Origin of the sequence: Streptomyces sp. NRRL S-337 (assembly GCF_000720175.1) — a bacterium.
In the GTDB taxonomy this organism is placed as follows: Bacteria; Actinomycetota; Actinomycetes; order Streptomycetales; family Streptomycetaceae; genus Streptomyces; species Streptomyces siderophoricus.
Genome location: NZ_JOIX01000001.1, coordinates 114,031 through 341,279 on the forward strand (window position 1 = coordinate 114,031; position 227,249 = coordinate 341,279).

The following is a 227,249-nucleotide window of genomic DNA, read 5'->3' on the forward strand; positions in this document are numbered from 1 at the left end:
GACCACGGCGGCCGGACTGTCCGTCAGCACGAGGCCGAGCGTCCCGGCGGCGGACAGCAGCAGACCGGGCAGCACCAGACGGGAGGGGCCGTGCCGGTCGCCGTACCTGCCGGCGACCCAGCGCGCGACGACCGAGGCGAGCGGCTGGACGAACAGCGCCACCGCGACCACCCCGGCCGAGCCGGACGCCACCGCGAGCGGCAGGAACGTCACGATGATCCCGGCCGCCAGCGCGGTCGTCCCGAAGACCGCCGCGGGCCGCAGCAGCGCCCCGTCCCGCAGCCCGGCGACCACGCCCACCGACGGCCCCGGCGCCACCTCCCGGTCCGGCAGCCCGGGCACCGCGACGACCGACACCAGCGCGACCAGTCCGGCGGCCACCGCGACCGGGCCGTACCCCACCTGCGCCACGAGCCACACGCCCAGCGGCAGACCGCACAGCGACGGCACCGCCGAGACGATGCCGACCAGCGCCAGCCCCTCCCCGCGGCGCGCGGCCGGTATGAGCGAGGCGGTCAGCGCGCCACCCGCGACGACGGCCGCCGCGAACCCCAGTCCGCGCAGGAAGCAGACGGCGACGATCCCCGTCATCGCGCCCGAGAGGGGAAGTACCAGCGCGGGCGCCCCCAGGAGGAGCAGGCCGCCGCCCAGCACCACCCGGTATCCGAAGCGGCCCACCAGGCGGGGAGTGGCCAACTCCCCCAGCACCGTGGCCAGCATCAGCGTCCCGGTGGCCACGCCCGGCGCCCCGCCGCCCCCACCGGACGCCTCGGCGTACCGCGGCACGACCGGCAACAGCAGGAAGAGACTCGCGGAGGCACCGACCATGCTCACGAAGCGCAGCAGCAGCGCACGGCTCACCAGCCGCGGCCGCGCACCGGCCGTGGCACCCGGACGACGAGGGTCCATCGATGTGGTCATGGGGGCGACGCTAGGGTCCGGGTGGACCCTCGGTAAGCTCCAATTCCGTGTCGCCACAGTGGTCCGGTCTGTCGCCCGATCTCCTGGTAGCCGTCGACCGGAACAGCGGCGAACCGCTGCGCTCCCAGGTCGAACGCGCACTGCGGGACGCCATCCGCACCGGACGGCTCCAGGTCGGCGAGCGGCTGCCCTCCTCCCGCCAACTTGCCCGCGAGGCCGGACTGTCCCGCGGCCTGGTGCAGGACTGCTACGCCCAGCTCCAGGCCGAGGGCTACCTCGTGACCCGCGTCGGCTCCGCCACCAGGGTCGCCGCCGGCGCCTGCGCACCACCCTCGCCGGCCCCGCCGTCCCGCCCCGAACCGCCCCGCCTGCTGGCCGACTTCCGCTGGGGCGTCCCCGACCTCCGGTCCTTCCCGCTCGGCGACTGGCTGTGGGCGATGCGCGAGGCGGGCCGCACCCTGCCCACCGCGGCACTCGACTACGGCGACCCGCGCGGGAGCGCCGTGCTCCGCGATGTGCTCGCGGGCTACCTGCGCCGGGTACGGGCCGCCGCGGCCGCCCCCGAACGGCTCGTGATCTGCTCCGGCTACGCCCAGGGCCTCGACCTGGCCCTCCGTGCCCTGGCGCGAACAGGCATCCGTTCCGTCGCCCATGAGGACCCCGGCTCCCCGGCCACCCTCACCGCGGCCGCGGCGTCGGCCGGCCTGTCGGCGGTGCCCGTACCGGTGGACGAGCAGGGCATCGACGTCGCGGCGCTGGCCGCCACCGACGCCCGGGCCGTCGTCGTCACGCCCGCTCACCAGTGGCCGACCGGAGTGGTCCTCGCCCCCGAGCGGCGGCTGGCCCTCCTCGACTGGGCGGAGCGCCGGGACGGCTTCGTCATCGAGGACGACTACGACGCGGAATTCCGCTACGACCGGGAGCCGGTCGGGTCGTTGCAGGGACTCGCGGCCGACCGCGTACTGGCCATCGGCACCGTCAGCAAGTCCCTCGCCCCCGCGCTGCGCCTCGGCTGGCTGCTCTGCCCGCCCGCCCTCGCCGAACCCGTCACCGCACTCAAGCAACGGGCCGACCGCGGTTCGCCCACGCTCGACCAGCTCGCCCTGGCGAAGCTGATCGAATCCGGCAGGTACGACCGGCAGCTGCGCCGGATGCGGACGGTCTACGCGGCCCGCCGGGACGCCCTGGTGACGGCACTGGCCGCCCATGCCCCCGGCGTCGCGGTCACCGGCCTGGCAGCCGGCTTCCACGCCGTCGCCCACCTCACACCCGGGACCGACGAGCAGACCCTGATCGCCGCCGCCCGCACCCGGTCCGTCGGCCTCCACGGCATGAGCGCCTGCCGCTCGACCGGCGCCTCCGCACCCGCCCAACTGGTCCTGGGCTTCGGCGACCTCGGTGAGCGCACCATCACCGACGCCATCGCCGCGGTCGGGGACCTGCTGGGCGGCCCGGGCTGAAGTCGACCGGCCCGGACGAATTCCTGCCCTTCCACCGGGCGGCCCGCACTCTTCCTGATCGGACCGCCCCGAACTGGGCATCCTCATACGTGACCGCCTCGGTAGCATTGCCGCGGCGAGGAAGATCGCGAGCGGCCGGCGGCGGCTCGCGCGGACCGGACCGGGGCGGCACCGCCCCGGTAAGTCGTCAGAAGGGACTGGGGATTGCGTACCACCGAGGCGGCAGCACGGGAGCGCATCGCGGCGGCGCTGCGTACGGAGGCCGACGACATCGCCGACCGCTGGGTGCAGTTGCAGCTGGCCCGGGCGGCCTCGGGGGACGGGGTCGGGGAGAGCGCACTGCGCGAGGAGGCCGACGCACTGCTCGGCGCCCTGCTCGCCGGACTGGAGGGCGACCTCCCGGTGGAGCGGGTCTTCACCGGCCACCAGGCGCTGCGGCAGGCGGTGTCCGACCTCTCGCTGCGCCGGGCGCGCAACGGCGTGAGCCCCACCGTCACCGCGCTGGCGGTGATGGCGCTGAAGGACGCGCTGCTGGAGGCCGTACAGCGGCACAGCGTGGACGGCGACGAACTCTTCGCCGCGTCCCTCCTGGCCAACCGTCTGCTGGACACCGCCGGGGCGCTGTCCTTCGAGACCTACGTCGACGGCCGGGAAGAGATCATCCGCAGGCAGAGCCGGCAACTGCTCGAAGTCTCCACACCCGTGGTGCGGTTGTGGCGCCAGGTGCTCGCCGTCCCCCTGATCGGCACTCTGGACACCGCCCGCACCCAGGTCGTCATGGAGAACCTCCTGGAGGCCATCCAGGAGCACGAGGCGCTGGTCGCGATCATCGACATCACCGGCGTGCCCACGGTGGACACGGCCGTGGCCCAGCACCTGATGCAGACCGTCAACGCGGTACGGCTGATGGGCTCGGACTGCGTGATCAGCGGGATCCGGCCGCCGATCGCCCAGACCATCGCCCAGCTCGGCATCGACCTGTCCACCATCCTCACCCGCGCCACCCTCGCCGACGCGCTGGCCGCCGCGATCCAGCTCACCGACGCCGCGCCGGCCATGAGCGCACCGGGGGCCGAGCGATGAGCAGCCCGCCCGCCACCGGAGTGCCGATCCTGCGCCTGGGGGACGTCCTGGTCACCGGCCTGCTCAACGAGCTCGACGACGAGGCCGCCGTGCTCTTCACCAGCGAGCTCACCGAGCGGATCGCCGCTGAAGGGGCCCGCGGGGTGCTGATCGACATCTCCCGTCTGGAGATCATCGACTCCTTCGTCGCCCGCATGCTGATGGAACTGACCACCACCGCACGCTTGTTGGGCGCCCGGGTGATCGTGGCCGGCATGCGGCCGCCGGTGGCCATCACGCTCGCCGAACTGGGACTGCAGCTGACCGGGGTGGAGACCGCCCTCAACGCGGAACAGGGCATGGCGGCCCTGGGCTGGTTCCAGAGCCCGGAGCCGCCCGGAGAGGTTCGCCATGACCGGCGCCGGTGACGGGGGCACGACCGTGCTCGGGGACGCGGACCGTCGCGCGGCCAACGGCGAGGCCGTCGCCCGGCCGGCCACGTACGGCGTGCGCAGCGAACAGGACCTGCTGACGGTCCGGCATGCCGTGCGGGCCGCCACCCGCCGGGCCGGCTTCAGCATCGTCGACCAGACCAGGGTCGTCACCGCCGCCAGCGAACTCGCCCGCAACGCCTACGTCCATGGCGGCGGAGGAACCCTCACCATCGACTACCCGACCCGGCGGGACGCGGTCGGCCTGCGGCTGACCGTCACCGACGACGGCCCCGGCATCGACGACGTCCCCACCGCGCTCGCCGACGGCTACACCACCGGCTCCGGACTCGGACACGGCCTGGGCGGCGCCCGGCGGTTGATGGACGAATTCGACATCCGCACCGAGGTGGGCGGCGGGACGACCGTGACGGCCACACGGTGGGCCGTACGGTGACCGCTCCGCCGCCCACGGCGTGCGTCCCCATCGACCACTACAGCGCCGTCCACGTCGCCGCGGAGACCGCCCGCGCACTGGCCCGGGACTGTGCGCTGCCCGCACCGCTGCCCGACCAGGCCGCCGTCCTCGCCTCCGAACTCGGCAGCAACCTCGCCAAACACGCGGTCAACGGCGCCCTGTACGTGCAGCGGACCCCGCTCGGCGACGGTGTGGAGATCCTCGCCGCCGACCGCGGACCGGGCATGCCCGAGCTCGGGCGGTGCCTGTCCGACGGCTACACCACCACCGACACCCTCGGCGCGGGCCTGGGCGCGGTCGGCCGGATCGCCACCGCCTTCACGATCCGCAGCGCGCCCTCCGACGGGACGTTCGCCTGCGCCCGGCTCACCCCGTCCGCACCTCTGGCCGCCGACCTGCACGGACTCGGGGCGGTCTGCCTCCCGGCCGCCGGTGAACGGCTCAGCGGTGATGCCTGCGCCGTCGCCGACGGGCCGGACACCCGCACCGCCCTCGTCGTCGACGGACTGGGCCACGGCCCGCCGGCCGCCGAGGCCGCACAGCTCGCGGTGCGCTCCTTCCGCCGCGAGCCGCACGGCCCGCTGCCCGACATCCTGCACGCCGTCCACCGCGCCCTGCGCCACACCCGCGGCGCCGCCGTCGCACTGCTGCGGCTGCACCCGGACCGCGCCGAGTACTGCGGGGTCGGCAACGTCCGCGCCCTGGTGGTCACCCCTGACCGCGTCCACCACCAGCTCACCGGGCAACCCGGCGTGGCCGGCCTGAACCTGCCCCGTGCCCATCCCCGCCAGCTGCCCATGGAGGACGGGGCCACCGCCGTGCTCCACACCGACGGCCTGGACCACCGCTGGACCCGCACCCCGCCGCCGTTCCTGCTGCGCCTGCCGCCGCCCCTGCTCGTCACCGCCCTGGCCCACGGCCACCGCCGTACCAGGGACGACGCGACCGTCCTTGCCGCCAATCGCTTCCAGAGACCCTTGTGACCCCACGCGTACTCCACACCCTCCCGGCGCTCCAGCAGGCCGTCCGCGGGCTGGCCGAATCCAGTGCGCTGCCCGTCGAGACCCGGGCCCGGCTGGTGCTCGCCGTGAGCGAATCGGCCGGTGCCGCGCTCGACGCCGGCCAAGCGGTGACCCTGGAGGTCACCCGGGAGACCGGCCGGGGCCGGGCCGCCGCGCCCGCCCTCGTTCTCACCCTCCGCACCCCGGGCGCCACCCGCCCGCCGCGCGCCGGGCACTCCCCGCTGCCCGCCCGCACCGGATCCGACGGGTCACTGACCTGGCGCGTCCCGCTCACCGACCCCGGCGGCGGCCCGGAACCGCACCGCCCGCCCGGCGCCGCGGACACCGCGACGACCGAGACCGCCGCGCTGGAGGAGGAACTGCGGGCGGCCCTCGGCCGCGTGGACGCCCTCGTGGCCGAAAAGCGCCGGCTGACCGAGGAACTGGAGGAGACCAACACCGGGGTGCTGGCCCTCTACGTCCAGCTCGAAGAGCGCGACGAGCGGCTCCGCAACGCGCACGGCCAGACGCTGCGCGAACTCGAGGACGCCCTGCGGCCGCCGCCGCTGACCCTCGACGGCCTGGAACTCGCCGTCCACTACGCACCGGCCGGCACCGACGCCCCCACCGGCGGCGACCTCTACGACTGGTTCCTGCTGCCGGACGGCACCGTGCACATCACCATCGTCGACGCCCTCGGCCACGGCGTGCGCAGCACCCGCAGCGCGCTCAACGTCACCCACGCGGTCCGCACCCTGGCCCTCGAAGGCCACCCGCTGGAATCGATCGTGGCGCGCACCCACGAGATCCTCACCCCCTTCGACCCCGAGCTGATGGCCACGGTCCTGCTCGTCCGGCTCCACCCCACCACCGGCGAACTGCAGCTGGCGAACGGCAGCCACCCGCCGGCGCTGGTGGTCCGTCGCGACGGGACCGCGGAATTCCTGGAGGTACGCGGCCGCGGCGTGGGCTTCCCGCTGCCCGGCAGCGAACGGCTGCTGCGCACCCGGCTGCACGAGCAGGACCTGCTCGTGCTCTACACCGACGGCCTCACCGAAAGCCGCCGGGACCCGCTGGAGGGCGAACAGCGGCTGATCGAGAGCGTCTTACGGCACCGGCACCGCCCGATAAGGGAGATCCCCGGTGCGCTGGCGGAGGACATGCACGCGGTCATCCTGCACTCCGACGACACCCTCGCACTGACCCTCCGGCGGGTCCCGCAGCCGGGGTAGGCAGCAGCACCTCCGGTGCTCACGGGCGGGCGCTCACCGCGCCCGCCGGCGGCACGGGATCAGCGCGTGCACCGTCTTGCCCTGGTCGGTCAGGCACACCGACGTGGCGATCGCGAGCCGCTGGACCATCGGCCAGCCGAAACCCCCGGTGTCGCCGTCGACATCGGGCACCCGTCCCACGGGCGGATCGCTGGACGCGTCGGTCACGCCCACCGCGAGCGCATCGCCGCAGACGGCCAGCCGCAGCGAGAACGAGGAACCGGCCGCGTGCCGTACGGAGTTGGTGACGAGCTCGCAGACCACGAGCACCACCGCGTCGGCAGCGCCGGCGTCCACCGGGGGCCGCAGGCCCGCCAGGAACTTCCGGGTGACCTCGCGCGCGGCGGCGGCCGCACTGGGCCGCCTGGCCATCGTCGTCACCTGCGCCGACGGCGAGGGGGCCGACGGCGTCATGCCGTGGTGCCGGGCCGTGGTGCTGCTCAACAGGATCACCTCGTTCGTGTCGTCCTTGAGACGGGCCACCGGGCCGCCACATTGTCCTCCGCGTACGCTCCCGGTCCGCCGGACGGTGACCGCCGGCAATCCCGTGTGTCATACACGGAGAGTCACTCCTCTCGTGCGTCCGTCGCAACGCAGGTCAAGAGCATGCCTCTGACCTGCTGTTCCGTCGGCCTCTTCGAGTGCAGATCCTTACTACCCTGGTCACCCTGCGTTAATCCGCCGGGGGGCAAGGGATCACCAGAGCTTGTCGATCGTCCCCGGATACAGCGCGAGACGGGCATGCCGGAACGCGGCGTGGTGCCGCCGGGCCTCGGCGGAGAAGAAGTCGGCCATGGTGACCTTGTCGAAGGGGGGCCGGTCGCTCGGGAGGGGACACCGCGGCGTGCCGCCGATGAGGTGGGTGCCGGGCAGCAGCCGCCAGCCCGCGCTCCGGTAGAAGGGTTCGAGGGGCCGGTCACAGGTGAACACGCCCAGATCCAGGCCCGCAGCGGCCATGGCCGTACGGGCGGCGGCCACCAGCCGTCGGCCGTATCCCCTGCCGCGTACGGCGGGTTGGGTCACGACGGTGCTCAGCCCGCCCGCCCGGTAGCGCCGGCCCGCATGCACCAGCGGCTTGGACAGCACGTCCAGCGCCGCCACCACGGTGCCCTCGTCGACGAGCAGCATCGAGCGGGGATGCAGCGCCGGATCGTGGGTGAGGGCGGCGCCGGGGCCGGGGGAGGGCTCGGCCGGGGGCCATGCCTGGTGCTGGAGGTCCAGGACCTGCGCGCGCAGGGTGGCCGGGGTGTCCGCTTCCGGGAAGCACAGTATCTGCATGCGGTGATCGTGCCTCGCCCCACTCCGCACCGAAAGCGCGTTTTCGCCCGCGGGACGGCTCAGGTCCCCAGACAGTCGACGAACGACACCCGCCCGCCCGCGCCCTCGATGAAGTCCTGCGCGGGGTGGTTGCGCAGCAGGCACATGTCGTAGCGGGCCTTGGGGCCGCCGTCGCCGTCCTCCTCGTAGAAGTGCTTCCCGGACAGCTGGCACGAGTCGTAGCGCACCAACGGCCCCCGGGGGCCGATGCGGTAGCGGTGCGGGCGGCTGGCCCCGGCGAACGGCTTGAAGGCGTGCGCGGTGTCGTCGCAGTCGTTGAAGTGCACCGTGCCGCTGTCCCAGGCGCAGTCGATCACGACGGTGTCCGGGCCGCGTACCTCGAAGCGGATGTCCTCGGCGTGGAAGCGCTGGACGGAGTCGTGGTGCGGGCCGCGCGGGAAGCGGAAGAAGGTGCTGGTCCGCCCGTAGTCGGGGGAGTCGCCGGGGCGGCGGCCGGTGATGATGTACGAACCGCCGCGGCAGGTGACCGAGCCCCCGTAGGGGAATTCCAGGAAATTCCCCCAGGAGTACTCGACCTTCATGTCGGTGAACCAGTAGTTGAGGAACTGGTCCTGCTGCGGACGGTCCGGCGACTTCTGCGACAGCCCGGAGTAGAGGAACGCCTTGCGGTAGGAGCCGCCCACCCGGCACGCGTCCCAGCGCATCTCCGAGTTGGTGTTGCTGCCGTCGAGGGCCAGCCCGTAGGTCCACTCCCCGGTCCACTCGCACTCGGAGAAGCGGTAGTCCTGGGCCTGGCCGGTCGAGAACGAGTAGAAGAACGACGCGCCGGGCGTGCCGGAACGGAAGGCGATCTGCTCGAACATCACATTCGCCCAGCCGTCCTCGTTGCGGCACAGGTAGGCGTCCTCGGCCCGGGACGGCGCGAAGATCAGCTGTGTCATCCGCTTCCCCGCCCCGCGGAACCGCAGTCCGTTGGCCTTGAGCTTGCCGGCCGGCGCGTCGAGCAGCGCGTGCGGCGACCGGATGAGGTACGTCCCGGCCGGAATGTCGATCACGGTCCGGCCGATGTGGTCCCAGACCCGCCCGGCCGCGTAGGCGTAGGCCCGGGCGAACGCACGGCTGTCGTCGGTGCGGCCGTCCCCCTTGGCGCCGCAGTCCGCCACCACGTCGATGACGTCCTTGCCCTTGGGCTTGCGGCCCGTGACCAGCGGCCCCTGCGGGGCCTCGTCGGACGGCTGCCGGGAGGGCGCGGAGTCGCAGCCGGCCAGGGCGGCCGCGAGCGCGGCGGCCGTACCCGCCAGAACCGTCCGGCGGCCGACGCCACCGTTTGACGGAGAGGTCCTGCCTGCCATGATGTGCTCCTCCGGGGGGTCCATTTCATCGAGTGGGGGGACATGAGTCAGTTCGGATATGCGCTCAGGGAACTGTCGGCGGCCCAGAAATCCGCGAAGGGGGTGTCCCTGTATTCGCGCTATGTGAACCGGCCGGCCGGGCGAATACTCGCCGCGGCGGGCTACCAGCTGAAACTCACGCCCAATCAGGTCACGCTCATCAGCGCGGCCGTGACCTTCGCCGGGGTGGTGATGATCGCGACGCTGAAGCCCTCGCCCGCCGCGGCGCTCGGAATCGTCGCGGCACTGGGCCTGGGTTTCGCTTTGGATTCGGCCGACGGCCAGCTCGCCCGGTTGACCGGGGCCGGCAGCGCCGCGGGGGAGTGGCTGGACCATGTCGTCGACTGCGCGAAGATGCTCGCCGTCCACATGGCCGTACTCCTCGCCTTCTACCGCCACTTCGGATTCTCCGACCCGGTGTTCCTGCTGCTGCCGGTGGCCTTCCAATTCGCCGCGGTGATGGTCTTCTTCGGCGGAATCCTCACCGACCAGCTCAAGCGCGCCGAGCGGCTGCGGAACGGTGCGGGGCGGCCGGTCGCGGCACCGGTGTCCACCCTGCGTGCGGTGGCCCTGCTCCCCGTCGACTACGGCGTGTTCTGCGCGGCGTTCCTGCTCTTCGGCAGCCGTGACCTGTTCGTCGCGGCGTACTGCGCGCTGCTCGCCGCCCATCTCCTCTTCATGGTGGCGTTCCTCGTCAAGTGGTACCGGGAACTGTCCGTCCCCGTGCGCTGACGGCCGGGAACGAGGCAGCGAGGCATTCCCCGGAAGAACTCCGGGGAATGCCTCCGCACACCTCTGCCGGCCTCCCGTACTACGCCGAATTCGCCAGCCCGTCGAGCGCCTTGCGCAGCAGGGTGCTCGACGTGTGCACGGTGTAGGGGAAATAGATCACCTCGACGCCGACCGCCGCGAAATCCCGTTCGAGCTTGTCGCCCTTGCTCGTTCCCCGCCAGTCGTCGCCCTTGAAGAGGACGTCGAACCGGACCTGCTGCCAGGTCACCAATTTGTCCGGCACGGTTTCCACGAACGCCGCGTCCACGAACCGGACGCTGCGCACGATCTCCAGCCGCTCGGTGAGCGGAATGACCGGTGCCGTGCCCTTTGCCTGCTCGGCCATTTCGTCCGAGACGACCCCGGCCACGAGATAGTCGCACTGGCTCTTGGCATGCCGGAGAATGTTCAGATGACCTATGTGGAACAAGTCGTAGACCCCGGGTGCGTACCCCACGCGGTGCGTCATGTGCTCCCCAGTCGACGAACGGTCAGTTCTTGGCGGTGACGTTGACCGGGCCGTTGCGGCCCGAGACGTTGGTGCCGTCGGTGACCTCCAGCGAGTAACGGTGCGCCGAACCGGGCTGCACGGTGTCCGTGAAGCTCATGTCCGGCCGGTTCCAGTAGCGCGAGTCCTTGGTGAGCGAGGTCAGATACACCCCGTCCCGGTAGAGCTTGTACGTCAGCACGCCGTTGTCCCGGTCCCACGAGGCCTTCCAGGTCAGCGTGATCTTCCCGCGCGACGGGCTCGACCCGCTCATCAGCGGCACCTGCGGCGCACCGGTGTCCGGAGCCGCCGCAAACCGCGTCAGGCCCTGCTGCGGCGCGTCGTTGACGGTGGTGAACTCGCCGCCCGCCCACAGGACCCCGTCCGCCATGGTCAGCGCACGCGGGCCGATCTGCTCGCCGATCCCGTCGTTGGTGTCCGGGAACCACGGCAGGATCGTCTTGTCCGCGATCGACTGGGCGAGGAAGTGCTGCCGGTTGCCGATGTCGGGGAAGCCACCCGGGGTGTCGGAGCAGTTGTGCGCATGCGACCCGCTGTAGAGGACGCCCTTGTACGGCAGCACGGCCTGGGTGGCGCCCAGGCAGGTGTCCTTCCAGATCTGCCCGCCGTCCGACAGCCGGCCGGCGATCCGCCCGTCGAAGACGCCGCCGCCGGTGCCCTCGGCGCCCAGATAGAAGTTGGTGCCGTCGTTGACGAGCGCCTTGACCGCCGACCTGTTGGGGATCCAGCCGGTGAAGGTGTTGACGACCTTGCCGGTGGTCGCGTCGAGCCCGGCCAGCGCGTGCACGCTCAGCAGACTGCCGTTCACCGAGGTGAACCGGCCGCCGATGATGACCTTGTTGAGCTTCGGGGCGACCGTGATCGCGTTCACCCCGGGCGTCGGGTCGTTCGGGATCGACGAGCCCCGGATCGTCGCCTTGAACGGCAGCAGCGCACCCGTCGGACGCAGCGCGGCGACCCGCTCGCGGGTCTGCCCCTGGACCTTGTCGAACTGGCCGCCGATGTACACCGCGTCGTCGGTGACGTCGAGGGCGCGCACGGTCGAGCTGACCGTCGGCTTCCACTCGTCGCCGATCGTGCAGTCCGCGGTGGTGAGCGAGGCGGTGTTGGAACGCCCGACCGGACCGGCCTTGCCGAACGAGCCGCCGATGTAGATCAGCGAACCGTCGGGGGAGGCATTCATCGCCCGGATGGTGTTCTCACCGCCGCTGAACGCCGGGGCGCAGGCGAGCGGTTTGCCGGTTTCGGCGTCGAAGGCCGCGAAGTTCCTACGGGTGAGCTCACCGCTGCCGGGGGCCGCACCGGGCGGCCGGATGTGATCGAACCGGCCCCCCACGTAGACGATGCCCTTGGCGTAGGCCAGGGACCACACGATGCCGTCGGTCTGCCAGGTGCTCAGCGGATCGGCGGTCAGCGTGGCCTCTCCGTTGGCCTGGGCGGGACCGGCGGCGAGCGCCGCCGAGGCGGTGCCGAGCACCGCGGCCGCGAGGAAAAGATGGACGGGTCTGCTTCGTTGGCGCACAGGTCCCCCCTGGAAGCATGGCGCGAGCAAGAAATGTTGTTGGACAGGAAGCGCGAACGAGTTGATTTCCGTGTGGAATTGCGACCAGCGTTCACCGTGAGTTTTCCGAACTGCGCTTGCGCAGCGCACCGAAGAACTCCCCTACCCCCAGCGGCAAACGATAGCGCCAGACGAGGGTGCTGAACGCCCCTATGGAAAAAACCATTGCGAAAAGCGCACCGGCCACGCTGTCCCCGCATAGCGCCCGCATACCGAACGCCCCGCACGACACCGCTCCGAGCCCGGTCAGCGCGGCCAGCAGATAGCCCCGGTCCACGGTGCGGAACCCCAGCCGCCGGCGGACCAGCAGCGCCGAGACCCCGTTGTCCACGACGATCGCCAGCCCCCAGGACACCGCGGCGCCCAGCACCCCGTACCGCGGCACCAGCCACACCCCGCTGCCCACCTGGACCACGAACGCGGACCCCGCCACGGCAAGGTTTCCCACGCTCCGCCCCGCCATCAGCAGCGCGGTCTGGGCGTTGCCCACCCCGACGTTGACCACCGCGGCCACCGCCAGCACCACCAGCGCCGGCGCGCCGTCGGCGAAGCCGGTACCGAACACCGACAGCACGGTGCGCGGAAAGGCCGCGAGCAGCACGAACACCGGCCAGGAGAACAGGGCGATCCACCGGGTCGAGTGCCGGTGCAGCCGCTGTGCCGCGCCCGTGTCACCGCCCGCCAGCAGCCGGCTGATCTGCGGCGCCACCGCCAGCCGGACCGCCAGTTGCAGCAGCGTCCCAGCGGTGATCAGCCGCCCGATCGCCGTGTAGACGCCGGCCTCCGCGCTCGTGCCCAGCACCGACAGCAGGATCACGCCGATCCACACCGCGGCGATGTCGAACAGCGACGACACCGCGCGCGGTCCGGCGAACGCCCAGAATTCCCGGGCCCGCGGCGGCGGCCGGCCCGTTCCGGGATGGGCCCGCCGGGACCGCCGCAGCGAGATCCCGGCCGCCACCGCGCCCAGCACCCCGGGCAGCAGCCAGGCCGCCCAGACCCCGGAAACACTCGGCGCCCACAGCACCAGCGGCACCGCCAGGAGCACCCGCAGCACCGGCTTGCCGATCTGCTCCACGCCCACGAACGGCACCACCGACCCGTACCCCCGGGTCGCACCGAGCAGCACCAGCGTCACCGTCGTCACCGGCAGGAACACCGCACACAGCCGGAGCACGGCACCGGCCTGCCCCGGGTCCAGTTCGGGCAGCAGCCGGCCGGCGAGCCCGGGGGAGCACAGCAGCACCGCCGCCCCGGCCCCGCTCGCCACCAATGCCGGCAGCACCGCGGTCCGCAGCAGCCCCGGCACCCCGGACCCACCGGTCAGCTCCAGGTCCTGGGAGACGAAACGGACCAGCGCGGTGTCGGCCCCGAGCTTCAGGGCGTTGCTCAGGATGGTGAAGGCCGCGACCGCGGTGAAGACCGCACCGGCCCCGCGGGCCCCGAGCCCCTGGGTGACGACGGCCACCAGCAGGAACCCGAACACCGCGTTCGCCGCGGAACCGGCCAGCGCGAACAGACTCCCACGGGCCGTCGTCCGCACCCCGAGCGCACCAACGTCCTTGTGTGGGGAGCCCGTTGCCGTCGTCGTGCTGCCCAGTCCCGCCGGGCGGAGGCCGGTCACCCGCGCAGCGGTCGGGCATCGGCGGACGCGCCGTCCGCCGCCACCGGGCCGGTGCGCGGAGCCGGCGGACCGGGTCGTACGGGCGGTGCCACCACGGTCGTCCGGGGCTGGTTCCGGCCGCGCTTGCGGCGGGTCGGCCCGCCGTCCGTCAGCCGGCGCAGCGACGGACCGCGGCGCCCCTTGTCCAGCACGGCACCCAGGATGTGCCCGCCGGCGCCGGTGATCAGCTCCCACACCCGGTCCAGATCGTCCCGGCGCACCTCGTTGAGGTCGCAGACCACCACCACACCGGCGCCCTGCTTGGCGACGGCCAGCCCGTCCGCGTGCGAGAGCAGCGGACCGGTGACCACCACGACCCGCTCGTCCGGGCCCGACGGCGCGTTGAGCAACCGTGCGAACTGCGGCGAGGACAACACCCGGGCCGGATTGGGGACTTCACGCCCGGGCAGCAGCTCGAACCGGCCGTCCACCCCCGCCTCCACCGTGAGCCGTTCGCCCTCCGCCCAGCTGCCCGGGACCGGCCGGCCGTGGCCGGGCCGCAGCGGCAGCCGCTGGGCGAGTTGCGGCGTCCGGAGATCCGCCTCCACCAGCAGGATGTCGTTGCCGATCTCGGCGAACGCGCCGGCCAGATTGACCGCGACCGGCACCGCCTCCGCGTTCTCCCGCGGGGAAACGATCAGCAGGCTGTCCGTACCGGAGAACCGCAGGTCGTGCATGAGCCGGAACGCGATCGTGCGATAGGCCTCCGCCCGGTTGCCGTGCCCGGACCGGCCCACCTCCAGCACCTGCTCGCCACCACGCCGCCGCGGCAGGATGCCCAGCACCGGAGCCCGCAGATTGTCCTGCACATCCGCCACCGACCGCACCCGCGGCTCCAGCACCGACCGGACCCACGCCGCCAGGATCCCCAGCACCAGTCCCGCCACCGCACCGGCGAGCAGCAGCACCGCGAGGCCGGGGCTGGACGGGAAGGCCGGCGGATCGCCCTTGCGCACGATGTCGCCCGGCGTGGTGTCCAGGGACTTCAGACTGGAGATGCGGCCCTGCAGGTCGGTGATCTGCGACACCAGGTCTCTGCGCTCGGACTCGTCGGCGGCCCGCCCCGCACCGCCGCCCGCGTCCGCGATCCGGCGGTCCAGCACCTTCCGCTGCGCCATGAGCGGCTTCAGCTCGTCCCCGAGCTTGCTGACCGTGGTCTCAATCCGCTGCGCCGCGGCCTGCTGACGATACGTCAGGTAAGCGTGGACGAAGGCGTTGACCAGCGCGGACGCCCGGTCCGCGGAATCCGCGCTGTACTCGAACAGCAGGGTCTGGGTCTCGGGCGGATTGCTCACCCGCAGATCGCGCTGCAGAACGGCCGGGTCCGTGCGTTCCCCCAGGGCCTTGGCCGCACCGGCCGCCACCGAAGCGCTCTGCGCGATCTGCCGCTCGGTGCCCATGCTGATCTGCTTGTCCGCCGAGACCCCGCCGGCCTCGAACGGCGCGGTGCTGATCGCATGCACCACGACCTCGCCCGTCGCCGTATAGGTCGGGCCGCCGAACACGAACACCGCACCGCCACCGAGCAGGCCCAGAACCAGGCCGAGCAGGATGAACGCCCGGTACCGGAAGAGCCGGCGCAACTGGTCGCGGATCTGGTCCGGTTCCTCCGCGGGCTCGTCGAAGACGTTCACGTACGTGTTCCTCCTGTGCATAGCGACGGTGCGGTGCGGTCCGCCGGGGCCACCGGCTCCGGCGCGGCCGCGGGCGGGGACGGACGCCCCGGCTTGCGGGTGATCAGCAGCGGGATGCACACCAGCAGCGCGAGCGGCCCGACGATCGCCATCAGGCTGCCGCGCAGCAACACCAGCTGGTAGAAGCCGAACGCCGGGACCAGCAGCGCCGCGAGGGTGCCCCGGTGCCGCCGCAGCCGGTGCCGCAGCTCGTCGATCCGCCGCCCCACCGCGCCGATCAGACCGAAGACCGCGACGACCGACGGGAACCCGGCCCACATGTACGACTCGATCCACAGCGGTGCGGAGAGGTTCTCGAAGGAGTACCCCGCGTGCCGGGCGAGCAGGATGCCCGCGTCGTCCGGCTTGCCGGGCCACGCGGCGCGCGGCACGAAGAACAGCGGCGGCCCGAGCGCGGCCGTCGGCGTGAAGCCATGGGTGCGGACGTAATCCACACCCGTCTCGATCTGCTGGAACGCGTCGTAGTCCCCGTTGGACGTGAACTGCTCGGCGAGGGAGACGATGCGGACCGGCTCCCGCTTGTCGTAACGGAAGTAGTCGCTGTACGGGAACACCACCAGCACCACGGCCGCCACCGCCGCCGCTCCGACCCGGAACGCCCGCGGCCCGCGCAGCCAGGACGCGCCGAAGACCAGCGCCAGCAGCACCGTCCCGGCCCAGAACCGCGGCTGGCTGACGGGGTTGTTGACGATCACGTTGACCGCGGCCAGCAGTGGCAGCAACAGCCAGCGCAGACCGCGCAGAATCCGGTCGCCGGCCGGGAACCGCGGCACGTGCACCAGCGCCACCAGCGCCCAGAACGCCGGCACCGACAGCAGCCAGGCCGACATCGCCCGGTCCGCCGACCCCGCCGGCTCGGCGAGCGCCGCCGCCTCGTTGGCCGCCTGCCGGCTGAGGAAGAACGCCGCCAGCCCGCCCTGCTGCGGGATCAGCACCACCGCCAGCAACAGCGCCGCCCCGCACAACAGCAGCACCCGCCCCGGCGCCAGGCGCCGCGCGAGCACCGGTTCGAGGACAGCGGACCCACGGCCGGCCCGCCAGGCGGCCACCGCCGACCCCGCGCTGTACGCCAGAAGTCCCGCCTCCACCAGTGCCGTTGAGACGAAAGCGGTGTGCGCATCAACCACGAACCCGCGCGGATAGGCGTCCGTGGCGAGCATCGCCAGCGGCGCCAGCCCCAGCCACACGTACGAGAACAGCCAGAAGCCGAACGCGATCAGCCGGGCCCGGACGTCCGTCAGCACCCGCGCCAGCGCCGCACCGGTGTGCACCACCACCACGAGTTGGACGGCGAGCGCGGCACCGAAGCGGGCGTCCAGCGACCGCAGCACCAGCAGCGGCAGCAACACCACCAGCAGCAGCGCCCAGCAGCCCAGCGCGGCCACCGCACGCCCGGGCCCGACGGCCGTCCGACGCCCCGCCCTCACCGGCCCACCTCCCCCAACTCCTCTTCAGCGGCCCACAATCTAAGCGACATCGGATGACAAGAGTGGCTTCGGGACACAATCGCAACCCAATTCACAGTCCGGGATGCCCTGACCGCTTCTACGATGACCGGCACAGCCAGAGGGGGGCATTCGTGGAAGACTCGTTCGACGGGCGGCGTGTCCTGGTCGTCTCGACCAACTACGCACCCGAGCACACCGGCATAGGGCCGTACTCGACGCAAATAGCCGAGCACCTCGCCGCGTCCGGGGCCGACACCCACGTCCTCGCGGGCCTGCCGCACTACCCGTCCTGGCGGGTGGCGGAGGGCTACCGCGGCCGCTGGCGGATGCGGGAGCAGCGCGCCGGGGTGACCGTGCACCGCCGGCGGCACACCGTACCGGCCCGGCAGACCGCCGCCCGCCGGGCGCTGTTCGAGGCGAGCATCCTGGCGCACGGCCTCCTGGCGCCGCCGCCCGTCCGGCCCGATGTGGTGCTCACCCAGATGCCCACCCTGGCCGGGGGAGTGCTGGGCGGACGGCTGGCGCGACGGGCCGGGGTACCGCACGTCGTGGTCGTCCAGGACCTGATGGGCGCGGCCGCCGAGCAGAGCGGCATCCAGGGCGGGGGCTGGGCCGCGGTCCTGGCCGGAGCCGTCGAGGCCCGGGTCCTGCGCGGCGCCACCGTCGTCGGGGTGGTGCACGAGTCGTTCGTCGCCCGGGTCACGGCGATGGGGGTGCCCCGCGAACGGATCCACGTGGTGCCCAACTGGACGCACGTGACGGGCCCGCGCGGCGACCGCGAGCGGACCCGGGCCCGGCTGGGCTGGGCGGCCGACGAGACCGTGCTGCTGCACGCCGGCAACATGGGCCTCAAACAAGGACTGGAGGTGCTGGTCGAGGCGGCCCGGCTCGCCGACCGCGAAGCCGCCCCGGTACGGATCGTGCTCATGGGGGACGGCAACCAGCGCGCCGACCTGCAACGGCTGGGCGCCGGCAGCCGCGCGTTGTCCTTCCTCCCGCCGGCCGACGCCGAGGATTTCCCCGAGGTGCTCGCGGCCGCCGATGTGCTCGCCGTGACGCAGAAGGCGTCCGTGCTCGACATGAGCCTGCCGTCCAAGCTGACCTCGTACTTCATGGCCGGCCGGCCGGTGATCGCCTCGGTGGCGGCCGAAGGCGGGACCGCCCAGGAGGTCCTCCGCTCGGGCGCCGGAACCGTCATCGCTCCGGAGGACCCCAAGGCGCTGCTGGCCGAGGTCCGCGCGCTCGCCGAGGACCCCGTACGGGCCGCCGGGCTGGGCGCCCGCGGTCCCCGCTACGCCGAGGAACGGCTCAGCAGCCGGGCCGGACTGGCGCGGATCACCGCCCTGCTGCGGCTGGCCATGGACGGCCGGGCCGGCGGCCGCTAGGCACCGGCCCGTGAGGTACCGGCGGCGGGGCCGCAGCCCCGCCGCCACCCGGCTCATCCGCCTCCCGCGAGGGACCGGTAGTGCTCCTCCAGCCGGTCGGCCACCGCGGCGAGCGAGAACTCCTCGTCCAGCGCCGCCCAGCCGGCCCGCACCACCCGCTCCCGCAACGCCTCGTCCTCCAGCAGCCGCAGCACCGCATCGGCCAGCTGCTCCGGCGAACCGTCGGTCACCAGGGCCGCCCCGCGGCGCCGGAGCGCACCGGCGATCCCGCAGCGGTCCGTGCAGACCACCGGCGTGCCGACGGCCAGGGCCTCCAGCACGCTCATCGGGAAGGGCTCCTCGACGCTCGGCAGCACGTACACCGCGGCCCGCGCGATGCGCTCCACCGCGGTCCCGTGGTCCAGCGCCCCGCCGTACGTCACCACCTCACCGAGCCCCTCGTCGGCGATCAGCCGCCGGACGGCACCGAGCCGTCCCTCGTCCGCGCCGTACACGGGGAACGTCACCTCGGGGCGCTTGCGGTGCACCAGCGCCGCCATCCGCACGAACGCCTCGGGCCGTTTGCGGGCCTGCAGCCGGGCCAGGAACAGCACCTCGGCCGGCAACCGCACCGTCGCCTCGGTCGCCCCCCGCCGCACCCCGTTGTGCAGCCGGACCAGCCGCGGCCCGCGCGGTCCCAGCACCCGTCGCAGGCCGGCCTCCTCCTCGTCCGTGAGCACCAGCGCCGCGGCCGCCCGGCGCAGCAGCGGCACATAGACCCGGTCGAAGACCCGCGCGACGGCTGACGACCGCGGCTGGACCATGCCGTGCGTCTGCACCACGAACGGCCGGCGGCGCAGTACGGCGACGACGAGCGCGGCCAGCGACACCAGATCGCGGCCGGCGTGCAGATGCAGGGCGCCGGCCCGGCCCGCGGCGCGCCACAGCAGCGGCAGCAGCCCCGGGTGGAACAGGCCGAGGAAGCCCTGCCCCGGGACGAGCGTGCGCGCGGGGCGGGCCCGCAGCGGCACCCTGTCCACGGTGCGCGGCGGGCCGCCCCGGCCGCGCCACAGCGCGATCAGCTCGACCTCGTGCCCGCGCGCGGCCAGTTCGGCCAGCTGCCCGGTGGCCACGCTCACCGGCCCGCCGTACGCCCCGTCGTCGCTGACCAGGGTCACCACATGGCTGATCCTCACCGGGCGGCTCCGGTGGTGTGCACGGCCCCCGCGGGCACGTCCCGGTGGGCGACCGCGCCCGCACCGACCACCGCGCCCGCACCGACGGTCACCCCGCGCAGCACCATGGCGCGGGCGGCCACCCAGGCGCCGGGCTCCAGACGGATCGGCCCGTTGTCGAACTCGAAGGTGGGGGAGCGGCGTTGATGGCTCCCGGTGCACAGCACGGCGCCCTGGGACACACAGACGTCATGGCCGATCGTGATCGGCTCCAGCGTGATCAGCCAGGCGTCCTCGCCCACCCAGACGTCGTCGCCGATGGTGAGCTTCCACGGCCACTGCACCCGCACCCGGTGCCGGATCAGCACCCGGTCACCGACCCGCGCGCCGAACGCCCGCAGCACCGTGGGGCGCAGCCGCGGCGGGAACCACCACTTCACGAAGAACAGGTTGAGCACGGCGAACCAGAGGGCCTGGGTCAGCAGGCCGCGGCCCTTGTCGTACCCGGCGCCGGTGAATCCGCGCAGCCGGCGGGCGGTGGCGGACGTGGTCATCGGTCCACCCGCACCCGGTGGCCGGAGAGTTCGTCCTCCAGCTGCCGTATGTCGGACTCGACCATGATCCGCGCCAGCTCGTCGTACTGCACCTTCGGCGACCAGTCCAGCAGCCGCTTCGCCTTGGACGGATCGCCGATCAGCGCGTCCACCTCACTGGGCCGCTCGTACTTCGGGTCGAACCGGACGCTGCGCTCCCAGTCCAGCCCCACGCAGTCGAACGCGGCGTGCAGGAAGTCGCGTACGGTCGCGGCCACTCCGGTCGCCACCACGTAGTCGTCGGGCTCGTCACGCTGGAGCATCAGCCACATCGCCTCCACGTACTCGGGTGCGTAACCCCAGTCGCGGACGGCGTCGAGATTGCCGAGATAGAGGTGCTGCTGCAGACCCGCCTGGATACGGGCCACCGCACGGGTGATCTTCCGGGTGACGAAGGTCTCGCCGCGCCGCGGGCTCTCGTGGTTGAAGAGGATCCCGTTGACCCCGAACAACCCGTACGCCTCGCGGTAGTTGACGGTGGACCAGTAGGCCATGACCTTGGCGCAGCCGTAGGGGCTGCGGGGGTGGAAGGGCGTCGTCTCGTTCTGCGGCGGCGGGGTGGCGCCGAACATCTCGGAGGACGACGCCTGGTACAGCCGGGTCTGCACACCGCTGGCGCGGATGGCCTCCAGCAGCCGCAGCGCACCCAGCCCGGTGACGTCGCCGGTGTACAGCGGGGCGTCGAAGGAGACCCGGACATGGGACTGCGCGCCGAGGTTGTAGACCTCGTCCGGCTGCAGGTCGCGCAGCAGGTTCACCAGCGCCACCCCGTCGGACAGGTCGACGTGGTGCAGCAGCAGCCGGCGCCCCGGGGTGTGCGGGTCCTGGTAGATGTGGTCTATGCGCTCGGTGTTGAAGCTCGACGAGCGTCTCATCAGCCCGTGCACTTCATAGCCCTTGCTCAACAGCAATTCCGCGAGATACGAACCGTCCTGGCCGGTGATGCCGGTGATCACTGCGGTTTTGGTCATGGCTTCCCCCCACGAGAAACGTTGTATTTCCTGAAATGGCAGGTGGATGTAACGGTTCCACTGCCACAATCCGGACCATGGATGACTTGCTGCCCCCGCCCGCCCGGGTCTTCGTCGCCGGCCACCGGGGCCTGGTCGGCTCCGCCGTGGCCCGGCGGCTGTCCGCCCAGGGTTACGACGTACTGACCCGCCCCCGCACCGCACTCGACCTGCGCGACGCCGCCGCCACCGCGGACTGGCTGCGCGCCGCCCGCCCCGACGCCGTCGTCCTGGCGGCCGCCAAGGTCGGCGGAATCATGGCCAACAGCACCCAGCCGGTGCAGTTCCTGGAGGACAACCTGAGCATCCAGCTCAGCGTCATCGCCGGCGCCCACCAGGCAGGCGTCCGCCGGCTGCTGTTCCTCGGGTCGAGCTGCATCTACCCCAAGCACGCCCCCCAGCCGATCACCGAGGACGCCCTGCTCAGCGGGCCGCTGGAGCCCACCAACGAGGCGTATGCGATAGCCAAGATCGCCGGCCTGGTCCAGATCCGCTCCTACCGCCGGCAGTACGGCGCCTCCTTCATCTCCGCCATGCCGACCAACCTCTACGGCCCCGGCGACAACTTCGACCTGGAGACCTCGCACGTCCTGCCCGCACTGATCCGCCGCTTCCACGAGGCGAAGGAGCAGGGCCGGCCCGAGGTCACCCTCTGGGGCACCGGGACCCCCCGGCGCGAATTCCTGCACGTCGACGACCTGGCCGCGGCCTGCGAGGTGCTGCTGCGCCGCCACGACGGCGAGGACCCGGTCAACGTCGGCTGCGGCGAGGACCTCACCATCGCCGAACTCGCCTCCTGCGTCGCCTCCGTCGTGGGCTATGAGGGTCGGATCGCCTTCGACCCGACCCACCCCGACGGCACCCCGCGCAAGCTCCTCGACATCAGCACGATGCGCGCCCTGGGCTGGTCGCCGACCGTGCCGCTCGCGGACGGCATCGCCGCGACCTACGCAGCCTGGCGGTCGCAGCCGGCCCCGGCGTGAGAGGGCCGGGCCCCGGGTGTGCGTACGGCGGTCGCTCCCACGAGCGCCCGCACCGGCCGCACACCCGGGCCGGCCGACCTGCTCAGTACGCACCGCGGCCGTCCAGCACCGCGCGGACCGTACGGGCCAGCACGCCGATGTCCCGGCCGTAGGACCAGTTGTCCACGTAACTCAGGTCCAGCCGCACGGTCTCGTCCCAGGAGAGATCGGACCGCCCGCTGACCTGCCACAGGCCGGTCAGCCCCGGTTTGACCGACAGCCGGCGCAGCTCCGTCCCGTCGTACCGCTCGACCTCCTCGGGCAGCGGTGGCCGCGGCCCCACCAGGGACATATGGCCCGCAAGGACGTTGAAGAGCTGGGGCAGTTCGTCCAGTGAGAGCCGGCGCAGCACCCGGCCCACCCGGGTCACCCGGGGATCCCGCCGGATCTTGAACATCGCCCCGTCGTGCTCGTTCGCCGACTCCAGCGCGGCCCGCATCCGGTCGGCGGTGGCCACCATGGTGCGGAACTTCCACATCCGGAAGGGCCGCAGATCGCGGCCCACCCGTATCTGCCAGTAGAACACCGGACCGGCGGAGGTAAGCCGGATCGCCGCCGCCACCAGGGCGAACAGCGGGGCGAGCAGCACCAGCAACAGCAGTGCGCCCAGCCGGTCCGTGGTCTGCTTCAGCAGCACCGGCAGCCCCCGTCGTGCCGCCGGGTCTATGTGCATCACCGTCAGTCCGGCGGCCTTCGCCAGCCGGACCCGGTGCCGGGACACGTCGATCAGCCCCGGAAGTATGGCCAGATCCCGTCCCTCGTCGTGCAGCGCCCAGGCCAGCCGGCGCACCCGCGCGGCGGACATCCGGCGGCCGGGCGCCACGAAGACCAGGTCGGCGTCGAGTTCGGCCGCACACCGCAGCACGGTCTCGCCGTCCTGCGCGCCGTCCGGCCCGTCCCCGTCGGAGGTCAGCCGGGCCGGCACCGGCAGCGCCGAGTCCGTGTCCTCCTCGCCGACCAGGCAGCCACCGACGACCACGTACTCGTGATCGGTACGGTGCGCCATCTCCTCCAACACCAGGTCCACGGCGTCCGGTTCCCCGATGAGCAGCACCCGGCGCAGCGCCTCTGCGCGGCGGCGTACGCCCTGCAGATAGCGGTGTACGAGCTTGCGCCGCAGCACGGCCAGCGCCAGCCCGGGCATCAGCGCGAGCACACAGATTTCGGTGGAGACGTCGATCCGCGCCACGACGCAGGTGACGGCCAGCACGCCCAATACGGTCAGCCAGTCCCGCAGGATCGGCAGCACCGCACCGCTGCCGCCCAGCTCATCTTTGGAGTAACGATTCTTTGCGGCTCCCACGGCCAGCCAGGCGGCGCCGGCGAGCGCCGCGACGAGCAGCGGCTGCGGTTGCCGGGTCGCGGTGCAGACCGCCCCCATCGGCACCAGCGCGCCGAGAAGGTCGGCGGCCAACGCCCCCTGTAAGAGCCGCTGTTCGGTGGATCGGTGCCTGCTTTCCTCGCGCTGTTGCGATGTGCGCTCCAGCTTGGCTGTCCCGGCGGATGACGCGATCACCCGTGATCCGGCAGCTTCGAACAACCCCATGGCCCCCCACTTGGTCGTCCCCTCACGTCCCGTGCGGTCGGACCCCCCCCGGTACTCGACCGCCTCCGTGTCGGAGGTGAACGCTAGAGCACGGTGCGTCCGACTGCTGAGGTTTACCTATTTTGAGTGTTCTTGTGCCTCATTGTTTACAAGCGCGTGCAGGCATGCTCCACTTCAGGACCTTCCAGACGCAAGAGACGCAGAGGCCCCGGGGGTGTGATCCAGCCCCGGGGCCCACGTGTCTCTCGCGTCAGGTGCTCAGTGCCGGTGGCACACCAGGTGTGTCCGGTGCCAGGTCCGGGTCCAGTAGCCGGGGTGGCGGTGGCCGCGCCGGTCCTGCCAGGCCGGGTGCCAGACCCGGATCCAGCGGCCGTGGACCACGCGACAGTGGGCCCGGTCGATGTGCCTGGACGCCGTGTGGTCGCCGTGCGGCGGCGCCGCGGCCGAGGCGGAACCCACCGAGGAGAGGGCCATGCCCCCGGTGAGGGCAACGGTGGCGGCGCCCAGTGCGAAGGCGCGCTTGAATCCGTCAATCATTGAGGATCATGCCTTTCTGCATTGCCGTGCTGCGAGATGCCCCGGCTCTGGCCGGGCAGCAAGGAGAATGCACCCGCGGGACGGCACGGGCCCGGTCAACACCGAGGCCTTTACCGAATACAGACATAAGGCAAATGAGGCGGACAATCCGACTTATCTGATGCGGGGTGTGATGTGCTACTGAAGCCCCGTCTGTGACTTGCTGAAGAGCACGCCCTCGGAATAGAAGAACACCGCGTTGCTGCTGCCGTCGGCGCCGTAACACGTCCAGGTGACGGGGTAGTTGTCGGCGGGCTCGGTCTTGTTCTCCTGCTGGCAGGTACTCGCGTAACGGAGCAGGGTCCGCACGCTGCTCCCCGCCTTGATCTCGTTGAATTCGGCGAGGGTCAGCGGGTCGCTGGCGATGGCGATGCCTTCGTAGGCGCCGGCGGCCACGAGGAGGCCGAGGGTGCAGAGGCCGGCTATCGCGCTCTTCTTCACGGGTGGGATCGTCCTTGTGCGGCGGTGGCGACGGGAGGTGTGCGCAAGGAGCGTAGCCGTCCGGCCCGATTCCCGGCACCGAGGCGGCGAGCTGCATCACAACCGGTGCCCTCCGGGGCCCGGGCGCCGTAGCGTGGGCGGGTCCCGCGAGAAAGCTGGCGATAATTCGTACAACGCGGGTAGACGCAGGGGTGTCACGAAGATCGGCCCGGTTCGGAGGAGGGGGGAAACGGTGACCCAGGCAGCGTCCCACGTACCGGCCACGGCCGCGCAGGCACGCGATCGCGTCAACGACCTCTTGAAGGCCCACCCTGGCGCCGTGGAGGCGATGAAGCTCACGGATGCCTTGCTGATCACGTCCGAGCTGGTCACCAACGCCCATCGCCACACGGACGGCTTGATCGCCTTCACCGCGCGCATCACCGGCAACCGCCTCACCCTCCTCGTCGAGGACGCCAGCCCGCACCACCCCGTGACGGCCTCCCGCCACGGGGTGGGGGACATCGGCGGCTACGGCTGGCCCATGGTGCGCCAACTCGCCACCTCCGTCACCATCGTTCCCACGGCCCGCGGCGGAAAGGTCATCAGCGTCACGCTTGACCTGAGGTGAATCGATATGCCCTGACCTGATCTGCTCCGGGGTGACTTGGCCTGATATGGACAGGGCCCGGAGGCCTCGCTCAGGCTCAGGCCCGTCCGGACCGCGGAATGCGTTCCAGCAGCCCACGCAGATCGTCCGCGTGCTCCTCCTCCTGCGCCAGCAGGTCCTCGAACACGCGCCGGGTGGTCGGATCGCCGTCGCCCAGCCACTGCGCGATCTCGGTGTACGAGGCGATGGCCACCCGTTCGGCCACCAGGTCCTCCTTGATCATCTCCAGCAGATCGGCGCTCGCGTCATAGCCGGCGTGCGCCCGCTGCGTCAGTGTGTCCGGGTGAAAATCGGGCTGACCGCCGAGCTGCACGATGCGCCGGGCAATCTTGTCGGCGTGCTCCTGTTCCTGCGTGGCATGTTCCAGGAACTCCGCCGCGACCGGCTCCGAATAGAGACCGGAAGCCGTGTAGTAATGCCTCTTGTACCGCAGCGTGCACACGATTTCGGTGGCCAGTGCCTCGTTCAGCACCTGCAGTACGCGTTCCAGATCGGCGCCGTAGGCATCGGTCACCGGACCCTTTTCGATTTCCTGGCGGGCGCGGGCGCGGGCGCGGATGGTTTCGATGTCGGTAAGGAAATCAGCCATGACTTTTCTCCCTTTCCATTGATCGACCTTCGTTGATCGTATTCCGCTGGTCTCCCACTTCGGGTGAGGGGACGCGCCCGGCTCCGCGCGTGCCGAGGTCCGGTCTAGACGTGCCAGCTCACCGTCCCGGTGGCCGTCGACACGACGACCAGCAGCACGAGGTCGGCCACGCCGAAGGCCAGTCCCAGCCAGGCCCGCAGCCGGCGGATCGTCCCGCGGCGGAGCGCCAGGAAGCCGAAGACCAGCGCGCACGGGCCGAAGAAGACATTGAAGATCAGCGTCCCCAGCAGCCCGCAGACGAACGAGGCCACGGCCATGCGGTCGGCCTGCGGATGCGGGCCGGTCTTCAACGGAAGCCAGGTGGACGTCATCGGTGCGCCCCCTTCGACGGGGTCGTCGCCTTACGGCGCTCGCGGACGAAGAACACCGCCAGCCACGCCGCGATCGCGATCCCGGCGACGATCGTGACGGCCGCGGGGACATGGCCTGCGGTCCCCAGCAGCACGCCGAAGAGGAAGAGTGCTACGACCAGAAAGAGCATGGTGTGCCTGTGCCTTTCCCTAGGGGGCCGGCGGACGCGCAGCGCGCTGCCGGCACGGACGGGCACCGGCCGCTCCATTGCGGCGGCTTGCACGAACGCTGGTACCCGGGGATCGCCGGAAAAATCAGTTCGGCGCGGCGCAGATCGCCCTCTTCCCGGCCCGCCCGGGGGTCCCGGAAGCCATTTCACCCCTACCCCTTACCGACGTCCTTCCCGCCCTCGTCCGAGACGCCCGGACGGTCCGTCACGGCGTCCGCCCACATCGCCGGAACGGGGTCCCGGCCGGCACCGGATCTACGATCGCCGGACGGAATGAGCACCGAAAAGCGGGCGGGAAAGGGTGGGCGAATGAGGAAGGCAAAGAAAGAAAGGCAGGAATGGAAGGATGGGGAGGATGGGGAGGAAGTGGCGGCGACCGGTGGCGGGGGCCCTGAAGATCATCGCGGCCTGATCGACCGTCACCTCCGCACCATCGAGGACGTACTCCAGCTCCTGGACGGGTGGTTCGCGCCGGAGGCCGACCGCTGGACGGCCGGTTCGGCGTCCTGGTGGGACGGCTTCTACGCCGACCGTTCCAGGCCGGTGCCGTTCTTCGTGGCGAAGCCCGACGAGAACCTGGTCTCGTACCTCGACCGCGGCCTGGTCGCTCCCGGGCGCGCGCTCGACCTGGGGTGCGGGCCGGGCCGCAACGCCCTCCACCTCGCCGCCCGGGGCTTCCGGGTGGACGCCGTGGACCTCTCCCCGGCGGCGATCGACTGGGCCGAGGACCGGGCCCGGGAAGCCGGGGCCGGCATCACCTTCCGCTGCGGCGACGCCTTCACCCTCGTCGGCTCCGCTGACGGTGCCCCGCTCCGCGGCCCGTACGACCTGATCTACGACTCCGGCTGCTTCCACCATCTGCCGCCGCACCGCCGCGTCAGCTACCTCGCCCTGCTCGACCGTGCACTGGCCCCCGGCGGCCATCTCGCCCTCACCTGCTTCGCGCCCGGCGATGAGCGGGGCGGTTCCGAGATCGGTGACGCCGACCTCTACCGCCGGGCCACCGGTCTGCACGGCGGCCTCGCCTACACCCCCGAGTCCCTGCGCCGGATCTTCGCCGACCTGACGGTGGTGGAACTCCGCCGCATGCACGACGAGCCGTCCCACTCCCCGCACTTCGGCGAGCCCTTCCTCTGGACGGCACTGCTACGGCGCCGCACCCGGCCGTTACGGCCGCCCGGGGGAGAGACCTCTAGCAGAGGCTGAGAATGGCCTCGGCGGTGAATTCCGGTGCCTCACGGGGTGGGAAGTGGCCTACGCCGCCCAGGACTTGACGGGTGTAGCCGTCGGCGAACAGCTGCTGCTTGCCGGCGGTGGTGCCCAGGAGGTTGTCGGCGTCCTCCGCGCCGTGCAGCACGATCGTCGGCACCTGGATCGGGGCCGGGGCGGCGAGGCGTTCCTCGACGGTGTCGTACGCGGGGTCCCCGGGGGCCTCACCCCAGCGGTGGAGGTAGGCGTGCACGGTCACGTCCGCCCAGTCGTCGTTGTCCCACGCCGCGGCCGTCTCGTCGAACTCCTCCTGCGAGAAGTCCCAGCCCGGGGACCAGGCCGTCCACAGGTAGTGGCAGAAGGCGCGCCGGTCCTGCACCATGGCCCTCCGGCCGCGGCCGGTGGCGACGAACCACTCGTACCAGTACGCCTGCGCGAGCGCGTAGGGGAGCGGTGCGTCCGGGCGGTGGGTCGCGTACCCGGCCGACAGTGCCGTGATGGCGCGTACCCGCTCCGGCCAGAGCGCGCCGACCACGTACGCGGCGCGGGCGCCCCAGTCGTGCCCGGCCAGGATGACGTCACCGAGGTCCAGTGCGTCGAGGAATTCGCCGAGGTCGCTGCCGAGCGCCGCGATCTGCCCGCTGCGCGGCCGGGCCGGGTCGCGGAACCGGGTCGGGCCGAACCCCCTCAGATACGGGCGGTAGACGCGGCATCCGGCAGCGTGCAGGGCGGGCAGTACGCCGTCCCAGCAGTGGATGTCGTCCGGCCAGCCGTGTACCGCCACGACCGGGCGCCCGGTCTCGGGGCCGCTGACGGCGTAGGCCGTGTCCAGCGTGGGCGTGCGTACGGTCCTGACCTCGAGCTCGGCCTCGGCTCCGCTCGCCGCCGCCGTCCCGGTCTCGCGTTCCGTCACCGATGGGCCTTCCGCAGAGTCGAGTCGCCGGTCATGGGGGCGCGCCCCCTGCGACTGTGCCAAGCGGCCCGGCTCCCGCCCGTCATCGACACGCGCGGGCACGGCGATGGCCCGGCGGAGGGGGAATCCGCCGGGCCACCGCCTCACACTCTGCGGGCTCTGCCCACCTCGCCGCCGGTGTCGCCGCCGAAGCGGCCGTGCGGCGCGGTCATCGCTCCATGGCGTCCCGGGCCTTGTGCCCGGCCTGACGCAGATCGCCCTTGGCCCGTTCGGCGCGGCCCTCCGCCGTCATCCGCTCGTTGCCCACGGCGCGGCCGACGGTTTCCTTCACGGCGCCCTTGATCTGCTCGGTCTTCGCAGAGGTCTTCTTGTCGGCAGTCATGGTCGTGCTCCCTTGCTGTTGAGCCGTTCCTTGACGAAGAGCCGCTTGCCCGGGGCGCCCCGGCGCAAACGCAAGAATCGTTCCGCCCGTACGGGGCACATGTCCGTGGTCGTTCCACTACGGAAGACGCCCTACGGAGGGAGACGACACCAGCGATGAGCGACCACCGCGAGTTCGCACACGACGACGAGCGCCACCACGACCAGGAGCGCCGCCAGGAGTACGAGCAGTGGCAGGCCCGCACGGTCCGGTGCCCCGAGGACGTACCGGTGACCACACCGCTGTCCTGGATGGCGGAGAAGCACTTCGCCCACGGGGAGCGGTTGGCCGACCGCCGGCTGCCCGCGGCGTACCGGGGGTCCGCTGAGCGGGGCGATGCGGGGGACGCGCTGGCGCAGCTCGCGCTCGGTGTCCGGATCGCCCGCGCCGTCGAGCAATATCGTGCGGAGACCGTGCACGAGGCGCTGCAACTGGGCGCCACCTGGAGCCAGATCGCCACCGCCCTCGACCTCGGCACCGACGAGGCGCGCGGCATCCTGCGCAGCCATGCGGACGGTCAGCTGCGGCTGTACGAGAGCGAGGACAGCGGGGGAGCCGGGCTGCTCGGCATGAGCCCCGAGCAGCACCGGGCCGCCATGGCACTCACCGCACTGGGCGACGACGAAACCGCCGGCGTCCCCGCGGAGGCGGTCATCCGGTGACCGTCGCCGTCAGCTGCCCGCCACCGTCTCCTCCCAGTCGATGCGGTGGAAGTGGAGCGGACGGAGCATCTGCTCGGGCGTGGGGAAGGCGGCCGCGGCGTCGAGGTCGGACTTGCCGGCCTTGACCTTGTTGGCGGCGGCCGCGTTCCGCCCGATGGCCTCCACCCGCTCCCGGCGCAACCCGACGTAGGCGCTGAACGCCTCGGCGGGCGTGGGCAGATCGCGCAAGCAGCGGGCCAGTTCCACCGCGCTCTCGATGGCCAGCGAGGCGCCCTGGCCCGAGCTGGAGGACGGGGCGTGTGCCGCGTCGCCCACCAGGACCATGCGGCCGCGGTGCCAGTGCGGCACCGGCGGCATGCGTTCCATCCGGCCGACCACCACCAGGTGGTCGGGGCCGGTGTGGTGCAGCAGCAGCTCGCCCGGGAGATGGCCCGCGTAGGTCTCGCGCAGCACGGCCAGCCACTCGGCGGCCGGGACCCGCGCCATGCCGGCCGGGTCCGGCGGGGTGTCGGTCGGCAGTCCGGCGAACCAGATCAACCGGCCGTCCGGGCCGCGCCAGTGGCCGGTGAAGGTGCGGCCGAAGGCGAAGTACATCGTGCCGGGCTCGGCCTCGATGCCGCTGTCCGTGGCGTATCCGCCGAAGCTCAGCACGCCGCCGTACTCCGGCTCGGGCGCCTGAGGGTCGATCAGGGTGCGGACGGTGGAGCGGATGCCGTCGGCGCCGATGAGGATGTCGGCGGTCGCCGACGTGCCGTCGGCGAACCGTGCGGTGACGCCCTCGGGGGTTTCCTCGGCGCCCACCAGCCGTTTGCCGTACGCGAACGGGATGCCCTGGTCGGCCGCGTGATCGGTGAGCGCGCGGTAGAGCGTGGCGCGGGGCATCGCCAGGCTGGGGGGCAACTCGGCGAAGCCGTCGAAAGCGGCGAAGCGGTGCCCGGCGCCGTCCGCCATGACCATCCCGGGCACCGGCTGGCCCAGGGCCTCCACCGCCTTGCCGGCGCCGATCGTCCGCAGCGCCGCAAGTCCGTTGGGGGCCAGGGCCAGCCAGGCGCCCACCCCGTCCGCGGCCGCGGGGTAGGCCTCGTGGACCGTCGCCGTGATGCCCGCCTCGCGCAGCGCGAGTGCGGTGACCGGGCCCGCCACCCCGCCCCCGATGACCAGTGCCGTCCGCACGGCCGCGCCGCCGCGCCCGCCCTGAGTGCCGTTGACGCTCATGACCCCTCCCAAGGATGCGCCCGCCGGTCAGCGGGCTCCTGCCGTCCATAGTTGCACTGCATCTAGTCGCAATGCAACTAGTCTCGCCTCGCTACGCTACCGGCATGACCGCTCCCGTGAAGAGTTCGCCGCTCGCCCTGACCGTCCTGGCGCTGCTGCACTACAAGCCGCTGCACCCGTACGGCATCCAGCAACTGATCAAGCAGTGGGGCAAGGAACAGGTGGTCAACGTCGGCCAGCGGGCCGGTCTGTACCGGACCATCGAGCGGCTGCACGCGGGCGGGCTGATCGCCGTACGGCAGACCGAGCGCGACCAGCAGTACCCCGAGCGCACCGTCTACGAGGTCACGGACGAGGGCCGGGCGGTCGCCCGCGAGTGGCTGGACCAGATGCTGGCGGTCCCGAAAGGCGAGTTCCCCGTCTTCCCGGCCGCCCTGTCCAACGTGCCCATGCTCACCCCGGCCGAGGCGCTGGACGTGCTGGAGCGGCGCGCCGAGCGCCTCGCGGCCCGGCGCGCCGACCTGGCGTCCCAACTGGCCGTCCACACCGAGGAGGGCGTCCCGCGCGTCACCCTCATCGAGCACGAATACCTGCTGGCCATGGTCGATGCCGAGGAACGCTGGGTCCGCGCGGTGACCGCCGACCTGCACGACGGCCGACTGGCCTGGTCCCCGGAGATGCTCGCGGCCTTCGACGAGCAGCACAACTCGGGGGCGCCCTCGGGCGGTTGACCGAGCTCCGCTCCCGTTCACCTACCTTGTCCACGGGCCGAATCCTGTCCTCGGCCGCGACGACTGTGCGCCTATGCGCCTACGAAGGGAAGACCCGCCGTGTGGAATCCGACGGAGCTGTGGCTGGAGGGCGCGGTCATGGCGGTCCTGCACGCCGCCGGGCCGGAGCAGGGCTATTGGGTCGAGGAGACCGGACTGCTCCATGACGACGGCAGCAGCAACTGGTGGCAGCTGATGCCCTTCGAGGGCGGCCGGGCGATCGTCATGGGCAAGGACCACGACCTGCCCGGAGACCTCTACGACGCACTGCCCCGGGCGCTCTCCGACGCGCCCGGCTGGCTCCGCGACGCTTGGCAGGACGACGCCGGGCCGCTGCGGAGCGCCGTCCGGGCCAGGGCACCGATCGGCTTCTTCTGCTGGGTGGACGAGCACGGAATCTGGGACGAGGTGCCCACGGACCCGGCGCAGGACGACGGCAGCGCCCTGGTGAGGGCTCCCTACAGCGAGTCCGGCGAGCGGCTCTTCGAGGACTGCACCGACACGGACAACCTGCGGGAGGCCTACCGCCTCGCCGATGCGGCGTTCGACGCGGCCCGCGCCGGCACGCTGGACGCCGAGGTCCTGCTGCCCGTCCTGCGCCGCGCCGATCCGGAGCGCGACCGCCCCTTCGACATCGAGGCGGCCCTCGCCGTCGCCGCCCGGGCGGGCCTCACCCCCGGCACCACCAGGCCCGCCCTGCCCGGTGCGACCCTGCCGCAGGAGGTGGGGTGACCCCCCATTCCCTGGCGTTCTACCTGGACGTCGTGATGTCGGGAACGGTGCTCGGAGCGAAGCCGACCGATGAACCCGACCGGGTGACCGGCAGGTTGGGAACGGAATTCGCGGAGAACCGGTCCGGACGTCACCACATGTGGCGGGACTACGGACTCGCGGAGTTCTTCTGGCAGCGGGAGTCCGGCGACGGCCCGTGGGCCGGGCACCACTTCACCCTGCAGGTGCACCGGCTCACGTACGGCGGAAAGGTCGTCAACGGGAAGATCCGGACCAGGTACGGACGGTTCGCCCGCCGACTGCGGTTCGCGAAACTGCAGCGGCTGCTGGAGAACCGCGGAACGGTGCTGCGGGAGATCCCGTCCGGTCAGGACCCCTGCTACCGCCTGTTCTGGAACCCCGCGTCATGGACGTGCGTCAGCGTGATCGGCGCGAAGGAGGAGTACCGGACGCCGGACGACCTGCGGGTCGGCGATGTGTACGGCATCACCGCGCCGATGACTCCCGACGAGGTGGCGTGGCGGACCGCGCGGTAGGGCCCGCGGTCCCGCGGTCGTAGGCCGCGACCGCGGCGCGGTCGACCTTGCCGTTGGTGTTGAGGGGGAGTTCGGCGAGGTGGGTGAAGGAGCCCGGGATCATGTAGACGGGCACCAGGCGGCGCAGGAAGCCGGTCAGTTCCGCGGCCGCGGTGGGCTCGCCGGAGTAGTAGGCGACCAGGACGGAGTCCTCGCCGGTCTCGCGGACCAGCGCGACCGCGTCCCGTACGGCGGGGTGGCGGGCCAACGCGGCGTCCACATCACCGAGTTCGACGCGCTGGCCGCGGACCTTGACCTGATGGTCGAGGCGGCTCAGGAACACCAGGGCGCCGTCCTCGACCCGGACCCGGTCACCGGTCCGGTACCAGTGGTCCCGGGTCAGCGGCGCGGTCCCGTCGTGGATCACGGCGCGGGTGCCCGGGCGCCACTCCAGGAACCGGCCGACGTTGTCGGCGGGGTCCAGGTAGCCGTCGAAGCGCTGGCTGCCGCGCAGGCAGAGTTCACCGGTCTCCGCGGGCACGCCCGCATCGTCGAGGACGACGTGCTCCAGGTGGTCCGGCACCCGGCCGATCGGCAGCGTCCCGTTGGAACCGGCCGGTCGCAGCGAGCTGCCGCTGCCCAGTTCGTGCGCCGTGGAGACGATCGCCACCTCGGTCGGGCCGTACAGGTTCCACAGCCGCGCGCCGGGCGCGGCCGCCGCCCACTGCTCGGCCTGCTCGCGAAGCAGCCGTTCGCCGCCGAACATCACCCCGGCCATGGTCGGCATCGAGTCCGGGACCAGCGCGTTCGTCCGGGCCGCGATGCTGCCGACGGACGGTACGCAGAACCAGCGGGTGATCCGCTTGGCGCTGACGAAGGCCGACGGGCGCACCACGTCGTTCGGCCGCGGGATCACCAGCGCCGCACCGACCGACCAGGTCGTGAACAGTTCGAGCACCGCCACGTCGAAGGAGAGCTCGACGTTCTGCGAGAGGCGGTCCTCGGGCCCAAAGCCGTGCTCCTCGACCAGCCACCGGAGGGTCGGCAGGACGTTGGCGTGCCGGATGGGGACGCCGCGCGGCCGGCCGGTCGAGCCGGAGGTGTAGAGGACGTAGGCGATGTCCTGGGCTGAGGTGGGTGCGGCGGGGGAGGAGGGCCCGTCCTCCGGACCGGGCGTGCGCAGCCGGGTCAGTTCGGCGGGGGTGAGGGTGAGCACGGGCGGCAGCGGCGTGCCGTCCTCCGCCGCCTGAGCGGTGAGGAGTCGGGCCGCCCGGGCGGAGTCCTCGTCGGTGACGATGACGTCCAGGTCCGTGGTGGCCGCGATGGCCAGGATGCGGGAGGCCGGGAAGGACGGGTTCAGCGGGACGACGGCCGCGCCGGCGCGCAGGGCCGCCAGATATCCGGCGTAGGCCGTCAGACTGCGGGCGGCCAGCAGGCCGACCTTGGCGGGGCGCCCGGTGCCGCGCTCCGCGGCCGCGGCGGTCAGCCGCTGCGCCAGACCGGCCGCCAGACGGTCCAGTTCGGCGTAGGTGAGGACCTCGTCCCGGACCTCCAGCGCGATCCGCTCCGGATACCGCTCGGCGCTCGCGGCGAACAGTCCGAAGAGGGTGGTGGCGAACGGGTGCGGCGTCGTGGCGGAGGGGGCGGCGCAGGTCATCGGAGGGTCCTGTTCGTCGGCCGGTGTGCCAAGGGGCAGGGCGGGGGCGGAAGGGGCGCGGCGGTGGTCACAGCAGCTCCTCGAGCGTCCGCCACACCTCGTCCCAGTGGTCCGTCAGATACATGTGGCCGCCGGGGAACTCCGCCGTCCGGAAGGCGGCCGAGGTGAACGCCGACCAGTCCAGCCACTCTTCGGCGGGCGCCAGATGGTCGGCGTCACCGCGGAGGGCGGTGAGCGGCAACGGCAGCGGGGTGAGCGTCGCGGGGGTGTAGTCGGCCAGCAGGTCCACGTCGGCCCGCATCGCCGGGAGCAGCAGCGAACGGGCCAGGGGGTCGGCGAAGATCTCGATCTCCCGGCCCGCGATGGCGGCGGCCTGGGCGGCCGCCACCTCGTCGTCGGGGTCGAGCCGCTCGGCCTGGCGGTGGCGCGGGCTGGTCGAACCGCTCACGACGAGGTGGTCCGGGAGCGGGCCCCCGGTCGCGACCAGGTGCTGGACGGCCTCGTACGCCAGGATCGCGCCGAAGCTGTGCCCGAAGACGACGAACGGCTCCTTGCCGGCCGCCGCCCGGAAACGCTCGGCGGTACCGGCCGCGGCCTCCGCCATCGTCCGGTAGAACGGCCGGTTGAACTCCTCCTCCCGGCCCGGCACCTGCACGGGCACCGCGCGCAGCACCTCGGACTCCCGGCGCCGCCAGGGACGGTAGACCCCGGCCCCCGCTCCGGCGTAGGGCAGGCACATCAGCGTGGTCGTCATGCGGGACCTTCCGGTACGAGGGGGTGCGGTGGGGCGGATGCGGGGGCCAGCAGGCCGAGTTGGGTACGGAACGCGTCCGTGAGGTCGGTCAGGCGGTGCGCCCAGGCACCGGTCGTCGGCGCCTGGACCACGCATTTCAGCGTTCCGTCGGGCAGCTCGCACACCTGGAGCTGGACCTCGGCGACCGCGCCCACCGGCGGGACGGGAACGGTGTGCATCCGCACCGGACCCGCCGGGTGCTCGACCCGGCGCCAGCTCTCGAAGGCGAACACCGCCTGGAACACCGGCATCCGGCGGCCCGCGACGGTGCGGGCGGCCCGCACGATCTCGTCGCAGGGCAGCGCGGAGCCCAGGATGGTCTCCCGGACCGACGCCCAGACCCGTCCGACCGCTCCGGGCGCGGACAGCTCCGGCATCCGGACCGGCACGGTGTTGATCAGACAGCCCAGTTCGTCCGCCTGCCCGGCGGAGCGGGCGACCACCGGAGTGCCCACGCAGAAGTCCGCACCCCCGGTGAGCCCGGCCAGCGCCCTGCCGTACGCGGCCAGCAGCACCACGAACGGCGAGCAGGCGCTGCGCCGGGCCTCGGCGCACACCGCCTGCCAGACCGTGGGCGGACAGGTGGTCCGCCGCTCGGCGAGGCCGGCCCGGGCCAGGGCTCGCTGGCCCGGCGCCGGCCCGTCGTCCGGCACCGGCAGGTCGGCCGCGCCGGCGAGCACGGTCCGCCAGTGCGCGGCGAGTTCGGTGCGCTGCGCGGCAGCGGGCTCCACGGGCACCGGCCGCTCCCGCACCGGCAGTTCGGGCGCCCGCCCCTCGGCGGCCAGGCCGTACGCGCGGGCCAGATCGGTGGCGAACACCTCCTGGGAGAGACCGTCGAAGGCGATGTGATGGACGGCGAGGAAGACCGTGGCGCCCTCGTCGTCGGGGGCGACCGCGGCGCGGTGGACCCGGCCCGCCGCGATGTCGAAGGTGTCCGCCCCGAGCAGCGCGGCCGCCGCGTCCGCGAACCTGGTGCCCGCGGGGAGACGCAGCGGGGGCTCGGCGACCGGCTCCGCGAGGACGGTCCGCACCACCTGCCCCCGCTCGATGACGAAGGCGGTGCGCAGTGACTCGTGGCGGCGGGCCACGGCGGACAGCGCCGCGTCGAGCGCGGACGGCTCCACCGGGCCGTCGGCACGGACCTCGGCGAGCACCCAGTTGGCGGGGCTCGCCGGGGCGATCTGCTCACCCAGCCAGAACTGCCGCTCCAGCGCGGAGGCCGGCTGCACCCGCAGCGCGGTGCGCTCAGTCACGGGCCAGCTCCTTGTCCGCGCCCGCCGCACCGTCATCGTCCCCGGTGCCGTCCGGCGGGGTCAGGTTGTCCATCTCCCGCAGCGCACGGTTCCGCAGCGAGACCAGCACCAGCACCACGTAGGTCGCGCCGAAGGCCAGCAGGGTCCAGCGCAGCCCGATGCCGTGGATCGCCCAGCCGGCCACCAGGATGCCGACCGGCGCGGCACTCATCGCGACGGCCGAGGTCAGCGCGAAGACCCGGCCGAACAGGGCCTGCGGCACCTTGTTGAGCATCACCGTCGACAGCACCGGGTTGAGCGGTCCGGCGGCCAGCCCCAGCAGGAACGAGATCGCGATGGACAGCACCGCGCCCGGCTGCCCGCCGAGGGCCAACCGCAGTCCGCCGATGACCAGGAAACAGCCCAGCAGCGTCCAACGGCGGCTGGTCAGCAGCCGCTTGCTGGCCGGGCCGTAGAGGAACGTGCCGGCCACCGCGCCGCAGCCGGAGGCGGCCACCAGCCAGCCGAGGTACTGACCGCCGCCCAGCACCTGGTCCGAGTAGACCGGCAGGATGACCGGCGTGAAGGCGTCGTCGAGGAAGTTGGTGACGAACACGAACGAGGTCATCGCGCCGATCACCGGCAGCTGCTTGACCAGCCGCAGGCCCTCGGTGAGCTGCCGCACGAAGCCCTGCCGCTCGGCGGCCGGAGCCACCGGCCCGCCCGGCACGGCGACGCCGATCAGCAGCGCGGAGAGCAGGAAGGTCGCGGAGTCCACGTACATGCCGATCACCGGGCCGGACACGGCCGCGAGCAGACCGCCGAGCGGCGCCCCGACCAGCAGACCGAGCCGCGGGGCGCCCTGCATCCAGGAGTTGGCGCTCTCCAGCCGCACCCCGCCGCGGTCGGCGAGCCCCTTGAGCAGGCTCTGCCGGGCCGCACCGGTCGGTGTCGAGCCCAGACTGCGCACGAACAGCAGACCCATCAGCACCGGCAGGGCGAGCCCCACCGTGTCGTTGAGCAGCGGGATCAGCCCGATGACGGTGCCCGCGAGCAGATCGCAGAGCACGCTCATCCGCTTGCCGCCGATGCGGTCGATCCAGACCCCGCCGACCGCGCCCGCGAAGATCAGCGGCAGCGTGTTGGCGAAACCAGCCAGGCCGGTCGAGACGGAACTGCCGGTGACGCCGAGCACGTACAGCGGGATGGTCACCACCGTCACCGCATTGCCGAACGACGACAGGTAGTGGGCCAGCAGCAGGACCACCAGCGGCCGGCGTTCGCGCACCGTGGTCGTGGGCCCGGGGGGCGAGGTCATCGAATCTCCTGTTCCGCACGGCGGGTGCTGGCGAAGAGCTGCTCCAGGTACTCCTCCGAGACCCCGGCCCGCCCGGGGACCTCGGAGTCCGGGATGCCGGCCGGTGCCAGCGGGTTGCCGCGTTGCCGCAGCAGCTCGGTGAGGGCGGAGAGGGTGGTGTGCTCGGTGATGTCCCGGGGCCCGGCGGTGAAGCCCCGCGCCGTCAGCAGCCGGGCGAGGCGCACGGCCAGCAGCGGCGTGCCACCACGGTCGGCGAACGCGTCCTGCGGGTCCGCGGTGGGCACGTCCAGCGCCTCGCACCACGCCGCGGCCACCAGTTCGGCGGCGCGCCCGGCCGGGCTGGCGAGCGGAGTGTCGGGCGAGGTGGCGAAGACCTCGACCAACTGCAGCAGCCGCCGCGCGAGCCGGTCGATGGTCTCCGGCTCGAAGAGCGCGGTCCGGTACTCGAACCGCCCGTAGACCAGGTCGCCCAGATGCCACCAGGCGACCGTCGCGTCCATCGAGGAGATCCCCTCGGGCACCGCGTTGGCGTAGACGGTGGCGCCGGGCACCGAGTAGGACACCGTCTCGGCGAGGTCGAGATGGACGAGCATGGTGCGCAGCAGCGGATAGCTGTGCACGGACCGCTCGGGGGCCACCGCCCGTACGATCTCGCCGAACGGCGTCTCGTGGTGCTCCGCGACGGCGGCACCGGCGGCCTGGGTGGCGGCCATGAAATCGTGCGGGGTCGGATTCTCGGGCAGCCGGATCCGCAGCGGCACGTTGGTCAGCAGGAAGCCCACCAGGTCCTGGACGGCCGGCTCGCCGCGGGTCACGCTGGGCACCCCGAGGAGGACGTCCCGCTCCCCGCTCTCCTCGTACAGCAGCGCCGCGTAGACGGCGGCCATCGCGTTGGCGACCGTGCTGCGGGCCTGCTTGGCGCGGGCGATGAAGGCCGCCGCGATCCCCTTGTCCAGGACGAAGTTGTACTGCCGCCCGGCGCGGTCCTCGGTCTCGGGGGAGTGGTCGTACGGCAGCAGCGGCCGGTCCGGGAGGTCCGCCAGGTAGCTGCGCCAGAAGGCCCGGTGGCGTTCGCCGTGCTCGCTGTCGAAGTACTCCCGCTGCCACTGCGCATAGTCCCCGAACTGCACGGGGAGATCGGGGAGTTGGGGCTCGCGGCCCTCTCGGACCGCCCGGTAGACCTCCAGCAGCTCGCTGTTGAGCCGTACGTAGGACCACTGGTCGGTGAAGGAGTGCGGCATGGTCTGCACGATCTGGTGGTCGCCGCCGCCGAGGTCGGCCACCCCGATCCGCAGCACCGGGTCGCGGGCGAGGTCGAACGGGCGCCGGACCTGCTCCCGGATGAACTCCGCCCGGCGCCGCTCCCGTTCACCGTCCGGCCCGGCCGACCGGTCGGCGAAGGTCAGGTCGGCGCCGCGGTCCGGGTGCAGCCGCAGCACCGGCCGGGTGCCGTCCGTCTCGATGGCCGAGCGCAGCAGCTCGTGCCGGCCCACCACGACGGCCACCGCCTCGGTGAAGGCCCGCCGGTCGAACTCCCCGAGGAAGCGCAGCCCGAACCCCAGGGTGTAGGTGGTGGTGCCGGGGTAGAGCTGGTCGAGGATCCACAGCCGTTCCTGGTCCATGCCGACCGGGAAGGTGTCGCGCGGCCCGGGCCGGGGCCGGAGCGGGCGCTTGCCGGAGCGCTGCTGCGACAGCTTGGCCAGGAGGGCGGCGCGCTTCTCGGGAGCCAGTCCGGCGAGCCGGGCCGCGAGCGCCGACTCCGCCCCGCTCATCGGGCACGCTCCGCGGGGAGGCAGCCGAACAGGGCGGGCAGCGCGGCCAGTACGTCCTCGGTGGGCAGCCCGAAGTCCACCAGGAAGCCGACCTCGTCGGCGCCCGCGGTACGCAGCAGACCGAGCACCTCCGCGGCCTTGCCCGGCGGGCCGAGCAGCGAGGGGCCCTGCAGGAAGTTGAGGTAGGCGCTCTCCAGCAGCACCTTCTCGTCCTCGCCCGGTGCGGTCGTCTGACTCCGGTAGGCGCGCAGATAGCCGTGCATCGCGGGGCGCAGATGGTCCTCCAGATCGGGCCGGTCGCTGACGTAGGCATGCACCATGACCACCACATCACCCTCTCCCGCATGCCCGGCCTGCCGCCAGGCCGCGCGGTAGCGCGCGATGTTCTCCCGCAGCACCGGCAGCGTCTGGCCGAGCAGCGCGGTCATCACGCCGCAGCCGGCCCGCGCGGCGGCCTCGAAGGTCTCGGCGTTGCCGGCCGACGTCAGCCAGACCGGGAGCTCCGGCTGCACCGGGCGGGGGCCGGTACGGACCTCGGCCGTGCCGCCCGCCGTGGTGGGATGGGAGAGCGCCTCGCCCCGCCAGTGCGCCCGCACCTGCTCGATGATCCGCAGCGTGTCCGCGCGCCGCCCGGCGTAGTCCGTACGGGCCAGCACGAAGTCGTCGGGGTGCCAGCCGCTGGCGAACGAGATACCGGCCCGGCCGTCCGACAGGTTGTCGACCACCGCCCAGTCCTCGGCGATCCGGGCCGGGTGGTGCAGCGGCGCGGCCACGCTGCCGGCCCGGATCCGCAGCCGCTCGGTGCGCACGGCGACCGCGGCGGCCAGCACCGCCGGGTTCGGCGAGTGCCCGCCGAAGTCCACGAAGTGCCGTTCCGGCAGCCAGACGGCGTGCAGCCCGGCCGCGTCCGCCTGCTCCGCCGCGTCGAGGACGAAGCGGTAGTACTCGCGCGCCGGGACCGCGTCCGCGCTGGCGAAGAAGTACAGGCTCTGCCGGGCGGGCGCGCCGCCCGCCGCCCCGTCCGCGGACGGGGTGCCGGTACGGGCGGCCCGCTGCCGCATCTGCCGGCCGAGGACGCGGCGCTGTTCCGGCGTCAGGGCCGCCAGCCGCTCGGAGAGGTCGCTCACTGCGCACCCTCGATCTCGTCGAGCAGCCGCAGGAGTTCGGCGTCGTCCCGGCCGGCGGCGAGCTCCTCGGCACGGCGGATGAAGGAGCCGAGGTCGGAGTGCTCGTAGAGGTCGCCGAGCGCGACGCCGAGCAGCAGCGTGTCGTTGACCACCGTGAGCAGCTGCGCGGCCTGCAGCGACGTTCCGCCGAGGGTGAAGAAGTTGTCCGACGGGCCGAGCGGTTCGCCGCCGAACGCCTCCTGCCAGATGGCGGTGATCGTCGTGGCGAGATCGCTGCTGTCCGCCGCGGTGTCCTCCGCCGCCGGCGGAGCCGACGGTTCCTGCGGCGGTCCGGGCTCGCGGAGGGCCGCGGCGGTCGCGGCGGGCCGTTCGTGGGGCAGCGCCCCCGGGGTCGCCTCGATCCAGTGCCGGGTGTTCGCGAACGGGTAACGCGGCAGCGGAAGGGGGGAGGTGACGAGGGGCACGTCGAAGTCGACCGGGCAGCCGGCCGCCCAGAGACGCGCCAGCGCGTCCTCGTGCGCCGCTGCCTCGTCCGCCCCGGAGTGCCCGAGCAGCTCGATGATGCTCGGCGGGTGCACGAGGCCCAGCAGGCGGGCGGTCTGCCGCACGGGGTTGGTCAGCGCCCGGCCGCCGTGGATGCCGACGACCGCGGCGGGGCGGCCGGCCAGCAGCGTCCGGACACCGTCGGCCAGCCGCACGGTCCCGCGCAACTGCCCTGCCCAGTAAGCGGGGTCGGTGGCCTCCTCGGCGCTGAGCTCCGCGCCGGTGCGGTTGGAGATGACGGTCAGCCGCGGCGCCGACAGCGGCACGGTGGCGAGGAACTCCCCGAACCGGGCGGCGGCCTCCTCCATCGCGCGGGAGTGGAAGGCGTGCGCGGTCTCCAGCCGGCGCGCAGTGAGCCCGCGCGCGGCGCAGCGCCGCTCCAGCTCGGCGACCGTGTCCAGGTCGCCGCCGAGCACCGTCGTCTCGGGGCCGTTGACACCGCAGACATCGGCGGGCAGCCCGGCGGCGAGGTCGCGGGCGGCCTCCTCGTCCAGCGGGACCGCGAGCATCGCCCCGGCCGGGGCCCGGCTCATCAGCTCCCCGCGCCGTACGACGGCCGCCGCCGCGTCCTCGACGCCGAACACCCCGGCGTACGCGGCCGCGGTCAGCTCGCCGACGCTGTGGCCGAGCAGCGTCGCCGGCCGTACGCCCCGGCGTTCCAGCCGCCGCAGGTGCGCCAGACCGACCACGAAGAGCAGCGGCTGCACCACCGCGGTGTCCAGCAGCCGCGGGTCGTCGCCCGCCCATGTCTCGAAGCCGCGCAGATCGGGACCGCCGGCCCGCAGCACGGCGGCGGACAACCGGTCGAGGTCCGCGCCGAAACGGGGGTCGTCGGCGGCCGACGCACCGGTACCGGTCAGGCGGATGCCCTGTCCGGGCAGCATCACGGCGACCGGGGCGTCCGCCACGGCCGGTGGCGTGTCGGCCCGCTTCGCGGTCTCCAGCAGCCACTGCCGCAGCCGTTCGCGGGCGGCGGCCGGGTCGGTGGGCAGGGCGACGGCGGCCCGGTGGGCGAGTTGCCGCCGGCCGTGCCACAGCGTGCCGAGCACGCCGGGGAGGGCGGCCCGCGCGCCGGGGCCGTCGAGCCAGCCGGCCAGGTCCGCGGCCTTGTCGCGCAGGGCCTGCGGGGTCGCGGCGGAGAGCACGGCGACCGGGGGCCGGACGTCCGGGACGGGAGTGGGTTCCGGGACCGGGTCGGCCGGGGCGACGATCACATGCGCGTTGGTGCCGCCGAAGCCGAAGGAGCTGACCGCGGCCCGGCGCGGGACCTCGGCGCTCCAGGTCGCGGCCGTCCGCGGCAGGAAGAACCGGTCCGCGCCGAGGTCCGCGTCCGGGCCGTCGCCCGGCTGGGAGGCGACCGGCAGCAGCATGTCGTGCTGGAGCGCCAGCACCGTCTTGATCAGGCCGAGCACCCCGGCCGCGCTGTCGGTGTGCCCGATGTTCGGTTTCACCGTGCCGATGGCGCAGCGGGGGGTGGCGGTGCCGGTGCCGTAGACCTCGGCCAGCGCCGCCAGTTCGACCTGGTCGCCGAGGACGGTCCCGGTGCCGTGCGCCTCGATGTAGCCGATGTCCGCGGGGGAGAGCCCGGAGACCTCCAGGGCCTCGCGGAGCACCTCGGCCTGGCCCCGCGGGCTGGGCGCGGTCATGCCCATCCGGTCGGCGCCGTCGTTGTTGACCGCACTGCCGACGATGTGCGCACGGGCCCGGCCGGGCCCGCCGGCGAGCTCGGCCGACCGGCGCAGCACCACGATCCCCGCGCCGCTCGACGGGACCGTGCCCCGGCTGCCCACGGTGAAGCTGCGGCAGCGGCCGTCGGGCGCGTAGATGCCGCCCTCGGGCCCGTCGTGCTCGGGCCGTTCGACCGGGAAGACGGTGATCCCGCCCGCGATCGCCACATCGCATTCGTAGGTGAGCAGGCTGCGCACCGCCTGATGGACGGCGACCAGGGAGGTGGAGCAGGCGGTCTGCACGGTCATGCTCGGGCCGGTGAAGCCGAGCCGGTAGGAGAGCGCGGTGGCGAGGAAGTCACGGGAGTTGCCGAGCATGATCTGCTCGGTGCCGTGGGCCCGCACGGTCCGCTCGTCCGGCAGGACGTTGCGGTGCAGGTAGATGTCGGGGCCGCCACCGATGAAGACGCCGACCCGGTTGCCGGCGCGCGTGGTGTCGAGGCAGGCGTCCTCCATGGCCTCCCAGACCAGTTCGGCGATCACCCGGTGCTGGGGGTCGGTGAGCGCCGCGTGGGCGGGCGCCATGCCGAACAGCTCGGCGTCGAACTCGGCGAACCGGTCGATCTGCCCGCTGAGCAGTCGGCCGTTCCCGGTCCGTTCCCCCCTGGCCGCGGGCAGCGCGACCTCACCCCCGGCGAGTCGGGAGAGGAAGGTCTCCGGGTCCGATGCGCCGGGGGCCCGCAGGGACAGCCCCACCACGGCCACGGCATTGTCCAGCTCCGTCATGCCGGTTCTCCTTCCATCACGTACGAGCTGCTCGGTTGCGGTCCGGCCGGCGGGGCCGGCAGCGGCGGCCTCATGCGTCCGTGCGCGGGGTGAGCGCGGCCGCCAGCCGGCGGGGGGTGGAGTTGCGGAAGATGTCCCGCAGGCGGATCGCGGGGTAGTTCTCCTCGCGCAGGGCGGTGGCCAGCAGCACCGCTTGCACGGACGTGCCACCGAGGTCGAAGAAGTTGTCGTCGGGGGCGACGGGCACCTCCAGGACCCGCTGCCAGAGGGCGGCCATGGCGGCCTCGGGACCCGAGGGCCGGTCGGGCTCGGGCGCCGTGGCCCGTTCCGCGGGCCGCGGGTCGGGGAGCCGTGCGGTGTCGAGCTTCCCGTTGGCGGTCAGGGGCAGTTCGGGCACCGCGGTCACGGTGGCGGGCAGCAGGTGGCCGGGCAGCCGCTCGGCGAGCCGGTGCCGGATGTCGGCCAGTGTCCCGGGCGCGTCGGTGTCGGTGACGGTGACCACATAGGCGTCGACCCGTGCGGACGCCGGCCCGTCGGGGGCCCGGACCAGGGAGGCGGCCGCCCGGACCCGGTCGTCCTCCAGGAGGGCGTGCCGGATCTCGCCGAGCTCGATGCGGTGCCCGCGGATCTTGACCTGGTCGTCGCGCCGGCCGAGGTACTCGATCTGCCCGTCGGGCAGGAACCGGCCGAGGTCGCCGCTGCGGTAGAGGCGGGCGCCGGGCGTGCCCGTCAGATGGTCGTCGGTGAAGCGTTCGGCGTTCAGTTCCGGACGGTCGAGGTAGCCCTGGGTGACCCCGGCGCCGCCGACCCAGATCTCACCGGGCACACCGGGAGCTGCCGGGCGCCCCCGGTCGTCGAGGACGTACAGGTCCCAGCCGGGTATCGGCCGTCCGATCGAGCGGCTGCCGCGCAGCGCCTCGGACCGGTCGACGGGGTGCCAGGTGCAGAAGACCGTGGTCTCGGTGATCCCGTACATGTTGACGGGCCGGCAGACGTCCTCGGGATAGCGGGCGAACCACGGCACCAGGACACCCCGGTCGAGCGCCTCGCCGCCGAAGATGACCAGACGCACCGCGAGGCCGCCGTCGCGGAACGCCTCGGTGTTCACCAACTGGGCGAACGCGGAAGGGGTTTGGTTCAGGACCGTCACCCCCTCGCGGAGCAGCAGTCCGTGGAACGCCTCCGCGTCGCGGGAGACGTCGTAGGGGACGACGACCAGCCGGCCGCCGGTGAGCAGGCACCCCCAGATCTCCCAGACGGAGAAGTCGAAGGCGAGCGAGTGGAAGTACGACCAGACGTCGTCGGGGCCGGGTGCGTACTCCTCGCGGGTCGCGGCGAGCAGGGCGGCCACATTGCGGTGGCTGACCCGGACCCCCTTGGGGCGGCCGGTCGAGCCGGAGGTGTGGATGACGTACGCGGTGGCTTCCGGGTCCACGGTCGGCAGGGCCAGGGCCGGGTCCTCGGGAGTGGCGTCCGGCGCGACCCGGCGCAGGCCGGGGACGTCCGCGAGCAGTTCGCCTTCGGTGATGACGGTCCGCAGTTCGGTGTCCTCGATGACGAAGGCGAGCCGCTGCGGCGGGTAGTCGGGGTCGAGGGGGACGTAGGCAGCGCCCGCCCGGAGCACCGCGAGCACGGCGGCGACCTGCCCGATGCCCCGGTCCAGGCAGACCCCGACCCGGTCACCGGGGCGGACCCCAAACTCCACCAGCACGGTCGCCAACCGCCGTGAGATGTCGTCGAGTTCGCGGTAACTGACCTGTTGTTCCCGGCAGACCACGGCGGTGCGCCCGGCGGCCTCGCGCGCCTGGCGCGCGAACAGTTCGGTCAGTGCCACCGGTGGTGCGGTGAGCCGCGCGCCCCGTCCGGTGGCGAGCAGCGCCGTGAGCTCGTCGGCCGGGAGGGTGTCCACCTCGTCCAGGCGTCCACCGGGCCGTGCGGTGAAGTGGGTGAGTACGGGCGTCAGTTGGCGGAAGAAGAGTGCGGCGGCGGCGTCGGTGACCAGTGCGCGCTGGTGGCGCAGCAGCATCCGGATCCCGTCCGTGCGCCCGTGCTCCTGGTACAGGCCGAGGGTCAGCGGGAAGTGGGCGGTGCCCAGGCCCTGGTCCTCGTGCGGGACCGCGTGCCGGTCGCCTTCGCGCAGTTCGGGCAGTGTGTCGATGGCCGACACCACCAGCTGGGGCGCCGTGAGGCCGGTCCCCGGCAGTACGGAGGACAGCGGCAGGTCGGCGTCGCGGTAGGCCTGCACGCCGCGCTGGTGCACCTCCCGCAGGAAGTCCGTCACGGTGGCCTGCCCGTCGAGGAGGACCGGAACGGGAGCGGTGTTGTTGAAGTACCCGACGGTGTCGGCGTGTGCCGGTGAACGCCGCGAGACGGTGGTGCCGATGACCGGGCGCGCGGCTCCGGAGTTGCGGCCGAGGACGAGGGCGGCCGCGGCGAGGACGGCCGAGTAGGGGGTGATCCCCAGTTCGGTGCCGAGGTCGCGGAGGCTTCGGTGCAGTCCGGCGGGGAGGAGCGCTTCGGCGACGCCGCCGCCGGTGCGGTGTGCGTCGCCGGAGCCGGGCGCGTCGCCGGCGGCGCCCGCCCACTCCAGGGACGGGACGACATCGGCGGCGGCCAGCTCGGCCCGGATCTCGGCCGCGCGGCCGGCCCGCCGGGGCAGCCGGCCGTGGGCCGCGGCCGCCCAGTCGGCGTAGGCGGTGGCGGGCTCGGTGGCCCGGTCCGTCAGGAGGCCGCGGGCGAGCAGTTCCATGGACCGGCCGTCGACCACGAGGTGGTGGGCGACGAGGACGAGGTCGGCGGTGTCCGGCGCGTACTGGAGCAGGACGGCGCGGCACAGCGGGCCCTTGGCGAGGTCCAGGGGCCGGGTCAGCTCCTCGCGCACCCGCAGGCGGGCCGCGGTGCTGTCCGGCTCGTCCGCGACGCGTACGCAGTGCAGCTGCGGCGGGTTGGGCGCGGTCTCCAGGAACCACGTCCCGTCGTCCTCCACCACGCGGGAGGCGAGCACCGGGTAGGTCTCGGCCAGGCGCGCGAAGCGCTCGGCGAGCAGTGGCCCGTCGGCCGGCCCGGTGATCCGGTACACGCAGTTGACCAGATAGGTCGAGGGATCGTCGGCGGCCTGGTCGGCGGTGTAGAGGTCGACCTGATTCGGGGCCAGTTCGCAGCGCATGTCAGCTCCCCGCGCCGTCGGCCGCGAGCAGGCGGACGAGGGCACCGGCGCCGTCGGCCTCCAGGACGTCGAGGTACTCGACCTCGCGGCCGGTCAGCTCGTAGAGCCGGCTGCTCAGCAGGACCGCACGGAAAGAGTCCCCGCCGTTCTCCAGGAATCCTTTAGCGGGATCAGCGCCAGCTCCGAGGATTTCTCTCCAGAGATTCTCCGCCACTTCAGCCGAATTCTCGGAGGAGGGCAGGGAGGGGTCAGCATTGAATTCCATGGAACAGCCCCCGAATTCTATGAGTCCGAATTCCCCGCATCTGCGCCACGTTGCGTCACGGGGCGTGTCACTGGGGGTGGTCGACTCCATCCAGTTTTCACGGCCGCAGGGCCCAATTACCCGCCTCAACGGTTTGGTTGACGCTACAGCGCCATCGGGAAGTTGATCAATGTGAGGTAGGTCACAATGCCGTCTCCGGCATTCTTGTTGAATTCCCGCGCGGTGTGTGCGGTGGCCCCGAGAATTCTTCTTGACACGGCCAAACCGCCTCCATAACCTGGCCCGACTAATTCCGGTGCGGATTTCAGTCGGGGGGCTGTTCGTTGACCAGCGATGACGATGCCGGGAATGCGGTCAGGCCCGCCGACTCGGCGCAGACCCGGTTCTTCCTGCTCGACCAGCAGGGCGGCAGAGCCACCACTCTCCTCCAGCACATCCGGGTCGACGGCCCGGTCGACCAGGAGCGGATGACCGCGGCCGCGCGAGCGGTGTGCCAGGCGCAGCCGGCGCTGCGGACCTCCCTGCACCCGACGGCGGAGGGGCTCCTCCAGCGCACCCACCCCGTCTCCGAGGTCGACATCCGGACCGGACGGGCGGACGACGGGAGCGCCCTCGACGGATGGATCACCGAGGCCCGCGCCCTGTTCCCGCACGGCGCCGGACCGTTGTGCCGGATCCGGATCGTCGGCACGCCCGGGCACACACACTGCCTCGTCGGCGTCCACCACGCGGTGTTCGACGAGGACTCCGCGGCCGTCCTGTTGCGGCAGCTCGCCCGCGCGTACGCCGAGGGCCCCGAGACGCTCACCGCCGCCGACCTCCACCGGCCCCCGCCGCAGCCCGCACGCCTCGCGGCCCTCCACGCCTTCTGGACCGACCACCTCGCCGGCGCGCCCACGGACACCGCCCTGCCGCACCTCCCGGCCACCGCAGGGAGCGGGACCGGGCACGGCGTGGTGTCCCTGCCGCTGCACGCCCAACTCGCCGCCGCACTGCGCGAGCGGGCCCGGCAGAGCGGGGCCACGCCCTTCGCGCAGGTGCTGGCCGCCGTCGCGGTGGTCGTCGGCTGGTACGGCGACACCGAGGACGTCGTGCTCGCCACCGTCGCCACCACCCGCACCGCGGCGGACGCCGAGGTCATCGGCTGTCTGCAGAACACCCTGCCGGTACGCCTGCCGCTGCACGGCGCCGACACCGCCTCCGTGCTCGACCGCACCGCCGACGCGCTGTTCGACGCCCTCGACCACTGCGATCTGCCGATCGAGGACATCCTCACCGTGTCCGGGGCCACCCGCCGCCCCGGACGGCCACCGCTGACCCAGATCATCTGCACCCAGGCCACCGCAGCGGCCCCGCTGACCATCGGCGACCTGCGATGGCAGCTCGTACCGGCCGAGGACGCGCGAAGCGAGTACCAACTGGCCGTCACGCTCCATCAGGACCCTGCGGGCGGCCTCTCCCTGACGGTCGACCACGACCGCGCCGCACTGCCCGCCGCGTCGGCGCGCCTTTTCGCCGAGCACCTGACCGGCGCGCTCGCCGCGTTCGGCACCGCGCCGGCAGCCCCGCTCACCGCGCTGCGCCTGTTCACCCCCGACCCACCGCCACCCGCCACCCCCGCCGCCGCGGCCGGCCCGGCGGTGCCCGAGCTGATCGCCGGGCACGCCCGGCGCACCCCCGAGGCCATCGCCCTGATCGCGGGCTCACAGCGCATGACCTACGCCGAACTGGACCGCCGGGTACGGGAACTCGCCGCCGCGCTGATCGACGCCGGCGTGCGTCCCGGCGACCGGGTCGGCGTGTGCCTGCCGAGGACGGCCGACCTGCTCGTCGCCCTGGTCGCCGCCTGGCGGGCGGGGGCCGCCTATCTGCCGCTCGACCCCGGGTACCCGGCGGGCCGCCTCCGGATGGTGGTCGAGGACGCCCGGCCGGCCGTGATCGTCGGCGACGCCGCGGCCGCAGAGGCCCTGGCCTCGACCGGTGCCGTACTGATCGGCCCCGACGCGGTGGCCGACCGCGCGCCCGAGCAGTGGCCGGTCCCCGCGCCGCAGGACCCCGCCTACGTCATCCACACCTCCGGCTCGACCGGCCGGCCCAAGGGCGTGGTCGTCCGCCACGACAACCTGGCCGCGCTGTTCGCGGCCTTCGCGCAGATCCTTCCCGCGCCGCCCCAGGTGTCGGTCGCCGGCGCGAGCGTCTCCTTCGACATCAGCGTGCTGGAGCTGTTCTGGCCGCTCGCCACCGGCCGCACGGTGCTGCTGACCAGTCACCAGCAGGTGGCCGACGCCGACGTGCCGCGCGGCGCGCTCTACCAGTGCACCCCCACCATGGCCCGGATCCTCGCCGACGACCCGGCCGGCCGGCGGCTGCTCGGCAGCCTCGCGGTCCTCCTCGTCGGCGGCGAACCGCTGGCCCGCGACCTCGCCGAACGGCTGACCGACCTCGTGCCGGGCCCGGTGTTCAACTGCTACGGCCCGACCGAGACCACCGTCTGGTCGACCGTGTGGCGGGTCGAGCCACAGGTACCCGTGCACATCGGCCGTCCGCTCGCGGGGGAAGAGTGCCGGGTGGTCGACGCCCACGGTCGTCCGCTGCCACCCGGAGTCCCGGGCCGCCTGCTGATCCTCGGAGCCGGCGTGGGAGCGGGCTACTGGCAGCGGCCGGACCTGACCGCCGAGCGCTTCGCCACGTACGACGGGCGCAGCGGCTACGACACCGGGGACCTGGCCGTCCTCGACCCCGAGCACGGACTGCGCTTCCTCGGCCGGGCCGACACCCAGGTCAAGGTCCTCGGACAGCGGATCGAACTCGCCGAGATCGAGGCCGTGTTACGCGCCCACCCCGCCGTCCAGGAGGCCGTGGCCACCGTCAGCGGCGACGGCACCGCGGTCACCGCCTGCCTGATCCCCACCGGCCCGGCGGGCCCGTCCGGCGACGGGCACCCGCGTCCGGCGCCCGCCGAACTCGCCGATGAGCTCCGCCGGCACGCGGCCGTCTCGCTCGTGCCCGCGATGGTCCCGGCCGCCTGGCTGCTCGTCGAGGCGCTGCCCCAGCTGCCCAACGGCAAACTGGACCGCGCCGCGGTGGCCGATCTGGCGGCCGCGGCGCCCACGACGGCCCCCGCACCGGACGAGGCCGAGCCGTCGGCGGGCGCCCTCTCCGGGCAGACCACCGAGGTGGTGCGGCGCGCGTGGGAGCACGTACTCGGCGCCCCCGTCCGCGGCCTGGACACCCACTTCTTCGACCTCGGGGGCACCTCCGGACAGATCGTGCGCGTGCTCGCCCTCCTCCAGCGCCCGTACCCGAAGCTGACCACGGCCGACCTCTTCCGCTACACCACCGTCCGGGCCATCGCCCGACATGTCGACGCGGCCGGCGACGACGGGGGAGCACCGGAACGGTCCCGGCCCGCGGTGCGCGCCGCCGCCCGGACGCAGGCCCTGAACGGCTGGCGCCGGCGCACCGAACGATCCCGATAGCACACCGGTGACAGAAGGACCGATGATTCAGTGAGCACTCATCAGGCGGACCGGGCGGCTGCACCGGAAGAAGCACGTCCGGCCCGCACGGTCGCGGCGACGCCCCAGCAGCAACGGCTCTACCTCGCCCACGCCCTGACCGAGGACCACGCCCGCCACCACCTGGTGATCGACCTCGGCTTCGACGGCGTACCCGACACCGCGGCACTGCGCTCCGCACTGGAGGACGTGGTCCGCCACCACGAAGCGCTGCGCACCCGCTTCGTCTTCGAGGGCACGGCCCTGGTGCAGTCGGTCGCCGACCACCTGCCGCCGCTGTGGGAGACCGTGGGCGACGATGCCGAAGCCCCCGCGCCGGAGCGCCCGTTCGACCTGGAAGCGGGACCGCTGCTGCGGGCCCGGGCCCAGCGCACCGGCGACACCGGACTCCGGCTGCGCCTCACCCTCCACCGCATCATCGCCGACGACAGGTCCGCCACCCTCCTTGTGGACGACCTCCTCACCGCCTACCGTGCCCGGCTCGCCCCGGATTCCCCTCAACTCCTCGATCCTGTCCGGCAGTTCGCCGACTGTCCGGTACTTCCGGACCCGGCCACCGAGCCGTCGCCCACACCGGCCGGTGAGCCATCCCCCGGAGAGCTGCCCTTGACCACCGGCCGCACGCCCGGCCGGACCCACCTCATCCCACTGCCCGACGGCACCCTCTCCGCACTGGCGTCCCTCTGCACCGCCGCCGGCGCCCCGCTCGCCGACGGACTGCTGGCGGCGCTCGCCGTGCTGGTGAACCGCTACACCGACGCCGACGACGTCCTGATCGCCGCCGACGGCCCCGACCCGCGCGGCGCCGACCTCACCCGCACCATCGGCCCGTTCACCGCCCGGGCGACCGTGCACGCCGACCTGTCCACGAACCCCGGATTCCGCACACTGGCCGCGCAGTTGCGGCGGCCGGCCGAGCCGGACCCGCTGACCGACTGGACCGCACAGGAGCAGCCCCCGCTCCCCGTCGGCTTCACCCTGCGCGCCCCGCACCCCACCCACTGGGACCTCCCCGGCGGCATCACCGTCACCCGCCACCCGGCCCCCGAGGCGCACGGCCACGCCCTGCGCCTGGTGGTGACCACCGACGGCACCGCCCGCTTCGAGGGCGCCTGGCCGGACTGGCTGACCGAGCAATTCGCCGCCCACTTCGGCCAGTTGCTGACCGAGATCGTCCACCACCCGGACCGCCCGGTGCACGAGCTGGCGCCGGCCCTCGCCGAGGACCCGGCCGGCCGCACCCCGCCCCTCGACGCCGCCGCCCCGCCCGAGGCCACCACCGTCCTGGAGCGCTTCGCCCGCCACGCCGCGCAGCGCCCCGACGCCGTCGCCGTCAGCCACGGCAGCGAGCACCTCACCTACGGCGAACTCGACCGCCGCGCCAACCAGCTCGCCCGGCACCTCCAGGCCCACGGCGTCGGCCCGGAAACCCTGGTCGGTCTCGCCGCCGAACGCTCGCCGGACCTCGTCGTCGCCCTCCTCGGCATCCAGAAGGCCGGCGGCGCGTACGTACCGCTGGACCCGGCGTACCCCGACGCCCGGCTCGCCTACATCCTGCGGGACACCGCGCTGGCCCACGTCGTCGTCCAGGGCCGGCCCGGCGGCTGGCTGGACGGCTTCACCGGCGCCCTGGTCTCCCTCGACGACGACGCCGAGACGATCGCCGCCCACCCGGACGGCCCGCTCGCCTCCCGCGTCGCCCCCGACGACCTCGCCTACGTCATCCACACCTCGGGCTCCACCGGAGAACCCAAGGGCACGCTCGTCCCGCACCGCAACGTCGCCCGGCTCTTCACCGCCACCGAGCCCTGGTTCGGCTTCGGCGCGGACGACGTGTGGACGCTGTTCCACTCGTACGCCTTCGACTTCTCCGTCTGGGAGCTGTGGGGCGCACTGGCCCACGGCGGCCGCCTCGTCATCGTGCCGCACGAGGTCAGCCGGGCCCCCGAGGACTTCCTGGCGCTGCTGCGCAGCGAGGGCGTCACCGTCCTCAATCAGACCCCCTCGGCCTTCGCGCTGCTCCAGCGCGAGGACGCGCGGACCGCGGACGCGCCGCCCGGCGCCGGTGCGCGGCTCGCGCTGCGCTATGTGATCTTCGGCGGCGAGGCGCTGGACCCGCGCGCGCTCCGCCCCTGGTTCGAGCGGCACCCCGACGGGCCGCAGCTGGTGAACATGTACGGCATCACCGAAACCACCGTGCACGTCACCTACCGGCCGATCCGCAAGGAGGACACCGACGGCGACGGCAGCGTGATCGGCGCGCCGATCCCGGACCTGAGCCTGGACCTGCTCGACCGCCGGGGCCGGCCGGTCCCGCAGGGCGTCACCGGCGAACTGTACGTACGCGGCGCCGGACTCGCCCGCGGCTACCTGGGACGGCCCGAACTCGACGCGGCCCGCTTCGTCACCCTCCCCGGCGGACGCGCCTACCGCACCGGCGACCTGGCCCGACGGCTGCCCGGCGGCGAGTTGGAGTACCGCGGCCGGATCGACGACCAGGTCAAGATCCGCGGCTTCCGGATCGAGCCCGGCGAGATCGAGGCCGCCCTGGCCGGCCACCCGGACGTCACCGAGGCCCTGGTGACCGCCGAACCCGACCGGACGGGCGAGCGGCGCCTCGTGGGCTACGCGGTCTCCGGCCGCATCGATCTGGCCGCCGCCGAACTCCGCGCCCACCTGGTCGGCCTGCTGCCCGCCCACATGATCCCCGCCGCCTTCGTCGTGCTGGACCGCTTCCCCCTGACCGTCAACGGCAAGGTCGACCGGCGGCGGCTGCCCGCCCCCGAACGCCCCGCCGACGGTCCGGCCACCGCCTCCGCCAACCACGCCGAGGAGATCCTCGTCCAGGTCTGGAGCGAGGTGCTCGGCCAGGACCGGGTGGGCACCGACGAGAACTACTTCCTGCTCGGCGGCGATTCGATCCGTACCATCGCCATCCTCGGCCGCGCCCGCGAACTCGGCCTGGAATTCGAGCTCCAGGACCTGCTGCGCCACCAGACCATCCAGGAACTGGCCCCGCACACCAAGGCCGTCACCCCGGGCGCCGCCCGACCGCACTACCGGCCGCTGTCCCTGCTCGGCGACGCGGACCGGGCCCTGCTGCCGGCCGACGTCGAGGACGCCTATCCGCTCTCCCGGCTCCAGGCCGGCATGCTGTACCACAGCGGCCTCAACGCGGCCGAACGGATCTACCACAACGTGGCCGGCTACCACCTCAGGGCCGGCTGGTCCGAGGCCGCCTGGCGGTCGGCCCTCACGTCGCTGATCGCCGACCACCCGGTCCTGCGCACCTCCTTCGACCTCGAAACCTACGCCGAACCGCTCCAGCTGGTGCACCGCCGGGTCGACGCCCCGATCACCTTCGAAGATCTGCGGCAGCTCTCCGCCGCCGACCGGCAGACCGCCATGGACCGGCGGTTCGAGGACGAGAAGCGCCGGGAGTTCGCCTGGGACCGCGCCCCGCTGATCCGCTTCCACCTCCAGCGGCTCACCGACGACACCTTCGAGCTGTGGCTCACCGAACACCATGTGATCCTCGACGGCTGGAGCGAACGCTCCCTGATCACCGAGCTGTTCGAGCGCTACCTCGCCCTGCTCGGCGACTCCGCCACCCCCTTCCGGGAACCGCCCCGCGCCCACTTCGGCGCCTTCATCGCCGCGGAACGGGCGGCCATCGCCGCCGAGGAACACCGCGACTTCTGGACCGGCGAACTCACCGGCAGCGATCTCGGCACCCTGCCCCGCCTGATCACGCCCGCCGAGCGGCCCGACATGCGCCTCACCCCCGTGTCACTGCCGGCCGAGGTCTCCGAAGGCGTGGACCGCTGCGCCCGCCGGGTCGGCGTCCCCGTACGCACCGTGCTGCTCGCCGCTCATGCGCACGTCGTCGGCATGCTGACCGGCACCGCCGACGTCGTCACCGGCGCCGTGTACAACGGCCGTACCGAGGACCGGGACGGCGACCGGGTCCTCGGTATGTTCCTCAACACCCTGCCGTTCCGCGCCCGGCTGACCGGCGGGAGCTGGGACGACCTGGTCGCCGCGGTGGGCCGCACCGACATCGCCCTCCAGCGCCACCGCCGCTACCCGATGCCCGAGATCCGCCGCATCCTCGGCGGGCGGGAGCTGTTCGAGACCTTCTTCAACTTCACCCGCTTCCGCGTCTACCGGTCCGTACTGGAACGCTCCGACGAGCTGGAAGTGCTCGACGAGCGGCGCATCACCAACACCAGCATCCCGTTCGGCGCCGAGTTCGCCCAGGACCTCACCTCCTCCGAGATCAACCTCCATCTCCGTTACGACGCCGCGCAGTTCACCGAGGAGCAGGTGCGGCTGATCGGCGGCTACTACCGCCGGGCACTGACCGCCCTGGCCATCGCACCGCACCAGCGCCACGACCGGACCGTCCTGCTCTCCGCCGAGGAACTGCGCCAGCTCGACCGCTGGCACGGCGAGCCCCGGCCCCGCAGCGCCGACCGCCCCTTCCCGCTCCAGCTGGAGGAACGCGCCGCGGCACAGCCGCACGCCCCCGCCGTCATCAGCGGCCGCACCGTCCTCGACTACGCCGAGCTCAACGCCCGGGCCAACCGCCTGGCCCGCGAACTCCTCGCACACGGCGTGGAAACCGGCCGGATCGTGGCCCTCTCCGCGCCCCGCTCCGCCGAACTGCTGGTGGCCATGGTCGCCGTCCTCAAGGCCGGTGCCGCCTACCTTCCCATCGACCCGAACTACCCCGAGGAGCGGATCGCGCTGCTGCTCGGCGACGCCGCGCCCGCCCTGCTGGTGACCACCCGCGACACGGCCGGCGCCCTGCCCGCCGACGACACCCCGCGGCTGGTCCTCGACGACCCGGCCACGCTGCGACGGCTCGCCGACCGGTCCGGCGCCGACCTCACCGACGACGAACGCACCCGGCCGCTGGACCCCGCCGACCCGGCCTACCTCATCTACACCTCCGGCTCCACCGGCCGCCCCAAGGGCGTGATCGTCTCGCACGCCAACATGGCCGACCTGATGGCCTGGATCGCCGGCTTCCTCGGCCCGGACGGACTGGCCCAGGTGCAGGCCACCACCTCGATCAGCTTCGACGTCTCGGTCTTTGAACTCTTCGGACCGCTCGCCGCCGGCGGCACCGTACGCCTCCACCGCGATCTGCTGGCACTGGGCGAACCGGCAGCCCTGGAGGCCGGCCCGATCACCGCACCCGCCCTCATCAGCGGCGTCCCGTCGGTCTTCGCCGGCCTCCTGCCGCGGCTCGACCCGCAGCTGACCGCCGGCACCGTCGTCCTCGCGGGCGAAGCGCTCAGCGCCCCGGTGGCCAACGAGATCGCGGCCGCCTTCCCCGGCGCCCGGATCGCCAACATCTACGGACCCAGTGAGGCACCGGTGTACGCCACCGCCTGGCTCGGCACCGGCCCCTTCGACACCGCCCCGCCGATCGGCCGGCCCTCCTGGAACACCCGCGCCTACGTCCTCGACCACGCCCTGCGCCCCGTGCCGCCCGGCGTCCCCGGCGAGCTCTACCTCGGCGGCCCCGGCCTGGCCACCGGCTATCTCGGCCGCCCGGCACTCACCGCCGAACGCTTCGTCGCCGACCCCTACGGCACACCCGGCGCGCGGATGTACCGCACCGGAGACCTGGTGCGCCGACGCCCCGACGGCAACCTGGAGTTCCTCGGCCGCCTCGACGACCAGGTCAAACTCCGCGGCTTCCGGATCGAGCTGGGAGAGGTGGAGGCCGCGCTCCGCGACCACCCCCAGGTCCACCGGGCCGCCGTCGTCGTACGGGAGGACCGCCCCGGCGACCAGCGGCTGGTCGCCTACGCCGTCCGCACCCCCGGCGCCACCGCCGACGCCCTCGCCCTGCGCCGCCACGTCGAGCGCCGGCTGCCCCGCCACATGGTGCCGGTCGTGGTCGTACTGGACGCCCTCCCGCTCACCCCCAACGGCAAACTCGACCGGCGGGCCCTGCCCGCACCGGAACCCGAAACCACCACCCCCGACCGCACCGGCCGCGCCCCGCGCACGCCCCTGGAAGCCCAGCTGCTCGCCCTGTTCGCCGAGGTCCTCGGCCTCGACCAGCGCGGCCCCGACACCGGCGGCCTGGGCATCGACGACAGCTTCTTCGAACGCGGCGGGCACTCCCTGCTCGCCTTCCGCCTGGCCGGCCGGGTGCGCGCCACCCTCGGCGCCGACCTCGACATCGCCACGCTCTTCCGCACGCCCACCGTCGCCGGCATCGCCGCACTGCTCGCCGACCCGGAGCGGCCCGGCGACCCGAACGACGCGCTGGACGTGCTCGTACCGCTGCGCCCGCAGGGCACCCGCGAGCCGCTGTTCTGCGTTCACCCCGGCGTCGGCATCGGCTGGGTCTACTCCGGGCTGCTGCGGCACCTGGACGCCGACCGCCCGGTGTACGCCCTGCAGTCCCGCGGGATCGACGGCACCCGGCCACCCGCCGAAGACCTGTCCGAGATGGCCCGCGACTACGTGGCCCGGCTGCGCACCGTCCAGCCGCACGGCCCCTACCACCTCCTCGGCTGGTCCATGGGCGGGATCGTCGCCCACGAGATGGCCCGGCTGCTGCGGGCGGACGGCGAACGGGTCGCGCTGCTGGCCCTGCTCGACGCGTACCCCAGGCTCCCCGACGCCCGGCCGGTGGACTACGGCGAACCGCAGGCGCTGGCCGAGGTCCTGCACTCGCTCGGCCTCCCGCAGCCCGACGGGGTGACCCTCGGCCCCGAGTCGGCGCTGCGTCTCCTGAAGGAACACGGCAGCCCACTGGCCACCCTCGCCCCCCGCCAACTCTCCGCGATCGCCACCGTCTTCACCCACAACGTCAACGCCCAGCGCCGGCACCGCTCCCGGCCGCTCGACGCGGACCTGCTGTTCTTCGAGGCGACCGAGGACAAGGGCCCGGACCCCGAACGGCCGGCCAACTGGGCGCCGTACGTCAGCGGCCGGATCGAGAACCACCAGGTCGCCTGCCGGCACGGCGACATGCTCGCCCCCGAGCCGCTGGCCGAGATCGGCACCGTCCTCGCCGCACGCCTCCGGACGCTGCCCCGCCCCGAGTGACGGGCCGTGCCGCCGACCACCCCACAGGAGCCCATGTGACCAGCAACCCGGACGGGGAACCCGCATGACCGCACCGCGCCACACCATCCCGTTCGCCCTCATCGACCCCGCGGTCCACCCGGACCCCGACGCCTGCGACGCCTGGCGCGACCTGCGGGCCGCCCACCCGGTCGCCTGGTGCGAGGCCGACGGCGACCGCCCCGGCTTCTGGGTGATCACCCGCTACCAGGACATCGCCGCCGTCTACCGCGACACCGCGCGGCTCAGCTCCGAACAGGGCAACATGCTCGGCACCCTGCTCACCGGGGGCGACCCGGCCGGCGGCCGGATGCTGGTGGTCACCGACCCGCCCCGGCACGCCGCGGTGCGCAAGGTGCTGCAGGGAGCCTTCTCCGCCCGGGCCATGGCACAGATCGCCGACGGCGTCCGGGCGGCCACGAAGGGCCTGGTGGCGGCCGTCGTGGACGCGGGCGGCGGTGACTTCGTCGCCGATGTCGCGGCCCAGATCCCGCTGATGGCCATCTGCGAACTGCTCGACGTACCGCCCGCCGACCGGACCCTGATGCTCGATCTGACGATGGCGGCGATGGGCGAGGACGGCACCCCCGAGGCCGCCGAGGCCGCGGCCGACGCCCAGGAGGACATCCTGCTGTACTACGCCGGACTGCTGCCCGGCCGGCGGGAGTTCCCGGGCGAGGACGTGGTCAGCCTGCTGGCGAACGGCGAGGCCGGCGGCACCCCGCTGAGCGACGCCGAAGTGCTGCTGAACTGCTACAACATCATCATCGGCGGCGACGAGACCACCCGGCTGTCCTCCGCCGGCGCCGTACTGGCCCTGATCGAACACCCCGAGGAGTGGCGGCGCCTGCGCCGGGACGAGGGCCTGCTCGACTCCGCCGTCGAAGAGGTACTGCGCTGGACCACACCGGTCACCCACCTCGGACGGACCGCCACGACGGATATCACGCTGCGCGGCTGCGACATCAAGGCGGGCGACATCGTCACCCTCTGGAACACCTCCGCCAACCGCGACGAGGACGTCTTCCCCGACCCCTACCGCTTCGACCTCGCCCGCACCCCGAACCGGCACCTCGCCCTCGGCCACGGCCCGCACTTCTGCCTCGGCGGCCCGCTGGCCAGGGTCGAACTCCGGGTCATGCTGGAGGAGTTGCGCCACCAGGTGGGCGAACTGGAGCTGTCCGGACCGGTCGAACGGGTCCGGTCCAGCTTCCTGACCGGGGTCAGCCGGCTGCCGGTGCGCTGCACGGCCGCCGGCTGACCTGCAAGAGAATCCTTCCGCTACCCCGCGTCCGGCCCGGGTGACCGCTCCGCGGCCCCGGGCGCACCGGCGGTGGCCTCAAGGTGCGCCGCCAGCAGCCGCAGCGTCGAATGCCGGTAGAGGTCCACCAAGGTGATCTCGGGGACCTGCGTCATGCTGCGCAGGGCCTTCATCGAGTCGCCGCCCAGCCGGAAGAAGTCGTCGTCCCGCCCGATCACCTCGACTCCCAGCACCTCGCGCCAGGCCGCGGCGATCCGCTCCTCCCACGGGCCGCTCGGGGCGGCGTCCGCGGGTACGGTGCCGCCCCGGCCCCCGTCGTGCGGTGACGGGGCGGCAGGCAGCGCCTTGCGGTCCAGCTTGCCGTTCGGGCTCAGCGGCATGGCGGACAGCACCAGCACCGTGCCGGGGACCATATGGGCCGGCAGCCGGGCGGCCAGCCGGTCGCGGACCTCGCCCGGGTCGAGGGCCTCGCCCTCGCGCGGGACGACGTAGCCGACCAGGACGGGTGCGCCGGTGGCATCGGGCTGCGCCGCCACCGCCGCCTCCTTGACCCGGGGGTGGTCCCGCAGCACGGACTCGATCTCGGTCAGCTCCACCCGCAGCCCGTGGATCTTGACCTGGAGGTCGGTCCGGCCGAGCAGCTCGATCAGCCCGTCGGCGTCGCACCGTGCCAGGTCGCCGGTGCGGTACAGCCGCTCGCCGGACACCGGACCGTACGACCAGTGAAGGAACCGTTCGGCGGTGAGGTCGGGCAGGTCCAGATAGCCCACGGCCAGGCCGTCGCCCGCGAGGTACAACTCGCCGGTCACCCCCGGCGGAACGGGCTGCAGCGCCTCGTCCAGGACGTAGGTCCGCTGATTGGCCATCGGCCGCCCGTACGGAATGCTGGTCCAGTCGGGGTCGGTCGCCTCGACCTCGTAGAGCGTGGAATAGATCGAGGCCTCGGTGGCGCCGCCGAGCGAGATGAACCGCGCGTCCGGCGCGAACTCCCGTGCCCGGTCGGGCATCTTCACCGGGATCCAGTCCCCGGCGAGCATGATCAGCCGAAGCGAGCCCAGCGCCGAGGGGCCGTCCGCGGCGGTCGCGTCGAGGTGGTCCAGCACCAGCTCCAGCAGGGCCGGGGCGGTGTTCCAGACGGTCACGCCGTGCTCCGCGGCCAGTTCGGCCCAGTGCGCGGGTTCCTTGCCGCGGCCCGGCGCCGGGAGCACGAGGGTGCCGCCGGCCACGGTCATGCCGAGGAACTCGTAGACCGACATGTCGAAGCTCGGCGAGGACAGCCCCAGCACACTGTCGCCGGGGCCCACGGCGAAGCGGGTGTTGAGGTCCGCGATGTTGTTGAGCACGCCCCGGTGGCGCAGCGCGATCGGCTTGGGCCGTCCCGTGGACCCCGAAGTGTGGATCACATAGCAGAGGTTGTCCGGGCCGGCCACGGGCTCGAGGTCGTCCGCCGGCCGCTCGGCCAGGGTCGCCTCGTCCCGGTCCAGCAGGATCAGCTGCCCCCGCACCACGGCGTCCGCACCGCTGCCCAGAGCGTCGGCGAGCCCGGTCCGGCTGATCAGGGCCACGCACGACGCACCGGAGATCATCGTGGTCAGCCGGGCCCGGGGATACGCGGGATCCAGCGGCACGTAGGCGCCGCCGGCCTTGAGCACCCCGAGCATGGCGACGAGCAGCTCGGGGGAGTGGTCGAGGAAGAGGCCGACGCGGTCGTCCGGTCCGACGCCCAGGTCCCGCAGATGGCGGGCCAGCCGGTTGGCCGCGGCATTGATCTCCCGGAACGTCCGCCGGGCCGCCCCCTGGGCCACGGCGACGGCCTCGGGCGCCTGCCGGGCCCGCTCCTCGAACACCTCGTGCAGACAGGCGCCTTCATGGGGCAGTGACACGGCGGTGTCGTTCCACTCCAGCAGGACGCGGCGCTGCTCGGCCTCGGTGAGCAGGGTGAGCCGCTCCAGCGGCCGGTCCGGGTGGTGCACGCCGTCGTGGAGCAGATGCCCGTAGTGGCCGAGCATCCGCTGCGCCGTCGCCGGGGTGAAGAGCCGGTCGTCGAAGTGGAGGGCGGCCCACCGGGAGCCTGAATCCGGTGCGGGCAGGGCGAGTTCGGCCTCGTACGGCCGGGGGTCGCCGTCCGCCGGGGCCGCGCCGATGCGTACGCCGATCCGGGCCGGCTCCGCCCCGGGACGCGCCACCGCGCCGGCCTCACCCGCCAGTCCGCGCAGGGTGCTCCCGCCGGTGACGGAGAAGCGGAGCAACGCCTCCTTGCCGCCTTCCCGGACGAGCCGGAACTCGACCTGGTTCTGCCCGGAACAGCGGTACACCAGCGCGGCGAATCCGGCGAGGAGCACGTTCTCCGGGGTGGTCGCACAGGAGGCGGCCAGTGCGCGGACCGCGTCGTCGTACAGCCCCAAAATCTCCTGGCGCACCACTGCCGTACACGCCGGTGCATCGACGCCTCGCGGCCGGTCCGCGGGGAGTTGGGCGGCATGGGAAGACAATTACCGTCTCCTGTCTCGGAGTTTCTCGACTTCGCAGGTGAATTTCGGCGGCGGGCAATCGGTGGGGCGCAGCTGCGCACCGATGCCGGGTCGGGAACCTCCGAGCCCGGGAACTGTCCCGCTCGGTGGCCAATCCGGGCTGCGTGCCCGGCTGTTGGCGACATTAACCGGCCACGCTGACCGCCACAATGTGGCGGGCGTCACATTCCCCGGCCCGTGCCTGCTGCATAATCATGTACTCCCCAAGGGGGCCTCGACGATGACGTACTCGGGGAAATCCGTCGCCGTCTCCCTGTCGCGCGGCAACGCACCGGCCGCACGGCGCCGTGTCATCCGACCGCAGGGGGAAAAGCCGTATGAGCACCGACCTTTCGCCGGCCGCGCTCGACGCCGTCGATCTGCGCCACCTCGCACAACGGGACGGCGAGAAATGGGCGACCGCCGGCGAGGGCATGCTGTCCTCCTGGGTCGCCGACATGGACTTCCCGACCGCACCCGCCATCCGTGAGGCGCTCATACGCCGCGCGGACGGCGATCTCGGCTACCCCACGTGGTTCGACGAGAGCCAGGGCGGCCCGCTCGGGGAGGTGTTCGCCGCCCGGACGCACCGCAAGTACGGCCACCGGCCCGAACCCACCCACGCCCGGCTGTTCACCGACATCAACCAGGCGATGCTGGCGACGCTCCAGGTCGCCACCGACCCGGGCGACGCCGTCCTGCTGCACACCCCGGCCTGTCCGCCGTTCGTCGACGTCATCGAGAAGATCGGCCGCAGACCGCTGACCGTGCCCGTCGAAGAGGGCCCGGACGGCTGGGGGTTCGACCAGGCCCGCATGGAACACGCCGCCGCGGACGGCGACCTGGGGCGCTGCCGGGTGCTCTTCCTGGTGAACCCGCACAACCCCACCGGCCGGGTCTTCCGCCGGGACGAACTGGAGGCGCTGGCCGAGCTCGTCCTCCGGCGCGATCTGCTGGTGATCTCCGACGAGGTGCACGCGGACCTGACCCACGCCCCGCACCGGCACCTCCCCTTCGCCTCGCTCGGCCCGGAGATCGCCGCCCGTACCGTCACCCTGACCTCGGGCAGCAAGGCGTTCAACCTCGCCGGGATCCGCTGCGCGCTGGCCCACATCGGTCCGCGGGCCGTGCGCGAGGCCGTCGACGCCCGGCGCGGGCTGCTCTTCGGCCAGGTGGGGGTGCTCGCCGTCGAGGCGCTGAAGGCCGCCTGGACGGCGGGCGACGACTGGCTGGACGACGTCATGGCGGTCCTGGACCGCAATCGTCGGCGGCTGGCCGAGCGGGTGCCCCGCGGGATCCGCTGCCGTACCCCGGAGGCCACCTTCCTGGCCTGGCTCGACTGCCGGAGCCTCGGGCTCGGCGCCGACCCGATGCCGTTCTTCCGCGACCGGGCCAAGGTGCTGCTCTTCTCCGGCCCGGCCTTCGGCGCCGACGGCGAGGGATTCGTCCGGCTCAATTTCGGTACGTCACCGCAGATGCTCGAAGAGACCCTGGAGCGCATGGACACCGCGCTGCGCCGGCATCGCGGGGAATGAAACCCGGGCCCGGGCGCCCGGGCCGAAAACGACAATGTGGACAGTTTCCTTTTGTCGTTGACGCGCGCCGGGCCGGGGCTAGTAAAGTTCGGAAAGATCACGGGGGACAAAGTCGGGGGACTTTCCCGGGAGTTCAGGCGCTCTGCGCGGAACGCCCCGGCCACCATCACAAGAATGCCACCCGCTCTTTTTGTGGCGTCCCACCGGATCCCTTGCGTCACCGATGTCCGCGTTCCGGGCCGAGGCCCCGGAAGAAATCGGAAATCCGGAGGTCTGATGGCCACGCACGCCATGGAAAAGGTGTATTCGGGGAACGGCACCGTACGGCTGCACCGGGCCGGGGACGTGACCGACCCCGACACCTTCCGGGAACGACGGCGCACCCGCAGACGACGCCTGGCCGAGTATCTGGCCGACGGCCGGGCGAAAACCCGCTATTTCCCGGTGCTGTCCGTACTGGCACCCGTCATGACCCAGTCCGAAGGGGAAATCACCTACCCGGGCGACCCGATGTGCCTCTACACGGCGCTGAGCCTCGCCGTGCACCGGGCGGTGGCCGACGCCGGCCCCCTGGCGGACGCCGCGCACTACACCGATCTCGCACCCGAGTGGACCCGCTTCCCGTCCAAGAAGTACCGGCTCTCCGCCGGCGACGACGGATACCGGGCCTACGGGACGGCCCCGAACACCGACCGCACCGTCTTCGACCCCAGGGTGTGGGACGACACGGCCCGCGCCCTGTGGGTACGGATGCTGCGCGAGGTCCGGCCCCGGGTCGTCCTCATCAGTGCCGTATCGCCCGCCCACCGCTATGCGCTGCAGATCGCGGAACTGGCCAAGCGTGAGGTCCCGGACACCTTCGTCATCCTCGGCGGCCGGCACGTCGACGAGACCACCACGGCCACCCCCGACGGCCAGGGGCTGCTGCTCAAGCCCAGCAGCCCGCTGGCCGTCATGCAGCAGGGCAAGGTGCCCCGGGTGGTGGACGCGGTGATCAGCGGCGAGGCCTATCACGCCGTGGACCTGCTGATGCGGGCCCTCGCGCTGGCCACCGACCTCGACCGGCGCCGGGTCGACCGGGACCAGGTGCTGCCGTGTCTGCAAGGGCTGCTCGCCGAGGAGGGGCCCGGCGCCGGCAACTCCCTCGTCGTCCTGGCCGAGGGGGACACCCTCGACGCGGTACCCCTGCGCGGCGGCGCACTCGACCTCGCCACTCTGCCCTCGCCCTACGAGGCCTTCGCCATCCGCTCGCGTTTCCCGATCTTCACCGACCCGGAATCCGGGGAGGTACTGCGCACCGCCCATTTCATGGTGTCCAACGCCTGCCCTTACCGCTGCAATTTCTGCTCCGAGTCCGCGCAGTTGAGCAACGGCCTCAAGCGGTTCAAGGACGATGCGATCGGCACGGCGGTCCAGCGGGTCTGCGAATACGTCGGCTACGGCGCCGCATCGCTCTTCTTCGACGATTCGGTCTTCTGGAGCGGCCGCTACCGCGACATCGAAAATTTCTGCGAAGAACTCAGCCGTATACGCCGTACCACGCCCACCGAAATCGACGCCCGTTACCGGCACTTCCTCCCTCACGACGACGACATCGAGCGGCTGCACGGCCTCCAATGGGGCGCACAGCTGACCGTCGACACCCTCGTCGCACTCCATTCCGCGGAGGAATCCCACAGCATCCTGCGGCAGATGAAGGAAGCCGGCTGCACCTATGTCTACATCGGCATCGAAAGCATGTCGACGCAGGTCATGACCCATATCCACAAGAACCTCCGCCGGGACGAGCGCAAACCCTGGCGGGAAAAGGTCCGGGAAGCCGCCGCGCTGGTCAAGGCGCACGGCCTGCAATTGGGCACCTCCGTCCTCTTCGGCCTGGACGGGGAAACCCGGTCGAGCATCGACGAGACCATCCACGAGGTCGGCCGGCTCATCGATGACAAGCTCATCGATCTGGCCAGCCCGAACATCCTCACCTACCACCCCGCGACACCCGTCACCCGGGCCCACGGCATGCAGGACCGGCTCGACTACCACTCCCCGCGCATCGACAACCGAAAGCCCTACATCTATTTCGAGGAAGCCTTTCCCGACGTCGTCTCCGTCCTGCTGACCGAGGACGACATCTGGCACATCCACCACGAGACCCGGCACCGCTGGGGCGGTGCCCGCAATGACGCGGCCCCGGTCCCCGTCGAGGCCGGCGCGGAATGAGGAGAACCTGATGCCCGCTTCCCTCCCTGTCTCCGGTCAGCCTCTGCAACAGCCCTCGGGCATGCCCACCCAGAGATACACCGCTTATCCCCGGGTCGACCTGCCGGACCGTTCCTGGCCGGCCGCCTCCCTCACCCGAGCCCCGCAATGGTGCGCGGTGGACCTGCGGGACGGGAACCAGGCGCTCGCCGTCCCCATGGACCTCGCCCGCAAGCGGAAACTCTTCGAACTCCAGGTCCGGATGGGATTCAAGGAGATCGAGGTCGGCTTCCCGGCGGCCAGCAAGACCGACTTCGATTTCATCCGGCTGCTCATCGAAGAGGACCTGATACCGGACGACGTCGCGATCCAGGTGATCATGCCGGCCCGCGAGGAACTCATCCACCGCACCTTCGAGTCCCTGGCCGGCGCCCGCCGCGCGATAGCCCACCTGTACAACTCCACGTCCTGTCTGCAGCGGGAGGTGGTGTTCGGGATGGACCGCGCACAGATCAAGGACCTGGCGGTGCGCAGCACCCGGCTGTGCAAAAAGCTCACCGAGGACCTGGGCAGCCCCGGCATCCGCTACGAATACACCCCGGAGTCCTTCACCGGCACCGAGCTGGACTTCGCACTGGAGATCAGCAACGCGGTCGCCGACGTATGGGACCCCGGCCCGGATCACAAAATGATCCTCAACCTCCCCGCCACCGTGGAGATGTCGACCCCGAACATCTACGCCGACCAGATCGAATGGATGCACCGCCACCTCGACCGGCGGGACTCCCTCATCCTCTCCATCCACCCCCACAACGACCGCGGCACCGCCGTCGCCGCCGCCGAACTCGCCTGCATGGCCGGCGCGGAACGCATCGAGGGCTGTCTCTTCGGCAACGGCGAACGCACCGGCAACGTCGATCTCGTCACCCTCGGACTCAACCTCTTCACCCAAGGCGTCGACCCGATGATCGACTACTCGGATCTCGCGGAGGTCGCCGCCACGGTCGAATACTGCAACCGGCTGCCGGTGCACCCCCGCCACCCGTACGGCGGAGAACTCGTCCACAGCGCCTTCTCCGGCTCCCACCAGGACGCCATCAAAAAGGGTTTCGAGGCCCTGGAACACCGGGCCGCCACCACCGGCACACCCCTCGCCCGGCTGCCCTGGGCCGTGCCGTACCTCCCGATCGACCCCAAGGACATCGGCCGCGACTACGAAGCGGTGATCCGGGTCAACTCCCAGTCCGGAAAGGCCGGTTCGGCGTACCTGCTGAAAACCGCATGCCACCTGGACCTGCCGCGCCCGCTGCAGGCGGAATTCGCCCGGATCATCCAGGAGCACACCGACGGCACCGAGGGAGAGCTGTCCGCCGACGAAGTCTGGTCGGCATTCCGCCGCACCTACCTGGAAGCCACCGGGCCGCTCGCCCTCCTCGACCACACCGCGCGGAGCTCCGACGACGGCGCCACCCGGTTCCTCACCTGCACCCTGCTGACCGGCACCGGCGACACCCTGACACTGCACGGCTCCGGCTCCGGCTCCGGCTCCGGCCCCGCGCTCGCCGACGCACTCCTCAACGGCCTCGCCACGACGGCCCACCCCGAGCCCCTCGACCCCACCGCCCTCGCACTCGGGGACCTCACCCAGCACCCCCTCCCCCCGGACGACGACCGGGCCCCGCGGTTCGCCGCCTACGCCCGCATCGACCACCACCAGCGCGCCGCCTGGGGCGCCGGGATCGCCCCCGATTCCGCCACCGCCACCCTGCAGGCCGTCCTCAGCGCGGTGAACCGCCTTTCCGCAGAAAGCGCCGGAGTCTCGTCAGCGGCCAGGTGTTGATGACGTCGTCCTTCGTGAGCCAACCGCGCTGCGCCGTGCCCACGCCGTACCGCAGATAGGGCAGATGCGTGGTGGAGTGCGCATCCGAATTCACCGCGAACTTCACGCCGTGGCGCTTGGCGCGCAGGATGTCCTCGTCGCACAGGTCGAGCCGTTCGGGATGGGCATTGATCTCCAGCGCGGTGCCCGTCCTGGCGCAGGCCGCGAAGACCGCGTCGAAATCGGCGTCGATTCCGGGGCGTTTACCGATCCGGCGCGTCGTGGGGTGACCGATCACGGCCACGTACGGATTCTCACAGGCGCGGATCAGGCGCCGGGTGAGGGCCTGCCGGCTCTGGTTGAAGTGCGAGTGGACGGAGGCGACACAGAGGTCGAAGCCCGCCAGGAATGCGTCCGGCCAGTCGACCTCACCGTCCGGGCCGATGTTGAGTTCGGTGCCGTGCAGCAGTCGCATCCCGTGGTACCGGCGGTCCAGCGCACGTACCTCCTCCCGCTGCGCGAGCATCTTCTCGTCCGTCATGCGCTGCATATAGAGGTTCGGAGCGTGGTCGGTGACGGCGTAATAGGCATAACCGCGTTCGGCGGCCGCGGCGACCATGTCGTCCAGGGACGAGAGACCGTCGGTGAGGTCGGTATGGGTGTGCAGATCGCCCCGGATGTCGCGCTCGGTGACGAGGTCGGGCAGTTCGCCCCGGAGCCCGGCCGCGACCTCACCGCGGTCCTCCCGCAGGGTCGGCGGGATCCACGGCAGCCCGAGCCGGTCGTAGATCCCCTCCTCCGTCTCCGAGGTGATCATCTCGCCGCTCTTGGCGTGGAACAGCCCGTACTCGGACAGCTTGAGCTTGTGGCGCACCGCGATCGCCCGGGTGCGGATGTTGTGCGCCTTCGACCCGGTGAAGTACTGCAGTCCCGCACCCCAGGACACCGGCGGCAGCACCCGCAGGTCCACCTGCAGCCCCTTGGTGGTGCGGATCGACGTCTTCTTCTCCCCGTGCGCGATGACCTCGGCGGTGTACGGAAGCTCGGCGAGCGCCGCCATGAACGGCGCGGACCGCTCCGCCGCGACCAGGATGTCGATGTCCCCGATCGTCTCCCTCATCCGGCGCAGCGACCCCGCGTACGTGCACCGCCTGCACCCACGGATCCCCGACAGTTCGGCGACGATCTGTTCCGCCAGCTCCATGGCGGCACCCAGCAGGATCCGGCCTTCCCCGGCCTTCTGCATCAGAGAGATGCCGTGCAGGATGTTCTCCTCGGTCTTCTCACCGAACCCCTTGAGCTCCCGCAGCCGCTCCTCATGGACGGCGTCGAGCAGTTGGTCCACAGAGGTGATGCCCAGCACCTCATAGAGGACCATCGCCTTCCGCGGCCCCAGGGTGGGGATGCTGATCAATTCCCGGACCCCGGCGGGGACCGATGCCCGAGTCTCCTCGATGGTGGCGACCCGCCCGGACCGCAGATATTCGACGATCTTCTCCGCGATCGAGGCGCCGACGTGCGGAATCTCCCGCAGCCCCGGCACATCGAGCTGGGTGACGTCGACGGGGTAGCCGCCGACGGCGCGGGCGGCCTTCTCGTAGGCACGGGCCTTGAAGGCGTCGCCACCACTGATCGCGATGAGGTCGGCGTACTCCTGCAGCAGCGCCTCGACCTCCTCGTTGGCGCGGACCATACCTCCAGGGTGCGCCCGTATCCGCCCCGCAGCACGGCCGGCCGTCACCGTCCGCGCACGACCGTCACCGACGGGCCCGCTCCGAGCGGGACGCGCCCGCACGCCCCTGAGCCGGCCGGACGCCCCTTCCCCGCCCGAGCCGTGCCGCGTAGAGGGGGCCCGACGACGCGGCGCGCCCTCCGCGCTGCCCGAGCGGGCGTTACGGTCGAACTCCTCGGCCGGTGCCGTGCCGGCCGTACGCGGTGATCGGAGGTCGAACCGGATGCTGGTGGTGGGGCGCTCGGAGGTGGCGGCGCTGCTCGACATGGACGCGCTGATCGATGCGCTGGCGTCGGCGATGACCGACCTCAGCGCCGGCCGGGCCGCCGCGCCGGACCGGGTGGCGGCGATGGTGCCGGAGCGGGCGGGCTTCGTCGCCGCAATGCCGGGCTATGTGCCCTCCGCGGGGGCGCTGACGAGCAAACTCGTCTCCGTTTTCCCGCGGAACGCCGGTACGCCGTTGCCGACCCACCAGGCGCTCATCGTCGCCTTCGACCCGGACACCGGCGAGCCCGTGGCCCTGCTGGACGGTACCGCGATCACCGCCGCGCGGACCGCCGCCTGCTCGGCGCTCTCGGCGCGGCTGCTCGCCCGTGCGGACGCGTCGGTGCTGGCCCTGCTGGGCACCGGCGCTCAAGCCCGGTCCCACGCCCGCGCGATGTGCCGGGTCCGCCCCCTCCGCCGCATCCGGGTGGCCGGCCGCAAGCCGGCCCACGCCACCGCCCTCGCCGCCGAACTCTCGGCCGAACTCGGTATCCCCGCCGAGGCGGTGGCCACCTACGCCCAGGCGCTCGACGGTGCGGACATCGCCGCGGCCACCACCCACGCCGTCGACCCCGTCGTCCGCCGCCCCTGGCTGACCCCGGGCGTCCACATCACCTCGGTCGGCTTCAACCCCGCCGGCCGCGAGATCGATGACGCCACCATCGCCGACGCCCTGGTCTGCGTCGAATCGCGGCAGGCGGCCCTGGCCCCCTTCCCCGCCGGGAGCAACGACCTGCTCCACCCGATCCGCGACGGCGTCATCACCGCGGACCATGTGCACGCCGAACTCGGCGAACTCCTCACCGGGAGCCGGCCCGGCCGCACCGCACCCGACCAGATCACGCTCTACAAGTCCGTCGGCGTAGCCGTCCAGGACGCCGCGGCGGCAGCCCTCGTCGTCGAAGCCGCCCGGGAACGCTCCGCAGGAACGCACATCGACCTGGGCTAGCACCAGGGCCACCACGGCGTCGGCCTCCACCGGGCCCTATACGCCGGTCGCCTCGTAGTCGGGGGCTGCCACCGGGGTCGTTCCGGCGGGCGGGCGCATGGCCAGGGTCAGTACGGCCAAGCCGGTGAAGATGACCGAGGCAGCCAGGCCGGTGACGTGCAGGCTGGTGGTGAAGGCCGCCCGCGCGGTGTGCAGCAGTTCGGCGGCCTGGCCGGTGGGAAGGTGCCGGCCGGCGGCGACCGCGCCGGCCAGCGAGTCGGACGTGCCGTCCATCCGGTTGCGGTAGACCACCGCGGCCACCAGGCCGAGCAGTGCGAAGCCGAGCGAACCGCCGAAGTAGTTGCCGGTCTCCGACATCGACGCCGCCGAGCCGGCACGTTCCGGCGGCACGGACCCGACGACCAGCCCGGTGCCCAGTGCGAACAGCGGGCCGGTGCCCAGTGCCAGCACGGCGATGCCGGTCATCACCAGCGGCAGGGCGCTCGCGCCGCCGGGACCGACGACGACCAGCAGCAGGCTGCCCAGCGCCGACCCCGCCAGCCCGCCGGCGATCGCGGTGGTCTGCTTCATCCGCCGGGCCAGCGCCGGCGCGGCCATGGTGCCGACCGCCACGCCCAGGCCCATCGGTGCGAACAGCAGCGCCGACGCGACCGGCGAGAAGCCCAGCACACTCTGCAGGTACTGGGTCACCAGCAGGCCCGTACCCGCCATGGCGAGCCCGGCGAAGACCAGCGCGACGAGCACGGCGGTGAACGGGCGGTTGCGCAGCAGCCGCAGGTCCAGCAGCGGCGTCTCCCGCCGCAGTTGCCGGCGTACGAACAGCCATCCGGTGGCCGCGCCGACGACGAGGGCCAGCGCCGGCACGACCGGGACACTTTCGACGGCCAGCTGCTTGATGCCGTAGATCATCAAAAGCACCGCCACGAGCGACAGCCCGACGTCGGCCAGGTCCAGCCGGCCGGCCCGGTCGCTGCGGAACTCCGGCAGCAGGACCGGCCCGGCGAGCAGCAGCACCGCCATCGCCGGCACGGCGACCAGGAACACCGATCCCCACCAGAAGTACTGGAGCAGGAACCCGGCGAGCACAGGGCCGAGCGCGCCACCGGTGAACTGGCAGGTCGCCCAGACCGCGATGGCCTGCCCGCGCCGTCGTTCGTCCCGGAACATGTTGGTGATCAGGGCAAGGGTGGACGGCGCCAGGGTCGCGCCGGCGACGCCGAGCAGCGCACGCGCGACGATGAGCATCAGCGGGCTGACCGCGAAGGCGGCCACGACCGACAGCACCGCGAACGCCGCTCCGCCGATCATCAGCAGCCGTCGGCGGCCGATCCGGTCGCCGAGCGTGCCCATCGTGATGACCAGCCCGGCCACCATGAGGCCGTAGCTGTCACTGATCCACAGCTGCTGGACGCCGGTGGCACCCAGGTCGGCGCTGAGCCGGGGGAGCGCCAGGAGCAGCGCCGTCATGTCCATCGCGACGAGCAATGTCGGCAGCATGAGGACGACCAGCCCCAGCCAGGCCCGGCGGGTTCGCGGATCCGAAAGCACGAAAGCTCCCTGTTCTCTCGACGTGTTCTCTCGACGTGTCGCCGGTTGGTCGGAGCGGCCGGGAGCTTCTTGACATCGCGGTGACGGAGGCGACGGGGAAAAAGTCATGGGAAATTTCTGGCCGGGCGAGGTGCCGGGGATGTCAAGACGACGGCGGCGACTCCGACCACCGGTCGAAGGGCCCGGCCAGGGCCCGCCGAACCACGAGAAGCACCAGGAGTACGAGATGAAGTTCCTGATCAGCCTGCACATCAACCCGGCCGTGCTGGACGCGCTGACCGACGAGGAGAAGGCGGCGATCGGTGACGGCCACGCCACGTTCATCGAGTCGCTGAAGAAGTCCGGCGAGCTGATCACCACGCAGGCGCTGGTCGACCCGTCACAGGCCGCCGTGGTGCGGGTGCGCAACGGTCAGCCGGTGGTGACCGACGGACCTTTCCTGGAGGCCAAGGAGCACCTGGGCGGCTTCTACCTGGTCGACTGCGAGAACAAGGAGCGGGCGATCGAGCTGGCCACGCAGATCCCGGACTGCGCGATCGACGGCCTGGGGGTCGAGGTGCGGCAGGTGATGTTCGCTGACGGACAATTGGAGGCATGACCGCACCACCCATGGAGGACCTGCTGCGTGAACTCACGCCGCAGGTCCTCGGCGCATTGGTACGCAGGCACGGCCAGTTCGAAGGGTGCGAGGACGCCGTACAGGAGGCCGTCCTCGCCGCCACCGTGCAGTGGCCGGCCGAGGGAATGCCGGACAACCCGCGCGGCTGGCTGATGACCGTCGCGTCCCGGCGGCTCATCGACCAGATGCGCAGCGACCACGCGCGCCGCGAGCGGGAGTCCGCGGTGGCCGCCGAGGTGGTGCCCGAGGACGTCCCGGACACCGACGACACGCTCGTCCTGCTGTTCCTGTGCTGCCATCCGTCGCTGACCGCCGCTTCCCAGACGGCCCTGACGCTGCGGGCGGTCGGCGGCCTGACCACGGCCGAGATCGCCCGGGCGTTCCTGGTGCCGGAGGCCACGATGGCGGCCAGGATCAGCCGGGCCAAGCAGCGCATCAAGGCCGCCGGCAGCTCGTTCGGCCTGCCGGACGGCGCGGAGCGCGAGGAGCGGCTACGGGTCGTCCTGCACGTCCTCTACCTGATCTTCAACGAGGGCTACACCGCTTCCTCGGGCAGCGAACTGCACCGTGCCGACCTCGCGCACGAGGCGATCCGGCTGACCAGGATGGTGCACACGCAGCTGCCGGCGGACGGCGAGGTGACCGGGCTGCTCGCGCTGATGCTGCTGACCCACGCCCGCCGGGAGGCCCGTACGACGGCGGGCGGCGACCTGGTGCCGCTGGACGAACAGGACCGTACGAAATGGGACCGTGCGCTGATCGACGAGGGCCTTGAGCTGGTCAAGTCATCGCTGGCCGGCCCGGCCCTCGGGCCCTACCAGATCCAGGCCGCCATCGCCGCCACGCACGCCGACGCGGCCACGGCCCAGGAGACCAACTGGCCGCAGGTACACGCCCTTTACCTGATCCTCGAACGCATCGCGCCCAACCCGATGGTCACCCTCAACCGGGCGATCGCGCTCGCCGAGACCGAGGGCCCGCCGGCCGGGCTGGCCCTGCTGCGCACCTTGGACGGTGACGAGCGGATGGCCGGGCACCACCGTCTGCTGTCCGTACGGGCGCACCTGCTGGAGAAGACCGGCGACCTGGCCGGGGCGTACGAGCACTACCGGCGCGCCGCGAAATCCACCGCCAGTATCGCCGAGCAACGCTACCTGCAAGCCCGGGCCGGCCGGCTGCGGCAGTAGGTGGTGCGACGCAGGACAACTCCTGAGAGTGCGCGCGGTGAGAGCACGCCGGCGGTCGGCCGTGGCATTCACAGGAAACCCACAAGTTTGCCTCCTACCTTCCCGATGCGGCTACCGTGCACGGATGCCGCCGGCGGGTGTGTCGGGAACCGGGACGGCATGGACAGTGAACTGCACACGATGCGGTGGCGCGGTGGTCCAGGGGCCGGACGGCCGATGGTGCTGCGGCAACTGCGGGGCGAGCGGATGAGCCGAGGCGCCCGACGAGATGAGAGTGGAGCCTTGCATGTGCGCGGCCAAGCGCCTCGACCGAGTCCTGGTCGTCGACGACGACGCGATGATCCTGCGGTCCCTGGGGCGCGGCCTGCGGCTGAACGGCTTCGCCGTCGCGCTCGCCGAGGACGGCCCGACCGCTCTCGTGCAACTGGCAAAGACACCGCCGGACGTGATCGTCCTCGATGTGTCCCTGCCGGGAATGAGCGGCATCGAGGTGTGCCGCACCCTGCGGGCCGACGGTGACGAGGTGCCGGTGCTGATGCTGTCCGCACTGGACGAGCTGGCGGACCGGGTGGCGGGCCTCCAGGCCGGGGCCGATGACTACCTGGTCAAACCCTTCGCCCTCAAGGAACTGGTTCTGCGGCTGCAGGCCCTGCTTCGCCGCCGCCCGCCCGCCGGCAGAGACATCGTGCAGGTCGGCGACCTGGTCCTCGACACGGCCGCACGCGAGGTGACGTACCGGGGCGTGGCGGTCGGGCTCACCCGGCGGGAGTTCGAGCTGCTGGAGGTCCTCGCCCGCAACGCGGGCGTCGTCCTCACCCGCGACCAGCTCCTGGACCGGGTGTGGGGCTACGACTTCGAGGTACGCACCGACGCCGTCGACACGTTCGTGAGCTATCTCCGGCGCAAGACGGAGGCCGGCGGCCGACCGCGCCTCGTCCACACGGTCCGCGGGGTCGGCTTCGTCCTGCGGCCCTCCGCAACGGACCCCGTGCGATGAGGCTCACCACCCGGATCGCCCTCGTCATGGGCCTCGCCATGCCCCTGCTGGTGCTGGGCTCGGGCGCGCTGCTGCTGCGCCTGGTCACCCGCGATGTGCACGCCGAGCAGGACGCCCACCTGCGGGAACGGGCCGCGGTGCTGCTGCCGATGGCCAGGGGCCTGCTGCGGACCGAGGAGAGCGGACAGCCGCGGAAGGCGGCGAACCGGGAGCGGCAGCTGCTCGACGCGGGCCTCGACGTCGGGGTGCGTCTCCTGGCGGCCGGCGGCGGGTCGGCGACGGACGGGAGCGGCGGCGGCAATCCGGCCGCCCCCGGTCGGAACCTGACCACGGACGGTGGCCCGCAGGGGTACCGGGTGGTGGCCGCGGCGGGTCCACAACCGGCCGCCAGCGTGTCGTTGCCGGTCGCCGCGACCGACCCGGTGACCGTACGGTTCCGCGGCCACGCCTGGCGGGCGCTGTCGGTGGAGGTGGGCGGCCCGAACGCCCGAAAGGGCCCGCGCGGCACGCTGTGGGTGTTCTCTCGCGGATCGGCCGGGAAGGCCGAGGTCACCGCCGTACAGAACCGCATTCTGGTGGTGGCGCTGATCGCCGCCCCCCTGGCCGGGCTGCTCTCCTGGGCCATTGCCGAACGTGCCACCCGCCCGCTGCGCCGCCTGCAGCGCCGGGCCGGCGGCCTCGACCCCGGCACCAGCGCGGCACGCCTGGACCACGCCCCGTCGCGGATCACCGAGGTGGACGACCTGGCCCGCACCCTGCAGACCGTGCTGTCCCGGTACGACGAGCAGGCGGCGCGGACCCAGGAGGCACTGGCGACCGCACGGGCCTTCTCCGCGACCGCGTCCCATGAACTGCGCACCCCGCTGATGGGCATGCAGACCAATCTGGACGTCCTCACCGACCACCCCGACCTCGATCCGGCCGACCGCGCCGATGTCCTGGACGACCTGCGCTCCGGACAGCAGCGGCTGATGGCCACGCTGATCGCGCTGAGAGCGCTGGCCCAGGGCGACTTGGTGGAGGCCGACGCCTTCGGTGTCGTGGACCTCTCCGAGCTGGTTGCGGCGGCGGTGGCCGATGTGAAACGGCACCACCCCGGCGTCCGGCTGACCCTCCGGATCACGCCCGGCCTGATGCTGAACGCCTGGGAGCCGGGGCTGCGGATGGCGGTCGACAACCTGCTCCGCAACGCGGTGGTGCACGGGAGCCGGGCGGGACTGCCGGCGCGGATCGAGGTGGCGCTCCGGCCGGGCGGCCGGCCGACGGACCCGGTGGCCGTGCTCACCGTGGACGACGACGGTCCGGGCATCGCACCCGAGGAGCGTCAGCAGGTCTTCCAACGGTTCCACCGACGCGCCGGCAGCCCCGGGTCGGGGCTGGGACTGACCCTGGTGGCCCAGCAGGTCGCCCTGCACCGCGGCACCGTGCGGATCCTGGACCGGCCGACGGGGACCGGCGTCCGCTTCGAGGTCCACCTGCCCCGGCCCGCCGACCCGGCGGCCGACACCCACACCTTGGAACTGCCGCTGCGCCGCGCCTGGTTGAGCGAGGTCCCGGGGGAGGGCCCGCACGAGCTGCCGACCAGCTCCTGACCGACCCCGTCACCTCGTACGGGGCGGGGACTCCTTGACCACCCGCGCGGTGGCCCGGCCCGCCCCCGCGGAGCACCTCACCGAGCGGAACCGGCCGCCGACCTCCGCGACCCAGAAGGCGTCCGCCACCGTGAGCGCCTGGACGCTCCGGCTGCGCCGCCACCCCCGGAAGCACGTCTCGACGACGTCGGCACCGGGTGGCAGCTGCCCCCACGCCAGCGTCCAGTCCCTCCCCGCCCGGCCGCCGTACCGGCCACCCCGGAGCGGGGAGACACAGAGCGTGCTCACGACGGACACATCGATCAGCCCGGCCCCGCTGTGCACCTCCAGCGCCGGACGGCCCTCAGATCCCCGCCCGACGCGCAGCAGCCAGCCGCTCAGGGGCAGCCGCACGTCACGCGGCCCGAGGGTGGTGAGGACCGTGGAGCCTGAAGGGAAGGGCTCGTCCGACACGAGGAATCCACTGCCGTCCACTGTCTCTCCCAGGTTCGAGGCTCGGTGCACATGACCGTCGCCGACACCTACGTACACCGTCGCTGATGCTCAACTGCCCCCGACCATAAGGACGATCCTTGTGGATTCCCTGTGCCCGCAACGCCCCCGTACGGACGCGGCACGCACCCCGTAACGGCTCACAAGGTCCCCACAAAGAACGCCCCTACGTTCTGCACCACGGACCGCCCGCCCGCTCCTGCGAGGCCCCTGCGGCCGCCTTCATCCATCCCCAGACATCCCAGGCACCCCCAGACATTCCCAGAACCCATTCCTTCCTGAAGGGAGCACCACCATGCAGCGTCCCAAGATCGTCCTGGCAGGAGCCCTGTCCACGCTCGCGCTCACCGGTTGCCTGCTGAGCGGGGCAGCGTCGGCGGACGCGGCGGACTCCGGCAGCCCGTCGTCCGCCGAGCACTCCGCAACCGCCCCGCACAAGGGCAAGGGCAAGGGCCACGGCAAGGGCATCTGCCACCGAGTGCCCAAGTTGGAGAAGCGCATCGACAAGGCTCTCGACCGGCTCAACGGCGATGCCCACACCCGTGGTTCGATCGCGCGCCTGGAACAGCGGGTGAAGAACGCCCGCGCCAAGCACCGCGACGCGGTCGCCACCTTCCTCCAGGACCGGCTCACCCACCGCAAGGAGCTCAAGCCCACGCTCACTCGCGAGCGCACCGACCTCAAGGCCGTCGCGGCCTGGTGTGCGACGAAGGACGGTGACAAGAAGGGCACCGCCTCGTGAGGCAACGCTCCCGGCGTGCCGCGCTGCCGCTGACCGCGGCGCTCGCGGTACCGGCCGATGCCGACGCGGCCGAGGACCCGCGGTGAGGGTCCGGTAGGGGGAAGCAGCGGTCGGGTCCTTCCCGGGACGGCGGGTCAACCAGGCGTCCCACCCCCGACCACGTGCGCACGCGACGGATCCACGCAGCCGTAGGCCGCGTGGATCCGTCAGCCGATCGGTCGCGTCAGTCCAGATCGTCCGAGTAGTCGGTGGTGACGCAGCCGTCCACCTCACCGTCGTCGGTGGTCTTGCCCTCGGGCGCGTGGAAGCCGGGGGCGCAGTTGAGGAATACCAGCCCGGCATCGAGCAGCTTCCGCCGTTGGTCGTCGCTGCCCGGGTCGACGGCGAAGTCGTCCCCGATCATCAGGTCGTCCTGCTCGGACTTGTCTTTTTTGACGGCGGTCTGGAACGCCTCCATGTCCTCGATGGTCAGGAAGTCGGCGTCACCACCGCCGACCGCCGGGTCGTCACACTCGCCACCGCCGTTGATGCCCTTCATGCCCATGGCCTCGACCTGTGCCACCTCCGGGGGCGTGGCGATGTCGACCTTCTCGCAGTGGAGCGTCGTGTTGAGCAGTTCCCCGGCCCCCTGCGGCGACCCGCCGGAGGGCAGGCTGCTGCAAGCGGAAACCGATGCCAGGGCGACGACGGCGCCGGCCGTGGCAAGTATTCGATGGAAACGCATGAATCCCTTTGCAGTGGTGGCTTCGAGACGAGCACCGAACGGCTGTGACGGTGCATCGGCTGCCGAAAAGGCGAAGCGAGCCATCTGCACTCCCCCGTTCCCCCGCTCTGATCATTTGACCGGAACATGGTAAACCCGGCCTGCGCCAACTGCGTCGCGTCAGCCGCACGAGCGGAACTCAGCCCGTCGGATCGGGTGGGCAAGGGCCGCCGCTGCCCTTTTGGTCCGCCGCTTACGGCCGTTGGACGCTCAGGATGACCGCCGTTCCGGCGACGGTCCGGTCTTCGTGCATGGTGATCACTTGGCCGGGCTGCAGGTGGTGCCACTGTGCCGGGTCGAGTGGGGCCAGACGCACCGTGGCCCGTCCGCCGGGCTCCAGGTGAGGCGCGAACTCCACCCAGAGACCGGCGATGTTGAGTGCCGGTTCGCCGGTCGGGGCTCGATTCCCGATGTTCCACATCGGCCGGAGGACGCCGGCTCCCGAGAAGGGTTTCTGACGGCGTGCCACGTCGGCCGGTACGAGGGTGAGGTCGGCCCGGACGATGCCGTGCCGCGTTTCGTAGCAGCGCCAGTGACACCAGGCCGCGCTTCGCTCCAGGCGCATCTGCTCGGCGGCGGTGGCGAGCGTCTGCCAGAACGCGAGCGGAAGCGGATGCACATGGCCGAGTTCTTCCAGCAGATCGAGCGCCACTTCCCACTCATCGTGGGTGAGGTAGTCCCAGACATCGTTCACCGTGATGTCGTTCTCGGTGGCGATCCGCTCGGGGACCAGCAGGGAGGCGGCTTCCAGCAGCTCGGGGACATCCATGCCCCGATTCTGGGCGATGGTCCCGCCCCGCAGGCTCGCAGGCCCCTCCCGGCCGGGATCAGGGCATGATCCCGGCCTATTTCCTGTCCGAGCCGTGCTACTTCGCGGCCGATCCGGCGGGGACCGGGAGGGGGCCGGCCGCGCAGGTCGTGTCGTGCTTCGGTGCCTTGCCGGTCAGCAGGTAGGTGTTGACGATGCCGTCCACGCACGCGTTGCCGTTGCGGTACTGACCGTGGTCCCCGCCGCCGGTGACGGTGACCAGGCGGGAGCCGCGCAGGGCCCGGTGGTCCCGGAGGGCGGCCTCGTAGTAGGTCGCGGGGTCGTGCACCGAGTTGAGCATCAGGGTCGCCGGCAGTCCGGCCCCGGTGACCTTCACCTTCGGCGCGGTCGCCGTGGGCCAGTACGCGCACACCGTCGAGAAGGCCAACTCCCGGGCGCCCGCGAGCGGTTGAGCCTTCGTATCCTTCGCGCTCCGCCGGACCCAGTGGCCGACATCGCGGTTCCAGGCGGTGTCGTTGCAGGTGACGGAGAAGTACTCGGCCAGGAATTCCGGGCTGAGATACGAGCCGAAGACCTTTTCCATGAGCTGCCGCTCAGGAGCCCCCGCGCCGTCCCCGTGGTCGAGCGCGACGAGCGCCGACGCCAGTGCAGGGAACCCTTCCTTGGCGTTGTAGACGGCTTGGATCGTGCCGTTGTCCAGCTGGTTCGGGCCGATGACAACCTGGCCGACGGTTACCGGGTGCTCCGCCAGCGCCTGCCGGCGCGCCTCCCACCTGGCCTTGGCCTGCTCGGCCGTCCGCCCGTAGTGGTAGACGGCGTCGTACTTCGCCAGCCAGGGCAGGAAGTCCTGCTCGAACCGGCGCTGGAAGCTCTTCGGCTGTCCCGTCTCGAACTCCTCCCAGGAGCCCGACCAGCCGACGTTGCTGTCCAGCACGGTCCGCTCGATGCGCCGCGGGTACAGCGTCGCGTAGTAGGCGCCGAGCATCGTGGCGTAGGAGGGCCCGTAGTAGGAGATCTTCCGTGCGCCGAGCAGTGAGCGGAACAGGTCCATGTCACGGGCCGTCTGCTCGGTGGTCAGGTACGGCAGTAGCCCGCCGCTGCGTGTCCGGCAGTCCTGCGCCAGCTTGCGCGACCGCGCCAGCACGCCCTGGACGGCGGCGGGTGAGCGGTCCCGGAAGTCGTGCGCGAAGAACTCCCGGAACTCCGCGTCCGTCTGGCACACCGGGCGGGTGCTGCGACCGACGCCGCGCTGGTCGAAACTGACCACGTCGTACGCGGCGCCCACCGCGGGCTCGTCCTTGGCGAGGCCCTCCGGTCGGTTCAGCCCCGAGGCACCCGGCCCGCCCGCCGCCATCATCAGCACCCCGCGCCGCCCGGCGGGATTGCTCGCCCGGTGCCGGGAAACCGCCACGGTGAGGTCCACACCGGCATCCGGACGGTGCCAGTCACGCGGCACCGTCATCCGCGCGCACTCCAGCGACGAAGCGCCTTCACAGGGCTGCCAGTCCAGCCGCTGCTGCGCGTACCGGGCGGGCACCCGCGTTCCCGCCCCGGTGGCCTGCGCCCCGCCCGCCGGCAGCACCGTCGCGGCCACGACCGCCGCGGCCACGCCCGCCAGCGCGGACGCGCCCCACCACCGCGTACGCGGCACCCTCCCCGAAACCCACGACCCTGCCATCGAACCCTCCCGGACGTGTCCTTCATCTACCGGGACCGATCCTTCCGCCGGGCGCACGACCGCTCGATCCCCTCAGCATCCGTCTTGGGGGTGGCACTGGTGCCACCCCCAAGCAGAGAAGACCCAGGAAGGCGGGGTGGCCTAGTCCGCGGTGAGCGCTCGCGCGGCTTCCACCAGCGTCTTTCCTCCGTCCCGGCCGGTCATCACGAGACGTGGCAGCCAGGGCCCCGTGCGGTTGTAGGCATGGGTGACGATCGGTTCGCCGGTCTCCTGCTGGGTGCCGTCGCCGAAGTACCAGTGGTAGCGGTAGCCGGCGGCGGGCGGGTTTGCGTGCACGGTTGCCGACAGGCGCACCTCGGTCCCGACCTGGGCGTGTGCGGGGAGGTCCAGCTGCGCTCGGGGGCCCTGCCGGGGGAGGCGGAACCACTCGCGAACACGGGGGTTGAGGAGGAAGGCATCGGCGTACTGCCGGGCGCCCTCGATGTCGGGGTGGCCGACGGCCGCGCTCAGGCACTGCAGAGGAGTCGCGCTCAGCTCGGGGCAGGCTCGGGTGCGCAGCGGGAACGCCGGGTCGGTCACCGGAGTGTTCCAGACCTTGGAGTCCCGGGTGAGGAGGGCGTTGTCCACGGTGAACAGCCCGTCGGCCGCAACCGCGTACGGACCGTCGCTGGACGCCTTGTTGGCGGCGGCCGCTGCCTGGTGGTAGGCGGCATTGGCCAGTTGGGTGTACTGCTCATAGCGCTCGGCCACCCTGCCGAGGGAGGCCTTGCAGGAGGCCAGCCGGGCCCCGCCCACTCCCGGGACCGAACAGGTCTTCACCGGGATCGGAGAACTGCTGCGACTCAGCGCGTAGTAGAAGTCGGCCACGATCACCTTCGGCCGGCCCGGCAGGGAATGGGCCTTCTCGATCGCCGCCCGCATCCCGCGTCCGCCGTATCCGACCTTCGCGCCGCTGAAGTAGGGCACGTCCTTGGCCGGGTTCTCCGCTGCCGCACCGATGCCGGAGCACTCGCGCTTCACTGCCTCGGGCACGCTTTCCGAGCCGGGAGTGATGCCGACGCCGATGCCGAAGAAGGGATCGAGGTCATTGATGCACCCGTTGATCACGACCACATCGAGACCGTAGCCGCCCGACCGCGCCTGCGCTCCCGCCCTTTCCAACTGGCAGAAGACATCCGGCATTTGCTGGGTGACCTCGCCGAACTCCATTTCCCCGTCACCGTCCGGGTCCTGCTTCTCCGTCGTGCGCAGACAGGCCGCGTCATTGTTGCCTGCGGGCAGATCGGGCGCGTCAAGCACCGCGCCGGAGATCGAATAGTCGTTGAGCCGGAAGCCCCGGCCGGTCTCACGGCCGAGCAACTGCCCGGTCAGATAAGGGAACTTCTGGTCGTGGTCCAGACCCTGACCCCAGACCACCGAGTCACCGACGGACGCCACCCGCACCGGGTGGCACCCGCGGCGGAGCGTGTCCCGCCAGACCTTTCCGTAGCGGCCGGGCGCCCGGCCGTCGGGCGTACCGGCGATGCGGGCGTCGACCTGGAGGGCGGTCTCGGTCGGGGGGACCCGGTCGAAGGGGATGCTGAACTCCGCCGTGCCGACACGGGCGGTCATGTCGAGGCGTCCGCCCGCCAGTTGCTCCGCACCGGCGCGTACCCGCCACTCCACGGTGGCTCCGGCCTTCGCCGCGGCGGGGTCGTAGACCTCCACCCGGCCGCGCACGGGTCCACTGCACACCGGATTCGGCGTCAGGTCCACATCGAGGACGAGGGGGAACGCCGATCCCGGCAAGGCCCTGGTCTGCGCCGCGGCGGGGAGTCCGCCGAGCAGCTGGCCCATCAGCAGGGCGGCCGCGCCGACCGCCCCGAAACGCCTCGCCGCCGCCGGGCGACGGGTCGCGCCCGACCCGCTCGGCACGGAGCTTGCGCCTGTGCCGGCCCCCCACCGCCTCCGTGCAACCCGCCGCCGCGACCACACCAGTCTCACGCCAACACCCCTGTCCTTACGGTCATTTCGGTCCGTGCGGAACCCATTGCATTCCGCATCGGTAGGGATCATGACAGTTGGGAGATCGGTGTGGACCGCACGCAGCGTCCCATACAGAGTGAAACTGATCACTTACTTGCAGTTACGCACGGAGGGTGAGGGGTGAGAGCACCCTCCCTAACCGATGTCGGGATCGGACCGCACGTCGATCCGGTCGCCCCGCCGTTCCATTTCCAGCACGACGAGCTCGTTGCGGCCCTTCCGCCACAGGTGGCCGGGCGCGTACAGGGTGACCTGCGGCCCGAGGGACCAATAGCGGCCGAGCGCGAAGCCATTGAGCCAGACCATGCCCTTGTCCCAGCCCGGGAAGGCGAGGAAGCCGTCCGCGGGGGCGCTGACGTGGACCCGGGCCCGGTGGAAGGCGGGGCCGGTCGGGGTGTCTTCGGTGCGGAATCTCAGAGCCGAAAGGTTGTCGAGGGGGAGTCGGCGGATCTCCCAGTCGTGCAGTTCTTCGTCGTCGAGGAAGACCTTGCCGCTGATTCCCTTGGGGTCGTTGAGGCCTTGGCCGAAGTTGACCCGCCCGGTGGGGTCCACCAGGAGGTCGAGGGTGCCGGACGGGCCGGCCACGGTGAAGTCGACGGTGTGGAGCGGCTGGTTGCGGTCGAAGGTGCCGATCCGCTTGCCGTCGCCGAACACCAGCGCACGGTCGCCCAGTCCCGTGATCCGCAGGCGCTTGGTCCCCTGCGGACCGCGCACCCGCGTGCGGTAGTGGATCAGTCCGTACGGCTGTCCGAGGGCCTCCATATGGACGGGGGCGGTGCGCCGCACCGGAGTGCTGCTCAGCGCGTCGACGACGTCCATCAGCGGCACCGACTCGCGTACGGCGACCCGCTGGGCCGGCATCCGGCGCGGCGTGGCCGGCAGGGGCGTGTTCGGCAGGGTGGTGTATTTGGCGAGTACGTCGCGCACCGCGTGGAACTTCTCCGTGAGTTCGCCGGATTCGCTGATCGGGGCGTCGTAGTCGTAGCTGGTGACGGTGGGCTGATAGGCGCTGCCGCTCAGATTGGCACCCGCGTACCAGCCGAAGTTCGTGCCGCCCACCGCCATATAGAAGTTGATCGACGCTCCTGCTTTGAGGATCTTTTCCACGTCGGCGGCGGTCCGCGCGGGGTCGGAGGTGTGGTGCCGCTCTCCCCAGTGGTCGAACCAGCCGTCCCAGAACTCCGTGCAGAAGAGGGGCTTGTCCGGCTGGAATCTGCGCAGTTCCGCGAAGGGACCGGTGGGGTCACCGGCGAAGTTGACGGTGGACAGGAGGTCGGGGAGGCTGCCCGCCTCCAGCGCTTTCTGCGTGGCGCCGTTGGAGCAGAACAACAGGCTGTCGATGCCCTGCGCCCGCATGGTGTCCCGCAGGTGTTCCAGGTGGGCGTGGTCGTCGCCGTAGCTGCCGTACTCGTTCTCGACCTGCATGGCGATGATCGGCCCGCCGCGCGTGGCCTGCAGATCGACGAACCGGGGAAGCAGTTCGGCGAACCACGTGGCGACCGCTTGCTCGTATGCGGGGTCGGAACGGCGCAGCGGCGCGTCCTTGTCCTTGAGGAGCCAGGCGGGCAGCCCGCCGAAGTCCCATTCCGCGCAGATGTACGGTCCCGGTCGCACGATCACCTTCAGCCCCACCTCGTCGGCGGTGCGGACGAACGCGGCGACATCGCGCCACCCGGTGAAGTCGGCTTTCTTCTCGTACGGTTGGTGGAAATTCCACGCGACGTAGGTCTCCACGGTGTTCAGGCCCATGGCCCGCAGGCGGATCAACCGGTCGCGCCAGTCCTTGGGATGCGTCCTGAAGTAGTGGAAGGCGCCCGAAAGGATGCGGAACGGTTTGCCGTCCAGCAGGAATTCGTTGCCGCGGATGGTCAGTCCCCGGGGGCTTTCGGCCTGTGCGAGGGTCGTGCGGCTGCTGCCCAGGGCGACCCCCAGGGACGCCGCCCCCACCATGGCTGAGCTCAGAAACCTACGTCGGCTGAACTGCGTCATGTCTGCTCTCCTCGACTCGACCGGTCGTCGCCCAAGACTCGAACATGTTCAGGAGTGCGCGTTTCTGTGTGTTGAGAGTGTTGTATAGAACAGAAACAAGCACAAGGGTTCGTGGCTGCGCCCGGTGAAGCGGGATCTGAGGCGGTCAGTCGAAGTCCGTTGCGGGCTCGGTGGCATAACGGCTCATCGCCTGGACGTTTGCCTGGGGGGTCAGTGCCCGGCCGCCGGCAAGCATGTCCTGCAGGTCCCGGAAGTACTGCACGTAGAGGTCCGGCGTGAAAGTGCTGAGCATGACGGCCGGTTGGTCGGTCACGTTGGCGAACGTGTGCGGGGCTCCGGGAGGGACCATCACAAGCGTGCCCCCGGTCGCGTCATGGTCCTCGTCCCCGACCGTGAACCGCACCGTGCCGGAGATGATGTAGAAGCCCTCGTCGTGCTGGGCGTGACGGTGCTGCGGTGGTCCGGGCGTGTGCGGCGCGAGGACGGACTCGGCCATCCCGAGACGGTGACCGGTGTTGCTGCCGTCCTCGAGGACGCGCATGCGCGTGGTGCCCAGGAAGATCGTCTCCCCGTCGCCCGGGCCGACCACCGATACCGCGGGTTCGGCGATCGGCTCGCCGGCCTTCGTTTCCTCAGTCATGCTTCGATCTCACCGCCAGGGCAAGGCGACTGTCCAAGACCCCTTCGGTGAGCTCGATACCGTACGGGTATCGTCGCGCCATGGAGCTACGCACGCTGCGCTATTTCGTGGCTGTCGCCGAGGAACTCCACTTCGGCCGGGCCGCCGCCCGGCTGCACATGAGCCAGCCGCCCCTGAGCCGGGCGATCAAGCAGCTGGAAACCGAAGCCGGCGCCCCGCTGTTCGACCGATCGTCCGCCGGTGTCACGCTCACCCCGGTGGGAGCGGTGCTGCTCGATGAGGCGCGTGCCCTGCTCGGCCGGGCCGACCGCTTGCGCGTGCGCGTGGCCGCGGCGGCCGGCACCGCCACCCTCACCGTCGGCATCCTGGGTGGCAGCAGCGACCCGGAAGCGATGGGGGCGGTAATCGCCGTCGGGTCACGGCGATCGGTCATGGGCGCGCCTCTGCCGCGCCACCGGCGTGCGGACGGCTGCGCAGGAGGTACGACACCGCCACCACGACCCACGCCGCGATCCCGACGCTGCTTGTGACCGCCTCGTAAACCGGGCCCCAACCAAGGTGCGCCAGGTCGAAGTCGGTGCGCTGGATGGTGATCACCCCTCCCAGCGACTGCAGCACCGCGGTAGGTGCCAGGGCGCACAGCAGCGCCCAGCGCGGGATGCGCGCTCCCCAGCGCGCGAGGGTCGCCCATGCCACCAACACCGCGAGGAGACCGAGCGAAGCGTTGCCCGCCTGGGCCAATCCAGGGTGGGCGAACTGCGCCTGCACCTGGGCGGGTGCGGGGTGGCCGGGCATACCGACCTCCCCGCGCGCCGCCATGTACACCTTCTGCCCCACGTACACCAGCGAACCGGCCACCGTCAGCCACACCGCGACCCGGACGCGGGGCCCAGCGGGCGCCGGCCGGGCCGGCCGGAGCAGTATGCGGCGGGCCACGGCGATGCGGGCGATCGCGTCAACTCTCATGGACCCGATGCTGGCCCGGCACCCGCACCGCCCGCTTCATGCCCTGGAGCCACCCACTCCGCCGAGCGGGCGAACCGCGCGTCCCTCCGAAGGACGAGTGGCCCGCCAGCTACATCGCCAGCCACACCGCCTGGTCCGGGCCCAGGCATCCGTCGTCGAGTGGGCCGCCGCTGGTCAGCAGTACCGCCTCGTGTGCGGGCAGCTCGTACGGCTCCGAGGAGAGGTTGACGATGCAGGCGAAGCCCGGTTCACGCTGGTAGGCGAGGACCCCGGCCGGGGCGTCCAGCCAGGTCAGGTCGCCGTCGCCGAGGGCGGGGTGGTCCCGGCGCAGGTGCAGTGCGCGCCGGTAGAGCTCCAGCATGGAGGCCGGGTCGCCGGTCTGGGCCGCGACACTGAGGTCCTTCCAGTGCGCGGGCTGCGGCAGCCAGGGCCGGCCGGTGGCGCCCTCGGGGCTGAAGCCGTACGGGGAGCTCTGCCCGGACCACGGGATCGGTACGCGGCAGCCGTCGCGTCCGGGGTCGGTATGGCCGGAGCGTTCCCAGATGGGGTCCTGCAGTACATCCTGGGGGAGGTCCTCGACCTCCGCGAGGCCCAGCTCCTCGCCCTGGTAGACGTAGGCACCGCCCGGCAGGGAGAGCATCAGCAGGGCGGCCGCGCGGGCCCGCCGGACGCCGAGTTCGAGGTCGAGGGGGCCTTCGGGCCGGTAGGGCGCGTTGGCGACCCACTTCTTCGCCACCGTACGGCCGAAGCGGCTGGGGTGGCGTACCACGTCGTGGTTGGAGAGCACCCAGGTGGCGGGTGCGCCCACGGAGCCGAGCGTGCCCAGCGAGCGGTCGATGACCTCCCGCAGGTCGGCGGCGTCCCAACTGGTCATCAGGAAGTCGAAGTTGAAGGCGGTGTGCAGCGCGTCCGGCCGCACGTAGGCGGCGAGCCGCTCGGGGGTGTCGGCCCAGGCCTCGGCGACGAACGACCGGTCGCCGGGGAACTCGTCGGCCACCCGCCGCCAGGCCTGGTAGATCGCGTGCACCTCGTCGCGGTTCCAGTACGGGTGGTCCGTTCCTTCCCCGGGTGCCGGCGCTTCCGCCGCGTCGCGGGTCGGCAGGTCGGGCAGTTCCGGGTCCTTGACCAGGCCGTGTGCCACGTCGATGCGGAAGCCGTCGACGCCGCGGCGGAACCAGAACCGCAGGACGTCCTCGAACTCCGCCCGGACGTCCTGGTGTTGCCAGTTGAGGTCCGGCTGCTCGGGGGCGAAGAGGTGCAGGTACCACTGGCCGTCGGGAAGCCGGGTCCAGGCCGGGCCGCCGAAGACGGACCGCCAGTTGTTGGGCGGCTCGGACCCGTCGGGTCCACGGCCGTCGCGGAAGTGGTAGCGCTCCCGTTCCGGGCTGCCGGGCCCCGCGGCCAGCGCCGCCCGGAACCAGGCGTGCTGGTCGGAGGTGTGGTTCGGCACGATGTCGGGGATGACGCGGATGCCGTGCCGGTGGGCCTCCTCGATCAGCGCCTCGGCGTCGGCCAGGGTGCCGAAGAGCGGGTCGATCGCGCGGTAGTCCGCCACGTCGTAACCGTGGTCGGCCATCGGCGACTTGTACCACGGGTTGATCCAGATGGCGTCGATCCCGAGCGACTTCAGGTAGGGCAGCCGGGAGCGGATGCCGGCTATGTCACCGACTCCGTCACCGTTCCCGTCGGCGAAGCTGCGGACGTAGACCTGGTAGATGACGGCGCTGCGCCACCACGGTGCGGGGTTGCTGGGCATGCTGCTGCGTGCTCCTCGGGGCTCTTGGGGCATCGATGTGCGGTGGGAGGGGACTACTTCGCCGCACCGGCGGTGAGGCCGGCGACGATCCGGCGCTGGAAGACCAGCACCATGATCACGAGCGGGATGGTGACCAGTACGCCCGCCGCCATCTGGCTGCCGAACGGGGTCTCGAACTGGCTCGCTCCGGAGAACTTGGAGATGGCCACGGGAGCCGTCTGCATCTCCGGCTTGTTCGTCATCGACAGCGCGATGAGGAATTCGTTCCAGGCGGCGATGAAGGTGATGATCGCGGTGGTGAACATGCCCGGCGCGGCGAGCGGGACGATGATCCTGCGGAACGCCTGGCCGCGGGTGCAGCCGTCGACCATCGCGGCGTGTTCCAGCTCCTGCGGCATCTGCCGGAAGAAGGCGGTCAGGTTCCACACCGCGAGCGGCAGCGTGAAGGACATGCTGGGCACGATCATCGCCTGGTAGCTGTTGATCCAGCCGAAGTCGACGAACATCTTCAGCAGCGGGACCACGATCGACACCACGGGGAACATGGAGGTGGCGATGATCAGGGTGAGCACCAGTCGCTTGAACCGGAACTCCAGCCGCGCCATCGCGTAGGCGGTGAAGGTGGCCAGGGCCAGCGCCACGGCGGTGGTGATGCCGGCCACCACGACGCTGTTGAGCAGCGCCCGGGTGAAGGACTCGGACGGGTCCAGGACCGCGAGGTAGTTCTCCAGCGAAAGCCGGGTCGGGAAGGGCGAGTTGGAGAAGATGTCGGCGGTCCGCCGCAGGCTGGAGACCAGCATCCAGTAGAACGGTGCCAGGCAGTAGGCGACGACCGCGGCGACCCCCGCGTACAGCAGCCCCTTGCGCAGTTTCGGGGAGAGGGTGTTCATGCCGCCACCTTTGTGCGTCGGTGCGCGCGCCACCGGCGGCGCAGCGGGGTCGGGCCGTCGTCACCGACGACGTCGGCGCCCAGCAGCCGGACGAAGGCCAGCGCGATCAGGAAGACATAGACGAAGAGGATCACCGCGTAGGCCGCGGCGGGACCGAAGCGCACGTTCGCCGCCTGGTCCTGGGCGAGCATGGACAGCGTCTCCACCGAGGTCTTCTGCGCGCCGATGAGGATGTACGGCAGGTCGAACATCCGCAGCGCGTCCAGCGTCCGGAACAGCACGGCCACCAGCAGTGCGGGCTTCACCAGCGGCAGGGTGATGTTCCAGAACTGGCGCAGCGCGCCCGCCCCGTCGATCCTGGCGGCCTCATAGACCTCCTTGTCGATCACCTGCAGCCCCGCCAGGACGAGCAGGCCGATGAACGGCGCGGTCTTCCACACGTCGGCGATGATGACCGCGAGCTTGGCGTGGAACCCCTCGGTGGTCCACAGGATGTGCTGCCCCGTGAGGGCGTTGGCCACGCCGTTGCTGTTGAAGATCCAGCGCCAGAGCAGACCGCTCACCGCGGTGGGGATGGCCCACGGCACCAGGATGCTGGCCCGTACCAGAGCCCGTCCCTGGAACGCACGGTGCATGATCAGCGCCATGGCGATGCCGATGACCGTCTCCAGGGCGACCGTGGTGCCGGTCAGGAACGTGGTGTTCCAGAAGGCGTTCCAGAAGCGTGCGCCGGCCGCGCCGAAGATCGCGCCGTAGTTCTGCAGCCCGACGAACGGATCGGTCTCGTTGACGAAGCCGGTCTTCGGGTTGAGGCCGGGGGTGCCGAAGAGCGAGTCCTTCAGCGCCACGATCGTCGGGTAGAGCACCACGACCGCCAGCACCAGCAGGGTGGGGGAGACCAGCAGGGCGGCGAGCCGGCCGGAACCGGAGGTGGCCCGGGCCCGGCGCTGCGGGTGCCTGGCCGGTAGGGACAGCGCGGGTGGCGCGGCCGGGTTCTGCGTCGTCACCATGGTGTGCTCCTCACTCTCCCGCAGACTGCTGCCGAAGGGTCTGCTGAAGGTCCTTCAGGGCCTGCGTGCTGCTCGTGCTGCCGGTCAGGGCCGCGTACGCCTGCTGCTGGATCGCCGCCGTGACATCGCCGTACCGGAAGACCCGGGGCCGCGGCACGGCGTGCAGGATCGACTGCTTGAGGGTGGGGAGGTACGGATACTGCTTGACCAGCTTCGGGTCCTTGTACAGCGCGTCGTAGGTCGGCGCGCCCGGTGCGCGGGAGAGCGTGAACCGCTGGACGTCCTGGCCGGCGAAGAACTTCATGAAGTCGATCGCCGTCGCCTTGTTCTCCGCCGAGGCCGACAGGGCCAGGTTGTGGCCGCCGAGACTGGAGGAGCCGGGGCCGTTCAGGCCGGGCAGTGGTGCGGCACGGAAGTGGCCGGCGACCTTGCTGGAGCCGTCCTTCTGGGCCATCAGGGGGTAGGCGTAGGGCCAGTTCCGCAGGAAGATCAGCTTCCCGGCCTGGAAGTCGCGGCGGCCGTCCTCCTCCTGGTAGGTGACGGCGTCCTTCGGGATCGTGCCGTCCTTGAAGGAGTTGACGAGGAAGTCCAGGCCTCGCTTCGCCTGCGGGGTGTCCACGTGCGGGATGCCCTTGGCGTCGGTGACTTCACCGCCGGCGGAGTTCACGGCCTCGGCGAAGTTGACCGTCAGGCCCTCGTACTTCTGGAACTGCCCCGCGTAACAGGACATCCCCCGCGCCTGGGGCAGTCGCTTGACCTTGGCGCAGTCCGCCTTCATCTCCGCCCAGGTGGCCGGCGGGCGGGCGATCCCGGCCTTCTTGAGCAGGTCGGTGCGGTAGTAGAGCATGCCGCCGTCCGAGCTCATCGGCAGCGCGTACAGACCGCCGCGGTACTTCCCGGTCTCGACGATCGGCTTGAGCATCTGCCGCAGCGGAAACCGCTCTTCGGGCAGCCGGTCGACCCAGCGGTGCGCGGCGAACTCCGAGGTCCACACGGCGTCGAGCGCCAGTACCGTATAGGCATCGGACTTCGTCTGGGCGTTCTGGATCATCTGCTGGCGCTGCGCGTCGGGGTCCGTGGGCAACTGGACGAAGGTGACCTTCTCCTCGGGGTGCCGCTTGTTCCAGCGGTCGATCACCGCCTGGACGGACCCGGAGGCGTCCTTGCCGCCGACGTAGGTGATGGGGCCGCGCCCCTCGAACGTGGGCCGGCCGCCGACCGCGGCGGTCCCGTTCGGGCCGCAGGCGGCGAGGGCGGCGAGCCCCGCGAAGGCCGCGCCCGCGCCCTGCAGCGCTCTGGTGGTTCTGCTCTTCACTGTCTCTCCTGGGGGTGCGAACCGGGGCGGTGGCCGGTCACTCGCTGGGAAGCCGCTCGCCGGTCGTGGCCGAGAAGAAGTACGTGCCGTCGGCCCGGAGCCGCAGGGTGATCCGTTCGCCCTTCCGGGGCGGGGTCCGCGGGTCGACCCGGGCGACGACGCCGGCCCCGGCTCCGGCGGTGACGCCCCCGGTACTGCTGCCGCCGTCGTGGTCACCCTGGAGGATTCCGTAGGCGTACGCCTCGGCGCCGAGCTCCTCCACCATCGACACCGCCATGCCGAGGCCCGGCTCGCCCGGCGCGACGGTCTCCAGCGCCTCGGGCCGGAAGCCCACCACGACGCGGTCGGCCCCCTCGGCCGCGACCGCGGTGAGCACGCGGCGGGGCAACGGCACCCGGGCGCCGCCGAGTTGGACGCCGTCGTCGGCCAGCTGCGCCTCCTGGAGGTTCATGGCCGGCGACCCGATGAACGAGGCCACGAACACATTGGCCGGCTCGTCGTAGAGGACGCGCGGGGCGGCGCACTGCTGGAGCACCCCGTCCTTGAGCACGGCGACGCGGTCGCCCATCGTCATCGCCTCGATCTGGTCGTGCGTGACATAGACGGTGGTGATGCCCAACCGGCGCTGGAGCGCGGCGATCTGGGTGCGGGTCTGGGTGCGCAGCTTGGCGTCCAGGTTGGACAGCGGCTCGTCCATCAGGAACACCTGCGGCTCCCGCACGATGGCGCGGCCCATCGCGACGCGCTGCCGCTGTCCGCCGGAGAGCGCCTTCGGCCTGCGGTGGAGGTACGCCTCCAGGTCGAGGATCCTGGCCGCTTCCTGCACCCGGCGGTGGATCTCGTCCTTCGGGGTACCGGCGACCTTGAGGGCGAACCCCATGTTGTCGGCGACGCTCATGTGCGGGTAGAGCGCGTAGTTCTGGAACACCATGGCGATGTCCCGGTCCTTGGGCGGCAGGTGGGTCACGTCCCGGTCGCCGATCCGGATCACGCCGTCGTCCACGTCCTCCAGACCGGCCAGCATCCGCAGGCTGGTGGACTTGCCGCACCCGGAAGGGCCGACCAGGACCAGGAACTCGCCGTCGGCGATGTCCAGATGGAGTGCGTCGACGGCGGGCCGGTCGGCACCCAGATAGCACCGGGTGACCTTTTCAAAACTCACTGTGGTCATGCGGAGGCTCAACCCTTCCCGGCAGCGGCCGCCGGATGGCATGGACAGGGGCGTGCAGAGCGTTACTGATTGCGCTGTCTCCGTCATCGAGTGGATGAGCTGGCAGGTCAAGAGCATGGAGGATCGCTCCAGACGGATACCGGTGACACCGCCGAGACAGCGCTTTCAAGCTAGGAGGGCACCCAGGGGAAGTCAATGCGTTACGCCCTGGTAATCCGCAGGTCATTCGGCTGTACCGTGCAGCTTCTATAAGGGAAAACCACCTGATATCGCCCCCTTGGCGGGCTCGTGACAGCGCTGTCATGAATGCCCGGGAACTCGTGCTCACCGTGCTACCTTCCGTGCATGTCACCAGCTCAACGGCACCCCACGATGGCCGACGTCGCCGAACGCGCCGGCGTCTCCGCCTCCACCGTCTCGCGCACCCTGCGCGGCTACGCCTCCGTCTCCGCCGAGGTCCGCGAGCGGGTCGAGCGCGCCGCCCGAGAGCTGAACTTCGCCATCTCGCGGCAGGCGGCCAGCCTCGTCACCGGCAAGACCGGAGTGGTGGCGGTGCTCGTGCCGATACTCAAGTCCTGGTTCGTCGGCTCGGCGCTGGAAGGACTCGGGCCGGTGCTGCGCGCGGCGGGCCTGGAGCTGGTGGTCTACTACGTGCCCGACATGGCCGCCCGGGCCGACTTCTTCGAGCGCCTGCCCGCGCGGCGGAACGCCGATGCCCTGCTCGTGTTCTCCTTCGACCTCACCGAGGAGGAGAGCGCCCGCCTGGACGACCTGCAGATGCCGGTCATATACGTCAGCCAGCACGCCGAGGGCCGGGCGAGCGTCTACGTCGACGATGCGGCCGGGGCGCTCGGCGGCACCCGGCACCTGCTCAACCTCGGGCACCGCCGGATCGGCTTCCTGCGGGCGATCGGCGTCAGTGGTTTCACCTTCAGCTCCAACGAGCGACTGACCGGCTACCGGCAGGCGCTCACCGAGGCGGGCATCCCGCTGGACGACGAGCTGGTGGTCGGCGCCGTCCTGGGGCAGGACCGCACCGTCGTGGAGGCGGTCGGCCGACTGCTCAGCCTGCAGCAACCGCCGACCGCGCTCTTCGTCGAGCAGGACGAGCTCGCCGTCGCCGTCCTGTCGACCCTGCGCACGAGCGGCTTCGACGTCCCCGAGCGGCTGTCCGTGCTCGGCTTCGACGACCACGACATCGCCCGCTGGGCGGGGCTGAGCACCATCGCCCAGTCACCCACGGACATCGGCCGGGCCGCCGGCGAGCTGGCCTGTGCGCTCATCGAAACCCCCGACGCCGACCGGGAACGACACATCGTCCTGCCCACGCACCTCATTCCCCGGGCCAGCACCGCCCCGCTCGTGCCGCCCTCCGCGGGGGACGACGGCGGGCGGGATGCGCCGTCGGGCGGGACGGGCACCGCCCCGGGGGACTGATCGGCGACGGCTTGCCCGGCACGGACCCGGTGCACCGCTGCCTGCGCACGCCGTCAGGCAGCGACCCTCCTGATGTCGTTCAATCCGGAATCAACTCCCTTGCCCGGCCTTCGAGGTGCGCGCATATGACCGCCCCCATACGCTGGCATGAACGGCACATCGATGTGCAGGTCGCTGTCGCATCGAGGTGTATGCCCGGACGCTGAGTGAGGCTCCGCTGCCGGCTCTCGTGCCTGGCAGTCGCCGAAGCCACGGCGTCCCCCAGCCACGGCGTCCCGCAGGGAGATCCCCATGGCCAAAAGATGCACCATGGCCAAGAGATGCACCATGGCCAAGCGACCGGCCCACCGTCCGGCCTCGGTCCACGCACTGGCCGGAATCCGGCTCTTCAACGGCATCACCGGCCTGCTGACGCCGTCCGTGCTCATCCTGCGCCTCGACCCGGACCACGAGCCCAGCCCCGCGGCCGTCTACGCCTTCCGGCTCTTCGGGATCCGTACGGTCCTGCTCGGCCTCGCTCTGCTGACCCACGACGGCGACCGGCTGCGTGCGGACCTGCGCGAGGGGGTCCTCATCCACGGCAGCGACACCCTGACGGCCGCGACGCTCGGCATCCGCGGCCAGCTGCCTGTGCGCACCGCCGTCCTGACCACGCTCATCTCGGCCACCAACACCGTCCTGGCCGCCACCGGCGGGGGCGCCGGGAAGAGCAAGCGGAAGTGACCGAGGGGCAGACCTCCTGACCGGTACTGAGCAAGGAGCACTGCGATGGGTATGCAACGACGCACCACCTCCCGCCGACCGTCCGCCGGATACCGAACGTCCCTCCCATGGCGGGTCGTCACCGGCATTTCCACCGCCGTCGACCGACGCATCGGCTGGGACAAACTGCCCGTCCTCCCGGGCCTGTTGACCCTTTTCGGGCTGCGCGTCAAGCTCCGCCAAAAGAACCTGCACGACACCACCGGACTGCCCACCGTCCATCGCCCCGACCCCGCACCACCGTCACCGAGCCACCGGGTCAACCGAACCGCCGACGGCAGCCACAACGACCTCGGTGAGCCGCGCATGGGCATGGCCGGAAGCCGCTTCGGCCGCAACATCCCGCTGGACCGCATCGCGCCGGCCACGGCCGAGTCCGTCCTCTCCCGGCCGAACCCACGAGAGGTCAGCCGGGCACTCCTCACCCGCCACGAATTGACCCCCGCCGACTCGGTCAACTCCCTGGTCACCGCCTGGCTCCAGTTCATGATCCGTGACTGGTTCAGCCACGGCACGAGCCCGACGGAACGCCCCTGGGAAGTGCCGCTCGTGGAGGACGATCCCTGGCCCGAGCGACCGATGCGGATCATGCGGACACCGGACGACCCGACCCGGGACCCCCACGCCCCCGCCGGGACACCCGACACCCGCGTCAATGTCTCCTCCCACTGGTGGGACGCCTCGCAGATCTACGGGTCCAGCCAGGAGGAGCAACGCCGTCTGCGCACCGGCGAGTTGGGAAAACTGCACCTCTGGAACAACGGGAAGTCCCCCTCGTCCCTGGACCCGGCCACCGACCCGTCGCTCGTTCCGGGCTTCTGGCTGGGCCTCGCCATGATGCAGAACCTCTTCGCCCATGAGCACAACGCGATCTGCGACCATCTGCACGCCGCCTATCCGTCGTGGGGTGACGAGGAGTTGTTCCAGCGTGCCCGGCTCGTCAACGCCGCGCTGCTCGCCAAGATCCACACCGTGGAGTGGACGCCTGCCGTGATCAGCCATCCCACCACCGTCAAGGCGCTGCGGGCGAACTGGTGGGGCCTCGCCGACGAGCGGGTTCACGACCTCTTCGGCCGGATCAGCGACAGCGAGGTCATCAGCGGCATCCCCGGCGGCCGGACCGACCACTACGGCGTCCCGTACGCGCTCACCGAGGAGTTCGTCGCCGTCTACCGGATGCACCCCCTCGTCCGGGACGACTGGCATCTGCGCTCCGCCGTGGACGACGCGACCCTGGGCGAGCGGACCTTCCGGGAGATCGCCGGCCCGGAAGCGCTGAAGGTCCTGGAAACCGTGCCCATGGCCGATCTCCTCTACAGCTTCGGAACGCTCCCTCCCGGTCTGGTGACCCTGCACAATTTCCCGAAGTTCCTGCAGGAATACGAGCGTCCCGACGGGCATCTGCAGGACCTGGCCGCCACCGACATCCTGCGCAGCCGGGAACTGGGCGTCCCCCGCTACAACGAATTCCGCCGGCTGCTGCGGTTGAAGCCCGTGGAGAACTTCGAGGAGCTGACCGACAACCCGGAGTGGGCAAGGGAGATCAAGCAGGTCTACGGGGACGACATCGAAAAGGTCGACCTCACGGTCGGCATGTATGCGGAGAAGCTCCCCAAGGGATTCGCCTTCAGCGACACGGCATTCCGCATCTTCATCCTGATGGCCTCCCGCCGGCTGAACAGCGACCGCTTCTTCACCGAGTACTACACCCCCGAGGTGTACTCCAAGGCCGGTATGACCTGGATCGACGACAACTCCATGGTCACCGTCCTGCTGCGCCACCACCCGGAACTGCGCACCGCCCTCGCGGGTCTGAACAACGCGTTCGTACCCTGGCACACGGCTTGACGACCCGGGCACGCTGTCCCGGCACGACGGGCGGAAGGCCGGCGAGCAGCGCGCCGCCTTGCAAAGCCGGCTCGGGAAAACGGGTTGGGCGGGGATGACAGGCCGCGCACACCTCCTCGTGACCGGCTGCGGCTTCCACGTCGCCTGCATCGACTCGCCCGGTCACGGCGACCGGCCGCGTACCGCGCACGACGAGCAAGAGATCGCCGCGATGCTGGCGGCGAGGGCGGCGGGCGAGCCGGAAGGCCCCGTCGCCGTCCGCTACAACGCCCACCTGGCGGAAGGTGCCGTACCCGAGTGGCAGGCGACCCTGGACGCCCTCCACCGCTGCACCCCGGGGTTGAGGCTGCGCCTCCGAGGATGGATCCGCGCGGCCCAACTGCGCTTGCTCGGCAGGCTGTTCATCCCAGCCAGCGGGGAGTGAACAGTGAACACCACATGGAACTCTTCCCGAGCGTGCACATGCAGCCCCTGCCAGGCAGAGAAGCCCCGACGGGCGTGGTAGTTGCAGCCTGGCTCGGGGCATGGCCCGTACGGCAGTTGACAGTCCGAACACCGCACGTCAGAGTCCCGGCGTGAGCCAGACCAACGATCTGACGCCGCCCGAGGAACGTATATGGCGGGCCTTTCCGCGCGGCGAGTCCGTCGACTTCCGTGCCGCCGAGAACGAGGATCCGGCCCTCGGGGACACCTGGGGTGCCGAGCGGACCGTACGGGCGAGCGTGCTGCGGGCGCTGCTGCTCAAGGCTCCGCGGGAGGACGGGGAGATAGCCGCGCTCAAGATCAAGGGGGCGCGGATCACCGGCATACTGGACCTGAAGTACGCCACGATCGACGCCGCCGTCCGGCTGAGCCACTGCCACTTCGACGGCGTTCCCGACCTGTACGGAGCCCAGCTGCGGCAGCTCAATCTGAGCATGTCAGTGCTGCCCGGCCTGACCTCGGCGGCCCTGCGGGTCGAGGGGGTGCTGCGGATGACGGACTGCCGTATGCGGGGGCCGGTGCGGCTCGGCGGGGTGCAGATCACCGGGGCGCTGTTCATGGAGCGGGCGGAATTCACCGCACCGGACGACTCCGAACCGGTGCTGCAGCTCAACCAGGCCACGATCGGGGACGACTTGTGGGCGCCGGAGATGCGCGCGCACGGACAGGTACGGCTCACCGGCGCCTCCGTCGCCGGGCGGATCAACCTGCAGGACGCCGAGTTCATCACCTCCGGTGGCACCGCGCTGGACGCCCAGAACCTCCACGTGGAAGGCCATGTACGGGCGCGGTGTCTACGTGCGCAGGGCCGGGTCGAGCTCCGCGGCTCCCGTATCGCGGGCCGTCTCGACCTGCTCCACGCCCGCCTGTCGCATCCGGGCGACACGGCTCTGCGGGCGAGCAGTTGTGTCATCGGTGAACTTTGGCTGCGCAGGGGCGATCGCATCGAGGGCGCCCTGAATCTGCGGCGTTCTCACATCGAGATCCTGACGTTGGAACCGGAGATGCTGCCGGACCAGGTGTTTCTCAGCAATCTCCGGTACACCGTACTCGCCCCGCACGAGCCCGCCGAGCGCCGACTGCCGATGCTGGAGCGGGACGGCGAGCGGTACGATCCGCACGGCTACGAGCAGTTGATGGCGGCCTACCGCCACGTCGGTGACGACGACGCGGCCCGGCTCGTCCAACTCGCCAAGCAGCGCCGCCGACGCACCACGCTCATCTGGTACGGACGGCTGTGGGGATACGTCCAGGACGCCACCGTCGGCTACGGCTTCCGTCCGTTGCGCGCGGCGGTCTGGCTGCTGTCCCTCATGGCCATCGGATCGATCGCGTACGGCCTGGACCATCCACGCCCCGTCAAGGTGGACGAGGCGCCCGACTTCAACCCCGTCTTCTACACCCTCGACCTGCTCCTGCCGATCATCAACTTCGGCCAGGAGTCGGCGTTCGCCCCTGCCGGCTGGTACCAGTGGCTGTCGTACGCCCTGATCATCACCGGATGGATCCTGGCGACGACGATCGTCGCAGGCGTGACCCGCACGGTCAGCCGCCAATGACCTTCTCGTCCGGGGGCACCCCGATCAACCGGCGGCCTCCTCCTCGACCTTGCCCTCGCCCTCGTCCTGCTCCACGTCCATGCGACGGAACTCCTCATACACAGCCGTCCCCGGCTCCGCCACGTACACCTCGAAGCCCGACCAGTCGGTGTCGTGGAACTCGCGAAAGAACAGGTTGGCGATGCTGTCGTTGATCTCGACCCCGACCACCTGGAGGGCCGGTATCCGGAACGGCTTTTCACGCGGCCAAGGCTCGTCGCCCTCGTCGTCCAGGTGGATGTCGATGCCGAGCAACGGAAGGTCGTCCGAGGCGAAGGTTTCGGCGTCTGCCAGATAGAGGTGGTCGTAAGACAGGTCGTGGCCGGTGTAGGGAGCCGCAGCGAGCACCATGTCAGGGCCCAGCCCCCGGTACTTCTCCTTGTCGACCGGAGTGACGTACGAGACGGCACGGTCGTAGGCGCAGACGTCCTCTGAGCCTTCCTCGTGCGTGACCGGCAGCTCCAAGGCCTGCAACAGCCGCTCCCAGCCGGCGGGGTCGGTGAAGTCGGTCCGGAGGACGGGAGCGGCGTCCGTGCGGGGCAGCTTCGGCATGTGATGACGCTTCATGTGGTGGACCCTAGCGCCGGGCACTGACAGCGCGAGGGGCGCGCGACCAGGCCGAGCGCCGCCGCAGGGCGAGTGATGATCTCCGTGATACCTTCGGCGTCGCCGTGCACCACTGCACATTCGAGGAGGTGAGTCCGATCAACACTGTGACACGTCGGGACTCCCTCCTTCGCATGGCCTAGGGAGCGCCCGCACCAGGCATCCCGAAAGGCTTGAAACGCTGATGCGCTTCACCTCTCAGACGTCGTCGGACGGCGTCACCGAACAGTTCTTCACCCTCGACGAGATCCCCGGCGTGCTGTGGACGCCGGAAGACGCCCGCGGTACTCGTCCCCGCCCCCTGATACTGCTGGGCCACGGCGGCAGGCAGCACAAGACCGCCCCTGGCACCGTGGCCCGCGCCCGCCACTACGCCGCCGCGGGTTTCGCCGTCGTCGCGATCGACGCGCGCCCCACCACGGCGACCGGCCCAAGGGCGAGGAGTTCGGCCGGATCGCGGCCGGAATGCGGGCCGGCATGGTGCGTTCCTGGTCCAGTGGGACGACCAGATGGTGCCGCGGGACCAGAGCCTGGCATTGTTCGACGCCTTGGCCTCGGCCGAGAAGACGCTGCACGCCAACCCCGGCAAGCACGGCGAGGTGCCGTCGTTCGAAGTCGACAGCTCGCTGCGGTTCTTCGCACGGCATCTGAGGCACGGCATCTGAGCTGACGCGAGGGCGTAGTGCTCGACGCGCCGGCCGGAGCTCGTTCCCGGCCGGCGCGTCCGGACCTGGACCGTGCGGCATCACCTGCAGGGCCGCCATCACCGGTAAAGATGTGCCGTCCCCAGTAGGGAGCACCCTCACTGGTAGGGGCCGCCCCGGTAGAACCTGCTTCCGCCCGAACGCGGCCGGTCGTCTCTGCGATGCGCGGCGTCGGACCGCTCATCCGGCGCCGAGCGCTCGGCAAGGGCGCGCAACCTTCCCAAGCCGGCCAGGACTTCGGGGCGGTGGTCGGCCCGCTTCAGCCACACGGGGAGCCGTGGGAACATCGCCATCGTCGGCGAAGCGGTGTGTTGCCGCAGCACTGCGCTGACATAGGCGGCCAGCTCATCGATGTGCTCCTCGTTGTACGCCCACAGGATGTGCCCGGCACAACGGGTCTGCAGCCACAACGGCTGCCGGAAGAACGGATCCTCGGTGCCGCCCAGCGCCGCGCCCACGAGTGCGGCGCCCTGCACCTCGGCCTCCCATTCACCGGTGGCCCCGCACACCGCGCACACGAGACGGCGCGGCATGAACATCAGCTCACTGAAATACCGAGGTGCCTCAAGGCCCGGCCTGAGTATGACGATTGCGCGGCCTCCACACCGCGGGCACACCACCAGAATCCGGCCGGAGAACTGCGCCAGCCACCGTCCCCGGTCGGTGTGACGTGTCGGACCGCTCGACTCAGACTTCATGCCGAGCACCATGGCACATCTCCCAGCAGTCCATTTGGCCGGCCACTGCCCTGATGGTCGGCCCAGGTCAGCAGGTGGCCGGGTCCGGATATGCGTCCGGGGGCAGGTTGTGGATCAGCTGTGTCCAGTGGTTGCGCCGGCTCAGTGCGCACAGGTGGGCTGCGGTGGCGTCCGTGTCGGTGTCCCACAGTCGTACGGATCCGTCGTCGCTCGCGGTGGCGAGTGTGCGGCCGTCGGGACCGAAATCCACCTTCGTCACGGTGCCGGCGTGCCCGGTGAGGACGGCCGCTGTCCGGTGGGTGGCCATGTCCCACAGGCGTACGGTCCTGTCGAGGCCTGCGGTGGCCAGGGTGTGCCCGTCGGGGCTGAAGGCGGCTGCGAGGACAGCGCGGGCACCTTGCCCGCCAACCTTGAGGTCAAGATCCTCAGGCACAACCAGACGACCCACTGGGACAAGATTCAGCTGTTCAAGAAGGTCGGCAAGCTGAAGAAGGGCACCACGGGATACCTCCACTGGGCGAACGACGACGCCCCGATCTGCCTGCCCCACTACCGGCAGCCCTGCAACGTCTGGTGAGGAACCCGCCACCGGCTGGGTGAAAGCCTGAACGGACAGTTCGCCGCCCCGCGCACGGGGTGGCGAACTGTCCTCTTGGACCTTTCTCCGGAAACCTTGAGTACGTGCCTCTTCGACTTGAGTAGGAGCCCCGATGCCCGGGTGGCACGGGCGGGCCAGGATGGCGGCCATGACCGCACCCGATACCCACGTCACTGACGCTCCCGTAGCGGCGACTGACCCGTTCGCGCCGTCCACCTCGGCAGTGCGCGCGTTCGCGGCCCTCGGCCTCTTGCTGCTCGTAGTTGCCTACGGGGCGTTCTTCATCATCGTCATGAATCAGGCCTACAGCGGCGACGGGGCAAGCGGGCCCCTGGTGGGTCTCGCCCAGGGGGCGATGGGCCTGTCCGCGGTCGTGGGGTTGTCGGCGCTTGCTCTGCCCGGCGATGGGATGAGCTACGCGGCGCGACGCGGAGCCGTATGGCTGCAGTACGCGCTGGCGCTCGCCGGTCCCGTGCTGGCGGCCATCGACTTCGCCTAGGCCCACGAACGGCCGCCGCCGGGAAGGGCCATGGACACGGGGGAGACCGGCCCTTCCCGGCAGACACATCTTGCGTCGGGGACCGCTACGGCCTCCAGGGCCGAACGGCCCGCCTGCACCTCGCAGCCGGCCCTCAGCTGCGGGTCGTTCGGCCCCCATCGCTGCCCCCATTGCGGCCCCCATCGCTGCCCCCATTGCGGCCTCCATCGCGGCCCCCGATGTGGCCTCCATCGCGGGCCCCGTTGCGGGCCCGTTCGGATGGCCGGTCGGCACCGGTGCCGGGCGGTGCTGCCGTGCTGATCACGTACGCTGCCGCGCAGACGTACGGGATCTTTGGAGCAGCACGGTCATGTCCGAATCGCAGCATTACGCACCGGTCGGGAGCGGTCCGCACGGGCCCTGGCTCCATGAGCCGGACCGGATGCGCGGCCTGCTCGACGCCGTGATGAGCCTGGGGCGGGGGCTCGAACTCCCGCAGGTGCTCAGGGGGATCGTGGAGGCGGCGGTCACCCTCACCGACGCGGAATACGGGGCGCTCGGCGTGGTCGGGGACGGTCAGCTGGCACAGTTCCTGCCCGTCGGGATGTCCGACGAGCTCATCGGGCTGATCGGCCGGACGCCGTGTGGCCGCGGCATCCTCGGGGAGCTGATCCGCAACCCGGCGCCGCTGCGGCTCACCGACCTGACCAGGCATCCGCACAGCTATGGGTTTCCGGCCAACCATCCGCCGATGCGGACCTTCCTCGGGGTGCCGGTCCGGGTCCGCGACGAGGTGTTCGGCAACCTCTACCTCACCGAGAAGCGGGGCGGCGGATCGTTCGACGCGGATGACGAAGCTGTGTTGACCACGCTGTCCACCGCGGCGGGAGTGGCGATCGACAACGCCCGCATGTACCACGAGAGCCGCCGCCGCGAACGGTGGCTGGAGGCACTGGGCGAGATCACCCGCAGTCTGCTGTCCGGCACCGACGCCGACGAGGTGCTGCGGCTGATCGCGGAGCGCGCGCAGGAGGTCGCCGGCGCGGACAGTGCGGCGGTCCTGCTGCCGGTGTCCCCGCCCTCGCCGTCGTCTCCGCCCCCGCCCTCGCCGTCGTCCCCTCCCTCGTCCTCGGCGCCGTTCCCTCTCTCGTCCTCGTCCACGCCCCCGTCCTCGGCCTCGTCCGTGGGCCAACTGACGGTGGCGGTGGCGTGCGGTGCGGGCGCGAGCCGGATCCTCGGCTTGCCCGTGCCGGTTGACGGTTCGCTGCCCGGGGCAGCCGTCCGCAGCGGCCGGCCGGTGGTCAGTGCCGACCTGCGGTCCGATCCCCGGGCGTACCCGCTGGGCCAGGATGCGGCCGGGGACGGGGCGGTGGAGCCGTCCGTGGGGGAACTGCCGGAGAGGGCGTCCATGGGGGAGGAGGCGTTCAGTACGGAGGAGGGGCCGAAGGGCGAGGAGGCGTCCAAAGGCGAGGAAGCGTCCAAGGGCGAGGAGCTGAACGGCGCCGCCCTGAGCGGGGAGCCTGTAGAGGTGGACGGGCCGACGGTCGCCGTCCCGCTCCGGGTGGACACCGGCCGTGGTGCACTGCGGCTGAGCCGCCTGGCCGGCCGGCCCGCCTTCGACGACGCCGAGGTCACCCTGATATCGGGCTTCGCCGACCAGGCCGTGATCGCTCTGGAACTCGCCCGCCGGCGGGCCGAGTCGGAGGAACTGACGGTCCTCCACGACCGCGACCGGATCGCCCGAGATCTGCACGACCTCGCCATTCAGCGACTGTTCGCCACCGGCATCACGCTGCAGAGCGCGACCCGGCTGATCGACCACCCGGAGGCCGCCGAACGGGTCGGCCGCGCGGTCAACGACCTGGACACCACCATCAAGATCATCCGGTCCACCATCTTCGGCCTGCGTACCACCGGGGAGGCCAAGGACGGCCGTGGTCTCCGCCGCGATCTGACCGACACCGTGCAGCAGGCGGCCGGTCCCCTCGGCTTCACCCCGGCGCTGCGGATCGACGGCCCGGTGGACGCAGCGGTCCCCGATGACCTGACCGGCCACCTCGTGGCAGTGGCCGCCGAGGCCCTCAGCAACGCCGCCCGGCACGCCCAGGCCCGCCACCTGGACGTGACGTTGTCGGTGACGGCGGACACGGTGACGCTGGCGGTGACGGACGACGGGGTGGGGGTTGGGGACGCACCACACACCGGAGGGCTGGCCAACATGCGGTCCCGAGCCGAGATGCACGGCGGCCGGCTGACCCTCGAACGGCCGGAGGGCGGTGGCACCCGTATCGTCTGGCGGGTACCGCTGCCCGACTGAGCCGATCCGTTTCCGGTGTCGTGCCGAACGAGTGGATCCGCACCCGTGCCGAACGAGCGGATCCGCTCCCGTTGCCGGTCCGACTGCGCTGATCCGCTCCCGCTGCCGGACCGGCTCAGCGCCCCGTTCCCGCCGTCCGGTGCCGCAGTTACGGTCGTGGTCCCTTCAGCCGTTCGGCGACCATCGCCGCCTGGACCCGGCGGCCCACCCCCAGCTTGGACAGGATCGCGGACACCCGGTTCTTGACCGTCTTCTCCGAAAGGAACAGGCGGTCCGCGATCTGGCGGTTCGTCAGGCCGAGGCCGATCAGGTCCAGCACCTCCCGTTCGCGGGGCGAGAGCCGGTCGAGTTCGGACGACTGCGTCTCCGTCCCCGTCCCCGTTCCCGTCTCCGTGTGGGCCGTCTGGCTTCGGCCCGGGGCGCGCAGTCGTTCCATCACCCGCGTCGCGGTGCGCGGATCCAGCATCGACTGCCCCGCCGCGACCGTACGGACCGCGTGCACCAGCGCAGGGCCGTCGATCTGCTTGAGCACATAGCCGGACGCACCGGCCATGATGGCGTCGAACAGCGCCTCGTCGTCGTCGAAGGACGTCAGCATCAGGCAGGCAAGATCAGGGACGCGGGCCCGTAACTCCCGGCAGACCTCAACCCCTTCGTGGTCGCCGCCGGGCCCGTCGGTGCCGCCCAGCCGGACATCGAGGACGGCCACCTGCGGCCGGACCGCCGGCACCCGGGCGAGGGCCTGCCGGGCGTTCCCCGCCTCCCCGACGACCACGATGTCCTCCTCCGCCTCCAGCAGGTCCCGCACACCGCGGCGGACGACCTCGTGGTCGTCGAGGATGAAGACGCGCAGCGGCGCCTCCGGGGCGCTGACGGGTGTGGCGCTGACAGATGTGGTGCTGACAGGCGTGGCGGTTGCAGGGGCAGGGACAAGGGTGGTGGGGGCTGGGGTGGTGAGGGCAGGGTGAAGGGGCTGCTGGTTCATGCACGCTCGCTCTGTGGTTCTCGCGGATCGGCGGGGCACGAGGGTCCCGACCACGAGGTTCGTCGGGCCCGGCGACCGGCGCAAGGGCCGAACGGCCCTGGGGAGCAGGGGCCTTCGGGCATGGCGCCGCGTTGCGATACTGACGCCCCCGTTCAGGAGGTCGATCCCATGCCGCAGTCCTGCCAGCCCACGCGTCCCGTTCCGTCCGCGCGTCCCGTTCCGTCTGCTTCATCCGCCCCGTCCGCGCCGTCCGGACGGTCAGCCCCGGGCACCGTCGGCGGCGAGTACCACGCCCTGCTCGCCCGGCACGACGCCATGCGGCTGCGGCGGCGCATCCTCGGTCAGGGCCGGGCACCCGCACAGGACTTAACGTCCGCCTCCTACGACGGTGCCGCGGACCAGCGGCTGATCACCCAGTACCTCGACCTGGTCACACCCTTCGGCGACCTGATCGCCCGCCTCTACGACGAAATGTTCGCCCGGTGGCCTTACTTGCGGTCGCTGTTCCCCGCGTCCATGGACTTCCAGCGTGCGCATCTGGCCCGCGCCTTCTGGTACTTGATCGAAAACCTGCACCGCCCCGCCGAGGTGGCCGCCTACTTCCGGCAGCTCGGCCATGACCACCGCAAGCTCGGGGTGCGCCCGGCGCACTACGAGGCGTTCGAGACCGCGCTGTGTGCGGCGCTGCGGCGCACCGCCGGGCCCCGCTGGGTCGAGGCGGTGGAAGAGGCGTGGGTGCGGATGGTGCGGTTCGCTGTGGCGTCGATGGTCGAGGGCGCCGACGCCGCCCTCGCCGAACCCCCGTCTTGGCAGGGCACGGTGACCGCCCACGAGCGGCGCCGCCCGGACCTCGCCGTACTGCGGGTCCGGCTGCACGAGCCGTACCCGTACCGAGCCGGACAGTTCGCGGCGGTCGAGTCCCCGCGGATGCCGCAGGCGTGGCGGCACTATTCCTTCGCGTCGGCGCCCGGGCCCGAGGGCGAGGCGGTCTTCCACGTGCGGCGGACCGGCCCCGGCGGGGTCAGCGCGGCGCTGGTCGACGGCACCCGGGTCGGCGACATCCTGCGGCTGGGTCCGGCGCACGGCACGATGACGCTCCAGGACGAGGACCGTTCCCGCGATCTGCTCATGGTGGCGGGCGGCACGGGCTGGGCGCCGATCAAGGCGCTGCTGGAGGAGTGGGCGGGCCGTCGCCGCGGGGCCGACGGGCTTCCGCCGCGCCCGGCCGGCCGGGTCCACCTCTTCGTCGGCGCCCGCAGCCGCGCCGAGCTCTATGACGCCGCCGCACTCAACCGATGGGCGGCACGGCACGACCGGCTGCGGGTGGTTCGGGTGCTGGACGAGGATGTCGTCCCGGGCAGCGAAGACTCGCCGGCCGGGTACGGCCCGCACGCGGACGCCGTCCCGGGGAGTGCCGACCCGTCGGCCGGGTACGGCCCGCTGGCCGAGGCGGTGGCGCGGGACGGGCACTGGTCGCCGCACCTCGCCTTCATCAGCGGTCCGGCGGCCATGGTCGGCACCACCGTCGCGCGGCTGACCGCGGCCGGCATGCCGGCCGACCACATCCGCTACGACCCGGTGCCGGACCGCACCCTTTGACCCCGCCGACCGGCCGCTGCGCGGCGTACCCGACAGCTGCAGAGGGAGCGGTGAGCGGATCGGGAGACGGGCGGTGAGCGGAGCGTCCAACGGGCGGTGACTGGCGCGGCGGATGAGCGGTGACTGCCCGCGGCGGGGTGACGCCGATCGAGGTGATGCCAACCGGGCCCGGCCAGTCACGCACTCCCGCGACGGGCCGAACGGCCCCTGGCGGGCGGCCGCCGGGAGCCTTCTACTGGCCGGCAGCCACTGCGTCAGCAGCGTCAAAAGAAGAGGAAGCACGTCGTGAACCACATCCCGGCCCGGCACACCGCCGGGATCGCCACCAACTCCGACTCCGGGACCGCCACCAACTCCGACCTCGGGACCGTCACCGACTCCGACGTCGAGATCGCCACCGACTTCGCCGAGACTGTCACCGACCCTGCGGGGGCCGTCACCGACTCCCTGGGAACGGCTGCCGACTCCGCGGGGACTGTGACCGACTCCGCGGGAACCGTCACCGACTCCGCGCTGCTGGCCTGGGCCGATCGCGAGGCGTCCCGCTGCAGCACAGAACTGGACCGCGCCGAGGCCCTCCGCCTGTTGGGCAGCGTGTCGCTGGGCCGGATCGTCTTCACCCAGGACGCGTTGCCGGCCATCCGCCCCGTCAACCACCTCCTCCACCACGGCGAGGTGATCATCCGCACCCACGAGGGCGCGGCCCTGACCAGCTTGACGGAGCATGCGGCGGACCAGGGGGTCGTCGTCGCCTACGAGGCCGACGCCATCGACCCGGCCACCCACTGCGGCTGGAGCGTGGTGGTGACCGGCTACTGCCACCTTGTGACCGATCCCGACGACCTGGCGCACTACCAGGCGTTGCTGCACCCGTGGACCGACCACCGGATGTCCTATGCGCTGCGAATCCGCGCGGACTTGGTCACGGGGTTGCGGCTGTCCCCGCGGACTTGTCCGGGCGATGCCGGTACGGCCGGCGTGCCTGCCGTACCGGCGGTCGTCCACGAGGGCCACACCTTGGGCTGTACGAACGACCGAAACAACCCAAACGATCCCAACGCCCCCAACAACCTCAACCCCAACAACCCCAACGATCCCAGCAATCCAACACGCTCAAGCTGGCGCGATCGCGGAGGGGCTGGACCGGTCAGCGGGCGTGGTTGACAGGCCAGCTGGTCAGGGACTCCTGCTCGCCACAGTCCTTGGTGTCCTTGTCACCGCGGCATATGAAGACCGAGCCAGTGGTGGTGAAGGTGTAGCTGGCCAGGCTCAAGTCAACCGACTTGGAGCCCTTACCGCACAGGGTCGCCTGCTTGACGGGCGGCCGGGGAACCAGGTCATAGGTCCACTGGGTCCACACCGAATAGCAGTCGTTACCGGTGTTCTTGAAGTCGCCCTTGATGACGAGCTTGGAGTACACGGAACCGTCCTTGGGCTCCACCGACCTGGTGCCGGATGCCGTGGCCGTGCCGTACGTGGCCTTCCAGGGGACGGGCGCGCCCGCCGCCTTGACGCCGGCTGCCGTCGCGGAGGACTGCCCCAGGGTAAGGAGGACAGCGGTGGAGGCCAGTACTGCGGCTCCCGACGTGAAAATGCGGCTGGATTTCACTGAGTTTCCTTTCCAGAGTTGTGCAGAGTTGTGCGGAGTTGTCATCAGCGGTTGTGCAGAGCGGTGATCAGCGGATCCGGCTTCATCAGAGGCAACGTGGCCCCTGGTCCGTCCTCTGCTGATCCGTCCGTCCGGCACCTTTCCCGCCCCGTAGTGCCAACGGCGGCGCACTCAGCAGGCCGAAATCGCGGCGGTGCAGGGGGAACTGGTGACGGAGACTGTTGCGTTCGCCGGGAAGGCGTCGTCACCCTCGTACCAGAAGTAGCCGTACGCCCGTCGATGCCTATCGGCACCTATTGGTTCGGTTCCTATCGGCCTCGCCGACACCTGCCGACACCGCATTCGAGCCGCTCATCGAGCTAGCGCGAACGGTGCAGGATTCCTGGGTGCTTGAGGTTGGCCGACCGCCTTCCCGAAGAGGGTTGGCCGTATCGATCGCCATCAAAGAAGCGGCGGTGGTTGCCTGTATCCCGTGCTGAGCTACCCAACGTGGAATCCCCCCTGCTGTGATGCTGCACTGCACCCCGCCGCCCCGTCGAACGAGTGCGCACTCGTTTCTAGCACGGGAAGCGCTTGCTAAAGAAAGGCGTTATTTGGGTGGTTGAGCGTTCTTCGACTGGATGCGAGCGCATGCGGGAAAGAGATCAACGCACGACACCTGCCCGTGTTGCGCCTCGCCCGGCCCGGCTGGCCCTGAGGGACGTCAGGGTTCGATCAGCCTGCAGGACGACGGCGGACGCGACCGTGGTCTGACGATCTCGCCAAACCACGTCGTTACGTTCGGTCGTTGAGCAAAGATCCATTCGACATGCGAAAGGCACGGGGCGATATGAACAGCGAACTGGCAGGCGTGGTGGGCGCGCTGGGGGCGGTGACTCGACGGCTGAGGACGGGGCGTCGCCCTCGGGCGCATACCGGGGCGGCCTTCGGTGCGGTGGCGGTCGGGGTGGCTGCGGTCATGAGCACGGCTGGTGCGGCACAGGCCATGTCGGGTGGCACGCAGCTGCCGCAGCGTGGAGCGGCACCCTGGCTGGCGACGCTCGCGGTGAAGGGCGACGCCCCGCTGCTGGACCGCGCCTCGTGCGGCGGGGCACTCATCGCCCCGGACCGGGTACTCACCGCCGCCCACTGCCTCGACGGCCAGGACTTCCGGCGGGCGGAGGTGCACATCGGCTCGTCGGTCCTGTCACGGGATCCCGGCACGGTGCGCGACATCCGCGCGGTCACCCTGCATCCGCGGTACGAGCTGCTGCCCTCACCCGCCGATCCCCATAACCCCGCTCTGTCGTCGGCGGCATCCGACCTGGCCGAAATCCGTCTCAACGCCCCGGTACGCGGTGTCACGCCGCTCCGGATCGCCCCGCACCGGCCGCGACCCGGCACCCACGTGTCGGTCTTCAGCCACGGCACCACGGCGGCACCGGACCCCTCCCGGCCGGGCCAGGAAATCCGCGGTGACGTCCTGCGGCGCGGTGATCTCACCGTCCGCACCCATGCGCAATGCGCCGCCCAGACACCGGCCGTCGTGGACGAGGCGTCGGTCTTCTGCGCCCGTGATGTGCCCGGCGGCCGGACGACCATGTGCTTCGGGGACAGCGGCAGCCCACTGGTCGTCCGGGGACGGCGCGGCCCGGAACTGGCCGGCGTGTTCAGCTTCGCCGGTGAGACGGCGGGCAAGGTCTGCGGACAGCCGGCCGACGCCGGATTCGCCGATGTACCGGCGCTCATCGGGGCGTTGGGCTGACGACGACCGAACGGAAAGGCGCTGACAGATGTGCTGGCAGACTGGCTGACCGACGGATGCCCCTATGGCCTGTGTCCTGTGGCCTATGTCCTATGCCCTATTGCCCGGTCCACCTCGTCACGTCCCCCTCAGCACGCAGTCTCCGCACAGCCCCCCGCCCGGCACGCGGTAGTACAGGCAACAGCTGCGTCGTGAGTATGCCGGGACGGTGGGATCCAGGGTTCCACAGTCGCGTAGTGGTGTGGTTTCGAGAAGGGAGGCGGTCAGTGCCACGGCTCGTTCTGCGGCTTCCCTGTGCCCGGTGCTGCGGCACCAGTCGTGCAGCACACGGAGGGTGCCGGCCAGCGCCGAGGCGGCGTTGCCCCACAGGACCTTGGGGGAGATCGTGGTCGCGGCGCTGATGGCGTGGTGCAGCGGCACCAGATGATCGCGCAGGACCGCTGCCCGTAGTTGGCTTGTGAGGTCTTCTTCGGGAGGCGACGGCAGGGGAGAGGAGGAGGGAGAGGGGGAGGGCGAGGGGAAGGGCAGCCACAGGTCGTCGGGTGCGCTCCGGTCCGGATGCCACCACAGGGCGTCGCCGGCGAGGTCGGGGACGCGTCCGGCCAGCACCGCCGGTCCGAGAGCGATCGACCACAGGCGCCCGGCGAGTCCCTGATGGACGAGGGAGGCGGCGACCCGTGCCTCTGCTGTGCCGAGGCGCGTGGCCACCGTCTCCAGGCGGTTGCGCAGTGCTGGTGAGACGCCTTCTCCGTACAGCTCCGCAAGGGGGAGAAAGCCCTGATCGCCTGGTGCTCCGGCGTTGGTCCGCACGGAGAAGAACGGCCCCACGGCGGCGGTGCGGCCGAGCACCGCGGTCATCGGCTCCTGCGGCACCTGTCCTCCTCGCTTCGGGCTGGGTTGCCCGGCCCGGATCGTAACGGCCGGGCCGGATCACGTGACGCACCGGGCGGCGCACGGCGATGAGGCCCGGTAGCCGTACACGATCGGCCCCTGTGCCGACACATCGACACAGGGGTCGACTTCCGCCGTTCCCGCAGCGCCCGCTCGGCGTGCTGCCGCCCCGGGCGGCCGGTCACTACAGCACGTCGTTCGACGGCAGTTGCAGCCCCGAGTGCGTGGCAGTCGTCCCGGCTGCCACTGTTTGAGCCGCGGTCACCGGGAGCCTTCCGCGGTCACCGGGTGGCCTTACGGCCAAGATCACGCCCTCGGGGGAGGCGGTTCGACATGCGGGCTGTCCTCCGGCATCGGAAGGAACAGCGCATGAGGCAGAGGCTGGCCAAGGTGGCCGTCGCCGTCATCGCCACCGGATCGCTCGCAGCGTGCGGCGGTGGAGGGTCGAAAGGCGCGCCGGAGGCTTCCGGCGGCGGTAAGAAGCCGTCCGGGCACGCCTCGGAGTCGGCACCGTCGCTCAAGCTCAAAGTCCCTGCCACGTACGACACTTCACACGGCTGGCAGCTTTCCGGACGTCAGGTCGGAACGTACGCTCTGCTGCCGAAGGCGGGCGCGGTGGCCGTGATGACCGGCACGAAGTCCGAATACCGGGTGACCGTTCGCGACGCGGTGACGGGTGAGGTCCGCTGGACCGGCAAACCCTTCAAGGACCTGGCCGAGGGCGAGGCACCGGGGATGTTCGTGTCCACCGTCGGGGACAAGGAATACCTGGTCACGTGGTCACGCGGGGAGAAGGGCGGGGACGCGGTCGCCAAGGCGAAGCTGGTCTATGCCGTGGACGTCTATTCCGCGAACAGCTCGGGCGGCGCGGTCGCCCCCGCCCGCCACATCGAGGCCCCGGCGAGCGACTACGGCAACGGCCGGATCGCCGACGGAGGGGAGCGCCTGCTCATACCCGAGACGGACAAGCACATAGGCGCCCTCGACGTGACCACGGGCAAAATCACCACCTACGACACCGGTTCGGTCAAGCCCGACCACTGCTCGTCGTGTTCCTACGGCAACGAGATCGTCGCCCTCACACAGCAGGACCCGGTGGTGTCCAACGAGGGCGCCGGCTCCTTCGGTGTCCCCGGCTCCTGGGACAGCAGCCGGATCGCCCCGGCACAGGCCGATCCCGCCGCCGGTGCTGTGTGGCCGAGCACCGGCGGAAACCTCATCGCCCGCTGGGGGCAGAAGAACGGCGGCGACCACAACGTGTGGGCCGTCCTCGACAGCAAGTCCGGTCAGGTCCGGGCGTCGGTGATGTGCGCCAAGCCGTTCATCGGGCCGGGCAGTGACCCTGACTCCGCCCTCTCCCCGAAGGGCCGTTACCTCGTTTCGGAACACCTCGCCTTCGACCTGGAATCGAAGAAGGGCTACTGCTTCGAGGAGAGCGACAGCCGCAAGCCCCTTACCTTCGACGCCGTCACCGACGACGGCATCGCCTACGGGACCTCGCTCACCAAGGGCAGCCTGACCGGCACCAAGGCCCCCGTCCAGCTCTCACTGGCCACGGGCACCCCGAAGGCGCTCCCCGACAACTCCTCGGTGCCGATCGCCGACTTCGCGGGGGTCGGCATCTTCAGCCACGCGGAGGGCAACGTGCCCTACTTGATCGTCTACCGGCATAAGGGCTAGGCGGTTCCGTTCACATCAGTGGGCCATGGGTCCGAGTGTGCTGTTGGCTCCGGGGGTGCCGTGGACTCTGGGTGTGCCGTTGGCTGACGCGCAGGGGGTGCGCATCGAGGCGTAACTACCGACAGGCACGGTCGTCGGTCGGTGGGACAACCTCGGGACTTTCACTTGCGCCCCGTTGACCGTCCCGGCTTCCCGCGCCCCTCGCCCGTCCTGGCTTCCAGCGCCCTGCCGAGCGGCATGGCCTTCCGACGGACGGCCCTCCGCTCAGCAACCGGTCGCGGTCCGCGGCGCCCCCGGTCGACTGACGCCGGGCGGCGGCCTCCCCCCGGGCAGTTCGGGCTGCCGCGGACGCATCCCGCGGTCCGGGCCAGGTTCAGTCCTGCGGTCGCTGCGGGCCGTCCACCAGGCGGAGGGTGGCGAGCGCGCCGCCGTCGGGGGCGTTGGTGAAGTGCAGGGTGGCACCGAGGACCCGGGTCTGGCCGGTGGCGATGGTCAGGCCCAGCCCGTGGCCGCTCTTCCGGCCGCTCCCCGAGCGGGTCTTGAACCGTTGGGGGCCGTGGTCGAGGAGGTCGTCCGGATAGCCGTCGCCGTGGTCCCGTACGGTGACGACCGGGCCGTCGACGGTCAGTACCACCGGCGCGCGGCCGTGTTTGTGGGCATTCGTGATCAGGTTGCCCAAGACGCGTTCGAGTCGGCGCCGGTCGGTCTCCACCCGGGCGTCCCGTACGACGTCGATGTCGGCTGCCAGGCCCGTGGCCTGCACTGCGCGCTCGGCCAGCGGCCCCAGTTGGTGGACGGCGAGGTCGGCCTGCTCGACCCGGGCGTCCAGCCGGGAGATCTCCAGCAGGTCCTCGGTCAGCCGGCGCATGGTCTGAATGCGTTCCTGGACCATTTCCGTCGGACGGCCGGGCGGCAGCAGTTCGGCCGCCGCGTGCAGTCCGGTGAGCGGGGTGCGCAGCTCGTGGGAGACGTCCGCGGTGAAGCGCTGTTCGCTGTGCAGCTTGGTCTGCAGGGTGGCGGCCATGGTGTCGAGCGCGGCGGCCACCGCCGCCGCCTCGTCCTGCGCCAGGTCGGGGCGCAGGGCGCGGGGATCGCGCACCCGGGCGTCGAGGTCGCCGGTGCTGATCCGACGGGCGACGCGGGCGGTGCGGTGCAGCCGACGGGTGATGCGGGAAACCGCGAAGAGGCCGACGAGCAGGGTGACGCCGATCGCTGCGGCGGAGGAGCCGATGATGGCCCGGTCAAGTCCGTGGAGGGAGGCGGCCCGGTCGGTGTAGTCCACGCGCACGGCCAGCACCCGGCCGCCGTCGGCGGGTGCGACGGCCCACATCGTCGGCCGGCCCTGGTGGTCCGCGAGCTGGGTGCCGTGCTCCTTGTGGTGCACGGCCAATTCGCGGAGGCTGTGGGGGAGGTCAGGCGGGTCCACCGAGGCGTTACGGCCGAGCGGTTCGCCGGCGACGTAGGTGGCCACCGCGCCATCGAGTGCGTCCAGGGCGGCGCCGCGCGCCTGGTCCTCGGTCTGCTTGCCGACCAGGGTGTGCACCAGGATGCCGAGCAGCGCGGCGAGGGTGCAGCACATGACGGTGATGAAGACGGCGAACTTCCAGTAGAGGGACGCCGTCCAGGAGGGCAGCCGCAGCGCGGCCCGCTGCCGTGCGCCGCTCACGGCGTGTGGCCCGGTGCGGGGGTGCGTGGCGGTGCGGGGGTGCGGGGCCGTGCAGGGGTGCGTTCCGGTACGGGCGTGCGTTCCGGTGCGGCGGAGGAGACCTTCTGGTCGAACTCCATCGTCCGGATCTCCATGGTCTGCCGTCGCTCGTCCCACGCGTGTACGGTGCGCATCTCATAGCCCGGCGAGCCGGTGGGCTCCCGCATGATCACGTCGCCGTCGGAGACTTCCACGTTCAGCGGGGTGCCGGCGGTGTCCAGGATGCGGTTCACCACCCCGCCCCGGAGCATGTACGCCCAGACGGCCAGTGTGTGCTCGGCCCCTTCGATGCCGACGATCAGCTCGTCCTTCCCGTCGTGCGTCAGGTCCTGGTATTCGGGGGCCCGTACGGGACAGTGCTTCGGCTCGTCCCCGCACCGTTGAATCCTCCGCTCGGTGGCCTTGTCGAAGGCCGGCGCGTCGTGCCGTGCGTCGTCGGCGATCTGCGCCTTGACCACGTCCAGCGGGTCCAGCGTCCGGATATTGCCGGACGGCACCCGGGGCAGCCCGGGGAGGGGTGAGGGTCCGTCCTGGCCGGTCTTGTCCGGGGGCGGCTGCGGGGCAGGCGCCCGGTCGGGCCAGAGGCGTGCCGGCGCCGACGCTACGGGGGCGGCGCCGGCGCTGCGGGCTTCCCCGGTCGTCCCTGTACATCCCGCCGCCACCAATGTCATCGCGGTCATCGCGCCCACCGTCGCAAGGGCGAAGGCGACACTCCGTGCCCGGCGGGGGAGCGGCTGGGAACGGCGGAGGGGCACAGGACTTCCAGACAGCGCGGGACGACAGCGTATGGGGACAATGATGTTCGCTGACCTGCATGACGGCAATCCCACGGTTATGTAACGGCGGCCCATAGATGGGCCTACAGCGACCAGTGAAAACGGTGACCAGTGATCAGTGACCGGTGGGCAGGGAGCAGTGACCGGTAACCAGTGATCAGTGCCTGATGGGCAGGGAGCACTGACCGGTACCTAGTCAGCAGTACCGGTGAGCAGTTGACTCGATCGATTCGGCCTCCCGGTCGAGCGGTGTGTTTTGTGGTGGGCGTTCGTCCGCTGTGTGGCGGCGCCGTCCAGCGGGGTGGCAAGCCCGATGACGAGCAGGGCGACGGGCGCGGCGAGGCGAAATCGCGTCATGGCGTCGCCGCTTCGGTCGTACACCGGCGTGCCATCGTGTGCTGGTACGTAGACAGCCGTCGTGTCTCGGCTCGAACGTAGCCATTGTCTGCCGGCGGCCGGTTAAGTGGGCAGCCGTGGTGAGGGCGTGGTGCTGGCTGTCGGAGGAGGACGACACCACCTCCGCATCCTGCGCACCAGGGCGTATTCACTTCCCGGCGGCCCGCAGTTGGGGCTAGGGAGCCTTCTGGGTGCGTGTTCCTGTACCTCCGGCGTAAGTCGTGCGTCTGGGTTTTGTTCGTTCTTCCTGCCACGCTGCCGCCCTGCCACTGCCGGGCTGAGGCATTGAGCGGGCTGATGGATGGTCGGTGCAACACGGGGAGCGCCGGCGACTGGAAATGCGGCCGCATGGGCGTGGGGTCTGCGCTCCGGTGCTGCCGAAACCCGTCATGCAGTTTCATTTCAGGCCGACCAGGCCGACCGACAGCCGTTCCAGACCCAGCGCGGCAGCCGCTCCCGGCTCCACGCGGCAGCCGTTCCAGACCCCACATGGCAGCCGCTCCAGGCCCCACGCGGCATCCGTGGTCAGTCAGCGGTAGGCCAGGGCCAGCCGAGTTGGAGGAACATGCCGAGGCGGTCGCTGACCGCGCGTATCTCTGAGATCTTGCCGTCGGTGACGGTGAACCACCAGATCTGTTCGACCTCGAAGGAGCGGTTGGTGGGCTCGGGCATGCGCGGGTGGTAGCCGGAATGCGTACCGGTGACGGTCAATCGGGCAACGACGGTGTCGCCCTCGGCGACCAAGGCGTCGGGCTGCATCATGCCTTCACCGAAGGCGTCGAGCTGTTGGCGGAAGCCGTCGAAGGCCGCGCCGGGCTCGTCCGCCTCGCCAAAAATGATCTTGTTGTGGTCGATCACGTCGAGCGCCATGTACTGCGGCAGATCGTCGAGTCTCCGCTCGTTGATCGCTCGGAAGAAGTCCGCGACGACCTGCTTGTTCGCCATCGGAGACAGCATGGAAATCCCCCCAAAAACTTACGATGTAAGAAAGCTTCTGGGCATCACGATAGACTTACGACGTAAGAAAAACAAGAGTGGTCGGAGGAGTCACGGTGGGAAAGCGAACTCGAGGCGAGCGAGCGGGCCTGTCGCGGACGCAGGTACTGGACGCTGCACTGGCGCTGGTGGACCGGGAAGGAGCCGGTGCGTTGACGATGCGTCGCCTGGGAGTCGAGCTGGACGTCGAGGCGATGACGCTCTATCACTACGTCCCCAACAAGGACGCCCTGCTGGACGGCCTGGTGGAGCGGCTGTTCGCCGAGGCGCTGCCCTTCGCCGACGAGAACGCGGAGGCGGACACAGACGCGGACACAGAGGCGGGGAGCGCCGACTGGCGTGCGCTGCTGCGGACGTACGCGGTCTCGCTGCGCCAAGCGCTGCTGCGCCACCCTGGCGTGCTCTCCTTCGCGGCCAGCCGCCCAGCAGTAACCCCGGCGACGCTCGATGCGGTGGAACACGGTTTGGCGGCCCTGACGGCGTCGGGATTTCCACTAGGGGCGGCGGTGCACGCCCTCAACACACTCTCGCTCTTCGTCGTCGGCCACACCGCAGCCGAGGCCGCCCAGCCCACCCAGGCCGAAGCGCCCGGTTCCCCCGCCTGGCTGGCCGAGCTGGATGCGGCCCGCTATCCACTACTCACCGAGGCTGCCCGCAGCGGCGCAGGAACAGACGACGCCGAACGGTTCGACTTCGCCATCAACGCGCTGGTCAACGGTTTTGGTACGGCGCTCGACTAGGCACTGAGCCGGCGGCGGCGGGCGTCCGCGAAGGCCCACGCGAAGGTGTCGGTGCCGCTCACGAGGCCGCCCGCGCCTCCTGCTCACCGCGCCGCGCGCCGGGCCCCATGTGGCATGTCCTCACGTAACTGTCCATGGGGCAGGTGCGCTCACTCTCGCGGAGCGCGCGGATGGGTGAGGTGTTCGAGCGCTACCACGCCTGCTGGGAGCCACGCGAGCGAGACCGGATTGCTGAACTCCACACGGCTGACTCGGTGTTCCATCTGCGCTCGGGCCAGGCTCCTGTACGGGGGACGGGAGGCCCATTCGTGAGGCGGCGGCCGGGATGTTCGCTCTCTTCCCGGACTTGGCCTTCAAGTGCGAGGACGGGGTGGTGAAGGAGAAGCGCTCCTACGTGGACGGGGTGGTGATGCAGGCCGCGCTCGCGTCCCCCGAGGCTGCCGGAGCGGAGGCATTGGCTTGCTGAGGACGAGCCACACCTCGGGAGGAAGCCTGGCTGCCCGTCAGCCATCGTGCTGTCCACCGCGGGCCTACGCCACGCCGTTCGGTCGTGAGTTCCAACTGGGCTGCACGCCCGCGCCGAAGTTGCCGCGGGCGTGCAGCATGGTCACCACATCCAGTGCTGGAACCAGGCGGTGAGCAGGGTGATGGCGCTGCCGCCGACGGCGTACAGGGCGCCCCGCAACGGCTCCTGCCACAGGGGGCGTGTGCGCTGGTCGGAGTGTTCGCGCTGTGAACGCTGGTCGGGGGCCGCAGCCTCGCCGGGGCGGCCCACCGGTTCGGTGGTACCGTCGTTTTTCATAGGTGTACCTCCAGAGAATCGGGTCTTCGCGGTCCTGAGTCGTGTGGTGCATCGCTGGGAGAGCCCTCTCGACGCCCGGGCCTAGGAATCCGGTCGAGGTTGGGCTCTCTCTTGCGTTGTCACGATGGTAGCGAGCGGTAAGAGGAACACCTTCTGGGCGAAGGCGAGTTGAGCGGCGCTTCGCGGTGCTCTGTTTGTCGTGTGTGCTCGGTGAAGAGTGGTACTGACTAAGTGCCCTTACTCCCAACTCGTCGCTGACCTGCGCACCAGCGCGAAGCCCATGTTGGTCGTCGCGTCCACGTGGAGGTGCACGATCGTGAACAGGGGTGTCAGCGACCCGATGATGAAGACCCCACAGTGGTGCGCAAAGACTCGTCGACCGGGACGATGAACGGCCGTGGCGCCGGTCGGCAGCGGAGCACCGACTTCGTCAGACCTCTGGCGTCTTGGCAAGCGGATTGTTGCGCTTCCTGACCGTCATGTTGCCCTCGGCATGAGGGTATTGAGCAGGACCTTGATGCGGAGCTCGTGGTCGGAGGTGTCCACACCAGCCCGGGCTCTGCTGGGGGATGACGGCGTGGATGCCGCGGCCTGGCGGGAGAGCTCGTTGGCGACCGAGACCGAGTGACCGAGTGACCGAGTGACCGAGTCGATCAGGAACGGCATGTCGTGGGTGACGACCTCGACGACGGAGTGGCTGCAAGTCCGGCGGGCCGTTTTCCTGGACGGTTGGCGCAGGCGACTCTGTGCCGTGCCGTTGGCTCCTCTGAGGTTGTGCCTGACGTTGGCCTTCCGCTTCGAGAGCTGGTGTGTACAGCGAGTGAAGGGTGAGGCGTTTGATCCACCAGGTTCGACGCAAGCGTGCAGTCTGGCACGTGCGGGGGTCATTCAAGAGTTCCCGCTGCAGTGCGCCATGCATTGCGACCTACCATGAGAGAAGGACGCTCATCATCATGAGCAACACCTCCGGCATTGAGACCCGTGAGATAGCCGACGACGAGCTCGACGGCGTCGCGGGTGGCCTCTCCGTCAGTGGCTCCGTGGAAGGCCTGACTGCCACGTTCGCCCCGGGCCCCAATGGCGTGCCGATTCTGACCGGTGGCTCCGTGAAGTCCCTCAGCCTCACTGTCTCGGACATCCCCCTGGGCCCGATCAGCAGCTGAGTCACACCTTCGGCACGGTGCTGACCCACCGGATGCCGGAACCACCCCGGGGCATTGTGGAGTAACTCGGGGTCCTGGCTGATGTCGGCCTTCAAGACTGGCTGTGGTCTTGAAGGCCGACATTGTCGTGTGGGGGTGGGGTGACTGGCAGTTGATTTACCGCTACCGGCAACCGTCTGACTTGCCGCTGCCGGCAGCCGTCCGTCCCGTCGCACGAACGCGGCACCGACCGTCCACGAGTTACGGACGGAACCACAAACCCAGCGCACCGCTGCGGCTGGCCAGCCGCTGAGAGGATCCCTACATGTCGAACACGAACACGAATGCGAACGCGAACGCGGACGCGAACACTGCGCCGATCACCTACGTGCGGATAGCCGAAGTCCTCATCGGCCTTGGGATGATCACCAGAGAGAAGGGCGAGAGCGTCCTGGCCGATGCCGTCGGGTACGCGACGGAGCCGATCACGCACCGCTATGACATCGCAAGCACCCTCGAATCCTTCGGTGTGGCTGTGTCCATCCACTCCGATGACGTCGATTTCGCCGATGCGCACTACGAATGGCTCTTGAACGAGGCCGCAGCCCTCGCCGGTGGTCAGGTCACTATCGCCAACTACCGGTTCGAGAAGGGCAATCCGGACGACGAAGAATGTGGCCTGGGCACAATGCACTTCGAATGCAACGGCAAGCCCCTCTCCTTCTCCATCGAGCAGGAGTCGAACGATTACCTCGACATGGGAGCAGCGCAGGCAGCTATTGAAGCGCTCAGTCCCGATGGTGACGCCCGGGAATTTCGCTGTGTCGTACAGGAAGGCCGGCAACTCTCCGACGACATCATGGTCCTGGCCACTGCCGAACAGCGTGAGGGGCTCCGCCAACACCTCGGTATCACGTTCCAACGTCCTTGGTGACGACCGGACGAGGCATCGACAAGGCATCGACGAGGCATCGACGAGGCATGGGCGAGGCCTGACGAGGCCTGACGAGGCATGGATGAGGCGCGGGCCGCGATGAGGCCCTGTATTGCCAATCGCCGTGCAGCTAAGGATCGTTGATGCCCATGAGTGTTCCTTCGTTGCCGCCCGGCTACCGTTCGCGGTCGGCGAGCGTCCACGACGTCCCGGCGATCCACGCCTTGGTCATGGCCTGCGAGGAGGAGGTGTACGGGCGGGGGCGGACCGATGCCGGGGTCATTGCCGCCGATCTCGCGCGGCCGGGACTGGTGCTGGAGTCGGATACCGTGCTCGTTCATGACCGGGCCGGGCGTCTGGCGGCCCGGGCCTGGGTGGACCGGCGCTCCGAGATCGACGTGCATCCGCAGCACCGAGGCCAGGGACTGGGCGTCGCATTGCTCGGTTGGGCGCAGACGCGGGCGCGGCAGGTCGGCAGCGATGGCATCGTGCAGACGGTGCCGGACGCGGACATGGGTGCGGTCGCGCTGCTGCGCTCGCGCGGTTACGAGCCGCTGGTGACGTCGTGGCTGCTGGAGTTCGCCATGCGGGAGGAACCTGCCGTGCCCGAGCCGCCGCCGACGGGTGTCACGGTGCGGCCCTTCCGTGCCGGCGACGGGCCCGCCGCGCATGTGCTCGTCCAGGATGCGTTCGACGAGTGGCAGGAGCGGCGGCAGGCATACGAGGAGTGGGCCACGCATACCGTCGAGCGGCCTGCATTCGCCCCGGCGCTGTCGGCCCTGGCCTTCGTCGGCGATCAACTGGTCGGTGCCGCCCTGGCGTTGGACGTGCCGGGCACGGACGAGGGCTACCTGGAGCAGGTCGCCGTACGCCGTGACCATCGCGGGCGGGGGATCGCCCGGCTGCTGTTGCGCCACACGTTCCGCGCCTTTCACCGGGCGGGCCGTCGTTCCTGCACGCTGTGGACGCACTCGGACACCGGCGCGCTCGACCTGTATCTACGCGTGGGCATGACGGTCCGACACAGCTCCACGGTCTTCCGCAAAGAACTCCGTTCTTAAGGCGTGAGCGAACCTCGTCGCAGTGCTCTCTCACCTGGCCAGAAGCGGTATCGCCGTGCTCGCCGATCCCCATGCCTGTCTCAAGGAGTGCGGCCGTACCGGCTGCACTCGCATCTACCTCGACCGTTCGCGTGGCGCCCGGCGCACCTGGTGCGGGATGGACGAGTGCGGCAACCGCGTCAAGGCCGCGGCCTATCGAGCTCGCAGACACACTTCGACCACGGCCGAGGGAACCCCCTGACGTCCCACGGGGCAACTCCACTTGTGCGGACGGGTGGCGGCCCGCTCCCGTGGTCGAAAAACTCGCTCCGTGGCCGTCACAAATCGCCCCGCAGCGGTCAAATCTGTCCCGCGGCCGTCAAAGCCACCGCGAGCCCGTTCAACCGCAGGCGGGTGGCGCCGCGCAGGTGGGGGAAGTCGTGGTCGGGCTCCGCGGAAGGGGTGAGGAAGGCCGCTTGCTCGGTCCACCGCAGGTGGGTGCCGTCGGCCTCCGGGTGCAGCTCGACGGTCACCAGCGAGGTCCAGCGCGGCACGTCGTCCACGCAGGACGTGTACGCGTAGACGATCCTCGATCCCGACGCGATGTCGAGGTAACGGGATTGGTAGGCGAGTCGTTCCGGCGGTGCGTCCGGAACCGTGAAGAAGACGCTGGTCGCCGTCTCGCCGCCGTTCACGGTGAAGTCGTGGCGGTACGACACCTGGCGGCCCGGCAGCTTGAACCACCGGCGCCGGACCGGAGTGTCGGCGAAGGCCTCGAACACCGCGCTGGGAGGTGCGGTCAGAGAGAATCCGACGGTGAAGGTGTCGTGCCGCACCCCTGGGGCCGCGCTGACGGCCTGCCCGTCAGTGGCTCCGTCTGCGGCCTCTGCGGCCTCTGCGGCGTCTGCGATACCGATTCCGACGGTGTTCGTGGCCAACTTTTCCTCACATGGCATCGCGTTTTCTCACATGGCATCGTGACGGATCGGGCGAGCGCCCATTAGTTACTATCCGTATGTAACGGGGTGTGGTCGCTGCGATCAAGGCCTCGCGCTCACGCACTTTCATGTCAGCAACGCACTTTCATGTCAGCTACGCACTCGGAGGGAAGGGGAGAGACCCGTGGATTCCGCACTGCGTGCCCGGCTGGCGATCGCCGGGGTCACGCCGGAGTGCGCGGCGACCATCGAGCTCGTGCGCGATGTGCTCGCCCGCGTCGGAGACAAGTGGACCGTCCTGGTCATCACCACGCTCGCCGACGGACCGCTGCGCTTCACGGCCTTGCACGAACGGATCGCCGGCATTTCCCAGCGGATGCTGAGCCAGACGCTCCGCTCGCTGACCCGCGACGGACTGATCACGCGGACTGCCTACGCCGAAGTGCCGCCGCGCGTCGAATACACGCTCACCCCGCTGGGGCGATCGCTCAGCGACACCGTCACGCATGTGGTGCGCTGGGTACAGGAGCACCAGATCGAAATCGTCCGTAACCGCGAGGAGTTCGACGAAGCCGGCCCCGCGACGCAGTGAGGCAGCGGGGAAGCCGGCCCCGCGACGCAGTGAGGCAGCGGGTGATCCTGCTGCGCATCCCGTTGGGACCGGCTGATCGATCGGTTGAAGGTCTCTCGGGCCGTGGCCATGCGTTTCGACGACAGAGCGTACGTCTTTCAACGGCACCGTGACCGTCGTGGCCATTCGTCCGTGGCTCCACGCATGACCCACCAGAGGGAACCTGGCGCCCACGTCATGTGCGGCGGCGATAGGAGTGTGCGGCGAGGGACAGGCCGACACCCCACACCAGGAACTGGGGAACGCCGTAGACGACGATCCAGGGGCTGAAAATGCCGTCGTCGTCGAAGTCGTTGATTGTCCGCGCAGCGGCCCGGAGGGTGTACAGGAGGAGGAAGGCCGAGACGGTGAAGGCCGTGGCGGCGAGCGTCCGGCGCGGAACTCGGCGCCCGGCGAGGTACGGAGTCCAGCTCGGGAACATCACACCCCACGGCCGGACCAGGCTCAACGCCAGGATGCCCGCCAGCAGGGCCAGGCCGCTGAGGACAAACAGGTACGGACCGCCACCGACCGCGTACCACTCCCGGAACTTGTTCTCGTCCGCCCACAGGGGAATGCCGAGCGCCCAGACCGCGTGGAGCGGGATGAACCCGACGGTCGCGGAGAGCGCCGAGGCATAGGCGGATCGGACGGCCCACCTAGGCGGCGGCGGAACTTCAGCAGTTTCGATCCCTGGACGGCGGGCGGCGTATTCGGACATGGTCCGGTCTCCTGATGAGTTGGTGATCGCGAACAGGAGTCACGCTTCCACCGGCCCGCATTCGAGGGCGTCGAGCCCCGGAATGAAGATCACTCATCGTCCGAGGTGACCAAGGCCTTGAGCCTTTCCCCCGCGCGGCGGAGCCGGTCTCATCCTCATCCATCCGGGAGAACACGCCGATGGCGCTACACAGCGTCACTGGCCGACAGACCTGCCAAAAGTGATGAACCATCAGGCCGGACCTGACCGATTCAACGCCGTGCGCCCCCGGATGGGGCCAAGTCGGTGGCAGAGCTGCCGGTTGGGCCCACGGACGTCGTTGAGGGAAGGCTGCCCGAGCGCACCCCCGTGTCCTGATGCAGCACCATCGTGCACGTTTTTCCGGAGGCCACACGCCCGCTCGCGAAGGGCGGGATCCTGTTCCATGTGTGCCATGGCCCTCGCCAAGGACAGCACTACCGAGGGCAATCCGGCGCACGTGTCAACTCTGAAAGGGCATCGGCAGAATGACGCGTTTATCGGGCGAGCAGGACGCGACGACCGGCGGGTACTCCCGCCGTAAGCTCCTCAAGATCGGGATCGGTGTCGCCGTGGGGGCGGGGGCCGTCGGTTCGGGTACCGGGGTGGCGGTGGCCGGTGGGCCGGACGATCCGTCCAGCCCGACCTTCGCGACCAAGGTGAAGAACCTGAGCGGCCCGGCCGAGACCGGCCCCTTCGCCTCGCCGTGGACCGACCTCGGCATCCCGGCGCTGTGTCCGAACGGCACCATGCTGTTCGTCGGCGGTGACACCTTCAACGGCGACCATGTACCGCGGCCGGGCGAGGGCGCCGACGACTGGCGCGCCCCGGTCGGCCTGCGCTCCAGCAGTGCGGATCTGAACAACCTGCGCATCGACGGCAGCGTAGGTGGGGATCACGCAATCAGCCTGGTCGACGAGCCGCACAACCCGGTCGGCGACAAGGCCACGACGGCGATCCCGTCCGACGTGTTCGTCGTCGACGGCGTCATGTACATGCATCTCATGCGGGGCGTCATCTACGACACCCACCACACGGACTTCTGGCGCTCCACCGACAACGGCGAGACCTGGGAGTACCTGTGCCAGTGGCCGGGTGACCTGCACGGCGGCCAGTTCCAGCAGAAGACCTACGCCGTGGCCGAGGGCGACTACTGCTACGTCCTGTCCACGGTCTTCAACCGCGAAGTGGCATCGGGGATGCTGCTGCACCGGGTGCGGAAGGATAGCCTCGGCAATCCGGACGCTTACGAGCCGTGGGGTTACGCGGACGGCGACTGGCGGTGGGGCGCACCCCCGACGACCGTCTTCGGCACGCGTAAATGGGGCGAGATCTGCTTCCGCGCCATGGACGGCAAGTACGTCCTCACATGGCTGAACATGAGCCCGTTGTCGATCCGGGCGATGGTCTTCGCGCTCCCGACGTCGGACCTGACCAGGACGCTGGAGCAGACGATGATCCTGCCCGGCAACCCGGGGCAGGAGGCGGCCAACTTCGTCGCCAGCCCGTACGGCGGATTTGTGATCCCGGGCTCGACCTTCGGCAACTTCCACATCGTCGTCAGCCAGTGGTACGACCCCTGGAACTACCGGTTCATGCAGTACAAGATCAATATGTTGTCTTGAGGTAGGGGATGTCGTGGGCGCCGTCGTTGAGCGGCGGCGCCCGGCCACCTCGGCGGCAATTGCCCAGGTCAGGACGGGCTCCGAGGGTGCGCGTGACTGCCGCTGTCCGCGGGCGTGGCACCTCTTGCCAGCTACTAGGTAGACTGACCTACCTAGTAGCTGGGAGGGAAGCTGATGAGTACGTCCGGCACCGAGGCGGCCCGGCCCGGGAGGCGGCGAGGGGCTGCGCGCGAGCGCCTGCTCAGCGCCGCATCGCGCCGCTTCTACGCGGACGGGGTCTCAGCGACAGGGATCGACACGATCACCGCCGAGGCGGGCGTGGCGAAGATGAGCCTGTACAACAACTTCTCCTCCAAGGCCGACCTGGTGAGGGCCTACCTCGATGCGCGGCACGAGGAGTGGAGGGGCCTCTACCGGAGGCGACTGGAAGAGGCCCGGGACGCGCGCGGCGGCGTGCTCGCCGTCTTCGACGCGTACGCCGATCACGCGGCCTTCGCCTATGAGCACGGCTTCCGGGGGTGCGGTCTGCTCAATGCCGCCGCCGAGCTGCCCGCCGGGGACGAGGGGCGGGCCGTGGTGCGCCGGCACAAGGAGGAGGTCGAGTCGCTGCTCGCCGGGCATGTGGAGGAATTGCTGCCCGGGCGGCCGGAGGAGGCTCGTGCGGTGGCGGAGCATCTGGCGTTCCTGCTGGAAGGCGCGATGGCGCGCGCCGGGCTGGAGGGCGAGGGCACGCGTCTGGAGCATGCGCGGACGATGGCGGCGGACCTGCTGGACCGGCTGTGAGGCGGGCCGGCGGACACCCGGCCGGCTCGGTGGCCGTGGGGTCGCTGTGCGTGCTCGTCGCGTCGGCGCTGTGGGGCACCACGGGCACCGCGGCGACGTTCGCCCCAGCCGTGGGCCCCCTCGCGATCGGGGCCGTCGCCATGGGCCTGGGCGGACTGCTGCAGGCCCTGATAGCCGCCCCTCGTATCGCCCGGGAGGTGCCCCGCCTGCGTGCGCAGCGCGGTGTGGTGCTGCTCGGGGCGATGGCCGTGGCGCTCTACCCTCTGGCGTTCTACAGCTCCATGCACCTGGCCGGGGTCGCTGCCGGGACGGTCGTGTCGATCGGCTCGGCCCCGCTGGCTTCGGCCCTGATCGAGCGCGTCGTGGACGGGCGCCGGCTGACGCGCCGCTGGCTGCTCGGCGCCGCCCTGGGGATGTCGGGGACGGTGCTGCTGTGTGTCGCCGAAGCGGCCGAGGCGCGCTCCGTATCCGGGGCAGGGTCCGTGCGGATGACCGTGCTCGGTGTGGGGTTGGGATTGGTGGCCGGACTCACCTACGCCCTGTATTCCTGGGCGGCACACCGGCTGATCGGCCGCGGTGTCTCCTCCGGCGCGGCCATGGGCACCGTCTTCGGAATCGGCGGGGTGCTGCTCCTGCCCGTGCTGCTGGCCACCGGCGCCCCGCTCCTCAGCTCGTGGTCGAACGCGGCCGTCGGCGCCTACATGGCCCTGGTCCCCATGCTCATCGGCTACGTCCTGTTCGGCTGGGGCCTGGCGCACGTCCCCGCGAGCACCGCGACCACGCTCTCGCTGCTGGAACCGGCCGTCGCGGCCGTGTTGGCCGTGCTGATCGTCGGTGAACGTCTCCCCTTGCTGGGATGGATCGGTATCGCCTCGGTCGTCGGCTGTCTGGCCGTGCTCACCACGCCGCCACGGACGGCCCGGCAGCCGCGAGCGATCATCACAACGACCACCACCGGCGCCGGGGGCCCTGTCACCGCACGGCCCGGCGGCGCTTCGGTCCACGTCACCGCATCCTCCGTACCCACCGGGAGCGGACCGGGTTCCACGCACTGAGTTCGTCGCCGTGAGCGGCGCTCCCGGAGCGTGGCTCCAGGGCGCGAGGTGCGCGCCCTGGAGGGCCGTTCACACGTCGCGGCGCCGCACGACGAACACGGCGAGTGCGACCGTGATCAGCGGCCAGAGCACGTACACGACCCAGGAGCCGGGGACCGTGGCCGAGTAGCCCAGGGAGTGGGGATCGGGCTCCCAGTTCTCGATCAGGCGGTTCCAGGCAGCCGACACCATCGCGTGTTTGATGTCCGCCGACCAGCGGTTGCTGTCCGAGAACATGGTGGGCAGCATCAGCAGGACGAAGACGCTGGTGATCATGGTCGCGGCGGCGTGCCGGAGCAGCACGCCGAGCCCCAGGCCCACGAGTGCGCAGACCGGGGCCAGCAACGCGGTGGCCACCAGCGGCCGAAACACCCCGGGGTGGGTGATCGGGACCCCGGCGTGCCGCCCGTTCACAAGGGCCTGGGAGACCAGGAAGCAACCGGTGGAGACGGCCGTGCCGATCGCGGTCCACAGCGCGGCGGTGACGGCCGCCTTGGCCAGTACGACCGAGCCGCGGGCGGGGACGGCCACGGTGGTGGTGCGGATCAGTCCGCTGCTGTACTCGCTCACGACGGTGAGGGCGCCCATGCTGCTGGCCACGAGTATCAACGTCCAGTAGCCGGCCGGCGGGTAGGCGTCGAAGGGCCGGAAATCAGCGGGACCGGAACCCGCGGCCTTGTCCGCCAGCGTGGCCACGGCGGTGGACCCGAGGACGAACAGGACGGTGAGGGCGATCGTCCACGGAGTGGAGCGCAGGGACCGCATCTTGAGCCACTCGGAGGCGAGCAGGTCGCGGAAGCGGACGGGCGGCGCGTCGACGGGGGCGGACCGGGGGACGGAGGTGAGTGTGGTCATCGGGGCTGTCCTGCCAGGTATTCGGTGCTGTCGGCGGTGAGTTCCATGAAGGCCGCCTCCAGTGAGGCGGTGCGGGTGGTGAGTTCGTCCAGCTGGATGCGGTTCTCGAAGGCGAGTGCTCCGATGCGGTCCGCCGGGAGTCCGGTCACGGCGAGCTTCTCGGCGCCGGCCGAGCCCTCCCGCTCGATGGAGGCGCCCGCCGAGGTCAGCACGGCTGCCAGTTCGGTGGCCTGCGGTGTGGCGACCACGACGCAGCGACGGGTGCCGCGGGCCGCGAAGTCCCGTACCGACTCGGCGGCGATGAGGGAACCCCGGCCGATGACGACCAGCTGGTCGGCGGTGTTCTCCATCTCCGACATCAGGTGGCTGGAGAGGAAGACCGTGCGCCCCTCGGCCGCCAGGCGCCGGAAGAGTCGGCGTACCCACCGCACACCCTCCGGGTCCATGCCGTTGATCGGCTCGTCGAACATGAGCACCGGCGGGTCGCCGAGCAGGGCGGTGGCGATGCCCAGCCGCTGCTTCATGCCGAGGGAGAATCCGCCGATGCGGCGGTTCGCCGCCTCGGCCAGCCCCACCTCCTGAAGCACCTCGGCCACCCGGCGCCGCGGGATGCCGTTGCTGCGGGCCAGGGCGGCCAGATGGGCCGCGGCGCTGCGTCCGCCGTGGACCTGGCCGGCGTCCAGGAGGGCGCCGACGTGCCGCAGCCCGCGCGGGTGGTGGCGGAAGGGGACGCCGTTGACGGTGGCGGTGCCGGTGGTGGGCGCGTCCAGCCCGAGGATCATCCGCAGGGTGGTGGTCTTGCCGGCTCCGTTGGGGCCGAGGAATCCGGTGACCTGGCCGGGCCGGACGGTGAAGGACAGACGGTCGACGGCCGTCTTGTCGCCGTACTGCTTGGTGAGTTCGCTGACTTCGATCACGGCACCCACACTGCCGAGCGGACCCCCGTCCGGGCATGGGGCCGTGGACGGCAATCGTGCGGCCGGGTTGGCCCGTGGGCGTACGTCCCCGGGTTGATGCCGCGCGGGTGGTGACCGGTTAGTCTCGCGGCGTGAACCGCATAACGATCACTGTGCTGCCTGCGCGCGTTGCGCACCGCGGCCCGGTCCGCAAGAGGACATGCCGCCCATGACGAGAACGAAGGCCGTGGCCTGGGCGGGAGGTGTCTTCTACCTCCTCATGGTGGGTCTGCTGGTGGGGGGCGCGCCGCGCGCTTCGGGGACGGTCCAGGGGGTCGGGGCACTGCTGGCCGTGAGCTTGCTCGTCGGCGTGCTGCGGCGCAGGCCGCTGCTGGCTCTGGCCCTGGCACTCTTCGGATCCACCGCCGTGGTGGTGGGCACTCCGAGCTCCCTCCACAGGAGCCTGGCGGTGGCGTACCAGGGCCAGTTCCTGTCGTTTCTGGCGGTGGACCTCGTCCTGGGCTTCCTCGTCGCGCACTGCGCACGGCGGGCTTCGATCGTCGCCGTTTCGGTGTCCTTCGTCGTGCAGTTCCTGGTGATCGGCCTCTTCGCGCACGGGGACAGCCTGAGCGTCAACGGACTGATCGCTCTGCTGGCGATGGTCGCCTCCTGCATCGCCGGTCTGCTCCGCCGCGAGCGCCGCGAGCACGCGGTGGCGCTGCGTTCGCAGGAGGTGGCCGAGGCCGTGACCGCCGAACGGCTGCGGATCGCACGGGAGTTGCACGACATGGTCGCGCACAGCATCGGCATCATCGCCATCCAGGCCGGTGTGGGCAGCCGGGTCATCCAGACCCAGCCGGCGGAGGCCCGCGAGGCGCTGCGCGCCATCGAGGCCACCAGCAGGGAGACCCTGTCGGGACTTCGGCGCACCCTGGTGTCGCTGCGTCAGGCCGAACGGGGCGCGAGCGCCTCGCAGCAGTCCCCGCTCGCACCCGCGCCGGGGCTGGCGGACATCGAGCGGCTGGCGGCGGCGACCGCGGACGCGGGGGTACGCGTCGACGTGCGCCGAACCGGCGATGATCGCCCGCTGCCCGCCGACATCGACCTGTCCGCCTACCGCATCGTGCAGGAGGCGCTGACCAACGTGGTCCGCCACGCCGGCACCGGGCGTTGCCGGGTGGTGATCGGCCACGGGGACGAGGAGCTGTTCGTGGAGGTCGTCGACGAGGGGCGTGGGGTCACGGGCAACGGCTCGGCCCACGGTTTCGGCCTCATCGGCATGCGCGAGCGGGTCGGTCTGCTGGGCGGCCGGCTCAGCACGGGCCCGCGCCCCGAGGGCGGTTACCGGGTAGCAGCCCGGCTGCCGCTGCCCGCGCCCGTCGCCGTTCCGGTGGAGGCCCGATGACCGTCCGGGTACTGCTCGCCGACGACCAGCCGCTGGTGCGGTCCGGTCTGCGCGTGATCATGGCCGACCACCCCGACCTGGAAGTCGTCGGTGAGGCCGCCACCGGCTCAGAAGCGGTCCGGCTCGTCGGCGACCTCCGCCCCGACGTCGTGGTGATGGACATCCGGATGCCCGGCATGGACGGGATCGAGGCCACCCGCCTGATCACCGCCGGCCCGGCACCGACCCGCGTGCTCGTCCTGACCACCTTCGACGAGGACGACCATGTCTACGGCGCACTCCGGGCCGGCGCGAGCGGCTTCGTGGTCAAGGACATGGCGCTGGACGACATCCTCGCGGCGATCCGCGTGGTCGCCGCGGGTGACGCACTGATCGCGCCAGGGGTGACGCGCCGTCTGATCGCGGACTTCGCCAAGGGCCCCGAGGCCGCCCCGACGCGCTCCCCGCGGCCGGTCGACGGCATCACCGAGCGGGAACGGGAAGTACTGACCCTGGTCGGACGCGGCCGGTCGAACCCCGAGATCGCGGAGGACCTCTTCATCACGGTGGCCACCGCCAAGTCGCATGTGTCACGACTGCTCACCAAACTGGACGCCCGGGACCGGGTCCAACTCGTCATCACCGCTTACGAGATGGGGCTCGTCACGCCGCCCCGCTGATCGCCTGCCCGGACCCCGCGGCGCACACAGCGACCAGGGCGTCCTCGGTGACGTGATCTTGGTCAATGGTGCTCCGTGGCCCGTGCACGAGGTCGACGCGGCCCGATACCGGCTGCGCGTCCTGAACGCCTCCAACGCCCGGCATTACGCACTCGAAGCGGTCGGCGACGACGGACGCCTGCTCGATCTCGTCCAGATAGGCGCCGACCAGGGGCTCCTCGCGGCGCCGGTCACCCACCGACTCCTGCCGATCGCGCCGGGCGAACGCTACGACGTCATCATCGACTTCTCGGGTGTCCCGGTCGGCAGCCGCGTCCGGATCGTCAACCGGCTGGGCTCCTTCCGTTCGACCCCGCCCGTTCCGATGTCACCGTCCACTGCCACAACGCCGAACACGAAGACATGGGAATGATGGCGAACCTCGAAGTCATCTGACAGCGAGCCTCTTGACCATGATGTGCTCCCTGCGTCCGTCCGGCAGCACCTCACCCACCGGCCCGGTGTCGTGAAATCCGTTGCGCCGGTAGAGCGCGATGGCGTTCTCGTTGCCGGGCCGGACCGCGAGTTGCAAGGTTCCGGTTCGCATCCGCCGCGCCCACTGTTCCACCGCCCCGAGCAGGTGATCTCCCACGCCCTGCCCCCGCGCGTCCTTGCTGACCCACATCGAGATCAGCTCGACGACACCATTGTCCGGGCCCGGGACGCCACTGATCATCCCGACCGGCTTGCCGTCGAGTACGGCGGCGAGATGGTGGGAACCGGGGATGCTCAGCCGACCGCGCCATCGCTCCTCGCGGTCACCCTCGCCCTGCCAGTCCGCGAGCCGGGACCCGAACGCCTCAGGCGCGTCCGTGAGCGCGGCGATCCGCAACTCTCGCCACACGGTCCAGTCGTCCGCCGTCAGCACCCGCAACTCGATCATGCAGGGAGCCTGCCGCCCGGATGCGGCCCGTGGCAACTCCCTTTCGGGCGCGGAAATTCCCTACCCTGGCGGCCGGGAAGGGCGGAGACTCCTCCCATGGCTGACATGGGGTCGTTTCAGGAGGCGGTTACCGCGTGGGCTGCCGGTGGCCCCGGCGACCTCGCGCGCGAGGTCGCCGCGCGACTGCCCGTCCGGGCGGTGGTCCTGCTCGAAGGGCTGAGCGACGCCGCAGCGGTCAGTGCGCTGGCCGCGCGCCGCGGCCGGGACCTGGCGGCCGAAGGAATCTGCGTCCTGCCGATGGGCGGTGCGATGAGCGTCGGCCGTTTCGCCCGCCTCCTCGGGCCCGCCGGCCTGGGCCTCCGCCTCACGGGACTGTGCGACGAGGCGGAACGCCGCTATTACGCCCGCGCCTTCGGGCAGTCCGATGCAGCACAGCCAGGGTTCTTCGTCTGCGCGGCGGATCTGGAGGACGAGCTCATCCGCGCGCTGGGCGCGACGAGGATGGAGGAGCTGGTCCGGGCGGAGGGCGACCTGCGCGCCCTGCGGACCTTCCTGCGCCAGCCCGCCCAGCGGGGCCGCGCCGCCCAGCAGCAGTTGCGGCGCTTCCTCGGCACGAAGAAGGGCCGCAAGATCCACTACGGCCGCGTCCTCGTCGAGGCCCTCGACCCCGAGCGCGTACCGGCGCCACTCGACGGCCTGCTCACCAGCCTCTGAGCGCTGGGCGACGCCGAGCTCGGGGGAAGGGCGTCGGTAGCAGTGCCTCGGTGGAAGGGCGTCGGGACGCTGCCGCCTGCCGTGTCATGGCGTTGGCGGAAGGTGCGTCGGTAGGTGTCCGGAGGTACGCCGAGCGTGCGGTTGAAGTGCCGGCGCAGTGAGGCGGCGGTACCCATGCCGGTGACGGTGGCGATGGCGTCGATGCTGTCGTCGGAGTTTTCCAGGAGTTCTTGGGCGCGGTGGATGCGTTGGGTGTGCAACCAGCGTAGTGGCGTGGTGCCGGTGACGGCGTGGAAGTGCCGGGCCAGGTGGCGTGGGCTCATGTTCGCCTGGCGGGCGAGGTCCTGGACCGTCAGCGGCTGGTCGAGGCGGGCCAGGACCCAGGGGAACAGGGCGGCGAGCGGGTGGGGGCGGGGGTCGGGGAGGGGTGTGGTGACGAACTGTGCCTGGCCTCCGGGGCGATGGGGTGGCACGACCAGGTTGCGGGCCACTGCGTTGGCGATCGCCGAGCCGTGGTCGAGCCGGACGAGGTGCAGGCACAGATCCATGGCCGCGGCCTTGCCCGCGGAGGTGAGCACGTCGCCGTCGTCGACGTAGAGCACGTCCGGATCGACGTGCACGGCGGGGTACCGGGTGGCCAGGGCCTTGGCATGGGCCCAGTGTGTGGTGGCGCGCCGTCCGTCCAGCAGGCCGGCGGCGGCCAGGACGAACGCCCCGGTGCACAGCGAGACCACCCGGGCACCGGCCTGGTGTGCCGCGCGGACCGCGTCGATCAGTTCGCCGGGCGGTTCCTCGTCGATGTGCGCGTAGGCGGGGACGATCACGGTCCGGGCATCCGGCAGCCGGTCCAGTCCTCGGTCGGGTTCGAGCCGGAAGTGTCCACCGACCCGGGCGCCGGCCGGCCCGCAGACCGTCAACTCGTACCAGGGATCGGCTATGCCGGACCAGTCGACGCCGAACACCTCACAGGGCGCGGCGAGTTCGAAGTGGCGCACCCCGTCCGTGACGGCGAGCGCGACCGTGTTCGTGGCCGGGGCAACGGTAGTCATGTCCGGAACTGTACGAGGCATGGCATTCCTGCCGCTCGTCGTTCCGCTCCGCCGCAGGCACGCTGTCCGCGGGAGATCACTCGGTGACAACAGGAGGACGTATGCGATCCCATCCCCAGGTGGCGGTCTTCGGCGCCTATGGCCATACCGGACGCTTCGTGGTGGCGGAGCTCCTCGAACGCGGCCTGCGCCCCGTCCTGACCGGACGTGACGCCGAACGACTGGAGGAACTCGCCCGGGCCCACCCCGGCCTCGACGTGCGGCCGGCGTCCGTCGAAGACCCCGGCTCCCTCGACCGCGCGCTGGCCGGCACGGCGGCCGTGATCAACTGCGCCGGCCCCTTCACCACCACGGCGGCCCCCGTGATCGAGGCGGCACTGGCCGCCCGGATTCCGTACGCGGACGTCGCAGGCGAGGTGGAGGCCGTCGCCGACACCTTCGCGCACTACACGGAGCCGGCGCGCGCCGCCGGCCTCCCCGTCATCCCCGCGATGGCATTCTTCGGCGCCCTCGGCGACCTGTTGACCACCGCCGCACTGGGCGATTGGCCCTCGGCCGACGAGGTGTCCCTCGCCTACGCACTGAGCAGTTGGCACCCCACGGCCGGGACCCGCGCCTCCAGCCAGGTTTCCCGGCAGCGCCGCAACGGCCGTCGCCTCGTCCACACCAACACCGGCCTCGAATTGCGGACCGACCAGGCCCCGACCACCCAATGGGTCTTTCCCCCTCCCTTGGGCAAGCAGACCGTGGTCGCCGAGTTCACCACGGCGGACAGCATCACCATCTCCCGCCACCTCCCCGTCCAGCACCTCCACACGTACATGACGGCCGCTGCGGTCAGGGACGTCCTGGCCCCGGATGCCGAACCTCCGGTCCCCATCGACGCCAGAGGGCGCTCACCTCAGACCTTCCTGGTCGAGGTGGTCGCACGCGCCGGCCACACCGAACGGCGCGCCACCGCCCGCGGCCAGGACATCTACGCCGTCAGCGCGCCCCTGGTGGTCGAAGCGATCCGCCGCATTCTCGACGGACGCGTCAAAACGGCCGGGGCCGCGGCACCCGGCGAGATCTTCGACGCCGCTGACTTCCTCCGCGCGTTGTCTCCCCACCTCACGGTCGAGTTCGACCCGTCCCCGGACCAGTAGCCGGCGGCCGCCTTACGCGTGCTCACCCCCAACCCATCCCGGGGATCATGGAGTTGCGACACTTCGTGGTCAGGTACGACTGTTTTTCCATCAAGGGGGAGAGGGTAATGCACTCATTCGACCGGGGACTGGTCCTGGGCAGCGGAGGTCCCGTGGGCACGGCCTGGATGGCCGGGCTGGCCTGCGGGTTGCACCGCGATGGGGTGGATCTGGGGAAGGCCGACCTGTTCGTCGGCACGTCGGCCGGCGCGATCGTCGCTGCGCTGCTCGCCACGGGGCAGGACCTCGGGCGGGTCGCGACGGTTCCGGCTCGACCAGCCGGTCGTCGGCCCGAGGTCGATCCTGGGCGGATGGGCGCGGTGTTCGCTGTGCTCGGTGACCGTAGCCTGGAGCCCGGGGAGGCCAGGCGCCGAGTGGGTCGGCTCGCGCTCGACGGTGCCGACCAGGAGGCCGAGGAAGCGCTGATCGCGGGGCGGGGCGCCCTGATCGGCGCGCACGTGTGGCCGGACCGTCGGCTGCTGATCACCGCGGTGGACGCCACCACCGGTGAGCCCGTGGTGTGGGACCGCGACAGCGGCGTACCGTTGGTGCACGCCGTGGCGGCGAGCAGCGCATTCCCCGGGGCGGCGCCGCCGGTTGCCATCAACGGCCGGCGGTACATCGACGGTGCGCTGCGGTCGGGCACCAACGCCGATCTCGCGGTCGGAGCCCGCACACTGGTGGTGATGGAGCCGATGGCGCACCTGTATCCCCGCGCACTGCTCGATCAGGAGTTGGCGCTCGTGGGGGCGAAAACCGTGCTGACCATCGGTCCCGATCCGGCCTCCGTGCGTGCTTTCGGCTCGGACCTGAATGACCGGGCTGCCTGGGAACCGGCGTATCAGGCGGGCCTTCGCCAGGCGGACGACGTCGGTGGGCGGCTCCGATCCGAGTGGGGAGAGGCTGACGGGGGCTGATCGCCGCGTCAGAGCGCGGGGCCCCACGGGGACGTCGGCTGAGGGGGGACGCGGAAGGTGGCGTCCGTGCGGGTGGTGAAGAGCTGCAGGGCGTCGGTCAGTTCGAGTACGCGGTGCGCGATGGGGCTGGTTGCCAGGAGGGAGACGGTCTTGCCGTGCCGCAGCGCCAGCTGACGGACGGCGAGGAGGACCTTCACGCTGGAGCACGCCCAGAAGGAGACCTTGCTGAGGTCGATCGCGATTCCGTGGTCAGAGGAGTTCAATGCGCTGGTGAGGGAGGTTTCGAGGGTCTCCTCGCAGCCGTAGTCGATCTCGCCGCGCAGTGCCACCACGGTCTCATCGGTCTCGGGATCGCTGTAGATCCGCACGAGACATGGCGAACTCGCCGGGTCGCTGCCTGACTTCTCGGGTTGCGTGCATGGCTGCGTCCTCCAGGCGCGGCCTGTCGCAACCGCCTTTTCCCGAGCATCCACCTCGTAGCCCTCCTTCGGAGACCTGCCGACGCCGGAACATCAACACACGCAACGCAGTACACGAAATATATGTCATGTATTCAGTGTCGGCCAAGGGCGCCTTAAGATTGCCTCATGGGAGTGCCTGACCCTCACAACGGATGGACGTTCATCACCAACCACGCGCGCGTGCTGGCGGCCATCGCGGATGACCCGAACGCCCGCATCCGCGACATCGCCGCGCACTGTCGGCTCACCGAGCGCGCCGTCCAACGGATCATTGCTGACCTTGAGCAAAACGGATACTTGTCCCACAAGCGCGAGGGACGCACGAACACCTACCGGATCGAGGCAGGGAAGGTCCTGCGGCACCCGGCGGAAGCCGGGCTCACCGTCGCCTCCCTGCTCTCGCTCCTGGTCCAGGACGAAGCCCGCCGCAGCGGCCAGCCGACCACGTGGGCCGATGCGCAGGCCGATCGGTAGGGCCGGCCGCCCGTGTGCGGTGCGGGACGAGACGTTTCGGCTCAGGCCACGGTCAACCCCAGGTCGGCGGACAGTCGGTGTCGGTGCCAGGTCGGCGGGCCGAAGAGCTGGGCCGCGCTGTGTGCGCGCTTGAGGAAGCGGTGGGCGTCGTGCTCCCAGGTGATGCCGATGCCGCCGTGCAGTTGGACCATCTCGCCCGCCACCGTGGAAAGGGCCTCAGAGCAGACGGACTTGGCGACGGCCGCGTAGCGGGTCAGCTCGGGTGAGTCCTCGGCGGCCGCGAAGGCAGCACCGAGTGCGGCCGAGCGCGCCGACTCCACGAGGACGTACGCGTCCGCCAGTCGGTGCTTCACCGCTTGGAAGGAGCCGATGGGCCGGCCGAACTGGATGCGTTCCTTGGCGTAGGCGACCGTGAGCTCCAGGGCCCGCTCGGCCGCGCCGACCTGTTCGGCGGCGAGCGCCGCGCAGGCCAGGTTCAGGACGTGCGCCAGGACGCGGTCGCCCTCGCCGTCCGTGCCGATGAGCCGGCCCTCGGCGGCGTCGAGCAGCACACATGCCTGGGCCCGGGTTTGGTCCATGGTGACCACGGCGTCGCGGCGGAGTCCCGGGCTGTCCACGGCCACTTCGAAGAGCGAGACCCCGGCGGCCGTACGAGCCGCCACGAGCAGCACGTCGGCCTCGGCCCCGTCCAGCACATGCTCCTTGGTCCCGGTGATCCGCCAGGTCCCGTCGGGACCGGGGGCGGCCTCGGCCCGGATCGACGCCGGGTCCCAGGACCCCTGCTCGGCCCACGCCAGGCTCCCCACCGCGCGGCCCTCGGCGAGAGGCGGCAGCAGCCGCGCGCAGACCGCCTCGTCACCGGCGGCGAGCAGCGCCTGCACCGTGAGCACCGCGGAGCCGAGGTAGGGGACGGGGCTCAGCGTTCGCCCCAACTCCTCCAGCAGGGCGTGGACCTCCCGGGCCCCGCAGCCCGCGCCACCGTACTCCTCGGGGACGGCGAGTCCCGCGACGCCGATCTGCTCGGTCAGGGGCCGCCAGGCTGCCGGACCCTCGTGGCGTGCGAGCAGCGAACGCACGGCGGACCGCAGTTCTTCCTGTTCCTCCGTCAGTCGCATTCGTCTGCTCCTTTCCGTTCGCGCGCCCGGTCACCCGGTGCGCCTTTGTCGAGGCCGGTGCTCCGCCCCTGCGCACCGGGGAGCGGGGGCGTGGGAATCCTCGGACTCAGGGGGCGAGGACGCGGGCGCGGCAGGCGGCCGGGGTTCCCCAGGCGCCACGCAGTGCACGGGCCTTGCGGATCCAGAGGGAGAGGTCCGGCTCCTCGGTGTAGCCGAGGGCGCCGTGCAGATGGAGGGCGGTGCGGGCCGCAGAACAGGCGGCCTCGCAGGCGGACACCTTGGCCGCCGCGATCTCGGCGCCCGACGACTCCGCGTTCGCGGCCAGCGCCAGGGCTGCGGCGTGCACCAGTGGCTCGGCGAACTCCAGGGCGATCAGCGCGTCGGCGAGACGGTGCTTCACGGCCTGGAACGAGCCGATCGGGACTCCGAACTGGGTGCGCTGCCGGGCGTAGGCGACCGTCCGGGCCAGCAGCGCCCGGCCCAGCCCGAGGGCCTGCGCCGCCGTCGCCAGGGCCGCGACCTCGGCGGCGTGCGCGGCCGCGGCGGACACCCGTGGACCGCGCGCCAGTACGGTGCCGCCGAGCGGCCGGGACAGTCGGCGCGCGGGGTCGGCGGACGGCTGCACCGGCCCGGCCACCTCCGTCAGACGGACGGTGTCGCCGTCGACGACGAAGACCGCGTCGGCGGAGTCGGCGTCCAGGGCGTACGGGCTCTCGCCGAATCCGAATCCGAATCCGGACCCGGAGGCGGGCCCGGAGCCGGATCCAGCGCCGGGCCCGGAGATCAGGCACAGCGAGGCGGCGGTCTTGCCGGACGCGATGCCCGGCAGCCAGGTGGCGGCCGCCGCCTCGTCGCCGAGCGTGCCGAGCCGGTCCAGCAGGGCCGCCGCGGCGACCGTTTCGACCACGGGGCCCGGCACCGCATGACGGCCCAACTCGTTGAAGGCCACGGCGAGTTCGGTCGGCAGCGAGCCGATCCCGTCGTGTCGTTCCGGTACGGCCAGGGCGAACACTCCGGCCTCGGCCAGCCGGGCCCAGACGGCGCGGGCGGGAGCAGTGTCCCCGGCCGCCCAGGCCCGTACGACCGCCGGGGTGTCCGCGGCCGTGAGCATGGCGTCGAGCGAGCGGGCGAAATCCCGCTGCTCGTCGTCGAGGAGGAACCGCATCACTGGCGTCCCTTCGGAAGACCGAGCAGCCGCTCGGCGATGATGTCGCGCTGGATCTCGTTGGTGCCGGCGTAGATCGGCCCGGCGAGGGAGAACGTGTAGCCCTCGGACCAGCTTCCGTGCGCGGGCGCCTCCTCGGCCTCGTCCGACAGCTCGCCGTAGGGGCCGAGCAGGTCGAGCGCGGTCTCGTGGAGGGCGATGTCCAGTTCCGACCAGTAGACCTTGTTGAGGCTCGACTCGGCGCCGATGGCACTTCCCGCCGCGATCCTCGACGCGTTGGCATAGGTGAAGAGCTGGTACGCGCGGGCGCGGATCACCGCGTCGGCGACCCGGTCGCGCAGTGCGGTGTCGGCCGGGTCGGCGTGGTCGCGCCACAGCGCGGTCAGCCGCTCGGCGGCGGCCGTGAAGCGGCCCGGGCTGCGCAGCGTCAGCCCGCGCTCGTTGCCCGCCGTGCTCATCGCGACCCGCCAGCCCTGGCCGGGCTCGCCGATCACGTCCTGGTCCGGCACGAAGACGTCCGAGAGGAACAGTTCGGCGAAGGCGGGCTTGCCGTCGAGGCGGCCGATGGGCCGTACGGTCACGCCGTCCGCGTCCAGCGGGAACATCAGATACGTCAGCCCCCGGTGCGGCTTGCCCGTCGCCAGGCCGTCCTGGTCGCTGCGGAAGAGACCGAATGCCCGGTCGGCGAAGGCGGCCCGGGACGACCAGGTCTTCTGGCCGTTCAGCAACCAGCCGCCGTCGGTCCGCGCGGCCGTGGAGCGCAGCGAGGCGAGGTCGGAGCCGGACTCCGGCTCGGACCAGGCCTGGGCCCAGATCGCCTCGCCGCTCGCCATGGGCGGCAGGATCCGGGCCCGCTGCTCCTGTGTGCCGTGCTCGAAGAGGGTGGGTGCCAGGAGGTTGATGCCGTTCTGGCTGACCCGGCCGGGCGCGCCGGCCGCGTAGTACTCCTCCTCGAAGATCAGCCACTGAAGGATCGAGGCGCCCCGGCCGCCGTACTCCTCGGGCCAGGAGACCACCGACCAGCGGTCCGCGAACAGCGTGCGCTCCCACTCCCGGTGTGCGGCGAAACCCTCGGCGGTCTCCAGTGAGGGCAGCGGCGCCGGTGGCACTTGGGCGGCGAGCCAGGCGCGGGCCTCGGCGCGGAACGCGTCCTCCGCCGCCGTGAAGTCCAGGTCCATCAGCCGGAGGCCTTTCCGGGGGAGGAGGGGCGCCCCTCGGCATGTCGCCGCATGGCGTGGATGTCCATGCCGCCCAGCGAGTCCCGTGCGACCTCGGCGTTGTGTGCATGCGCCACGTGGTGCAGTCCGAAGACGGAGTCCAGCCCGGTGTGCAGGCCCTGCAGATCCTCGGCCTGATTGACCGCGCGCTTGGTCAGTGCCAGTCCCAGCCGCGGCATCTCCGCGATGCGCAGCGCCAACTCGCTTACGGTGTCGTGCAGTTGCTCGCGCGGGACGACCCGGTTGACCATGCCCACCTCGTATGCCCGGCGGGCGGTCATCCGGTCGCCGGTGAAGAGGAACTCCTTGGCGATCCGCGGCGGCATCACCCACGGGTGGGCGAAGTACTCCACCCCCGGAATGCCCATCCGCACCACCGGGTCCGCGAAGAAGGCGTCCTCGGCGGCGACGATCAGGTCGCAGACCCAGGCGAGCATCAAACCGCCCGCCACGCACGCCCCTTGGACGGCGGCGATGACCGGCTTGGGCAACTCGCGCCAGCGGCGGCACATACCGAGATAGACCTCGGACTCACGCGCGTAGCGGCTCTCGGTGCCCTCCTTGTCCGAGTGGTCCCACCAGAGCCCGGCCTTGCGGTCGAACGGCAGATGGGCATCCCGCTCCGGGGTGCCGATGTCATGGCCGGCCGAGAAGTGCTTGCCCGCCCCGGCGAGCACCACGACCTTCACCTCGTCGTCGTCGGCCGCGCGGTAGAAGGCCCGGTCCAGGGCGTAGGTCATCGCGGAGTTCTGGGCGTTGCGGTAGTCGGGCCGGTCCATCGTGACCAGGGCGACGGGCCCCTGGCGTTCGTAGCGGACGGGCCCCAAGGACGCAGTGCGGGCAGCGGACATCCGCCCCTCCTTCCCTAACAATTGTTTGGTAGGTTAACGTACGGGCCCTCGGCCGTCGAGAAGTCGATCCGCCGGGACGCCCGCCCACGAGAGTCGTCCGGAGCCGCCCATGAGCAGCAGCGTCGAGGAGTTCCGCACCGGGTTCCGGGCCTGGTTGCGGGCCAATCTCAGCGGGGAATTCGCGGGCCTGCGCGGACGCGGCGGGCCCGGCCGGGAGCACGAGGCCTTCGTCGAACGCCTCGCCTGGGAGCGGCACATGGCCGCCGCGGGCTGGACCTGCCTCGGCTGGCCGGAGGAGTACGGCGGGCGGGGCGCCACCCTTGAACAGCAGGTGGCCTGCCACGAGGAGTACGCCCTCGCCGACGCCCCCGCCCGGGTGGGCCACCTCGGCGAACAACTCCTCGGCCCCACCCTGATGGCCTTCGGGACCCCCGAGCAGCGGGAGCGTTTCCTCCCCCGGATCGTCGCCGTCGACGAGCTGTGGTGCCAGGGCTACAGCGAGCCGGACGCCGGATCGGACCTGGCGAACGTGCGTACCCGGGCCGAGCTCGACGAGGAGGCGGACGAGTGGGTGGTCACCGGCCAGAAGGTCTGGACCTCACTCGCCCACGAATCCGACTGGTGCTTCGTCGTCGCCCGCACCGAACCCGGCTCCACCCGCCACCACGGCCTGTCCTACCTACTGGTCCCGCTCGACCGGCCGGGCGTGGAGATACGGCCGATCACCCAGCTCACCGGCACGTCCGAGTTCAACGAGGTGTTCTTCGACGGCGCCCGCACCGCCGCCGGGAACATCGTCGGAGCGCCGGGCGAGGGCTGGAAGGTCGCCATGGCCACCCTCGGCTTCGAACGCGGTGTGTCCACCCTCGGTCAGCAGGTCGGCTTCCGCCGCGAACTCGAATCCCTCATCGAGCTGGCGAAGCGCAACGGCGCCGCCCGGGACCCGCTGATCCGCGACCGTATCGCCCGGGCCTGGACCGGCCTGGAGATCATCCGCTGCAACGCGCTGCGCATGCTCGACGGCGTCGCGGCCGGCGCCCCCGGCCCCGAGGCGTCCATCGGCAAGATCTTCTGGGCCACCTGGCACCGCGACCTGGGCGAACTCGCCATGGACGTGCGCGGCGCCGATGGCATGACGGCCGCCGGTGCGCCGTACGACCTCGACGACTGGCAGCGGCTGTTCCTCTTCTCCCGCGCCGACACGATCTACGCCGGCTCGAACGAGATCCAGCGCAACATCATCGCCGAGCGCGTGCTCGGCCTGCCGAAGGAGGTTCGCCCATGAGGAGGCCGCCGAGCACGGACCGGGGGTACGGGGGGCGTCCTCCGGAAGACTGCAGCCTCGGCCTGCCGAAGGAGGTTCGCCCATGAGTGCCGCGCCCCCGTATGTGCCCGGCCACCGGTTGCTCGCGGGCCGGACCGCCGTCGTCACCGCCGCCGCCGGCGCCGGAATCGGCGGCGCCACCGCCCGGCGCCTCCTCGAAGAGGGCGCGAGCGTCGTCCTCTCCGACGCCCACGCCCGCCGCCTCAAGGAGTCCGAGGCGGAGCTCGCCGCCCGGTTCGGCGCCGACCGCGTCGCCGCCCTGCCCTGCGACGTCACCGAGGAGTCCCAGGTCGCGGCCCTCTTCGAGCTGGCCGAGGAACGCCACGGCCGGCTCGACATCGTCGTCAACAACGCCGGGCTCGGCGGCACCGCCGACCTCGTCGACATGACCGACGAGCAGTGGGACAGGGTCCTCGACGTCACCCTGAACGGCACCTTCCGCTGCACCCGCGCCGCGCTGCGCCGGATGAAGGCCGCGGGCAGCGGCGGCGTCATCGTCAACAACGCCTCCGTCGTCGGCTGGCGGGCCCAGCAGGGCCAGTCGCACTACGCCGCCGCCAAGGCCGGCGTCATGGCCCTCACCCGCTGCGCCGCCCTGGAGGCCGCCGACTACGGAGTGCGCGTCAACGCCGTCTCGCCGAGCCTCGCCATGCACCCCCACCTGGTGAAGGTCACCACGCCCGAGCTGCTGGAGGAGCTGACCGCCCGCGAGGCGTTCGGCCGCTACGCCGAGCCCTGGGAGGTGGCCAACGTCATCGTCTTCCTCGCGAGCGGCTACTCCTCGTACCTCACCGGGGAGGTCCTGTCGGTCAGCAGCCAGCATCCGTGAGGCGACCGCGGCCAGGCGCCGGAAGCCGGCAGTGGCAGGAGGAAGACCGCGATGAGCCCGGCGCCCGAGCGGCGCGGGGAACTCCTGGCCACCGCCGCCGAGGTGTTCGCCGCGCAGGGTTACCACGCCACCACCGTCCGCGAGATCGCGGACGCGGCGGGCATGCTCGCGGGCAGCCTCTACTACCACTTCGACTCCAAGGAATCGATGCTCGACGAGATCCTCGCCACCTTCCTGGACGAGCTCCGGGCCCGGTACGACGCCGTACTGGCCGCCGGACTCGCCCCCAGGGAAACCATCGAGGCCCTGGTCACCGCATCCTTCCGGGAGATCGACCGGCACCGCGCCGCCGTCGCCGTCTACCAGCAGGAGTCCCATCACCTGCGCACCCACCCCCGCTTCGGCTACCTCACCGACGCACAGCAGAAGTTCGAAAGGGCGTGGCTGGGCACGCTGGAGCGCGGCGTGGCCGCCGAGGACTTCCGCGCCGACCTCGACATCCGGCTCACCTACCGCTTCGTGCGCGACACCGTCTGGGTCGCCGCCTCGTGGTACCGGCCGGGTGGCCAGCACAGCCCGGAGGAGATCGCCCGCCAGTACCTGTCGACGGTGCTGGAGGGCATCGCCGTCCGGGAATGACGGACGACCCGAGAACGTAGACAAGGAAGAGGAGTGGTCATGGCCGAGGCATACATCGTCGAAGCGGTCCGCACCCCGGTCGGCAAGCGGAACGGGGGGCTGTCCGCCGTGCACCCGGCCGACCTCGGCGCGCATGTGCTGAAGGCGCTGATGGAGCGCGCCGGAGCCGATCCGGCGGCCGTCGAGGACGTCGTCTTCGGCTGCCTCGACACCGTCGGTCCGCAGGCGGGCGACATAGCCCGCACCTGCTGGCTGGCCGCCGGGCTGCCGGAGGAGGTCCCCGGAGTGACCGTGGACCGGCAGTGCGGCTCCTCCCAGCAGGCCCTGCACTTCGCCGCCCAGGGTGTCCTCTCCGGCACCCAGGACCTGGTCGTCGCGGGCGGCGTGCAGAACATGTCCCAGGTGCCGATCGCCTTCGCCAGCCGCCAGGCCGCCGAGCCGCTCGGCCTCACCCAGGGCCCGTACGCCGGCTCGGAGGGATGGCGGGCCCGGTACGGCGACCAGCCCGTCAACCAGTTCCACGGCGCCGAACTGATCGCGAAGAAATGGGACATCTCCCGCCGCGCCATGGAGGAGTTCGCCCTGCGCTCGCACCAGCGGGCCGTCCGCGCCATCGACGAGGGCCGCTTCCACCGCGAGACCGTCCCGTACGGCGACGTGACCACCGACGAGGGCCCGCGCCGCGACACCACCCTGGAGAAGATGGCCGGCCTCCCGCCGCTGACCGAGGGCGGCCGGCTCACCGCCGCAGTCTCCTCCCAGGTCTCCGACGGCGCCTCCGCCCTGCTCCTCGCGAGCGAGCGCGCCGTGCGGGAACACGGACTGACCCCGCGCGCCCGCATCCACCACCTCTCCGTCCGCGGCGAGGACCCGATCCGGATGCTGTCCGCGCCGATCCCCGCCACCGCCTACGCGTTGAAGAAGGCCGGGATGACCCTCGACGACATCGACCTCGTCGAGATCAACGAGGCCTTCGCCTCGGTCGTCCTCGCCTGGCTGAAGGAGACCGGAGCCGACCCGGAGAGGGTCAACGTCAACGGCGGCGCCATCGCCCTCGGCCACCCGCTCGGCGCCACCGGCACCAAGCTGATGACGACCCTGCTGCACGAACTGGAGCGCACGGGCGGCCGATTCGGTCTGCAGACGATGTGCGAGGGCGGCGGCCAGGCGAACGTCACGATCATCGAGCGCCTCTGACCCCCGCCGAATTCCTCACCTCAGCAGCCGCACGTGGAGCCTGACCAGGGTCGCGGTGTCCAGGCCGAGGCCCTGGCGCAGATAGCCGTCGAGGCTCCCGTAGTCCTCCTCGGCCTGGTCCAGCGCCGCCCGTAGATAGTCCTCGCGGACCTCCTGGAGCGGGATGAGAAGGTCGGGGTTCTCCATCAGGCCGGCCTTCTTCAGCGCCTCCCGGGTCGTGCGGTCCGCCTCGGCGCGCAGCTCGTTGGAGAGCAGGTAGTCGCCGGCCGCGGTGCGGGCCGGGACACCGAGGGCGCGCAGCAGCAGGTAACTCACCCAGCCGGTGCGGTCCTTGCCCGAGGTGCAGTGGTACAGGAGCGGGGACCGCTCGTGGTCCGCGATGTCGCGGAGGGTCCCCGTGAAGCTCTCGCGGTTCTTCTCGTTGGTGACGAAGTTGCGGTAGATCGACCGCATCAGCTCCTCCGCCTTGCCGTCGCCGAGCAGCTCCTGCTGCTTGGCCGGGTCCTTGGTGACGATGGCCGCCCTCGTCTTCTCGTACAGGCCGAGGTCGTCCGCGGGCCGTGCGGTGGCGGACAGTCCGGCGGGCAGGCGGTCCGCGCCGTCCTGCCGGACCTCCAGCGGCACGCGGAAGTCCACCACGCTCCGCAGACGCAGCGCGGACAGCTTCGCCACATCGGTGTCGGTGAGCTTGCCGAGCCCGTCGGCCCGGAACACCTGGCCGTAGCGGACGTACCGCCCAAGCGCGGTGCGGTAGCCGCCGAGGTCGCGGACGTTCACCGCGCCCTGCAGCGCGATGCGGTGGACGGTGGCGGCGCCCCGCTCGTGCGGCGGGGCGGTGGCGCCGGGACCTTGCGCCGGGGCGTCGGCGACGGCGCAGGGCGGAAGGACGCCGAGGGTGACCATGGCGGCGATCGCCACCGGGGCCAGCCGTACAGGGGTAGTGCCCATCACATCAACTCCCTGTGTGGAAGGGGGAATTCAGCTTGCGAGGGGAAGGGTGCGCAGGCGGTGCTGCGCCTCGGTCATGACGCGGTGGACGAGCTCGGCGCAGGACGGCAGGTCGTCGATCAGCCCCGCGACCTGGCCTGAGGCCATCACCCCGAGATCGGTGCGGCCCTCGACCATCGAGGCCTTGAGCAGCATCGGGGTGTTGGCCGCCAGCAGCACCTGACTCCACGTCAGGTCCTTGCCGTGCTTCATGGCCAGGCCGTCGCGCACCATCTGCGGCCAGCTCATACCGGAGTCGCGCCGGAACGCGGCGGCGTGGCGCACCGCCCGCAGCAGCGCCGCCACCCGCCCCGAGCGCTCCAGTGCGTCGACCAGCTCGCTGCGCAGCATCCGGTGCGGCAGGCCGTCGATCTTGGTGGTGACGGTGATGTCCTTGACCGTCGCGGCCAGGTATCTGGCCTTGACCGCGTCCGGGACGGTGCTGTCGGAGGTGAGCAGGAAACGCGTGCCCATGGCGATCCCGGCGGCGCCGTAGGCCAGCGCGGCGACCAGGCCCCGGCCGTCGTGGAAGCCGCCGGCCGCTATCACCGGGATGTCCACGGCATCGACGACCTGGGGGAGGAGGACCGTGGTGGCCACGTTCCCGGTGTGGCCGCCGCCCTCGCCGCCCTGCACCACCACCGCGTCGGCGCCCCACGCGGCGACCTTCTCCGCGTGCCGCCGGGCGCCGATCGACGGGATGACGACCACCCCGGCGTCCTTGAGCCGGGCGATCAGTTCCCGGGAGGGGGCCAGGGCGAACGAGGCGACCTTCACGCCCTCGTCGATGAGGATGCGGACGCGTTCGGCGGCGTCGCCCGCGTCCGCCCGCAGATTGACCCCGAACGGCGCGTCCGTGCGCGACGCGACCTCGCGCACGGCCGCACGCAGCTGTTCCGTGGTCATGGTGGCGGAGGCGAGGATGCCCAGCGCGCCCGCGTCGGCGGTGGCCGAGACGAGCCGGGGGCCGGCCACCCACCCCATGCCGGCCTGCACGATCGGGTGCCGCACCCCGACGAGCTCGGTCAGCGGGGTCTCGATCCTGATGTCCGTCATGCGGCGCGCGTCGCTCATGCCGGCACCTCGCGCTCGCGCAGGCCCTTCGGGTCCACCACCTCGCGGATCAGCCGCAGCTCCTCGGCGGTGGGCTGGCGGGTGTACGGCACCTCGTCCGGGACGGTGAGCGCGAAACCGGTGGCCTCGGCGACCTGCTCGACCGTGACCCCCGGGTGCAGCGAGCGCAGCCGCATCGTGCGGTCCGGGGTCTCGAAATCGAAGACGCCGAGGTCGCTGATGACCTCGGGGATGCGGTGGTAGCGGCTCGCGGACGGGCCGGCCGCGGCGGCGCGGTCGTAGCCGACCCCCGACACCATGTCGACCCGTTCGACGAAGACGCGCGGGGAGTGCCGCGGAACCCAGTAACTGGTCGGATTGTTGAGCGTGTTGATCGGCGCCCCGCGGACCCCCAGCAGTTGGCGCTCGGGCCGGGCCCAGTCCCCGATGCAGCTGATGTTCTGGTTGCCGTGCCGGTCCAGTTGACCGGCGCCCATCATCACGTGCCGCCGCCCGGTGGCCACCAGCGCCAGGTGCTGGCGGTACGGCAGCCAGCCCTCGACCACCTCGGCCTCGGCGCCGACCGCCGGTACGTCGCCGATCAGCAAGGCTTCGCCGTCCGTCAGCAGCAGGTCGGGGGAGAAGGTGAGCTTCGCCAGCCGGGCGCCGATCATCGGGACCGTGCCCATGGGGCTGGCCAGCACCTCGCCCGCGTCCCGCCAGGCCTCGGCGCAGGCCACCACGCAGTACTCGGCCCGGGTCGCCGTCGTCGCGCCGCTGCTCATGCTTCCTCCTCGTGGAACGCCGCAACGGCGGCCTGGTACGCGTCCTCGTCGCCCGACAGGAACCGCTCGGTGAAGGCCCGCCAGGCCTCGGGGTCGCGGGCGGCCCGGGCGTAGGCGCGCTGGAACGCCTCGTCGCGGTCGTGATCGGGTGCGCAGGAGGTGAAGTGCGCGCCGTTCGGGGTCTCCACCACGCCGTTCACGAACGCCCGCTTGACCAGCAGTGACTGCGGCCCTTGCGCCGTGAGCAGATCCGCGGTCGCCACGATCCGCTCGCAGGAGAGGTACGCCTGGTCGGCGGCCTGGCAGAAGAGATCGTCGAAGTACGGGTCCGGGCCCAGGTACTGGCCGTTGCCGTGCACGTCCGCCCGGTTGAGGTGCACCAGCGCGGCGTCCAGCCGCAGGGCCGGTACGGCGACGAGCTCCTCGCCGTCCTCGTAGGGGGACCGGACCGTCCGCAGCTGCGGGTTGACGGTCATCACGTCCGAGGCGATGCCGGCGCGGATCGGCATGAACGGCAGCCGGTGCGCGGCTGCGGTCAGGCCCCACATGAACATGGCCTCGTCCAGCTCCACCATCTCGAAAGCGGCGCGCTGCCGGGCCGCCCCGAAGTGGGGCTCCAGCGGGATCGAGTCCAAGGTGGTGAAGGCGGCGACCAGTTTGCGGATCTTCCCGGCGGCGGCGAGCAGTCCGACGTCGGGGCCGCCGTAACTCACCACCGTCAGATCGGTGAGGTCGGACCGCAGCAGCGCCCGGACCAGCGCCATCGGCTTGCGGCGCGAGCCCCAGCCGCCGATGCCGAGGGTCATGCCGCTCTCCAGCCGGCCGACCACCTCCTTGGCGGTCATCGTCTTGTCCCTGCTCATGGCTGCCGCTCCTTTCCGGTGGCGGTGCTGGCGTCGGTGGCGGTGCCGGCGTCGGTGCCGAACGTGTCGCGGAGCCGGTCGGCGACGCCGCTGAGGTTGGCCTCGAAGGTGAATCCCTGCTCGAAGCGGTAGCTGCGACGGACGTCCACCGGGTCGATACCGTTGATCGCGGCCTTGGCGAGGCGGATCAGGAAGCCGTCCTTGGCAGCGATCTCACGGGCCAACTCCCTTGCTGCGTCCTGGAGTTGCTCGCGCGGGACCACCCGCCACACCGAGCCGTGCCGGTGGAGCTCCTGCGCGGTGGCGGTGCGGGAGGTGTAATACAGCGCCCGCATCAGGTGCTGGGGGACCAGCCGGGCCAGGTGGGTGGCCGCGCCGAGCGCGCCCCGGTCCAGCTCGGGCAGGCCGAAGGTGGCGTCCTCGCTCGCCACGATCGCGTCCGCGTTGCCGACCAGCCCGATCCCGCCGCCCAGGCAGAAGCCGTGCACGGCGGCGATCACCGGCACCTCGCAGTCGTAGACGGCGGCGAACGCGTCGTAGCAGCCGCGGTTGGCGCCGATCAGCGCCTGGTGGCCGTCCGTGCGCTGCATTTCCTTGATGTCGACCCCGGCGTTGAAGCCGCGGCCGGCGGCGGTGAGCACCACGCAGCGCACCTTCGGGTCGGTCCCGGCGGCGCGTACGGCGGCGGCGAGGTCGTACCAGCCCTGCACGGGAAGGGCGTTGACCGGAGGGAAGTCCACGGTGACGACGGCGACGCCCTCTTCCGGGGCGGAGGTGGAGACACCCATGAGCAGATCCGCTACCTTTCCACCAAACATTTGTTAGGCGCAAGGTAGCAGCGGTCCGCTCGCTGCGGGAGGTGTGCATTGGCAGCGATCATCGATCTGTCCGGACACGTCGCCGTCGTCACCGGGGGAACCCGGGGCGTCGGCGCGGGAATCACCCGCGCCCTGCTCGCCGCCGGCGCCGAGGTGGTGACCTGCGCACGACGCCCCCCGGACCGGCCCGTCGAAGCGGCCGGGCGCACCGCCCGTTTCCTCCCGCTCGACCTGCGCGACCCGGACGCGGTCGGCACGTTCTTCGACCGGGTCCACGACGACCACGGCCGGCTGGACACCCTGGTCAACAACGCCGGCGGCACCCCGTTCCGGCTGCTCGCCGACAGCGACCCCCAGCACGCCGCCCGGCTCGTCGCACTCAACCTCGTCGCGCCGCTGAGCGCCTCGCTCGCCGCGTACGAGCTGATGCGCGGTCAGGAACGCGGCGGGTCGATCCTCATGATCGGCAGCGTCAGCGGGACCCGGCCCTCACCGGGCACCGCGGTCTACGGCGCCGCCAAGGCCGGCCTGGACAACCTGGCCCGCTCCATGGCCGTGGAATGGGCGCCCCGGGTGCGCGTCAACACCCTCGTCCTCGGCATGGTCCGCACCGAACTCTCCCACCTGCACTACGGCGACGAGGACGGCATCGCCTCCGTCGGCCGCACCGTCCCGCTCGGCCGGCTCGCCGATCCGACGGAGATCGGCGACGCCTGCGTCTTCCTCGCCTCGGACCGGGCCGCGTACATCAGCGGCGCGAGCCTGCACATCCACGGGGGCGGGGAGCGGCCGGCGTTCCTCGACGCCGCGACCGTCAACAACTGACGACACCAGCTGATCCGAAGGGAACCTCATGACCGGAATCTGCACCGGACGCGTCGCCGTCGTCACCGGAGCGGGCCGCGGACTGGGCCGCGCGCACGCCCTCGCCTTCGCCGCCGAGGGGGCGAAGGTCGTCGTCAACGACCTCGGCGTCGGCCTCGACGGCACCGGAGCGGCCGCCGGCCCCGCCCAGCAGGTCGTCGACGAGATCCGCGCGCGGGGCGGCGAGGCCGTCGCCCACGGCGGCGACATCGCCACCGCCGACGGCGCCGCCTCCCTCGTCGCCACCGCCCTGGAGACCTTCGGCCGCCTGGACACCCTCGTCAACAACGCCGGATTCCTGCGCGACCGCATGCTGGTCAAGCTCGACGAGGACGACTGGGACGCCGTCATGCGGGTCCACCTCAAGGGCCACTTCCTGCCCCTCAAGCACGCCGCCGCGCACTGGCGGACCGAGGCGAAGGCCGGCCGCACGCCCGAGGCCCGGGTGATCAACACCAGTTCCGGGGCCGGTCTGCTCGGCAGCGTCGGCCAGGGCAACTACTCCGCCGCCAAGGCCGGGATCGTCGGTCTGACCCTCGTCGCGGCCGCCGAGATGAGCCGCTACGGCATCCAGGTCAACGCGATCGCCCCGGCCGCCCGCACCCGGATGACCGAGCAGGCCTTCGCCGACACCATGGCCGCCCCTAAGGGCGACGGCTTCGACGCGATGGCCCCCGAGAACGTCTCCCCGCTCGTCGTCTGGCTGGGGTCCGGCGCCAGTGCCGGGGTGACCGGGCGGGTCTTCGAAGCGGAGGGCGGGCGGATCACCGTCATGACGGGCTGGCGGCCCGGCCCCACCGCCGACCGGGGCGCCCGCTGGACCCCGGCCGAGGCGGGCGACACCGCCCGCAAGCTCCTCGCCGACGCCGAGCCCCCACAGCCGGTGTACGGAGCGCAGTAACAGCCACCGCACCCGCCGCCGCCAGGCCGCACCCGGCTCACGTCATGACCTGGCAACCATGGCAGCTCCGGAACGTCACACTCGATTCACCCTGGACTGGTGATCTGACTCCGCCCGTTGACACCGCATCCGCTTGTCGGACGCCTCAAGGAGTTGCTGCTTCCATGCACAGACCCGGTCGCCGTCACGTCACCATCGTCACCGCCCTTGCCGCCGCCACCGCTGCCGCCGTGGTCGCCACCACCACGGCCGGCGCTTCCGGCCCCAAGGAGCAGGCCCAGAACGCCATCAAGAGCGGGAAGGCCAAGAACGTCATTCTGCTGATCGGTGACGGCATGGGCGACTCCGAGATCACCCTCGCCCGCGACTACACGGTCGGCGCCAACGGCCGCCTGAACATGGACAAGTTCCCGCTGACCGGCGCCTACACCACGTACGCCGTGCACGCGGACGGCACCCCGGACTACGTCACCGACTCCGCCGCCAGCGGCACCGGCTGGGCGACCGGCGTGAAGACGGTCAACGGCCGCATCTCCAAGACCCCCGGCACCGACAAGGCCGTCCCCACCCTGCTGGAACTGGCGCAGAAGAACGGCTACGCCACCGGCAGCGTCACCACCGCCGAACTCACCGACGCCACCCCGGCCGTGCTTGCCTCGCACGCCACCGACCGCTCCTGCCAGGGCCCCGCCGACATGGCCAAGTGCCCGTCCGACACGATCGCCCAGGGCGGACCGGGTTCGATCGCCGAACAGTCGGTCAACCACCGGGCCGACGTGCTCCTCGGCGGCGGCAAGCAGCGCTTCGACCAGAAGGTCACCGACGGCGCCTACAAGGGCCTCACCGTCACCGAGCAGGCCCAGAAGCTCGGCTACCAGGTCGTCACCGACAACGCCGGCCTGCAGAACGTCACGGCAGGCAAGCCGGTGCTGGGCCTGTTCGCCTCCGGCAACGTCCCCACCGAGTGGACCGGCAAGCCTGCGGCGGTCGGCGGCACGGACCCGCAGCGGTGCGTGACGTCCAACCCCAACCGCCCGGCCGCCACCCCGACTCTCGCCGACTCCGCGGCCAAGGCCATTCAGCTGCTGGAGGCCAAGCAGAAGCAGCGCCACTCCCGGCAGGGCTTCTTCCTGCAGATCGAGGGCGCTTCGATCGACAAGCAGGACCACGCGGCCGACCCGTGCGGTCAGATCGGCGAGACCGCCGCGTTCGACCGTGCCGTCAAGGTGGCCCGCGCCTACGCGGCCGTGCACCCCGACACCCTCGTGGTGACCACCGCGGACCACGGCCACACCAGCCAGATCGTGCCGCTGGAGGCCACTCCGCCCGGTATGTCCGCCACGCTCGTCACCGACGAGGGCCAGCAGCTGAAGGTCAACTACTCGACCAACACCCCGGGCCGGTCCCAGGAACACACCGGCACCGAGGTCCGCATCGCCGCCCAGGGCCCGCAGGCCTACCGCGTCCTCGGCGTCACCAACCAGACCGACCTGTTCACCACCGTCCGCGAGGCACTGCGCCTGCGCTGACCGCAGCAACCCGCCCAGGCCGGCCGCGACAACCCGCCCAGGGGGTCATGGCCGGTGGGCGGCGAGCATGGCATGGGTGAGACGGGCGGTGGTCCGGTGCCACCGCCCGGCATCCCGCAGCATGGCGTGCCGGCCCCGGTCCATGGTGAGGAATTGAGCATCCGCGCCGGCCTGTCGCGCACGTTCGCTGAAGTCGCGGGAGCCCTGGTAGTCGGTGATCCGGTCGCGGGCATCGTGGAGCAGCGCGAGAAGCTTTCCCCGCAGATGGGACACCGGTTCCCCAGGTGGGCACCAGGGTGCCAGTGCGATGACGCCGCGGACCGCCGCATGACCTCCGGCGTGCAGTGCCGCCCGCCCGCCCATGGAATGGCCGATGAGCACGATCGGCACGCCGGGGCAGTGCGCCACCAGATCGTCGAGTGCTTGACGGGCGTCCCGGGCGGCGTCGGCAGCCTCGCCGTTCCAACCGCGACAGCGGTAGCGCACGGACGCGAGCAGGACGTCGTTCCCCTCCGCGGCCCGCGCCACGGCACCCAGGAAGGGCCGCATGCGCAGGGCGGGGAGATTCAGCAGCGGTAGCGGGTCGGTGCTGTCGGCCCGGCCACCGTGGAGGAACAGTACGGCGGCCCGCGGGGCGGTGGGGCCGCGGTGGACGACGAGCCGCCGGCGCGCGGGCTCCCGTCGCGGACTGCCCGCATCCGCAGCGTCGGTGCCGGTGGTCATCGTTGTGATCCTTTGCGTCGGGGCGAGGGGATGACCGGGAAGGGCACCCGCCCCGGTCGCCGGCCGCGCCAAAACCGCTGCACAGCGTAACGCCATGGCGAAACGCCATTGAGGCCCGGTAGATGGCGTCGCGTGGGCCGACGTGAACATCGTCACAACTGCCCTGCGACAGGGGTGCGTTGGCCACTCCCGGCTAGGACTTGCTGCATGACAGGGGCTGGAGTTGACGTGATCGCCCGTGGGGCGAGTGTGCACGGTCCGAGAGGGCCGGTGTTCGAGGGCGTGGACCTGGATGTGCCGGCGGGCGGGCTGCTGGCCGTGCACGGGCCGGCCGGTAGCGGGCGTACGTCCCTGCTGCTCGCGCTGGCCGGGCGGATGCGGTTGTCCGGCGGGGCCATCCGGGTCGGCGGGTACGTACTGCCCGCGGAGGGCCGGCGGGTACGCGCGGCCGTTGCCGTCGCCCGGGCGGCGCCCGCCGTCGCCCTCGAAGGGCGGCTGCGGGTGCAGGAGGTGATGGCGGAACGGCGCCTCACCGGAGCAGGGGTGACCGAGCGGCGCCTCCGCGAGGCGTTCGAGACCGTGGGCATCGGCCCACGCGGGACCGAGCTGGTTGAGGACCTCGACCCGGCCGAGGCGCTGCTGCTGGCCACCGCGCTGGCCCTCGCCGAGCGTCCCGGCGCCCTCGTCGTCGTCGACGACGTCGACGACGGCCTGCCGCCCGAGGCGCACGGCCGCGTGTGGCAGGCGCTGGACCAGGTCAGGAACAGCGGGCCCGGGCGCACCGTACTGGCCGGGTGCCTCCGCACCCCGCCGCCCACCCCCGGCCTCGTCGCGCTGTCCCTTCCGCGGCGCAGCCGCGACCGCCTCCCGGCCCGGACCGCCGCCGCGCGAGAGGACACCGACACATGAAAGCCGTCAAGCTGGCACTGCTGGAACTCCGGCGCTTCCGCGGCCCGGTTCGCCGTCTGGTTCCCTTACTGCTGTGCCTGGTGCCGCTGCTGTACGGGGCCATGTACCTCTGGGCGAACTGGGACCCGTACGGCAAGACCGACCGCATGCCGGTGGCCGTCGTCAACCACGACCACCTGGCCCACGCCAAGCAGGGCCGCCGGGTCGACGCCGGTGATCAGCTGGTGAAACAGCTCAAGGCGTCCGGCACCTTCGACTGGCACTTCGTCGGCCAGGACGAGGCGCGGGACGGGCTGGAGCACGGCCGCTACTTCTTCACCATCGACATCCCGTCCGACTTCAGCCGCAAGATCGCCACCGGCGCCGACACCCGGCCCCAACAGGCCGGCATCCGGATCGAACTCAACGATGCCAACAACTACATCGCCGGCATCATGACCGAAGTGGTGCAGACCAAGCTGCAGGACCAGATCAACTCCGCCACCCATGCCGCCTATGTGCGCAGCATCTACGGCGAACTGTCGGACGTACGCGGCAAGTTGACCACCGCCTCCGACGGCGCGCACCGGCTGGTGGGAGCCACCCGCGTGGCCCAGCAGGGCACTTCCACGATCACCTCGGCCACCTCCACCCTGCACGACGGGGCCGCCGACGTCGCCTCAGGGGCACAGCAGATCGCCCGCGCCACCGGACAAATCGACGACCTCGCGGGCCGTCTGGACCAGGCCGCCGCCGACCGGCTTCCCGGCGCCGCCTCCGCCCTGGTGAGCACCGCCCGGCTGACCACCGACGGCCTGGACGCCGTGCACACCGCCACCACCGCCACCCGCAAAGGCACCTCCCGCGCCGTGGCCGACCTCACCGATCTCGCCGACACCCACCCAGAGCTACGCGACGACCCCGTCTACCGCAGGGCCCTGAGCCACGTCCGCAGTCTGGACTCGACCGCCACCGCCCTCGACGGACGGGCCGCCGCCGCGGAGGACAACGCCCGGCGGGCCCTCGACGAAGCCGAACGCCTCCAGGACAGCGTCGGCTCCCTCCGACACGACGTACTGGCCCTGCACACCCCGCTCCGCCTCGTCGACAGCGGTTCGCACAGCGCGGCCGACGGCGCGCACGGCCTCGTCGAAGGGCTCGCCACCCTGGAAAAGGGCTCCGGCGCCCTGCACACCGCCGCCGAGCAGGCGCACGGCGGCGCCTCGGAAGTCTCCCGCACCGTGGACGACGGCCTGCACAAGATCCCCCGCACCAGCCCCGACCAGGTCGCCCACGCCGCCGAAGTGCTGGGCTCGCCCGTGCACATCGACCGGACGAACCTGCACCCTGCCGGGGTCTACGGACGGGGGCTCGCGCCGTTCTTCTTCGGCATCGCCCTCTGGGTGTTCGGCCTCTTCGCCTACCTGCTGCTACGCCCCCTCAACACCCGTGCCCTGGCCGGCCGGGTCGGCGCCTTCACCACCGCCGTCGCGGGATGGCTGCCGGCCGCCCTGCTCGGCGCCGTGGGAGCACTGGTGCTCTACGGTGTCGTCGACCTGACCCTCGGACTGAACCCTGTCCACGGCTTCTTGACGCTCGCGCTCCTGGTCACCGCGGCGGGGGCGTTCGTGGCCGTCGACCACTGCCTGCGCACCGTGTTCGGGGTGCCCGGCGACGTCCTGTCGCTGGTCCTGCTCATCCTGCAGCTCACCGCCTCGGGCGGCCTCTACCCGCTGCCCACCGAACCGGCCTTCTTCCAGGTGCTGAACCCGATGCTCCCGATGACCTACCTCGTCGACGGACTGCGCGTGACCGTCTCGGGCGGCCTCACCGGGAACCTGCTCCGGGACTTCGCGGTCCTCCTCGCCTGCACCGCCGGTTCCCTGACCGTGACCGCCCTCTCCGTACGGCGGCAACGGATCTGGACGGTCGGACGCCTCCATCCCGACGTCTCTCTGTAAAGGGGAGGCGACCCTCAGCGGTGCTGCTGGTGGGGGGAAGCGGGATGGCTGGTGGGCCGGTCGGCTTCGGTGGCGGCCCAGGCGGCGAGGAGCTGCAAGGCGTCGTGGTCGGGTGTGCCGGGGGCGGTGCTGTAGGCGGTGAGGGTCAGGCCGGGTTGGGCGGGCAGTTCCATGGCGTCGAAGTCGAGGGTGAGGACGCCGACGGCGGGGTGGCGGAAGGACTTGCGGCCGGTGTGGTGCAGGCGCACATTGTGCTTGGCCCAGGCGGTGCGGAATTCCTCGCTGCGGGTGACGAGTTCGCCGATGAGTCCGGTCAGGTCGGTGTCGTTGGGGGCACGTCCGGCTTCGGTGCGCAGCAGGGCGACGGTGGTGTTCACGGACTCCTCCCAGTGGGGGAAGAAGTCACGGCCACCCGGGCTGAGGAACTGGGCGCGGGCGATGTTGACGGTCCGGGCGGCGGGGTCGGGGAACAGCGGGGCGTACAGGGCGCGGCCGAGGGTGTTGGTGGCGAGGACGTCCAGGCGGCCGTTGCGGATGAAGGCGGGGCAGTCGGTCATCGAGCTCAGGACGCGCAGGACGCTGTCCGGGAGCGGGCCGCGGGTGCGTGTGGTGCGGCGGGCGGGGCGTTTGGCGGCGGCGCGGGCCAGGTCGTAGAGGTGGGCGCGTTCGGCGTCGTCGAGCTGGAGGGCGTTCGCGAGGGCGTCGAGGACTTCCTCGGAGGCGCCGGAGAGGTGGCCACGTTCGAGGCGGACGTAGTAGTCGATGCTGACACCGGCGAGCAGGGCGACTTCCTCCCGGCGCAGTCCTGGCACGCGCCGGTTGCCGCCGTAGGCGGGCAGCCCGGCCTGCTGCGGGGTGATCTTGGCGCGGCGGGAGGCCAGGAACTCGCGGATGTCGCTCTCCGTACTCACACATCCCAGGCTAGGCGCGGCGGCACGCATGTGGGGGGTTCTGCCAGTACCTGTAACGGCAGGCCCTTCTCCACTTGGCTGACCTGCGGTTTCCTCGATAGCGGAAGCGTTTGACGCTCCCGGAAAGCTTTGTCGCTCCCGGAGAGCAAGGAGTCGCCCTGATGCCGAAGCAGTCGGCGCGGCGCCTGACCAGCAGCGCTGCCGCTCCGGCAGTGCCCCCGCCGCCAGTTCGATCAAGGAATCCAGTCGTGGAACACGTCACTGACACCCCCACCGTGAAGGCCCCGGCCGAGCGCTTCACCGGCGATGTCTTTCTCCACCCCATCGCGACGCCCGCCGAGCCGGCCCGGCTGGCCGCCGCGCTGGTGCGTTTCACCCCCGGCGCCCGCACCCACTGGCACTCCCACGCCCTGGGACAGGTCCTGCACATCACCGACGGGGTCGGCCTGGTCGGCACCCGTGACGGCAACGTCGTGCGCGTGCGCGCCGGCGAGACCGTGAAGTGCCCGGCCGGCGAGGAGCACTGGCACGGTGCCACCGACGCCACCCTCATGGCCCACCTCGCCATGGTCGTCGGTGATGGAAGCGGTGACGGCACCAGCTGGCTGGAGCCGGTCACCGACGAGCAGTACGCCGCAGCCCTGGCCACCCCCGGCCGGTGACGGCCCGCCGGCAGCCACCCCGCCTCGTGCACCGTGCCTCCCACCGGCTGCGTACCGGACCGGTGCACCGCACCCCTCGACGAGCAGAAAGAGCGATGTCCCATGCGGGCAGCATTCCTGTACAAAGCCGGTGACGTCCGTGTCCAGGACGCCCCGGACCCCACCATCGAGCAGCCCACGGACGCCCTCGTCCGGATCGTCCGCTCCTGCGTGTGCGGCAGCGACCTGCATCCCTACCACTCCCTGACCGCCGCCGACGGGCCCGTGCCCATGGGCCACGAGTTCCACGGCGTCGTCGAGGAGACCGGCTCCGAGGTCAGCGGCCTCAGCCGTGGCGACCTGGTGGTCTCCCCGTTCGCCTTCGCCGACAACACCTGCGAGTTCTGCCGCGAGGGCCTGCACACCTCCTGTCTCCGGGGCGGCTTCTTCGCGGCCGGTGTCGGCGGCGCCCAGGCCGAGGCCATCCGCGTCCCCCAGGCCCAGGGCACCCTGGTCAAGCTGCCGGGGGACGTCGACGAGGAGCTGCTGCCCTCGCTGCTGACCCTGGCCGATGTGTACGGCACCGGCTACCACGCCGCCAAGCAGGCCAGGGTGAAGCCCGGTGACAGCGTCACCGTCATCGGTGACGGCGCGGTCGGCCTGCTCGCCGTGCTGTCCGCCCAGCGGCTCGGCGCCGAACGCATCATCCTCATGGGCCGGCACAAGACGCGCACCGACCTCGGCATCGCGTTCGGCGCCACCGACGTCGTCGCCGAGCGCGGCGAGGAGGGCATCGCCAAGGTGCGTGACCTGACCGGCGGCCACGGCACCCGCGCGGTTCTGGAGGCCGTCGGCCACATGCCCGCCTACGACATGGCCGTCGGCGCCGTGCGCCCCGGCGGCGTGATCAGCCGGGTCGGCGTACCCCAGTACGAGGCGGCGCCGGTCGGCTTCACCAGCCTCTTCGGCCCCAACGTTACCCTCACCGGCGGCCCCGCCCCCGTGCGCGCCTACATCGACGAGCTCCTGCCCGCGGTCCTGGACGGCAGCGTCGAGCCCGGCCGCGTCTTCGACCGCACCCTCCCCCTTGAGCAGGTGCCCGACGCCTACCGGGCCATGGACCGGCGCGAGGCCCTGAAGGTCCTCATCACCCCCTGACCCGTCACAGGCCCGGCAGGCAGAGCACTTGAGATCTCCCCCCCGGTCGGGCGGCCGGGGCACGGTGACGTGACTCGCTGCCCGCCCGCAGCGCCGGGCGTCCTCACCCGGCAACGCATCCGTACGCCCACGACGCGCCCCACACCTCGCGCCTCCAGAAAGGGACCCGCAGTGAACCCCACCTACGACTTCAGCGGCCAGGTCGCCCTCGTCACCGGCGCCGGCTCCGGGATGGGACTGGCCACCGCCCAGGCATACGCCCAGGCCGGTGCCGCCGTGACCCTGGCCGACATCGACGAGCAGGCCCTCAAGACGGCGGCGCAGAAACTGCGAGCACAAGGACACGAGGTACTGGCTGTCCCCTGCGACGTCACCGACGAGGACCAGGTCGCCGCCATGGTCGACCGCACCGTGGAAACCTTCGGCCGCCTGGACATGGCCTTCAACAACGCCGGCATCCAGATCCCGCCCAGCGACGCCGCCGACGAGGACGCCGCCGTCTTCGACAGGGTCAACGCCGTCAACCTACGTGGCGTGTGGGCCTGCATGAAGCACGAACTGGCCCAGATGCGGACCCAGGGCAGCGGTGCCATCGTCAACTGCTCCTCCCTGGGCGGCCTGGTCGGCATCCCCGGCCGCGCCTCCTACCACGCCTCCAAACACGGCGTGATCGGCCTGACGACCAGCGCCGCGCTGGAATACGCACCGCGCGGCGTGCGGATCAACGCGGTCTGCCCGGGCACCATCGACACCCCGATGGTCGCCGACATGATCGCCAAGGGCGAGCTGGACCGGGCGGAGGCCGAAGCCTCCCAGCCGATCGGCCGCCTGGGCCGCGCTGAGGAAATCGCGTCCGCGGTGCTGTGGTTGAGCAGCCCGGGCGCCGGCTTCGTCATCGGCGTCGCACTGCCCGTCGACGGCGGCTACGTCGCCCGCTGACCTCCCGGCCTCGCCGGAAGGACCGGTCCGTAGCGGGTGACCGGCGGAGGTGGCCGGCATCGGCCCGGCGGTCAGGCGGAACGTCCTCATACGGTCAGGCGGTCAGGCCTTGCCCGGATGACGAAACCCGCGCCGGTTCCCCGGTGCATGCCGCCCGAGCGTCGGCGGGTGGCCGAGCGCCGCCGGGTGGTCGGTGGCCGGTCCGGGATCCGTTGGGCAGGATACCTGTGTGGCGAAGTCGTGGGCGTGTGAGGCATGTGGGGTGCGGCTTCCGGGGCGCTCGCGGCCCGGGTCGGACGGCAAGCAGCGCGGGGGCCGGCCGGCGCGGTACTGCTCCGACGCCTGCCGCCAGCGCGCGTTCCGGGAGCGGGCGGCCGCAGCGTCCCGTGCTGCCCCACCCACCGGACTGCCGGGCCGCGGGCTACCGGTCTCGCTCGACGCATTCGTGGGCCGTGAACGGGAGTTGGCGCGCTTACGCACGCTGCTGCGGTCGTCGCGGCTGCTGACGCTTACCGGGCCCGGCGGAGTGGGCAAGACGCGGCTGGCGGTCGAGCTCGCCGGCGGTGTGCGCGGCGGACGCGCGGGCCGCGCCCAGCTGGTGGAGCTGGACGGGCTGCACGACGGTGAGCTGCTGCCGCAGACCGTGGCCGCCGCCCTCGGCGTACGGGAGCGCGCCGGCCGGGCGGGAAGCGAGGCGTTGGTGCACGCCCTGGAGAAGCGCAGCACCCTGCTCCTCCTCGACAACTGCGAGCATCTGGCCGAGCCCTGCGCAGCGTTGGCCGCGGCACTCCTCACCCGATGCCCCAACCTGCGCATTCTCGCCACCAGCCGAGAGCCGCTGCGGGTGCCCGGCGAGGTGGTCTTCCGCGTCGGCATCCTGTCGCTGCCGCCGGCCCCGGCAGGTGCCGGCGGAGACCATCACGGGGACCAGGCCATCGACCCGCTCCTCCGGTCGGAGGCGGTCAGGCTTTTCCTGGAGCGTGCCCGCACCTGCGATGCGGGGTTCGCGCCCACGCCCGGTGATGTCCGGACCGTGGCCGAGATCTGCCGGCGGCTGGACGGGCTGCCTCTGGCCATCGAACTCGCGGCGGGCCGTACGGCATCGCTCCGGCCGGCCGGAATCCTGCGTGGGCTGGACGATCAGCTGTCCCTCCTGACCGACGGCAGCAGGACGGGGCCGGGGCGCCACCGCGAGCTGGGGACCACGATCGACTGGAGCCATCGCCTGCTGGATCCGCTGGAAAGGACGGTTTTCCGGCGGCTGTCGGTGCTCGCGGGCGGGTTCGACGCGGAGAGCGCGGCCGCGGTCTGTGCGGATCGCGGCCCGGCCGATGACGGTGTCGAGGGAGGTGATCACTGCGGCGACGGGCGGTGCCGCGTACGGCGGAGCCAGGTGTTGCCCGTGCTGTGCGCCCTGGAGGCCAAGTCCTTGATCGCGCGGGTGCCCGGGGACGCGGCGGGGGTGGCGAGGTTCCGGCAGCTCGCGGCGATCCGGGCGTACGGAACGGACCGGCTCGCCGAGGCCGGGGAGCCAGCGGCCGTCTGGGACCGGGCGATGGACCGGCTGGCCGGGCAGGCGGCCGACGGCGCCGCCATGGTCTTCCCCGACGGCGCCGCCCTGCCGCTGGCCCGGGAACAGGAGAACCTCGCGGCAGCCGTGGCCCGTGCCGCCGAGGGGAGCGACCCGCGGCATACCGCGCTGGCCCTCGCGTTGGCTCGACTCCACTACCAGCAGGAGCAGTTGACGGCCGCCCGTGCGCTGCTCACCGAGGTGCTGGCACGGACCACGTACGGATCCCCGGACCACGGTGCGGCGCTGGCGCTGGCCGCCCGCGCGGCCTGTCAGCAGGCCGACCGCTCGGCGGCGCTCACCTTCGCCCGGGAAGCGGTCGCCGTGGAACGCGCCGGCTTGCCCCACCCCGGCCGGCTGGCCAACGCCCTGGACGCCCTGGCGGCCGCGCACCTGTGCCGCGATGCCCACCACGACGCCGTCGCCGTCTTCGCCGAGTGCCTGGCGGTGGTCCGTACGCTGGATCGCCCGCTGGACGTCGCCGTGTGCCGGCACCACCTTGCCTGGGCCCTGCTCCAGACGGGCGACACCGCGCAGGCGGCCGCAGTGATGGAGGAGTGCCTCCCCGCCCTGGAATCCAACGCTCCGCCGGGACAGGCAGCGGCTGCGCTGCACACCGCGGGCGCGATCCACCTGGCGCAGGGGAACTGGGACGCCGCCGAGAGCAGGTTCGCCGAGGTGCTGGTGAAGGTGCCGGACGGCGAGAGCCTGCACGCGCTCTATCCGGTGGAGGGCCTGGCCATCGTGGCGGCCGAACGGGGCGCTCCCGAACGGGCGTTACGGCTCTACGCCGCGGCCGACGCGGCACGACGACGCACCGACACCGAACCGGAAGCGAGCTGGCGGGGAAAGGTGGAGGCGGCCGCAGCCCGGGCCAGGGAGCGGCTCCACCCTGCCCGGGCCGACGCGGCGATGACGGCCGGCCGCCGGCTGCGCGGGGAACGGCTGCTGTCCTACGCCGTCCGCGGCAACGCATCAGCCGACTGCTTGACGAAGCATGCTGGGCACACCGACGTCGCATGCCGGACCTCGACCGAACCGATCAGCCCCTCCGCCCAACTTCCGCTCACGGCACGCGAACTGACGGTCTCCCAGCTGGTCGCCGAGGGGATGACCAATCAGCAGATCGCCGCGCAACTGGGTCTGTCCAAGAGCACGGTCGCCAGTCATCTCGACCGGGTCCGGGACAAGCTGGGCGTCCGCTCCCGTACGCAGATCGCCGTCCTGGTCACCGGACGGACGGATGGTCCCGGCCCCGGAGGCGAGCCGGTGTAGCTCCGTCCGTGATCCGCCGGACCGGCCCTTGGCCTCCCCGTGGGGTTTCGTCACGCCCCTAACCGGCCGGTCATTCGACGGATGTGCGCAGGCGACCTGACCACGGAGGCTGGCCCGAGCCGGGGGAGTACCTCATCTCCCCGGTGCTCTCCCCACGCCACCACCCCGCAAAGGAGACGCGATGCGGTACGCCGACGAGACCGGCCCGGACGGTGCTGCACCAGGAACGCAGCGCAGTTCCCGCAGGTCCTTCATCAGGTCGACCTCCGCCGGAGTGACGGCAGTGGCGCTCGGCGCGAGCGTGACTGCCGCCGCCGGCCCTCCGGCCCAGGCAGCAGAGGAGGCCGCCCCGGGGGCCCGGCGCGGCACCCGTCCGCTCGCCGTCACCCCGGCCTGCTCGGGCCACGAAACACCGGCCTCCATCGAGGGTCCGCTGTTCAAGCCCAACTCCCCCGAGCGCAGCGACCTGATCACGCCGGCGATCCAGGGCGTACGGCTCGACCTCAACGGCGTCGTGTACGACACGTCCTGCAAGCCCCTGCCCGAAACGCTCATCGAATTCTGGCAGTGCGACCAAAACGGCGACTACGACACCTCGGGCTTCTCCCTGCGCGGCCACCAGTACACCGACAGCAGGGGTGCCTACCGACTCCGCACCATCATCCCCCGGGACTACTGGGGCCGTTGGGGCCAACGGGCCCCACACATCCACACCCAGGTGCAGGCCTCCGGCGGCCCGGTGCTCCTCACCCAGCTGTACTTCCCCGACACCACCCAGGCGTACGGCAGGGACTTCGCCGCGCTCAACGCCGCCGACCGACTCCTCAACCGCGCATGCACGATCCGCCTCACCGGCCCGGAGGGCGACCGCTACACCGGCGCCTTCGACTTCGTCATCACGACCACGGTCTAGGCACCGTCCCACCCCCATCCGGACAAGGAATGCGTATGCCCTCGCACAGCCCCTCCCCCCGGCGGCGATCCGTACGGGTCTCCCTGCTGGCCGCCCTCGCCACCACCGTCGTCACCGGCAGCCTGGTCCTGGCCGGTCAGAGCGGTGATCCGACCACTCCGGCCGCAGCCACCGCTCCCGCGGCAGCCCTCGCCCCCGCCGCCCCGCACGCGGGGCAGTGGCAAGCGACCCCGGTGCCCGTCAAGAAGGGTGATCTGACCGCCGTCGCCGCACTGAGCGACAAGCAGGCCTGGGCAGTCGGCTACCGGCTCAAGAGCGCCACCTCGCTGGAGGCGATCGCACTGCGCTGGGACGGTAGCTCATGGACCCAGGAATCCACCCTCCCCGACAACAGCTTCCCGCAAGCGCTCGCCGTCCGCTCGGCCACCGACATCTGGGCGGTGGGCAGCGCCTCCGCCCATTGGGACGGCACCAAGTGGACCGCGTACCAACTGGCCAACGACCCCTCCGGCCACGTCGTCCCGGACGCCGTGGCAACCACCTCCGACGGGAAGGTGTGGACGGTGGGCCGGGCCATGGGCCGGTCGATCAAGGACGGCGTCCCGGCCATCCAGTCCTGGGACGGCAAGGCCTGGCACCGGCAGCCCTTGCCCGATGTCGGCAAGGGGGAACTCAGCGCCCTCACGGCGGTCGCGCCCGACGACATCTGGGCCGCGGGAGCCGCCTACGCCCCCGACGAGAAGTCCCAACAGTCCGCGCTGCTGCTGCACTTCGACGGCACCAGTTGGCGGCGTGTCACGGCGCCCGGCCCGCACACCACGCACAACTGGCTCGGCGCGATCACCGCCCTTTCGGCGGACGACATCTGGGCGGTGGGCGGGAGCACCACCGGCAGCACGGAGCGGCCGCTCGCCCTGCACTGGAACGGCAGCACCTGGACCACGGCCAAGACACCGGACGTGGCCGACGGCCGGCTCCGCGCCGTAGGCAGAACCGGCAACGGCGATCTGTGGGCCCTGGGCGGCAAGGGGGCAGCCCCCGTCGCCCTGCACTGGAACGACCAGCGCGACCAGTGGGAGAAGACCACTGCCCCGGACCTCGTCATCCGCAGCTCCACCACCGTGCCCCACAGCGCCGACCTGTGGGCCACCGGAATCTCCCCCCACGGCGACCTCATCCCGGCGATCACCCGCCTCAAGAACTGATCCACCGTCAGGCCGGCGCAAAAGCGGGGATTCCCTGCCCGAGGAAGCCCTCAAGAAGGCGTCAGCCGAGGCGGAAAAATGACTCAACTCCGCTCACAGCAAAACGGATTGGGTTCCTCCAAGGGGCCGACCCGCCGTCGACCAGCGGGTATGTTCCCCGCTCAGCTCCACCACACCCGGCAGCCGCCACCGCACCCGTAAAGAAATTCGATCATGGCGCGATTCTTCGGTGTTAGCTTGTGCCGAGCAGTCGGGTGACTGCCGCTTTATACCCATGGAGGCTGATATGGAAGAGCAGAACGAGCTGTCGACCGTGGAGCCGTACGCCGCCCCGATGCTGGTCGAGGTCGGTGAGTTCAACGAGGACACGCTGGGCTTCATCGGCTGGGGCAAGGACATCTTCGGCCACTACGGCGGCTGACCGACCGTCACTGGCTGATCGACAGCCGGCTGACCATCTCACAGCTGGTTCGACAGCTGACTTTCAGGAGTAAGCACAGATGACCGGTGCTGGGTTCGTGGTCCTGCCGGATGCGGCGTCCGCGGTGGAGGTTCGTGCGCAGGTGCCCTGGTCGGCGCCCCAGGTACTCTCGCACGCCTCCGGGCGTCCGTGGCTGGTGGGCACGTGGCTGCCTGGCGCGGTTCAGGTGGCCACGGCGGGCCCGGTACGGGTGGCGGTGATCGGGATCTGCCCGGTCACCGCCACGCGGTTGTCCGAACTCACCACCCGTGTCCGCACCCTCGCCGACATCGACGCCCTGGCCGCAGCACTCCCGGGCTCGTGCCACGTCATCGCCTCGGTCGACGGACAGGTCCGCGTACAAGGCAGCATCACCGGACTGCACCGGATCTTCCACACCGATGTCAACGGCCTGCCCGTCGCCGCCGACCGCGCCGATGTGCTGGCTGCGATGACCGGCGCCGGCATCGACGAACGTGCCTTGGCCGTACGCCTGGCCTGCGGCGGACTCGTTCCCCCGCCGCTAAGTGAGGCGCCCCTGTGGGCAGGCGTCTCCCCACTGCCGCCGGACCACTACCTGGTGCTGCAGGACAAGCAGGGCCGGCAAGCCCGTCAGGTCCGCTGGTGGCAGCCCCCCACCCCTGAACTCCCGCTCACCGCCGGCGCAACAGCCCTGCGCGAAGTGCTGGAGACCGCCCTGGCCGGCCGCGAGCCCGCCACGGGCCGGCTGAGCAGCGACCTGTCCGGCGGCATGGACTCCACCTCCCTGTGCTTCCTCGCCGCCCGCACCCATCCCGACCTGCTGACGTTCCGCTGGGGCGAGGCCGAGGCAGGCAACGACGACGCCGCCTTCGCCGCCCACTCCATCGACCACCTCGACCAGGCCGAGCACCTCGTCATACCCCCGGCCGACCTCCCGGCGCTCTTCACCGACCCGGCCACACCGAACGACACCGAAGAGCCCTACCCCTTCGTCCGCACCGCCGCGCGTACCCGCCACACCGCCCGGTTGCTCGCGGACCGCGGAGCGCAGCGCCATCTGGCCGGGCACGGCGGCGACGAGTTGTTCACCCCCTTCCCCGGCTACCTGCACCCCCTTCTGCGGCGCCGCCCCGTCACCGCGCTGAGGCACGTCCGCGGTTACGCGGCCCTGAAGCGCTGGCCGCTGCTGCACACCCTGGCCGCCCTGACCCGCCCCGGCAGCCAGGCATCGTGGTGGCACGCCCAGGCCGACCACCTCACCGACCCACCCTCGCGCAAGCGCCGCCCCAGCCTGGGCTGGGGCCTGTGGCCGCTGCGCGCCCCGGCCTGGGTCACCTCCGAGGCCATCGAGACCGCCCGCGCAAGCCTCCGCCACACCGCGGCCCACGCACAGCCGCTCTCCACCGACCTCGGTCAGCACCAGACCTTGCTCGCCGTACGCACCGCCGCCCCCTGGTACCGCCTGCTGGCCCGCCCGTTCGCCGACGCCGGCGTCCAGCTCGACTCGCCGTTCTTCGACGACCGCGTCATCGAGGCCGTGCTACGGGTCCGCACCCACGAACACGCCGGCCCCTGGCACTACAAACCCCTGCTCGCCCAGGCGATGCGCGGCATCGTCCCGGACACCGTGCTGGGCCGGTCCACCAAGGGGGAGTTCAGCGAAGAGGCCAACACCGGCCTGCGCCGCAATCTCCCCGCCCTGCTGGAAATGTTCGACGATTCGGCCCTGGCCGCCCACGGCCTGATCGACCCGGCCGTACTGCGCACCCAACTGCTGGCCCCCCAGGCGACCAACGCCATGAACATCGCCCTGGAACCCCTCATCGGCTGCGAAACCTGGCTGCGCGCAGCCACCCGACCCACGCCCGTCCCAGCCACGCCCACGCAACCCACCCCCGCCCGAAGGACGACCGACGCCCATGAACCTGCACCCTGACGTGGTCTGCACCGACACCGACGACGGCACCGTGCTGCTCAACCAACGCACCGGCCGCTACTGGCAACTCAACACCACCGGTGCCCACGTCCTGCGCCAGCTCCTGGCCGGCTACACCCCTCACGACATCGCCGCCGACCTCGCCGCCCGGCACCACATCGACACCACCCGCGCCGAGCAGGACGTCACCGCGGTCCTCACCCAGCTGCGCACCGCGGACCTGGTGGCCGCGTGAGTCTTCCCGTCGCCCTGTCCGAACGGCCCCGCCTGCCCCTGCACCGCCGCCCGGTCCCCCTCCTGGCCGTTGCCGCTGCCCGCCTGTTGGCGAAGGCCAAGCCGGCTCGGCTGCGCAGGATCCTGGAGTTCGCCCGACGCGGCGCCCACCCCGCCACCGCCGCCCAGGCCCTGGCCGCCCGCGAAGCGGTCGTCTCGGTCAGCCTGCGCTGCGCCGGCCAGGGCTGTCTGCAACGTTCCATCGCCACCGCCCTGCTCTGCCGCTTGCGCGGTGCCTGGCCCACCTGGTGCACCGGCGTGCGCACCCACCCCTTCGCCGCCCACGCCTGGGTCGAGGCCGAAGGCCGCCCCGTAGGCGAGCCCCACCCCAAGGGCCACTTCAAACCGCTGATCGCCGTCCCACCCCTTTCACCGGCAGGGAAGTAGCTGAAGAAAGGCACCGAGGACGCACCCGCCTCACCGGGTCAGGTGGGCGTTGAGCCGGGCGGCCTGGCGCGTCAGGTGGTTGCGCTCGGCGAGGTTGGGTGCCTGGTGGGCCGCCTCGGCGTACAGCCGTGCCGCCGTCGCCAGGTCGCCGTCGCGCTCGTGGAGGTACGCCGCCACCGCGGTGTGGCGGGGAATGGGGTGTCGTCTGCTCGAAGAGCTTGGGGAAGAGTCGTCCAGCTCCGCGAGCGCCGCCAGCCCGGCGCGTGGACCGTCGGCCTCGCCGACGGCGACCGCGCGGTTGAGGCGGACGACCGGGCTGTCGGTCAGGCGCGTGAGCTCGTCGTACCACTCGACGATCTGCACCCAGTCGGTCTCCTCGGCGGTGGGCGCGTCGGCATGGAGGGCGGCGATGGCGGCCTGTGCCTGGAACTCGCCCAGCCGGTCGCGGGCGAGGGCCGTCTGCAGGATCGCGATGCCCTCGGCGATCGCCTTCGTGTCCCACCGGCCGCGGTCCTGCTCGGCGAGCGGCACCAGGCTGCCGTCCGGCGCGGTCCGGGCGGGGCGGCGGGCGTGGTGCAGCAGCATGAGGGCGAGCAGCCCCGCCACCTCGGGGTGGTCGACCTGCGCCGCGAGCTGCCGGGTGAGCCGGATGGCCTCGGCGGCGAGGTCGACGTCGCCGGAGTAGCCCTCGTTGAAGACCAGGTAGAGGACGCGCAGCACGGTGGCGACATCGCCCGGCTGGTCGAGGCGCACGCCGGCCACGGTGCGTTTGGCCCGGCTGATGCGCTGTGCCATGGTCGCCTCGGGCACCAGATAGGCCTGGGCGATCTGGCGGGTGGTGAGCCCGCCGACGGCGCGCAGCGTGAGCGCGACCGCGGACGACGGCGTCAGCGACGGGTGGGCGCACAGGAAGTAGAGCTGGAGCGTGTCGTCCACGGAGGGTGTGGGGCCGGGCAGCGGTTCCTCGTCCACCAGGTCCTCACGCCGGCGGCGGGCGGCGTCCGAGCGGGCCTGGTCGAGGAACTTGCGCCAGGCCACGGTGACCAGCCAGCCCTTCGGGTCCCGTGGAGGGTCGGCCGGCCAGACGCGGACCGCCTCGACGAGCGCTTCCTGCACGGCGTCCTCGGCCGCCGCGAAGTCGGCTCCGCGGCGGACGAGGATGGCGAGCACGCTCGGCGTGAGGCTCCGGAGCAGGGCCTCGTTCATCGGAGACACCGGGGGCGCCGGAGACTCCGGGGACACCTGAAAGACGCGTGAGACATCTGAGACACCTGAGAGGTCACTCCGTGATGGTGGGCGGGGCGGTCAGGAACGGGCGCACCTCAAGCCACTCGTGGATCGGCTCCCCGCCCGCCCCGGGGGCGGCCGACAGCTCCCCGGCCAGCTCGACGGCGCGCTCATAGCTGTCGACGTCGATCACCATCCAGCCGGCGATGAGGTCCTTGGTCTCGGCGAACGGGCCGTCGGTGACCGGCGGACGCCCCTCACCGTCGTACCGGACCCACGCGCCCTCAGGCGCGAGCGCCTGCCCGTCGACGAACTCGCCGGTCTTCTCGAGCCGGGCCGCGAAGTCCTGCATGTACTGCATGTGGGCCGAGACCTCCTCGGGCGTCCACTGGGCCATGGGCACGTCGTTGACCGGAGCCGGAGCGCCGCGGTAGTGCTTGAGCAGCAAGTACTTGGCCATCGTGATTCTCCTCGGTGCTGGTGCGACCCATTGTGGTCGCGTTCACCTCGGGGACGGAGCCAGTCCCGGGTTCTCGACATCGCCGCACGAATTTTTTTGACCCTTGTGGACGATCTTCCTCCCGGCCGCTCAGTGGGCAGCGGGTCGGCCTCCTGATGCGCGATCTTCGGCCAAGCCGGGCCGGCTGGGGCAGCTTGGCGGTCTGTTCCCTCTGCCGTCGGTCACCGACTACACCCTTGTCGAGGGCCACGCCGACGGCATGTTCACCGCCCGTGTGGACCTGGCCGCCAGCATGCTGGCCCTGCTGGCCGATGACCGCCACCTGCGTACCACTGTCAGCGTCATCACCAGGCCGACAACCCCGCCCTGCTCCACTGAATTCGCCGCGAAGCACTCTCCAAGAGCTGAGCGGGTGGGTGCTGTTGGGTTCGCAGCCGCTACCGCTGGCTCTGTGTTCGCCTCGGGTCCGCAGTCGTTGGAATTCCGGGCCGGTGAACTGGCGCCCATCTTCGCCTCGTCCGCGTCGAGTTAGCACCTGATCCACATCTTCCGCCTTAAGCGATGACATGCGCAGGCCGGCGGTATATGGTTCGGCCACTGTCACCCAGGGTGTTGCTCTGGCCAATGGTTGACCGGTGGCCGGACGCTGCAATGCCCAGGGTGCTGTGCCCTACCCCCCTCATAGCTCTGCCCGCGTGCACCGGCCCCGGTCGTACCTGACCGGGGTCGGGCGCGCCGCAGAAAGGCATGCACATGTCCCGAATACGGGTCACCAGACCCGCCGCTCTGACCGCGCTGGCAGGCGTAGGAGCCTGTCTGGCAATCGTCGTCGTGCCGTCCGCCTTCGCGGGTACGACCACTCCGGCCGGCAGCAGCTGCACCATCCGCCCCGCGGCGAAAGGCTCCGAGGCACCGCTGAGTTGTCTCGGCGTCACCGCTTCTTTCGACCACCTGCCTGCTGTCGGCGAGCAGGCCACCCTCACCGTGAAGGTCCAGGCACAGGCCCAGGTCAAGCACGCCGGACTGGCCCTCCAATTGCCGCCCTCGATCCGGATGACCGGCGAGGAATCCGGCTTCGCCGCACCCACAACGGACACCTTCGGCCAGCGCACCAGTCAGACGCTCGCCCTCACCCCCGGCACCCAGGCCCTCAAGCTCAAGGTCAAGGCCGTCGCCGCCGGACCCGCCCAGATCCAGGCGGACATCAGCGACATCGACCGTCCCGACCCGCGCCGCGCCGGGCACGACTCGTTGGAACTCACCGTCGGGACGGCAAAGGGCTCCTCCGACAAGGGCGTCTCGGTCACCAAGGCCGACGCCGCCCCGGCCCACGGCCGCGGGCCCCGTGCCCGCAAGCCCCGCCCGGTCGCCCCCAAGGCCCCGGCCCCAGCTCCTGTCTCCGGCCGTGCCTCGGCTGCCTCGGCCCCGGCCTCCCCGCACGCGGCCGCCGCGGCCACCTCCAGCGCCCAGGTCTGCGTCAACGGCACCTTCCGCAACCGCTTCCAGTCCGCCGAGGGCGGCAGTTGGAACGGCAAGGCCAACCGGGACGAGCCGGTCAGCAACGTCAACATCACCCTGTGGGGCAGGCCGACCGCCAACAGCGGCACGCAGAAGCTCGCCACGGGGATGACCGGCAACGGCGACGGCAAGTTCAACCTCTGCTACACCCCGAGCACCTCCGCCATCTCCCAGGCGTGGGTGGAGTTCCAGACACAGGCCGGCCGCATGTGGTCGGTGGTCGACGGCAACGGCCGCCTGTACTCCACCGCCACGTACTCGCTGAACAACATCTCGGGCAACACCAGCCTGGGCAACGTGTACGCCAACGACGGACAGAGTCGTGCCTGGCACGCCCTCGACACCCTCAACAAGCTGTGGTGGAACCGCGGTGCCACGACCAACTGCTGGACGAGCAGCCAGCAGGACGGCCACTGCACCCCGATCACCGTCCAGTGGTACCCCGGTTCCACCGACGGCACGTACTGGACCACCAACGACGACAAGATCCACCTGGCGGACAACGATCCCGACTCCGAGCACACCACCATCCACGAGGCGGGCCACGCCCTGATGGGCAAGCTCTACAAGAACTGGTGGCCGAACGTCAGCAACTGCTCGCCGCATTACGTCAATCGCACCTCCTCCACCAGCTGCGGCTGGACCGAGGGCTTCGCCAACGCGGTGGCGTTCCACACCTTCAACGACACCACGTACTACTGGGGCAACGGCAGCTCCATGAACCTCGCCAATGACCGCTCCACGAACGGCATCGACCCGGGCGACGCCTGCGAGGCCCGCGTTGCCACCGCGCTGGTCGACCTGTGGTCCCAGGTCGACGGTGGCTGGACGAAGAGCAACACCATGATGTCCCGGACCTGGCAGTCCAGCTTCCGCGAGTACTTCGTCAACGACCGGCCCGACTACGGCCTGGACAGTGGCTCGACGGCCCGGAACATTCTCTACCGCCACACCATCCAGTACTGACCAGCACTGACGAGTCCTGACCAGTACCGATCCTGACTGCTGTCAGCTGGATGAGCCCCGTGGACCCACGGACCCATGGACCGGGCCGTACAGTCGGCCCGGTCCATGGGCGTGTTCCCACTGAAGTACCCCGGTTGCGGGGGAGGGCGACGGCTCCAGGCGCCAGACACTTGGGGTTCCCACCCCCGCATCGGCCTGGCGTACCGACCCTCCTTCCGCCGTACGGCGGAGGCGCACCGGCCTGTGGTGCGATGTGGTGGTACGGGCGCGGACGGCACGGTGGTGAGTGGCCGGGGATCCCCGGCCGGCGGACCCGGTGAGGGTTCGCCCCCGCCACTTCCGTTGGAGGAAGCCATGCTCCACACCCGCGCCCGCATGCGCCGCCCTGCCCTCGTCGCCGCCACGGCCCTCATCGTCGGTGCGGCGACCGCACTGACCCTGGGCACCTCGGGCGCGGCCACCGCGGTCGAAGCCGCCGCCGGAGCCCACGCCGTGGCCGGGCACCATGCTGCCCGGCACACCGTCGACGAACCACTGCTCAAGGGGTCGGCCAAGCTCAAGCGCGAGCCGGGCGACAACGTCCACTTCACCATTGACGCCCACGGATTCGCTGACAAGGCACGCGGCACCTTCTACGTGAGTCACCACGTCGGCAAGCAGTGGGGCGGCTACTTCAAGGGCCGCATCGACTGCCTGGTGACCGGCGGCCCGGTCGCCGTCGCCACCGGCATCGTTTCCGAGTCGCACTTCCAGGGCGCACCAGGCATGCCGGACATCGGCAACCTCAAGGGCAAGCGATTCGGCTTCACCGTGCTGGACGACGGCAAGAAGGACCGGCTGGGCTACAGCTGGGCCGTGGACGGCCTGCCGAAGAACAGCGTCGGCAAGTGCTTGGGTTCCGCCCCCTTCGAGACCCTGGAGAAGGGGGACTACACGGTCCACCACTGGATGCCGCCGCGCAAGCCCGCCAAGCACGGAAAGTAACGTGCCGTACCGGCTCTTGACGGTACGGCTGCTTGGCCGGGCCTGCCGGCATGCCACCGGAACGGCGTTCAGCGCACGAAGGCGATCTCCGGGAAGTGGCGCGAGGGACCGTCGAGCAGGTCGCTGTGCTGGTGGCGCAGGTGCTTGTCGAAGAAGGCGGCGACGTAGGTGCGCTGGACCTCGATGGAGCGGTTGGGGTCGATCGTGCCGAGTGCCTGCTGCATCACTTCGGGGGTTATCCCGAACGCGCCCGGCGCCTGGGGGAACAGGACCTGGTTGTCGACGAAGGAGTTGTGCCCGGAGCCGCGCAGCTTCAGGTCGAGCCGCTCTCCGTGCAGGTTCTCCCAGAGCCGCGCCCAGCTCCCGTCGGTGTTGCGGTTGTGGTGCTCGGAGCTGAACAGCATGTAGGGGCGGTCGAGCCGCTGGTGTTCCGACCGGCCGAAGAGCTGGCCGTCCAGGTTCACGCCGGCGTCGATCCTGGAGTCCGCGTGCATGGCGGCGGCCACTGATCCGCCGCCGAGGGAAGCGCCGAACATCCCGATGTGCTTCGTGCTCACGGCCTGGGTCAGCCCGTGGGGGAGCGGCTTGTGTTCCACATCCGGGTTGTGGCCGCGGGCGATCTCGGCCAGCTGGTTGATGACGAAGTGGGTGTCCGCCGCCCGGACGTCGATCAAGTCGCGCGATTTGGTGCCTGGCGGCAGCATGCTCACCTCATGTCGCCCGCCGGGGAACACCACATCGCCGGTGTCGTGGGTGTGGTCGATGGTGACGACCAAGTAGCCGCGGCTGGCCAGGTCCTGAACCAGTGCCGTGCCCGTCGCACGGTTCCCACGCCCGCCGGGCGAGTACAGCAGCACCGGCAGCTTGCCGAGTTTGCGGTCAACCGGGGCGCCGGTGTGCCCGGCAGTGGTGGGCAGGGTCACCCCACCCGGCAGCACCTGCTGGCTGTTGGGGAGGAGCGCGGCGGGATAGCGGGAGGTGTGGGTGGCCGGGTACCACAGTGAGACCATCAACTCGCGCTGCTGTGTGGGCACCCACGGATCCATGCGCTTCGTGTCGCGCAGGTGGAGGTCGACCGTCCCGACGCGATGGCGCCCGGTCGGGGCGGGGAGGGTCAGCTGACCCGGGGCCGGCGCCACCTTCAAGGACGCCGCCCGGCGCGGGTGTCGCGCCACATCGCCCAAGTGCGCCGCCTTGCGCGGGGCTTGTGCCGCGTCGTCCAAGGCCACCAGCTGGCCCGGGGATTGCCCCGTGTCGTCCAGGGCCGCCGCCGTGGTCGTGGCTGCACTGGTGGTCTTCTCCGCGGCGGTGGCCGGTGCCACCGCGGCGCCCAGGGCGAGGGTCAGTAGTCCTGTGGTGCCGGCGACCCGGGTGCGCAACCGGCTGTGGCGCCTTCGTGCGTGCTTCATGGGCGGCCCCCTCCATGGTGGTGATCGACACGTGATCAGCGATCGGCTGGCGGTCATCGTATAGGCAGTTTTGCCATGGCCGTGCCAACCCGGCGGATAGGGCGGCGAGTTATCCTCATGGTGGTTGGTGAGAGGGGCGTTGCTGACGCGTCCAGAAATGCACGGTGGCGGCTTCGAGCCCCGTCCGTTGCCGGGCCTGTGCGACCCGCCTTTTCGCGCGGGCTCGTCTGCGCGGGTAACGGTCTCTCGGCGCCGGGGAGTATGCCCTGAGGTGAGCGGCGCCGAGTGCCGGTACGGGGCGCGGGCGGGAGAAGAGCCCTGGTGCGGCCGGTGGAAGTCGTCAGTTCCCGGCAACTCGGCACCCTCGTAGACTCGTCGCAGCAGCAAAGGCGCGAGCCGGCAGAGGGCCGGCGGGAGTGGCTGTTCCGTCGCCCCGGCGCGAGGGCTTCCGGTGCGTCTTCCCCGGTCAGGAGGCCTCTTCCGGAAGGGCTGATTCACGCCACCGTCGGATGGCGGCCCTCGGGCCCGGAATTGCGACTGCGTTGCCCGCCGTTTTCACTGAGTGTTTTTGTTACGCGTCAGTGTGTGATCGCTGGACCTCGCCGACCGCCCGCTGCGGGCTCACGGATTCCCCGAGAAGGGGCAGTTTCAGGGGTGGTCGGCCATGGATGCGCGACTGTGTGTGACGCGGCGAATGCGGACGGAAAGGTATCGACAATTACCCGGACCGCAGCGGATGTTGGAAATTGCGCCGCGGAGGGTCGAGATCCGTGAGGCATAAGCTACCTTTCCCTACGGTGAGTTGAGCGCAGTTCCGCTGGGCCGGTATACAAGGCCCGGCACGAAAGGCTTGTGCTTATCCCGTGCTCACCGTATTGATATTGGGCGAGTTGCCGCACGGCCATCCCCCACGTTCCGAGAGGACGCTGTTCTGCACGCTGTTGCCCGCGCGCCCCGTCCGCACCGCACCCGACGCCGTGCCGACATGCCTCTGCTCGGAGGCGTCCGCCCACCGATCGCCGCACTGCTCTGCGCCCTGCTGGCAGTTGCCGGGTTCACCGCACTCGGTCTCGGTACCGTTCACGAACAGGACGTTCCGCAGGCCTTGCGCGACGCCGAACGCCGGATCGCCGAGGACGCCGCCGACTCGGTCGGGACCGCCATCGACGCAAGAGCCGCGGCAGTGCGCCACTCCGCGGCGTCGGAAGCGCCCGCCGGCAGCCGCACTCCGGCGGCACTTCTGCGCTCCCTTCTCCCGACCGGGCACCCTGCGGGAGGCGGTGTGCTGCTCGACCCGCACACCGGCAGACCGCTGGCGGCCAGCGGCGAAACGGTGCCGCTGACCGGGGTGGATGTCCCGGCACTGGTGCGGTCCGGTGGCACGAAAATCGCGCCCCGCCTGGTGCTTTCGAGCCGTGGCGAACCGCGGCTGTTGCTCTTCGCCCGGGTGGCCGTATCCGCCCCCGGCGCCAAGCAGGACGAGAACAACGACCAGACAGGCGACCTGAGAGCGGATCAGAACGACGAGGAGAACGACCTCCTCCTCGTCGTCTCGGAGAAGGTCGCTGCTCCAGCGGTTTACGGAGTGGGGCGCACCGGTCAACTGGTGGACCGGAACGGAAAGGTGCTCGCCACCGCCGCCCCCCCAGGGACGGTGCCGGCGCTCCGTACTGACCACCATGATCTGCCGGCCGCTGCGGCACATACCGCGAACGCCGCGAATGCCGATCTCCGCACCGACGACGTCTCGGGCAGCGTGCTCGGCGACGGTCACGACGGCCTGCGCGAGGTCACGGGATGGGCATCGGTCGCCGCGGCGGACAGCAAGGGCGACGCCTCCGGCCTGGGGCTGACCGTCCTCACGCTCAGGGAGGTGCCCCCGGCGAAGGCGGGCGCCGACCATACGTGGTTCGCCCTCGTTGCCGCGGGTGCGCTGGTACTGATCGCCGTGCTGGTCACCCTGGTGCTGTGGGGCGGCATGCAGCGTGCGCTGCTGCGGCTGCACCTGTCTGCTGCCCGACTGGCCAGGGCGGCCGGTCACCTGCCCATGGCGCGGGAGGAGTTGGCGCGACCGGTGCCGACCGTCGCGTTCGGGGAGTCCGGCAGGGTCAGCAGGGCGCTGGAGTCGATACGTCGCCAACTGCTCGGCGAAGCGGGACCGGAGCCCGTGCGGCCGGTGCGCCGCCGCCCCGGTGTCCGGGCTCTGGTCCTCGTCTGCGCGCTCGTGATCGCCGCGTGGGGCATACCGCTGCTGTTCCTGCTCAACCGTGCACCGGCGGCCAAGGCCGTACCGGCAGCCGCCGTCGCCGACCAGCAGGCACGCACCGAGGCCGCCGCCGACCGGGTGCGGCGGTCCCTCGGCCGGAGCTGTACCGACCTCGCGGCGGCGGCGTCAGCCCTCTCCGGCGCGCCCCGCGAGCGGGCGACGGAGGTGCTGCGGCGCGCACACGCCGACCACCCCACGTTCCGGTCGCTGTATGTCCTGGACCGCACCGGAGCCATCGTGCTCCGGGTGGGCAAGCAGCCCCTGCGCACCCTTGACCACGCGCCGACCGGCGAGGGAATCGCCCAGGTCAACACGTCGGGGCCGATCCCCGCGATCGCCGCCTACGCTCAGGTCCCGGCGGCCCGGAAGGCCAATGGCGCCAAGGGCGCCAAGGGCGCCAAGGGCGCCGCCCCGGCCGTCGTCGTCGCCGAGATCGGCGTGAACGCGCTGAACTCCCTGGTCGCACGCGAGGGGCTCGGCAGCGTGTGGCTGACCGACGAGCACCACCGGGTGCTCGCGGCGAGCGTCGGCTTTCAAGCCTTCCAGGCTCTTCCCCACCGGGGCCTCACCCGACTGGTGGCCAGGACCGAGGCGGCACCCGGAAGCACGGGCACCCCGGCATCGGCCGTACTGCGCGCGGGGGCGGCCCCTGGCGAGGGTCCGTCGGTCGCGGCCGCGGCGCCACTGGCACAGAAGGGGCCGATCGCCGGACTCGGCTGGCGGGTGGTCTCCGCCGAGCCCGCCGCAGCGCTCAAACTGGCGGCGTTCCAACTGCAGGCGCGCACCATGCTGGCCGGTCTGCTCGCGCTGTCCGTGGGCATCGCCTGCCTGGGCTGGCTGCACATCGTGGTCGTCAGGCCGCTGCGCGCCGTCACCAGATGCGCGGAGCAACTGGCCGGCGGTGACCGTCGCACCGTGTTGTACCCGGTCCACCACGACGAGTGCGGCTCGGTCACGCGCAGTCTGGAACTACTCCGGCAGGCGCTGGTGGACCGGGACCGCGGTGGCGGAAGTGCATCTGTGCCCTCTGTCCCTGCCCCCTCGTTCCGGCGCGGCGGCCCGCCGCAGCAGTGAAGGACCAACTGACGTGCTTTTCCTCTATGTTGTGCTGCTGTTGAGCTGTGCCGTGCTGCTGGTCGCCGGCGTGCTGGAGCAGCGGCGTCACTACGCCGCGCTGGCGCAGGTACCCACTCGGGTGCTGGTCAACGGCATCCGCGGCAAGAGCTCGATCACCCGGCTGTGCGCGGGGGCGCTGCGCGGCGGCGGACTGGTCACCGTCGCCAAGACCACGGGCACCGCTGCCCGGTTCATCCACCCGGATGCCACCGAGGAGCCGGTGTACCGCAAGTTGGGCATCGCCAACGTCGTCGAGCAGATCGGCATCGTCCGGCGCGCGGCGGCATACCGGCCGGACGCTCTGGTGATCGAGTGCATGGCGGTGATGCCTGCACTTCAGGAGATCAACCAGGAGAAGCTGATCCGTTCCACCATCGGCGTGCTGTGCAACGTGCGTGAGGACCATCTCGCCGAGATGGGGCCGACGTTGGACGATGTGGCCCGCTCGCTGTCCCGGTCGATGCCGGTCGGAGGGGTCTGTGTCACCGCCGAACAGGAGCGGCTGCACATCCTCAAGGAGGAGGCGGACAAACGGGGCTGCCGCCTGATCGTGGTGGACCCGGAGACGGTCACGGATGAGGAGCTGCGCGGCTTCAGTTGGTTCACGTTCAAGGAGAACGTCGCCATCGCGCTGGCCGTGGCCGCACTGCTCGGCGTGGACCGGGCCACCGCACTGCGCGGCATGTGGGAGGCGCCGCCGGACCCCGGTGTGCTCTCCGTCGAGCGCTACCGCACACCGGACGGCAAACGGCTGCGCTTCGCCAATGTCTTCGCCGCCAACGACCCCGCCTCGACGTTGATGAACGTCCGTCAGCTGGAGGAACTCGGTGCGATCCGCCGCCCGCTGAACGTGGTCATCAACTGCCGACCGGACCGGATCGAACGCAATGGGCAGATGGGAGCGATCATCCCGGACCTGGACCCGGAGACGGTCCTGCTCATCGGGCATCCGACCAAGAGTGCCCGCGACGGCATTCCGCCGGGCTGGTCGTCGGGGCGGGTGGTCGACCTGGGCGGCGACCGGCGTGACGCACAGGAGCTGACGCGCGCCATCCTCGCCGAACTGGGCCCGGATTCCTCGCTGGTGGCCATCGGCAACATCCACGGCCAGGGCGAATTGTTCCTGGAGCACCTCGGCAAGCTGCCCGCTGACGACGTCGACGAGCCGCTTCCGGTCGCGCCCCCGCCCGAGCCGCAGCCGTACCGCTGGGTGGCCTCGCTGAACCGCCCCAGGTCCGGCGCGCACCTCCCGAGCCCAAGGTCCGGCGCGCACCTCCCGAGCCCCGCCTCCGCCCACGCCGACGCCCTGTCCCGGCCGACAAGGAACTCCCTGTGATCCCCGTCAACGTCACTCCGCAGACCATCGCGCTGGGGATAGCCCTCGGACTGGTCTTCTCGCTGGTCTGCTATCTGACCACCAACCTCTCTCCCGGCGGCATGATCACCCCCGGCTGGCTGGCGCTGACCCTCGTCACCGATGTCGTCCGGGCCGCCATGGTGATCGGCGTCACCGCGCTCACCTTCCTCGCGACCAAGCTCCTTCAGCGCCATGTGATCCTTTACGGGAAGCGACTGTTCGCCGCCGTGGTGCTGTCCGCGGTGCTGCTCCAGACCACGGTGCTGCTCGCGCTCCAGCACGAGTTCCCGCTCCTTTACACCGCCCAGACCCTGGGCTTCATCGTGCCCGGCCTCATCGCGTATCAGTTGGTCCGCCAACCGCTGGCCGCCACCGTGATCTCCACCACGGCGGTGACCCTCAGCACGTATGTGGTGCTCGTCGCCGGGTTGCTGCTGGGGGCGCTGCCCGTCGGCTGAGCTCGCCGCACCGCCGCCCTCGAAGCCGGTGAACGAACTCGCATCCCAGCCCGACCTCCCATGAGAGACCCCGACATGGCCACCACCGCCCTCGCCCGGGACCCCGCCGGCCGCCGCCGACGCGCCACCCGGCGCCGTCAATTGCCCCTTGCTGAAGGGGAGTTGCCCGCCCTTCTGCTCATCCTGGCCACCGCCGCGGTGCTCTACGCCTGGGGCATCGACCGTGCCGGGGTGCACCCGTACTACAGCGCGGCCGCGCGGTCGATGGCGGCGAACTGGCACGCCTTCATCTTCGGCGGGCTCGACCCGGGCGGCTCCATCACCGTGGACAAGATCCCCGGTGCGTTGTGGCCGCAGGCGCTCTCCGTCATGCTCTTCGGACCGCACAACTGGGCAGTGGTGCTGCCGCAGGTCGTTGAGGGCGTACTGGCCGTCTGGGTGCTGTACAGGATCGTCCGTGCCTGGGCAGGCCCGTGGGCGGGGCTGCTCGCCGCGCTGGTTCTCACGCTCACCCCGGTCACCGTCGTACTCGACCGGCACACCATCCCCGACACCCTGCTCGTCCTGCTGCTGCTCCTCGCCGCGGGATCGCTGCAGAAGGCCGTCACCACCGGGAAGCTGCTGCCGCTGATCGTCTGCGGAACATGGGTGGGACTGGCCTTCCAGGCCAAGATGCTCCAGGCATGGCTCGTCCTGCCGGTCTTCGCCGCGGTGTACCAGATGGCAGCGCCCGGCTCCCGATGGAACCGGGCCCGGCGGCTGCTGCTCGCCGGGGCCACCGCACTCCTCGTCTCCTGTGCCTGGCTGCTGCTGGTGTGGGCGACCCCCGCAGCGGACCGTCCCTACATCGACGGGACCACCAACAACAACCCCTTCACCCTGGTCTTCGGCTACAACGGGCTGAGCCGCTTCGGCCACGACCCGAACGCGCTGGGCGCCGTCGCCGGCACCGCGGCCAGCCGCACCACCGACAACACCGGTTGGACCATGCTGGTCAACGAGAGCGTGGGCCCGCAGATCGCCTGGCTCCTGCCGCTCGCCGTACTGGCCTTGGTGCTGGGTGTGTGGTGGCGCACCGGACAGCCGCGTACCGACGGGCCGCGGACGGGGTTCCTGCTCTGGGGAGGCTGGCTGGTGATGCACGTCGTGGTCTTCAGCAACTCCAACGGCAATCACGGCTACTACACCGCCGTGGTGGCCCCGGCCCTCGCCGCGCTGACCGGTGGCGGAGTCGCCCTCTTCTGGGCCGAGTACCGCGCAGGTGGCCGACGTCGAGCGGCGCTGCCCCTCGCCATCGGGCTCACGGCGCTGTGGGCGGTGGCATTGGAAGGCCCGCACAGCGACTTTGCGCCCTGGCTGCTGCCGATGGTGCTGATGCTCGGTCTGTGCGGGACCGTCGGCCTGTGCACCCGCGGACCACGCACCCCACGACGGGCGGTGCAGGGTGCCCTGGCAGCCTCCCTGGCGTCCGTACTGCTCGCCCCGGCGGTCTGGGCCACCTCCAGCCTGGACCCGCGCTACGCCGGCTCACCGCTGTCGCCGCTGGCCGGACCGGTGGGACCCGACTACCGCGACCGGCCCCACCATCGGGCCACGTTCCGGCGCTACCCCTTGAGCACGCCGTCCGCACGGGACGCCGCGCTGCTGAAGTACCTCTCCGCGCACCATTCCGGGGAGAAGTACCTGCTCGCCACCCAAGCCGCCTACGGCGCCGAGCCCCTGCTGCGCGCCACCTCCCAACCCATCCTCGTGATGGGCGGCTTCACCGGCCTGACCCCCTACCCGGCCGCACGACAGCTCAGTGACCTGGTCGCCACCCACCAACTGCGCTACGCCCTGCTGACCAGGCGCCGCCCGTCCACCCCGGCATCGGCCTGGGTAAAGAAGAACTGCACCCCCCTCCGCCCACGCACCTACGGCCGAACCTCGGACGGAAGCTTCACCCTCTACGACTGCCTTCGGCCAGCCCGCTGAACGCTCCCCGCGGGCCGGCGCCTCCGATGGCACCGCCGCCGGTCGTGCCCGGCACAAGGCCGCCAGTGCGGGCCCAAAGGCCCTCCCGTATGAGCCGTCGGCGGCCGGCGCAGCACCTCTGACCAGCCCCTTTGCGCCGACCGGCGAACGAGCGCCTTCTGAGGTAGTTTTTTGTTGAATCGCCTATATCCCGCCTGCCCCGCTCGTAAGCGGGCGGGGCAGGCGAGCAAGGAGGTGCGCACCATGCGCACACAACACATCAAGCGCTCACTGGCGGCCGCTGCCGCCGGCGCCCTGCTGGCCGGCGGCGCTGCCATCGGAACGGCCGGCACCGCAACGGCCGCTCCGACCGCAGCCCCAACGACGGTGGCCACCCAGCACGCCAAGTGCGTCTGGCACAAGGGCTACTGGATCAAGCACTGGCAGAAGGGGAACTGGGAGTACCGGTGGCACAACGGGCACTGGAGCAAGCACTGGAAGCCCGGCCACTGGGTGAAGGTCTGGCACAGCGGCTACTACATCTGTAAGCGGTGAGCCGGCCGGCTCACGACTGACCCCTGACGGCGCCGCCCGCGGCGATCTTCGCGAGCGGGCGGCACGGGAACGCCCCTGGCCTCCCTGGTGCTACCGGGTCCCGGAATGCGCCTCGGCGAGGGCGGTTCTGATCGCTGCCACCAGCACGAGCCATTGCTCGCGAACCGGAAGGCACGCCATACCGTCGAGGTCTTCCTTGAGGTCGGGCAGCGAAGAGTGGGAACAGTCGTGGGAACGCTCGCGGGGAGGGTCGCGGCGGAGCACCCTGAAGGTGCTTTTGACCAAGCCGTACCGGTATTGGAGCTCGGCGATATCGGCGAGGGGAATCGTGCTTGTCCTGCCTCGCTTTGCATGAGGGGCGGTGGCACCGAAGGAGAGTCTCACCTTCTCCCCGTCGAAGGACGCCCAACCATGGGTGCCTTCGGCGACGTACGGTGGCGTGCCGGAGCGTACCAACGCGGGTGGACATGCATGGTCCTGAGCGTGGGTCTGTGCGTGGGTGCGGGTGCTCGCGGCCTTGCTCGCCGCCTCGATGCGCCCGCGGATCTGCTCGGCGACCGCCTCAGCCTGTTTCTGATCACCCGGCTTGATGAGCAGGATGTTCAGGTCCTCCCACTCGGTAGCGGGATCCACCGAAGGCTTGAGAAGGTCGGCCCCCTCACGCACCACGAGGTGCAGTGATTGTTGCCCGATGGGCGAGGCGAGGTCCAACTCAACTCCTGCCAGGGCCGCATACGGGTAGCTTCGGCTTCCCAGCGCCGCCTTCAGACGTTCCTCTTCCTTACTGCCATACGCGAACTCCACGCGGTCCTCGTAGGCCGTGACCTTTCCGTCGAATCCACGGACGACGGCGGGCACCGGAGTGACGGCACCCGTACGCGGGTCCGGCACGTGGACCGACAGGGGCGCCGGGGAGCCATCGGAAGCATCGTCGAAATCCTCGAAATGACACGGCCAGATACTGCCGGACGGCCGAGTCGGATCGTCTCCCAGTTCTGCGCGCCAACGGTCGATGACTCGCCTGCGCAGGGATGTCTCCAGAGCGGACCTGTGCGACCAGCCCGTCCGGAAGACGAGGGGTTCAAGGCTCGGTGTTCCGGCCGTATCGAAGCGGACCGCCGCCCGGATGGTCCTCCTGCCGTACAGCGACAGCATCGTGGGCCATTCCGGCAGCTCGGTGTGGGGGAAGCGACCGCGCATCCGTGCCCGGAGCCGGAATCTCTCGTAGTGGTGACCGTCCCCGCAGACGACGATCAGCAGCCGCTCCAGGGGCAGGTCCGCCAGTACGTGTGCGTATTCCCAGTCCAGCCCGTCCGAGTCGCCGGTGGTGATGACCACGAGCGATGCCGTGTGGATGAGTTCGCCGGCGATCCTCTTCCACCCGCTGTCGCGCCGGCGGTAGTAGATACGCTGCGCACCGAGCTGGGGAAGCCGGTCCGTGGGGTCCCCGATGGCGATCACGGGTGCGACCTCGGACAGCGCCCTCACCAGCAGTTCCTCCTCACCCAACTTCGGCATCCCCAGAACGGTCAACGGACCGTGGGACACCATCTCGCGGGTGCGAGGGTCCACGTCGAATCCGCGCAAGTAGAGGATGAACGGCTCCTGCGGCACGACCAGCTCGGTGAAGTCGGCCAGTTCCGTCACGTTCCCGGCACCGGCCAGTTGCCGTCCCCGCTGTCGTACCCGGAACCCCACCCCCACGAGTGCCGTGCAGGGATACGTCATCCAGGCATGGCCATCGAATCCGTAAACGATGCCCAGCGACGACACCAGCATGAGGGTCGACCCGGCGGCGACGAGCTCGCGTGCTTTCACCGCACACCTCGGGTGCGGGACGTGCCTGCTGCTCCGAGAGCCGGCACCGTACGTGCACGGAAGACCCCCGGCTGCGTGCGGTTGGCGGCCTGGGACCAGACGCTCTGCCGATTCCAGACCATTGACACCACGGATTCGCCGACCTCGACCACCGTCTGAGTTTGCCGGACTCTCGGCCCCAGGGACAGAGGGCCACTCACGGCTCGGTCCGCGATCGATGGTGGGTGTAGCTCCGTCTCGGGGGCAGCTGATCTGGGGTGTTGCGACGACCGTTGACCAGCCCGGGGTGTCGTGGTGGGCGGTGCTCGGTCGGGATATTCGATGGTCGCCGCTTGTTGAGGGTGGTCATACTGCAGCGATGGATCCAGTGACTCTTGAGACCGGCCGTCTGGTGCTGCGGGCCTTCACACCTGCCGACGTGGATGCGGTGTACGAAGCCTGCCAGGACGAGGACATCCAGTTCTACACCCCGGTGCCGGTGCCGTACCGGCGTGCGGACGCGGAGAGGCTCGTCGGCGAGAAGCTGCCCGCTCAGTGGGCCGAGGACAGGGACTACACCTTGGGCGCGTTCCGCAAGGACACCGGCGCCCTGGTCGGCTCGTACTGCCTGACCCTCGTCAGCCGCGGCGTCTGGGAGCTCGGTTACTGGGCGGTCAAGGAACAGCGCGGACGCGGGTACTCGGTGGAGGCCGCTCGGGCCCTGTGCGACTGGGGCTGGGCCACCCTCGACGTCCACCGCATCGAGTGGTGGGCCATGGCCGGGAACACCGGCTCGCGTGCCGTCGCCGAGAAACTCGGCTTCACTGTCGAAGGGACACTGCGCAATCGCGGCATCGCCAACGATGGCAAGCCGCACGACTGGTGGGTGGGCGGACTACTGAGGCCCTGATGCTCGATGTGGCGGGATGGCGTGGCACATGGGCGCCGGGGACGGTGGACCGGTCTACCGTACGCATCGTGAGAGTTCTGATCCTGGGCGGTAGCGGCTTCTTGGGCTCTGAGCTGGCCCGGCAGGCGGTAACAGCAGGGCACATGACGGCCGCGACCTATGCGACCAAGCCCGGCCACACTCGCGAGGTTGCCTGGTACGCCCTCGACCTGCGGGACCCTGGGCGCATCGACGCGGTCATGGCCGAGGTCGGCCCGCACCTCGTCGTCAACGCATCGAGCGGCAAAGCGGATTGGGCGGTCACGGCCGAGGGCCCGGTCCGGCTGGCGATGGCCTCGGCGAAGTACGGCAGCCGCTTGGTTCATGTTTCCAGCGACGCGGTGTTCTCCGGCGCTCGCGTCCACTACGACGAGTCCTGCCTGCCCGATCCCCTCACCCCCTACGGGGCGGCGAAGGCCGCAGCGGAAACCGGGGTCCTCCTCGTGCATCCGCAGGCCGTCGTCGCCCGAACCTCGTTGATCATCGGCCGCGGCCAGTCCCTCCACGAACGTGCCGTCCACGACCTTGTGGCCGGTACCCGCGACGGCGCCCTGTTCACCGACGACATCCGCTGCCCGGTTCACGTCGCCGATCTCGCCGCGGCCCTCCTGGAGCTCGCATCGCACGACACCACCGGCATCCGCCATCTCGCAGGCGCCGACGCGGTGAGCCGCCACGAACTCGGTGTCCTCATCGCCAGGCGCGACGGCCTCGACGCCTCCCGCTTGCCCGCGGGGCTGCGGGCCGACAGCACACTTCGCGGCGCCCTCGACGTCCGCCTGGACAGCCGCGCGACCCAGCGCACACTGCGCACCCCGCTACGCGGCGCCCGCCAGTTCATCACCGCGGCGGTTTGAACGCCTCACCCATGCGCACGCCCGGACCGGGGACGCGTACTACCGACCAAGCGGTGATCGGCGAAGGAACTGCCGACGAAGCAACTGCGGACGAAGGAACTGGCGCGCCGCAGGCCGGGCGTATGGCGTCCGGGGTAAGCCCCTTCGTGGGGAGCCCCGCCGGGCCTCCGGTCAGGCCGACGGTGGGTGTGTGTCGATCGCCAGACCGTCCACGAGATCGCGTACAAGACCTGCCGCCTGAGTTCGGGCCTGGTCAGGGTTGTCGGTCTCGGCGATCGCGAGGGACAGTTCGGTGAGGGCGCCGTAGAACGCTCTGGCGATCAGTTCGGCCGGGTGGGGCCGGATGCGGCCGGCGTCGAGCGCGGTGTGCACGATGTCGAGGACCAGGCCGCCGAGATGGCGCTGGTCCAGTTCGCGCCATTGCTGCCAGCCGAGGGCGATCGGGCCTTGCTGCAGCACGATGTGGCGGTAGGCGGGTTCCATGCAGATGTCGAGGAACTCGTCGACGGCGTGGTCGGCTCGCTCGCGGGGATCCGAGACGGGGTCGATCGCCGCCGTGATGCGCTGCGTGGCCTGACGCTCCAAGTCTTCGAAGACGGCCTCGAAGAGTCCCAGCTTGCCGTTGAAGTGGTGGTACAGGGCGCCGCGGGTGAGGCCGGCGGTGCGCACCAGCTCTTCCGCCGACACGCTCGCATAGTCACGCTCGCTGAAGAGGCGCAGGGCGGTGTCGAGCAGGGTGCGGCGGGTGTTCTCCGCGTATTTCTCTCGCAGCGTTTCCACCCGGCATGGATATCACATACGCTCTGCATGTCAGATTCACTCTGTATGTGAGTTCTGGGTGTGAGGTGACGATGGGAAAGTCGGTGGACCTCATGGATGTCGTGGATGTCGTGGTCGTCGGGGCGGGAGAGGCGGGCCTGGTGGCCGCTCGCGACCTGGTTCAGGGCAGGGCGGAGGTGCTGGTCCTGGAGGCGCGTGACCGGGTCGGTGGCCGGCTTCTGAACGACGAGTTGCCCGGCGGCGCCCCCATCGAGGTGGGCGGACAGTGGGTCGGCCCCGGGCAGGACCACGTGATGGCGCTGATCAAGGAGCTGGGCCTGCGCACCTACCCCACCCATGCCGACGGCGAGCACATCGCCGAGATGGGCTCCTACCGCTCCCGGTACACGGGCCGAATACCCCGGCTGAACCCGCTGGTGCTGGCAGACATCGGACAAGTCCAATACCGCCTGGACCGGCTCGCGCGCCACGTCGCCGCCACCGATCCGTGGCGGGTACCCCGCGCCGAGGAACTGGACACCCAGACCTTCGGCACCTGGCTTCGCAAAACCGCGCACACCGCAGGCGGGCGGGCTTTCTTCCGGCTGGTCACCGAGGGAGTGTTCTCCGCAGAACCCGAGGACATGTCCGCGCTGTGGGCCGCCTTCTACGTGGGCGGTGCCGGCGGCCTCGACGCACTGATCAACACCGTCGGCGGGGCGCAACAGGACCGAGTGGTCGGCGGGACACAGCGCATCGCGTTGAGGATGGCGGAGGAACTCGGTGACCGGATCGTCCTCGACGCGCCGGTGACCGACATCGCCTGGCGGAACTCGGGCGTCCACGTCGTCACACGCAGCGGCCGGACCGTGCGCGCCCGCCGGGCCGTGGTCGCGGTGCCGCCACCGCTCGCCGCGCGCATCCGTTTCACCCCGGGCCTTCCGGGCGACCGTGATCAGCTCGTCCAGCGGATGCCGATGGGCAGGGTCATCAAGGTCAACGTGGCTTACGACGAGCCGTTTTGGCGCCGTGCGGGCCTGAGCGGCCAGGCGAACAGCACCGATCGCTCCCTGGGTACGGTGTTCGACAACACGCCGTTCGGCGGCTCTCCCGGCGTGCTTGTCGGCTTCCTCGAAGGCCGGCACGCCGATACCGGCGCACGTATGGGCTTAGACGAGCGGCGCGCTCAGGTGATCAAGGACCTCGTCGGCTATTTCGGCCCTCGGGCCCGTAACCCGGTCGCCTACATCGAACGCGACTGGGCGGAAGAGGAGTACAGCCGCGGATGCTATGGAGCGTTCGCCGTGCCCGGCACCCTCACCCGCTTCGGTCCGGCCCTGCGCAAGCCGGTCGGCCCGCTGCACTGGGCGGGTACGGAAACCGCCACGAAGTGGGCGGGCTACATGGACGGAGCCGCTGAATCAGGCCACCGCGTCGCGGTCGAGATCCTCCCTGAACTCTCCTGATACCCACTACGAAATCGTGAGCACGGCCCCGATCGTGAAGCATTGGTCATTGCTGCCGAGTTGGGTCGGGTGACGGGTGTCTTTCCGAAACCGCATTCCCCGCACCACGTACGGGGAATGCGGGACCGCCGGTATGCCGGTAGGCCGGTATGCCGGCATGGCTTCGCGCTGGCCGGAGCCGGGGAGGGGCGGTTAGGAGGCGTTGGCGTTGGCGTTGGCGTTGGCGCGGTTCACGATCTCGTCAGCCAGTCGCCGCAGCGGCGCGTTCCTCACCCCTGCGTCGGGACCGCTTGCCGTACATCGTTGTCCACAGAACGAGGGCGCCGAGCACGCCGTACATGAGAATCGGGCTCAAGACCACCACGGTGTCGGTGCTCATGACGTAGGCCAGCGCGATTCGGACCGCTGCCTCCAGGCAGTACGCCACGCCCCAAACCGTCGTCATCGTCCGCACGGTGCTGCGGAATCCTTCGAATTGCCACAGGCCGTTCCACCAGGCGGTGCTCGCTGCCGTGCCGTCGGTGGCGAACTTGCGGCCGAAGTAGAACATCAGGGGGCGCGGCGCCATCAGCGTGGCCAGGCACAGCAGCCCGAACAACCCGCTGATGGCCGAGTCCTTGACCAGCAGTGCCTGGGTCGAGTGGGAGCCGATGAGCGACACCACTGCGGTGAGCACCAGGAACACCAGGGTCACTACAGCGAATTCGTCGAGACGGCGTCGCCACACGAGGTGAACGGCGCTGTCGACAACCGGCCAGGCACCGCCTGCCAGCAGCGCCGCGAACTCGCTCCAGCCCTGATCGCGCAAGGCGTTGTACGTGATGATCGGGGCGGCCACGTTGAGCGCGATGGTGAGCACCCAGCCGACGATGGCGGCGCCTTGGGACCGGGCGGGGGCCCCGGGTGTTCCTCGGCTTGCACCGCTGGCGCCGCTTGCGTCTCCGGTGCGCTGGGTCTGTCTGGTCCGGTCGTGTGGTCGTGAGCGAGCATGGTTCCCCCTGGGAGTCATTGGTGTGTGCGACCCGGGGCACGCAAAACAGGCGCGCGGCAGGAGACAAGCTCCCCAGGCCACGCGCCAGGCCCCCCGATAGGGCGTGATCATGCATGACCGAAAACCATCTGCGCAACTGGTCCTGAGAAGTATGTCCTACGTGGCGAGGTGGGCAGGTGTTTGTGGCGGCGCAGGGGTGCACGAGCGGAAGAAAGACCAGGTAGTTGCGGAGATCTCGTTCCTGGCGGGGGAGAGCCTACGGTCGCCGGGCAGGTGGGGGCGGCGCGCTCGATGAGACGAGGGCGCCGTCCCACCGATGGCTGGTCCTTGTCTCCTTGAGCGGCACGATGCGGACGCCAATGCGGATTATGAGCCCAGGTGTCCCTGTCCCGTAGACCGTTGCCAGCGGCGGTTGCCGAGCTCACGAGGCGGCTTGCGCTCGGCAGCAGCGACCGTGGGGGCCGTGTGCGCTGGTCCCTTTCGGTGGCGACGCCGGGAGGCGGAAACGACCTGCTCAGGCGCCAAGGCATCGAGGCGGAACAGCCGGCACTCGCATCAGTCTCCGGTACAGTCACCCTGTCTCCCGACGACGCCTGCATCGACGTCGACAAGCTGCAGGACATGGCAACCGCCGCCCACGACGACAGGGTCACCTCCATCCCCACTGTCTTCGGGCGCCCGCACCTGGTGGCGGTCCACGCGCACTCGCACATCCCATCCGGCTGCGCCTGCTGCGTACCCTGGCCCGCGGCCCGCACACCACCGGTGAGCCGGCCCATGCCTGGGAACTGCCACTCCTGGAGGTCTCCCGCCACCTTGCCGTCATGCGTCGCCCGGGCCTGCTTTCGACCAAGTCCAACCTCGTCCGCCAGGAGCTTCGCGTACTTGCCTTCCCGTCCCGCACGGGATCCATGAACGTCCGGAGGCGAAGGAGCGACTCCTCGTCGGTGGCGTCGGTGGCGCGGGAGCGGGTTGTGCGGCTCTTGCCCTGCATTTCAGGCAGTGCAACACCTGCGGTGCCCTCATCGGATCGGTACTACGGGCGCTGTCCCCAAGACCCACGGCTCACGCGGCCTGAGCTGGCGCTGGCCGTCGTCTTGGTGCTGTTCGCGCTGACCGCCCCCATGAAGGTCACCGCCACCATCGGGCTCTTCGCCGCCGGCGTCGCCGGATTCAGCCTCGGCCCGATCATGCAGACCTACGTCATGACACCTCACCGCTCTGGCTCGGCGCCCTGCTCGCCCTGGCCGGACTCGTCCTGGCCGTCGTCCTCACCACGACCACCCACCGCGGTCAGGCCACCGTGACCCAATCCGTACCGCAGCCCCAGCTGACCCATCGGGAATGAAGGAGGACAGAGCGCCAGAAGCGGCGCAGCTGTCGGAAACCACCGGCCCGCGTGACGCTCCCGCGACTGCCGGGTGGTCTGCGATACGGGGTCCTGAGCGGGAGCGGATCGGCGGCATGCCTTTGACCAGCAGGCACGCCCGGTATCAGGTGTGACTCCGACAGCAGTCCGAGCCGGCTGTCTGAGCCGGTGATGTGGGCCGTTGGTGGCAACGTAGCCGGCGCTTGCTTGCGCCTGCTGCTGGGGCACCCACCGACGTCGAACAATGGGCCCGGTCCAGACGCAAGGATCTGTTTGCGCGGCATCGAGAGGAACGAGCGATGGGCAGAGCCGGACATCCGGATCGTAGAGCGTTGCTTGGCGTCGGACTTGCGGGCGCCGCGGCCGCGCTCACGGGGTGCTCCTCGACGAGGACCGCCTCGACGACCAACGCTTCGCCCGAAGCGCGGGCCGTCCAGACGGCCACCGCCTCACCCCAAGCACGGCCGACCACCCCCGCTGCGGCATTCGCGCGGCTGATGGCAGGTAACAAGCGCTGGATGAGCGGAGACCTTCACCACCCTGACCGGGACCCGAATCGGCGTCAGCTCGTGGCTCAGGCGCAGGAACCATTCGGGGCGATCCTCTCGTGCATCGACTCCCGAGTACCGCCTGAACTCCTCTTCGACACCGGCCTGGGTGACCTCTACGTGATGCGCACGGGCGGAGAGGCGGTCGGCCCGGTGGTCACGGGCTCTGTCGAGTACGGGCCCATGACGAGTGGTACCCCGCTCGTCGTGGTCCTCGGGCATCAGCGCTGCGGCGCCATCGAGGCGGCGTACAAGTCTCTTCGTGACGGCAAACCGCTGCCGGGCAACCTGCAGGCGATCGTCAAGGCCCTGCAACCGGCATACGAGCAGGCCGTCCGCGAAGGCGGCGCCGACCCGGTCGAGACCATGGCCCGCGCTCAGGTCAAGCTGACCGCAGCCGATCTACGCTCCAACCAGGACTTGGCCCCGCTCGTGGCAAAGGGCACCCTTGCCGTGGTCGGCGCCTACTACTCACTCGACACCGGCAAGGTCGAAGTCCTGGGCGGCGCGCCTTCCTGATCGGCCGGCCAGACAGGCCGGCCTGGGGTACTGGGCTGGGCGGTCTTGATGGCCCGTCCCTATTGACTCCAAGTGGCCAGGGCGTGGTCCTGGGCTCGCCATGGCATGAGCCGATGACGACCGTGTAGAGCTCCCACCGGCCCCCGGACGAGAGGCTGAAGGCTGCCCGGGCCAACTCCCGATGGCCGGTCCGCCCAGAAGCGCGTCGGTTACGTCGGCCCGGCTGGAGTAGAGGTCATGGTGTCTGTCGGTGACAACCGATCTCACACCGACGTGACGCGGGTGCTCGGGTGCACTTCGCGTTCGATGCGCGGCATGATCTCGGGAACGTAGATGTCCTGGATAGCTGCGCCGGAGTCGTGGGTCTCCCAATGTTCCCGACTCGCCCAGCGCTCGACCAGGACAAACCGCGCGGCATCCTCGTCCGATTGGTACGCCTCCCAGCTGACGCAGCCGTCTTCGGCCAGGCACAGCGGACGCATACGGGCCAGAGCGTCCGCAACGTGGGCTATCTCTTCGGCCTTGGGCACGCGGATGATGACGATGAGGTCGAACACCATTGCTCCTCAATCGAGGGAGGACACAGCCCGAGCACCCTATCGCGACGGGCAGCTGACCTGCGTGAACACCGTGGAACGGGAACACTGGTGCCGCGCCGCCGAAGTTCTGCCGATGGTGCCAGCGCTACAAGACGCGCAACACCGTCGAACGGGCCATCAACAGGCTCAAGAACTTCTGGCCGATGGAACTGCGCTGACGGCTTCTTCGAGGCCTACTGGCGCCGACCCGAGGCGTACCTGGAAGACCATGTGCGCCGTGCGGTATCGGTATGGACCAGAGTCGGACCGGAGGCCGAGCAGCGTGCGGTGAACAGACTCCGCGACGACCTTTCGTCAGGCCGGTGGGCTGAGCGCAACCGCGACCTCGTCGCCCTCGACGCGGCAGAACTCGGCCTCCGCCTACTTGTCGCCTGAACCATCGTGTGCGAGAACGCCGCAAAGGAACTGAACCGCCGGACTCAGTAGACGTTGCCGCGGCGACGCTTGGGCTCGAAGGCGCGCTCGTCCTGGAGGTCCTCGTCGTACAGGTCGAGCATGGACCGGTCGGTCCGGCCCATCAGTCGCCTCAGGGCACCCTCGGAGCGTTCTACGTGGCTGATGGCTGATGGCTGATGGCTGGCGGCTGGCTGGCCGGCCGGCCGGCGGATCACGTGTCTGTCTCGGGTTGCCGTCGTTGGCATGCTGCGTGTCGGGTAGTGGTGTTCCAACTCGCGTTCTAATCAAGGTACTTCGACTGTGGCATTGAACGCGCCCCACCCCTGGCCCAGAATATGGTCGGCCACCATGGGGGTGGTCCCTGAAGCATGGTGGTGCATGCGATGAGGGCAGTAGATGTGTCGAGGATCGACCGTCGCGTGAAGGGCGAGGTGGCACGGAGGGGACTGTTCCTCGTCTCACCGGACCCGGATCCCTACCATCAGGATGTTTTTGTCTTCGTATGCACGGATCCGGACCCCGGAGACTGCGGTTTCACCAGGGTGGGACACGTGTCCACAGCGACGGGGGCGAATCACGCCGTCTACGTGATGGACGGCCGTGATCGCAGCGCGGCCGTATCGCTCTCCCAGATCCGAGCCCCCTTCCCGACCTGGGAAGACGGGATCATGGCTGTGCTTGCCGCGTTCGATCGCTGGCACTGACGCAGGCCGCACTTCGTGGTCTCGACGCTGTCGTGATGGACAGGGCGGCCAGTCTTGGGACTGCCCTGCAGGTCCTCACCGGAGTCATTCGCCTCCTCGTCCGGCTGGTAGCGGGCCGCTCGCGTCGCCCAGGTATCCGGGCCGGACGGTGACGGCCCCCCGCAGTCCGCGAGCTATTGGCCTCGGGCTCGTACGGCACGGCCGGGCGGGGATCGAAATCCCCCCTGCGGACGATGGTGACTCGGACCTGGGGACGACGGCACGCCGGAGGCGCTCGCCTAGCATCCGGGTCATGAACAGTGAGCTCTTCGGCGCCGAGTACATGGCACAGCCGGCCACCGCGCCGGGCATGACGCAGCAGAACGCGAAGTCGATCAAGTACGCGGTGAACGGCGAGTGCTACGCACGGCAGGGCGCGATGATCGCCTTCCGCGGCGACCTGCAATTCGAGAAGCAGGGCCAGGGGGTCGGTAACTTCCTCAAGCGGGCCGTGACCGGCGAGGGGCTGGCGCTGATGGCCGTACGGGGCCAGGGCGAGGTGTGGTTCGCGCACGAGGCGGCGAACTGCTTCATCGTGGACCTGGCGTCCGGCGACAGCATCACGATCAACGGCCGCAACGTGCTGTGCTTCGACCCGTCCCTTTCCTACGAGATCAAGGTGGTCAAGGGCGCCGGCATGGCCGGTGGCGGAATCTTCAACTCCGTCTTCAGCGGCCAGGGCAAGCTCGGCGTGATGTGCGAGGGCAACCCCATCGTCATACCCGTCTCCCCGCAGGCCCCGGTCTTCGTCGACACCGACGCGGTGGTCGGCTGGAGCAGCGCCCTGCAGACCTCGCTGCACCGCTCCCAGAGCATGGGGTCGATGCTCCGCGGCGGATCCGGCGAGGCGGTCCAACTGCGCTTGGACGGCGATGGGTTCGTCATCGTACGACCGAGTGAACTGCGCCCGGAGAAGGCCGCGGGGAACTGAGGCGGGAAACTGAGGCGGGGAACTGATCCGGACGTACGGGGGTGAGGCTGTTGGTCAGGGTGGGGCGGCCCGGGCGTAGCGCGGGATGAACGACCTTGACCAGCGGGAGCTGCGGCGACACTCGGCTCGGCGAGTGCACCGCCTTCCCGGCCGCGCTCGCCGCGGCCGCCTGAGAGGGGACGCGCAGCAGGCCAGCGCCGGGATCCACGTTGCGGTCGTCGGTCGGCGCAGCGGCGTCCCTTTTGCTCAGGCGCGCACCAGCCCGGACCAGCTCTACGCTCACCCCGCGACGCTCACCCCGTCCTGGGCACGCGCCTGTGTCTGACCGCGCCCGCCCCCCTCATCCGACCTCGTCTCCAAGATCGATTGTCAGTGGTGGGTGAGACGATCGGTGCATCGAGTCGGAACAAGGGGGAGCGGCTATGTCCGGAAACCAGAACTACATCAATCACGTTGCTCTTGTGTTGGATGCCAGTTCGTCGATGTCACATCTGAGCCGCAAGGTCGTCGACGTCGCTGACCAGCAAATTGCTTACCTGGCCCGCCGGTCGAAGGAACTGGACCAGGAAACCCGCGTCACGGTGTACGTCTTCGCAGACACGGTGGAGTGCGTCATCTACGACAAGGACGTGCTGCGGATGCCGTCCCTGAAGCAGCTGTACCGGGTCGGTGGAATGACGGCCCTGCTGGCGGCCACCCTGAAGTCGCAGCGGGAGCTGGCGCAGACAGCTCAATTGTACGGCGACCACAGCTTTCTGACGTTCGTGCTGACTGATGGCCAGGAGAATGCAAGTCATCACTGCGTGGACGCCCCTGCCAGGGATCCGCGTGAACTGATCCGGGCCGTGGCCAAGATGATCGAGACGCAGGAGGACAACTGGACGCTAGCCGTCCTTGTGCCGGATCAGATGGGCAAGCGCGAGGCCACGCAGTGCGGTTTCCCGAAGGACAACATAGCCATCTGGGATGCCACGAGCACCCAGGGGCTGGAAGAGGCCGGGCAGGTCATCCAGCAGGCAACCGAAAAGTTTATGGTGGGCCGGAGCCAGGGCATCCGGGGATCGCGGGCGGTGTTCTCCATGGGTGCCGAGGCTGTCAACGAGGACACCATCAAGGCAGCCGGTCTCATCCCGGTGAATCCGTCCGAATACCAGCTGGTTCCGGTGGCTCGCGAAGCAGCGATCCGGGAGTGGGTCGTCGAATGCGGACACACTTACCGTACCGGTTGTGCGTTCTATCAGCTGAGTAAGTCCGAGAAGATCCAGGCGAAGAAGCAGATCGCGGTCCTGGAGAAGAAGACGGACCGGGTGTACACGGGGCCGGAGGCTCGGGCGCTGCTCGGCCTGCCGGACAGGGAAGTTCGCGTCAAGCCGGACCACAACGACGACTTCACGATCTTTGTGCAGAGCACGAGCGTGAACCGGAAGCTGGTACCGCAGACCCGGCTACTCCTGATGAGCTGACGCCTGGGGAGCCCCGCCGACTGACGGGGCTCCCTTTGCCTTGAGCACGCCTCCTGGGCCAACTGACCTGCTGCGGCTGAGTGGGCCGGACCAGGCACCACGGTACGGCGATGGGCAGCGCTCTGCCGCGTGGTCCTGGTCGTGGCGGGCGGCCCAGCAGTGGGAGGAGCGTGGGAGGTGGCCGTACGCCCTGGCCCGCCGTCGTGGCCGATGTCAGAATCGGAAACCCAGACGGTCGGTCAGTGCCTTCCTTTGCTCAGGTGTGGCGAGCAGCATGATGGTGTCGTAGACGCGGTATGTGTCGCGGTCAAAGCCGACGCTGTGCCATTCGCGGGTATCGTCGTCGTGGGCGGTGTAGGCGATGGCGTTGCAGGCGGCCTCGTGGTCGTAGTAGTCCTCCGCGAAGTGCTCGGCTTCGATCGTGACGACTTCTCCGTCCCGTTCGAACTCCAACGTGTCGAACCGGCCGTCCTCCAGCTCCTCTTCGCCCTCGATGAGCCGGACATGGGAGATGGTGACCGAGTTGTCCGCGACCTCGGAGGCTTCTTCCAGAAGAGCCTCGTAATCGTCGTATATGGAGTCGATGTCATCGGCGTGCACCGAGACCGCGACCCCGAAGTGTACGAGTGCCCTGGCCGCCTGGTATTGGTGCACCTCATCGTGTGCCCAGTCGGCTGCCTCTTCGAGGCCGCGGCGCCACCGCTCCTCGGACACCATGCCGATCTCGTGAAGGACTACGCCCACCTGCGCATAGGTAAACGATGACATGAACGATGACGTGAACGATGAAGCGTTTGACATGACGACGAGCTCTCTAGGAAACGGCGCTGGTCGGGTTTCACTTCCAGACTTATGCCTCGTCGCAGGGAATGTGAAGATCGGGCCCGTCGACACCGGGCTGGTGCCTTCTCGGGTCGCGCGACGGATCAATCTCCCTCACCACTACACCGAGCAGGCCGAGAAGCTCACCTCATAGGACGCCGGCTGAGTCGGAGTGTGCCGTCAATCCTGGCGGTAGGTGTTGCCCTGCTCGTTGATGAGTACGTACTCGGAGTCGAGGGCGGCGGCAGCGCGGGCGCGTTCCAGCAACTCGGTGAGAGGAGGGAGTGGGGCCAGGCCGAGGCGTTCGAGGAGTTCGGCGCGCATCCCCGGCAAGTCTTCCAGCTCAGCTGCCTCGATGTATTCCGCGTCGTCCTCGTCGCGGAGAGCTTGGAGGGCCTGTTCGTCCATGATGCGACCCTCCTCTTCCCAGTGCAGGGCTTCATCGGCGCACGGCAGGCCGATCAGGAGGAGCAGCGCGTCCCGGAGGGTGGTTCCGATCAGCCCGGCGGAGCCTTCGGAGTCGGCGAAGAGTACCGGGCGGTCCTCGTCGTCGCCTTCACCGCAGAGGAAGTACGTGCCGCCGCTGTGGTCCTTGGCGATCGGATCCAACGGGACGCCGGAGGCCAGTCGCACCGGTTCCACGTGGGTGAGAGGGCCGAAGGCCGCGACGAGGGTGTCGAATTCGAAGGGAAAATCGGCCAGCTGCGCGGCTTCGGGATCGACCTTGAGTCGCTTGAGCAGTGATTCGGAAGTCTGCACGAGTGGACCCTACAGGGGGCTCTGACAGGGTGGGCCGGAGGTTACGGGCCGTACCGGTCATCGCGACACGGCGAACGGTGCTGCTGCGTCATGTGCTTCTACTCGTCGCTGGCCTGGCCTTCCTCCACAGGTGTGGTGATCCCAAGGTCGATACGCATGACGTGCCGCATTCTCCACAAGGCGTCCCAAAGCCTTCTCGTGTCCTCTCGCGCTGCTGCCACGCTCTCTTCCTGATCGGCGACGCCCCTGTCGAGCCGTTTCAGTAAGCCGTAGAGATCGCCCAAGCCGCGGTTCACCGTACTGGCGGCCGCCAACACCTCATCAGGCAGCACCATTTGGGCCTCGGCGTGGCGCAAGCGGTGGTCCCTGCGGGCCCGGTCCAGGTCCGACCGTAATTCCTCGGTCACCTCGCCCGCTTGCAGGGCGTGGAGGAAGTTCGTCGTCACGGTGATGTAGTCGCGGGTACCGGCGTTCAGGGCGGCGTAGCACGTTCGCCGTGCCTCAAGCCGAGCCTGTCGAGTGGCGTACTCGCGTTCCTCGTCCTTGAGCTGCTTGGCATGCTCCAGATCACGTGCTCTGGCCCGATCAGCGCTGCGCTGCGTGAGCAGTGCTGACGCGAGCGTGCCGCCGATCCCCAGAACTGCGACCGCGACCTCACTGATTGAGCCACCCATGCCGCCCCCCGGATTCGCTCGGCCCGCAGAGACTGTACTGGGGAGCCGGCGTTCGCAGGCAGGAGCACACCTGGATCGGAGCACACCTGGATCGGGGCAGCGCCTGACGGCGAGCCCAGTCGGCCTTCGTGGCTTGCCGTTGAGCCGTGGGACGAGCAGGCCGGTCGGCTCGGTGGGCCGGGCATCGGACCACCGCCGGGCGGCCAGATGACAACTGCTCTTCACCTCGGTCTTGCCCCTGGGTATGGACCGTGACGACGACTACGGGCACCCTGTCGCGCGACGTGTCACAGAGGCACTCCTGATGACGAGGGCGGGGCGAATGACACCGATCAGCCGAAGAGGCTTCGTGGGACTGGGCGCTTCCATGGCCGCGGGCGTGACGCTGGGCGCCGGCACGCGCACGGCGGACGCGGTCCAGCGCGCAGCGACCGGCACGATCAAGGACGTGGAGCACGTGGTGATCCTCATGCAGGAGAACCGCAGCTTCGATCACTACTTCGGGCGTCTGAAGGGCGTCCGCGGCTTCGACGACAGCAGCGGCATCATCCTCGGCGGTGGCCATTCGGTCTTCGACCAGCCGAACGGCCTGGGCCGGCAATACCCGTGGAAGCTCAGCTCCACACCGCCGGCGGGCGGCCAGGACAGCGAGACCCTCGCCCAGTGCAACGGCGACCTGCCGCACTCCTGGTCCTCGCAGCACTCCGCGTGGAACAAGGGCCGCCTCGACAACTGGGTCTGGGGCGTGGGCAACGTCCGCTCGCTCGGCTACCTGGATCGCTCCGACATCCCCTTCCACTACGCGCTCGCCGACAACTACACCATCTGCGACGCCTACTTCTGCTCCACACTCAGTGCGACCGGCCCCAACCGCACCTACCTGTGGAGCGGGAAGGTGGACTCGTCCAGCCACGACGGTGGTGACGAGTCGGGCCTGACCTGGCAGACCTACGCCGAGACGCTGCAGGCCGCCGGGGTGACCTGGAAGGTCTACCAGAACGCGGCCGACAACTACGGGGACAACGGCTGTGCCTACTTCACGACCTTCGCCAACGCCAAGCCCGGCGACCCGCTGTACGACCGCGGCATGTCCTCGGTCCCGAAGGTGACCGGTTCGACCCCCGACGACATCGCCGCCGCCCTCAAGGCCGACGTGCTCGCCGGCACCCTTCCGCAGGTGTCCTGGATCGTCCCCAACCAAGGCTTCTCCGAACACCCCTATGCCCCACCCGGCGACGGCGCCCACTTCGTCAACCTGGTCTACCAGGCCCTCGCCGCGGACACCGACGTCTTCAACTCCACCGTCCTGCTCCTCAATTACGACGAGAACGACGGCTACTTCGACCATGTACCGCCACCCATACCGCCCGCCGGAACCGACGGCGAGTACCTCAACGGCGTCCCCTACGGCTTCGGCTTCCGTGTCCCATGATCGTCATCTCGCCCTGGACGCACGGCGGTTGGGTCTCCTCGGAGGTTTTCGAGCACACCTCGGTGATCCGGTTCCTGGAGACCTGGACGGCGGCGCTGGGCAAGCCCGCCAACTGCCCCAACATCAGCGCGTGGCGCCGCAAGGTGAGTGGTGACCTGACCGGTGCCTTCAACTTCGCCAAGCCGGTCTACGGTCCCGTCCCGCTCCCCGCGACCAGCGTCATCGGCATCAGTACCTGCGCTCCGCTTCCCAATCCGGCGCCGACGACCAACGCCCTGCCCGCCCAGGAACCCGGCACCAGACCGGCCCGCGCGCTGCCGTACCAGCCCAACGGCTACCTGGACCGATTGGAGTTCGGCTCCGCCGGGAAGATCCTCGCCTGGTGCACAATGACCAATCAGGGCGGCCCCGCTGCACGGGCCGCCCACTTCTCGATCCATCCCAACGCCTACCGCGACACCACGCCCTGGCAGTACACCGTCGATGCCGGTGGTACGGCGTCCGACTACTTCAACATCGGCTTGGGCTACGGTGACGGCAAGTACGACCTGACGATGGTCGGCCCCAACCGCTTCCTGCGCCGCTTCCGGGGCGACGCCACCAAGGCAGGCAAGTCCGCTGAGGTGAGAACCCGTTATGCCGTGGAGCCCGGTACAGGCAAGCTCGCCATCTACTTCAAGATGACCAACACCGGCTCGTCTTCCGTCACGTTCACGATCACCTCCAACCACTACCGAGGCGACGGCCCTTGGACCTACACCGTCGCCGCCGGCGCTTCGACGGAGGAGTACTTCAACGCCGTCGCGTATCAGAACGGCTGGTACGACTTCACGGTGACCGTCAATTCCGACGTGGCGTGGTCGCGCCGGTTCACCGGGCACCTGGAGACGGGCACGGCCAGCGTCAGCGGGTGATCCTGGCGTTCCGGGTGGCGTTGCAGGTTGCGTTGGAGCCGTCCCTCCACGTGTTCCGTGCCTGTGCTTCAGCCCCGGTTTCCAGGCCGGGGCTGAGGCGAGGGCAGCCAGTACTCTTCCGTCATGACTGCCAGTACTCTTCGTTCTCATGGCTGATCACCTGACTCGCGCCGTGAGCGGTCGGGGCTTGCCACGGGGGGCCGCTGGCTATGCCGAGGCGGCGGAGATGCTGGCTGTTCAGTACGAGGAAGTCACCTTCGAGGAAGTCCACGGCGACGTACTGCAGTTCGTTCCGGCCGAGCAGGGCCGGATTCTGGATGTGGGTGCGGGGACGGGGCGCGATGCCGCCGCGTTGGCGGCCCGTGGACACAGCGTCGTGGCCGTCGAGCCGACCACAGAGCTACGGGAACACGCACGACGGCTTCACGCGGACAGCGACATAGCTTGGATCGATGACGCTCTTCCCGACCTGACGCTGGGCCGTCACCCGGGCGAATTCGATGCGATCTTCGCCACCGCGGTGTGGATGCATCTGGATCCCGAGGAGCGCCGACGTGCGATGGCCAGGATCGCTGGGTTGCTGGTTCCCGGCGGCCGGTTCTTCGTCAATCTGCGTCACGGTCCGGTGCCCGCGGGCCGCCGCATGTTCAACGTGTCCGCCGCTGAGACAGCCGAGTTGGGCCGTGCGCACGGACTGTGCAGGCTTCATTGCAGTGAGCGTCTCGACCTTCATGGTCGTGACAACGTCCGACGGAGCTGTCTGGTCCTCCAATCGGACACGTTCAGCGACACGGCCGGCTGACGTCCGCGACCGTCCGGCCGCCGGCCGAGGCGGTCGCGGACGTTGATCGAAGGCCGGTCATGCGGCCTCGGTCGGTGTGGTGAAGCGCGCGTGGAGGGCTGCCAGGCCGGTTGCGTACACCACGTCACCGAAGAGCCGCTCGACCTCTGGAACCGTTTCTTCCGCGGCGTGGTAGATCGCTGACCAGCGCACCTCCGCGCCCTCGTCATGGGCGACGACGGTCAGTGTCGCCTCGTAGTCGGTGATCGGAAGGGGCGTGTCGAAAACCGTGTAGCGGAACGCACGCGCATTGTCGTCCCTCGCGAGCAGGCGTTCGCGGGCGACCACCGCCCCGTCGAGCACGAACGCCTGGACCGCTCCAGGCGTTTCGGGACCGTCTCCCTCCTCCATGACTGAGGGCGGGACTGTCGGGTGCCAGTCGGCGAGCCCGGCGAAACGGCCGATGGTGCGCCAGACCGAGTCGGGGTCTATGGGAAGCACGGTGGTGCGGATGAGGCTGTGTGCGCGGGACATGTGGGGTACTGGTGGCTTGGGCATGCGGGGGCCACCTTGGTCTGTTGTCTGGGGTCTGAGGTCTGAGGTCTGAGGTTTGCGGTCTGTTGTCTGCGGTCTGCCTGTGGGGCAGTTGGCGGACTGGCGGACTGGCGGACTGGCGGACTGGCGGGCCGGCGGACTGGCGGGCCGGGCGCCGGGGGCCGCATGTGGTGGGTCCTGGGCTGAGGGTCACCAGGTGCTGTCGCCACGCAGGGTGGCGTCGGCACCCCCGTCGAGGAAGATGACCTGGCCGGTGACGTGCGAGTTCTCGGGGGAGGTCAGCCAGGCAAGCAGCGGGGCGACTTGTTCGGGGTGGGCGTGGCCGTACAGCGGCATCGGGACGGTCGCGTCAACGGCTTTGCGTATCTCGGCGTCGGCGAGCATGCCCGCGGTCATCGGAGTGAGGATCGTGCCCGGGGCGACGGCGTTGAGCGGGATGCCGGCGGCCGCCCAGTCATCGGTGACGGCCGTACGGCGGAGCCACCGTGCGATGGCCGCCTTGGAGGATCCGTAGATCGCATACCCCTCCCCCCGGTCGATGGCTGCCTGGGCAGCGGCGACGGTCGCCTCCTCGTCGCCGGAGAGGGCGGCATCGACGATGGCCGGGTCGTGCGGGTGGATCGAAGCGACGGAGGAAATCAGTACGGCGCGCGGGTCGGTACCAGCGGCGAGGAGCGGACGCAGCCCGTCGAGGGTGGCGACCACGCCGAAGTAGTTGACCCGGATCGTGTCTGTGGTGAAGTGAGCGAGGCCGGCACAGGCGATAACGGCATCGAGGCGGCCACCGGTCAATTCATGCGCCTGGTCGACGAGTCCCCTACGGCCTTCGGGTGTGGCGAGGTCCGCGCTGATGTCGGTGCCCTCAAGGTCTGCGCCGATCACGGTCTGGCCTTGCCGACGGAGGTGGGCGGCGGTGGCCTTGCCTATGCCGGAAGCGGCCCCGGTGATGAGGTAGGTGCGCTGCGAGTCGCAGGAGGTACGGGACATGGTCGGCTCCCTTTCGGCAGGTTTCGGCAGCCCGCTCGGGGTGACGCGGGTGGCGTGTAGCGATGATGTGCGTGTCGCGTGGATGACGCGGATTGCGCGGATGACGTGGCGCGATGAGGTGTTGCGGGTTCGGTGGCGTGCAGTTCTCGAACTCTCCGAGCGTTCGACCACGTCGAGGATGGCGAGCAGCGGTGACCGCGCTCACTGCCTCGCGGCAGCGGCGAACGCCGACCGCTCCGTTCGGACCTCAACTTCCCATGGCTCTACGGGCATTGAGGGATTTGTTCAGGCGGTGGAGTCAGCGTACCTCTTTTTTGGCATGACGTGCCAACTGGCTTGTCTGTGCCAACATGGTGGAACGCAGGCATGGGGACGGGATCGAAGGGTGAGGAGAGGCGGATGACAGCAGCGCGAGGCAGACCGTCGCTGACGGAGCGGCGGCGGCAGGAGACCCGGCAGGAGATCGCGGAGGCTGCCGCTGTCCTGTTTTCCGAGCAGGGTTACGACGTGACCGCGGTCGAGGACATCGCCTCGGCTGCCGGTATCTCGCTGCGCACCTTCTATCGCTACTGCGCGGCGAAGGAGGACGCACTCACGCCCCTCTTGACCTCCAGCGTCGGCCGACTTGTCGAAACGCTGGCCACCCTGCCGACCGACGAGCCGCTGACCAGCGCGGTGCAGGCGGCTTTCGGTGCGCCGGCCTCGGTCCAGCAGCTCGCGGACATGGAGCGCGCCCGCCGGCTGATTCGTGTCATGGGCAGCGTGCCGGCGATCCGCATGCGATGGCTGGCCGCCGGACGGGACATGCAGGACCAGCTGCTGGCGGTACTCGCGGCCCGCACGGGAGCGTCGCCGGACAGCCTGGAAGTACGGCTGATGGCCACCGCTCTACTGGACGCGATCAACGTCGCTCTGGAGTACTGGGCGCAGCAGGACGAACCGGACGATATCGTCCAGCTGACTCGTCGCGCGCTGGACTATCTGCGCATTGACGAGCTGTAGTTGGTGCGGTCTGCGGTCTGCGGTCTGCGGTCTGCGGTCTGCGGTCTGCGGTCTGCGTGATGAGTAGGTGGTGCAGGGCGCTTACCCAGGGCCTTGGTCATCTCCCTTGCCAATCTTCCCGGCCGTCTACCGGGGGCCGGATCGCCGTTATCACCGATGACGACGATCGGGGTCGAGCCCCTGGCGCACCGTCCACGGCCCTGTCAGGTCCTGCTCTGACGGACCCCAGTGGCTCTCAGGGATGCCTCAGGGGCGGTTCAGGGGCTGCTCAGGGTTGGTCCCTGATGGCATCTGACCTCACACCGAGGAGAGTTGATGGTGTCTCAGCGATACATGGCGTGGCAGCCACCGCCCTTGGGAGCAGTCCGATGTACCTACGCCCTTCCGCCGTCCGCCGCATTGCCGTGGCCGGCCTCGCCCTCGCCGCGATCACAGCAGGTGCAGGCGTTCCCGCCGTGATGGCCGCTGATGCGGTTCCGCGGCAGGAGGTGGCTGTCGCCGGGTCGTTCGATCCTGCACCGATGCGAAGCCTGCTGACCCGTCTGCCCGATCCCGTCGTCGCCGGTGCGCTGGTCAGAGTGGCGGGGGAGGGGCGATCGATGCCGTGGACCGGAACCGAGGGGGCCGTTTCCCGTGACGCCCACTTCCGTATCGGCAGTGTGACGAAGGCCTTCACCAGCACCGTCGTGCTCCAGCTGGTCGCCGAGCGCCGGATCGGCCTTGACGTGCCCGTCCGGCGCTATCTGCCCGACCTCATCCCGCCCGCGTACGGCGCCGTCACCGTGCGTGAGCTGCTGGACCACACCAGCGGCCTACCGGCCCCGGCCGGCATACCCGGGCCTGCCGACGGACCCGGTTGGTGGCGCAAGAGTGTGGCGCCGCAGGACGTGGTGCGCAACGCCTTCGCGGCCGCCAAATCCCCCAAGCCGGGGGATCGGCCCGCACTCGGCAGTGTCCAGCAGTACAACGGCGTCAATACCTTCGTCCTCGGCCTCCTGGTCGAGAAGGTGACCGGCCGAACCTTCACCGACGAACTCACCCGCCGCATCATCCAGCCGCTAGGACTGCGCCACACCAGCCTCCCCTCGTCGGACGACATGTCCATCCCGGTACCGCGTGCGCGCGTATACGTCGGTACGGACGAGGTGACCGAGCAGAGCCCCTGGGCCTGGGCCGAGGGCGGAATGATCTCCACCGGCGCTGATCTGGACCGGTTCATGACCGCCCTGTTCCGCGGCCGTCTCCTCCCGCCCGCCCAGCAGAAGCTGGTGTTCACCGTGCCCCGGGTGGACAGCGCACCGACCAACACCAACTGCATCAAAAAGACGAGTTGCTTCAGCGTCGGCGGCCTGATGCGGGTCACGCTCGACAACGGCGTCACCGTGTGGGGCAAAACCGGCTCCCTGCCGGGGTGGACCAACGGTGTTTTCACCACCCGTGATCTGAAGCGCCGTGTTGTCTACTCCCTCAACCCCACCGGCACCGCGTCCGAACGCCCCTACGTCATGGCCGTCCTCAACGCCGCATTCCAGAGCGTCGGCTGAACGCCGGGACGGGTCGCCGCAGCCTATTCGGCCCGACCAGCACTCACATCAACGGGCAGACCGACCGCCTGGCAGTGCTACGGGCTCGATGTCGCTCCGGACACCGGCCGGAACCACCCAGCGCGGCCCCACGGCGGTGCGGACCAATCCCTTACGACCCTGCCGCGCCCCGAAGAGGAAGGAAGAGTGAAGATTGCAACCATATCGCCCGGATCGCCCGGACCGCCGGGACCGCCCGGATCACCCGGACCACTCCAAAGGCGAGGGGTGACGATGTCGCGCCCCTCATCGTCCCCGATCCGCGATGTGCACCGAGTTTTGAACATATTTTACGTGAAGCGCGCAACTGCAGCCCGTACCCTCGCCGTCTGACAGTGAGTCGGGCCCGTCAGGGCCGAAGAGCGAGAGAGCGGGGCAGGTCGTGGGGCGGCGCAAGGGCGGCATAGGGATCGCACTCGTCACGGGGGCGGTGCTGGTGGGCGCGAGTGCCTGTGGCGGGGGCGGCGGCGACAAGGCGAGCGGGGACGACGCAAAGGCGCCGGGTAAGCCGAGTGCGAGTGCCTCCCCGTCACCGACGAAGCCCGCGGGCCCGCCGATGCTGCTGGATACGATCACCCCGCAGACGGGAACCAAGGTCGGCGTGGCCATGCCGATCTCGGTGGTCTTCTCCAACCCGGTGTCGGCAAAGGCACGTGCCACGGTGGAGAAGCACATGAAGGTGAGCACCTCGCAGCCGGTGGCCGGCGCCTGGCACTGGTTCGGCGACAAGCGCGCCGACTGGCGACCGAAGGCGTACTGGCCCTCCGGTACGAAGGTGAAGATCGACGCTGACATGAACGGCGTCAGCAACGGCAACGGACGCTACGGCGTGCGCAACTACACGCACACCTTCACGATCGGCGACGATGTGCGCGCGGACGTCTCGGTGACCGGCCACACCATGAAGGTGACCCGGAACGGCAAGCCGGTGCGCACCCTGTCGATCAACGCGGGCAGCGCCCAGTATCCGACGTGGAACGGCACGATGGCCGTCATCGACAAGCAGGAGAAGGTCCACATGACCTCCTGCAGCGTCGGCATCAGCTGCGACAAGGGCAGCCCGAACTACTACGACCTGACGCTGCCCTGGGACATCCACCTCACCCAGTCCGGCACCTACGTGCACTACTCGACCGGTGACCCCAATCCGGGCAGCGGCAGCGCCCGCGGCTCGCACGGCTGCGTCCACCTGTCCCTGTCGGACGCCAAGTGGTTCTACGGCCAGGTCAAGCAGGGTGACCCCGTCACCATCACCGGCTCGCCCCGTGCCAAGGCCTCGCCCGACAACGGCTACGCCGACTTCAACCTGGGATGGGACCAGTGGCTCGAGGGCAGCGCTTCCGGGGAGGGGAAGACCGCGACGCTGTGATGCGCTGCGGTGCCGGCACCAGTCAGCAGCCGATGACGTTGACCGCGAGGCGCCCTCGTACTCGCTTCGTACTCGCCCATGGGGCTCATCGGAAACGGTTGGCCCTCCGGCACGCTCCACTCGTCCCACCGGCGGTCGAGATGGACGAACAGGGCACTGGACTCCCGCATCAGCGCCGTCGCCTCGCGCGCCCCCCGCCCCTGCCGGAGCCGAGGCCCCCACCCGCGACCTCGTGCTCGGGCAGGGTGCGGTCGCCGTCAGGTCCCGCGGCCTGTGGGCCGGTATCGACCTCGACCCCGCGCTGATGACGGGACGCCAGGCATGCATGCGTCTCCTGGACCGCCGTGTGCTCGCCAAGGACACCCACGGCTCCACCATCCGGCTCGCCCCGCCGTTGGTCATCGAACCCGATCAACTGGACTGGCTGTGCGATCAGTTGGGCGAAGTCCTGACCCTCCCCGGCGACTGACACCTGCCCTGCCGGCGCACGTACTCAGCGCCGGTGCGCCCAGCATCACGCTTCCAAGTGTTCGTCCGGCGATGCGGGCTCCTCATGACGTCGGTGGTGACGGGCGCAGCAGTGAGACCAGCAGCCCCGTGAACTGCGTTGCCGCCCAGGGGAGCCGTCGACCGAGCATCGTCTGTACCTGGGCCTCGCGGCGGCGGAAGACGGGGTGGTCGAGGGGTACGTAGACGACGCCTTCGGCGGTCGGTTCCGGGTGCAGGTCGCCCAGGTCGCCGACGAGTGCGACGCCTCCGCCGGACCGTACGAACTCGTACTTCGAGGCGATGGCGTCGCATACCAGAGCGGGGCGGACGGTCAGGCCCTCCAGTTGCGCGCCGGTGTCGAACAGGTCGCGCTGGGTGGTTCCCGTCGGGGCCAGGGCCAGCGGGTACGCGCACAGCTCGGCCAGGCCGACCCGCTCCCGGCTGGCGAGTTCGTGTCCGGGCGGGACGATGGCGGCCATGGGTACCACGACGGCGCACTCCACCCGCACGTCGTGCCGCGGGCCCATCGCGTAGGTGACGGCGATGTCGGCGATTCCCTCGGCCACCCGCCGGGTCGCGTCCTGGTGGGGTACGCGGTCGAGTTGGAAGGTGACGTCCGGGTGGTCGCGTCGGAAGACCGCCATCGCGTGCGGAACGAGGCGGCGTGCGAAACCCTCCGAGCAGGCCACGGTGATGTTCCGGGCGTCCGCGCCGCTGCCCGTACGCAGTTCGCTGAGGAGCTCGGAGGACTCGGCCTCGCTGCGGCGGGCATGTGCCAGCAGGCGTGACCCGGCGTCGGTCAGGGTCATCCCGCGCGGATGCCGGACGAACAGCGGAACGCCGATTCCGGATTCGAGCTTGGCGATCTGCCTGCTGATCGCCGAGGGGGCGACCCGCAGATTCTGGGCAGCCTCGCTGACTGCTCCCGTACGGGCGACTTCGAGGAAGTACGCCAGGCTCACCGGCATGAGTTGCATCGGACCTCCATGAGGCGAGGCGGCCTGCCGCCTGCCGTGTACACCGGTGCGACGCGCACACCGGTTTGCCGAAATTAGAACGCGAGCCAGCGCAAACGGCAATAGTCAGGGCCTGGGAGGCGCCCTTACGCTGCTGACCCAACACGGCGCGTGCCGTGCACCCGCACCTGCGGCATTCCCGGGAGTACCTCTAGTGATCCCTGAAAATCTGGTCCGGCGGGCCGAGGAGTACGTCGACTCGGGCGCCTTCTTCGCCGAACTGAGCACTATGGTCGGTTATCCGACCGAGAGCGCCCGCCCGCAACGTCACCTTGCCGTTAAGGCATACCTGGACGAGGTTCTCGTACCCGCGCTGACCGCTCTCGGGTGTTCGGTGGCCGAGTACGCCAACCCGGACCCCCGCGGCGGCCCGTTCCTCGTCGGTACGCGCGTCGAGTCCCCGGACGTGCCGACGCTGCTCTGCTACGGCCACGCCGACGTGGTGGACGGCCACGCCGGCCGGTGGAGCGAGGGCCGCGACCCGTGGACCCTGACAGCGGACGGCGACCGGTGGTACGGCCGCGGGGCGGCCGACAACAAGGGACAGCACCTGGTCAACCTCACGGCGCTGCGGCTGCTGCTGGAAGAGCAGGGGGCACTCGGCTTCAACCTGACCTTCCTCTTCGAGACCGGTGAGGAGATCGGCTCCCCGGGTCTGGCCGCCTTCGCCGCCGCACACCGCAAGGAGCTGCGGGCCGACGTGCTGATCGCCTCGGACGGGCCGCGCCTGGACGCGACGACGCCGACCCTCTTCCTCGGTGCGCGCGGCGGCGTCAGGCTCCAGCTCGATGTCGACCTGCGCCCGGACGCGTACCACTCCGGCAACTGGGGCGGCATCCTGCGCAACCCCGCCACCACCCTGGCCGGCGCCATCGCGAGCCTGGTCGACGGCCACGGCCGCATCCAGGTCCCGGCGCTCCTGCCGCCCGAGATACCGGATCCGGTGCGCGCGGAGCTCGCAGGTGTCACGGTTGCGGGCAGTCCCGGCGATCCCGCGCCCGACGAGGGATGGGGCGAGCCCGGTCTGACCGCGGCCGAGCGGCTCTACGGCTGGAACACCATCGAGGTCCTCTCGCTCGGCTCGGCCGACATCGATCACCCGGTCAACGCGATCCCGGGCCGGGCCCGCGCCGTTCTGCAGCTGCGGTACGTCGCCGGTACCGACGTGGGCCGGGTGCGGGAGGTCGTCACCGGGCACCTGGCCGCCCACGGCTATCCGATGGTCGACGTGATCGTCCACAGCAGTTTCCCCGCCAGTCGCACGCCGCTCGACGACCCGTGGGTGCGCTGGGCCAAGGCGACGCTGGAGCAGGTCACCGACCGGCCCGTCGCGGTCCTGCCCAACATCGGCGGCTCGCTTCCCCACCACGTCTTCACCGACATCCTCGGCCTGCCCACCCTGTGGCTGCCGCACTCGTACCCCGGATGCCTGCAGCACGCACCCGACGAGCACCTGCTCGGCACGATCGCCCGCGAGGGCCTCGTGCTGGCGGCCACGCTCTTCCACGCCCTCGGCCACCCCTCGGCGGGCATACCGCTTCCCGCACGCGGCTGACCCTCCACTTCCCCACGCGCCGCGGCCAACTCCCACTCCTCCCCAGCTCGTCGTAGCACCTCCCGCTCCCCGTCCCCCTCCCCGCTCGGCCTGACGACCGTCAGCCGGGCGCCCGCCGGAAGGACCCACGATGACCGGAATCTCCCCTCGACCCACCGAGCCGGGAACGTCCCCGGCCGCGCCCCCGAGACGAGCATCCGCCAAACGCGCGATAGCGGCGGCGACCATCGGCAACGCCCTGGAGTTCTTCGACCTCGCCCTGTACGCCCTGATGGCGACGTACATCGGCAGGACGTTCTTCCCCGACGACGACCCCGGTGTCCAACTCATCCAGGCCTACGCCGTGTTCGGCATCAGCTATCTGATCCGCCCGATCGGTGGCCTGCTGCTCGGCTCGTACGCCGACCGACAGGGGCGCAAGAAAGCGCTGATGCTGTCGATCCGCCTGATGGTGCTCGGCACCGGACTGATGGCGTTCATGCCCGGCTACGCCACGCTCGGCTTCGTCGCACCGCTGGGCATAGTGCTCGCGCGGCTGGTCCAGGGCTTCGCGGCCGGTGGCGAATTCGGCGCCGCCACCTCCTTCCTGGTCGAGCAGGACAGCCGGCGCAAGGGCTTCTTCGGCAGCTTCCAGTTCGCCAGCCAGGGACTGGCCACCGTGGTGGCCGCCGGATTCGCCACCGGCCTGACCGCGGTGCTGTCCGACACCCAGATGACCGCCTGGGGCTGGCGGATACCGTTCGTCTTCGGCCTCCTGGTCGGCCCTGCCGGCTATGTCATACGGCGCTACGTCGAGGAATCGCCCGCGATGGCGCAGTCACCGGCAGCGGGGGAGAGCGGTGGTACGCCTTCGCCGGTCCGCTCGGTCTTCCGCCATCACCGGGGCGGCCTTCTGGTCGCCGGCGGAGCGTTGGTGGTCTCCACCGCCCTCAACTACTCCCTGCAGTACATGCCCACCTTCGCGATCAAGGAACTGGGGTTGGACGACTCACTGTCGTTCACCGCGCTGCTCATCACCGGCACCATCCTGACCCTCGGAACTCCCGTCGTCGGTCTGCTCGCCGACCGCTTCGGCCGGCTGCGGATCATGATCCCCGCCGCCGGCCTCATCGGCCTGAGCGCCGTCCCCCTGTTCATCTGGCTCACCAACGCACCGTCCTTCCTGGCCCTCGCGTTGTGCATGACGGTCCTCGGCCTGCTGAAGGCGGCGTACTTCGGCGCGCTGCCGTCGGTGATGGCCGATGCCTTCCCGGCCGAAGCCCGCGCGACCGGGCTCGCGTTCAGCTACAACACCACGGTCGCCCTCTTCGGCGGATTCACCCCCACGATCGCCACGACACTGGTCACGGCGACCGGCTCCCAGATCTCCCCGAGCTACTACCTGCTGGCCGTCTCCCTCCTGAGCATCGCAGCACTGGTGGGTGGTTACCGGTTCCACGGCATCCGCTGACAGATGTCCGCAAGCGCCTGCAGGCAGCCGTTGCAGACGGACCTCACTCCGGGCCGGCGCAAGAGCAGTGCGGCGGTGGCCGGGGCCCCGGCCACCGCGTGTGCTACGGCTTCGACGTCGGCTTCGGACCGCGAGGCAGCTACCGGCGGAGTTGGGCTGCGATCTCGTGAGAGAAGGCCGCGACGCGGGTGTAGACGCCAGGGGTGGGGGTGGAGTCGCTGCTGTGGGCCAGCCAGCTGACGATGCCGATCAGTTTGCCGTCGGCGACGAGCGGGCCGCCGCTGTCGCCTTCCGCATGATGGGCGCCGGTGACGCTGTCGTTGGCGCAGGTGTGCATCGTGGGGTCGAAGTCCCCGGGGTTGAGCCGCTGGCACGTCCGGTCGGGGAGGACGCGCAGCTTCGCCGAGCGCAGGACGTTCGCCGGGCGGTCCTCGTTGTCCAGCAGGCCCCAGCCGTAGACCCGTGCGCGGGTGCCCGGACGGTACGGACCGGTGTCGGTGGTGGTGGCGATCGGCAGCGGGCTGTACTTCGCCGGCATGGGCTTGTCGAGCGTCAGGACCGCCACGTCGTTCTCCAGGTGCCGGCCGAAGCGCGGGTGGATCCAGACCTTCCGTACCTTGCGCATCGTGCCGTCATAGCGGCGCAGGTCGGTGCGGCCCGCGACAACCCCCACATCGGTGGGCTCTTCGTCGACCACGCAGTGGGCTGCGGTGACGACCTTGACGGGGGTGACCAGGGTGCCGCCGCAGAACTGGCCCGAGCGGGGATAGCTGTCGGTCTGTCGCCACAGGTTGATCGAGACGGCCCACGGCGCCTGCTCCGTGCTCGACTTCTGCCCACCGATGACGGCGTGGGCGGTGGCGGCCGGCAGCACGGCGAGGCCGGCGCCGACGAGCGCCAGGAGACCGGCCAGGGCGGGCAGACGCGCCGTCATGTGTCGTCGTGTCATCGTCATTCCCCTTGCTGTCCGGCTATCCCGGCTATCTGGTCTTCGAGGAGCGGGTAGTAGGAGGCGGTCTTGTTGGCGACGCCCGGATAGAGGCGGTCGGTGCAGCTGCCGCCGCCACTGATGACCCCGACGAGCCGGCCCTTCACGACCACGGGCCCACCGCTGTCCCCGTAACAGGCATTGACGCCGCCGGCCGGGTAGCCCAGGCACATCGTGTAGCGCTTGTCGTAGCGGCGGCTCCCGTACGCGGTGACGCAACCCCCGTCGCCCCGGTTGGGGATCAGCGCGGTCTGCAACGGCGGCACGCGCCTGTCGTCACCGCGGCCCGTCGTGGAACCCCACCCCAGGACCCTGGTGGGCGTGCCCTCCTCGTACAGCTGCTGCTGCGCCGGGGTGGCCAGCGGCAGTGTCCGGTAGGGCATGGGGGCGTTGAGGGTGAGGACGGCGATGTCGTGCGGGTACCTGGCGCCGCTCCCGTCGGTGACGGCCTTGGGATGAATCCACGCCTTCACGACCTTGCGGACCGTGCCCTTGCGGGTGTCCCGAAGGTCTTCCCGCCCGCCGACCACCCGGATCTGATCGACGGTGGCCGGGTTCACGCAGTGGGACGCGGTCAGCACCTTCCGGGGTGCGACGAGCGTGCCGGCGCATTCCGGGTTCTTCACGTCTTCCGCCGACGTCAGGGCGACTGCCCAGGGGTACTTATTGATGTCGGCCCGGTCTCCTCCCACCACCGCGCCGGCGGTCGGGACGGCCGACACCACCAGCGCCATCCCGGCCAACACCGCACCCATCAGGACACCGCGGGGCGTTCTCGCTGCGTTCATTGCTCCTCCGTGACGATCGAACAATGCCGCCCAGTGAGAGCCCGGGCAGCGCCACACGGTTGTCCACGACACGGTGGCTCTTGCGGATCACGGCTATGAGGGGCGGCAGTTCGGCCATGCGCATGCCGACCGGGAGGAGCGTCCGGAGGTCCGGTTCCCTGGGGCTGGCCGCCGCCGCAGCCCTGCCTTCTGAGAGAACCTCCCCCGTCCGTAGGGGAGTTGCCGCCAGCGACCGTCGGCGCCTGGTGGTGCGTCCGCGGTGACCCGCGCGACTCGATCGGCTGGTTCGCCACCACCGAGCGAGCCGCGTTGTTCGTAGCATCGCAGTCGAAGACCGGTGGATGTCCACCACGGTTGCCGAGGCGTGTGCGCCTGGCAGCCCGGGTGGCAACGGCCGGCTGCCGGATGACCACCCGGATGCCCCTGACCGCTTGCTGCGTCAGGCGTCGCGATGCCCGACGAGCAGATCCTTCCGGGCAGGGTCGCAATCGGGGCCAGGAGCAGGGGCTTTCGTTCGGACCAGCGGACGGCCGAGAGGAAGATGCCTGCGATGTGAAGTCCGGTCAGGTAGAGGGTGGTTGGCGGTCTTCTCGTAGCGGGTAGCGATGCGGGTGGCGATGCACCTGGTCCGCGGTCTTCCGCGTCGGCGAGGAACACGCAAGGCGGCCACCGGAGGGGGGCTCTCGCCACTGTCGGCCGCCTGACCCAGCGCCGTCGGCCTGGCCGGTCAGGCGACGGGAATCAGAGGCGGGGCGGCCTGGGGCGGGCGCATCCGGCTGCGGATGACCACACTGCCCACGGTCTTGTCGTGCAGACACTGCCGGAACGGCCGGTCCCAGAGGCAGAACAGCGCATCGATCTGACCGAGCACCGGCACCACCCCCATGACCCCATGCACCAAGTGCCGCCCCAGGGCCTGCCCGTAGGACAGCCTGCGCCCGTCGGTCAGCCGTACGACGCGCAATCCGCAGGTGAGCTTGCCCACCGTGCCTCCGAACAGGGTCGTCATCAGTGGCGAGTAGAGGAAGGACATCGCCAGGGCCACCACGAGGACGAGGCCGAACGGCGCCTGGCTGGAGATATGGACCAGGCCACGGAAGAGTCCGATACCTGCCGACGGCAGGGCCAGGATGACAGCCATGGTCAGCACGTCGATGGCGACGGCGAGCAGTCGCAGGCCCTGATTTCCCACGGTCTGCGCAGCGAGGCTCGGCCGCCGCGTCGGGGCAGGCCCGGCTCCGAGGCGCTCGGGAGGCGGCATGTGCGGCGGTACGGGGGACGGACCTGCTGCCTGTGTCGCGTTCATGGTGCCAACTTCCTTGCCTCTTGCGGCCCCCTTGCGCCGGATGTGTGTCCTGGCGGAAGGCGGAAAGGTGCTCAACTCGCTTCCATCGTGGTCGCGTGGTGGCCTGGATCCGTCGCTCTCAGGTCGTGCATCAGGTGCCTGCCCAAGGACAGAGTCGCCGGGTGGGCGTACGTCTCGTGGCAGACGGTTCATCTGCCTGAAGGAAGACCCGGCAGCTGCCTGAAGGATGACTCCGGGAATCGTGGGGTCGTGGGTCGTGGGTCGTGGGCGGAGGCGGTCGCGGATCGTCGCGATATGCACGACGTTGTCGGGCGCCGGCCCAGTCCGACCTCCCTGCACGCGGGCGAGCTGCGGGAGCAGGCCGGGCCCGACCGTCGGCTTCGCCGTCCGGGCTGCCTCGTGGGGCGCGGTCGGTGCTGTTCAGGATGCGTTCAGACTGCGGCTGGAAGGGTTGGGCGGCGTACGATGTCATCGCTGTGCGCGGTGGCTCGTATCTGACACTTCCCGCCACTGCGCGCACACGGTCGCGCCGCCGGGCCACCGACAGCGCCATGCGCAGGGCCCCACGGCACGACGTGCGGCGGCGCAGACGCCACCCAGGAGGATCTGCCTTGCCTGAGCCCGAAGTCCTGACCGATCTGGACGCCGCCGGTACCGACAGGTACGTGATGCGGAAGCTCCCAGAGGTCACGCTGGCCTTCTGGGTCATGAAGATCGCCGCGACCACCCTGGGCGAAACAGCCGGAGACCTCTTCGCCCAGACCCTCAAGCTCGGCTACTTCCTCACCACCATCGCACTGTTCCTGATCTTCGTGGTCACGCTGGTCGTGCAGCTCCGGTCCCGGCGCTACAACCCGTTCTGCTACTGGACGGTCATCCTGTCCACGAGCATGGCGGGCACCACGATGTCCGACTTCATGAACCGTGACGCCAGCGCCAAGTTCCTCACCGGCGGTGCGAAGTCGCTCGGCTGGGGACCGCAGGGCCTGGGGCTGGGGTACCCCACCGGCGCAGCCATTCTCATCTCGCTGCTGATGGTCATCTTCGTCATCTGGAAGTGCACCGGCCTGACGTTCGCCATCCGCGACATCGTCTCCTTCCGCGCGGAGGCCCTCTTCTGGGCGGCGATCCTGGTGTCCAACACGCTGGGCACCTCGATGGGGGACTTCCTCTCCGACAGCTCGGGACTCGGGTACGCGGGCGGCGCCCTGCTCGTCACCGCTGTACTCGCTGTACTGGTCGGCCTCATGCGGGTACCGGCCGTTCCGAACGTGGTGCTGTTCTGGATCGCCTTCGTCCTCACCCGGCCCCTCGGGGCGACCGCGGGTGACTTCCTCACCAAGCCGCTCGCCAAGGGCGGGTTGGACCTCGGTACGGCCGGCTCCTCGGCGGTCCTTCTCGCGGTGCTGCTCGGCTTGATGGGCTACGCCCACGTACAGGAGCGCCGGACCACCGTTCCCCAGGACCGCACGCTCACGGACGTTTCCTGAGGACGCACCCTCACGGACGTTTCCTGAGGACCGCATCCTCATGGACGCTTCCTGAGCGTGGCGCGGGAGGCAAGCCCCGTCGGCCACCGTTTCCTCCGGGGGCGGTCGGCCGGCGGGGCGGTGTCATTCGGGGGGGGCCGTGTCATCCGGAGGGGCCGTGTCATCCGGCGGGCAGGCGGACCACGAAGCGCGCGCCCTCGGTGTGGCCGGCGTCATGGGTCACTTCACCGCCGGCGGAGCGGGCCAGGCGTCGGGCAAGCGGTAGACCCAGGCCCGCTCCGGCGTGTCCGTCCGCCGGTTCGGCGCGCCGGCCCGGTTGGAAGAGCTGCGCGGTGAGGGTACCCGGGACGCCGGGGCCGTCGTCGACGACCGCCACGCGGGTGCCGTCGGGCGCAGGCGAGACCTGTAGGGCGACCCGCGAGCGGGCGTAGCGCAAGGCGTTGTCGACGAGCGGGGCGACGATGCGCTCCAGCAGTGCGGCGGGCACCCCGGCCATCACGGTCTCCGGGCCGTCAAGCGTGATTTCGGCGCCCGCGGTCTCGGCGCCCGCGGTCTCGGCAACCGTGATGTCGGCAACCGAGATTCTGGCCTTCTCACGGGAGTTGTGCTGATCGGTGAAGCGGCGCAGTACGGCCATGACGTCCGTCGTGCCGGGAACGGTGTGTGCGCCGGCCCGGGCGTCGTCCAGGACGGTCTCGCAGATGGTGCGCATGGAGGCGGCGGCCTCGGCGATGGAGGTGTGGGTGGCGCGGGTCTCGTCGGTGGAGCGGGGGCGGGCTTGCCACCAGTCGAGTTCGGCGGTGATCCGCGCCAGGGGATTGCGCAGCTCGTGGGAGAGCTCCCGGGTGAGTTGCTGTTCGTGGCGCAACACGGCACGGATCCGGTCGAGCAGTTCGTCCAGTGAGGCCCCGAGCCGGAAGAGTTCGGCGGGGCGGTCCCCGGTGCCGAAGCGCTCTTGGGAGGCGACCACGCTCCACCGGGTGGCCTGCTCCGTCATGGTCCGGACCGGGCGCAGGGCGCGCCCCACCGCCAGCCGGGTCAGGACGTAGGTGCAGGCCAGGACGGTGGCGTCGAGCGCGAGGGAGGCGATGAGCAGGGTGTCGGCCGAGGCACGGTAGGGAGCGAGGTTTATGGCGGTGACGACGGTGGCGACGGCGGCGGTGGGCCTGGCACCCGGCCGGACCCCGCCCACGGGCTCGGCGCACAAACGTATGCGATCTCCGGCCGTCACCTCGCTGCAGCGCTTGTCGCCGTGCGCGGTGAGACGGGTGGCGGCCCGAGTGATTGTGCCGTCGGCCGCGGCTGAGGCGGGGTGCTCCAGCAGCCGGGTGCCGGCGTAAATCCATACGTTGGTGTCCAAGGCGGCGTCGTGCGGTGTCTCCAGGACGCGTACCGGCTGATGGCGGGTGTCGACGGTTGCGGCCACGGCACTTGCCCGCGTGCGCAGTTCGTCGTCCGCCTGTTGCTGGAGATGGTGGCGGACGATCGCGTTGAACACGACGGTGAGGACCATCATCACCAGCGTGGCGGTGGTCAGCGCCACGAGGGACAGCCGGCCCCGCAGCGTACGGGGGCGGCAACGGCCGGCCAACGCGGAAATGAGGCGCGGGGCAGTGGTCATGAGAGCCGGTGCCCGATCCCCCGCAGGGTGCTGATCGTGAGGCTGCTGCCCGCATCCCGGATCTTGCGGCGCAACCGGCTCAGATACTGGTCGAGGGTGTTGTCGCTGACCTGCGCACCTTCCGGCCAGCCGGCCCGGACGAGCTCCCGTCTGCCCACCACTGCCCCCAGACCCGCCATCAAGGCGGCAAGGAGCCGGAATTCGGTGGGCGTCAACGTCACGTCGCCGCCCCCTGCACACAGGCTGTGGTGCACCGGATCCAGGACCAGGCCCTTGGCGGCCGTAGGCCGGGCCGGCCCGGATCGCTTGAGGGCGGCGCGCAACCTGGCGGTCAGCTCGGCGAGATGGAACGGCTTGGCGAGGTAGTCGTCACCCCCGGCGGAGAACCCGCTGAGGCGGTCATGGAGCCGGTGGTGCGCGGTCAGGAAGACGACCGGACTGGAGAACCCCTGCGCCCGCATCGCCTGGCACACGTCCCGCCCGTCCGCGTCCGGCAGCCTGACGTCCAGCACCACCGCGTCCACGTTGTCGCCAGTCAGCCGGAGAGCGGTCGCGCCGTCCTGAGCGGCCAGCGTGCCGAAGTCCTCGTCACGCAGTCCGCGTACCAGCACGTCCCGCAGCGCGTGGTCGTCCTCGACGATCAGAACGGTGGGACGCACAGATGATCACCTCACAACAAGCTCGGGGCCGGGCCGGGATACCGCGTCCGCCCCCACCTTTGAGCAACACTTCCGGTAGGCCGGTAGGCCGGTAGGCCACCAGGCCGGTAGGTGGCGTGAGGTCAGGAGGCAGCGGTTTGGCCCGCGGGCGGCGCCTCCTGTACTGCGGCGACCCTTCCCGCTCTCGTCCCGGACGAGGTGGCCCCGGCCGAGGAGGTGGCGGGGCACGGCCGGACGACAGTGACGTCGGGCCGACTACAGACAGGTAGACGGTCTACCGCACTGTAGACGATGAAGGAGGTAGGGCTTGTCATGGTTCGTCGACAGCAGGCGGGCGGTCGGCTCCTGCCTGCGCCCGCCGACGCGCCCGCCGACGCGCCCGCCGACGCGCCCGCCGACTCGCTGCTCCTCACGGCGGGACCGCTGTGTCTGGCCGGTGGGAGAGGGGCGCACACCTGTCCCTCCCTCAGATCCTCATCGCGGCGGCCGGTGGGGCACTGGGGGAGCTCAGGCGCGTACGCGATCGGCTTGCAGTGGCGCGGCCGTTGGCTTCCGCTTGGTGCCAGTACCAGTCAGCGGATCGGTTCGACGGGACTTCGGCGACAGGGGCCTTCCGTAGTCGGCCCAACGAACCATCAGCGTGCGGCCGAACCCATACGGCGGGTCGTTGCCCACAGGAGTAGGGCGGCCAGGCTGAATGACGTACCGAGGGCTGTCACGGCCGGCCAGCCTGCCGTCGCGTAGGCGAGGGAGGAACCGAGGGCGCCGAGGCTGCTGCCCGCCGAGTAGAAGACCATGTAGCCGCCGATGATCCTGCTGCCCGCATCGGGTCGGACGGCGTGGATCAGGGTCTGGTTGGTGACGTGGACGGCCTGCACGGCGAAGTCCAGCAGGACGGCACCGATCGCCAGCGCCCACAGCGATTGCGGGGTCAGGGCGATGGGGAGCCAGGAAAGCGCCAGTAGGGCGAGACCGACGCCGGTCGTGTGCTGGGCGAGCCCCCGGTCGCTCCAGCGCCCGGCCACTCCGGCGGCGACGGCCCCGGCCGCCCCGGCGAGCCCGAACGCGCCGATCGCGGTGTGCGACAGCGACCACGGCGGACCGCTCAGCGGCTGCGCCATGCCGCTCCACAGCGTGCTGAAGGCCGCGAACACCAGCAGGGCGAGCGCGCCCCGGATCCGTAGCAGCGGATGACGGACGAACAGAGTGACGGTCGAGGCCACGAGCCGTCCGTACGACTCCTCGCGCACCTTGGCGGACGGCGAGCCCGAGGGCAGAACGCGACGCAGCAGCAAGGCGAGGACGGCGGTGACGCCCGCGGACGCCAGGTAGACCGCGCGCCAGCCGGCGAGGTCGGCGAGTACGCCGGCGGCGGCGCGGGCCAGCAGGATTCCGGTGATGATGCCGCCGGTGACCGTTCCGACGGCGCGGCCGCGCCGGGCGGGTGGGGTCAGGGCGGCAGCCGCCGCGACCATCGTCTGGGCGACGACGGCGAGCAGGCCGACCACGGCGAGCGCGCCGAGCAGCGCCGCCACGCCCGGCGCCAGCCCGGCGGCCAGCAGTGCGAGTGCCAGCAACCCGAGCTGACCGGTGACCAGCCGACGATGGTCTAGCAGGTCGCCGAGCGGCACGAGCGTCAACAGGCCTGACGCATAGCCGAGGTGAGTCACCGTGACGATCGCACCCACTAACCCTGAGCCGAGCGCGAACCGCTCTCCGAGGGTCACCAGCAGGGGCTGCGCGAAGTAGACGGTGGCCACGGAGCTGCCGCAGGCGAGGGCGAGCAGGGGCACGAGCCGGGCGGGCGGCGATGTGTCCGACGCCGACGCCGATGCCGATGCCGATGCCGACGTCGACGCCGTGGCGTGCGCCTCGTGGCCGCCGGATCCGTTGCACTCGCCGACCGCACCGGAGCACTGGATCGCCATACCGACACACCTTCCGTTCGACTTGGTTTCAACTTGCTACCGATGCGACAGTAGCCATGCGAGGTAGCATGTTGCAACCATCCCTGGAGAGGGGTCCGGGGAGCTGTAGGAGAGGAGCCACGGATGGTCGCCCGCACCCGTTTCGACGCCGACCCCTGTCCCGTTGCCCGGTCGGTGAACGCCATCGGCGATTGGTGGTCGCTGTTGATCGTGCGGGACGCCTTCGACGGCAGCCGCCGGTTCGGCGAGTTCCAGCGCAGCCTCGGCATCGCCAAGAACATCCTGGCGGCGCGGCTGCGTGCGTTGGAGAAGGCCGGGGTGCTGCGCGGCGTGCCCGCGCCGGACGGTGGGTCCCACCGCGAGTACCTCCTCACGGAGAAGGGTCGCGCCCTGTTTCCGGTGATCGTCGCCCTGCGCCAGTGGGGCGAGGACCAGTGCTTCACCCCCGACGAGGACCACTCCCGCCTGCTGGACCGCCGGACCAGCCGCCCGTTGCGCCGTTTGCAGATCCGGGCGGCGGACGGACGGCCGGTCGGGCCGGAGGACACAGTCGTGGAGAAGCTGCAAGAGACGCTGCAAGAGGAGCCGCAAGAGACGGAGAGGGCTGAGAAGGAGTAGGCCGCGCGCCGGCTTCACAGCGCCGCCGGTGGGGTCGTACGGGCCGGTTGGAACCAGTGTCCCGGGCCGCGCGCGAGGTTTTGCGCCAGGTCGCCGACTCTCCTGACGCTTCCAGCCAGGTCGTGCGTCATCATGCCGCTCATGAGCTTTGCCATCACACCCGCCATCCCGGCCGGGACCCTTTCCGCGTCCGCTCAGCCCTCGATACCGTCGGCTGACGGTGAGTTGCTGTTGCGGCCCTGGGAGGCGGACGACGCTGCTGTACTGCAACGTGCCTTCCAGGACCCGTTAATCCGGCGCTGGCACACGCACCATGTGACGTCGCTGCAGGAAGCCCGGGACTGGGTCACGGCCTCCCACCGGTCTTGGGAGCAGGAGCAGGCCGTCCAGTGGGTCATTACCCGGGCCGACGGCGAGGTCGCCGGCCGGATGTCTCTGCGGTGGATGGACCTTCTCCATGGCCTCGCCGAAGTGGCGTACTGGGTCCTGCCCCACGCCCGTGGCACCGGTGTCGCCCCGCGGTCCCTGGTCGCGTTGGCTGCCTGGGCGCTGGACGAGGCCGGCTTTCACCGCCTTGAACTCGCGCACTCGGTCGCCAACGATGCCTCCTGCCGGGTGGCCACCAAGTCTGGCTTCGCTCTGGAGGGCACTCGGCGCGGCGCGCATCGGCAACTGGACGGCTGGCACGACATGCACCTTCATGCTCGTGTCCAGGGAGATGACTGAGCGGAAGGCGTGTTGGAGGCGACCAAGCGGCGAGTGAATGCGGTTCCTCGAAGCGCCGACAGCCCGGCCACCAAGGCGGGTGGGTCGAACGTCCGCCTCCCACAAGGTCGTTGACCGTCCACGTCATGTAGCCGGGAGAGTGGTTTACCGTTCCCGTCCGTGTGAAGCAGCTGGCTCTGCGACGTTCGTATGTCAAGTGTGATGAGCTATGAATTCACACGACATGAGCGCTCCGCGCGTGACTCCCGGTACGGACGACACCAAGGCATCGAGCGAGGCGCAGCCCTCACGGCGCGCCGTGGTGACGGCAACCGGGGCCTCGGCCCTCGCTGCCGGACTCACCGCCGCCTCCATCACGCCCGCGACCGCGCTGAGCCCCGCCACCGCTCCCGCGGCGGCGCCGGCCGCAGTGCCGCCCGGCGTCGATCCCAAGGCGTTCACCACCGTCGCCCGCGCCATCGCCGTCTATGACGAGCATGACAAGTCCCTGGTCCCGACCTACCTGAAGGCCATCGACAACGGCCTTCCCGCCAGCCGAGCGAAGGCGACAAAGCGGGTCCTGATCGTCGGGGCCGGCCCGGCCGGCCTGCTCGCTGCCAACCTGCTCCACCGGGCAGGCCACGACGTCGTGGTGATCGAGGCCAACGGCAACCGCGTCGGCGGCCGCATCAAGACGTTCCGCAAAGGCGGTCACGAAAACGGAGAACAGCCCTTCGCCGACCCCAAGCAGTACGCCGAAGCCGGTGCCATGCGACTGCCCGGCAGCCATCCCCTCCTCATGGCACTGATCAAGAAGTTCGGCCTCACGCTCCAGGAGTTCTACCTGGTGGATGTGGATGTCGACGACCCGACGAAGCAGGCCAACCGCGCCTGGATCCACGTCAATGGCGTCCGCATGCGCCGGGCCGACTACGAGAAGCACCCTGAAAAGATCAATGACACCTTCGGTGTCACGGGCCCCAACCGCACGAAGACCGCATCGGCCATCCTCGCGCAGGCCCTCGAACCTGCACACCGGCTCATCCGAGGAAAGGAAGGAACCGCCCTCGTCAACGGGTGGGCCGAGGTCCTCAAGAAGTTCGGCCATTGGTCCATGTACCGGTACCTCACCGAAGTCGCCAAGCTCGATACCAGGACCATCGACCTCATCGGCACCGTCCAGAACCTGACCTCACGGCTGCATCTCTCCTTCACGCACAGCTTCCTGTCCAGCGCCCTGATCGACCCCAAGACCAAGTTCTGGGAGATCAAGGGCGGCACCGCGCTGCTCGCCGACGCGTTGTACAAGCCGGTCAAGGGGAAGGTGAGCCTCGACAGGCGCGCCGTACGTATCGAGCGGCACGCCGGCAAGGTCAGGGTGCACACCGTTTCCGAGGACTGCCAGACCGGCAAGGGCGGTGTCACGGAGGTCTTCGAGGGCGATGAGGCCATCATCACCGTGCCCTTCTCCGGACTGCGCCACGTGACCTTCGACCCTCCGCTCACCTACGGCAAGCGCCGGGCCATCACGGAACTGCACTACGACGCCGCGACCAAGGTGCTGCTGGAATTCTCGCAGCGCTGGTGGGAGTTCACCGAGGCGCAGTGGAAGGCGGCGCTGAACTCCATCGAGGACAACCTCTACGACAAGTACAAGGCAGGCACGGTCAACCACGGCACGTACCTCGGCGCGCACAGGTCCGTGAAGGACCTGGGGGTGACGATCCCCGCCGAACTCAAGAAGTGCTTCGCGGTCTTCCGGCCCGTCACGAACAGCGATCCGGGTGCCGCTCACATCCGTGGCGGCGGGAACGTGAGCGACAACGCCAACCGCTTCATGTACTTCGAGCATGCGCATCCCATGGAAGGCAGCGACGGAGGCATCATGCTCGCCTCCTACAGCTGGTCCGACGACGCCCTCAAGTGGGACGCCTTCGCCGACGACGAGCGGTATCTGCGTGCGCTCGCCGGCGTGCAGGCTGTCTTCGGCCGCCGGTGTGAGGTCTTCTTCACCAACAAGTGCAAGACCCAGTCATGGATGCGCGACCACTACGCCTATGGTGAGGCCTCCGTGCTCTTCCCCGGCCAGCACGCAGAGCTGTTCCCCGACGTCCCCACATCCGAGGGGCCGCTGCATTTCGCGGGGGACCACACCTCCATCAAGCCCGCCTGGATCGAAGGCGCGCTTGAGTCTGCCGTCCGGACGGCACTGACGGTCCACACGAGCTGACAGGAGGCACGACGACCCCGTCCGGCGCTCCCGCCCCCGGGACGCCGGACCGGTTCTCCTGAGCGGTCGTCCTCTCCTGAGCGGTCGTCCTCTCCTACGCGGTCGCCCCGGCGCTAGGAGCCGCTGGCCTCCGGCCCGTGGAGGGTGATCGCGCCGGAGGGGCAGACACCGGCGGCCATCTGTGCGGCCGCGCGATGGGCGGTGGGCGGCTCGGCGTGCAGCAGGAGCACGCGGCCGTCGTCGGCATCCTGGTCGAAGACCGCGGGGGCGGTCAGAGCGCACATTCCGGCACTGATGCAGCGCTCACGGTCGACGCGCAGGCGCGGCGTCCTCATGACGTCACCTGGTCCCAGGTGACCGGGAGGCTCTTGACCCCGTAGATGTCCGCGGTCTCCGGGCGCAGGAGAACGTCTTCGGCCGGTACGGCCAGGCGCAGCGTGGGGAAGCGGTCGACCAGCGCGCGGAACGCGACCCGCATCTCGACGCGGGCCAACTGCTGACCCAGGCACTGGTGGATACCGTGACTGAAGGCCAGGTGCCCGTCGTACGGCCGGCGCAGGTCGAGCACATGGGGGTCGGCGAAGCGCTCGGGGTCGCGGTTGGCGGTGTGGTACGACAGGACGACCGTCGTGCCGGCCTCGATGGTCTGGCCGCCCAACTCGACGTCCACCAGCGCCGTCCGCATGAACGTCTTGGCGACGCTCAGATACCGCAGCAGCTCCTCCACGGCGCCGTCGGTGAGCGCGGGATCGGCGCGCAGCGCGGCCAGTTGGGCCGGGTTCTGCAGCAGCGCGAAGGTGCCGAGGGACAGCATGTTCGCGGTGGTGTCGAACCCGGCCGCCAGCAGGATCAGGCTGATCCCTTTCAGCTCCTCATCGGTCAGATCGCTGTCGGTGAGTTCACTGAGCACGTCGTCGGTGGGGTTCGCGCGCTTGGCGGCCACCAGCTCCGCGAGGTACTCCTGGGTCGCGGTGTAGGCCGCTATCAGCTCCTCGTCGCTCGTCTCCCCACCCATGAACGTGTCGATCTGCTCCTGGAAGGAGCCCCGGTCCTCGTACGGCACCCCCAGCAGCTCGCAGATCACGATGGTGGGGATGGGCTTGGCGAACGAGGTCACCAGGTCTGCCGGCGGCCCGGCCTTCTCCATGGCGTCCAGGCATTCGGCGGTGATCTGCTCGATGCGCTCGGTGAGCAGTCGCATCCGCCGTACGGTGAACTTGCCCACCAGCGGCTTCCGATAGCGCCCGTGCTGCGGCTCGTCCATGAGCAGGAACTCGCCGGGTGGCGCCGGCGGAACCTCGAAGTCGCCCACGTTCAACAGCTCCTTGCGCGAGCTGAATCGCGAGTCCGCAAGGACCGACCTGACCATGTCGTACCCGGTGATCAGCCAGCCGGGTTTTCCGCCGAGGTGGGTGTAGCGGCTGATGGGGCCGTGCCGATGGGCTTCGAGCAGCTCTGCCGGCGGGTCGAAGGGGCAGCCTGGCTGACGCGCCGTCGGCTGTGCCATGACGGTGTGGACGGATTCACTCATGACCATTCCTCAGCTCGCGATATGACGTGTTTGACGCACCCCGAAAGCTACGTTGCGTTCAGAACCTCGTCAATCGACGAAAAGGCGTTTCCGCAGGTACAGGCCGGAAAATTGATGCAATGACGCTGAGATCGAATGCAACGCGGCGTTGCAATGGATGGCGTTGAAGGCAATACTGACGGCATGCCAGGAGGACGGTTGACCCAGCAGGACCGCCAGTGCATCGCGGCCGGCCTCGCCGACGGGCTCTCGTACGCTGAGATCGCCAGGCGACTGGACCGGTCGACCTCGACGATCAGCCGGGAGGTGGGACGCAACGGCGGGCCCGGCGGCTACCGGCCCCAGCAGGCCCACCAGGCGACGGCCCAGCGGGCCCGGCGTGGCATACCGGCACCCCCACGCGAGGCCGGACCGCAGGCCGGCGCGGTGGAAGAGGAGATCATCGAGCTGGCGGTCAGGTCCGGGATGCCGAGGATGACGGCGCGCGTGCACGTCGACCTGATGCTGTCCGAGGACGGCAGGCGCACCGCGGCCGAGCTGACCCGCAGGCTGCAGGTCAGCCCGGCCTCCGTCTCCGTGGCCGTGAACGTCCTGGTCCAGAACGGGTATGTCCGACGCGAGCGCGATCCGCAGCGGCGTCGCGACATCTACGTGGTCGACGACGAAGCCTGGTACCACTCGGTCGTCATCAGCGCGCAGCAGACGCTCGAGGCGGCACAGGCCGCGCTAGCGGGGGCGGAGACGGTCGGACTCGACGGGCCCGTGGGGCAGCGGCTCGCCAGGGCAGGTGCGTTCCTGGAGCGGGTCACCCGGGACCTGACGGAGTCGGCCGACCGCTGGCGCACCCTTTTGGCGTGATGGGGGTCGTGGCCCTTCCCTCTTGGAGCCGGCGCACGATCTCAGTGCCGTCCAGGGCGTTTTGGAAGAAGACCGCGTTGGTGTGCATGGGCTGACGTGGGTCGTTGACCGGGGGCGGGTGTGGGTGTCTGCCTCGCACGGCTATGAATTGGCACTGGGCGGAAGGCACACCCGCTTGCCGTATATGCCCCGCCGCCCGGTGACATAGGTGCCTCCGGGCCGCTGGCTGACACCGAGGCGTTTGAGCACGTGTCTGAATCGCAGGCACCGAGAGCGTGGCGTCTGTCCATGGTGCGCAGGACGAGCCGCTCCTACCTTCGGCATACGCGAGATCCAGCGCTGGTGATGCCGGCATTCCTCGCCGTACCGGCCCTGGCCGGTCCGGTCTGGAGTGCCGCGCCACCATTCGAGGGGAGTAGACCCGTGAACGCTGACGGCAGGCCGCCCGTCCCGCCGCCCACCGGCATCATCCACTCCGGACCGGCCGTGCGCGGCAGGTCCGCCGACAGGAGCCAACTCAGGTGTCACTGCGGCCGGTTGCTCACCAGCTGTCAAGGCTGCCAGTCCCCCCGCTGCCTCGACTGCGACCCCTATCGATCCGATGACTGTGCCTTCGATCTCTGAGCGAGCCCTCGACGGCGTCTCCACCGAGGAGCCCGACGCAGTGCCTCATTCCTCAGGTGGTCCACGACTGGAAAACCAGGCACGGGCGCGGCACTTCGTGGTGATCGGCAGCGATGAGGCGCGCAGGGTCTGCGGCTTCCTGCAGTCGGCCGGGCATACGGTGCGCCATCTGGCACAGCCCACGGACGAGGATCTGCGCCGGGCGCTGGACCAGGAGGCGACGGGAATCGAGGTGGCGGGGGTCGCGATCCTTTCGACGACGACGTCGAGTCCCTGCGCTACGCGCTCGCGGTCGAGCACATCTGCCCAGGCGTCCTGCTGGTGGTGACCGTCTTCGACCGGACGGTCGCCGAGCAACTCGTACGCGTGGTTCCGAACTGCCAGGTCACCTCGCCGGCCGAGGTCGCCGCCCCAGCCCTGTTGGCCGCCTGTCTCCAACCCGACCTGCTGGCCCTCAACCGCACGCCCTCGGGCCACATAGGCGCCCGTTGGGAAAGCGACGGCGTGCGCCTCGAAACGTACCGGCCACCGCGTTCCCTGAGGTACCGGGCCTGGCTGGGGAAGCTCAGAGGACAGCTACGGCCCCACGACGGCAGCTCCCGCATCATGCTGACCGGTCTCACCGGACTTCTCGCCGTGCTGCTCGCGGACTGGAGCTGGGCCGTGACGCTCAACCACCGTCCACCGGTGGAAGCCTTCTTCGAGGCGGTACGCACCGTCTCCGCCGTCGGCCCGGCGTCCGCCCACGGGTCGAGCGCCTACCTCCTGTTCGCCGCACTCGCGATGCTCATCACCATCGTCTTCACGGCCGTCTTCACCGCCGGCATGGTCGACCGCCTCCTTGGCCCCCGCTCGATCGGCATGGTGGGCCCCCGAGCGCTGCCGCGTGCGGGCCACGTGGTGGTCGTCGGGCTCGGGCAGGTGGGACTGCGGCTGTGCACCCGGTTGCAGGCCCTCGGCATCGGCGTGATCGCGGTCGAACGCGACCCGGCCGCCCCCAACCTCCGGCTGGCCAAGGCCCTCGGCGTTCCCGTCGTCATCGCCGACGCCACCGACAGGTTCGTGCTGCGCAAGCTCAGCCTCCACACCGCTCAGACCCTCGCCGCCGTCGCCTCGGACGACCTGGACAACATCGCGGTCGCCGTCGCCGCACGGGCAGTCGCGCCCGATCTGCGCGTGGTCATCCGGGCAGGTGACCATGAGGCCATCGCCGAGACCCAGTCCCTGTTCCGGATCGGCATCGTCCACGACCTGGGCAGTCTGAGCGCCGCGTACACGACCGCGAGCCTGACCGGGCTACGGCCACGCGGAGTGATCGCCCACGGTAGACGGCTGT

Annotated in this window: 199 protein-coding genes and 10 pseudogenes (2 of these 209 only partly in view); 112 read left to right on the forward strand and 97 right to left on the reverse strand. The window is 70.9% G+C overall.

Going from position 1 to position 227,249, the window contains the following annotated elements; translation table 11 throughout:
* Nucleotides 1–921, reverse strand: the 5' portion of a protein-coding gene (locus IG62_RS0100495; RefSeq protein ID WP_030796115.1) for an MFS transporter. 276 nt of this gene lie to the left of the window's left edge; only the first 921 of its 1,197 coding nucleotides appear in the window; it begins with the start codon at nt 919–921; its stop codon lies beyond the left edge, outside the window.
* A gap of 47 nt (nt 922–968) precedes the next feature.
* On the opposite strand from IG62_RS0100495, the gene IG62_RS0100500 reads away from it, so the two are divergent.
* The 6 genes from IG62_RS0100500 to IG62_RS0100525 all read left to right on the forward strand — a co-directional run bounded on the left by IG62_RS0100500 (nt 969) and on the right by IG62_RS0100525 (nt 6,585).
* Nucleotides 969–2,381, forward strand: a complete 1,413-nt coding sequence (locus IG62_RS0100500; protein WP_030796117.1) for a PLP-dependent aminotransferase family protein — start codon at nt 969–971, stop codon at nt 2,379–2,381.
* A 204-nt stretch (nt 2,382–2,585) separates the two neighbouring features.
* Nucleotides 2,586–3,464: an STAS domain-containing protein gene (locus IG62_RS0100505; RefSeq protein WP_030796119.1), complete on the forward strand. Its 879-nt coding sequence runs from the start codon at nt 2,586–2,588 to the stop codon at nt 3,462–3,464.
* Nucleotides 3,461–3,871 (forward strand): STAS domain-containing protein, encoded by a 411-nt coding sequence (locus IG62_RS0100510; RefSeq protein ID WP_030796121.1) that lies wholly within the window; start codon nt 3,461–3,463, stop codon nt 3,869–3,871. Before IG62_RS0100505 ends, IG62_RS0100510 begins: the two co-directional genes overlap by 4 nt.
* Complete coding sequence (locus IG62_RS0100515; protein ID WP_030796123.1) at nt 3,855–4,331, forward strand: ATP-binding protein; 477 nt, start codon at nt 3,855–3,857, stop codon at nt 4,329–4,331. The genes IG62_RS0100510 and IG62_RS0100515 overlap by 17 nt, the downstream gene beginning before the upstream one ends.
* Nucleotides 4,328–5,335, forward strand: coding sequence for a SpoIIE family protein phosphatase (locus tag IG62_RS0100520; protein WP_030796125.1), 1,008 nt, complete (start codon nt 4,328–4,330; stop codon nt 5,333–5,335). The genes IG62_RS0100515 and IG62_RS0100520 overlap by 4 nt, the downstream gene beginning before the upstream one ends.
* Entirely contained in the window at nt 5,332–6,585 is a 1,254-nt protein-coding gene (locus IG62_RS0100525) for a PP2C family protein-serine/threonine phosphatase (protein WP_030796127.1), read from the forward strand. Before IG62_RS0100520 ends, IG62_RS0100525 begins: the two co-directional genes overlap by 4 nt.
* A 33-nt stretch (nt 6,586–6,618) precedes the next feature.
* Here IG62_RS0100525 and IG62_RS0100530 read toward each other — a convergent pair whose 3' ends face one another.
* From IG62_RS0100530 to IG62_RS0100540, 3 genes are all read right to left on the reverse strand, one after another.
* Complete coding sequence (locus tag IG62_RS0100530) at nt 6,619–7,068, reverse strand: ATP-binding protein (RefSeq protein WP_234326114.1); 450 nt, start codon at nt 7,066–7,068, stop codon at nt 6,619–6,621.
* Nucleotides 7,069–7,320: 252 nt separating this feature from the next.
* Nucleotides 7,321–7,902, reverse strand: coding sequence for a GNAT family N-acetyltransferase (locus IG62_RS0100535; RefSeq protein ID WP_030796132.1), 582 nt, complete (start codon nt 7,900–7,902; stop codon nt 7,321–7,323).
* Between the two features lie 59 nt (nt 7,903–7,961).
* On the reverse strand, nt 7,962–9,254 hold the full coding sequence (locus IG62_RS0100540) for a glycosyl hydrolase family 28-related protein (RefSeq protein WP_051797345.1): 1,293 nt from the start codon (nt 9,252–9,254) through the stop codon (nt 7,962–7,964).
* A 42-nt stretch (nt 9,255–9,296) separates the two neighbouring features.
* Between IG62_RS0100540 and IG62_RS0100545 the strand changes: the two genes are divergently transcribed.
* Complete coding sequence (locus IG62_RS0100545) at nt 9,297–10,025, forward strand: CDP-alcohol phosphatidyltransferase family protein (RefSeq protein ID WP_030796135.1); 729 nt, start codon at nt 9,297–9,299, stop codon at nt 10,023–10,025.
* Nucleotides 10,026–10,104: 79 nt separating this feature from the next.
* On the opposite strand, the gene IG62_RS0100550 is transcribed toward IG62_RS0100545, so the two are convergent.
* From IG62_RS0100550 to IG62_RS0100570, 5 genes are all read right to left on the reverse strand, one after another.
* Entirely contained in the window at nt 10,105–10,533 is a 429-nt protein-coding gene (locus IG62_RS0100550; protein WP_030409943.1) for an adenylyltransferase/cytidyltransferase family protein, read from the reverse strand.
* 22 nt (nt 10,534–10,555) lie between these two features.
* Nucleotides 10,556–12,094, reverse strand: coding sequence for a hypothetical protein (locus IG62_RS0100555; RefSeq protein ID WP_030796136.1), 1,539 nt, complete (start codon nt 12,092–12,094; stop codon nt 10,556–10,558).
* A 91-nt stretch (nt 12,095–12,185) separates the two neighbouring features.
* Entirely contained in the window at nt 12,186–13,757 is a 1,572-nt protein-coding gene (locus IG62_RS0100560; RefSeq protein ID WP_234326116.1) for an oligosaccharide flippase family protein, read from the reverse strand.
* Nucleotides 13,754–15,430 carry a polysaccharide biosynthesis tyrosine autokinase gene (locus tag IG62_RS0100565; protein ID WP_030796138.1) on the reverse strand — a complete coding sequence of 559 codons (1,677 nt, stop codon included), beginning with the start codon at nt 15,428–15,430 and terminating at the stop codon, nt 13,754–13,756. Before IG62_RS0100565 ends, IG62_RS0100560 begins: the two co-directional genes overlap by 4 nt.
* A complete protein-coding gene (locus IG62_RS0100570) occupies nt 15,427–16,917 on the reverse strand; it encodes a hypothetical protein (RefSeq protein ID WP_030796139.1) in 1,491 nt (496 codons plus the stop codon). The genes IG62_RS0100565 and IG62_RS0100570 overlap by 4 nt, the downstream gene beginning before the upstream one ends.
* Nucleotides 16,918–17,069: 152 nt before the next feature.
* On the opposite strand from IG62_RS0100570, the gene IG62_RS0100575 reads away from it, so the two are divergent.
* On the forward strand, nt 17,070–18,323 hold the full coding sequence (locus IG62_RS0100575; RefSeq protein WP_030796141.1) for a glycosyltransferase: 1,254 nt from the start codon (nt 17,070–17,072) through the stop codon (nt 18,321–18,323).
* Nucleotides 18,324–18,376: 53 nt separating this feature from the next.
* Here the strand turns inward: IG62_RS0100575 and IG62_RS0100580 are convergent, their stop codons facing one another.
* From IG62_RS0100580 to gmd, 3 genes are read right to left on the reverse strand one after another with little or no spacing between them, the layout of a single operon-like run.
* Complete coding sequence (locus tag IG62_RS0100580) at nt 18,377–19,498, reverse strand: glycosyltransferase (RefSeq protein ID WP_037837618.1); 1,122 nt, start codon at nt 19,496–19,498, stop codon at nt 18,377–18,379.
* Nucleotides 19,495–20,031: a DapH/DapD/GlmU-related protein gene (locus IG62_RS0100585; RefSeq protein ID WP_030796145.1), complete on the reverse strand. Its 537-nt coding sequence runs from the start codon at nt 20,029–20,031 to the stop codon at nt 19,495–19,497. Before IG62_RS0100585 ends, IG62_RS0100580 begins: the two co-directional genes overlap by 4 nt.
* Nucleotides 20,028–21,041 carry a GDP-mannose 4,6-dehydratase gene (gene gmd / locus IG62_RS0100590; RefSeq protein WP_030796147.1) on the reverse strand — a complete coding sequence of 338 codons (1,014 nt, stop codon included), beginning with the start codon at nt 21,039–21,041 and terminating at the stop codon, nt 20,028–20,030. The genes IG62_RS0100585 and gmd overlap by 4 nt, the downstream gene beginning before the upstream one ends.
* Nucleotides 21,042–21,118: 77 nt before the next feature.
* On the opposite strand from gmd, the gene IG62_RS0100595 reads away from it, so the two are divergent.
* Nucleotides 21,119–22,063, forward strand: coding sequence for a GDP-L-fucose synthase family protein (locus IG62_RS0100595; protein ID WP_030796149.1), 945 nt, complete (start codon nt 21,119–21,121; stop codon nt 22,061–22,063).
* Between the two features lie 82 nt (nt 22,064–22,145).
* Here the strand turns inward: IG62_RS0100595 and IG62_RS0100600 are convergent, their stop codons facing one another.
* The 3 genes from IG62_RS0100600 to IG62_RS0100610 form a co-directional block, all read right to left on the reverse strand.
* A complete protein-coding gene (locus IG62_RS0100600; RefSeq protein WP_030796151.1) occupies nt 22,146–23,483 on the reverse strand; it encodes a sugar transferase in 1,338 nt (445 codons plus the stop codon).
* Nucleotides 23,484–23,906: 423 nt separating this feature from the next.
* Nucleotides 23,907–24,185, reverse strand: coding sequence for a hypothetical protein (locus IG62_RS0100605; protein ID WP_030796153.1), 279 nt, complete (start codon nt 24,183–24,185; stop codon nt 23,907–23,909).
* Between the two features lie 177 nt (nt 24,186–24,362).
* Nucleotides 24,363–24,665, reverse strand: coding sequence for a hypothetical protein (locus IG62_RS0100610; protein WP_030796155.1), 303 nt, complete (start codon nt 24,663–24,665; stop codon nt 24,363–24,365).
* A gap of 232 nt (nt 24,666–24,897) precedes the next feature.
* Here IG62_RS0100610 and IG62_RS0100615 point away from each other — a divergent pair, with 232 nt between their 5' ends.
* On the forward strand, nt 24,898–25,275 hold the full coding sequence (locus tag IG62_RS0100615; protein ID WP_030796157.1) for an ATP-binding protein: 378 nt from the start codon (nt 24,898–24,900) through the stop codon (nt 25,273–25,275).
* Between the two features lie 76 nt (nt 25,276–25,351).
* Here the strand turns inward: IG62_RS0100615 and IG62_RS0100620 are convergent, their stop codons facing one another.
* From IG62_RS0100620 to IG62_RS47655, 3 genes are all read right to left on the reverse strand, one after another.
* Nucleotides 25,352–25,903, reverse strand: coding sequence for a ferritin-like domain-containing protein (locus tag IG62_RS0100620; protein ID WP_030796159.1), 552 nt, complete (start codon nt 25,901–25,903; stop codon nt 25,352–25,354).
* Between the two features lie 104 nt (nt 25,904–26,007).
* Nucleotides 26,008–26,274 carry a DUF4190 domain-containing protein gene (locus IG62_RS0100625; RefSeq protein ID WP_030796161.1) on the reverse strand — a complete coding sequence of 89 codons (267 nt, stop codon included), beginning with the start codon at nt 26,272–26,274 and terminating at the stop codon, nt 26,008–26,010.
* Entirely contained in the window at nt 26,271–26,444 is a 174-nt protein-coding gene (locus tag IG62_RS47655) for a hypothetical protein (protein WP_030796163.1), read from the reverse strand. Before IG62_RS47655 ends, IG62_RS0100625 begins: the two co-directional genes overlap by 4 nt.
* Before the next feature lie 450 nt (nt 26,445–26,894).
* On the opposite strand from IG62_RS47655, the gene IG62_RS0100635 reads away from it, so the two are divergent.
* Nucleotides 26,895–27,689: a class I SAM-dependent methyltransferase gene (locus IG62_RS0100635; RefSeq protein WP_051797447.1), complete on the forward strand. Its 795-nt coding sequence runs from the start codon at nt 26,895–26,897 to the stop codon at nt 27,687–27,689.
* On the opposite strand, the gene IG62_RS0100640 is transcribed toward IG62_RS0100635, so the two are convergent.
* Together IG62_RS0100640 and IG62_RS0100645 are read right to left on the reverse strand one after the other, a co-directional pair.
* Nucleotides 27,676–28,605 carry an alpha/beta fold hydrolase gene (locus IG62_RS0100640; protein ID WP_078871717.1) on the reverse strand — a complete coding sequence of 310 codons (930 nt, stop codon included), beginning with the start codon at nt 28,603–28,605 and terminating at the stop codon, nt 27,676–27,678. The genes IG62_RS0100635 and IG62_RS0100640 overlap by 14 nt on opposite strands.
* 208 nt (nt 28,606–28,813) lie before the next feature.
* Entirely contained in the window at nt 28,814–28,987 is a 174-nt protein-coding gene (locus IG62_RS0100645; protein WP_030796169.1) for a CsbD family protein, read from the reverse strand.
* A 155-nt stretch (nt 28,988–29,142) separates the two neighbouring features.
* Here IG62_RS0100645 and IG62_RS0100650 point away from each other — a divergent pair, with 155 nt between their 5' ends.
* A complete protein-coding gene (locus tag IG62_RS0100650; RefSeq protein WP_199812380.1) occupies nt 29,143–29,688 on the forward strand; it encodes a hypothetical protein in 546 nt (181 codons plus the stop codon).
* A 9-nt stretch (nt 29,689–29,697) separates the two neighbouring features.
* Here IG62_RS0100650 and IG62_RS0100655 read toward each other — a convergent pair whose 3' ends face one another.
* Nucleotides 29,698–30,903: an FAD-dependent monooxygenase gene (locus IG62_RS0100655; RefSeq protein ID WP_030796173.1), complete on the reverse strand. Its 1,206-nt coding sequence runs from the start codon at nt 30,901–30,903 to the stop codon at nt 29,698–29,700.
* Between the two features lie 104 nt (nt 30,904–31,007).
* On the opposite strand from IG62_RS0100655, the gene IG62_RS0100660 reads away from it, so the two are divergent.
* From IG62_RS0100660 to IG62_RS0100670, 3 genes are all read left to right on the forward strand, one after another.
* Nucleotides 31,008–31,634 carry a PadR family transcriptional regulator gene (locus IG62_RS0100660; RefSeq protein ID WP_037837619.1) on the forward strand — a complete coding sequence of 209 codons (627 nt, stop codon included), beginning with the start codon at nt 31,008–31,010 and terminating at the stop codon, nt 31,632–31,634.
* A gap of 99 nt (nt 31,635–31,733) precedes the next feature.
* Nucleotides 31,734–32,405: a hypothetical protein gene (locus tag IG62_RS0100665; protein ID WP_030796177.1), complete on the forward strand. Its 672-nt coding sequence runs from the start codon at nt 31,734–31,736 to the stop codon at nt 32,403–32,405.
* Complete coding sequence (locus tag IG62_RS0100670; protein ID WP_030796179.1) at nt 32,402–32,941, forward strand: hypothetical protein; 540 nt, start codon at nt 32,402–32,404, stop codon at nt 32,939–32,941. Before IG62_RS0100665 ends, IG62_RS0100670 begins: the two co-directional genes overlap by 4 nt.
* Here the strand turns inward: IG62_RS0100670 and IG62_RS0100675 are convergent.
* From IG62_RS0100675 to IG62_RS0100715, 9 genes are all read right to left on the reverse strand, one after another.
* On the reverse strand, nt 32,892–34,577 hold the full coding sequence (locus IG62_RS0100675; protein ID WP_051797351.1) for an amino acid adenylation domain-containing protein: 1,686 nt from the start codon (nt 34,575–34,577) through the stop codon (nt 32,892–32,894). The two genes, IG62_RS0100670 and IG62_RS0100675, sit on opposite strands and share 50 nt — an antisense overlap.
* A gap of 67 nt (nt 34,578–34,644) precedes the next feature.
* Nucleotides 34,645–35,331, reverse strand: a complete 687-nt coding sequence (locus IG62_RS0100680; RefSeq protein WP_030796183.1) for a thioesterase II family protein — start codon at nt 35,329–35,331, stop codon at nt 34,645–34,647.
* Nucleotides 35,328–36,623: a condensation domain-containing protein gene (locus IG62_RS0100685; protein WP_030796185.1), complete on the reverse strand. Its 1,296-nt coding sequence runs from the start codon at nt 36,621–36,623 to the stop codon at nt 35,328–35,330. Before IG62_RS0100685 ends, IG62_RS0100680 begins: the two co-directional genes overlap by 4 nt.
* Complete coding sequence (locus tag IG62_RS0100690; protein WP_051797352.1) at nt 36,616–37,920, reverse strand: MFS transporter; 1,305 nt, start codon at nt 37,918–37,920, stop codon at nt 36,616–36,618. Before IG62_RS0100690 ends, IG62_RS0100685 begins: the two co-directional genes overlap by 8 nt.
* Nucleotides 37,917–39,692 (reverse strand): condensation domain-containing protein, encoded by a 1,776-nt coding sequence (locus IG62_RS0100695; RefSeq protein WP_030796189.1) that lies wholly within the window; start codon nt 39,690–39,692, stop codon nt 37,917–37,919. The genes IG62_RS0100690 and IG62_RS0100695 overlap by 4 nt, the downstream gene beginning before the upstream one ends.
* Nucleotides 39,689–40,819, reverse strand: a complete 1,131-nt coding sequence (locus IG62_RS0100700) for a MupA/Atu3671 family FMN-dependent luciferase-like monooxygenase (protein WP_051797354.1) — start codon at nt 40,817–40,819, stop codon at nt 39,689–39,691. Before IG62_RS0100700 ends, IG62_RS0100695 begins: the two co-directional genes overlap by 4 nt.
* Nucleotides 40,816–43,815 carry a type I polyketide synthase gene (locus IG62_RS0100705; RefSeq protein ID WP_051797356.1) on the reverse strand — a complete coding sequence of 1,000 codons (3,000 nt, stop codon included), beginning with the start codon at nt 43,813–43,815 and terminating at the stop codon, nt 40,816–40,818. The genes IG62_RS0100700 and IG62_RS0100705 overlap by 4 nt, the downstream gene beginning before the upstream one ends.
* Nucleotides 43,816–43,885: 70 nt before the next feature.
* Nucleotides 43,886–46,981 carry a non-ribosomal peptide synthetase gene (locus tag IG62_RS42950; protein ID WP_051797358.1) on the reverse strand — a complete coding sequence of 1,032 codons (3,096 nt, stop codon included), beginning with the start codon at nt 46,979–46,981 and terminating at the stop codon, nt 43,886–43,888.
* A 1-nt stretch (nt 46,982) separates the two neighbouring features.
* Nucleotides 46,983–47,246, reverse strand: a complete 264-nt coding sequence (locus IG62_RS0100715; protein WP_030796197.1) for a phosphopantetheine-binding protein — start codon at nt 47,244–47,246, stop codon at nt 46,983–46,985.
* Nucleotides 47,247–47,569: 323 nt separating this feature from the next.
* Here IG62_RS0100715 and IG62_RS0100720 point away from each other — a divergent pair, with 323 nt between their 5' ends.
* The 3 genes from IG62_RS0100720 (at nt 47,570) to IG62_RS0100730 (ending at nt 59,120) form a co-directional block, all read left to right on the forward strand.
* Nucleotides 47,570–50,725 carry a non-ribosomal peptide synthetase gene (locus IG62_RS0100720; protein WP_030796199.1) on the forward strand — a complete coding sequence of 1,052 codons (3,156 nt, stop codon included), beginning with the start codon at nt 47,570–47,572 and terminating at the stop codon, nt 50,723–50,725.
* A 30-nt stretch (nt 50,726–50,755) separates the two neighbouring features.
* Nucleotides 50,756–57,841: an amino acid adenylation domain-containing protein gene (locus IG62_RS0100725; protein ID WP_051797360.1), complete on the forward strand. Its 7,086-nt coding sequence runs from the start codon at nt 50,756–50,758 to the stop codon at nt 57,839–57,841.
* A gap of 64 nt (nt 57,842–57,905) precedes the next feature.
* Nucleotides 57,906–59,120 carry a cytochrome P450 gene (locus IG62_RS0100730; protein ID WP_030796203.1) on the forward strand — a complete coding sequence of 405 codons (1,215 nt, stop codon included), beginning with the start codon at nt 57,906–57,908 and terminating at the stop codon, nt 59,118–59,120.
* Nucleotides 59,121–59,140: 20 nt separating this feature from the next.
* Here the strand turns inward: IG62_RS0100730 and IG62_RS0100735 are convergent, their stop codons facing one another.
* A complete protein-coding gene (locus IG62_RS0100735) occupies nt 59,141–61,612 on the reverse strand; it encodes a non-ribosomal peptide synthetase (RefSeq protein WP_158794935.1) in 2,472 nt (823 codons plus the stop codon).
* 356 nt (nt 61,613–61,968) lie between these two features.
* Here IG62_RS0100735 and IG62_RS0100740 point away from each other — a divergent pair, with 356 nt between their 5' ends.
* From IG62_RS0100740 to leuA, 3 genes are all read left to right on the forward strand, one after another.
* Nucleotides 61,969–63,165 carry a MalY/PatB family protein gene (locus IG62_RS0100740; protein WP_030796207.1) on the forward strand — a complete coding sequence of 399 codons (1,197 nt, stop codon included), beginning with the start codon at nt 61,969–61,971 and terminating at the stop codon, nt 63,163–63,165.
* A 276-nt stretch (nt 63,166–63,441) separates the two neighbouring features.
* Nucleotides 63,442–65,379, forward strand: a complete 1,938-nt coding sequence (locus IG62_RS0100745) for a B12-binding domain-containing radical SAM protein (RefSeq protein ID WP_199812381.1) — start codon at nt 63,442–63,444, stop codon at nt 65,377–65,379.
* Entirely contained in the window at nt 65,339–67,198 is a 1,860-nt protein-coding gene (leuA, locus tag IG62_RS0100750) for a 2-isopropylmalate synthase (RefSeq protein ID WP_199812382.1), read from the forward strand. The genes IG62_RS0100745 and leuA overlap by 41 nt, the downstream gene beginning before the upstream one ends.
* On the opposite strand, the gene polX is transcribed toward leuA, so the two are convergent.
* Nucleotides 67,137–68,870, reverse strand: coding sequence for a DNA polymerase/3'-5' exonuclease PolX (gene polX, locus IG62_RS0100755; protein WP_030796214.1), 1,734 nt, complete (start codon nt 68,868–68,870; stop codon nt 67,137–67,139). The genes leuA and polX overlap by 62 nt on opposite strands.
* Before the next feature lie 262 nt (nt 68,871–69,132).
* Between polX and IG62_RS0100760 the strand changes: the two genes are divergently transcribed.
* The gene (locus IG62_RS0100760) at nt 69,133–70,122 is read left to right on the forward strand and encodes an ornithine cyclodeaminase family protein (protein ID WP_030796216.1); all 990 of its coding nucleotides are present in this window, start codon (nt 69,133–69,135) and stop codon (nt 70,120–70,122) included.
* A 36-nt stretch (nt 70,123–70,158) separates the two neighbouring features.
* Here IG62_RS0100760 and IG62_RS0100765 read toward each other — a convergent pair whose 3' ends face one another.
* Nucleotides 70,159–71,619 (reverse strand): MFS transporter, encoded by a 1,461-nt coding sequence (locus IG62_RS0100765; RefSeq protein WP_051797449.1) that lies wholly within the window; start codon nt 71,617–71,619, stop codon nt 70,159–70,161.
* Nucleotides 71,620–71,809: 190 nt separating this feature from the next.
* Here IG62_RS0100765 and IG62_RS0100770 point away from each other — a divergent pair, with 190 nt between their 5' ends.
* The 4 genes from IG62_RS0100770 to IG62_RS0100785 all read left to right on the forward strand — a co-directional run bounded on the left by IG62_RS0100770 (nt 71,810) and on the right by IG62_RS0100785 (nt 76,065).
* Nucleotides 71,810–72,268: a YciI family protein gene (locus tag IG62_RS0100770; RefSeq protein WP_234326118.1), complete on the forward strand. Its 459-nt coding sequence runs from the start codon at nt 71,810–71,812 to the stop codon at nt 72,266–72,268.
* Nucleotides 72,265–73,476: an RNA polymerase sigma factor gene (locus tag IG62_RS0100775; RefSeq protein WP_030796222.1), complete on the forward strand. Its 1,212-nt coding sequence runs from the start codon at nt 72,265–72,267 to the stop codon at nt 73,474–73,476. Before IG62_RS0100770 ends, IG62_RS0100775 begins: the two co-directional genes overlap by 4 nt.
* Nucleotides 73,477–73,762: 286 nt before the next feature.
* A complete protein-coding gene (locus tag IG62_RS0100780; protein WP_030796225.1) occupies nt 73,763–74,473 on the forward strand; it encodes a response regulator transcription factor in 711 nt (236 codons plus the stop codon).
* The gene (locus tag IG62_RS0100785; RefSeq protein ID WP_030796227.1) at nt 74,470–76,065 is read left to right on the forward strand and encodes a sensor histidine kinase; all 1,596 of its coding nucleotides are present in this window, start codon (nt 74,470–74,472) and stop codon (nt 76,063–76,065) included. Before IG62_RS0100780 ends, IG62_RS0100785 begins: the two co-directional genes overlap by 4 nt.
* A gap of 9 nt (nt 76,066–76,074) precedes the next feature.
* Here IG62_RS0100785 and IG62_RS0100790 read toward each other — a convergent pair whose 3' ends face one another.
* Nucleotides 76,075–76,518 carry a hypothetical protein gene (locus tag IG62_RS0100790; protein WP_158794936.1) on the reverse strand — a complete coding sequence of 148 codons (444 nt, stop codon included), beginning with the start codon at nt 76,516–76,518 and terminating at the stop codon, nt 76,075–76,077.
* Between the two features lie 334 nt (nt 76,519–76,852).
* Between IG62_RS0100790 and IG62_RS0100795 the strand changes: the two genes are divergently transcribed.
* Nucleotides 76,853–77,299: a hypothetical protein gene (locus IG62_RS0100795; RefSeq protein WP_030796231.1), complete on the forward strand. Its 447-nt coding sequence runs from the start codon at nt 76,853–76,855 to the stop codon at nt 77,297–77,299.
* Nucleotides 77,300–77,522: 223 nt separating this feature from the next.
* Here IG62_RS0100795 and IG62_RS0100805 read toward each other — a convergent pair whose 3' ends face one another.
* The 6 genes from IG62_RS0100805 to IG62_RS0100830 all read right to left on the reverse strand — a co-directional run bounded on the left by IG62_RS0100805 (nt 77,523) and on the right by IG62_RS0100830 (nt 85,163).
* Nucleotides 77,523–78,023 (reverse strand): hypothetical protein, encoded by a 501-nt coding sequence (locus tag IG62_RS0100805; RefSeq protein ID WP_030796233.1) that lies wholly within the window; start codon nt 78,021–78,023, stop codon nt 77,523–77,525.
* Between the two features lie 232 nt (nt 78,024–78,255).
* Nucleotides 78,256–78,831 carry a hypothetical protein gene (locus IG62_RS0100810; protein ID WP_030796235.1) on the reverse strand — a complete coding sequence of 192 codons (576 nt, stop codon included), beginning with the start codon at nt 78,829–78,831 and terminating at the stop codon, nt 78,256–78,258.
* Nucleotides 78,832–78,928: 97 nt separating this feature from the next.
* Entirely contained in the window at nt 78,929–80,509 is a 1,581-nt protein-coding gene (locus IG62_RS0100815; RefSeq protein ID WP_030796237.1) for an alpha/beta hydrolase, read from the reverse strand.
* 141 nt (nt 80,510–80,650) lie between these two features.
* Nucleotides 80,651–82,423, reverse strand: coding sequence for a PKD domain-containing protein (locus tag IG62_RS0100820; protein ID WP_030796239.1), 1,773 nt, complete (start codon nt 82,421–82,423; stop codon nt 80,651–80,653).
* 246 nt (nt 82,424–82,669) lie between these two features.
* Nucleotides 82,670–84,523, reverse strand: coding sequence for a glycoside hydrolase family 35 protein (locus IG62_RS0100825; protein WP_030796241.1), 1,854 nt, complete (start codon nt 84,521–84,523; stop codon nt 82,670–82,672).
* Nucleotides 84,524–84,668: 145 nt separating this feature from the next.
* Complete coding sequence (locus IG62_RS0100830; RefSeq protein WP_030796244.1) at nt 84,669–85,163, reverse strand: cupin domain-containing protein; 495 nt, start codon at nt 85,161–85,163, stop codon at nt 84,669–84,671.
* Between the two features lie 80 nt (nt 85,164–85,243).
* Between IG62_RS0100830 and IG62_RS49990 the strand changes: the two are divergent.
* A pseudogene (locus IG62_RS49990) lies at nt 85,244–85,379 on the forward strand (LysR family transcriptional regulator); the annotation flags it as partial.
* Between the two features lie 213 nt (nt 85,380–85,592).
* Here the strand turns inward: IG62_RS49990 and IG62_RS46945 are convergent.
* The 6 genes from IG62_RS46945 to IG62_RS0100860 form a co-directional block, all read right to left on the reverse strand.
* Nucleotides 85,593–86,129, reverse strand: coding sequence for a hypothetical protein (locus IG62_RS46945; RefSeq protein WP_030796246.1), 537 nt, complete (start codon nt 86,127–86,129; stop codon nt 85,593–85,595).
* 109 nt (nt 86,130–86,238) lie between these two features.
* The gene (locus IG62_RS0100840) at nt 86,239–87,885 is read right to left on the reverse strand and encodes a glycoside hydrolase family 13 protein (protein ID WP_030796247.1); all 1,647 of its coding nucleotides are present in this window, start codon (nt 87,883–87,885) and stop codon (nt 86,239–86,241) included.
* A gap of 53 nt (nt 87,886–87,938) precedes the next feature.
* Nucleotides 87,939–88,775: a carbohydrate ABC transporter permease gene (locus tag IG62_RS0100845; RefSeq protein ID WP_030796248.1), complete on the reverse strand. Its 837-nt coding sequence runs from the start codon at nt 88,773–88,775 to the stop codon at nt 87,939–87,941.
* The gene (locus IG62_RS0100850) at nt 88,772–89,785 is read right to left on the reverse strand and encodes a carbohydrate ABC transporter permease (protein WP_051797363.1); all 1,014 of its coding nucleotides are present in this window, start codon (nt 89,783–89,785) and stop codon (nt 88,772–88,774) included. Before IG62_RS0100850 ends, IG62_RS0100845 begins: the two co-directional genes overlap by 4 nt.
* A 10-nt stretch (nt 89,786–89,795) precedes the next feature.
* Nucleotides 89,796–91,100, reverse strand: a complete 1,305-nt coding sequence (locus IG62_RS0100855; RefSeq protein WP_030796250.1) for an ABC transporter substrate-binding protein — start codon at nt 91,098–91,100, stop codon at nt 89,796–89,798.
* A gap of 37 nt (nt 91,101–91,137) precedes the next feature.
* The gene (locus IG62_RS0100860) at nt 91,138–92,271 is read right to left on the reverse strand and encodes an ABC transporter ATP-binding protein (RefSeq protein ID WP_030796253.1); all 1,134 of its coding nucleotides are present in this window, start codon (nt 92,269–92,271) and stop codon (nt 91,138–91,140) included.
* Between the two features lie 345 nt (nt 92,272–92,616).
* Here IG62_RS0100860 and IG62_RS0100865 point away from each other — a divergent pair, with 345 nt between their 5' ends.
* From IG62_RS0100865 to IG62_RS0100885, 5 genes and pseudogenes are all read left to right on the forward strand, one after another.
* Nucleotides 92,617–93,708, forward strand: coding sequence for a LacI family DNA-binding transcriptional regulator (locus tag IG62_RS0100865; RefSeq protein ID WP_324604600.1), 1,092 nt, complete (start codon nt 92,617–92,619; stop codon nt 93,706–93,708).
* A gap of 327 nt (nt 93,709–94,035) precedes the next feature.
* Nucleotides 94,036–94,431: a hypothetical protein gene (locus tag IG62_RS0100870; protein ID WP_030796257.1), complete on the forward strand. Its 396-nt coding sequence runs from the start codon at nt 94,036–94,038 to the stop codon at nt 94,429–94,431.
* A 45-nt stretch (nt 94,432–94,476) separates the two neighbouring features.
* Nucleotides 94,477–96,318 (forward strand): peroxidase family protein, encoded by a 1,842-nt coding sequence (locus IG62_RS0100875; protein WP_234326119.1) that lies wholly within the window; start codon nt 94,477–94,479, stop codon nt 96,316–96,318.
* 94 nt (nt 96,319–96,412) lie between these two features.
* A pseudogene (locus IG62_RS0100880) lies at nt 96,413–96,640 on the forward strand (alpha/beta hydrolase); the annotation flags it as partial.
* Nucleotides 96,641–96,842: 202 nt separating this feature from the next.
* Nucleotides 96,843–98,360 (forward strand): hypothetical protein, encoded by a 1,518-nt coding sequence (locus IG62_RS0100885; protein ID WP_051797371.1) that lies wholly within the window; start codon nt 96,843–96,845, stop codon nt 98,358–98,360.
* A gap of 24 nt (nt 98,361–98,384) precedes the next feature.
* Here IG62_RS0100885 and IG62_RS0100890 read toward each other — a convergent pair whose 3' ends face one another.
* Nucleotides 98,385–98,966 carry a DUF6924 domain-containing protein gene (locus IG62_RS0100890; protein WP_158794937.1) on the reverse strand — a complete coding sequence of 194 codons (582 nt, stop codon included), beginning with the start codon at nt 98,964–98,966 and terminating at the stop codon, nt 98,385–98,387.
* A 223-nt stretch (nt 98,967–99,189) separates the two neighbouring features.
* Between IG62_RS0100890 and IG62_RS41165 the strand changes: the two are divergent.
* Nucleotides 99,190–99,670: pseudogene (locus IG62_RS41165) on the forward strand (alpha/beta hydrolase family protein).
* 137 nt (nt 99,671–99,807) lie between these two features.
* Here the strand turns inward: IG62_RS41165 and IG62_RS0100900 are convergent.
* Both IG62_RS0100900 and IG62_RS49765 read right to left on the reverse strand, forming a co-directional pair.
* The gene (locus IG62_RS0100900; protein ID WP_234326121.1) at nt 99,808–100,419 is read right to left on the reverse strand and encodes a hypothetical protein; all 612 of its coding nucleotides are present in this window, start codon (nt 100,417–100,419) and stop codon (nt 99,808–99,810) included.
* A 55-nt stretch (nt 100,420–100,474) separates the two neighbouring features.
* Nucleotides 100,475–100,714: a WD40 repeat domain-containing protein gene (locus IG62_RS49765; RefSeq protein WP_030796270.1), complete on the reverse strand. Its 240-nt coding sequence runs from the start codon at nt 100,712–100,714 to the stop codon at nt 100,475–100,477.
* 45 nt (nt 100,715–100,759) lie between these two features.
* Between IG62_RS49765 and IG62_RS48150 the strand changes: the two genes are divergently transcribed.
* From IG62_RS48150 to IG62_RS0100920, 3 genes are all read left to right on the forward strand, one after another.
* On the forward strand, nt 100,760–100,984 hold the full coding sequence (locus IG62_RS48150) for a hypothetical protein (protein WP_030796272.1): 225 nt from the start codon (nt 100,760–100,762) through the stop codon (nt 100,982–100,984).
* A gap of 169 nt (nt 100,985–101,153) precedes the next feature.
* Complete coding sequence (locus IG62_RS0100915) at nt 101,154–101,504, forward strand: hypothetical protein (protein WP_078871721.1); 351 nt, start codon at nt 101,154–101,156, stop codon at nt 101,502–101,504.
* A 421-nt stretch (nt 101,505–101,925) separates the two neighbouring features.
* Nucleotides 101,926–103,800 (forward strand): GAF domain-containing sensor histidine kinase, encoded by a 1,875-nt coding sequence (locus tag IG62_RS0100920; protein ID WP_030796276.1) that lies wholly within the window; start codon nt 101,926–101,928, stop codon nt 103,798–103,800.
* Between the two features lie 148 nt (nt 103,801–103,948).
* On the opposite strand, the gene IG62_RS0100925 is transcribed toward IG62_RS0100920, so the two are convergent.
* On the reverse strand, nt 103,949–104,785 hold the full coding sequence (locus IG62_RS0100925) for a response regulator transcription factor (RefSeq protein ID WP_078871722.1): 837 nt from the start codon (nt 104,783–104,785) through the stop codon (nt 103,949–103,951).
* Between the two features lie 168 nt (nt 104,786–104,953).
* On the opposite strand from IG62_RS0100925, the gene IG62_RS0100930 reads away from it, so the two are divergent.
* Together IG62_RS0100930 and IG62_RS0100935 are read left to right on the forward strand one after the other, a co-directional pair.
* The gene (locus IG62_RS0100930) at nt 104,954–106,384 is read left to right on the forward strand and encodes a globin domain-containing protein (protein ID WP_078871723.1); all 1,431 of its coding nucleotides are present in this window, start codon (nt 104,954–104,956) and stop codon (nt 106,382–106,384) included.
* Nucleotides 106,385–106,897: 513 nt separating this feature from the next.
* A pseudogene (locus IG62_RS0100935) lies at nt 106,898–107,326 on the forward strand (pyridoxamine 5'-phosphate oxidase family protein); the annotation flags it as partial.
* Between the two features lie 205 nt (nt 107,327–107,531).
* On the opposite strand, the gene IG62_RS0100940 reads toward IG62_RS0100935, so the two are convergent.
* Nucleotides 107,532–107,993: a hypothetical protein gene (locus tag IG62_RS0100940; RefSeq protein ID WP_030796283.1), complete on the reverse strand. Its 462-nt coding sequence runs from the start codon at nt 107,991–107,993 to the stop codon at nt 107,532–107,534.
* Between the two features lie 958 nt (nt 107,994–108,951).
* Between IG62_RS0100940 and IG62_RS0100945 the strand changes: the two genes are divergently transcribed.
* Nucleotides 108,952–109,737, forward strand: coding sequence for a S1 family peptidase (locus IG62_RS0100945; RefSeq protein WP_051797372.1), 786 nt, complete (start codon nt 108,952–108,954; stop codon nt 109,735–109,737).
* 117 nt (nt 109,738–109,854) lie between these two features.
* Here IG62_RS0100945 and IG62_RS0100950 read toward each other — a convergent pair whose 3' ends face one another.
* The gene (locus IG62_RS0100950; RefSeq protein WP_324604601.1) at nt 109,855–110,610 is read right to left on the reverse strand and encodes a (2Fe-2S)-binding protein; all 756 of its coding nucleotides are present in this window, start codon (nt 110,608–110,610) and stop codon (nt 109,855–109,857) included.
* Nucleotides 110,611–110,997: 387 nt separating this feature from the next.
* Here IG62_RS0100950 and IG62_RS0100955 point away from each other — a divergent pair, with 387 nt between their 5' ends.
* Nucleotides 110,998–112,308, forward strand: a complete 1,311-nt coding sequence (locus IG62_RS0100955) for a hypothetical protein (protein WP_030796287.1) — start codon at nt 110,998–111,000, stop codon at nt 112,306–112,308.
* 373 nt (nt 112,309–112,681) lie between these two features.
* Here IG62_RS0100955 and IG62_RS0100960 read toward each other — a convergent pair whose 3' ends face one another.
* The 3 genes from IG62_RS0100960 to IG62_RS0100970 all read right to left on the reverse strand — a co-directional run bounded on the left by IG62_RS0100960 (nt 112,682) and on the right by IG62_RS0100970 (nt 116,130).
* Complete coding sequence (locus IG62_RS0100960) at nt 112,682–113,974, reverse strand: HAMP domain-containing histidine kinase (protein WP_030796289.1); 1,293 nt, start codon at nt 113,972–113,974, stop codon at nt 112,682–112,684.
* Nucleotides 113,971–114,693 carry a hypothetical protein gene (locus tag IG62_RS41170; RefSeq protein ID WP_199812383.1) on the reverse strand — a complete coding sequence of 241 codons (723 nt, stop codon included), beginning with the start codon at nt 114,691–114,693 and terminating at the stop codon, nt 113,971–113,973. The genes IG62_RS0100960 and IG62_RS41170 overlap by 4 nt, the downstream gene beginning before the upstream one ends.
* Before the next feature lie 1,017 nt (nt 114,694–115,710).
* Nucleotides 115,711–116,130, reverse strand: coding sequence for an ester cyclase (locus tag IG62_RS0100970; protein WP_234326123.1), 420 nt, complete (start codon nt 116,128–116,130; stop codon nt 115,711–115,713).
* A gap of 107 nt (nt 116,131–116,237) precedes the next feature.
* Between IG62_RS0100970 and IG62_RS0100975 the strand changes: the two genes are divergently transcribed.
* Both IG62_RS0100975 and IG62_RS48155 read left to right on the forward strand, forming a co-directional pair.
* Complete coding sequence (locus IG62_RS0100975; protein ID WP_030796295.1) at nt 116,238–116,921, forward strand: TetR/AcrR family transcriptional regulator C-terminal domain-containing protein; 684 nt, start codon at nt 116,238–116,240, stop codon at nt 116,919–116,921.
* Between the two features lie 325 nt (nt 116,922–117,246).
* Nucleotides 117,247–117,387 (forward strand): hypothetical protein, encoded by a 141-nt coding sequence (locus IG62_RS48155; RefSeq protein WP_234326125.1) that lies wholly within the window; start codon nt 117,247–117,249, stop codon nt 117,385–117,387.
* A 141-nt stretch (nt 117,388–117,528) separates the two neighbouring features.
* On the opposite strand, the gene IG62_RS0100985 is transcribed toward IG62_RS48155, so the two are convergent.
* From IG62_RS0100985 to IG62_RS50000, 3 genes and pseudogenes are all read right to left on the reverse strand, one after another.
* Nucleotides 117,529–117,723 (reverse strand): hypothetical protein, encoded by a 195-nt coding sequence (locus IG62_RS0100985; RefSeq protein WP_030796297.1) that lies wholly within the window; start codon nt 117,721–117,723, stop codon nt 117,529–117,531.
* Between the two features lie 433 nt (nt 117,724–118,156).
* Nucleotides 118,157–118,275, reverse strand: a pseudogene (locus IG62_RS49995) (NAD-glutamate dehydrogenase domain-containing protein); the annotation flags it as partial.
* 7 nt (nt 118,276–118,282) lie between these two features.
* Nucleotides 118,283–118,479 (reverse strand): annotated as a pseudogene (locus IG62_RS50000) (hypothetical protein); the annotation flags it as partial.
* A 197-nt stretch (nt 118,480–118,676) separates the two neighbouring features.
* Between IG62_RS50000 and IG62_RS0100995 the strand changes: the two are divergent.
* The 4 genes from IG62_RS0100995 (at nt 118,677) to IG62_RS43925 (ending at nt 121,101) form a co-directional block, all read left to right on the forward strand.
* Complete coding sequence (locus tag IG62_RS0100995) at nt 118,677–118,886, forward strand: hypothetical protein (RefSeq protein WP_030410028.1); 210 nt, start codon at nt 118,677–118,679, stop codon at nt 118,884–118,886.
* A gap of 304 nt (nt 118,887–119,190) precedes the next feature.
* Complete coding sequence (locus IG62_RS0101000) at nt 119,191–119,799, forward strand: hypothetical protein (protein WP_030796301.1); 609 nt, start codon at nt 119,191–119,193, stop codon at nt 119,797–119,799.
* Nucleotides 119,800–119,948: 149 nt separating this feature from the next.
* A complete protein-coding gene (locus IG62_RS0101005; RefSeq protein ID WP_234326126.1) occupies nt 119,949–120,860 on the forward strand; it encodes a GNAT family N-acetyltransferase in 912 nt (303 codons plus the stop codon).
* A 55-nt stretch (nt 120,861–120,915) separates the two neighbouring features.
* The gene (locus IG62_RS43925) at nt 120,916–121,101 is read left to right on the forward strand and encodes a CGNR zinc finger domain-containing protein (protein WP_420711040.1); all 186 of its coding nucleotides are present in this window, start codon (nt 120,916–120,918) and stop codon (nt 121,099–121,101) included.
* Nucleotides 121,102–121,198: 97 nt separating this feature from the next.
* Here IG62_RS43925 and IG62_RS0101010 read toward each other — a convergent pair whose 3' ends face one another.
* Nucleotides 121,199–121,777 (reverse strand): SRPBCC domain-containing protein, encoded by a 579-nt coding sequence (locus IG62_RS0101010; protein ID WP_234326128.1) that lies wholly within the window; start codon nt 121,775–121,777, stop codon nt 121,199–121,201.
* 184 nt (nt 121,778–121,961) lie between these two features.
* Here IG62_RS0101010 and IG62_RS0101015 point away from each other — a divergent pair, with 184 nt between their 5' ends.
* The gene (locus IG62_RS0101015) at nt 121,962–122,369 is read left to right on the forward strand and encodes a winged helix-turn-helix transcriptional regulator (protein WP_030796307.1); all 408 of its coding nucleotides are present in this window, start codon (nt 121,962–121,964) and stop codon (nt 122,367–122,369) included.
* A 214-nt stretch (nt 122,370–122,583) separates the two neighbouring features.
* Here IG62_RS0101015 and IG62_RS42955 read toward each other — a convergent pair whose 3' ends face one another.
* Nucleotides 122,584–123,108, reverse strand: coding sequence for a hypothetical protein (locus IG62_RS42955; RefSeq protein WP_051797378.1), 525 nt, complete (start codon nt 123,106–123,108; stop codon nt 122,584–122,586).
* 506 nt (nt 123,109–123,614) lie between these two features.
* On the opposite strand from IG62_RS42955, the gene IG62_RS0101025 reads away from it, so the two are divergent.
* The 3 genes from IG62_RS0101025 to IG62_RS0101035 all read left to right on the forward strand — a co-directional run bounded on the left by IG62_RS0101025 (nt 123,615) and on the right by IG62_RS0101035 (nt 126,589).
* The gene (locus tag IG62_RS0101025) at nt 123,615–124,751 is read left to right on the forward strand and encodes a DUF4185 domain-containing protein (RefSeq protein WP_030796311.1); all 1,137 of its coding nucleotides are present in this window, start codon (nt 123,615–123,617) and stop codon (nt 124,749–124,751) included.
* A 174-nt stretch (nt 124,752–124,925) separates the two neighbouring features.
* Entirely contained in the window at nt 124,926–125,534 is a 609-nt protein-coding gene (locus IG62_RS0101030; protein ID WP_030796314.1) for a TetR/AcrR family transcriptional regulator, read from the forward strand.
* A complete protein-coding gene (locus IG62_RS0101035) occupies nt 125,531–126,589 on the forward strand; it encodes a DMT family transporter (RefSeq protein ID WP_420711036.1) in 1,059 nt (352 codons plus the stop codon). Before IG62_RS0101030 ends, IG62_RS0101035 begins: the two co-directional genes overlap by 4 nt.
* A gap of 69 nt (nt 126,590–126,658) precedes the next feature.
* On the opposite strand, the gene IG62_RS0101040 is transcribed toward IG62_RS0101035, so the two are convergent.
* Nucleotides 126,659–127,483 (reverse strand): ABC transporter permease, encoded by an 825-nt coding sequence (locus IG62_RS0101040; protein ID WP_030796320.1) that lies wholly within the window; start codon nt 127,481–127,483, stop codon nt 126,659–126,661.
* Complete coding sequence (locus IG62_RS0101045; RefSeq protein WP_030796324.1) at nt 127,480–128,400, reverse strand: ABC transporter ATP-binding protein; 921 nt, start codon at nt 128,398–128,400, stop codon at nt 127,480–127,482. The genes IG62_RS0101040 and IG62_RS0101045 overlap by 4 nt, the downstream gene beginning before the upstream one ends.
* Nucleotides 128,401–128,608: 208 nt before the next feature.
* On the opposite strand from IG62_RS0101045, the gene IG62_RS0101050 reads away from it, so the two are divergent.
* The 3 genes from IG62_RS0101050 (at nt 128,609) to IG62_RS0101065 (ending at nt 130,855) form a co-directional block, all read left to right on the forward strand.
* Complete coding sequence (locus IG62_RS0101050) at nt 128,609–129,784, forward strand: sensor histidine kinase (protein WP_051797380.1); 1,176 nt, start codon at nt 128,609–128,611, stop codon at nt 129,782–129,784.
* The gene (locus IG62_RS0101055; RefSeq protein WP_030796330.1) at nt 129,781–130,443 is read left to right on the forward strand and encodes a response regulator; all 663 of its coding nucleotides are present in this window, start codon (nt 129,781–129,783) and stop codon (nt 130,441–130,443) included. The genes IG62_RS0101050 and IG62_RS0101055 overlap by 4 nt, the downstream gene beginning before the upstream one ends.
* A gap of 82 nt (nt 130,444–130,525) precedes the next feature.
* Nucleotides 130,526–130,855, forward strand: a complete 330-nt coding sequence (locus IG62_RS0101065; RefSeq protein WP_030796334.1) for a hypothetical protein — start codon at nt 130,526–130,528, stop codon at nt 130,853–130,855.
* A 15-nt stretch (nt 130,856–130,870) separates the two neighbouring features.
* Here the strand turns inward: IG62_RS0101065 and IG62_RS0101070 are convergent, their stop codons facing one another.
* Entirely contained in the window at nt 130,871–131,365 is a 495-nt protein-coding gene (locus tag IG62_RS0101070) for a GNAT family N-acetyltransferase (RefSeq protein WP_030796337.1), read from the reverse strand.
* Nucleotides 131,366–131,461: 96 nt separating this feature from the next.
* Here IG62_RS0101070 and IG62_RS0101075 point away from each other — a divergent pair, with 96 nt between their 5' ends.
* Entirely contained in the window at nt 131,462–132,079 is a 618-nt protein-coding gene (locus IG62_RS0101075) for a TOPRIM nucleotidyl transferase/hydrolase domain-containing protein (protein WP_030796340.1), read from the forward strand.
* Here the strand turns inward: IG62_RS0101075 and IG62_RS0101080 are convergent.
* Complete coding sequence (locus tag IG62_RS0101080) at nt 132,001–133,128, reverse strand: helix-turn-helix domain-containing protein (protein WP_107052878.1); 1,128 nt, start codon at nt 133,126–133,128, stop codon at nt 132,001–132,003. The genes IG62_RS0101075 and IG62_RS0101080 overlap by 79 nt on opposite strands.
* 101 nt (nt 133,129–133,229) lie before the next feature.
* On the opposite strand from IG62_RS0101080, the gene IG62_RS0101085 reads away from it, so the two are divergent.
* On the forward strand, nt 133,230–134,273 hold the full coding sequence (locus IG62_RS0101085) for a saccharopine dehydrogenase family protein (protein WP_030796344.1): 1,044 nt from the start codon (nt 133,230–133,232) through the stop codon (nt 134,271–134,273).
* 107 nt (nt 134,274–134,380) lie between these two features.
* Complete coding sequence (locus tag IG62_RS0101090; RefSeq protein ID WP_030796345.1) at nt 134,381–135,229, forward strand: patatin-like phospholipase family protein; 849 nt, start codon at nt 134,381–134,383, stop codon at nt 135,227–135,229.
* Nucleotides 135,230–135,237: 8 nt separating this feature from the next.
* Here IG62_RS0101090 and IG62_RS0101095 read toward each other — a convergent pair whose 3' ends face one another.
* A complete protein-coding gene (locus IG62_RS0101095; protein WP_051797382.1) occupies nt 135,238–135,597 on the reverse strand; it encodes an STAS domain-containing protein in 360 nt (119 codons plus the stop codon).
* A 219-nt stretch (nt 135,598–135,816) separates the two neighbouring features.
* Here IG62_RS0101095 and IG62_RS0101100 point away from each other — a divergent pair, with 219 nt between their 5' ends.
* Nucleotides 135,817–136,164 carry a helix-turn-helix transcriptional regulator gene (locus tag IG62_RS0101100; RefSeq protein WP_037837622.1) on the forward strand — a complete coding sequence of 116 codons (348 nt, stop codon included), beginning with the start codon at nt 135,817–135,819 and terminating at the stop codon, nt 136,162–136,164.
* A gap of 41 nt (nt 136,165–136,205) precedes the next feature.
* Here the strand turns inward: IG62_RS0101100 and IG62_RS0101105 are convergent, their stop codons facing one another.
* From IG62_RS0101105 to IG62_RS0101120, 4 genes are all read right to left on the reverse strand, one after another.
* Nucleotides 136,206–137,279, reverse strand: a complete 1,074-nt coding sequence (locus IG62_RS0101105) for an acyl-CoA dehydrogenase family protein (RefSeq protein ID WP_078871727.1) — start codon at nt 137,277–137,279, stop codon at nt 136,206–136,208.
* A gap of 106 nt (nt 137,280–137,385) precedes the next feature.
* Complete coding sequence (locus IG62_RS0101110; RefSeq protein ID WP_030796353.1) at nt 137,386–138,444, reverse strand: acyl-CoA dehydrogenase family protein; 1,059 nt, start codon at nt 138,442–138,444, stop codon at nt 137,386–137,388.
* On the reverse strand, nt 138,444–139,622 hold the full coding sequence (locus IG62_RS0101115; RefSeq protein WP_030796355.1) for an acyl-CoA dehydrogenase family protein: 1,179 nt from the start codon (nt 139,620–139,622) through the stop codon (nt 138,444–138,446). The genes IG62_RS0101110 and IG62_RS0101115 overlap by 1 nt, the downstream gene beginning before the upstream one ends.
* A complete protein-coding gene (locus IG62_RS0101120) occupies nt 139,622–140,512 on the reverse strand; it encodes an enoyl-CoA hydratase (protein ID WP_030796357.1) in 891 nt (296 codons plus the stop codon). The genes IG62_RS0101115 and IG62_RS0101120 overlap by 1 nt, the downstream gene beginning before the upstream one ends.
* Before the next feature lie 109 nt (nt 140,513–140,621).
* On the opposite strand from IG62_RS0101120, the gene IG62_RS0101125 reads away from it, so the two are divergent.
* The 4 genes from IG62_RS0101125 to IG62_RS0101140 all read left to right on the forward strand — a co-directional run bounded on the left by IG62_RS0101125 (nt 140,622) and on the right by IG62_RS0101140 (nt 144,501).
* Nucleotides 140,622–141,797, forward strand: coding sequence for an acyl-CoA dehydrogenase family protein (locus IG62_RS0101125; protein WP_030796358.1), 1,176 nt, complete (start codon nt 140,622–140,624; stop codon nt 141,795–141,797).
* 82 nt (nt 141,798–141,879) lie between these two features.
* On the forward strand, nt 141,880–142,665 hold the full coding sequence (locus IG62_RS0101130; RefSeq protein ID WP_030796359.1) for an SDR family oxidoreductase: 786 nt from the start codon (nt 141,880–141,882) through the stop codon (nt 142,663–142,665).
* 51 nt (nt 142,666–142,716) lie between these two features.
* Entirely contained in the window at nt 142,717–143,304 is a 588-nt protein-coding gene (locus tag IG62_RS0101135) for a TetR/AcrR family transcriptional regulator (RefSeq protein ID WP_030796360.1), read from the forward strand.
* A gap of 39 nt (nt 143,305–143,343) precedes the next feature.
* The gene (locus IG62_RS0101140; protein ID WP_030796361.1) at nt 143,344–144,501 is read left to right on the forward strand and encodes an acetyl-CoA C-acetyltransferase; all 1,158 of its coding nucleotides are present in this window, start codon (nt 143,344–143,346) and stop codon (nt 144,499–144,501) included.
* A gap of 15 nt (nt 144,502–144,516) precedes the next feature.
* Here the strand turns inward: IG62_RS0101140 and IG62_RS0101145 are convergent, their stop codons facing one another.
* The 5 genes from IG62_RS0101145 to IG62_RS0101165 are packed head-to-tail and all read right to left on the reverse strand — an operon-like array spanning nt 144,517 to nt 148,977.
* Nucleotides 144,517–145,449 carry a tyrosine-protein phosphatase gene (locus IG62_RS0101145; RefSeq protein ID WP_030796363.1) on the reverse strand — a complete coding sequence of 311 codons (933 nt, stop codon included), beginning with the start codon at nt 145,447–145,449 and terminating at the stop codon, nt 144,517–144,519.
* Between the two features lie 30 nt (nt 145,450–145,479).
* Nucleotides 145,480–146,562, reverse strand: coding sequence for an NAD(P)H-dependent flavin oxidoreductase (locus IG62_RS0101150; protein WP_037837623.1), 1,083 nt, complete (start codon nt 146,560–146,562; stop codon nt 145,480–145,482).
* Complete coding sequence (locus tag IG62_RS0101155) at nt 146,559–147,326, reverse strand: CoA-transferase subunit beta (protein WP_030796368.1); 768 nt, start codon at nt 147,324–147,326, stop codon at nt 146,559–146,561. Before IG62_RS0101155 ends, IG62_RS0101150 begins: the two co-directional genes overlap by 4 nt.
* Nucleotides 147,323–148,189, reverse strand: coding sequence for a CoA transferase subunit A (locus tag IG62_RS0101160; RefSeq protein WP_030796371.1), 867 nt, complete (start codon nt 148,187–148,189; stop codon nt 147,323–147,325). The genes IG62_RS0101155 and IG62_RS0101160 overlap by 4 nt, the downstream gene beginning before the upstream one ends.
* Nucleotides 148,186–148,977, reverse strand: coding sequence for an enoyl-CoA hydratase family protein (locus tag IG62_RS0101165; protein ID WP_030796374.1), 792 nt, complete (start codon nt 148,975–148,977; stop codon nt 148,186–148,188). Before IG62_RS0101165 ends, IG62_RS0101160 begins: the two co-directional genes overlap by 4 nt.
* A 78-nt stretch (nt 148,978–149,055) precedes the next feature.
* Between IG62_RS0101165 and IG62_RS0101170 the strand changes: the two genes are divergently transcribed.
* From IG62_RS0101170 to IG62_RS0101180, 3 genes are all read left to right on the forward strand, one after another.
* A complete protein-coding gene (locus tag IG62_RS0101170; RefSeq protein WP_030796377.1) occupies nt 149,056–149,832 on the forward strand; it encodes an SDR family oxidoreductase in 777 nt (258 codons plus the stop codon).
* Nucleotides 149,833–149,860: 28 nt separating this feature from the next.
* Entirely contained in the window at nt 149,861–150,772 is a 912-nt protein-coding gene (locus IG62_RS0101175) for an SDR family oxidoreductase (protein ID WP_030796381.1), read from the forward strand.
* A gap of 164 nt (nt 150,773–150,936) precedes the next feature.
* The gene (locus IG62_RS0101180) at nt 150,937–152,301 is read left to right on the forward strand and encodes an alkaline phosphatase (protein WP_030796385.1); all 1,365 of its coding nucleotides are present in this window, start codon (nt 150,937–150,939) and stop codon (nt 152,299–152,301) included.
* 45 nt (nt 152,302–152,346) lie between these two features.
* On the opposite strand, the gene IG62_RS0101185 is transcribed toward IG62_RS0101180, so the two are convergent.
* On the reverse strand, nt 152,347–153,024 hold the full coding sequence (locus tag IG62_RS0101185) for an alpha/beta hydrolase (RefSeq protein WP_030796388.1): 678 nt from the start codon (nt 153,022–153,024) through the stop codon (nt 152,347–152,349).
* Between the two features lie 207 nt (nt 153,025–153,231).
* On the opposite strand from IG62_RS0101185, the gene IG62_RS0101190 reads away from it, so the two are divergent.
* Together IG62_RS0101190 and IG62_RS0101195 are read left to right on the forward strand one after the other, a co-directional pair.
* Nucleotides 153,232–153,933, forward strand: a complete 702-nt coding sequence (locus tag IG62_RS0101190) for an ATP-binding cassette domain-containing protein (RefSeq protein ID WP_030796390.1) — start codon at nt 153,232–153,234, stop codon at nt 153,931–153,933.
* A complete protein-coding gene (locus IG62_RS0101195; RefSeq protein ID WP_030796392.1) occupies nt 153,930–155,873 on the forward strand; it encodes a YhgE/Pip domain-containing protein in 1,944 nt (647 codons plus the stop codon). The genes IG62_RS0101190 and IG62_RS0101195 overlap by 4 nt, the downstream gene beginning before the upstream one ends.
* A gap of 14 nt (nt 155,874–155,887) precedes the next feature.
* On the opposite strand, the gene IG62_RS0101200 is transcribed toward IG62_RS0101195, so the two are convergent.
* Nucleotides 155,888–156,784, reverse strand: a complete 897-nt coding sequence (locus tag IG62_RS0101200) for a helix-turn-helix transcriptional regulator (protein WP_030796395.1) — start codon at nt 156,782–156,784, stop codon at nt 155,888–155,890.
* Between the two features lie 248 nt (nt 156,785–157,032).
* On the opposite strand from IG62_RS0101200, the gene IG62_RS0101205 reads away from it, so the two are divergent.
* The 10 genes from IG62_RS0101205 to IG62_RS0101250 all read left to right on the forward strand — a co-directional run bounded on the left by IG62_RS0101205 (nt 157,033) and on the right by IG62_RS0101250 (nt 167,523).
* On the forward strand, nt 157,033–157,446 hold the full coding sequence (locus IG62_RS0101205) for a cupin domain-containing protein (protein WP_030796398.1): 414 nt from the start codon (nt 157,033–157,035) through the stop codon (nt 157,444–157,446).
* 102 nt (nt 157,447–157,548) lie between these two features.
* On the forward strand, nt 157,549–158,583 hold the full coding sequence (locus tag IG62_RS0101210; RefSeq protein WP_030796400.1) for an alcohol dehydrogenase catalytic domain-containing protein: 1,035 nt from the start codon (nt 157,549–157,551) through the stop codon (nt 158,581–158,583).
* A 171-nt stretch (nt 158,584–158,754) separates the two neighbouring features.
* On the forward strand, nt 158,755–159,522 hold the full coding sequence (locus tag IG62_RS0101215) for a glucose 1-dehydrogenase (protein ID WP_030796402.1): 768 nt from the start codon (nt 158,755–158,757) through the stop codon (nt 159,520–159,522).
* A gap of 229 nt (nt 159,523–159,751) precedes the next feature.
* Nucleotides 159,752–162,367, forward strand: a complete 2,616-nt coding sequence (locus IG62_RS0101220) for a helix-turn-helix transcriptional regulator (protein ID WP_234326130.1) — start codon at nt 159,752–159,754, stop codon at nt 162,365–162,367.
* 181 nt (nt 162,368–162,548) lie between these two features.
* Nucleotides 162,549–163,280 (forward strand): dioxygenase, encoded by a 732-nt coding sequence (locus IG62_RS0101225; RefSeq protein ID WP_030796406.1) that lies wholly within the window; start codon nt 162,549–162,551, stop codon nt 163,278–163,280.
* A 35-nt stretch (nt 163,281–163,315) separates the two neighbouring features.
* On the forward strand, nt 163,316–164,485 hold the full coding sequence (locus tag IG62_RS0101230; protein ID WP_030796408.1) for a hypothetical protein: 1,170 nt from the start codon (nt 163,316–163,318) through the stop codon (nt 164,483–164,485).
* A gap of 286 nt (nt 164,486–164,771) precedes the next feature.
* Nucleotides 164,772–164,906 (forward strand): lasso RiPP family leader peptide-containing protein, encoded by a 135-nt coding sequence (locus tag IG62_RS45950; protein WP_018090024.1) that lies wholly within the window; start codon nt 164,772–164,774, stop codon nt 164,904–164,906.
* Nucleotides 164,907–164,985: 79 nt separating this feature from the next.
* Nucleotides 164,986–166,863, forward strand: a complete 1,878-nt coding sequence (locus IG62_RS0101240; RefSeq protein WP_078871728.1) for a lasso peptide isopeptide bond-forming cyclase — start codon at nt 164,986–164,988, stop codon at nt 166,861–166,863.
* On the forward strand, nt 166,847–167,098 hold the full coding sequence (locus IG62_RS0101245; RefSeq protein ID WP_030796412.1) for a lasso peptide biosynthesis PqqD family chaperone: 252 nt from the start codon (nt 166,847–166,849) through the stop codon (nt 167,096–167,098). The genes IG62_RS0101240 and IG62_RS0101245 overlap by 17 nt, the downstream gene beginning before the upstream one ends.
* Nucleotides 167,095–167,523, forward strand: a complete 429-nt coding sequence (locus IG62_RS0101250) for a lasso peptide biosynthesis B2 protein (protein ID WP_030796413.1) — start codon at nt 167,095–167,097, stop codon at nt 167,521–167,523. The genes IG62_RS0101245 and IG62_RS0101250 overlap by 4 nt, the downstream gene beginning before the upstream one ends.
* A 30-nt stretch (nt 167,524–167,553) precedes the next feature.
* Here IG62_RS0101250 and IG62_RS0101255 read toward each other — a convergent pair whose 3' ends face one another.
* Both IG62_RS0101255 and IG62_RS0101260 read right to left on the reverse strand, forming a co-directional pair.
* Nucleotides 167,554–168,729, reverse strand: a complete 1,176-nt coding sequence (locus IG62_RS0101255) for an RNA polymerase sigma factor (RefSeq protein WP_030796415.1) — start codon at nt 168,727–168,729, stop codon at nt 167,554–167,556.
* A 73-nt stretch (nt 168,730–168,802) separates the two neighbouring features.
* Nucleotides 168,803–169,210, reverse strand: coding sequence for a YciI family protein (locus IG62_RS0101260; RefSeq protein ID WP_030796417.1), 408 nt, complete (start codon nt 169,208–169,210; stop codon nt 168,803–168,805).
* A gap of 103 nt (nt 169,211–169,313) precedes the next feature.
* Between IG62_RS0101260 and IG62_RS47660 the strand changes: the two genes are divergently transcribed.
* The 3 genes from IG62_RS47660 (at nt 169,314) to IG62_RS0101275 (ending at nt 172,678) form a co-directional block, all read left to right on the forward strand.
* A complete protein-coding gene (locus IG62_RS47660) occupies nt 169,314–169,742 on the forward strand; it encodes a hypothetical protein (RefSeq protein ID WP_030796420.1) in 429 nt (142 codons plus the stop codon).
* 221 nt (nt 169,743–169,963) lie between these two features.
* A complete protein-coding gene (locus IG62_RS43935) occupies nt 169,964–171,694 on the forward strand; it encodes a mycolysin (protein ID WP_078871729.1) in 1,731 nt (576 codons plus the stop codon).
* A gap of 354 nt (nt 171,695–172,048) precedes the next feature.
* Nucleotides 172,049–172,678: a hypothetical protein gene (locus tag IG62_RS0101275; RefSeq protein WP_234326131.1), complete on the forward strand. Its 630-nt coding sequence runs from the start codon at nt 172,049–172,051 to the stop codon at nt 172,676–172,678.
* A gap of 68 nt (nt 172,679–172,746) precedes the next feature.
* Here IG62_RS0101275 and IG62_RS0101280 read toward each other — a convergent pair whose 3' ends face one another.
* On the reverse strand, nt 172,747–174,087 hold the full coding sequence (locus IG62_RS0101280) for an alpha/beta hydrolase family protein (protein WP_234326133.1): 1,341 nt from the start codon (nt 174,085–174,087) through the stop codon (nt 172,747–172,749).
* Nucleotides 174,088–175,072: 985 nt separating this feature from the next.
* Between IG62_RS0101280 and IG62_RS0101285 the strand changes: the two genes are divergently transcribed.
* From IG62_RS0101285 to IG62_RS0101305, 5 genes are all read left to right on the forward strand, one after another.
* The gene (locus IG62_RS0101285; RefSeq protein WP_030796433.1) at nt 175,073–177,427 is read left to right on the forward strand and encodes a HAMP domain-containing protein; all 2,355 of its coding nucleotides are present in this window, start codon (nt 175,073–175,075) and stop codon (nt 177,425–177,427) included.
* A 13-nt stretch (nt 177,428–177,440) separates the two neighbouring features.
* Complete coding sequence (gene pgsB, locus IG62_RS0101290; RefSeq protein WP_030796436.1) at nt 177,441–178,805, forward strand: poly-gamma-glutamate synthase PgsB; 1,365 nt, start codon at nt 177,441–177,443, stop codon at nt 178,803–178,805.
* Complete coding sequence (locus IG62_RS0101295; protein ID WP_030410105.1) at nt 178,802–179,284, forward strand: poly-gamma-glutamate biosynthesis protein PgsC/CapC; 483 nt, start codon at nt 178,802–178,804, stop codon at nt 179,282–179,284. Before pgsB ends, IG62_RS0101295 begins: the two co-directional genes overlap by 4 nt.
* Nucleotides 179,285–179,359: 75 nt before the next feature.
* Nucleotides 179,360–181,258, forward strand: a complete 1,899-nt coding sequence (locus IG62_RS0101300; protein WP_030796439.1) for an ArnT family glycosyltransferase — start codon at nt 179,360–179,362, stop codon at nt 181,256–181,258.
* A gap of 243 nt (nt 181,259–181,501) precedes the next feature.
* Nucleotides 181,502–181,792: a hypothetical protein gene (locus tag IG62_RS0101305; protein WP_051797388.1), complete on the forward strand. Its 291-nt coding sequence runs from the start codon at nt 181,502–181,504 to the stop codon at nt 181,790–181,792.
* Between the two features lie 90 nt (nt 181,793–181,882).
* On the opposite strand, the gene IG62_RS0101310 is transcribed toward IG62_RS0101305, so the two are convergent.
* Nucleotides 181,883–183,610: a DUF4429 domain-containing protein gene (locus IG62_RS0101310; protein WP_030796445.1), complete on the reverse strand. Its 1,728-nt coding sequence runs from the start codon at nt 183,608–183,610 to the stop codon at nt 181,883–181,885.
* Between the two features lie 358 nt (nt 183,611–183,968).
* On the opposite strand from IG62_RS0101310, the gene IG62_RS0101315 reads away from it, so the two are divergent.
* On the forward strand, nt 183,969–184,499 hold the full coding sequence (locus tag IG62_RS0101315) for a GNAT family N-acetyltransferase (RefSeq protein WP_030796448.1): 531 nt from the start codon (nt 183,969–183,971) through the stop codon (nt 184,497–184,499).
* Between the two features lie 68 nt (nt 184,500–184,567).
* On the forward strand, nt 184,568–185,395 hold the full coding sequence (locus IG62_RS0101320; protein ID WP_030796451.1) for an SDR family oxidoreductase: 828 nt from the start codon (nt 184,568–184,570) through the stop codon (nt 185,393–185,395).
* Between the two features lie 171 nt (nt 185,396–185,566).
* On the opposite strand, the gene IG62_RS0101325 is transcribed toward IG62_RS0101320, so the two are convergent.
* Nucleotides 185,567–186,175 (reverse strand): TetR/AcrR family transcriptional regulator, encoded by a 609-nt coding sequence (locus tag IG62_RS0101325; RefSeq protein ID WP_037837625.1) that lies wholly within the window; start codon nt 186,173–186,175, stop codon nt 185,567–185,569.
* A gap of 47 nt (nt 186,176–186,222) precedes the next feature.
* On the opposite strand from IG62_RS0101325, the gene IG62_RS0101330 reads away from it, so the two are divergent.
* On the forward strand, nt 186,223–187,620 hold the full coding sequence (locus IG62_RS0101330; protein ID WP_199812385.1) for a flavin monoamine oxidase family protein: 1,398 nt from the start codon (nt 186,223–186,225) through the stop codon (nt 187,618–187,620).
* Nucleotides 187,621–187,861: 241 nt separating this feature from the next.
* On the opposite strand, the gene IG62_RS0101335 is transcribed toward IG62_RS0101330, so the two are convergent.
* Nucleotides 187,862–188,479, reverse strand: coding sequence for a VC0807 family protein (locus IG62_RS0101335; protein ID WP_234326135.1), 618 nt, complete (start codon nt 188,477–188,479; stop codon nt 187,862–187,864).
* A 636-nt stretch (nt 188,480–189,115) separates the two neighbouring features.
* On the opposite strand from IG62_RS0101335, the pseudogene IG62_RS48160 reads away from it, so the two are divergent.
* From IG62_RS48160 to IG62_RS0101345, 3 genes and pseudogenes are all read left to right on the forward strand, one after another.
* Nucleotides 189,116–189,495: pseudogene (locus IG62_RS48160) on the forward strand (DUF5937 family protein); the annotation flags it as partial.
* 132 nt (nt 189,496–189,627) lie between these two features.
* Nucleotides 189,628–189,918, forward strand: coding sequence for a hypothetical protein (locus tag IG62_RS48165; protein ID WP_234326194.1), 291 nt, complete (start codon nt 189,628–189,630; stop codon nt 189,916–189,918).
* Nucleotides 189,919–190,477: 559 nt separating this feature from the next.
* On the forward strand, nt 190,478–191,047 hold the full coding sequence (locus tag IG62_RS0101345) for a carbonic anhydrase (RefSeq protein WP_030796466.1): 570 nt from the start codon (nt 190,478–190,480) through the stop codon (nt 191,045–191,047).
* Nucleotides 191,048–191,310: 263 nt separating this feature from the next.
* Here IG62_RS0101345 and IG62_RS0101350 read toward each other — a convergent pair whose 3' ends face one another.
* On the reverse strand, nt 191,311–191,607 hold the full coding sequence (locus IG62_RS0101350) for a putative quinol monooxygenase (RefSeq protein WP_234326136.1): 297 nt from the start codon (nt 191,605–191,607) through the stop codon (nt 191,311–191,313).
* A gap of 183 nt (nt 191,608–191,790) precedes the next feature.
* On the opposite strand from IG62_RS0101350, the pseudogene IG62_RS48170 reads away from it, so the two are divergent.
* The 4 genes and pseudogenes from IG62_RS48170 to IG62_RS0101370 all read left to right on the forward strand — a co-directional run.
* A pseudogene (locus IG62_RS48170) lies at nt 191,791–192,021 on the forward strand (MerR family transcriptional regulator); the annotation flags it as partial.
* Nucleotides 192,022–192,593: 572 nt separating this feature from the next.
* On the forward strand, nt 192,594–192,746 hold the full coding sequence (locus IG62_RS46950; RefSeq protein WP_158794938.1) for a hypothetical protein: 153 nt from the start codon (nt 192,594–192,596) through the stop codon (nt 192,744–192,746).
* A 292-nt stretch (nt 192,747–193,038) separates the two neighbouring features.
* A complete protein-coding gene (locus tag IG62_RS0101365) occupies nt 193,039–193,716 on the forward strand; it encodes an AIM24 family protein (protein ID WP_030796475.1) in 678 nt (225 codons plus the stop codon).
* A 422-nt stretch (nt 193,717–194,138) separates the two neighbouring features.
* Nucleotides 194,139–195,179 carry a vWA domain-containing protein gene (locus IG62_RS0101370; RefSeq protein ID WP_030796484.1) on the forward strand — a complete coding sequence of 347 codons (1,041 nt, stop codon included), beginning with the start codon at nt 194,139–194,141 and terminating at the stop codon, nt 195,177–195,179.
* Nucleotides 195,180–195,392: 213 nt separating this feature from the next.
* Here IG62_RS0101370 and IG62_RS0101375 read toward each other — a convergent pair whose 3' ends face one another.
* On the reverse strand, nt 195,393–195,923 hold the full coding sequence (locus IG62_RS0101375; protein ID WP_234326138.1) for a hypothetical protein: 531 nt from the start codon (nt 195,921–195,923) through the stop codon (nt 195,393–195,395).
* A 22-nt stretch (nt 195,924–195,945) separates the two neighbouring features.
* On the opposite strand from IG62_RS0101375, the gene IG62_RS46955 reads away from it, so the two are divergent.
* Nucleotides 195,946–196,155, forward strand: coding sequence for a hypothetical protein (locus IG62_RS46955; RefSeq protein ID WP_158794939.1), 210 nt, complete (start codon nt 195,946–195,948; stop codon nt 196,153–196,155).
* Nucleotides 196,156–196,181: 26 nt separating this feature from the next.
* Here the strand turns inward: IG62_RS46955 and IG62_RS0101380 are convergent, their stop codons facing one another.
* Nucleotides 196,182–196,760, reverse strand: coding sequence for a hypothetical protein (locus tag IG62_RS0101380; RefSeq protein ID WP_030796490.1), 579 nt, complete (start codon nt 196,758–196,760; stop codon nt 196,182–196,184).
* A 98-nt stretch (nt 196,761–196,858) separates the two neighbouring features.
* Nucleotides 196,859–197,434: a hypothetical protein gene (locus tag IG62_RS0101385; RefSeq protein WP_030796493.1), complete on the reverse strand. Its 576-nt coding sequence runs from the start codon at nt 197,432–197,434 to the stop codon at nt 196,859–196,861.
* A 469-nt stretch (nt 197,435–197,903) separates the two neighbouring features.
* On the opposite strand from IG62_RS0101385, the pseudogene IG62_RS41180 reads away from it, so the two are divergent.
* The 3 genes and pseudogenes from IG62_RS41180 to IG62_RS0101395 all read left to right on the forward strand — a co-directional run.
* Nucleotides 197,904–199,402 (forward strand): annotated as a pseudogene (locus IG62_RS41180) (alkaline phosphatase family protein); the annotation flags it as partial.
* Between the two features lie 144 nt (nt 199,403–199,546).
* Nucleotides 199,547–199,780: a phospholipase domain-containing protein gene (locus IG62_RS48175; protein ID WP_234326178.1), complete on the forward strand. Its 234-nt coding sequence runs from the start codon at nt 199,547–199,549 to the stop codon at nt 199,778–199,780.
* Between the two features lie 148 nt (nt 199,781–199,928).
* Nucleotides 199,929–200,582, forward strand: a complete 654-nt coding sequence (locus IG62_RS0101395; protein ID WP_078871731.1) for a class I SAM-dependent methyltransferase — start codon at nt 199,929–199,931, stop codon at nt 200,580–200,582.
* A 57-nt stretch (nt 200,583–200,639) separates the two neighbouring features.
* Here IG62_RS0101395 and IG62_RS0101400 read toward each other — a convergent pair whose 3' ends face one another.
* Together IG62_RS0101400 and IG62_RS0101405 are read right to left on the reverse strand one after the other, a co-directional pair.
* A complete protein-coding gene (locus tag IG62_RS0101400; RefSeq protein WP_078871732.1) occupies nt 200,640–201,119 on the reverse strand; it encodes an SRPBCC family protein in 480 nt (159 codons plus the stop codon).
* Nucleotides 201,120–201,305: 186 nt separating this feature from the next.
* Complete coding sequence (locus IG62_RS0101405) at nt 201,306–202,103, reverse strand: SDR family oxidoreductase (protein ID WP_030796501.1); 798 nt, start codon at nt 202,101–202,103, stop codon at nt 201,306–201,308.
* 399 nt (nt 202,104–202,502) lie between these two features.
* Between IG62_RS0101405 and IG62_RS0101410 the strand changes: the two genes are divergently transcribed.
* From IG62_RS0101410 to IG62_RS0101425, 4 genes and pseudogenes are all read left to right on the forward strand, one after another.
* A complete protein-coding gene (locus IG62_RS0101410; RefSeq protein ID WP_051797391.1) occupies nt 202,503–203,105 on the forward strand; it encodes a TetR/AcrR family transcriptional regulator in 603 nt (200 codons plus the stop codon).
* 521 nt (nt 203,106–203,626) lie between these two features.
* A complete protein-coding gene (locus tag IG62_RS0101415; RefSeq protein ID WP_234326140.1) occupies nt 203,627–204,649 on the forward strand; it encodes a serine hydrolase domain-containing protein in 1,023 nt (340 codons plus the stop codon).
* Nucleotides 204,650–205,070: 421 nt separating this feature from the next.
* Nucleotides 205,071–206,057 (forward strand): L,D-transpeptidase, encoded by a 987-nt coding sequence (locus IG62_RS0101420; RefSeq protein ID WP_030796510.1) that lies wholly within the window; start codon nt 205,071–205,073, stop codon nt 206,055–206,057.
* Between the two features lie 229 nt (nt 206,058–206,286).
* Nucleotides 206,287–206,526 (forward strand): annotated as a pseudogene (locus IG62_RS0101425) (aminotransferase class III-fold pyridoxal phosphate-dependent enzyme); the annotation flags it as partial.
* Nucleotides 206,527–206,608: 82 nt separating this feature from the next.
* Here IG62_RS0101425 and IG62_RS0101430 read toward each other — a convergent pair.
* Nucleotides 206,609–207,523, reverse strand: coding sequence for a LysR family transcriptional regulator (locus IG62_RS0101430; RefSeq protein WP_030796515.1), 915 nt, complete (start codon nt 207,521–207,523; stop codon nt 206,609–206,611).
* A gap of 193 nt (nt 207,524–207,716) precedes the next feature.
* Between IG62_RS0101430 and IG62_RS0101435 the strand changes: the two genes are divergently transcribed.
* Nucleotides 207,717–209,117 carry a M20 family metallopeptidase gene (locus IG62_RS0101435; RefSeq protein ID WP_030796517.1) on the forward strand — a complete coding sequence of 467 codons (1,401 nt, stop codon included), beginning with the start codon at nt 207,717–207,719 and terminating at the stop codon, nt 209,115–209,117.
* A 130-nt stretch (nt 209,118–209,247) separates the two neighbouring features.
* Entirely contained in the window at nt 209,248–210,567 is a 1,320-nt protein-coding gene (locus tag IG62_RS0101440; protein WP_030796519.1) for an MFS transporter, read from the forward strand.
* A 139-nt stretch (nt 210,568–210,706) separates the two neighbouring features.
* Here the strand turns inward: IG62_RS0101440 and IG62_RS0101445 are convergent, their stop codons facing one another.
* The 3 genes from IG62_RS0101445 to IG62_RS43950 form a co-directional block, all read right to left on the reverse strand.
* Nucleotides 210,707–211,516, reverse strand: coding sequence for a S1 family peptidase (locus IG62_RS0101445; RefSeq protein WP_158794940.1), 810 nt, complete (start codon nt 211,514–211,516; stop codon nt 210,707–210,709).
* Between the two features lie 2 nt (nt 211,517–211,518).
* Nucleotides 211,519–212,343: a S1 family peptidase gene (locus IG62_RS0101450; protein WP_037837627.1), complete on the reverse strand. Its 825-nt coding sequence runs from the start codon at nt 212,341–212,343 to the stop codon at nt 211,519–211,521.
* 727 nt (nt 212,344–213,070) lie between these two features.
* Nucleotides 213,071–213,649 carry an RDD family protein gene (locus IG62_RS43950; RefSeq protein WP_158794941.1) on the reverse strand — a complete coding sequence of 193 codons (579 nt, stop codon included), beginning with the start codon at nt 213,647–213,649 and terminating at the stop codon, nt 213,071–213,073.
* A gap of 611 nt (nt 213,650–214,260) precedes the next feature.
* Here IG62_RS43950 and IG62_RS0101465 point away from each other — a divergent pair.
* Complete coding sequence (locus tag IG62_RS0101465) at nt 214,261–215,139, forward strand: membrane protein (protein WP_030796527.1); 879 nt, start codon at nt 214,261–214,263, stop codon at nt 215,137–215,139.
* A 160-nt stretch (nt 215,140–215,299) separates the two neighbouring features.
* On the opposite strand, the gene IG62_RS0101470 is transcribed toward IG62_RS0101465, so the two are convergent.
* From IG62_RS0101470 to IG62_RS0101480, 3 genes are all read right to left on the reverse strand, one after another.
* The gene (locus IG62_RS0101470; RefSeq protein ID WP_051797396.1) at nt 215,300–216,760 is read right to left on the reverse strand and encodes a sensor histidine kinase; all 1,461 of its coding nucleotides are present in this window, start codon (nt 216,758–216,760) and stop codon (nt 215,300–215,302) included.
* Entirely contained in the window at nt 216,757–217,419 is a 663-nt protein-coding gene (locus IG62_RS0101475; RefSeq protein ID WP_030796531.1) for a response regulator transcription factor, read from the reverse strand. The genes IG62_RS0101470 and IG62_RS0101475 overlap by 4 nt, the downstream gene beginning before the upstream one ends.
* A 635-nt stretch (nt 217,420–218,054) precedes the next feature.
* A complete protein-coding gene (locus IG62_RS0101480) occupies nt 218,055–219,347 on the reverse strand; it encodes an MFS transporter (RefSeq protein WP_078871737.1) in 1,293 nt (430 codons plus the stop codon).
* A gap of 123 nt (nt 219,348–219,470) precedes the next feature.
* Between IG62_RS0101480 and IG62_RS0101485 the strand changes: the two genes are divergently transcribed.
* The 3 genes from IG62_RS0101485 to IG62_RS0101495 all read left to right on the forward strand — a co-directional run bounded on the left by IG62_RS0101485 (nt 219,471) and on the right by IG62_RS0101495 (nt 222,900).
* Nucleotides 219,471–219,965 (forward strand): winged helix-turn-helix transcriptional regulator, encoded by a 495-nt coding sequence (locus IG62_RS0101485; protein WP_030796535.1) that lies wholly within the window; start codon nt 219,471–219,473, stop codon nt 219,963–219,965.
* Nucleotides 219,966–220,106: 141 nt separating this feature from the next.
* Entirely contained in the window at nt 220,107–220,691 is a 585-nt protein-coding gene (locus IG62_RS0101490; RefSeq protein ID WP_030796537.1) for a GNAT family N-acetyltransferase, read from the forward strand.
* A gap of 223 nt (nt 220,692–220,914) precedes the next feature.
* Nucleotides 220,915–222,900, forward strand: a complete 1,986-nt coding sequence (locus IG62_RS0101495) for a flavin monoamine oxidase family protein (protein ID WP_234326142.1) — start codon at nt 220,915–220,917, stop codon at nt 222,898–222,900.
* A gap of 113 nt (nt 222,901–223,013) precedes the next feature.
* Here IG62_RS0101495 and IG62_RS0101500 read toward each other — a convergent pair whose 3' ends face one another.
* Together IG62_RS0101500 and IG62_RS0101505 are read right to left on the reverse strand one after the other, a co-directional pair.
* On the reverse strand, nt 223,014–223,235 hold the full coding sequence (locus IG62_RS0101500) for a ferredoxin (protein WP_030796541.1): 222 nt from the start codon (nt 223,233–223,235) through the stop codon (nt 223,014–223,016).
* Nucleotides 223,232–224,431, reverse strand: coding sequence for a cytochrome P450 (locus IG62_RS0101505; RefSeq protein ID WP_030796546.1), 1,200 nt, complete (start codon nt 224,429–224,431; stop codon nt 223,232–223,234). The genes IG62_RS0101500 and IG62_RS0101505 overlap by 4 nt, the downstream gene beginning before the upstream one ends.
* A 183-nt stretch (nt 224,432–224,614) precedes the next feature.
* On the opposite strand from IG62_RS0101505, the gene IG62_RS0101510 reads away from it, so the two are divergent.
* The 3 genes from IG62_RS0101510 to IG62_RS41185 all read left to right on the forward strand — a co-directional run.
* Nucleotides 224,615–225,289, forward strand: coding sequence for a MarR family transcriptional regulator (locus tag IG62_RS0101510; protein ID WP_030796547.1), 675 nt, complete (start codon nt 224,615–224,617; stop codon nt 225,287–225,289).
* Nucleotides 225,290–225,953: 664 nt separating this feature from the next.
* Nucleotides 225,954–226,241, forward strand: coding sequence for a hypothetical protein (locus IG62_RS48180; protein WP_234326144.1), 288 nt, complete (start codon nt 225,954–225,956; stop codon nt 226,239–226,241).
* Nucleotides 226,238–227,249, forward strand: the 5' portion of a protein-coding gene (locus IG62_RS41185) for an NAD-binding protein (protein ID WP_234326145.1). 77 nt of this gene lie beyond the right edge of the window; 1,012 of the gene's 1,089 nt are visible here — the first part of the coding sequence; the start codon lies at nt 226,238–226,240; its stop codon lies beyond the right edge, outside the window. The genes IG62_RS48180 and IG62_RS41185 overlap by 4 nt, the downstream gene beginning before the upstream one ends.

What these genes read in the sequence shown, in the direction of transcription:
- IG62_RS0101285 (WP_030796433.1), top strand. Translation starts at nt 175,073, where the DNA reads ATGCCTCTGCTCGGAGGCGTCCGCCCACCGATCGCCGCACTGCTCTGC.
- IG62_RS0101145 (WP_030796363.1), bottom strand. Translation starts at nt 145,449, where the DNA reads ATGGGCACTACCCCTGTACGGCTGGCCCCGGTGGCGATCGCCGCCATG.
- IG62_RS0101395 (WP_078871731.1), top strand. Translation starts at nt 199,929, where the DNA reads ATGGCTGATCACCTGACTCGCGCCGTGAGCGGTCGGGGCTTGCCACGG.
- IG62_RS0101240 (WP_078871728.1), top strand. Translation starts at nt 164,986, where the DNA reads ATGACCGGTGCTGGGTTCGTGGTCCTGCCGGATGCGGCGTCCGCGGTG.
- IG62_RS48175 (WP_234326178.1), top strand. Translation starts at nt 199,547, where the DNA reads ATGACCAACACCGGCTCGTCTTCCGTCACGTTCACGATCACCTCCAAC.
- IG62_RS0100660 (WP_037837619.1), top strand. Translation starts at nt 31,008, where the DNA reads ATGACCGCTCCCGTGAAGAGTTCGCCGCTCGCCCTGACCGTCCTGGCG.
- IG62_RS0101180 (WP_030796385.1), top strand. Translation starts at nt 150,937, where the DNA reads ATGCACAGACCCGGTCGCCGTCACGTCACCATCGTCACCGCCCTTGCC.
- IG62_RS0101050 (WP_051797380.1), top strand. Translation starts at nt 128,609, where the DNA reads ATGACGAGAACGAAGGCCGTGGCCTGGGCGGGAGGTGTCTTCTACCTC.
- IG62_RS0100970 (WP_234326123.1), bottom strand. Translation starts at nt 116,130, where the DNA reads ATGGCGAACAAGCAGGTCGTCGCGGACTTCTTCCGAGCGATCAACGAG.
- IG62_RS0100860 (WP_030796253.1), bottom strand. Translation starts at nt 92,271, where the DNA reads ATGACCACAGTGAGTTTTGAAAAGGTCACCCGGTGCTATCTGGGTGCC.
- IG62_RS0100705 (WP_051797356.1), bottom strand. Translation starts at nt 43,815, where the DNA reads ATGACGGAGCTGGACAATGCCGTGGCCGTGGTGGGGCTGTCCCTGCGG.
- IG62_RS48155 (WP_234326125.1), top strand. Translation starts at nt 117,247, where the DNA reads ATGTTCGCTCTCTTCCCGGACTTGGCCTTCAAGTGCGAGGACGGGGTG.
- IG62_RS0100815 (WP_030796237.1), bottom strand. Translation starts at nt 80,509, where the DNA reads ATGGCAGGGTCGTGGGTTTCGGGGAGGGTGCCGCGTACGCGGTGGTGG.
- IG62_RS0101345 (WP_030796466.1), top strand. Translation starts at nt 190,478, where the DNA reads ATGGCAGGTAACAAGCGCTGGATGAGCGGAGACCTTCACCACCCTGAC.
- IG62_RS0101100 (WP_037837622.1), top strand. Translation starts at nt 135,817, where the DNA reads ATGGGAGTGCCTGACCCTCACAACGGATGGACGTTCATCACCAACCAC.
- IG62_RS0100745 (WP_199812381.1), top strand. Translation starts at nt 63,442, where the DNA reads ATGGCCACGCACGCCATGGAAAAGGTGTATTCGGGGAACGGCACCGTA.
- IG62_RS43935 (WP_078871729.1), top strand. Translation starts at nt 169,964, where the DNA reads ATGTCCCGAATACGGGTCACCAGACCCGCCGCTCTGACCGCGCTGGCA.
- IG62_RS0101280 (WP_234326133.1), bottom strand. Translation starts at nt 174,087, where the DNA reads ATGAAGCACGCACGAAGGCGCCACAGCCGGTTGCGCACCCGGGTCGCC.
- IG62_RS0101495 (WP_234326142.1), top strand. Translation starts at nt 220,915, where the DNA reads ATGAGCGCTCCGCGCGTGACTCCCGGTACGGACGACACCAAGGCATCG.
- IG62_RS0101260 (WP_030796417.1), bottom strand. Translation starts at nt 169,210, where the DNA reads ATGGCCAAGTACTTGCTGCTCAAGCACTACCGCGGCGCTCCGGCTCCG.
- gmd (WP_030796147.1), bottom strand. Translation starts at nt 21,041, where the DNA reads ATGACCAAAACCGCAGTGATCACCGGCATCACCGGCCAGGACGGTTCG.
- IG62_RS0100775 (WP_030796222.1), top strand. Translation starts at nt 72,265, where the DNA reads ATGACCGCACCACCCATGGAGGACCTGCTGCGTGAACTCACGCCGCAG.
- IG62_RS0101315 (WP_030796448.1), top strand. Translation starts at nt 183,969, where the DNA reads ATGGATCCAGTGACTCTTGAGACCGGCCGTCTGGTGCTGCGGGCCTTC.
- IG62_RS0100885 (WP_051797371.1), top strand. Translation starts at nt 96,843, where the DNA reads ATGGCCCGTACGGCAGTTGACAGTCCGAACACCGCACGTCAGAGTCCC.
- IG62_RS0100925 (WP_078871722.1), bottom strand. Translation starts at nt 104,785, where the DNA reads ATGAACCAGCAGCCCCTTCACCCTGCCCTCACCACCCCAGCCCCCACC.
- IG62_RS0101130 (WP_030796359.1), top strand. Translation starts at nt 141,880, where the DNA reads ATGAGTGCCGCGCCCCCGTATGTGCCCGGCCACCGGTTGCTCGCGGGC.
- IG62_RS0101030 (WP_030796314.1), top strand. Translation starts at nt 124,926, where the DNA reads ATGAGTACGTCCGGCACCGAGGCGGCCCGGCCCGGGAGGCGGCGAGGG.
- IG62_RS0100585 (WP_030796145.1), bottom strand. Translation starts at nt 20,031, where the DNA reads ATGACCACGTCCGCCACCGCCCGCCGGCTGCGCGGATTCACCGGCGCC.
- IG62_RS0101160 (WP_030796371.1), bottom strand. Translation starts at nt 148,189, where the DNA reads ATGAGCAGGGACAAGACGATGACCGCCAAGGAGGTGGTCGGCCGGCTG.
- IG62_RS0101110 (WP_030796353.1), bottom strand. Translation starts at nt 138,444, where the DNA reads ATGCGGTTCCTCCTCGACGACGAGCAGCGGGATTTCGCCCGCTCGCTC.
- IG62_RS0100680 (WP_030796183.1), bottom strand. Translation starts at nt 35,331, where the DNA reads ATGACGACCACGCTGATGTGCCTGCCCTACGCCGGAGCGGGGGCCGGG.
- IG62_RS0101230 (WP_030796408.1), top strand. Translation starts at nt 163,316, where the DNA reads ATGCCCTCGCACAGCCCCTCCCCCCGGCGGCGATCCGTACGGGTCTCC.
- IG62_RS0101225 (WP_030796406.1), top strand. Translation starts at nt 162,549, where the DNA reads ATGCGGTACGCCGACGAGACCGGCCCGGACGGTGCTGCACCAGGAACG.
- IG62_RS0100730 (WP_030796203.1), top strand. Translation starts at nt 57,906, where the DNA reads ATGACCGCACCGCGCCACACCATCCCGTTCGCCCTCATCGACCCCGCG.
- IG62_RS0100875 (WP_234326119.1), top strand. Translation starts at nt 94,477, where the DNA reads ATGGGTATGCAACGACGCACCACCTCCCGCCGACCGTCCGCCGGATAC.
- IG62_RS0101305 (WP_051797388.1), top strand. Translation starts at nt 181,502, where the DNA reads ATGCGCACACAACACATCAAGCGCTCACTGGCGGCCGCTGCCGCCGGC.
- IG62_RS0100655 (WP_030796173.1), bottom strand. Translation starts at nt 30,903, where the DNA reads ATGAGCGTCAACGGCACTCAGGGCGGGCGCGGCGGCGCGGCCGTGCGG.
- IG62_RS0101055 (WP_030796330.1), top strand. Translation starts at nt 129,781, where the DNA reads ATGACCGTCCGGGTACTGCTCGCCGACGACCAGCCGCTGGTGCGGTCC.
- IG62_RS0101140 (WP_030796361.1), top strand. Translation starts at nt 143,344, where the DNA reads ATGGCCGAGGCATACATCGTCGAAGCGGTCCGCACCCCGGTCGGCAAG.
- IG62_RS0101470 (WP_051797396.1), bottom strand. Translation starts at nt 216,760, where the DNA reads ATGACCACTGCCCCGCGCCTCATTTCCGCGTTGGCCGGCCGTTGCCGC.
- IG62_RS0101405 (WP_030796501.1), bottom strand. Translation starts at nt 202,103, where the DNA reads ATGTCCCGTACCTCCTGCGACTCGCAGCGCACCTACCTCATCACCGGG.
- IG62_RS0101195 (WP_030796392.1), top strand. Translation starts at nt 153,930, where the DNA reads ATGAAAGCCGTCAAGCTGGCACTGCTGGAACTCCGGCGCTTCCGCGGC.
- IG62_RS0100595 (WP_030796149.1), top strand. Translation starts at nt 21,119, where the DNA reads ATGGATGACTTGCTGCCCCCGCCCGCCCGGGTCTTCGTCGCCGGCCAC.
- IG62_RS0100985 (WP_030796297.1), bottom strand. Translation starts at nt 117,723, where the DNA reads ATGAAAAACGACGGTACCACCGAACCGGTGGGCCGCCCCGGCGAGGCT.
- IG62_RS0101150 (WP_037837623.1), bottom strand. Translation starts at nt 146,562, where the DNA reads ATGAGCGACGCGCGCCGCATGACGGACATCAGGATCGAGACCCCGCTG.
- IG62_RS45950 (WP_018090024.1), top strand. Translation starts at nt 164,772, where the DNA reads ATGGAAGAGCAGAACGAGCTGTCGACCGTGGAGCCGTACGCCGCCCCG.
- IG62_RS0100810 (WP_030796235.1), bottom strand. Translation starts at nt 78,831, where the DNA reads ATGGATGTCCCCGAGCTGCTGGAAGCCGCCTCCCTGCTGGTCCCCGAG.
- IG62_RS0100840 (WP_030796247.1), bottom strand. Translation starts at nt 87,885, where the DNA reads ATGCCCAGCAACCCCGCACCGTGGTGGCGCAGCGCCGTCATCTACCAG.
- IG62_RS0100535 (WP_030796132.1), bottom strand. Translation starts at nt 7,902, where the DNA reads ATGCAGATACTGTGCTTCCCGGAAGCGGACACCCCGGCCACCCTGCGC.
- IG62_RS0100830 (WP_030796244.1), bottom strand. Translation starts at nt 85,163, where the DNA reads ATGACTGAGGAAACGAAGGCCGGCGAGCCGATCGCCGAACCCGCGGTA.
- IG62_RS0100920 (WP_030796276.1), top strand. Translation starts at nt 101,926, where the DNA reads ATGCGCGGCCTGCTCGACGCCGTGATGAGCCTGGGGCGGGGGCTCGAA.
- IG62_RS0101255 (WP_030796415.1), bottom strand. Translation starts at nt 168,729, where the DNA reads ATGAACGAGGCCCTGCTCCGGAGCCTCACGCCGAGCGTGCTCGCCATC.
- IG62_RS0101165 (WP_030796374.1), bottom strand. Translation starts at nt 148,977, where the DNA reads ATGGGTGTCTCCACCTCCGCCCCGGAAGAGGGCGTCGCCGTCGTCACC.
- IG62_RS0100825 (WP_030796241.1), bottom strand. Translation starts at nt 84,523, where the DNA reads ATGACGCAGTTCAGCCGACGTAGGTTTCTGAGCTCAGCCATGGTGGGG.
- IG62_RS0100545 (WP_030796135.1), top strand. Translation starts at nt 9,297, where the DNA reads ATGAGTCAGTTCGGATATGCGCTCAGGGAACTGTCGGCGGCCCAGAAA.
- IG62_RS0101135 (WP_030796360.1), top strand. Translation starts at nt 142,717, where the DNA reads ATGAGCCCGGCGCCCGAGCGGCGCGGGGAACTCCTGGCCACCGCCGCC.
- IG62_RS0101440 (WP_030796519.1), top strand. Translation starts at nt 209,248, where the DNA reads ATGACCGGAATCTCCCCTCGACCCACCGAGCCGGGAACGTCCCCGGCC.
- IG62_RS0101115 (WP_030796355.1), bottom strand. Translation starts at nt 139,622, where the DNA reads ATGGACCTGGACTTCACGGCGGCGGAGGACGCGTTCCGCGCCGAGGCC.
- IG62_RS0101370 (WP_030796484.1), top strand. Translation starts at nt 194,139, where the DNA reads ATGTCCGGAAACCAGAACTACATCAATCACGTTGCTCTTGTGTTGGAT.
- IG62_RS0101245 (WP_030796412.1), top strand. Translation starts at nt 166,847, where the DNA reads ATGAACCTGCACCCTGACGTGGTCTGCACCGACACCGACGACGGCACC.
- IG62_RS0101070 (WP_030796337.1), bottom strand. Translation starts at nt 131,365, where the DNA reads ATGATCGAGTTGCGGGTGCTGACGGCGGACGACTGGACCGTGTGGCGA.
- IG62_RS0101105 (WP_078871727.1), bottom strand. Translation starts at nt 137,279, where the DNA reads ATGCGACTGACGGAGGAACAGGAAGAACTGCGGTCCGCCGTGCGTTCG.
- IG62_RS0101480 (WP_078871737.1), bottom strand. Translation starts at nt 219,347, where the DNA reads ATGGCGATCCAGTGCTCCGGTGCGGTCGGCGAGTGCAACGGATCCGGC.
- IG62_RS0100915 (WP_078871721.1), top strand. Translation starts at nt 101,154, where the DNA reads ATGACCGCACCCGATACCCACGTCACTGACGCTCCCGTAGCGGCGACT.
- IG62_RS0101410 (WP_051797391.1), top strand. Translation starts at nt 202,503, where the DNA reads ATGACAGCAGCGCGAGGCAGACCGTCGCTGACGGAGCGGCGGCGGCAG.
- IG62_RS0100890 (WP_158794937.1), bottom strand. Translation starts at nt 98,966, where the DNA reads ATGAAGCGTCATCACATGCCGAAGCTGCCCCGCACGGACGCCGCTCCC.
- IG62_RS46945 (WP_030796246.1), bottom strand. Translation starts at nt 86,129, where the DNA reads ATGAGAGTTGACGCGATCGCCCGCATCGCCGTGGCCCGCCGCATACTG.
- IG62_RS0100760 (WP_030796216.1), top strand. Translation starts at nt 69,133, where the DNA reads ATGCTGGTGGTGGGGCGCTCGGAGGTGGCGGCGCTGCTCGACATGGAC.
- IG62_RS0100850 (WP_051797363.1), bottom strand. Translation starts at nt 89,785, where the DNA reads ATGGTGACGACGCAGAACCCGGCCGCGCCACCCGCGCTGTCCCTACCG.
- IG62_RS0101350 (WP_234326136.1), bottom strand. Translation starts at nt 191,607, where the DNA reads ATGGTGTTCGACCTCATCGTCATCATCCGCGTGCCCAAGGCCGAAGAG.
- IG62_RS47655 (WP_030796163.1), bottom strand. Translation starts at nt 26,444, where the DNA reads ATGCTCTTTCTGGTCGTAGCACTCTTCCTCTTCGGCGTGCTGCTGGGG.
- IG62_RS0101085 (WP_030796344.1), top strand. Translation starts at nt 133,230, where the DNA reads ATGCGATCCCATCCCCAGGTGGCGGTCTTCGGCGCCTATGGCCATACC.
- IG62_RS0101490 (WP_030796537.1), top strand. Translation starts at nt 220,107, where the DNA reads ATGAGCTTTGCCATCACACCCGCCATCCCGGCCGGGACCCTTTCCGCG.
- IG62_RS0100740 (WP_030796207.1), top strand. Translation starts at nt 61,969, where the DNA reads ATGAGCACCGACCTTTCGCCGGCCGCGCTCGACGCCGTCGATCTGCGC.
- IG62_RS0101025 (WP_030796311.1), top strand. Translation starts at nt 123,615, where the DNA reads ATGACGCGTTTATCGGGCGAGCAGGACGCGACGACCGGCGGGTACTCC.
- IG62_RS0100510 (WP_030796121.1), top strand. Translation starts at nt 3,461, where the DNA reads ATGAGCAGCCCGCCCGCCACCGGAGTGCCGATCCTGCGCCTGGGGGAC.
- IG62_RS0101485 (WP_030796535.1), top strand. Translation starts at nt 219,471, where the DNA reads ATGGTCGCCCGCACCCGTTTCGACGCCGACCCCTGTCCCGTTGCCCGG.
- IG62_RS0100715 (WP_030796197.1), bottom strand. Translation starts at nt 47,246, where the DNA reads ATGGAATTCAATGCTGACCCCTCCCTGCCCTCCTCCGAGAATTCGGCT.
- IG62_RS0101385 (WP_030796493.1), bottom strand. Translation starts at nt 197,434, where the DNA reads ATGGGTGGCTCAATCAGTGAGGTCGCGGTCGCAGTTCTGGGGATCGGC.
- IG62_RS0101080 (WP_107052878.1), bottom strand. Translation starts at nt 133,128, where the DNA reads ATGACTACCGTTGCCCCGGCCACGAACACGGTCGCGCTCGCCGTCACG.
- IG62_RS0101365 (WP_030796475.1), top strand. Translation starts at nt 193,039, where the DNA reads ATGAACAGTGAGCTCTTCGGCGCCGAGTACATGGCACAGCCGGCCACC.
- IG62_RS0101125 (WP_030796358.1), top strand. Translation starts at nt 140,622, where the DNA reads ATGAGCAGCAGCGTCGAGGAGTTCCGCACCGGGTTCCGGGCCTGGTTG.
- IG62_RS0101190 (WP_030796390.1), top strand. Translation starts at nt 153,232, where the DNA reads ATGACAGGGGCTGGAGTTGACGTGATCGCCCGTGGGGCGAGTGTGCAC.
- IG62_RS0100900 (WP_234326121.1), bottom strand. Translation starts at nt 100,419, where the DNA reads ATGGTGCTCGGCATGAAGTCTGAGTCGAGCGGTCCGACACGTCACACC.
- IG62_RS0100780 (WP_030796225.1), top strand. Translation starts at nt 73,763, where the DNA reads ATGTGCGCGGCCAAGCGCCTCGACCGAGTCCTGGTCGTCGACGACGAC.
- IG62_RS0101450 (WP_037837627.1), bottom strand. Translation starts at nt 212,343, where the DNA reads ATGAACGCAGCGAGAACGCCCCGCGGTGTCCTGATGGGTGCGGTGTTG.
- IG62_RS0100870 (WP_030796257.1), top strand. Translation starts at nt 94,036, where the DNA reads ATGGCCAAGCGACCGGCCCACCGTCCGGCCTCGGTCCACGCACTGGCC.
- IG62_RS0100770 (WP_234326118.1), top strand. Translation starts at nt 71,810, where the DNA reads ATGTCAAGACGACGGCGGCGACTCCGACCACCGGTCGAAGGGCCCGGC.
- IG62_RS0100805 (WP_030796233.1), bottom strand. Translation starts at nt 78,023, where the DNA reads ATGCGTTTCCATCGAATACTTGCCACGGCCGGCGCCGTCGTCGCCCTG.
- IG62_RS0101445 (WP_158794940.1), bottom strand. Translation starts at nt 211,516, where the DNA reads ATGACACGACGACACATGACGGCGCGTCTGCCCGCCCTGGCCGGTCTC.
- IG62_RS0100795 (WP_030796231.1), top strand. Translation starts at nt 76,853, where the DNA reads ATGCAGCGTCCCAAGATCGTCCTGGCAGGAGCCCTGTCCACGCTCGCG.
- IG62_RS0100995 (WP_030410028.1), top strand. Translation starts at nt 118,677, where the DNA reads ATGAGCAACACCTCCGGCATTGAGACCCGTGAGATAGCCGACGACGAG.
- IG62_RS0101000 (WP_030796301.1), top strand. Translation starts at nt 119,191, where the DNA reads ATGTCGAACACGAACACGAATGCGAACGCGAACGCGGACGCGAACACT.
- IG62_RS0100930 (WP_078871723.1), top strand. Translation starts at nt 104,954, where the DNA reads ATGCCGCAGTCCTGCCAGCCCACGCGTCCCGTTCCGTCCGCGCGTCCC.
- IG62_RS0101500 (WP_030796541.1), bottom strand. Translation starts at nt 223,235, where the DNA reads ATGAGGACGCCGCGCCTGCGCGTCGACCGTGAGCGCTGCATCAGTGCC.
- IG62_RS0101120 (WP_030796357.1), bottom strand. Translation starts at nt 140,512, where the DNA reads ATGTCCGCTGCCCGCACTGCGTCCTTGGGGCCCGTCCGCTACGAACGC.
- IG62_RS46955 (WP_158794939.1), top strand. Translation starts at nt 195,946, where the DNA reads ATGAACGATGACGTGAACGATGAAGCGTTTGACATGACGACGAGCTCT.
- IG62_RS0101430 (WP_030796515.1), bottom strand. Translation starts at nt 207,523, where the DNA reads ATGCAACTCATGCCGGTGAGCCTGGCGTACTTCCTCGAAGTCGCCCGT.
- IG62_RS0101275 (WP_234326131.1), top strand. Translation starts at nt 172,049, where the DNA reads ATGCTCCACACCCGCGCCCGCATGCGCCGCCCTGCCCTCGTCGCCGCC.
- IG62_RS0100550 (WP_030409943.1), bottom strand. Translation starts at nt 10,533, where the DNA reads ATGACGCACCGCGTGGGGTACGCACCCGGGGTCTACGACTTGTTCCAC.
- IG62_RS0100845 (WP_030796248.1), bottom strand. Translation starts at nt 88,775, where the DNA reads ATGAACACCCTCTCCCCGAAACTGCGCAAGGGGCTGCTGTACGCGGGG.
- polX (WP_030796214.1), bottom strand. Translation starts at nt 68,870, where the DNA reads ATGGTCCGCGCCAACGAGGAGGTCGAGGCGCTGCTGCAGGAGTACGCC.
- IG62_RS0101155 (WP_030796368.1), bottom strand. Translation starts at nt 147,326, where the DNA reads ATGAGCAGCGGCGCGACGACGGCGACCCGGGCCGAGTACTGCGTGGTG.
- IG62_RS0100945 (WP_051797372.1), top strand. Translation starts at nt 108,952, where the DNA reads ATGAGCACGGCTGGTGCGGCACAGGCCATGTCGGGTGGCACGCAGCTG.
- IG62_RS0100785 (WP_030796227.1), top strand. Translation starts at nt 74,470, where the DNA reads ATGAGGCTCACCACCCGGATCGCCCTCGTCATGGGCCTCGCCATGCCC.
- IG62_RS0101415 (WP_234326140.1), top strand. Translation starts at nt 203,627, where the DNA reads ATGCGAAGCCTGCTGACCCGTCTGCCCGATCCCGTCGTCGCCGGTGCG.
- IG62_RS0100625 (WP_030796161.1), bottom strand. Translation starts at nt 26,274, where the DNA reads ATGACGTCCACCTGGCTTCCGTTGAAGACCGGCCCGCATCCGCAGGCC.
- IG62_RS0101040 (WP_030796320.1), bottom strand. Translation starts at nt 127,483, where the DNA reads ATGACCACACTCACCTCCGTCCCCCGGTCCGCCCCCGTCGACGCGCCG.
- IG62_RS42955 (WP_051797378.1), bottom strand. Translation starts at nt 123,108, where the DNA reads ATGTCCGAATACGCCGCCCGCCGTCCAGGGATCGAAACTGCTGAAGTT.
- IG62_RS0101090 (WP_030796345.1), top strand. Translation starts at nt 134,381, where the DNA reads ATGCACTCATTCGACCGGGGACTGGTCCTGGGCAGCGGAGGTCCCGTG.
- IG62_RS0101400 (WP_078871732.1), bottom strand. Translation starts at nt 201,119, where the DNA reads ATGCCCAAGCCACCAGTACCCCACATGTCCCGCGCACACAGCCTCATC.
- IG62_RS0101210 (WP_030796400.1), top strand. Translation starts at nt 157,549, where the DNA reads ATGCGGGCAGCATTCCTGTACAAAGCCGGTGACGTCCGTGTCCAGGAC.
- IG62_RS0100675 (WP_051797351.1), bottom strand. Translation starts at nt 34,577, where the DNA reads ATGACCTGCGCCGCCCCCTCCGCCACGACGCCGCACCCGTTCGCCACC.
- IG62_RS0100605 (WP_030796153.1), bottom strand. Translation starts at nt 24,185, where the DNA reads ATGATTGACGGATTCAAGCGCGCCTTCGCACTGGGCGCCGCCACCGTT.
- IG62_RS0100645 (WP_030796169.1), bottom strand. Translation starts at nt 28,987, where the DNA reads ATGACTGCCGACAAGAAGACCTCTGCGAAGACCGAGCAGATCAAGGGC.
- IG62_RS0100695 (WP_030796189.1), bottom strand. Translation starts at nt 39,692, where the DNA reads ATGAGCGGGGCGGAGTCGGCGCTCGCGGCCCGGCTCGCCGGACTGGCT.
- IG62_RS0101005 (WP_234326126.1), top strand. Translation starts at nt 119,949, where the DNA reads ATGAGTGTTCCTTCGTTGCCGCCCGGCTACCGTTCGCGGTCGGCGAGC.
- IG62_RS0101075 (WP_030796340.1), top strand. Translation starts at nt 131,462, where the DNA reads ATGGCTGACATGGGGTCGTTTCAGGAGGCGGTTACCGCGTGGGCTGCC.
- leuA (WP_199812382.1), top strand. Translation starts at nt 65,339, where the DNA reads ATGACGCGGCCCCGGTCCCCGTCGAGGCCGGCGCGGAATGAGGAGAAC.
- IG62_RS0100865 (WP_324604600.1), top strand. Translation starts at nt 92,617, where the DNA reads ATGTCACCAGCTCAACGGCACCCCACGATGGCCGACGTCGCCGAACGC.
- IG62_RS0101300 (WP_030796439.1), top strand. Translation starts at nt 179,360, where the DNA reads ATGGCCACCACCGCCCTCGCCCGGGACCCCGCCGGCCGCCGCCGACGC.
- IG62_RS49765 (WP_030796270.1), bottom strand. Translation starts at nt 100,714, where the DNA reads ATGGCCACCCACCGGACAGCGGCCGTCCTCACCGGGCACGCCGGCACC.
- IG62_RS0100600 (WP_030796151.1), bottom strand. Translation starts at nt 23,483, where the DNA reads ATGGGGGCGGTCTGCACCGCGACCCGGCAACCGCAGCCGCTGCTCGTC.
- IG62_RS0100540 (WP_051797345.1), bottom strand. Translation starts at nt 9,254, where the DNA reads ATGGCAGGCAGGACCTCTCCGTCAAACGGTGGCGTCGGCCGCCGGACG.
- IG62_RS0100650 (WP_199812380.1), top strand. Translation starts at nt 29,143, where the DNA reads ATGAGCGACCACCGCGAGTTCGCACACGACGACGAGCGCCACCACGAC.
- IG62_RS0101175 (WP_030796381.1), top strand. Translation starts at nt 149,861, where the DNA reads ATGACCGGAATCTGCACCGGACGCGTCGCCGTCGTCACCGGAGCGGGC.
- IG62_RS0100765 (WP_051797449.1), bottom strand. Translation starts at nt 71,619, where the DNA reads ATGCTGCCGACATTGCTCGTCGCGATGGACATGACGGCGCTGCTCCTG.
- IG62_RS0100955 (WP_030796287.1), top strand. Translation starts at nt 110,998, where the DNA reads ATGAGGCAGAGGCTGGCCAAGGTGGCCGTCGCCGTCATCGCCACCGGA.
- IG62_RS0101510 (WP_030796547.1), top strand. Translation starts at nt 224,615, where the DNA reads ATGCCAGGAGGACGGTTGACCCAGCAGGACCGCCAGTGCATCGCGGCC.
- IG62_RS0100515 (WP_030796123.1), top strand. Translation starts at nt 3,855, where the DNA reads ATGACCGGCGCCGGTGACGGGGGCACGACCGTGCTCGGGGACGCGGAC.
- IG62_RS43950 (WP_158794941.1), bottom strand. Translation starts at nt 213,649, where the DNA reads ATGAACGCGACACAGGCAGCAGGTCCGTCCCCCGTACCGCCGCACATG.
- IG62_RS0101505 (WP_030796546.1), bottom strand. Translation starts at nt 224,431, where the DNA reads ATGAGTGAATCCGTCCACACCGTCATGGCACAGCCGACGGCGCGTCAG.
- IG62_RS0100690 (WP_051797352.1), bottom strand. Translation starts at nt 37,920, where the DNA reads ATGACCTCGCCCCCCGGGCCCACGACCACGGTGCGCGAACGCCGGCCG.
- IG62_RS0100620 (WP_030796159.1), bottom strand. Translation starts at nt 25,903, where the DNA reads ATGGCTGATTTCCTTACCGACATCGAAACCATCCGCGCCCGCGCCCGC.
- IG62_RS42950 (WP_051797358.1), bottom strand. Translation starts at nt 46,981, where the DNA reads ATGCGCTGCGAACTGGCCCCGAATCAGGTCGACCTCTACACCGCCGAC.
- IG62_RS41170 (WP_199812383.1), bottom strand. Translation starts at nt 114,693, where the DNA reads ATGACCGCGATGACATTGGTGGCGGCGGGATGTACAGGGACGACCGGG.
- IG62_RS0101185 (WP_030796388.1), bottom strand. Translation starts at nt 153,024, where the DNA reads ATGACCACCGGCACCGACGCTGCGGATGCGGGCAGTCCGCGACGGGAG.